The 230,686-nt window shown below is 48.7% G+C and carries 181 protein-coding genes, 1 other RNA gene and 1 pseudogene (2 of these 183 cut by a window edge); 60 read left to right on the forward strand and 123 right to left on the reverse strand.

Features of this window, described 5'->3' with window-relative positions:
• The 7 genes from IEX02_RS00510 to IEX02_RS00540 all read right to left on the reverse strand — a co-directional run.
• Positions 1-86 carry the beginning of a type II secretion system protein GspK gene (locus tag IEX02_RS00510; protein ID WP_188688693.1) on the reverse strand. Its footprint begins 856 nt before the window's first position, so the window shows 86 of its 942 coding nt (coding positions 1-86); it begins with the start codon at positions 84-86; its stop codon lies off the left edge, out of view.
• Entirely contained in the window at positions 70-687 is a 618-nt protein-coding gene (locus tag IEX02_RS00515) for a PulJ/GspJ family protein (RefSeq protein ID WP_188688696.1), read from the reverse strand. Before IEX02_RS00515 ends, IEX02_RS00510 begins: the two co-directional genes overlap by 17 nt.
• Before the next feature lie 95 nt (positions 688-782).
• The gene (locus IEX02_RS00520; RefSeq protein WP_268237370.1) at positions 783-1,220 is read right to left on the reverse strand and encodes a PulJ/GspJ family protein; all 438 of its coding nucleotides are present in this window, start codon (positions 1,218-1,220) and stop codon (positions 783-785) included.
• Positions 1,189-1,572: a prepilin-type N-terminal cleavage/methylation domain-containing protein gene (locus IEX02_RS00525; RefSeq protein ID WP_188688703.1), complete on the reverse strand. Its 384-nt coding sequence runs from the start codon at positions 1,570-1,572 to the stop codon at positions 1,189-1,191. Before IEX02_RS00525 ends, IEX02_RS00520 begins: the two co-directional genes overlap by 32 nt.
• Entirely contained in the window at positions 1,553-1,975 is a 423-nt protein-coding gene (gene gspG, locus IEX02_RS00530) for a type II secretion system major pseudopilin GspG (protein ID WP_188688705.1), read from the reverse strand. Before gspG ends, IEX02_RS00525 begins: the two co-directional genes overlap by 20 nt.
• A gap of 15 nt (positions 1,976-1,990) precedes the next feature.
• Entirely contained in the window at positions 1,991-3,181 is a 1,191-nt protein-coding gene (locus tag IEX02_RS00535) for a type II secretion system F family protein (protein ID WP_188688708.1), read from the reverse strand.
• The gene (locus tag IEX02_RS00540; RefSeq protein WP_229701964.1) at positions 3,178-4,863 is read right to left on the reverse strand and encodes a GspE/PulE family protein; all 1,686 of its coding nucleotides are present in this window, start codon (positions 4,861-4,863) and stop codon (positions 3,178-3,180) included. Before IEX02_RS00540 ends, IEX02_RS00535 begins: the two co-directional genes overlap by 4 nt.
• A 127-nt stretch (positions 4,864-4,990) precedes the next feature.
• On the opposite strand from IEX02_RS00540, the gene IEX02_RS00545 reads away from it, so the two are divergent.
• The 5 genes from IEX02_RS00545 to IEX02_RS00565 are packed head-to-tail and all read left to right on the forward strand — an operon-like array spanning position 4,991 to position 9,611.
• Complete coding sequence (locus tag IEX02_RS00545) at positions 4,991-5,917, forward strand: hypothetical protein (RefSeq protein ID WP_188688711.1); 927 nt, start codon at positions 4,991-4,993, stop codon at positions 5,915-5,917.
• Between the two features lie 4 nt (positions 5,918-5,921).
• Positions 5,922-6,494, forward strand: coding sequence for a hypothetical protein (locus IEX02_RS00550; protein WP_188688714.1), 573 nt, complete (start codon positions 5,922-5,924; stop codon positions 6,492-6,494).
• On the forward strand, positions 6,487-6,969 hold the full coding sequence (locus IEX02_RS00555) for a hypothetical protein (RefSeq protein WP_188688717.1): 483 nt from the start codon (positions 6,487-6,489) through the stop codon (positions 6,967-6,969). Before IEX02_RS00550 ends, IEX02_RS00555 begins: the two co-directional genes overlap by 8 nt.
• Before the next feature lie 17 nt (positions 6,970-6,986).
• The gene (locus IEX02_RS00560) at positions 6,987-9,125 is read left to right on the forward strand and encodes a secretin GspD/PilQ domain-containing protein (RefSeq protein ID WP_188688720.1); all 2,139 of its coding nucleotides are present in this window, start codon (positions 6,987-6,989) and stop codon (positions 9,123-9,125) included.
• 42 nt (positions 9,126-9,167) lie between these two features.
• A complete protein-coding gene (locus IEX02_RS00565; RefSeq protein ID WP_188688723.1) occupies positions 9,168-9,611 on the forward strand; it encodes a hypothetical protein in 444 nt (147 codons plus the stop codon).
• 74 nt (positions 9,612-9,685) lie between these two features.
• On the opposite strand, the gene rfbB is transcribed toward IEX02_RS00565, so the two are convergent.
• The 9 genes from rfbB to wecA form a co-directional block, all read right to left on the reverse strand.
• Positions 9,686-10,768: a dTDP-glucose 4,6-dehydratase gene (gene rfbB / locus IEX02_RS00570; protein WP_188688726.1), complete on the reverse strand. Its 1,083-nt coding sequence runs from the start codon at positions 10,766-10,768 to the stop codon at positions 9,686-9,688.
• A 45-nt stretch (positions 10,769-10,813) separates the two neighbouring features.
• Positions 10,814-11,680 (reverse strand): dTDP-4-dehydrorhamnose reductase, encoded by an 867-nt coding sequence (gene rfbD / locus IEX02_RS00575; RefSeq protein ID WP_188688729.1) that lies wholly within the window; start codon positions 11,678-11,680, stop codon positions 10,814-10,816.
• A 15-nt stretch (positions 11,681-11,695) separates the two neighbouring features.
• Positions 11,696-12,241 (reverse strand): dTDP-4-dehydrorhamnose 3,5-epimerase, encoded by a 546-nt coding sequence (gene rfbC, locus IEX02_RS00580; RefSeq protein WP_188688732.1) that lies wholly within the window; start codon positions 12,239-12,241, stop codon positions 11,696-11,698.
• A 6-nt stretch (positions 12,242-12,247) separates the two neighbouring features.
• Positions 12,248-13,126, reverse strand: a complete 879-nt coding sequence (rfbA, locus tag IEX02_RS00585) for a glucose-1-phosphate thymidylyltransferase RfbA (RefSeq protein ID WP_188688735.1) — start codon at positions 13,124-13,126, stop codon at positions 12,248-12,250.
• A 49-nt stretch (positions 13,127-13,175) separates the two neighbouring features.
• Complete coding sequence (locus IEX02_RS00590; RefSeq protein WP_188688738.1) at positions 13,176-14,612, reverse strand: KpsE/RkpR family capsule polysaccharide export protein; 1,437 nt, start codon at positions 14,610-14,612, stop codon at positions 13,176-13,178.
• A gap of 2 nt (positions 14,613-14,614) precedes the next feature.
• Entirely contained in the window at positions 14,615-15,265 is a 651-nt protein-coding gene (locus IEX02_RS00595; RefSeq protein WP_188691676.1) for an ABC transporter ATP-binding protein, read from the reverse strand.
• Positions 15,262-16,047: an ABC transporter permease gene (locus IEX02_RS00600; protein ID WP_188688741.1), complete on the reverse strand. Its 786-nt coding sequence runs from the start codon at positions 16,045-16,047 to the stop codon at positions 15,262-15,264. Before IEX02_RS00600 ends, IEX02_RS00595 begins: the two co-directional genes overlap by 4 nt.
• A gap of 21 nt (positions 16,048-16,068) precedes the next feature.
• Positions 16,069-17,853, reverse strand: coding sequence for a polysaccharide biosynthesis/export family protein (locus IEX02_RS00605; RefSeq protein ID WP_188688745.1), 1,785 nt, complete (start codon positions 17,851-17,853; stop codon positions 16,069-16,071).
• A gap of 429 nt (positions 17,854-18,282) precedes the next feature.
• Complete coding sequence (gene wecA, locus IEX02_RS00610; protein ID WP_188688747.1) at positions 18,283-19,350, reverse strand: UDP-N-acetylglucosamine--undecaprenyl-phosphate N-acetylglucosaminephosphotransferase; 1,068 nt, start codon at positions 19,348-19,350, stop codon at positions 18,283-18,285.
• Between the two features lie 571 nt (positions 19,351-19,921).
• Here wecA and IEX02_RS00615 point away from each other — a divergent pair.
• The 3 genes from IEX02_RS00615 to galE all read left to right on the forward strand — a co-directional run bounded on the left by IEX02_RS00615 (position 19,922) and on the right by galE (position 22,907).
• Entirely contained in the window at positions 19,922-21,472 is a 1,551-nt protein-coding gene (locus tag IEX02_RS00615) for a peptide MFS transporter (RefSeq protein WP_188688750.1), read from the forward strand.
• A 113-nt stretch (positions 21,473-21,585) separates the two neighbouring features.
• Positions 21,586-21,873: a DUF6170 family protein gene (locus tag IEX02_RS00620; protein WP_188688753.1), complete on the forward strand. Its 288-nt coding sequence runs from the start codon at positions 21,586-21,588 to the stop codon at positions 21,871-21,873.
• A gap of 11 nt (positions 21,874-21,884) precedes the next feature.
• Positions 21,885-22,907 (forward strand): UDP-glucose 4-epimerase GalE, encoded by a 1,023-nt coding sequence (galE, locus tag IEX02_RS00625; protein WP_188688756.1) that lies wholly within the window; start codon positions 21,885-21,887, stop codon positions 22,905-22,907.
• 319 nt (positions 22,908-23,226) lie between these two features.
• Here the strand turns inward: galE and IEX02_RS00630 are convergent, their stop codons facing one another.
• From IEX02_RS00630 to IEX02_RS00645, 4 genes are all read right to left on the reverse strand, one after another.
• Positions 23,227-24,021, reverse strand: a complete 795-nt coding sequence (locus IEX02_RS00630) for a MurR/RpiR family transcriptional regulator (RefSeq protein ID WP_188688759.1) — start codon at positions 24,019-24,021, stop codon at positions 23,227-23,229.
• A gap of 122 nt (positions 24,022-24,143) precedes the next feature.
• The gene (gene pbp4b / locus IEX02_RS00635; protein ID WP_188691678.1) at positions 24,144-26,612 is read right to left on the reverse strand and encodes a penicillin binding protein PBP4B; all 2,469 of its coding nucleotides are present in this window, start codon (positions 26,610-26,612) and stop codon (positions 24,144-24,146) included.
• A gap of 278 nt (positions 26,613-26,890) precedes the next feature.
• Positions 26,891-29,881 carry a carboxypeptidase regulatory-like domain-containing protein gene (locus IEX02_RS00640; protein ID WP_188688761.1) on the reverse strand — a complete coding sequence of 997 codons (2,991 nt, stop codon included), beginning with the start codon at positions 29,879-29,881 and terminating at the stop codon, positions 26,891-26,893.
• A 221-nt stretch (positions 29,882-30,102) separates the two neighbouring features.
• Entirely contained in the window at positions 30,103-33,117 is a 3,015-nt protein-coding gene (locus IEX02_RS00645) for a TonB-dependent receptor (RefSeq protein ID WP_188688765.1), read from the reverse strand.
• Positions 33,118-33,308: 191 nt separating this feature from the next.
• Here IEX02_RS00645 and IEX02_RS00650 point away from each other — a divergent pair, with 191 nt between their 5' ends.
• Genes IEX02_RS00650 through IEX02_RS00660 form a run of 3 tightly spaced genes read left to right on the forward strand, consistent with a single transcriptional unit; the run spans position 33,309 to position 36,973 of the window.
• Positions 33,309-34,472, forward strand: coding sequence for a DUF819 family protein (locus tag IEX02_RS00650; protein WP_188688768.1), 1,164 nt, complete (start codon positions 33,309-33,311; stop codon positions 34,470-34,472).
• 20 nt (positions 34,473-34,492) lie between these two features.
• Entirely contained in the window at positions 34,493-35,869 is a 1,377-nt protein-coding gene (locus tag IEX02_RS00655; RefSeq protein WP_188688771.1) for an NlpC/P60 family protein, read from the forward strand.
• 9 nt (positions 35,870-35,878) lie between these two features.
• The gene (locus IEX02_RS00660; protein WP_188688773.1) at positions 35,879-36,973 is read left to right on the forward strand and encodes a dipeptide epimerase; all 1,095 of its coding nucleotides are present in this window, start codon (positions 35,879-35,881) and stop codon (positions 36,971-36,973) included.
• Between the two features lie 36 nt (positions 36,974-37,009).
• Here the strand turns inward: IEX02_RS00660 and IEX02_RS00665 are convergent, their stop codons facing one another.
• From IEX02_RS00665 to IEX02_RS00705, 9 genes are all read right to left on the reverse strand, one after another.
• The gene (locus tag IEX02_RS00665; protein ID WP_188688776.1) at positions 37,010-37,684 is read right to left on the reverse strand and encodes a M15 family metallopeptidase; all 675 of its coding nucleotides are present in this window, start codon (positions 37,682-37,684) and stop codon (positions 37,010-37,012) included.
• Positions 37,681-39,075, reverse strand: coding sequence for a Na+/H+ antiporter NhaC family protein (locus tag IEX02_RS00670; RefSeq protein ID WP_188688779.1), 1,395 nt, complete (start codon positions 39,073-39,075; stop codon positions 37,681-37,683). The genes IEX02_RS00665 and IEX02_RS00670 overlap by 4 nt, the downstream gene beginning before the upstream one ends.
• Positions 39,076-39,224: 149 nt before the next feature.
• The gene (gene prsR / locus IEX02_RS00675; protein ID WP_188688782.1) at positions 39,225-40,580 is read right to left on the reverse strand and encodes a PEP-CTERM-box response regulator transcription factor; all 1,356 of its coding nucleotides are present in this window, start codon (positions 40,578-40,580) and stop codon (positions 39,225-39,227) included.
• Between the two features lie 15 nt (positions 40,581-40,595).
• The gene (gene prsK / locus IEX02_RS00680) at positions 40,596-42,632 is read right to left on the reverse strand and encodes an XrtA/PEP-CTERM system histidine kinase PrsK (protein ID WP_188688784.1); all 2,037 of its coding nucleotides are present in this window, start codon (positions 42,630-42,632) and stop codon (positions 40,596-40,598) included.
• A 54-nt stretch (positions 42,633-42,686) separates the two neighbouring features.
• Positions 42,687-43,763, reverse strand: coding sequence for a nucleotidyltransferase family protein (locus tag IEX02_RS00685; RefSeq protein ID WP_188688787.1), 1,077 nt, complete (start codon positions 43,761-43,763; stop codon positions 42,687-42,689).
• On the reverse strand, positions 43,756-44,673 hold the full coding sequence (locus IEX02_RS00690) for an HprK-related kinase A (RefSeq protein ID WP_188688790.1): 918 nt from the start codon (positions 44,671-44,673) through the stop codon (positions 43,756-43,758). The genes IEX02_RS00685 and IEX02_RS00690 overlap by 8 nt, the downstream gene beginning before the upstream one ends.
• A complete protein-coding gene (locus tag IEX02_RS00695; RefSeq protein ID WP_188688793.1) occupies positions 44,670-44,927 on the reverse strand; it encodes a hypothetical protein in 258 nt (85 codons plus the stop codon). The genes IEX02_RS00690 and IEX02_RS00695 overlap by 4 nt, the downstream gene beginning before the upstream one ends.
• Before the next feature lie 34 nt (positions 44,928-44,961).
• Positions 44,962-45,729, reverse strand: coding sequence for a hypothetical protein (locus IEX02_RS00700; protein ID WP_188688797.1), 768 nt, complete (start codon positions 45,727-45,729; stop codon positions 44,962-44,964).
• 160 nt (positions 45,730-45,889) lie between these two features.
• A complete protein-coding gene (locus IEX02_RS00705) occupies positions 45,890-46,639 on the reverse strand; it encodes a S1 family peptidase (RefSeq protein WP_188688800.1) in 750 nt (249 codons plus the stop codon).
• A gap of 317 nt (positions 46,640-46,956) precedes the next feature.
• Here IEX02_RS00705 and IEX02_RS00710 point away from each other — a divergent pair, with 317 nt between their 5' ends.
• Positions 46,957-47,763, forward strand: a complete 807-nt coding sequence (locus IEX02_RS00710) for a PEP-CTERM/exosortase system-associated acyltransferase (RefSeq protein ID WP_188688802.1) — start codon at positions 46,957-46,959, stop codon at positions 47,761-47,763.
• Positions 47,764-47,817: 54 nt separating this feature from the next.
• On the forward strand, positions 47,818-48,705 hold the full coding sequence (locus tag IEX02_RS00715) for a ThiF family adenylyltransferase (RefSeq protein WP_188688805.1): 888 nt from the start codon (positions 47,818-47,820) through the stop codon (positions 48,703-48,705).
• Positions 48,706-48,781: 76 nt separating this feature from the next.
• Here the strand turns inward: IEX02_RS00715 and IEX02_RS00720 are convergent, their stop codons facing one another.
• The 6 genes from IEX02_RS00720 to IEX02_RS00745 form a co-directional block, all read right to left on the reverse strand.
• Positions 48,782-49,621, reverse strand: a complete 840-nt coding sequence (locus IEX02_RS00720) for a PEP-CTERM sorting domain-containing protein (RefSeq protein ID WP_188688808.1) — start codon at positions 49,619-49,621, stop codon at positions 48,782-48,784.
• Positions 49,622-49,829: 208 nt separating this feature from the next.
• Positions 49,830-52,484 carry an XrtA/PEP-CTERM system TPR-repeat protein PrsT gene (prsT, locus tag IEX02_RS00725; protein ID WP_188688811.1) on the reverse strand — a complete coding sequence of 885 codons (2,655 nt, stop codon included), beginning with the start codon at positions 52,482-52,484 and terminating at the stop codon, positions 49,830-49,832.
• A gap of 377 nt (positions 52,485-52,861) precedes the next feature.
• Positions 52,862-53,686 (reverse strand): PEP-CTERM sorting domain-containing protein, encoded by an 825-nt coding sequence (locus tag IEX02_RS00730; RefSeq protein WP_188688814.1) that lies wholly within the window; start codon positions 53,684-53,686, stop codon positions 52,862-52,864.
• A gap of 472 nt (positions 53,687-54,158) precedes the next feature.
• A complete protein-coding gene (gene wecC, locus IEX02_RS00735; protein WP_188688818.1) occupies positions 54,159-55,406 on the reverse strand; it encodes a UDP-N-acetyl-D-mannosamine dehydrogenase in 1,248 nt (415 codons plus the stop codon).
• Positions 55,407-55,409: 3 nt separating this feature from the next.
• Complete coding sequence (gene wecB, locus IEX02_RS00740; protein WP_188688821.1) at positions 55,410-56,534, reverse strand: non-hydrolyzing UDP-N-acetylglucosamine 2-epimerase; 1,125 nt, start codon at positions 56,532-56,534, stop codon at positions 55,410-55,412.
• A 15-nt stretch (positions 56,535-56,549) separates the two neighbouring features.
• A complete protein-coding gene (locus IEX02_RS00745) occupies positions 56,550-56,789 on the reverse strand; it encodes an acyl carrier protein (RefSeq protein ID WP_188688825.1) in 240 nt (79 codons plus the stop codon).
• A gap of 142 nt (positions 56,790-56,931) precedes the next feature.
• Here IEX02_RS00745 and IEX02_RS00750 point away from each other — a divergent pair, with 142 nt between their 5' ends.
• Together IEX02_RS00750 and IEX02_RS00755 are read left to right on the forward strand one after the other, a co-directional pair.
• Entirely contained in the window at positions 56,932-58,509 is a 1,578-nt protein-coding gene (locus IEX02_RS00750) for an acyl-CoA ligase (AMP-forming), exosortase A system-associated (RefSeq protein ID WP_188688828.1), read from the forward strand.
• The gene (locus IEX02_RS00755; protein ID WP_188688831.1) at positions 58,506-59,741 is read left to right on the forward strand and encodes a pyridoxal-dependent decarboxylase, exosortase A system-associated; all 1,236 of its coding nucleotides are present in this window, start codon (positions 58,506-58,508) and stop codon (positions 59,739-59,741) included. The genes IEX02_RS00750 and IEX02_RS00755 overlap by 4 nt, the downstream gene beginning before the upstream one ends.
• Here the strand turns inward: IEX02_RS00755 and IEX02_RS00760 are convergent.
• From IEX02_RS00760 to IEX02_RS00770, 3 genes are read right to left on the reverse strand one after another with little or no spacing between them, the layout of a single operon-like run.
• Entirely contained in the window at positions 59,738-60,871 is a 1,134-nt protein-coding gene (locus tag IEX02_RS00760; RefSeq protein ID WP_188688834.1) for a hypothetical protein, read from the reverse strand. The two genes, IEX02_RS00755 and IEX02_RS00760, sit on opposite strands and share 4 nt — an antisense overlap.
• Positions 60,872-60,878: 7 nt before the next feature.
• A complete protein-coding gene (locus tag IEX02_RS00765; RefSeq protein WP_188688837.1) occupies positions 60,879-62,450 on the reverse strand; it encodes an MBOAT family O-acyltransferase in 1,572 nt (523 codons plus the stop codon).
• Complete coding sequence (locus IEX02_RS00770) at positions 62,440-64,692, reverse strand: O-antigen ligase family protein (protein ID WP_188688840.1); 2,253 nt, start codon at positions 64,690-64,692, stop codon at positions 62,440-62,442. Before IEX02_RS00770 ends, IEX02_RS00765 begins: the two co-directional genes overlap by 11 nt.
• 51 nt (positions 64,693-64,743) lie before the next feature.
• Here IEX02_RS00770 and IEX02_RS00775 point away from each other — a divergent pair, with 51 nt between their 5' ends.
• Positions 64,744-66,681 carry a heparinase II/III family protein gene (locus IEX02_RS00775; RefSeq protein WP_188688843.1) on the forward strand — a complete coding sequence of 646 codons (1,938 nt, stop codon included), beginning with the start codon at positions 64,744-64,746 and terminating at the stop codon, positions 66,679-66,681.
• On the opposite strand, the gene IEX02_RS00780 is transcribed toward IEX02_RS00775, so the two are convergent.
• The 8 genes from IEX02_RS00780 to IEX02_RS00815 all read right to left on the reverse strand — a co-directional run bounded on the left by IEX02_RS00780 (position 66,673) and on the right by IEX02_RS00815 (position 75,490).
• A complete protein-coding gene (locus IEX02_RS00780) occupies positions 66,673-67,500 on the reverse strand; it encodes a hydrolase 1, exosortase A system-associated (protein ID WP_188688846.1) in 828 nt (275 codons plus the stop codon). The genes IEX02_RS00775 and IEX02_RS00780 overlap by 9 nt on opposite strands.
• Positions 67,497-68,147, reverse strand: a complete 651-nt coding sequence (locus IEX02_RS00785) for an alpha/beta hydrolase family protein (protein WP_188688848.1) — start codon at positions 68,145-68,147, stop codon at positions 67,497-67,499. Before IEX02_RS00785 ends, IEX02_RS00780 begins: the two co-directional genes overlap by 4 nt.
• Before the next feature lie 145 nt (positions 68,148-68,292).
• Positions 68,293-69,348, reverse strand: coding sequence for a GNAT family N-acetyltransferase (locus IEX02_RS00790; protein WP_188688850.1), 1,056 nt, complete (start codon positions 69,346-69,348; stop codon positions 68,293-68,295).
• Positions 69,335-70,474, reverse strand: coding sequence for a GNAT family N-acetyltransferase (locus IEX02_RS00795; RefSeq protein WP_188688853.1), 1,140 nt, complete (start codon positions 70,472-70,474; stop codon positions 69,335-69,337). Before IEX02_RS00795 ends, IEX02_RS00790 begins: the two co-directional genes overlap by 14 nt.
• Positions 70,471-71,502, reverse strand: coding sequence for an aspartate aminotransferase family protein (locus IEX02_RS00800; protein WP_188688856.1), 1,032 nt, complete (start codon positions 71,500-71,502; stop codon positions 70,471-70,473). Before IEX02_RS00800 ends, IEX02_RS00795 begins: the two co-directional genes overlap by 4 nt.
• A gap of 5 nt (positions 71,503-71,507) precedes the next feature.
• Entirely contained in the window at positions 71,508-72,443 is a 936-nt protein-coding gene (locus tag IEX02_RS00805; protein WP_188688860.1) for a polysaccharide deacetylase family protein, read from the reverse strand.
• Positions 72,444-72,445: 2 nt separating this feature from the next.
• Complete coding sequence (locus IEX02_RS00810; protein ID WP_229701965.1) at positions 72,446-74,206, reverse strand: asparagine synthetase B family protein; 1,761 nt, start codon at positions 74,204-74,206, stop codon at positions 72,446-72,448.
• Positions 74,207-74,245: 39 nt separating this feature from the next.
• Entirely contained in the window at positions 74,246-75,490 is a 1,245-nt protein-coding gene (locus IEX02_RS00815) for a glycosyltransferase (protein ID WP_188688863.1), read from the reverse strand.
• Between the two features lie 183 nt (positions 75,491-75,673).
• On the opposite strand from IEX02_RS00815, the gene IEX02_RS00820 reads away from it, so the two are divergent.
• Both IEX02_RS00820 and IEX02_RS00825 read left to right on the forward strand, forming a co-directional pair.
• Positions 75,674-76,327: a tetratricopeptide repeat protein gene (locus tag IEX02_RS00820; protein WP_188688866.1), complete on the forward strand. Its 654-nt coding sequence runs from the start codon at positions 75,674-75,676 to the stop codon at positions 76,325-76,327.
• 135 nt (positions 76,328-76,462) lie between these two features.
• Positions 76,463-80,527, forward strand: coding sequence for an Ig-like domain-containing protein (locus IEX02_RS00825; RefSeq protein ID WP_188688869.1), 4,065 nt, complete (start codon positions 76,463-76,465; stop codon positions 80,525-80,527).
• Between the two features lie 24 nt (positions 80,528-80,551).
• On the opposite strand, the gene IEX02_RS00830 is transcribed toward IEX02_RS00825, so the two are convergent.
• The 12 genes from IEX02_RS00830 to IEX02_RS00885 form a co-directional block, all read right to left on the reverse strand.
• Positions 80,552-82,048 carry a lipopolysaccharide biosynthesis protein gene (locus IEX02_RS00830; protein ID WP_188688872.1) on the reverse strand — a complete coding sequence of 499 codons (1,497 nt, stop codon included), beginning with the start codon at positions 82,046-82,048 and terminating at the stop codon, positions 80,552-80,554.
• Entirely contained in the window at positions 82,042-83,361 is a 1,320-nt protein-coding gene (locus tag IEX02_RS00835; RefSeq protein WP_188688875.1) for a putative O-glycosylation ligase, exosortase A system-associated, read from the reverse strand. The genes IEX02_RS00830 and IEX02_RS00835 overlap by 7 nt, the downstream gene beginning before the upstream one ends.
• Positions 83,362-83,440: 79 nt before the next feature.
• Positions 83,441-84,790 (reverse strand): phenylacetate--CoA ligase family protein, encoded by a 1,350-nt coding sequence (locus IEX02_RS00840; protein ID WP_229701967.1) that lies wholly within the window; start codon positions 84,788-84,790, stop codon positions 83,441-83,443.
• Positions 84,790-85,824 (reverse strand): glycosyltransferase family 4 protein, encoded by a 1,035-nt coding sequence (locus tag IEX02_RS00845; protein WP_188688879.1) that lies wholly within the window; start codon positions 85,822-85,824, stop codon positions 84,790-84,792. Before IEX02_RS00845 ends, IEX02_RS00840 begins: the two co-directional genes overlap by 1 nt.
• Positions 85,825-85,877: 53 nt before the next feature.
• Positions 85,878-87,080 carry a TIGR04063 family PEP-CTERM/XrtA system glycosyltransferase gene (locus IEX02_RS00850; RefSeq protein ID WP_188688882.1) on the reverse strand — a complete coding sequence of 401 codons (1,203 nt, stop codon included), beginning with the start codon at positions 87,078-87,080 and terminating at the stop codon, positions 85,878-85,880.
• Entirely contained in the window at positions 87,080-88,981 is a 1,902-nt protein-coding gene (locus tag IEX02_RS00855; RefSeq protein WP_188688887.1) for an XrtA/PEP-CTERM system amidotransferase, read from the reverse strand. The genes IEX02_RS00850 and IEX02_RS00855 overlap by 1 nt, the downstream gene beginning before the upstream one ends.
• A gap of 12 nt (positions 88,982-88,993) precedes the next feature.
• Positions 88,994-90,136, reverse strand: coding sequence for a TIGR03088 family PEP-CTERM/XrtA system glycosyltransferase (locus IEX02_RS00860; RefSeq protein WP_188688889.1), 1,143 nt, complete (start codon positions 90,134-90,136; stop codon positions 88,994-88,996).
• Entirely contained in the window at positions 90,126-91,532 is a 1,407-nt protein-coding gene (gene xrtA, locus IEX02_RS00865) for an exosortase A (RefSeq protein WP_188688893.1), read from the reverse strand. The genes IEX02_RS00860 and xrtA overlap by 11 nt, the downstream gene beginning before the upstream one ends.
• 31 nt (positions 91,533-91,563) lie before the next feature.
• The gene (locus IEX02_RS00870; RefSeq protein WP_188688896.1) at positions 91,564-92,769 is read right to left on the reverse strand and encodes a TIGR03087 family PEP-CTERM/XrtA system glycosyltransferase; all 1,206 of its coding nucleotides are present in this window, start codon (positions 92,767-92,769) and stop codon (positions 91,564-91,566) included.
• A 5-nt stretch (positions 92,770-92,774) separates the two neighbouring features.
• Positions 92,775-93,809, reverse strand: coding sequence for a FemAB family XrtA/PEP-CTERM system-associated protein (locus IEX02_RS00875; protein ID WP_229701968.1), 1,035 nt, complete (start codon positions 93,807-93,809; stop codon positions 92,775-92,777).
• The gene (locus IEX02_RS00880) at positions 93,806-94,651 is read right to left on the reverse strand and encodes an XrtA system polysaccharide deacetylase (protein ID WP_188688899.1); all 846 of its coding nucleotides are present in this window, start codon (positions 94,649-94,651) and stop codon (positions 93,806-93,808) included. The genes IEX02_RS00875 and IEX02_RS00880 overlap by 4 nt, the downstream gene beginning before the upstream one ends.
• Positions 94,652-96,064, reverse strand: a complete 1,413-nt coding sequence (locus tag IEX02_RS00885) for a TIGR03013 family XrtA/PEP-CTERM system glycosyltransferase (RefSeq protein ID WP_188688902.1) — start codon at positions 96,062-96,064, stop codon at positions 94,652-94,654. It abuts the gene before it with no gap.
• Between the two features lie 172 nt (positions 96,065-96,236).
• On the opposite strand from IEX02_RS00885, the gene IEX02_RS00890 reads away from it, so the two are divergent.
• Genes IEX02_RS00890 through IEX02_RS00905 form a run of 4 tightly spaced genes read left to right on the forward strand, consistent with a single transcriptional unit; the run spans position 96,237 to position 100,991 of the window.
• Complete coding sequence (locus IEX02_RS00890; protein ID WP_188688905.1) at positions 96,237-96,866, forward strand: XrtA/PEP-CTERM system exopolysaccharide export protein; 630 nt, start codon at positions 96,237-96,239, stop codon at positions 96,864-96,866.
• Between the two features lie 23 nt (positions 96,867-96,889).
• Positions 96,890-98,494: an XrtA system polysaccharide chain length determinant gene (locus IEX02_RS00895; protein WP_188688908.1), complete on the forward strand. Its 1,605-nt coding sequence runs from the start codon at positions 96,890-96,892 to the stop codon at positions 98,492-98,494.
• Positions 98,491-99,408: an XrtA-associated tyrosine autokinase gene (locus IEX02_RS00900; protein WP_188688911.1), complete on the forward strand. Its 918-nt coding sequence runs from the start codon at positions 98,491-98,493 to the stop codon at positions 99,406-99,408. Before IEX02_RS00895 ends, IEX02_RS00900 begins: the two co-directional genes overlap by 4 nt.
• Positions 99,405-100,991: a TIGR03016 family PEP-CTERM system-associated outer membrane protein gene (locus IEX02_RS00905; RefSeq protein WP_188688914.1), complete on the forward strand. Its 1,587-nt coding sequence runs from the start codon at positions 99,405-99,407 to the stop codon at positions 100,989-100,991. The genes IEX02_RS00900 and IEX02_RS00905 overlap by 4 nt, the downstream gene beginning before the upstream one ends.
• A gap of 185 nt (positions 100,992-101,176) precedes the next feature.
• Here IEX02_RS00905 and IEX02_RS00910 read toward each other — a convergent pair whose 3' ends face one another.
• Positions 101,177-102,217 carry an XrtA/PEP-CTERM system-associated ATPase gene (locus tag IEX02_RS00910; protein WP_188688916.1) on the reverse strand — a complete coding sequence of 347 codons (1,041 nt, stop codon included), beginning with the start codon at positions 102,215-102,217 and terminating at the stop codon, positions 101,177-101,179.
• Between the two features lie 169 nt (positions 102,218-102,386).
• Entirely contained in the window at positions 102,387-103,805 is a 1,419-nt protein-coding gene (gene hldE / locus IEX02_RS00915; protein ID WP_188688918.1) for a bifunctional D-glycero-beta-D-manno-heptose-7-phosphate kinase/D-glycero-beta-D-manno-heptose 1-phosphate adenylyltransferase HldE, read from the reverse strand.
• A 158-nt stretch (positions 103,806-103,963) separates the two neighbouring features.
• Between hldE and lpxL the strand changes: the two genes are divergently transcribed.
• On the forward strand, positions 103,964-104,884 hold the full coding sequence (gene lpxL, locus IEX02_RS00920) for an LpxL/LpxP family Kdo(2)-lipid IV(A) lauroyl/palmitoleoyl acyltransferase (RefSeq protein WP_229701969.1): 921 nt from the start codon (positions 103,964-103,966) through the stop codon (positions 104,882-104,884).
• Between the two features lie 24 nt (positions 104,885-104,908).
• Positions 104,909-105,565, forward strand: coding sequence for a TcpQ domain-containing protein (locus IEX02_RS00925; RefSeq protein ID WP_188688921.1), 657 nt, complete (start codon positions 104,909-104,911; stop codon positions 105,563-105,565).
• Positions 105,566-105,580: 15 nt separating this feature from the next.
• On the opposite strand, the gene glnE is transcribed toward IEX02_RS00925, so the two are convergent.
• A complete protein-coding gene (gene glnE / locus IEX02_RS00930; protein ID WP_188688924.1) occupies positions 105,581-108,421 on the reverse strand; it encodes a bifunctional [glutamate--ammonia ligase]-adenylyl-L-tyrosine phosphorylase/[glutamate--ammonia-ligase] adenylyltransferase in 2,841 nt (946 codons plus the stop codon).
• A 231-nt stretch (positions 108,422-108,652) separates the two neighbouring features.
• Here glnE and IEX02_RS00935 point away from each other — a divergent pair, with 231 nt between their 5' ends.
• Positions 108,653-109,555, forward strand: coding sequence for a DUF350 domain-containing protein (locus IEX02_RS00935; RefSeq protein WP_188688927.1), 903 nt, complete (start codon positions 108,653-108,655; stop codon positions 109,553-109,555).
• The gene (locus IEX02_RS00940; protein ID WP_188688930.1) at positions 109,555-110,343 is read left to right on the forward strand and encodes a potassium channel family protein; all 789 of its coding nucleotides are present in this window, start codon (positions 109,555-109,557) and stop codon (positions 110,341-110,343) included. The genes IEX02_RS00935 and IEX02_RS00940 overlap by 1 nt, the downstream gene beginning before the upstream one ends.
• Positions 110,344-110,383: 40 nt before the next feature.
• On the opposite strand, the gene IEX02_RS00945 is transcribed toward IEX02_RS00940, so the two are convergent.
• A complete protein-coding gene (locus tag IEX02_RS00945; RefSeq protein ID WP_229701971.1) occupies positions 110,384-110,641 on the reverse strand; it encodes a GIY-YIG nuclease family protein in 258 nt (85 codons plus the stop codon).
• 161 nt (positions 110,642-110,802) lie between these two features.
• Here IEX02_RS00945 and trhA point away from each other — a divergent pair, with 161 nt between their 5' ends.
• A complete protein-coding gene (trhA, locus tag IEX02_RS00950; protein WP_373284953.1) occupies positions 110,803-111,438 on the forward strand; it encodes a PAQR family membrane homeostasis protein TrhA in 636 nt (211 codons plus the stop codon).
• Here trhA and IEX02_RS00955 read toward each other — a convergent pair.
• Entirely contained in the window at positions 111,417-111,692 is a 276-nt protein-coding gene (locus IEX02_RS00955) for a DUF3081 domain-containing protein (protein WP_188688953.1), read from the reverse strand. The two genes, trhA and IEX02_RS00955, sit on opposite strands and share 22 nt — an antisense overlap.
• Positions 111,693-111,792: 100 nt before the next feature.
• On the opposite strand from IEX02_RS00955, the gene IEX02_RS00960 reads away from it, so the two are divergent.
• A complete protein-coding gene (locus IEX02_RS00960) occupies positions 111,793-113,328 on the forward strand; it encodes a cryptochrome/photolyase family protein (RefSeq protein WP_188688956.1) in 1,536 nt (511 codons plus the stop codon).
• A 17-nt stretch (positions 113,329-113,345) separates the two neighbouring features.
• Here the strand turns inward: IEX02_RS00960 and IEX02_RS00965 are convergent, their stop codons facing one another.
• Positions 113,346-113,948, reverse strand: a complete 603-nt coding sequence (locus IEX02_RS00965; protein ID WP_188688960.1) for an outer membrane beta-barrel protein — start codon at positions 113,946-113,948, stop codon at positions 113,346-113,348.
• 164 nt (positions 113,949-114,112) lie between these two features.
• On the opposite strand from IEX02_RS00965, the gene IEX02_RS00970 reads away from it, so the two are divergent.
• Positions 114,113-114,298: a hypothetical protein gene (locus tag IEX02_RS00970; RefSeq protein WP_188688961.1), complete on the forward strand. Its 186-nt coding sequence runs from the start codon at positions 114,113-114,115 to the stop codon at positions 114,296-114,298.
• 13 nt (positions 114,299-114,311) lie between these two features.
• On the opposite strand, the gene IEX02_RS00975 is transcribed toward IEX02_RS00970, so the two are convergent.
• Complete coding sequence (locus IEX02_RS00975) at positions 114,312-116,303, reverse strand: tetratricopeptide repeat-containing sulfotransferase family protein (protein WP_229701973.1); 1,992 nt, start codon at positions 116,301-116,303, stop codon at positions 114,312-114,314.
• Positions 116,304-116,356: 53 nt separating this feature from the next.
• Entirely contained in the window at positions 116,357-118,819 is a 2,463-nt protein-coding gene (locus IEX02_RS00980) for a TonB-dependent receptor (RefSeq protein WP_188688964.1), read from the reverse strand.
• A 226-nt stretch (positions 118,820-119,045) separates the two neighbouring features.
• On the opposite strand from IEX02_RS00980, the gene IEX02_RS00985 reads away from it, so the two are divergent.
• The 3 genes from IEX02_RS00985 (at position 119,046) to IEX02_RS00995 (ending at position 122,592) form a co-directional block, all read left to right on the forward strand.
• The gene (locus IEX02_RS00985; RefSeq protein ID WP_229701975.1) at positions 119,046-121,019 is read left to right on the forward strand and encodes a BCCT family transporter; all 1,974 of its coding nucleotides are present in this window, start codon (positions 119,046-119,048) and stop codon (positions 121,017-121,019) included.
• Positions 121,020-121,066: 47 nt separating this feature from the next.
• Entirely contained in the window at positions 121,067-121,561 is a 495-nt protein-coding gene (locus IEX02_RS00990) for a MarR family winged helix-turn-helix transcriptional regulator (protein WP_188688967.1), read from the forward strand.
• 101 nt (positions 121,562-121,662) lie between these two features.
• Positions 121,663-122,592: a universal stress protein gene (locus IEX02_RS00995; RefSeq protein ID WP_188688970.1), complete on the forward strand. Its 930-nt coding sequence runs from the start codon at positions 121,663-121,665 to the stop codon at positions 122,590-122,592.
• Here the strand turns inward: IEX02_RS00995 and IEX02_RS01000 are convergent, their stop codons facing one another.
• From IEX02_RS01000 to phoB, 3 genes are read right to left on the reverse strand one after another with little or no spacing between them, the layout of a single operon-like run.
• Positions 122,593-123,558 carry a PstS family phosphate ABC transporter substrate-binding protein gene (locus IEX02_RS01000; RefSeq protein WP_188688973.1) on the reverse strand — a complete coding sequence of 322 codons (966 nt, stop codon included), beginning with the start codon at positions 123,556-123,558 and terminating at the stop codon, positions 122,593-122,595.
• Complete coding sequence (gene phoR, locus IEX02_RS01005) at positions 123,539-124,864, reverse strand: phosphate regulon sensor histidine kinase PhoR (protein WP_188688976.1); 1,326 nt, start codon at positions 124,862-124,864, stop codon at positions 123,539-123,541. The genes IEX02_RS01000 and phoR overlap by 20 nt, the downstream gene beginning before the upstream one ends.
• 25 nt (positions 124,865-124,889) lie before the next feature.
• Positions 124,890-125,579, reverse strand: coding sequence for a phosphate regulon transcriptional regulator PhoB (gene phoB / locus IEX02_RS01010; protein ID WP_188688978.1), 690 nt, complete (start codon positions 125,577-125,579; stop codon positions 124,890-124,892).
• Between the two features lie 317 nt (positions 125,580-125,896).
• Between phoB and IEX02_RS01015 the strand changes: the two genes are divergently transcribed.
• Both IEX02_RS01015 and rdgC read left to right on the forward strand, forming a co-directional pair.
• On the forward strand, positions 125,897-127,630 hold the full coding sequence (locus IEX02_RS01015) for a sensor histidine kinase (RefSeq protein WP_188688980.1): 1,734 nt from the start codon (positions 125,897-125,899) through the stop codon (positions 127,628-127,630).
• 73 nt (positions 127,631-127,703) lie between these two features.
• A complete protein-coding gene (rdgC, locus tag IEX02_RS01020) occupies positions 127,704-128,606 on the forward strand; it encodes a recombination-associated protein RdgC (RefSeq protein WP_188688983.1) in 903 nt (300 codons plus the stop codon).
• Between the two features lie 38 nt (positions 128,607-128,644).
• On the opposite strand, the gene IEX02_RS01025 is transcribed toward rdgC, so the two are convergent.
• Positions 128,645-129,481 (reverse strand): HDOD domain-containing protein, encoded by an 837-nt coding sequence (locus IEX02_RS01025; protein WP_188688986.1) that lies wholly within the window; start codon positions 129,479-129,481, stop codon positions 128,645-128,647.
• A 230-nt stretch (positions 129,482-129,711) separates the two neighbouring features.
• Here IEX02_RS01025 and IEX02_RS01030 point away from each other — a divergent pair, with 230 nt between their 5' ends.
• Positions 129,712-131,391 carry a DUF8614 domain-containing protein gene (locus IEX02_RS01030; protein ID WP_188688988.1) on the forward strand — a complete coding sequence of 560 codons (1,680 nt, stop codon included), beginning with the start codon at positions 129,712-129,714 and terminating at the stop codon, positions 131,389-131,391.
• 317 nt (positions 131,392-131,708) lie between these two features.
• On the opposite strand, the gene IEX02_RS01035 is transcribed toward IEX02_RS01030, so the two are convergent.
• The 4 genes from IEX02_RS01035 to folB are packed head-to-tail and all read right to left on the reverse strand — an operon-like array spanning position 131,709 to position 133,739.
• On the reverse strand, positions 131,709-132,074 hold the full coding sequence (locus IEX02_RS01035) for a histidine triad nucleotide-binding protein (protein ID WP_188688992.1): 366 nt from the start codon (positions 132,072-132,074) through the stop codon (positions 131,709-131,711).
• Positions 132,075-132,090: 16 nt separating this feature from the next.
• Positions 132,091-132,891 carry an undecaprenyl-diphosphate phosphatase gene (locus tag IEX02_RS01040; RefSeq protein WP_188688995.1) on the reverse strand — a complete coding sequence of 267 codons (801 nt, stop codon included), beginning with the start codon at positions 132,889-132,891 and terminating at the stop codon, positions 132,091-132,093.
• Positions 132,888-133,385 (reverse strand): 2-amino-4-hydroxy-6-hydroxymethyldihydropteridine diphosphokinase, encoded by a 498-nt coding sequence (folK, locus tag IEX02_RS01045; protein WP_188688998.1) that lies wholly within the window; start codon positions 133,383-133,385, stop codon positions 132,888-132,890. Before folK ends, IEX02_RS01040 begins: the two co-directional genes overlap by 4 nt.
• The gene (gene folB, locus IEX02_RS01050) at positions 133,386-133,739 is read right to left on the reverse strand and encodes a dihydroneopterin aldolase (protein ID WP_188689001.1); all 354 of its coding nucleotides are present in this window, start codon (positions 133,737-133,739) and stop codon (positions 133,386-133,388) included.
• A 157-nt stretch (positions 133,740-133,896) separates the two neighbouring features.
• Here folB and plsY point away from each other — a divergent pair, with 157 nt between their 5' ends.
• The gene (plsY, locus tag IEX02_RS01055) at positions 133,897-134,499 is read left to right on the forward strand and encodes a glycerol-3-phosphate 1-O-acyltransferase PlsY (RefSeq protein WP_188689004.1); all 603 of its coding nucleotides are present in this window, start codon (positions 133,897-133,899) and stop codon (positions 134,497-134,499) included.
• Positions 134,500-134,541: 42 nt separating this feature from the next.
• Here plsY and tsaD read toward each other — a convergent pair whose 3' ends face one another.
• A complete protein-coding gene (gene tsaD / locus IEX02_RS01060; RefSeq protein WP_188689007.1) occupies positions 134,542-135,555 on the reverse strand; it encodes a tRNA (adenosine(37)-N6)-threonylcarbamoyltransferase complex transferase subunit TsaD in 1,014 nt (337 codons plus the stop codon).
• Positions 135,556-135,772: 217 nt separating this feature from the next.
• Here tsaD and rpsU point away from each other — a divergent pair, with 217 nt between their 5' ends.
• From rpsU to IEX02_RS01085, 5 genes are all read left to right on the forward strand, one after another.
• Complete coding sequence (gene rpsU, locus IEX02_RS01065) at positions 135,773-135,988, forward strand: 30S ribosomal protein S21 (RefSeq protein ID WP_062481949.1); 216 nt, start codon at positions 135,773-135,775, stop codon at positions 135,986-135,988.
• 56 nt (positions 135,989-136,044) lie between these two features.
• A complete protein-coding gene (locus tag IEX02_RS01070) occupies positions 136,045-136,488 on the forward strand; it encodes a GatB/YqeY domain-containing protein (protein ID WP_188689009.1) in 444 nt (147 codons plus the stop codon).
• Between the two features lie 96 nt (positions 136,489-136,584).
• Entirely contained in the window at positions 136,585-138,354 is a 1,770-nt protein-coding gene (dnaG, locus tag IEX02_RS01075) for a DNA primase (RefSeq protein WP_188689011.1), read from the forward strand.
• Between the two features lie 129 nt (positions 138,355-138,483).
• Complete coding sequence (rpoD, locus tag IEX02_RS01080; protein ID WP_188689014.1) at positions 138,484-140,319, forward strand: RNA polymerase sigma factor RpoD; 1,836 nt, start codon at positions 138,484-138,486, stop codon at positions 140,317-140,319.
• Between the two features lie 248 nt (positions 140,320-140,567).
• Positions 140,568-141,008 (forward strand): hypothetical protein, encoded by a 441-nt coding sequence (locus IEX02_RS01085; RefSeq protein ID WP_188689017.1) that lies wholly within the window; start codon positions 140,568-140,570, stop codon positions 141,006-141,008.
• A 17-nt stretch (positions 141,009-141,025) separates the two neighbouring features.
• Here IEX02_RS01085 and IEX02_RS01090 read toward each other — a convergent pair whose 3' ends face one another.
• A complete protein-coding gene (locus IEX02_RS01090; protein ID WP_188689020.1) occupies positions 141,026-144,136 on the reverse strand; it encodes an efflux RND transporter permease subunit in 3,111 nt (1,036 codons plus the stop codon).
• Between the two features lie 3 nt (positions 144,137-144,139).
• Complete coding sequence (locus IEX02_RS01095) at positions 144,140-145,189, reverse strand: efflux RND transporter periplasmic adaptor subunit (protein WP_188689023.1); 1,050 nt, start codon at positions 145,187-145,189, stop codon at positions 144,140-144,142.
• A gap of 168 nt (positions 145,190-145,357) precedes the next feature.
• Between IEX02_RS01095 and IEX02_RS01100 the strand changes: the two genes are divergently transcribed.
• Positions 145,358-145,882, forward strand: a complete 525-nt coding sequence (locus tag IEX02_RS01100; RefSeq protein ID WP_188689026.1) for an NUDIX hydrolase — start codon at positions 145,358-145,360, stop codon at positions 145,880-145,882.
• A 258-nt stretch (positions 145,883-146,140) separates the two neighbouring features.
• Here the strand turns inward: IEX02_RS01100 and IEX02_RS01105 are convergent, their stop codons facing one another.
• The 3 genes from IEX02_RS01105 to pdxR all read right to left on the reverse strand — a co-directional run bounded on the left by IEX02_RS01105 (position 146,141) and on the right by pdxR (position 149,930).
• On the reverse strand, positions 146,141-147,028 hold the full coding sequence (locus IEX02_RS01105; RefSeq protein ID WP_188689029.1) for a mechanosensitive ion channel family protein: 888 nt from the start codon (positions 147,026-147,028) through the stop codon (positions 146,141-146,143).
• 73 nt (positions 147,029-147,101) lie between these two features.
• Positions 147,102-148,394 carry a hypothetical protein gene (locus tag IEX02_RS01110; protein WP_188689032.1) on the reverse strand — a complete coding sequence of 431 codons (1,293 nt, stop codon included), beginning with the start codon at positions 148,392-148,394 and terminating at the stop codon, positions 147,102-147,104.
• A gap of 81 nt (positions 148,395-148,475) precedes the next feature.
• Positions 148,476-149,930, reverse strand: coding sequence for a MocR-like pyridoxine biosynthesis transcription factor PdxR (gene pdxR, locus IEX02_RS01115; protein ID WP_188689034.1), 1,455 nt, complete (start codon positions 149,928-149,930; stop codon positions 148,476-148,478).
• Between the two features lie 106 nt (positions 149,931-150,036).
• On the opposite strand from pdxR, the gene IEX02_RS01120 reads away from it, so the two are divergent.
• Positions 150,037-150,813, forward strand: coding sequence for an aldolase (locus IEX02_RS01120; RefSeq protein WP_188689037.1), 777 nt, complete (start codon positions 150,037-150,039; stop codon positions 150,811-150,813).
• 11 nt (positions 150,814-150,824) lie between these two features.
• Entirely contained in the window at positions 150,825-151,703 is an 879-nt protein-coding gene (locus tag IEX02_RS01125) for a dihydrodipicolinate synthase family protein (protein ID WP_188689040.1), read from the forward strand.
• A 58-nt stretch (positions 151,704-151,761) separates the two neighbouring features.
• On the opposite strand, the gene parE is transcribed toward IEX02_RS01125, so the two are convergent.
• From parE to nudF, 5 genes are all read right to left on the reverse strand, one after another.
• On the reverse strand, positions 151,762-153,657 hold the full coding sequence (parE, locus tag IEX02_RS01130) for a DNA topoisomerase IV subunit B (RefSeq protein WP_188689043.1): 1,896 nt from the start codon (positions 153,655-153,657) through the stop codon (positions 151,762-151,764).
• Between the two features lie 72 nt (positions 153,658-153,729).
• Entirely contained in the window at positions 153,730-154,377 is a 648-nt protein-coding gene (locus IEX02_RS01135) for a YqiA/YcfP family alpha/beta fold hydrolase (protein ID WP_188689045.1), read from the reverse strand.
• 30 nt (positions 154,378-154,407) lie between these two features.
• Positions 154,408-155,163: a metallophosphoesterase gene (locus tag IEX02_RS01140; RefSeq protein WP_188689049.1), complete on the reverse strand. Its 756-nt coding sequence runs from the start codon at positions 155,161-155,163 to the stop codon at positions 154,408-154,410.
• Positions 155,160-155,606, reverse strand: coding sequence for a DUF1249 domain-containing protein (locus IEX02_RS01145; protein ID WP_229701976.1), 447 nt, complete (start codon positions 155,604-155,606; stop codon positions 155,160-155,162). The genes IEX02_RS01140 and IEX02_RS01145 overlap by 4 nt, the downstream gene beginning before the upstream one ends.
• Entirely contained in the window at positions 155,599-156,180 is a 582-nt protein-coding gene (gene nudF / locus IEX02_RS01150) for an ADP-ribose diphosphatase (protein ID WP_229702088.1), read from the reverse strand. The genes IEX02_RS01145 and nudF overlap by 8 nt, the downstream gene beginning before the upstream one ends.
• 247 nt (positions 156,181-156,427) lie before the next feature.
• Between nudF and tolC the strand changes: the two genes are divergently transcribed.
• Together tolC and IEX02_RS01160 are read left to right on the forward strand one after the other, a co-directional pair.
• Positions 156,428-157,723, forward strand: coding sequence for an outer membrane channel protein TolC (gene tolC, locus IEX02_RS01155; RefSeq protein ID WP_188689054.1), 1,296 nt, complete (start codon positions 156,428-156,430; stop codon positions 157,721-157,723).
• Positions 157,724-157,955: 232 nt separating this feature from the next.
• Positions 157,956-158,987 (forward strand): LacI family DNA-binding transcriptional regulator, encoded by a 1,032-nt coding sequence (locus tag IEX02_RS01160; RefSeq protein ID WP_188689057.1) that lies wholly within the window; start codon positions 157,956-157,958, stop codon positions 158,985-158,987.
• A 117-nt stretch (positions 158,988-159,104) separates the two neighbouring features.
• Here the strand turns inward: IEX02_RS01160 and IEX02_RS01165 are convergent, their stop codons facing one another.
• From IEX02_RS01165 to IEX02_RS01175, 3 genes are read right to left on the reverse strand one after another with little or no spacing between them, the layout of a single operon-like run.
• Complete coding sequence (locus IEX02_RS01165) at positions 159,105-159,824, reverse strand: ZIP family metal transporter (protein WP_308422476.1); 720 nt, start codon at positions 159,822-159,824, stop codon at positions 159,105-159,107.
• Positions 159,817-160,287 (reverse strand): PH domain-containing protein, encoded by a 471-nt coding sequence (locus tag IEX02_RS01170; RefSeq protein WP_188689061.1) that lies wholly within the window; start codon positions 160,285-160,287, stop codon positions 159,817-159,819. Before IEX02_RS01170 ends, IEX02_RS01165 begins: the two co-directional genes overlap by 8 nt.
• Before the next feature lie 53 nt (positions 160,288-160,340).
• Positions 160,341-160,829: an FKBP-type peptidyl-prolyl cis-trans isomerase gene (locus tag IEX02_RS01175; protein WP_188689063.1), complete on the reverse strand. Its 489-nt coding sequence runs from the start codon at positions 160,827-160,829 to the stop codon at positions 160,341-160,343.
• A gap of 134 nt (positions 160,830-160,963) precedes the next feature.
• Between IEX02_RS01175 and IEX02_RS01180 the strand changes: the two genes are divergently transcribed.
• Together IEX02_RS01180 and IEX02_RS01185 are read left to right on the forward strand one after the other, a co-directional pair.
• Entirely contained in the window at positions 160,964-162,826 is a 1,863-nt protein-coding gene (locus IEX02_RS01180; protein WP_188689066.1) for a TIGR00341 family protein, read from the forward strand.
• A gap of 11 nt (positions 162,827-162,837) precedes the next feature.
• A complete protein-coding gene (locus IEX02_RS01185) occupies positions 162,838-164,421 on the forward strand; it encodes an L-lactate permease (RefSeq protein ID WP_188689070.1) in 1,584 nt (527 codons plus the stop codon).
• A 51-nt stretch (positions 164,422-164,472) separates the two neighbouring features.
• Here the strand turns inward: IEX02_RS01185 and IEX02_RS01190 are convergent, their stop codons facing one another.
• From IEX02_RS01190 to IEX02_RS01225, 8 genes are all read right to left on the reverse strand, one after another.
• On the reverse strand, positions 164,473-164,871 hold the full coding sequence (locus IEX02_RS01190; RefSeq protein WP_373284958.1) for a DUF3718 domain-containing protein: 399 nt from the start codon (positions 164,869-164,871) through the stop codon (positions 164,473-164,475).
• Positions 164,872-165,080: 209 nt separating this feature from the next.
• Complete coding sequence (locus IEX02_RS01195; protein ID WP_188689077.1) at positions 165,081-166,757, reverse strand: alpha-amylase family glycosyl hydrolase; 1,677 nt, start codon at positions 166,755-166,757, stop codon at positions 165,081-165,083.
• Positions 166,754-168,244 carry an MFS transporter gene (locus IEX02_RS01200; protein WP_373284959.1) on the reverse strand — a complete coding sequence of 497 codons (1,491 nt, stop codon included), beginning with the start codon at positions 168,242-168,244 and terminating at the stop codon, positions 166,754-166,756. Before IEX02_RS01200 ends, IEX02_RS01195 begins: the two co-directional genes overlap by 4 nt.
• Positions 168,245-168,520: 276 nt before the next feature.
• Positions 168,521-170,398 carry an alpha-amylase family glycosyl hydrolase gene (locus IEX02_RS01205; protein ID WP_188689078.1) on the reverse strand — a complete coding sequence of 626 codons (1,878 nt, stop codon included), beginning with the start codon at positions 170,396-170,398 and terminating at the stop codon, positions 168,521-168,523.
• A gap of 11 nt (positions 170,399-170,409) precedes the next feature.
• Positions 170,410-172,833, reverse strand: coding sequence for a glycoside hydrolase family 31 protein (locus IEX02_RS01210; RefSeq protein ID WP_188689080.1), 2,424 nt, complete (start codon positions 172,831-172,833; stop codon positions 170,410-170,412).
• Positions 172,834-172,878: 45 nt separating this feature from the next.
• A complete protein-coding gene (locus IEX02_RS01215) occupies positions 172,879-174,717 on the reverse strand; it encodes a glycoside hydrolase family 13 protein (protein ID WP_188689083.1) in 1,839 nt (612 codons plus the stop codon).
• Between the two features lie 181 nt (positions 174,718-174,898).
• A complete protein-coding gene (locus tag IEX02_RS01220) occupies positions 174,899-175,756 on the reverse strand; it encodes a hypothetical protein (RefSeq protein WP_188689086.1) in 858 nt (285 codons plus the stop codon).
• 70 nt (positions 175,757-175,826) lie between these two features.
• On the reverse strand, positions 175,827-176,864 hold the full coding sequence (locus tag IEX02_RS01225) for a S66 peptidase family protein (RefSeq protein WP_188689087.1): 1,038 nt from the start codon (positions 176,862-176,864) through the stop codon (positions 175,827-175,829).
• Between the two features lie 148 nt (positions 176,865-177,012).
• Here IEX02_RS01225 and IEX02_RS01230 point away from each other — a divergent pair, with 148 nt between their 5' ends.
• Positions 177,013-178,398: a M14 family metallopeptidase gene (locus tag IEX02_RS01230; protein ID WP_188689090.1), complete on the forward strand. Its 1,386-nt coding sequence runs from the start codon at positions 177,013-177,015 to the stop codon at positions 178,396-178,398.
• A gap of 72 nt (positions 178,399-178,470) precedes the next feature.
• Here IEX02_RS01230 and IEX02_RS01235 read toward each other — a convergent pair whose 3' ends face one another.
• The 7 genes from IEX02_RS01235 to IEX02_RS01265 form a co-directional block, all read right to left on the reverse strand.
• On the reverse strand, positions 178,471-179,175 hold the full coding sequence (locus IEX02_RS01235; RefSeq protein ID WP_188689092.1) for an OmpW/AlkL family protein: 705 nt from the start codon (positions 179,173-179,175) through the stop codon (positions 178,471-178,473).
• A gap of 133 nt (positions 179,176-179,308) precedes the next feature.
• A complete protein-coding gene (locus IEX02_RS01240) occupies positions 179,309-180,802 on the reverse strand; it encodes a tryptophan halogenase family protein (protein ID WP_188689096.1) in 1,494 nt (497 codons plus the stop codon).
• 123 nt (positions 180,803-180,925) lie between these two features.
• The gene (locus tag IEX02_RS01245; protein ID WP_188689099.1) at positions 180,926-183,721 is read right to left on the reverse strand and encodes a TonB-dependent receptor; all 2,796 of its coding nucleotides are present in this window, start codon (positions 183,719-183,721) and stop codon (positions 180,926-180,928) included.
• A 648-nt stretch (positions 183,722-184,369) separates the two neighbouring features.
• Positions 184,370-186,259, reverse strand: coding sequence for a glycoside hydrolase family 13 protein (locus tag IEX02_RS01250; protein ID WP_188689101.1), 1,890 nt, complete (start codon positions 186,257-186,259; stop codon positions 184,370-184,372).
• 66 nt (positions 186,260-186,325) lie between these two features.
• Complete coding sequence (locus IEX02_RS01255; protein ID WP_188689104.1) at positions 186,326-188,578, reverse strand: alpha-amylase family glycosyl hydrolase; 2,253 nt, start codon at positions 188,576-188,578, stop codon at positions 186,326-186,328.
• Positions 188,579-188,719: 141 nt separating this feature from the next.
• On the reverse strand, positions 188,720-189,727 hold the full coding sequence (locus IEX02_RS01260) for a M48 family metallopeptidase (RefSeq protein ID WP_188689107.1): 1,008 nt from the start codon (positions 189,725-189,727) through the stop codon (positions 188,720-188,722).
• On the reverse strand, positions 189,727-190,935 hold the full coding sequence (locus tag IEX02_RS01265) for a YjgN family protein (protein WP_188689110.1): 1,209 nt from the start codon (positions 190,933-190,935) through the stop codon (positions 189,727-189,729). Before IEX02_RS01265 ends, IEX02_RS01260 begins: the two co-directional genes overlap by 1 nt.
• A gap of 234 nt (positions 190,936-191,169) precedes the next feature.
• On the opposite strand from IEX02_RS01265, the gene IEX02_RS01270 reads away from it, so the two are divergent.
• Positions 191,170-192,786 (forward strand): alpha-glucosidase family protein, encoded by a 1,617-nt coding sequence (locus IEX02_RS01270; RefSeq protein WP_188689113.1) that lies wholly within the window; start codon positions 191,170-191,172, stop codon positions 192,784-192,786.
• Here IEX02_RS01270 and IEX02_RS01275 read toward each other — a convergent pair.
• Both IEX02_RS01275 and prsT (IEX02_RS01280) read right to left on the reverse strand, forming a co-directional pair.
• On the reverse strand, positions 192,766-192,936 hold the full coding sequence (locus tag IEX02_RS01275; RefSeq protein WP_188689115.1) for a hypothetical protein: 171 nt from the start codon (positions 192,934-192,936) through the stop codon (positions 192,766-192,768). The two genes, IEX02_RS01270 and IEX02_RS01275, sit on opposite strands and share 21 nt — an antisense overlap.
• 99 nt (positions 192,937-193,035) lie before the next feature.
• Positions 193,036-195,783, reverse strand: coding sequence for an XrtA/PEP-CTERM system TPR-repeat protein PrsT (gene prsT / locus IEX02_RS01280; RefSeq protein ID WP_188689118.1), 2,748 nt, complete (start codon positions 195,781-195,783; stop codon positions 193,036-193,038).
• A gap of 211 nt (positions 195,784-195,994) precedes the next feature.
• Here prsT (IEX02_RS01280) and IEX02_RS01285 point away from each other — a divergent pair, with 211 nt between their 5' ends.
• Positions 195,995-197,821, forward strand: a complete 1,827-nt coding sequence (locus tag IEX02_RS01285) for a DEAD/DEAH box helicase (protein ID WP_188689121.1) — start codon at positions 195,995-195,997, stop codon at positions 197,819-197,821.
• A gap of 65 nt (positions 197,822-197,886) precedes the next feature.
• Here IEX02_RS01285 and IEX02_RS01290 read toward each other — a convergent pair whose 3' ends face one another.
• From IEX02_RS01290 to IEX02_RS01305, 4 genes are read right to left on the reverse strand one after another with little or no spacing between them, the layout of a single operon-like run.
• Positions 197,887-199,098, reverse strand: coding sequence for an FAD-dependent monooxygenase (locus IEX02_RS01290; protein ID WP_188689124.1), 1,212 nt, complete (start codon positions 199,096-199,098; stop codon positions 197,887-197,889).
• Positions 199,098-200,285: a 2-octaprenyl-6-methoxyphenyl hydroxylase gene (gene ubiH, locus IEX02_RS01295; RefSeq protein ID WP_188689127.1), complete on the reverse strand. Its 1,188-nt coding sequence runs from the start codon at positions 200,283-200,285 to the stop codon at positions 199,098-199,100. Before ubiH ends, IEX02_RS01290 begins: the two co-directional genes overlap by 1 nt.
• Entirely contained in the window at positions 200,282-201,592 is a 1,311-nt protein-coding gene (gene pepP, locus IEX02_RS01300; protein ID WP_188689129.1) for a Xaa-Pro aminopeptidase, read from the reverse strand. Before pepP ends, ubiH begins: the two co-directional genes overlap by 4 nt.
• Before the next feature lie 2 nt (positions 201,593-201,594).
• Positions 201,595-202,164 (reverse strand): UPF0149 family protein, encoded by a 570-nt coding sequence (locus IEX02_RS01305; RefSeq protein WP_373284954.1) that lies wholly within the window; start codon positions 202,162-202,164, stop codon positions 201,595-201,597.
• A gap of 313 nt (positions 202,165-202,477) precedes the next feature.
• Here IEX02_RS01305 and ssrS point away from each other — a divergent pair.
• The 5 genes from ssrS to serA all read left to right on the forward strand — a co-directional run bounded on the left by ssrS (position 202,478) and on the right by serA (position 206,175).
• A non-coding RNA gene (ssrS, locus tag IEX02_RS01310) (6S RNA) lies at positions 202,478-202,660 on the forward strand.
• Between the two features lie 223 nt (positions 202,661-202,883).
• Positions 202,884-203,303 (forward strand): DoxX family protein, encoded by a 420-nt coding sequence (locus IEX02_RS01315; protein WP_188689134.1) that lies wholly within the window; start codon positions 202,884-202,886, stop codon positions 203,301-203,303.
• A 149-nt stretch (positions 203,304-203,452) separates the two neighbouring features.
• The gene (locus tag IEX02_RS01320; RefSeq protein ID WP_188689136.1) at positions 203,453-204,049 is read left to right on the forward strand and encodes a 5-formyltetrahydrofolate cyclo-ligase; all 597 of its coding nucleotides are present in this window, start codon (positions 203,453-203,455) and stop codon (positions 204,047-204,049) included.
• 49 nt (positions 204,050-204,098) lie between these two features.
• On the forward strand, positions 204,099-204,752 hold the full coding sequence (gene rpiA, locus IEX02_RS01325; RefSeq protein WP_188689139.1) for a ribose-5-phosphate isomerase RpiA: 654 nt from the start codon (positions 204,099-204,101) through the stop codon (positions 204,750-204,752).
• 193 nt (positions 204,753-204,945) lie between these two features.
• Positions 204,946-206,175 (forward strand): phosphoglycerate dehydrogenase, encoded by a 1,230-nt coding sequence (gene serA / locus IEX02_RS01330; RefSeq protein ID WP_188689142.1) that lies wholly within the window; start codon positions 204,946-204,948, stop codon positions 206,173-206,175.
• Positions 206,176-206,267: 92 nt separating this feature from the next.
• Here serA and IEX02_RS01335 read toward each other — a convergent pair whose 3' ends face one another.
• Positions 206,268-208,070 carry an alpha/beta fold hydrolase gene (locus IEX02_RS01335; RefSeq protein WP_188689145.1) on the reverse strand — a complete coding sequence of 601 codons (1,803 nt, stop codon included), beginning with the start codon at positions 208,068-208,070 and terminating at the stop codon, positions 206,268-206,270.
• 126 nt (positions 208,071-208,196) lie between these two features.
• On the opposite strand from IEX02_RS01335, the gene IEX02_RS01340 reads away from it, so the two are divergent.
• The 3 genes from IEX02_RS01340 to IEX02_RS01350 all read left to right on the forward strand — a co-directional run bounded on the left by IEX02_RS01340 (position 208,197) and on the right by IEX02_RS01350 (position 214,024).
• Positions 208,197-210,194: a winged helix-turn-helix domain-containing protein gene (locus IEX02_RS01340; protein WP_188689148.1), complete on the forward strand. Its 1,998-nt coding sequence runs from the start codon at positions 208,197-208,199 to the stop codon at positions 210,192-210,194.
• Between the two features lie 212 nt (positions 210,195-210,406).
• On the forward strand, positions 210,407-211,666 hold the full coding sequence (locus IEX02_RS01345; protein ID WP_188689151.1) for an OmpP1/FadL family transporter: 1,260 nt from the start codon (positions 210,407-210,409) through the stop codon (positions 211,664-211,666).
• Positions 211,667-211,945: 279 nt separating this feature from the next.
• Positions 211,946-214,024 carry a TonB-dependent siderophore receptor gene (locus IEX02_RS01350; RefSeq protein WP_188689153.1) on the forward strand — a complete coding sequence of 693 codons (2,079 nt, stop codon included), beginning with the start codon at positions 211,946-211,948 and terminating at the stop codon, positions 214,022-214,024.
• Between the two features lie 141 nt (positions 214,025-214,165).
• On the opposite strand, the gene IEX02_RS01355 is transcribed toward IEX02_RS01350, so the two are convergent.
• From IEX02_RS01355 to IEX02_RS01390, 9 genes and pseudogenes are all read right to left on the reverse strand, one after another.
• Positions 214,166-216,490, reverse strand: coding sequence for an immune inhibitor A domain-containing protein (locus IEX02_RS01355; RefSeq protein ID WP_229701978.1), 2,325 nt, complete (start codon positions 216,488-216,490; stop codon positions 214,166-214,168).
• Positions 216,491-216,685: 195 nt separating this feature from the next.
• Positions 216,686-216,853: pseudogene (locus IEX02_RS20305) on the reverse strand (IS4 family transposase); the annotation flags it as partial.
• Positions 216,854-216,890: 37 nt separating this feature from the next.
• Positions 216,891-217,223 carry a hypothetical protein gene (locus tag IEX02_RS01360; RefSeq protein ID WP_188689155.1) on the reverse strand — a complete coding sequence of 111 codons (333 nt, stop codon included), beginning with the start codon at positions 217,221-217,223 and terminating at the stop codon, positions 216,891-216,893.
• 252 nt (positions 217,224-217,475) lie between these two features.
• Positions 217,476-218,858: an RHS repeat domain-containing protein gene (locus IEX02_RS01365; protein WP_188689157.1), complete on the reverse strand. Its 1,383-nt coding sequence runs from the start codon at positions 218,856-218,858 to the stop codon at positions 217,476-217,478.
• Between the two features lie 453 nt (positions 218,859-219,311).
• Complete coding sequence (locus IEX02_RS01370) at positions 219,312-219,962, reverse strand: hypothetical protein (protein WP_188689160.1); 651 nt, start codon at positions 219,960-219,962, stop codon at positions 219,312-219,314.
• A gap of 247 nt (positions 219,963-220,209) precedes the next feature.
• Positions 220,210-220,656 (reverse strand): hypothetical protein, encoded by a 447-nt coding sequence (locus tag IEX02_RS01375; RefSeq protein ID WP_188689164.1) that lies wholly within the window; start codon positions 220,654-220,656, stop codon positions 220,210-220,212.
• 156 nt (positions 220,657-220,812) lie between these two features.
• Entirely contained in the window at positions 220,813-221,190 is a 378-nt protein-coding gene (locus tag IEX02_RS01380) for a hypothetical protein (protein ID WP_188689167.1), read from the reverse strand.
• 145 nt (positions 221,191-221,335) lie between these two features.
• Positions 221,336-222,052, reverse strand: a complete 717-nt coding sequence (locus IEX02_RS01385; protein WP_188689171.1) for a tRNA1(Val) (adenine(37)-N6)-methyltransferase — start codon at positions 222,050-222,052, stop codon at positions 221,336-221,338.
• Positions 222,045-222,668, reverse strand: a complete 624-nt coding sequence (locus IEX02_RS01390) for an NAD-dependent epimerase/dehydratase family protein (protein ID WP_188689175.1) — start codon at positions 222,666-222,668, stop codon at positions 222,045-222,047. Before IEX02_RS01390 ends, IEX02_RS01385 begins: the two co-directional genes overlap by 8 nt.
• 91 nt (positions 222,669-222,759) lie before the next feature.
• Here IEX02_RS01390 and IEX02_RS01395 point away from each other — a divergent pair, with 91 nt between their 5' ends.
• On the forward strand, positions 222,760-224,976 hold the full coding sequence (locus IEX02_RS01395) for a S9 family peptidase (RefSeq protein WP_188689178.1): 2,217 nt from the start codon (positions 222,760-222,762) through the stop codon (positions 224,974-224,976).
• A gap of 4 nt (positions 224,977-224,980) precedes the next feature.
• On the opposite strand, the gene IEX02_RS01400 is transcribed toward IEX02_RS01395, so the two are convergent.
• The 4 genes from IEX02_RS01400 to IEX02_RS01415 form a co-directional block, all read right to left on the reverse strand.
• Complete coding sequence (locus IEX02_RS01400; RefSeq protein ID WP_188689181.1) at positions 224,981-226,501, reverse strand: putative bifunctional diguanylate cyclase/phosphodiesterase; 1,521 nt, start codon at positions 226,499-226,501, stop codon at positions 224,981-224,983.
• A 13-nt stretch (positions 226,502-226,514) separates the two neighbouring features.
• On the reverse strand, positions 226,515-226,889 hold the full coding sequence (locus tag IEX02_RS01405; protein WP_188689184.1) for a PH domain-containing protein: 375 nt from the start codon (positions 226,887-226,889) through the stop codon (positions 226,515-226,517).
• Between the two features lie 62 nt (positions 226,890-226,951).
• Positions 226,952-229,840 (reverse strand): bifunctional diguanylate cyclase/phosphodiesterase, encoded by a 2,889-nt coding sequence (locus IEX02_RS01410; protein WP_188689185.1) that lies wholly within the window; start codon positions 229,838-229,840, stop codon positions 226,952-226,954.
• 113 nt (positions 229,841-229,953) lie between these two features.
• Positions 229,954-230,686, reverse strand: partial view of an aldo/keto reductase gene (locus IEX02_RS01415; RefSeq protein WP_188689188.1) — the 3' portion only. 164 nt of this gene lie beyond the right edge of the window; the window shows 733 of its 897 coding nt (coding positions 165-897); the start codon falls outside the window, past its right edge — the gene reads right to left on this strand; the stop codon is at positions 229,954-229,956.

Raw genomic sequence — 230,686 nt, forward strand, 5'->3', positions numbered from 1 at the left:
GCCACACCCAGCATTACCACCAGCACAACAGCCACCACCAACACAGCCAGCAGGGCGGCGCCTTTTTGCCTACTGACCAAAATCATAATCACCAAATATGGGTAATTCGGGAGGAATATCCACTTGCGCCGGTCTGCCGGGACTGGCCAGCAGCCAGGTTTGTTCGCCAACCAGAATCTTTATCGCCTGAGGTAACTGCGCCGCATTGGGGGTGAACGCTGCTTGCCACTGACCGTCTACCAGATAGCTAAAATTGGGTTCCTGTTCAAATAGCTGCACCACCACTGAAGCGGCACTTTCTGCTTTTTGATAACTTAACTGCCAACCTGGGTTGGCTGGTTGAAACTGCCAACGTATAGATTGCGGCAGATGGTGTTCATCATCGGGTGCCAGAAAGGTAATAAACTCGAAGTGTTTGTCACTGCCTTGCGCTACCGCTTGATTAGGATGGTACATCAGAGCGCCCTGTACACTTTGCGTCACCCACAAAGCAGGCAACTGTGCGGAGGATTGCATCAAGGCCCGGGCTCCCAAGCGCTCGAAATTTTTCCAGGTAGTGGCCAGCCCCTGAGCCAACAAGCTGGTTGTCAGTGCAACAATCACCAAGACAACAAGCATCTCGATTAGGGTAAAGCCCTTTGCACAAGAATGCATACTGCCGCGTTGTAATCTAGTCTGTTGCTTCATCACAAGATTTTCAAATGCCTTAGCCCTGCTTGCTTTTGCTAAACAACCAATACTTCCCCACATCGCCACCATACAATTAGCCAGGATACAGCAGGCTAAAAATCGGGCATCTCAAAATAGTTTGGATCCCGCCACTGTTTTATTACCTGGGTAGAAAATTCACTAACAGGAGCACCGTTTCTGGAAATGCTGGCCGAAACATCAAACAAGGCGACTATCCAGGCAGGCTGTCGACGGATTGGCTCTTGGTCAGATTGTCTGGCCACTGTTGCCTGCCAGGCTACAGAGTAATCGCCAATCTGGTAAGTGCCACTGCGTTGCTGCTGTAAATCCTCAAGTTCAATATGCTGCGTGAACTGCACAAAAACCTCAGGTAACCCCATCGCCCGTTGAATCTTGTCGGTGGCGCTAACCGCTGAGCCGAACCACCCCCAAACAGCACTAAACACTAAGGCCAGTACAACCAGTGCAACCATTGCCTCAACCAGTGTAAAGCCTCGGCTATTTGATGTTGGCAACTTGTCGAACCTCACAAAAAGGCGCTAACACGCTAAACTGATAACGCCGCTCCCCGAGCAGTAAAGCCACTTCTCCGCCTTTGCAATAGCCGCTGGCTAATACAGTAATAGGGGTAAGCACTTCCAATTCTGCATCGGATAACTCCAGGTCTTCGGCATGCTTTACGGTCAAAACCCGCCCCTGACGATTGGCCTGCAAGGGCATCAATGCTAGTTTGCCTGCTAATTCGGCCCGCTGTGATGCGGCCTTGCGAGCAGACAGCCAAGCATCTAATCCCGGCATCGCGACAGACGCAACCAGCCCTAATAACACCAGGGTTACCAGCAGCTCGATCATGGTAAAGCCGTTAGTTTTGCGCAGGAACATAACCTATGTCAGCATTTAGGTCTTCACCACCTTCCTGCCCGTCGGCACCTAAGCTGTAAAGATAAAACCCCTGCTCAGCTGCACTGTCTAAACGGTACTGATAATCCTTGTTCCAGGGATCAAGAGGGAGAGCTTCATCCAGATAAGGGCCATCCCAAAATCCTTTACTACCAGCTGGCGCAGTTCTAAGATCCGCTAACTTAGCCGGATAGCTCCCTACATCCAGTCGGTATGTCTGCAATGCCATTTTCAGCATTCTGATTTGCGTTTCAGCCGTTCTCACCTTGGAACTGTCAACCTTGCCAAAAAATTGCGGCCCTACCAAACCGGCCAACAACCCAAGAATAACCAGCACCACCAATAACTCGATCATGGTGAACCCACGCTGTTTATTTTGACTCATTTGTACTCCTCATATTTAAATAGCAATATCTGTCGAGGCCGTTATCGCCAACACAATACCCAATATCATTACACCAATTAGTACGCCGACAATCAAAATGGCAATGGGTTCCATTAGGGTCAATACCTGCTTCATTCGCCGCTTGCACGAGGTGTCATGTAACTGCGCAACCGCTTTTAGCATTTCGGCCAACTGACCGGTTTTATCGCCAACGGAGACCAGATTTAATGATGTAGGCGGCACCAATCTGGAGCGTTCAAGCGCCTCAGTAAACCCCACGCCGTCCTCTACATCGGCGATCATGGACTCTGCACGTTTTCTCCGGCGGGTATAGTTACATGATGCTGCCGCCAAACGAAGGGCCGTAATCAGGTTCACCCGGGCGAGCAGCATAGCGGAACAAAGTGATGCCCAGCGCGCTGCATCTTGTTCAGCTAACCAGGGCCCAATAACGGGTAACTCAATGGCAATATCCATTGCCCTTTTTCTTACCTTTGGATTAGCTAAAACGCTTACTAACGCCAACAATCCCCCTGCTATAATCAGCCCTAAGGTCCAGGGCGATTCGTTGGCATACTTACCTGCCGTCAGCACGACATAGGCTAGCGCCGGCAACTCTTTGTCACCATCCAGCATATGGCTGAATTTTGGTACTACCGCAAAAAAAATAATCAACATGGCCGCAATACCTGAGCCAATCAACACCAGCGGATAGGTAAGCGCGCTTTTTATATCCCCTCGCACTGCTTGATCATAATTCAGTTGCTCGGATGCATTAATCAGTGCCTGAGACAGCTGCCCACCTAGCTCCCCTGCACTCACCAAATGCGCCACATAGCCGGGAAATGGCAAACTGGACGCCTTTATCGCTGAAGAAAAACTCTCCCCGCCTTCAATGCGACTGGCGATAGACATAAAACCTTTGGCCAGGTTGGGATGCTCATCGTTCTGGGCCAGCGCTTTAACCGCATCAATTAGTGCAACACCAGAGTCTGTTAAGGTTGCCAGTTCCTGCAAAGGTATCACCAGATCGGACACCGTAACGCGACGCCCTTTTTTACTGACAGATTGGTGCTCTTCTAATAAGAACACGTCAATTCGCATTGTTGCCAGTTGCCGCATTGCTTCCTGATAGCTAACGGCTTCAACAACACCCTCTACCCGCTGTTCAGAAGCCTGCTCTATACCTTGATAACGGAACTTCACGACTCAAGATCTTCCTGACTGCACACCCTTAGTACCTCCTCGACACTGGTGATACCGCGGGATGCTTTCAATAACCCATCTTCCATTAATGAACGGTTTCCGCCCTTTCGGGCCAGCTCCCGAATATCTGCAACAGGAGCTCGTTGGGTAATCAGCTCTCTGATTTCTGGTGTAACAGGTACTAATTCGTAAACCCCTACCCGTCCGTGATATCCACGGCCCTGACATTCTTGGCAGCCTACGGGTTTTCGCCAATTACCAGCCATTCCAGATGTGGTCATAAATGTAGGCGCTTCGGTAGGTTCAGAGCAATTCGAACACAGCTTTCTGACCAAACGCTGGGCTTGCACCCCCTGAATGGTTGCGGCCACCAGGTAAGGCTCTACACCGATATCAGATAAACGAGGAAAGACAGAGCAGGCATCATTGGTATGCAGTGTCGACAGCACCAAGTGGCCGGTTAACGAGGCCTGTACGGCAATATCTGCCGTCTCTTTGTCTCGAATCTCTCCCACCATAATCACATCGGGATCCTGACGTAAAAAGGTTCTCAGCGCTTTAGCAAAGGTATAGCCAATATCTGGCCGGGCCTGGACTTGGGTTACTCCTTCAACCTGATATTCGACAGGATCTTCAACTGTAACAATTTTTTCCTGCCCCGTGCGGATATCGGCCAGCAAGCCGTACAGCGTCGTGGACTTACCCGAACCTGTAGGGCCGGTTACCAGCACTATGCCGTTACTCAATGCCCCCCACTCACGAATCAGTGTAAGGTGATCGGATTCAAAGCCCAGGCCATCGAGGGAAAGTTCATCACGCTTCTTAGGCAGTAATCGCATCACAATGGATTCACCGTGCACATCGGGTGCGGTAGAGACCCGTACATCAAACTCACGTTTACCGGCTCGTGTGGTAAAGCGGCCATCCTGAGGCAGACGTCTTTCGGCGATATCCAGATGTGCCATTAGCTTAAGCCTGGATGCGATAGCAGCAAAACGTGTCATAGGTTGCTGCATAAATTCATTCATACGGCCATCCACCCGAAATCTCACTAACATTGACGGATTTCCGGCCTCTATATGAATATCGGACGCTTCGGCCTGAATGGCTCTTTCAATAATACTGTTAACCAGATTAATGACAGGCGCCTCTTCGGCAAGTGCGGCAAGGTCTGTGCTGTTACGACCAAAAAGCTCCGAAACCGCTCGCTCCCGAGCCACATCATCATTCACAGTCGCCGCCATTGCCGGTGTAAGCAAATAAGGCGAAATATCCCTTTGCCCTGCGACAGAGGATATGACATTCAGACCAAATCTATCAGTGGGTTCAGAACAGTAAAGCGCAATATCCTGCTCATTCTCAACAGGGTAGATCTCATGCTCTAAACACCAATCAATACTAATACCTAACTGCGCGCAACAGGCGAGTACCCCGTGGGCCGCCGGACATTGGGAGATGCTATTTACTAGTGGCCACTGAATAATGCCACCCATAATTTGGAACAAGAAATCCTCACCGCATAGCCCAAGTCTGGATACTGCTTCTCTTAGTGAACATTTCAGCTCTTTGGCAGTATTTTTTGCCAGTTCAATATCACTATCAGTCAGTGCAGCCTGGTTGGTCAGGAGGGGGATTAATTGCGCATCGAGATTATCTGAATCTATCTGGAGTTTGCTGGCCAAGGTCTTGCATATCTCCCGTAAACTGTCATACCGAGTCACCACAGGATCCCTAATAAAGAAGCGGTTAACCTGTTGGCTTAATTCGCGTATATTACACCACAGCAATGATAATTGAAGTGAATTTAGTTTGAGTACTCACCCCCTTCAGCATGCCCTGGTAAAACTGGCGCCGATACTGGAAAAACTGGAGCAATGGTTTTGGCCTGAAGAGCATCAGATCGATACCACCAAACTGATAATTTATACCTGTAAACCGCTACCGGGCAACCTGAAGTCCTCGGAATTAAAACAGTGGACAGACTTACAGGTTAAAACTCAGTCTCCTTTTATCAGCGGAGGCGCTTACCATTATGTCAGTCGTCACGCTCTTCATATGTGGTTTGCACCAACGCCACTAGACGGGATTCCCGAAACGGCGCGACAATCAGCTTTACCTGATGGCTGGCATTCTGTGCAAGGCCGGCAAGCATGTTATAAACAGCATTGGCAACGCGGCGTGCTGATGACCTGTGAAGTCACGACAAACAGTGAAACTGCGGTTCCCATTAACCTGGAAGGCAGTTCATGGGCCGTTTCGCGGAAAATAGATAAGGCGGTAAAAACGCCAGGCAATTGGTTGCTTTTTTGCGCACTGTTAGTCGCTTGCACAGGTCTATGGTATGTAAGTGCTGCCGTGACAATTCATATCCAACAGCAAATGGCAGAGCAGCAGGCGCAGACTGTTACCGAGCAAATGGGGGAGCGGGTCAGTCAGCTTGATCAGTTAAAAAACAATCAATCTCTTATGTCCCAGTTATCTTCCTGGACCAATGAGTACAGCTCGTTTCCGGAAACCTTCGCAGCGCTTGCCAAGAGCATGAATATGCAGGGAAGCTGGAAGATGAACCAGGTCAACTGGCAGAATAAGACGCTAACAATGGAGTTCATTGCTGAGCAAGTGGATATTGCCCAGTTGGTCGCTGACCTGGAAGCTAACCCGGCTTTTATTGAAGTGAATATCCGTCCATTTGTTGCAGGTGAAGGGTGGATAGTGGAAGCCAAAGTGGGTGAATAGCGTTATGCAATGGATTAAAAGTACAAGTATCTATCAGGAATGGCAGGCAAACAAACGACTGCAATGGATGGTTGTCGCCATTGCTGGGATTATATTTTTGTCACTGGCCAAGTCCTGCTCTGACAGCCTGAATGAGCAGGGCATGGCTCTGCAAAATCAGGTGAATTTAACAGGTCGACTGGAGCAAGCCGCCAATGCACCTTTTGACCCCGCCCAACTTGAGCTGTCAGCCAGTCAGCTCAATGCTCTGACGTCTTCACTGCCTTCTGCCCCCTCTTCAAGCGTTGCAGAAGCGAAAGCCCTGGCAGACATAGATGTTTTAGTGGCTAAATATATAAAGCGAAAGCGACTTAATCTGATAGGTTCGGATCAGGTTGTGGCTGGCAATCAGCCACTTTGGTCGGTACGTATTGATGTGGCCGGGCAATTAGCCGAAGAAGAACTTATCAATTTACTGGCTTTCTTCGACCGCAGCATTGGACACAGACGTATAGCATCACTGCAATATTCCCCAAAAACATCGAACTCAATTAATCTGGTCATCGATGTTCTGTTTAAGCAGGCCTCAAATGAATAAACGCATATGGAGCATAATGGCTGCGGGCTTGGCTATAAGTGTATTGTTTGCCATAGCCACAAGCATAAGGCAACCTTCGGTTAGCCAATCCCAGGCACAGAGTGCCACCACCGAGCAACACACCAGAGCCTCGTTTCCCTGGCGAGACGTATTGAGCAATACGGCACAATTTGCCCCCAAACAAACTGAAGCGCCAAAGGTTGAAACTGTTGAGAAACCGATAATCAGCCTTAGCGATGGTCGTTTAGTGGCCATTGTGGTAGACAACCCAAAATCAGCACAATTGATTGTGCCAGCCAATGCAACTCAGGGACCCATCTCGTTGTCTGTGGGTGAAGGCTGGCTGGATAACTGGAGACTATTGGCGATAGAAAAAGATTCAGTTACCTGGCAACACAATGAAACCGGCGAGCGACACACCCAATACCTGTTTGGAACAGATACCTTTTCAGACGCTCACCCTAAGAAAAGTTAACGGAAAACGTACATACTATGCTAAATAACAAGCGCTTACCGCATACACTTAATCGCTCACTGTTAACCATATTGATTGCTAGCAGCCTGGCAAGCTGCGCAAGTATGAAAGGGCCTGCTTATCAAATGGCTCAAAACGACGACAAAATATTCAGTCAGCCACTAAGAACACCAAAAGTTTTACCGGAAGACGCAAGCACAACACTGACCGAATCAGGTCAACCCACTTCCATTGGTATTGAAGTACTTAAGGCGCCAACGCTAAGTGTTGAACAAGCCGCGAAAGAAGCCACAGATGTTGTCATACCCGGACTAAGTGATAACAACGTTAGTCGTCTTTCATTTAACAATATGCCTGTTGGGGCATTTATTAACGAAGTGTTTGGTAACCAACTGGGACTGAATTTTATTATTGAACCCAATATAAAAAATACCCCAGACCTCGTTACTATGCGGGTGACTCAGGCTATTAGTGAGAAAGATTTATATTCCCTAGCAACCCAAACGTTACGCTCTTATGGCGTAACAACTTATATCAGAGACAAGGTACTAGTATTTGATTTTTCGGAAGATGCTTCCAGTGGAGAAGTTCCATTACTAGTTAGCGGCCGAGCGCTACCAGAAGTACCATCATCGAGCCGTCCTATTTTCTATATCTATCCTCTAGCGGCTGTATCCACGCCAATGGTGCGAAGCTGGTTAAGCCAGATGTTTCCCAAGAAAGAACTTGAGATTAAAGAAGACTCCAGCAGAAACGCATTAATATTTATAGGCAATAGAAAAGTCGTAGAGCAAGCATTAGCTGCCACAGAACTACTTGATAAACCGAGTATGAGTGGTATGCATAGTAGAGTGATCCGGCCAAATCTAAGTACTGCAACTGATTTAGCCAATAATTTAGAAAAAGTTCTATCTGCGCAGGGATATTCTGTAAGACAAACTGCAGGGATCTCTGCGATTCGCCTTCTCCCCCTAGATTCAGTAGGGCAGCTTGTGGTCTTCGCCCAGTCTGACGCTGTGCTAAGACATATTATTGAATGGGCCGAAACATTAGAAAAAGAGCGTCATAGTAATATTGAAGAAGGTCTATTTAGTTATCAGGTACAAAGTACCCAAGCTCTCCATTTAGTTAATATACTTAACAGTCTTGGAGTAGCTAATTATAACGCCACAAATACAACGAGTAACACCTCTCAATCCCCCAAAAATGTGACTTCCTCTGCGGATAGTATTGGCGGCCCCCAATCAGGCAATACTAAAGGGCGCTACGCCGTAGATGATCAGCTAAACACCATACTATACAGTGGCAGCGGCAAAGACTGGCTACAGGTATTGCCTGTTATTAAGAGCCTGGATAGACCGGCACCCTCGGTAATGGTGGAGATAGTGCTCGCCGAGGTCAGTTTAACTGACTCGGAGCAAACAGGTATTGAGTGGATCACCGATCTGGCCATTGGCGGATTATCTGGCAGTATAGGCACTAGAGAAGGGCTGGGACTGAAATCATCGGGGATGAATATTTCCCTGAATTCCGCCGGTGCCACCCGGGCAGTATTAAATGCGTTCTACAAAAACAATAAAGCCAATATCCGCTCCCGCCCCCGCATTATGGTAAAAAGCGGCGGAGAAGCATCCATTGATGTGGGTAATGAGATCCCGGTTCTGACACGTAGCAGCCAAAGTACCGATAATCCCGATGCCGCCATAATTAGTAATATTTCCTACCGGAAAACCGGGGTATTGCTGGACGTAAAGCCTACGGTACATGCCTCTGGCTTTGTGGATATTGAAATCAATCAGGAGTTAAGTGAGGCAGTTAGCTCAGAGGACGGTGGCGATAGCGACACGCCCACCATCTTAAACCGCAGCCTTAGTACCACTGTCACACTAAGAGATGGCGGTTCTGTGTTGCTTGGCGGACTTATTAGTTCGAATACTAGCAGGAACCAGCAAGGAGTCCCCATTTTGGGTAAGCTTCCGTTGCTAGGGAAACTATTTAGCACCGACGCTGAAGAGCAAATACGGACAGAATTGATGATTATGATTATTCCCTACATTCTTAGCTCACCAGATGAAGCCGAAGCACTGACTGACGAACTGCAACGGGCACGGATCGATAGCGTATCAAGCACCATAGTGCCTCAGAATGTAAACTAATATAGTTAATATGCCGATTAACCTTAATTGGAGATTTAAAATATGAAGTACATCGCCCTATTGGCAGCGCTGCTTGCAGCCTCTCCGCTTTATGCTGCAAAACAGCCAATAAATAATAAAATTCAAACTCTTGGCTTTAGCTGTGCAGATACAGTAGTGGACGTTATCCCACTGCTGGGAAGAGGCGAGGATGCAGAGCATTTTGTTGCGCAGGATATTCAAACCGAACTGGAACGCCAGCATAAAGGCTCGGTACTGACCCAAGTAGAGTGCTTAGGTGAGCCTGAACTTAAAGCTTCGGTTATCAAAGACAACGCTGGTAATGAGGTTCTCTCTAAGATGTCTATTGCCTTTCCGGTAGCTATTCAGGTAAATGTGAATAAGCAGACCATAGAGATGCAAGTAGACCAAACCTATCTAGCTGAGAATCTTGAAAAAGCGGAAGGAAAGAAGGTTACTCAACACTTCGTCGTGAAAAAATCTTAACCTCCAAGCGCTTTACTATTCTAGACGAAAGAAGCGCCGGCTTTATTGGTAAAGCGGGCGCTTTTTCTATTACTTTATTTCCCTCTCAGCGGCTGCCACCACGCTTCATTATCCAGATACCAGTTAAGGGTCTTTTCAATTCCAGACGCAAAGCTTTCCACTGGCTGGTAACCCAGTTCCTGCCCGGTTTTGGTCGCATCAATGGCATAGCGACGATCATGCCCAGGACGGTCAGTAACATAACGAATTAGCGCTTCACTGCGCCCTTGCGCCGCCAGCGTCGCTAAGGGGTAACGGGCTGCCAACTCGGGACGGGAAGAGAAGGCTTGATTCATCAATTGACACAGAAGCTGAACAATGTCGATATTGGCCCATTCATTATGCCCACCAATGTTGTAGTTCTCGCCGACTTGTCCCTTATCAAGCACCAGTTCAATGCCCCGCGCGTGATCTTCAACATACAACCAATCTCTGATTTGCTTACCATCGCCGTACACAGGCAACGGCTGGTCATGCAAAATGTTGGTTATGATTAGCGGAATCAGTTTTTCAGGAAAATGGAACGGGCCATAGTTATTGGAGCAATTACTGGTGGTCACTTCCAACCCATACGTATGATGGTAGGCGCGAACCAAATGATCGCTGGCTGCTTTACTGGCGGAATAGGGTGAATTCGGTGCGTAGGCCGTATTCTCAGTAAAGGCTGGGTCTTGAGGACCCAGAGTTCCATATACCTCATCGGTACTCACGTGGTGGAATCTATGTGCAATTGCGTCCCGACCGGCCGCCTTGGGTTCATCTATCCAAACCTTTTTTGCAGCCTTAAGCAAACTGTAAGTACCTATAATATTGGTCTCAATGAAGGCATCCGGACCGCTGATAGATCTGTCCACGTGTGACTCGGCGGCAAAGTGTACAACAGTATTAATTGCCTCTTCCCTTAGCAAGGTTTCGACCAAGGCCGTATCACAAATATCCCCTTTGACAAATTTAAACCCGGGCTCGTTACTAACCATGACCAGATTCTGCTCATTTCCTGCATAGGTCAGCGCATCCAAAACAACCACCCTGTCCTGGGGGTGTTTATTCAGCCAATAATGCACAAAATTGGCACCAATAAAACCGGCGCCGCCGGTTACCAACATATGTCTTGTCATTTACTTTACCTCGTTGGGCCTCTGTCTATGTCAAAGGCCATCAATTCATTGTGGCTTGTCAGCTAGCGTGCCAAGCATTTCCTGCAGAGATAAACGCCAGTGGCGACCATTAAGCCCGGTAAAGGCACAGCGTAGAGATTGCTTGTCTAGCACACTGTAGCTGGGGCGCTTCGCCGGTGTGGGAAAGGCTGCGCTGGGGATAGGGACGATAGGAATACGCTTATGTAAAATACCATATTCCAGAGCAAGATCCTGAATGGCATTGGCAAAATCATACCAACTTGCCACGCCTTCATCCGTGTAGTGATGAACGCCGGATAACTTCTTCTGTGCAGCTTCTATGCAAGCACGGGCTAACCCTGACGCTTCGGTGGGCGAACCAATTTGATCATCCACCACCGAGAGCGTTTCGCGCTCTTGCATTAGCCTCAACATGGTCTTAACGAAATTATTACCGAATCTTGAATACACCCAACTGGTTCGCAAAATACAACTGTTGTCAGGTAAGACACTACGCAACTCACACTCACCCGCGGCTTTACTGGCACCGTATACACCTAAAGGTGACAGCGTATCGGTTGGCAGATAGGGACTACCCTTTTGGCCTGAGAAAACATAGTCTGTAGAAACATGCACCAAATGAACCCCGTGCTCATTGGCGTAGCGAGCAAGATTTCCAACAGCGGTTTGATTAATCAAATAGGCTGCCTCAGGTTCACTCTCAGCACGGTCTACCGCTGTGTAAGCAGAGGCGTTAATTATTGCACTGACATCATAATCAGCTAACGCCGCCTCTATCCCCTGCACGTTACTCAGTTCAATGTCATGCCGGCCAAGGCATACGGCTTTCTCCCCCAACAAGGCGGCGAGTTCTTTAGCCAGTTGCCCTTCCTTACCAATGATTATGTACATATTCGTATCCGTCACTTACAACGTTGGGGCGTCAACAAACAATATGCCATCGTTATCTTTGCCAGAGAGTGAGACATCTATGCCATCTAATAGCGGCCAATCGATTTGTAATGCAGGATCATCGTATCGGATACTGACCTCAGACTCAGGGTGATAGTAATCAGTGCATTTATAAACAAACTCGGCGTGGTCACTGGTTACATAAAAGCCGTGCGCGAATCCAGCCGGCACCCACAGTTGACGTTTATTCTGCTCACTTAGATAAACACCGACCCACTGGCCAAATGTTGCAGAATTTCGTCTGACATCGACAGCCACGTCATACACTTCTCCTGCCACCACACGAACCAGTTTTCCCTGCGTTTGCTGAGTTTGGTAATGAAGTCCTCTTAAAATTCCTTTGGAAGAGCGGCTATGGTTATCCTGAACAAACTGCACGTCGGCACAATGTTGGCGAAACCAATCATCGCGGAATGTCTCCATAAAAAAGCCTCGCTCATCGCCAAATAAACGCGGCTCGATGATTTTTACCTCAGGTATAGCGGTTTCTATAACTTGCATAGCTTCCTATTTCACCTTGTCGTGCAATATCTTCATAAGGTACATACCATACCCGCTCTTAATCAGAGGATGGGCCAGAGCTTCTAGCTGCTCAGCACTGATATAGCCTTTTCTAAAGGCTATTTCCTCTGGGCAACTAATTTTTAACCCCTGGCGTTTCTCAATGGCTGCGATAAAATTAGCCGCATCCAATAAGCTATCCAATGTCCCAGTATCCAACCATGCTGAGCCACGGCCTAGAAGCTCGACACTTAATTTACCGGCCTGCAAATACAGGGAGTTTAAATCGGTTATTTCCAATTCATTTCTTTTGGAAGGCTTAACCTGTTTGGCAAGATCAACCACATCACTGTCATAAAAGTACAGTCCGGTTACGGCATAACTTGATTTGGGATGCTCAGGTTTTTCTTCAATAGATAGAGCATTCCAGTTGTCATCAAAATCAACCACACCATAACGTTGAGGGTCATTAACATGATAACCAAACACCGTCGCGCCCGAGTCCCGTCCGGCAGCATTCAGTAAAGACACCTGTAGGTCATGCCCATAATAAATATTGTCACCCAGAATCAGGGTGCAGGGGTCATTGGCAATAAACTCTTCACCCAAGATAAAGGCCTGAGCCAGCCCATCGGGAGAAGGCTGCGCGACATAGCTAAAATTAACCCCCCACTGACTCCCATCCCCTAACAAAGTACTGAATCGACTTTGCTCCTCTGGCGTGGTGATAATTAAAATATCTCTAATACCCGCCAGCATTAATGTGCATATGGGGTAGTAAATCATCGGTTTATCATAAACCGGCATAAGTTGCTTGCTGACAACACTGGTCAAAGGATGTAAACGAGTTCCCGATCCTCCTGCCAGCACAATACCTTTGCGCATTAGTAGTTACCCAATTGGTCTCTGTTTAAATGAATCAATAAATGTTGTTTCAACGCAGTTCCTCCACAGTAGCGAGGATGATTTTGGTGATACCAAAAAGCATTAAAGCTACCGCTAGGAACAACGCGAGATTATGTAATACTCGTGGATACTTCGCTTCCTCGGGTAAGGTGGGCGACTCGACGATAACCAGGTATTTTAACTGACGATAAGCCTCTATTCTTGATTTCTCCAAAGACACCAAAGAAGCAGACAAGGCTTCCAGAGCAAATTCCAGCTCAGTTTTAAGGTTACTAAATCTCGCCTGAATCTCATTTACCCCCAAAGTCTCTGAATTAGAGGCCGCCCCTCGGTCATTACGTATCAGCCTGTCTCGCTCCTGAGCTAGCTGCTGCTTCAAACTCTGCAGTTGCTCACGTGCTTGTATAACAGGTGAGGCATTCTCACTCATGCTACCTTTTAGGGCTCGCAATTCAGCTTCTTTTGAGGCTATTTGTCCTTCAAGCGCATAAGTAATTTGCTGAAGCGCCATTCCCTCTGCAATTGGGTCAAGTAAATTATATTCTCGCTGAAAGGCGAGTAGGTTCTGTTTAGCATTTTGCAGACGGATCTCTACTTGCTCATGTTCATTTTTCACGAACCGCAGTTGTGCTTCCGCCAGTTGATTACCGATTTTGTTTATATACCACTCTGCGCGTTGCACAACGGTCTTAGTCAGGAGATGCGCATAATCTGGGTCAAATGCTTGCGCTTTTAAGGTGATAACCTTAGAGGTGTCGTCAACTTCCACGCTAATACGCTTTTGATAGTAAGACAGACGGTCTTCAAGGCTTGCATCCGCTTCCAAACGGCTAAACATATCGGCATGGGTATCACTAAAGTAAGCGGTAAACTTAATCTCGGTTTCCAAAAATGCCAAGAGGTCGCTGGAGTGAATAAATGCCTTAACCAGCTCTGTATCAGGACTGGTGCTTTTACCGGTCAAGCCAGACAATAATGCCATTGATGGGTCAAGTGTGTTCACACCGCTGGGTTGCTGAACAATCAGTTGACTTTGACTTTCGTACATATCACTAGCCCATAGCAGCTGATAGAATGCAAAGGCAACAAATGGCAGCAATACGGCTAACGACAGCGGCGTCCTGAGGAAGTTTTTTGCTCGCTCTTTCAAAGAGGGAGCCGGAAGCGCATTTTGGCTTGGTTTGCTGCTCTGCGGTTCCTCATTTGAGGAGCTACGCATAACTTCAGGCTTGGTTTTACGTAACAATGCGTTGAGATCTTTTATATGTTTACGCACGACAGGGGAATCTGGCTGCAAAACCCGCACTCTCTGATAAATACGTAAAGCTAGGGCTGGATCCGTATCTTTCAATTCTCCCGCCGCCATTGAGAGTCGAACAGGACGCCGCCAATCCCCTTCAGCCAACTTTTCACGACGGAACTTGTCCAATCGTTGCTCTAATTCTTGTTGTGATTCTTTGGTCATTTTTAAAGGGCCTGGTATTTACGGATACCTTCATCCAAATCGTTATAAAAAGTTAATTCACCCTGATGCAATACGATTGCACTATCACAAAACTGACGAATATCGCGCATATCGTGACTCACCATAATGACATTGGCATTTTTACTGCGTTCTAACAGCGCCTGCTTTGCTTTGCGCTTAAAGCCTGCGTCACCAACAGAGGTCACTTCATCAATCAGGTAAACATCAAAATCAATAGCTATCGAACAAGCAAAGGCGAGTCTGGAACGCATACCGCTCGAATAAGTTCGCACCGGCAGCTCATAGTTTTCCTTTAATTCGGCAAATCCCTTTACTCTCTGTTCATAATCATCCAAGTCCACCACACCATTCACCCTACCGATAAACCGCGTGTTTTCCCTGCCGGTCATTTCAGGATGAATGCCGGTCGCTAATGCAACAGGCCAGGAAATATTAAGGTTGCAATAGACTTTGCCTTTGTTTGGGTACTCACTACCGGCAAGGAGGCGAAACAAGGTAGACTTTCCCGCCCCGTTAGACCCTAAAATAGCAATATTGTGTCCAGTGGGGATATCAAAGGAGAGATCCTTAAAAATGTATCTATTACCCAAGTTGGTTTTATAAAACTTGGTCACATTCACCAAACTAATCATCGGGAAATGGCCTTCTTCCAATAGGCCTGATAAATGCTTAAACACAAGAAAGTTGAGGTAAGCACCGACATTGCCAAATAGCCACTGCTTACCCCTACCTGACCATATACCGGATAAGCTGCATAGCGACTGAGCTCGATAGCGTGGAGAATAGGGTTCCAATCAAGTAGCCACCAATACTCTTGCGGGAAGTCTTGCAGCGAGAAAAATACGCCCGAGATAAAAAACAGTGGCCTGGTCATCAGGTTTTGTATTTTATCCACCTCTGGAATATATAAGGCAATTAACCCAAAGATGAAGCCAAGTGACAAAGAAAATAGCCAGAGCGAAAAGAAATAGAACATCAGACTCAATGGATCAGAAAGCTGTAACTCCAGATCCAAAAAATACATCATCAGTCCCATGCCTAAACTAACAAATATTTTGACCAGTAGTTCAAACAACCCACTAGCCAAAACAACACTAATAGGTTGAACTTGCCGAAATGCAAACAGCGCTTTATTTTTCTTGATGGCTCTGGCGCCAGCATGGAAAGTTTGTAAAAAGCACTGTATCAGTACCATACCAAAGGCCATGAACACGAAAGTAGGAATACCGTGTGTTTCACCACCGTTCAGTCTTCCGCGCAAAAAAGACAAAATAAAAATAAACAAGACCGGCTGGACGATAGCCCAGCCGATACCTAATTTATCATTAAAGCCGACACGAATTTCCCGGGCGAAAAGCGCAAAGATGACATCTTTCCATATTCCCCAGGGACTACGTTTGGCGATACTACTCATAACGTGACTCTGAGCCGCAGGTTAATCTTTGAGAGCAACATTCGCCGCGACAGCTATCTGGTAGATAATTTGCGTAATATCTTTAACAGCTTGCAAGACCTTAGTATCAACCCGGGGCAATACAATGACTTCATCTCCCGGCTTAATGCGCTCTTGCACTGACGAAGAGTACCAACTTCTTCCATCACCAATTTCCATAAAGGTCGTCAGGCCATTTGCGTGAACAACTGCGATACGCTCAGGATCGGCCCTTTCGGTAAAACCACCGGCCCATGCAATGTAATCACTGATGTTCGCTTCCTGGTTATGCACCACCGCTTGGGGGAGTAATACTTCGCCAGCGATATTGACCAGGTCGCTCTTCATAGGGATGACGATTTCATCTCCTTCCTCCAAACGAACATTGGCAATGTTATTTCCTGAGGAAATCACCACCTTACCCAGAGGCTCAATTTCTCTGGCTCGCTGCACAAAACTGGCTACCAACTTCGCTTCTTCAGCACGAATCCCTGCCTCTCCAGTAGATGACGCTGGTGCAGTAAACACACTTCGTTCCAAGCGCTGCAGCGACTCCTCTATCATTCTCTTCTGGGCTTCCGCCACACTTCTTCTTTTTATGTAGACAGACGTCACGTTCGCTTGGTTTTCGTCAACCTGAATATAGTCCAGTAAGTCCAGTAAGCGGGTATCTCTTTTTACCGCATAGAAAGAAGGACCAAGATAGCTCCCAGAAACTCTTATACTAATAACGTCTGCGCGCAGGTCATCGTTAAATAAAACTCTGTCACCATCTTCGACCTGGAAATCGTCAAATTCAGCCAAGGGTAAGTAGACCGAGATGGGACCGGTATCACGGTCCCCGAAAATCCCTACATGGCTGGCCTTGCTGAGAGGTCTAGCATAGAAATTCAGTTCACTGCCAAAAGATACGTCTTTATCCAACTCAAACTTAAATGGATACCGGGCTGCGCCTTCAACTGTCACAACCGGTCCTTGTTGCCCAACTAATAAAACATCATTGTCTTTAAACGGAACTGAGTCTAAACGTCCGGTTCTGAGGAACTCATACAGGTCATAGGAGGCGACCTCGACACCATCACGAATTAGGGAAATATGTCTATAACTCCCCCTTTCTGAATCAATACCGCCGGCACGCTGTAAGTAGTAGAGAGCAGAATCAGAGGTTAACCCTGCATACTTACCCGGTCTCTGCACTGGACCTGAAACAAATACGCTAACGGGCGTGGCAACCAGTAAGTTGACATAAACATTTACGTTACTGACATAAACAGACTTAATCCGCTCGGTCACAGTCTGATTAAGGTTGCCAGCCGGAAGATCGATGACTCTGACAGGGCCGATATCAGGAATAAAGATATTCCCCTGATTATCAACGGTCAGGACTTCTGCAAAGTTGACAGCCCCCCAAAGCCAAATAGATATTTTGTCTCCTGGCGCAATTTTGTAATCAGGGTTAATACCATCGCTTCTTTGTGCCTCAAAATTGCTCAAAAACAAGTTCGCACCATAGGCTTGAACCTGGCTACGGTCTAAATGCCCCGGTACAGAGTAAGACCGGTTGACTGGATAACCATAGCCACCTTTTTGCATATACTGGGAGACATCTATCCTGTTGCCTTGCTCACTTTGCAACGCTTGCATCTGTGGCACTGTTGTTGTCGGGGTAAAGCCTTGGGTCGATGAGGTCTCGTTTGTGGATGTTTGACTCAATGTTGACTGGGCAAATACACTTTGCATGTGCGCAATGCAAAGCAACACCGATAATAGTGCAGCTAACTTCTTCATTAATTGTTCTCGACTATCCAAACCTGTGTATCATTTGCCAGCACAGGTCTAGTTATTGACCACCTGCCTCCATTCTCTCTCTGGCAAGCCACATTGATATTAACTCGCCCTACGCCGCTACTTTGAAACCTTAATTTTCTGCACTGATAACCGGCAGCAGAAAAGTACAAGTCACCGACACTCACGTGATATTCACCAATACGGGCTTCCGTTGTCTGCGGAGCACTCAACAATTCAGAGTAAGAGGCAGGTAATTTGCGATAATCGATTTCAGCGGGCTTGCTCACAAGAGCTCTGGAGGACACGGGTTGCTCTGGAGCAGACGCGCAACCATACAGAAATGAAAAAGAAAAAATAACCAGAATATACTTTTTAAACATGTTGTTATTGGGTCTTATAATAAAAAATCACCAACATGAGGTTGGTGAACTACACGCGTTTTCTCCAACGCCTTACAACTCTTAATATTTTCCAAATATTCTGCAATACCAAGCTGTAAAGTATCAGCACGAATACAAAAAGATAAAACATAATTGATTCTGGCACATTAAGCAGCTCACCGGTGATGCCAACCGCAGAGTATATTGCGCCCAAGCATACAATAATAATCAGAGACTTTGTTTGAGAGTAACCGGCTCTCATAAATATATTATGCAAGTGCTGCCTATCCGGCCTTAACATAGACTGTCCCTGCCTAGCGCGACGATACATAATGGCGGCCATATCCATCAAAGGTAAACCAATTAGCCACACCGCTGTTATTGGACGCATGGCAGGTTTGCCTCCCTGAGTAAACTCTACCAGCAACCAAACGATAGTTAGGCCGATAAACATACTGCCGGAATCGCCCATGAAAATTTTGTTGCCCCGAAACCCTTTAATACTGAGATTGAATGCTAGAAAAGGAACGATAGCAGCAATAATTATCAACGGTGCCATAATTGAACCACCGTTGTTGGACACTAACATCAAAAATACAACAGAAAACAAGACGACCAGGCTCATCCCACCAGCAAGGCCATCGATGCCGTCAATCATATTGAAGGCATTTATCACCCCTACAACGCATATCAGCGTGAAAAAATAACCCGCAGAGCCAAGGTAGAGTTCTCCAAAGCCCAGAACATCCCCAAGATCTGTTATATAGTTCTGAGCGCTCCACGCCATAATTGAGGCAACGCCAAACTGGCAAAAAAGCCGCCCCTTAGCGCTTAAATTAAATCTGTCATCCAACATACCCAGCAAAATAATGACTGCAGATGCAGTAAAAAATAATGGATAGTTTTTCATCCACACATCTGTAACTAAACTGGCGACCAATACCGCTAAAAATATAGATACACCGCCCGTTAATGGCACCACCCCAGAATGACGTTTTCTCACATCAGGTGCGTCAACCAAACCTAACTGGCGAGCAAAGGGAGTCATGACAACTAAAGATAGAAGCGCCACAAAAAATGCGGTAAATAATGGGATAATTTCCAGATACGCCAACATTTACTCTTTCCTTGGCTTCAATAAAATAAAGATAAAATCAGCCATAAAAAGAAATAATTTCCCAAGCTCTACACTTATTTATTTTTCTATTTTGTTTCACAATTTTCCAGCCAGAAGAAGATAAGGCGCTACAAACTCGTCAATGCGTCTAAAATAACAACAATCTAGGTTTAAATCTGCTGGCTCTACCTCACGACAAAAACTGAGTAGCAAACCGGTTCTAGACGGACTTTACATCTGACGCGAAATGGTAGCAAAGCAACGCCCTTACCACCAGCTACAAAATGCTACAAAATGCGCTTGTGACTAAGAGAGTCTGTCAACAGGTTTTGCCTACCACTAACGGGTAGGCCACCCAGTTGGACTTGCCGCAATACACTTGCATTCAACCAGAGTGAGCGGTATAACCGAGCGCTTGCAACGAGCGTGTTGGCTAGTTTTCAACCCATTTACATCTGGTAACCGGCTAAGCGTTTGATTCCTGATAATTATTATTAAATAAGGAAGGATTGATGAAACCATCCGACTCCGGTCTTGCGGCCGCCGGCTATTCTTGCGGAGGCCAGCAATAATGACAACCCCTTCATCTAACGACAATCTCGACAAAGCATTCTTTGGCCACCCCGGCGGACTTTCTACGCTGTTTTTCACTGAAATGTGGGAGCGCATGAGCTACTACGGTATGCGTGCGTTGCTGGTGTTGTTTATGACCGCCAGTTTACAGGAAGGCGGTTTAGCCATTACCGTGGCCTCAGCCACTGCCATTTATGGCTTATATACCGGCGCAGTATACTTTATGGGCTTGCCCGGCGGTTGGATGGCCGATCGCTTAATCGGTGGACAAAAAGCCGTGTGGTATGGCGGTCTGATTATTATGACTGGCCATATCGTGTTAGCTATTCCTTCAGATCAAACCTTCTTTTTAGGTTTGATTCTGGTGGTACTGGGTACCGGCCTGTTAAAACCCAATATCGGTGCCTTAGTGGGGCAGCTTTATAGCGCGGAAGATCAGCGCCGTGATGCGGGCTACACCTTATATTATATGGGCATTAATATCGGCTCTATCATCGGCTACTTTGTCTGTGGTTATCTGCAAACCAATATGGGCTGGCACTGGGCCTTTGGTGCGGCGGCAGTCGGTATGGGCCTGGGTTTAATCCAGTATCGTATGAGCCTACCCAAGCTGAGCAATATCGGTAATGGTCCCACCGAACCTTTATCACCCAATGCCGCGCGCCTGAGCTGGATGGTCATTATTGGCTTTTTAGTGGTACTGGCCGTGATTACCTTTTTAATGCTGTCCGGCCAATTGAGCTTTGACCCGGTTAGCATGGCCCAATATGTGGCCATAGCGATCACCGCAGTATTCCTGCTGTATTACGCCGCTATTTTTATGTTCAGCAAATTAACCGGTGATGAAACCCGCCGCTTGCTGGCACTGTTTCTGGTTTGTGTCGCTTCCACCTGTTTCTGGGCTGGATTTGAACAAGCGGGTTCGTCACTGAACCTGTTTGGTCGCGACCTGACCGATCGCATGATGGGCACCTTTGAGATCCCTACCGCTTGGTTCCAATCGGCTAACTCCATCTTTTTGGTGATTATGTCGCCCTTCTTCGCTGCCCTGTGGATTAACCTCAGCAAGCGTATGATCAACCCGTCTTACGGCTTTAAAAGTGCCATTGGTCTGGTGATTATGGCAACTGGCTTTATTGTCATGTTTATCGCTGCCCAATTGGCGGCCAGTGGCCTGAAAGTGGCGCCATTTTGGTTAATTGCCACTTACTTCCTGCATACCGTTGGTGAACTTTGCTTGAGCCCGGTGGCATTAAGCGCGGTCAGCAAACTGTCGCCCAAGCGTATGGCCGGCCAGATGATGGGCGTGTTTGTATTAACCTACTCTATCGGTAGTGTGGTGGCCGGTCTGCTGGCGGGTAACTTCGACCCTGAAAAACCTGCAGAAATGCCAGATTTGTTTATGCAAATCACCCTGTTTAGCATCGCCGTAGGTATTGTGGTGTTCCTGCTTGCGCTGAAAACCCGTCACTGGGAAAAGCTGGCGGATAAACCTGAATCGGACAGTCCGCAACAGCCTTCTGTTGGTCAGGCACAAACGAACCCCTGATAGTGCTGAATAGAACGCCCGGTAAACCGGGCGTTTTTTTATCCTTTTGGCCGGGCTGAAACAACCGGCAAATTCAGGTAAGCTTGCGCCATAATTTTACCGTGCGATTTACCATGAAGTTTTACCTATCAACACGCAGCATCCCGGCATTAGCAGGGCTGCCTCTAGCAGAGAGGCTGGCTCGTTTAAGTGCGGCGGCACGCAAGCTCAGTTTGCCGGAAAAAATGCTACTGAATATCTTAAAGCTGCTGCTCTTATTGCCACTTTTTGTGTTTATTTTACGGGTAAGTGATAACTGGTGGGCACTACTTTGGGCCGCACTGGTGATACTGGCATATCCGCTGGTACTCAGGCCGGTACAATATGCACTATGTGAAAAATATCTCTCAGACAACCAATAAGGAAGGTAACTATGTCTCATATTCTGGTCACCGGCGGCGCCGGTTATATTGGCAGTCATACCGTTTTGCAATTGCTGGAAGCAGGCCACCAGGTCACGGTGTTGGATAATCTAAGTAATGCCTCAGCGGAGTCCTTGAAGCGTGTCCAGCAGCTAAGTGGAAAAACACTGGCGTTTATCCAAGGCGATATTCGCGACAGCGCATTACTGAATAAACTGTTCGCCACTAACAGTATGGATGCCGTTATCCATTTTGCCGGCCTTAAGGCGGTTGGCGAGTCGGTGGAGCAACCGCTACGTTATTACCAGAATAATGTATACGGCACCTTGGTGCTGTGTGAAGCCATGCAAGCCCATGGGGTGAAAAATCTGGTATTCAGCTCTTCGGCTACGGTGTACGGCGATCCTGTATCATTGCCGCTGCTGGAGTCTATGCCTACCGGCAATCCCACTAACCCCTATGGTCAGTCAAAGCTGATGGTGGAACTGATCCTCAAGGACCTGTTTAACGCCGATCCCAGCTGGAATATCGCCCTGTTGCGTTACTTTAACCCAGTGGGGGCCCATGCGTCCGGTCGTATTGGTGAAGACCCTAATGGCATTCCCAATAATTTGATGCCCTTTGTGGCTCAGGTGGCCACTGGACGAAGAGCTCAACTCAGCGTATTCGGTGACGATTACCCCACCCCGGACGGTACAGGAGTGCGTGATTATATTCACGTAGAAGATCTTGCTGCCGGCCACTTAAAAGCCCTGGACAAACTGCAGCAAGGGGCCGGGCTTAAAATCTATAATCTGGGTACCGGTAAGGGATACAGTGTACTGGATATGGTGAAGGCCTTTGAACAAGCCAGCAACAAACCGGTTCCCTATCAGATTTCACCTCGCCGCGCCGGCGATGTGGCGTCATGTTACGCGGATGCCAGTCTGGCTGAGCAGGAACTTGGCTGGAAAGCCACTAAAGGCATTGAGGAAATGTGCCAGGATACCTGGCGTTGGCAGTCACAAAACCCGGATGGCTATCAGGGCCAGTAACGGCCTAACGGGTTTTGTTTTCCCACCACGAAGGTCACAAATAAACCGAAGAAAAACAATACTTTATGGTATTTTGATAGCTTTTAGCCCCTTCGTGTATTTCGTGTCCTTCTTGTTGATTTGGGTTTTTATTTCTCACCACGAAGCCCACCGAGAACACGAAGAAAAGCAATGAGTTACAAGGGCTTTTGTTGATTTTGACCCCTTCGTGCTTTTCGTGTCCTTCTTGTTGATTGGGTTTTGTTTCTCACCACGAAGGTCGCAGAGAACTCGAAGAAAAACAATATGCTAGAAGTGGCTTCTGCGTTTTGAGTACAAACTAACCTTTTGCAGCCGCTTTTTGTAACGACAGCACCAATAAATCCACCAGATAAGACAAGTTGATGGCCTGGGGCGGTATCACCACATCGGGATGATGACTGTCCACCAGCATCTGCAAGGTTATATCGCACAGGCTGGGTAAACGGGTGTCGCCATATTTACAAATACCGATAATCTTAGCCCGGTAGCTGCGATTAATGCGAATTAGCTCCTGTAGGTGACTGTCACTGTCATCAATACTGATCACCACCAACACCTTATTTTCTATCGCCTGTTCGGCGAGCAGCAAATCCAGGCGCTGGTCGTTTACATGTTGCACTTGCTTGGGTAACTGACATAACCCTTGGGCAAGCCGGGTGGCCGGATAACACCCCTCTCCCATTCCCTGCACTTGTATACAGGCGGCATTGGTAAGCGCCGCCAGAGCCTGACTAAATGCATCCGAGATTTCCACTTCCGCCAGGTAATCGATGGTTTTCATGGCCTCCTGACGAATAAGTTCACTGATTAACTCCCTTTCATCCTGGCTGTCAGAAGCGCCAGACTGATTTTGTAACCCCAGGCCTCGTGCCAGACTCTCGTTAACAGCCAACTTAAGGTCTGGGTAACCCCGATAGCCCATTTTCTGGCTGAACTTAACCACACTGGACTGACTCACCCCCACTGCATTCGCCAGCTGTTGTGACGAATAATCACGCAGCAGGTGGGTATTATCCAATATAAAATCAGCCAGTCGTTTTTCACTGGACGACATATTCTCGCGCATGGCTTGCATCTTTAGTAAACAGGTCAAAGTCTCTCCCTAGCGCTTGTGTTTCCAGTTTCTGTCATGCATTTTATTATTAAGGGTATAACGCCATAGCATAACCGTTTTTTGCTCTGGGTCATCCCCTTAATTTCTTATTATTGAAACATTTACTGCTTACCCAGGATGGCTTCATAGATCAGCGAAATCACGCTGCCATAGCGCCCGGTTTCAAACTCGTCACCGGCAAAGCCATAGCTGGTCTGCGACTCCACAATGGGGCTGTGTTTGCGATTGGTCAGCAGAATAATGGCCAAATCGTAGGTCGGGTCGACTACGGTTACCGTCCCCGTCCAGCCGGTATGACCAATAGCCTGCGGGCTGGCATAGGGGCCAAAGTGCCAGGCTCTGTCACCATTCCCGGCACGGCGCCAGCCTAAGCCCTGAGTAATATCTGCATCCGAAGCCTTAGCAAACTGGTCCAGCACGTTAGCGCTGAAGACCTGGTGCTGCTGATAGCCACCGCGATTCAGCAAAATCTGAGTAAGCACTGCCATATCGGAGGCCGTAGAGAACATACCAGCATGGCCAGATACGCCGCCCATGGCATAGAAGGCCTTTTCGTCATGTACTTCCCCTTGCAGGGTGTAGGTACGAATATTGTCAAAATCTAACCGTCCATCCCGGCTATTGCCTTGCAGTTCGGTGGCTGCGGCTTGTCCCTTGCTGAACCCTTTCTGCAGTGGATTAAATACACTATGGGTCAGGCCGAGCGGCTGGTAGATCTGGGTTTCCACGTAGGTGTCCAGCGGCATACCGGCAATGCGTTCAACCAACAGCCCCAGCAACATATAGTCGGTGTCACTGTATAATGTGCGTACATGCCTGCCCGTTTCGAAAGGAACCTGAGAAATTAACAACTGCGATGTGCGGGCCTTATTCTGCGAGAAGAATCGCTCACCCAGGGCATTGTTGCGGTCAAAAAAGCGCACTTCACTGCCATATCCTGCCGTATGCTCCAGCAAGTCCTTAACGGTTCTGACATTGCGCCCGCCGCCCTTGTATTCGGGAATATAGTCGGCAATGGGGCGGCTGATATCCAACTTACCCTGACTGGCCAGTTTCATCAGCGCATAGTTGGTGGCATACATTTTGGTGTTTGATGCCATATCAAACAGGGTATTGGCGTGCATAGGCTGCGAGTTTGCCAGTAACTGGCCATTTTCATCATAACGCTTTTGATAACCATAGGCGGTTTGCTTCACCACTTTACCGTCTTTAACCACCATCAACACCGCGCCAGGGAAGCCATTGGCAATATCATCCTCGATCAGTGAATCCACAGCGTTAAAGTTATATGCCCTTTTGTTACCCTGTTGTAGCTCTGGATAGGGGATGGTTACCCGGATGCTGGCGCCTTCGGGCTTTACATTGGCCACTTTGAGGGTGTTATTGCCACTATGAGTGCGTTTAGACAGAGAATAGCGGTACTGCTGATTGGCACTAAAGGGCTGCTGAATATTCAGTTTCTGGCCGTTAATATAGATATCCGCACTTTGTGCTTCTTGGCTGTCGATAATAATCTCGCCCTGCCCTGCATAGGCTTTAAAAACCCGGCGGTCATTAATAAAAACTCTGCTACTGGGCTCTGGCTGGGGGAAAACCTCGTCTATCTGCCCGCGCGCTATCAAGGTCACTTCGACCGGCAGTGCCACTTGTTCCTTGGCATAGCGGCTCATCAAGCGCTCCAGTTTCCTGGGGAAGTACTTATCCAGTAACGCAAATAACACCGCCGCGGTTTTATCCGAGGCCTCACCGTTAACATGCCAGGGTAAGAAGTGCATCTGAAAGGCTGACAAGGTATCTAACGTCTGACTGTCCATCTCGCCGGTTTCCAGCACACCATAGCCATAAGCACGCAGCGCAGCTTGCATCAGGCTAATGCTGGGCGGCGTATGGCTGAACTGCTGCCAGTACTTATTCACCGTATCATTGTCATACCAGGCACCGATGCCCTCTTTATATAGCTGGTACCAGGGAAAGCGCGGCCCTGGATCATTTTTGCGGTTGGGGGTGATATCTGAGTGACCCACTACCTGGGTTGGACCGATATTCGGATTGCGGGCCAATATCTGCTTGGATAATTTAACCAGCAACTCAATCTGCTTGGGATCGTAATCAGGAAAAATACACAGGCGTCCATCGCCGTGTTCGCTGCTGTGGTCTGGATCCATAAAGTGATGGCCCATAGGACGCTCACAGCGGGGCACATTGACAATCTCGATACCAATGGACTGATCATTGAGATTTTCACGACCTTGCCAGTAACTTCTACCCGCGTGCCAGGCCCTGTCATGCTCATCCACCAGTTGGTAAACCTGCAGGTCATCACCGCCAGGGTAGCTGGGATCAAAACGCTCAGGGAGCAGGTAGTGCGAACTCACATGCTTGCCGTTGACCAGCGCATTTACTGATTTTTGATAATCAATGGCAGTAAAGTGCATCACCAAAAACTGTACTCTATGGTTATAGCTTTGCGACGGCATTTGCTGCACCGAAAAGCTACTGCATCCTACCACTCCAGCCATGGCGGCAAGGCCAACCAAAGCTCGACGAATAATTCCCTGATGAAACGGCATACTGCTCTCTTTGTTTTTGTAGACCTGCATGGCCTTAGTTAGTCTCTCGTTATCCGATGGTGTTTTTATTGCACCGAATTGCGTTAATACATCTTTCTGACCGCTTGCGCCGGTCAAAGAAACCAGAGAGGCAGGAATTTTCTGCCCGCCCTCTGGACATCGCCGTTCCTTCGCATCCATGCGACCACGGCATACCGTCCATCCCTGGACATAAAAAATCCCCGACCGATGGCGAGGATTTTGAGTATGGCCCAGCCAGGCTGGGCCAAAGGGTTTGCTTAGAATTCCACGGCTACAGAAACCTGCAGTCTGCGTGGGTTGTAATACTTACGCGGCTCACCGAAAGTTTCAGAGAAGGCGTAAGGGTTGAAGCTATATCCGGTCTGACGGTCAAACACGTTAAACAGATCGGCTCTGAACTTCAGAACAAAATCATCGGTTAATTGATAATCTTGGGTGTAGTTCAAATCCAACTGCCAGTGGCTTGGTCCACGACGGCTACCCGCGGGTTCACCATAACGGTTAGTAGCAGATACTGTGCTGGCATAACCATACACTGTAGGATCCCATTTTTCCCATGGCTGCCCAGATTGATACAACAAGTAAGCACCAATATTGGCATTCCAGTCCGTGGTGTAATAACCATAGACCTTCAGTAGATGCGGCTTATCACTGCTCAGCGTACCGTACTTGTTATCCCAGGAATAACGCCCATTACCATCGTTATAGTTTGACGAGCCAACAAAGGTATTAGCATCGTTATTGGCAGTCGTGTTGTCCTGGTCAAAGTTACCGTAGAAGTGGCTCCACACATAAGACGCATTCAGGTAGGTATTATCACCATTCCATTCTGCCTCCAGGCTTAGCTCCCAGTATTTGGTTTGGCCGTCATCCACCTCAGCGATAACATAGGACGAGCCGCCAATCTCTGCACGAATATCGGCCAGGTTATCCACATACAAGCCTCTATCGGCAATATGTTGTGGTACGGAGCCATTACCGTAAGTACCGGACAAACGTGCTGTATTAGGCACATCTTCCCAGAAATGCGAACCTTCACGGTATCTGGCATGACCGCGTAAGAACCACTCATCGGTCAGCTGTTTTGTGGTACCAATAGTAAATTCATCAACGCGGCGAGGCTGCATATTTTCCTGGAAGGCCTTACCCGATGAGCCTTCTCTTGGCGTTGACTCGATATAGTTACCGTCTTTATCAAACCAAACCTCCAACTGAGGACGGGCGTTTCTATCCCATGACGCAGCACGTGCTAAAGAACTCGCTTCTGGATTGTATTGGGCAAAGTTAGCAAATACGGTATTTTCACCGTCATATCGCCACTCCACACCCAAGCGGGGTTGGATCATGTCTTTCCAATCAATAGAGTACATCTTGTACTTATGACCAGGAGCGACTTCGTAACCAGATACTGTACCATCCTTAGGTCGCAGACCCTGACCATAATAAGTATCTTTACTGATCAGCACACCAATATTGTAGGTAAAGTCACCATGCTCAATAGTGTCATTCACCTCAAAGCTATAAGTTTCAATAGAGGAAACTATCGCTGGCACCGAACTTTCAATATCACCAAAGGTAGATTGCTGAGTGTAAGTACGGAAATAAATAGGCGTGCCATCCGTCGCCATTTCCAAGCCACCAATATATGAAATAGATCCCCAGCCATTGGAATCCCGAATCAACTCTTCTTCACTTTCCATCCACTTAAAGCCGAAATGCAGGTTATGGCTGGTATCACCGACCATCATTTCGTGCTTAAGTGCCGTTTCAAAGGTGTCACGATAGAAGTTGATGTTGTCGTACTGGAAGAAACCACCAACACCGCCGCCACCTTTGCGAACACCATTTTCCAGGTAACCGTACCTATCAATCAGCATCTGAGCGCCGGCGTTATCAAAACCTTCGTCAGTTTTCAGCTCAGGTACATTCAGATAGCCCATCTGATCCAGATTGGCCAAATCCAGTGAACTACCGATGGTCGGCACAACATTCAATGGGGTGTCTGGCACACCAGCGGTTTCTAGCGAGAATTCACTGTATTGGAAGCTTAGGGTAGTGTAGTCATCAATGATATATGAGCCATCAAAGATCAATATATCCTGATCCGAGGTATTACCAGCCGACGCACTATCAGCATCATATTCGTCGATAGAGGCTGCCGTTTCTTCTTTTTCTGATGTCCGATAGCTTAGGTTGAGCATTAGCTCATAGGTGGGCGCCCAGGTCAGCTTACCAAAGTACTCATCCCTAACGCTCTTAAAAGGTTTAACTTCGCCATAAGCAGTTGTCTTGCTTTGTCCATCTTCCTCAGGGCGATAGTAAGAAGCATAGAAAAACAGTTCATCTTCAATCAGTGGACCACCAAAATTGGCCGTTACCCAACTTTTATCGACTTCCTCAATGATTCCCTGATCAGGGCTGGCAGAAAAATTACCATCCTGAAGTTTATATTCGATCTTACCTTTAAACTCGTTGGTGCCCGATTTGGACTTGGTATTCATGGCAAAACCGCCAGAGCGGTTAAAACCAATGGCCTTAGCGCCACCACGCTCCATAGACACCATTTCAATATCATGGGTGGACGGCTCTGAGGCCAGGTTACCAAACAATGGCAACGATACATCAACGCCATCAAAACCGTATTTATTATCTACGCCGGAACCACCGGCCGCAGGGCCTAGGGTACTATTTTCTGAGTATTGAACACCGGGCACTAACTTAAACAAATCGCGATAACTCTGGCCGACCGGCAGACCTTCAACGACGTCGTCACCGATAGAGTTAGTCAAAGAGGAATTACCTTCACGTACAATGGCGCTGCCGACAATTTGAATCACTTCAGTATCATCTGCAGTAGCAGGTACAAGTACGATGCTGACATTGGATACCTGATCCAAGAGCACATTCGCCACCGCCTTGCGCTCGGTACCGTCAGCAGCCTTAAAGGTCAGCTCATAACGTCCGGGAATCAAAAGCGGCAGGTTATAGCTACCGTCTTCGGACGTTGTTGCAGTACGCGCTTTTGGCATAACGTTACTGGTGGCCGTTACTGTTACACCAGCCACTGCAGTTCCCTGTTCACCCACGACCTTCCCTTTAATACCACCAGCCTGTTGGGCCACCGCCGGAGCACATACCATTGCACTCGCCAACGCCAGGGCAGACATGGAATAAAGAGGTGTACTTAACGCCCTTTTTGTTGCCAATGCCAGGCGCCTTTTATTAAAAGCAGATTTGTAGAGTTTCATGTTGATGTTATCCCAGGTTCAGTTGTACTTTTTATTCAATGCACTTGTTGTCGACTTACTATAAAGCCAATTCTTAACCTAGCATCGTTTTAACAAAATTGAAATATTTTATTCCTAATACAAGGGTCGTTAGAAATAAGTATTTCGAATAGACAAATCTTTGCTCAATACAAACTTAAAAGGGGCGAGAATCGCCCCTTTAGTTTAATAAAATCAAAAGATTAGAACCGAATAGATGCACTAAGCTGCATAGACCGCTGACCTTGTAGCGCCGTGGCCACACCAAAGTCATCATTGGGAATCCCCACACTATCCACTTCGGTGAGGAACTGGTCGGTGCGTGTGACTACCTGGGTATTAAAGACGTTAAACACATCCAGCGACACCCTGGTATCCATTCCGGCAATTTCTGTCTTGTACGACAGTCGGGCATCAAGGGACACCAGCCAATCTGTGCGACCATAGGAACCACGAGGAATAGCGTTATAAACGCGACTGGCACTGTCATCCCCATCGCAGTTTTCTACACATATCCAGTTCATATAGTAATGTTCATCCTCTGTGTAGGGATTCCCTACGCCTCTGACATTGAGCGGTCGGCCGGAGGACATATTCAACGAAGACGAAATAGTCCACTGATCGGTCAAGGCATAAGCACCGCGCAGCTTCAACTGATGGCGTACATCGTTAGGCAGATTACCGTAGCCACCCACCAAGTACATGGGGTCATCACCGTATTCCAGCCAGCCGGCTACATTGTTGGTAGTGTCACTGTTTACCCCACCTTCGTAGTTGCCCCAGCTATGCGCCCAGGTATAAGAGCCATAGAATGACCACAGATCATCCCACTGTTTCTCCAATACCAACTCCATGGCACCGTATTTTCTGAAAGGAACCGGGCTGCCAATATCCTGATCGGTTTTATTTTGCGCATGGCCTGCCTGGATCTGCTCTTTACCCAGATCCACTTCCACCGTTTGCATCTGACCATTACATTCAAGCTGCAGACTGATCACTTTTCCGGGATTACCAATTAACCAGGTGCCGGGTGAATCACAATCCCCCCAGTCGCGGTAGACCTTCATATCTTCCACCGCATTTTCAAACTTACGGTAGATCAAGCGGCCTCCCAGACGCCAGTCCTGATTCAGCATGGTTTCCATACCCAGAATCACTTCGTCCTGAAAACTCGCTTCTATATCGTTGTCGATACGATAACTTTGGTCTTCTGCCGCCTCTACTGCGCCAAACTGAATGGCTTCACCAATAATAGGACCAAGATTCGGTGTCAGGTTGGTCTGGCCGGTTGAAATAACATTTTCGGTAAAGCCTCCTTGCCATACACCGTCAACCAGCAAACCACCTTCCATATAGTAGTAGTTGGATACATCCACCGTACCACCACCCTCGCGTGCCACCAATGAGTTAGGCAGCGGATAGTAGTAACGCCCTAGATTAGCGAATACCTTGGTCTCACCGTCACCGCTCACATCCCAGGCAAAACCTGCCCGCGGCGAGAGCATCCCATCCACTTTCATAAAGCCGGTTCCACCGGCACCAGTGGTATCGAACTCATCATAACGGGCGCCCAGCGTCAGAGTAATGGTGTCAGTCACCGACCAGATATCTTCCACATAAAAAGCCGAGGTTTCGGTTTCGTAATTACCGAAGGTTTTACGGGTGCGTGCCCTGACATAATAGTCATACTCATCACTCAGGGTTTCACCATTAAGCGAGCCCCCAGGTATCACATCACGAATTTCATAGCGGGTTGCTTCAGTACCGGGATAAGCCCTGTCCATATTGGTGATACGGGTTTCATAGTCCATACCAAAACGCAGTAAATGTGCGTCGCTGACATTCCATTCAAAATCCAGCCGCATGGACTCACGTTTGTTAATCCTGTCATCGGTCATATATAAAGACGTACAGCCCAAATCAAAAATGGGTCCCAGCTTGGTGTAATCCATCACCCGGTTGCACTCCAGCGCAGTTGTGGCATTACTGCGATACTGACGCTCAAGCTCTCCGTACATGGCCTTCATCACAAAATCTTCGCTGAAATGGCCTGTATAAGTGGCTATGTAGTTTTTACCCCCACTGCTACTTAAGGTGGTGGAATCTAACACGCCATTTTTAATGATATCCGTCGTGCCGTCAGACTCATCAGAGAAGGCAATCAATTCAAGCAGGTGATCGTCGGTAATGTACCAATCCAGCTTACCGCCCCAAAAACCCGAGTCATCCTCGTACTTACTTAAATGCGTATCTGTGCTGTTCCAGGTGTCGCTCTGAACTAAACGCGGCTCATATAAAGCAAAGAAGAATAGCTTATCTTCGATAATCGGCCCCGCGGCATACACCGAAGCCGTCAGGCTGTCTCGGCTGTCATTCTCGCGGTTCACCACCTTACGGCCCAGCTTGTCGTAGGTATTCTTGCCATCGCCACGCAGTGCATCAGGTGAGTAATAAACATCTGCACCAAATTCAAACTGGTTGGTACCGGATTTAACCACCGCGTTGACTACCCCACCCGTGGTCCGACCAAACTCTGCCGAATAGCCACCGGTCTTAATCTGAAAATCCTTGTAGAACGAGAATGGGACACTGGAATAACTGGTGGGCAATTCCGGATCGGTCACGTTCAGACCGTTAATAAACACCGCATTCTCCGCCCCGGATGCACCGCCAAACGACAAGCCACCATGACGGCCACCTCCGGCTGTACCCGGCGCCAACAGCGCGACCGAATTGATACTACGGGCCACCGGCAATCGCTCCAGTTCCAGAGCTGAAATATTTAGTGCCGATTCGGTTGATGTGGTGTCAATCATGGCAATACGCGCGCCCGATACCGAAATCACTTCCACGTTGCCACTGGTCATGGTCAGTTCCAAGGTAGTGGCATTGCCAATTCCCACCGAAACATTATCCAACTTCAGTGTTTCATACCCATTCTTCTGAACAGTAATCTCATAGCTGCCGATGGGCAGTCGCGGAAAACGAAAGCGCCCGTCGGCTTTCACTGTCACCGAGCGCTTAATACCTGTTGCCTTATCAACAATAGTGACCTGGGCATCTTGCAGATGTTCAGCCATCTCATTGCTCACAGTACCGTGAATGGCACCGTCATTGTTCGCCGCCACAGCCATACCGGCATACTGCATCAGGCCAACGCCCAACATACCGGATACCGCCAGGCTAAGAACCGTGCGTTTCAATTCCTTATTCAACATGTTACCCCCTTGATTTTATTGTTTTTTATAACGAGCTTGTGCTGTCACCGACATCACCGCTCTTGGATAAAATATCACCAAAGGTAAACTTGTAAATAATTTATTATTATTTTTGTATTGATATGAAATAATATTCCTTGATAATCATGATGCATATTAATTAAACAACTTCAGGAGGCCCATTGCAGAGCATGTCGTTTACCCTCATTGAATCCGTACCCGGCTTTATAACCCTAATCCTGGCGAGCGCCGGCCTATTGGCCCTACTGGAAGAAAAAGTCGGACGCCGCTTTTTCTCCCTCGTACCTGCGGTGGTGGTGCTGTACTTTGTTATTCTCTGCGCCGCCACGCTATCTGTCTGGCAAGCCAGTCCAGCCATTGACCAGGCATATAAAGCCACCAAAAGCAGTTTATTACCGGCGATGATTTTTTTAATGATGGTACAAGCTGACCTGCGCATTATTGCCAAGTTAGGTCCCAGGCTATTACTGACCTTCCTGGCCGCCTCTACCTCTATCGTTGTGGCGATTATTCTGGTCTACACCCTGACCAAAACCTGGCTGCCCGAACAAAGCTGGCAAACCTTCGCTGCCCTGGCCGGCAGTTGGCTGGGAGGCACAGGTAACATGGTGGCTGTACAAGGGATCTTCAGTATTAATGAAGACGCTATGGGCTATGCCTTATTAGTGGACTCCATCGACTACGCCGTATGGGTCTTTATTCTGTTGGCCCTGACCCCTCATGCAGCCAAATTTAACCGTTGGAGTGGCGCGGACAGCGAACGCCTTTCACAGGTTGCCGCCCAGTTAGACGAACAACAGGTTGGTCACGCCACTGGCGCCTCTTTGTTGTTTTGGCTTGGCTGTGCAGCGCTAGTGTCTACCGGCGCTATCAGTCTGGGGCAAATGCTTCCCAGCAATATGTTCTTTAACAGCACGGCTTGGCAGGTTGTGATAGCCACCGGCCTTGGCCTTATCGCGGCACAAACCCCCTTGAAACGTCTGGGCGGTGACAGAGAGTTATCCAAACTTATGCTCTTTATGCTGATAGCCCTGATTGCGTCACGAGGCAGTATTGCCAATATCGGTCAGGCTCCCGTGTTTATTCTTGCCGGGCTGCTTATTCTGCTGCTGCATGCCTTGGTCATGCTGGCACTGGCTAAACTGTTTAAGCTGGATCTCTTTACCTGTGGTGTGGCCTCATTGGCTAACATAGGTGGTGTGGCCTCAGCCCCCATTCTTGCGGCGTCCTACTCACGCAGCCTGATCCCCGTTGGTATACTAATGGCGTTGCTAGGCTATATAGTCGGTACAGCAGGAGGCATTCTGGTCGGTAACCTGTTGCCGGCCCTCTAATACAGGAAATGGAAAAAACTATGATTAAGTTGAACTCAATATTGCTGCTTGTTGGTTTGGCCGTTGGCATTAGCCTCCCCCATGCCCAGGCGGATACCGATGTTATTGGTATTCAACCTAAGCACCTACACGCCGATTACTGGCAGAACAAACAGGAAGCAGCCGAACGTCTCTTACTTAGCGAGACGCAAATTAGCACGCTCAATCAACGTACCTTCAAGCAACAGGAAGAGCTCCAGAATCTCTCTGAGTTACCCGCCGCGCTCAGTGCTGATGCCCTGAAAGCCGCAATTAACCAGATTAGCTCAGTACCAGGCAGCGATAGATTTTATGCCGATGGCACAAAACTCAGCCAAGAAGACTATCAGCGCTATCTGGATAACCTCAATGTAGCGGCGGTTAAGGCAAATAACCCAATTCGTTATGCTATGGTCACCGAGCGCACCAATATGCGCCGCTTCCCGTCAGCCGAAAAAACCTATAACCAGGGCATGGATCTGGATATTGACCGCTTTATCGAAACCGGACTGTTTCCCGGCGATGCACTGGCAATTTTTCATGAAAGTAAAGATGGTCAATGGTATCTGGCCAGGGCCTATCATTATCTGGCATGGCTGCCAAAATCTGCGGTCGCTTTAGGTAGCAAAGCGGAGGTATTGGATTATGGGCAGCAAACTCCCTTTGTGGTCGTAACAGCCGCCAAGGTGTTCACCAACTACAATCCACAAGAGCCCCAGTTGTCTGAAAAGCAGTTGGATATGGGCGTACGGATGCCACTTCTGGATAATCAGGCCGTCAAACATTACCTCTATGGGCAAAATCCTTATGCCAGCTATGTTGTGAAATTGCCTTACCGTGAAGACAACGGTGCGCTGTCGTTCAAACCAGCGCTTATCAGCCGCAATCAGGAGCTGCATCAAGGCTACCTGCCCTTCAACAAGGCTAATCTTATTCAGCAAGGCTTTAAGTTTTTGGGTGAGCGTTATGGCTGGGGACATGACTACAATGCCAGAGACTGCACCGGTTTTGTCTCTGAAATTTATCGCAGCTTCGGCATTCTGATGCCCCGCAACTCAGGGGAACAAGGCTATGGTAGCTATGGGCAGAACACGCGTTTTAACGCGGACAGCTCAGAGCAAGACAAGCTGGCAGCCCTGAAAAAACTGCAAGTGGGCGATCTTATTTATATTCCAGGTCATGTTGTGATGTATCTGGGGGAAGAGCAAGGTCAGCCATACGTTATTCATGATGTGCATGGTATGTCTTATACCGATGCACAGGGTAATTATTATCAAGGTGGTTTAAATGGCGTGTCAGTGACTCCGCTACTGCCTTTGCGCCTGTCTGAATCCACCAGTTACCTGGATCGGATTTACTCAATCAAGTCTGTTCGTTAAGGGTCTTATATGAAAATCACCGATATTAAATTTGCCATGCTAAGGGTACCACTTAAGACCCCGTTTAAAACGGCCTTGAGAACCGTCGAAAAGGTGGAAGATGTTATCGTTATTGTGGAAACCGATACCGGTCATGTTGGCTATGGTGAAGCCCCCGCTACGGCGGTGATCACCGGCGATACTCACGGCTCTATCATCGAAGCCATTAAGACCATGATCAAGCCAAAGTTGATCGGCGAAGACATTGAAGACCTCAATCGTATCACCCATCTTATTCAAGGCAGTATTGTTAAAAATTACAGCGCCAAGGCCGCGGTGGAAATCGCTGTCTACGACTTATTCGCGCAGCGCTATAACACCCCTCTATACAAAATTCTGGGCGGCGGTGAACCGACCATCAGTACCGACATTACCATCAGCGTTGACTACATAGATAAAATGGTCAAAGACAGCATTGATGCAGTTAACCGTGGCTTTGAAACCCTGAAGATCAAGGTGGGTAAAGACATTGGTGTGGACATCGAGCGGGTCAAAGCCATTTACGCTGCAGTGGAAGGCAAAGCCTTGCTGCGCTTGGATGCCAATCAGGGCTGGACCGCCAAAGAAGCGGTGTATGCCTTAACCAAGCTTGAAGATGCAGGGGTAAGGCTTGAACTGGTTGAGCAGCCAGTAAAAGGCTACGATCTGGAAGGCATGAAGTACATCACCGAACGGGTTCATACGCCGGTTATGGCGGACGAAAGCACCTTTGGCCCCAAGGAAGTGATTGATCTAATTAAGATGCGCGCCGCCGACATTATAAATATCAAGCTGATGAAGACCGGTGGTATCTCTAATGCCATACGCATTGCTGATATCGCTGAAACCTTCGATGTGCAGTGCATGATAGGTTGCATGTTAGAAACCAGCATCAGTGTGGCAGCAGCAGCGCACCTGGCTGTCGCTAAGTCTCATGTGATCACTAAAGTCGATCTGGATGGCCCATCACTCTGTGCCTTTGATCCGGTCGTGGGTAATGTGAAGTTTAATGGTGCTGAAATCAGCATTGAGAATACCCCGGGATTGGGTATCAAAGAAATCAAAGGACTGGAGATGTTAGGCTAGTAGCCAATAGTTGCCTGCCTTAGGGCAGGCAACCTATCATTGCACAGGAAAACCGAAATACGTATCAGGATAAGGCTGATCAGACAGCGAATAATGCCACCATTCCATGGCGTAGTTAGCAAATCCCTGGGCTTCCATCAGGCTACGCAAGGTATATCGATTCTCTCGCTGTAACTCACTAATCTCAGGATGTTCGGTATTTGACAAAGGATCGAACATATCAAACGCCGAGCCCATATCTAATTCTTGCCATGCGCCCTGCGCATCCTGTTGCATCAGCGTCAGATCAACCGTGGCACCTCGGCTATGTCCAGAGCGCTCGGCGATATATTCCCCCACCAGCTTATCCTTAGCCAAATTAGGATAGTACTCGGCTTTAGTGGCAGTATCAGACAAATCCTGCGCCCAGCGCATAAAATGCGCCACCGCTTGTGTTGGCCGGTAGCAATCAAACACCTTGAGTTTGTAGCCCTGCTCGGCCGCTTGCTGTGCTACCTTGACCAGCGCTTTGGCTGCCTTTCCTTGCAAGATGCACTTGGGTGCCAAATACCCTTCAACCGGCGAACCAACAAAGTTATGGTTACCGTAATAACGGATATCATATACCGCATCCGGCAGTAGTACCGTCATATCGGCAAAGTCTTCGGGCATTGACTGGGCAGTCGCCCAGCCTGATGCCATTAGCGCTGTTAGCAGGATCTTTCTTTTCATAGTCCAATCCAAAACAATCCGGCCATTAAGTAGGCCGCCAGGGTTAATGCACCACAGAACAAGGCATAAGGGATCTGCGTACGTACGTGTTCAAGTAAATCACAACCTGAGGCAATACTACTCACGGCCGTGGTATCAGAAATCGGTGAACAATGGTCACCAAATACCCCGCCGCCCAAAATGGCAGCAAGCACTAACTCCGGTGGCAATCCCAGGTTCAGCACCATGGGCATACCAATAGGAATGAGAATGGCAAAGGTACCCCAGGAAGTACCAGTAGTGAACGAGATCAAACCACCAGCCAGGAACAATAAAGCGGGAACCAAGAACAATGGCAGAGACTCAGCCACAATACCGGCAATAAAGTCGCCGGTTCCCAGTTGCTTCAGGCTGCTACCTAAGGCCAGCGACAGCAAAACAATGCACACCAGGGGCAGCAACTCACCCATCCCCTTAAAACCAATATCCACCAGGTCTTTATGCTTAAAGCGACCCGATTGCAGCATCAAACCATAAGCGACCATACAAGCCAGTGTGGTGGCGTAAAGCACAGACTTAGAGCCATCGCCCTGCGTAATCACACCATCGCCGGTCCAATACATAAAGCCCAACATGCCCAGCACCATCGTCAGCAGCGGCACGATCATAAAGCGCGCTTTGGTGGCCTCAAAATCAATTTCACTGTGCGCCTGGTTTTGATTGAGCTGTCGCTCCGACTCTTTCATCGGCCCAAACACTTTGCCGGTCAGGATGGTAAACAGCACCACGACCAGAGTAAGCCAAGCGTAAAAATTCAACGGGATGGTACCAATCAGGATAGATACCGCGGTCTGCTCGGTAGGGTAATTACCAAGCAGTCCCAGTACATAGGCTCCCCATCCATTTAATAGGATCAGGATACAAATGGGGGCGCTGGTACTGTCGATGATATACGCCAGCCGGGCCCGGCTCATCTTAAAGCGGTCAAACAAGCCTCGGGACAGGATACCCGCGGTAAGCACACTGAGGTTAGACTCGATAAATACCACCACGCCGGAGAAGAAAGACAACAGTCCAACCTGACGCTGACTCTTGGCAACCCCTTTGTTGATAAGCTTCTCTACCATGGCGGTCACGCCACCTGAGTAACGCATGTAGGCTAACAGCGCCCCTACCATCAGGGAAAATATCAAAATCCGGGTGTTGCCGGCGGAACTGAAAACCGCCACCACACGCTCGAGAGTTTGGAAAGGCCCCATCATACCGGCCTGAAGCAGACCACTGCCCGATGACGCCAACAGCAATAACTCTGAACAAAACAACGAAACGATCAAGGCCAGAATGACCTCTTTACGCCAGAACACCACAATGATGGCAAGCGCGGGGGGAACAATGGTTAACCAATCAGACAAATGAACACCTTTCTTTATTATCGGTCCTTAGCAGGACGCTTTGTTTACAGAGGTTAATGGATTTTATATTCCATACAAAGTAACCAATTACAATACTTTATTCCATGTTATCTTTCATCTGTCTGAGATCCACGTTCAACGACGGTTAATCAGCTGCTGGGCTTAATATCATCCAGGCGGTACTTATCTATCAGAGAATACAAAGTAGGCCTGGTGATACCCAGCAATTCCGCCGTTTTAGACATATTTTGCTCTGCCAGATGCCAGGCCTGTCTGATAGCCCGGCTCTCCGCCTCTTCCCGCACTTCACGCAAATTAATGTTCTGCATGGTGCTGGCTTCACCTGTAATCAATCCCAGATCATCGGCCTGAATCAGATTACCTTCAGCTAAAATGACTGCGGATTTAAGCTTATTCTGTAACTCACGAATGTTGCCTGGCCAGCGATGTTGCATCATGGCTTCAATGGCGGCTTCACTGAAGCCTTTCACCTTAGAGCCGTACTCATCTTTGTAGGCACCGAGGAAGGTGCGGGCAAGCAGTACCACATCACTGCCCCGCTCTCTTAACGGCGGAATACGAATAGTGATTTCGCTGACCCGGTAGAACAAGTCTTCACGAAAAGTCTGTTCAGCCACCATGGACGATAAATCACGGTGCGTGGCACACACCACACGAATATCCACGGGAATTTCCTGACGCCCGCCAACCCGCTCAATAATGCGTTCCTGTAAAAAGCGTAGCATTTTGGCTTGCAGCCCAATGGGCATATCGCCTATTTCGTCGAGGAACAAGGTACCGCCCTGGGCGGTTTCTATTTTGCCAGGCGTGGTTTTATTGGCCCCGGTAAAGGCGCCTTTTTCGTAACCGAACAGTTCACTCTCAAGCAGGTTTTCCGGAATCGACGCACAGTTAATCGCCACAAATGGCTTATTGCGTCTGGCACTGAGATCATGGATAGAACGGGCAAACACTTCCTTACCCGTGCCACTTTCTCCTAACAGCAAGGTACTGACATCGGTCTGAGCAATTTTTTCGGCTCTGCGACTGGCCTGCTGAATAGCATCACTGCTACCGATAATTCTGCCCATGGCCGGCTGCGATTGCACCAGCTGACGGTTCTCCTGCTCCAAATCAAACAGGGTCATGGCACGACTAACCAGAATGCGGATAGTGTCAGAATCTATGGGCTTTTGATAAAAATCATAAGCGCCTAATTGCACGGCTTTGAGGGCATTTTCTTTGTCGTTATTCCCCGTCACCACAATCACTTTGGTTTGCGGTGCCAGGTTCAGAATTTCGGCCAAGGCTTCCAACCCTTCCGAGGCATTGGCAGGATCAGGAGGCAGTCCTAAGTCCAAGGTCACCACTTTAGGCTCAAAACGCCTTAATTGGGCAATGGCGGATTGCCTGTCATCGGCAAAAACTACTTCATAGTCGCTGAAACTCCATTTCAGTTGTTTTTGTATTCCCAGGTCGTCATCAACAACTAGCAGTGTTTCCATGTATTTTTTTATCCTCTACGCATCATTAGCGGCAGTAACAGGGAGAAACAGACTGAATCGACTGCCTTCCCCGACTTGGCTGGCAACCTCTATACGCCCGCCGATTTTTTCTATGTAATTTTTTGCATCATAAGCGCCAATGCCCATACCGGCATTGCCCTTTGTGGTATCGAAGGGCTTAAACAAACGCGTCGCAATAAATTCTGGCGACATCCCACAGCCTGTATCGGTAATTTCCACTAGCGCGCCCATCTCGCTTTTACTTATGCTTAGCTCTACAGAACCATTATCAGCCGTGGCTTGCTGAGCGTTGCTGACAAGGTGGTACAAGACATTACTAAACTTTTCCTCGTCTAAAACTAATTCCAACTCATCACACTGAACTAATTTAGGTTTAGGCAACAACCCCTGACAGCGTTCCTGAATTACTTTAGTCACAAGACTCCCTAGATTAAGGGGGCGAGTGCTGCTGGGCAAGGCTTCTTTTTTCTCAGTAAGCTGTCTGAGCATTTTTTCCATTCGGCTTTTGGTATGTGCCAGAGTTTCAAATGTATCTTCGATAAATTCAGGGTTATTTTTATGTTGCTGCGCATTACATAGAATCAAATCAATCTGCGCCAGTACATTTTTCAAATCATGCAAAACAAAGGCTGACATGCGATTAAAGGCTGCAAACTGCGCATTTTCGGCAACTTCTTTGGCGGCCTCATAATGAAACAGATAATTCGCCACTTGGGCAATCACCGCATTTAAATAATCACGCAACTCCCAATCCAGGCGGATTTTTTGTTCGGAGGTAGCATACAACAGTGCCACTCCCCACAACTCTTCATCCCGATAAAATGGCAGCACCAACTGAAAGCGACATTGGTTGAGGATCGCATGATTAACCTTAAGTCCCTCGTAAACAAAGGGACGATAACGCAGCTCTTCAATATCAATTAACCAGTGTTTTTGCTGTAAAAACACCTTCAACTGCTCCAGCACCTCTTTTTCAATAGCGGTTAGAGGGGGATGCTCAATACAACTCACGAGTTGTTGATTCTCGCCACTGAATTTCAGCAGCATACCTGATGGATAATTGATGGCAGCCATCAAACTACTTAGTCCATTATCAAATACCTGTTGTAAGTTATTCTCGCTACCACTTAAGGATTGGGACACTTTCAACCATTCTTCACGGTAATCATATTGGTTGGCAAAAAAGTGTTTTGTAATAAAAACCTTTATTCGGGCTCTGAGCGTATTGGACAAGAATAACGCCAGTAGCAGGGTTAAAGATAAAAACAGCAGCACCAACTGCACCACACCGCTCCAGTCTCCGCCCACATAACGAATGGCATAGCCGGCAATGGCCATCACAAACAAATAACCGCCAGCCAGCAGTAGCAGGGAGCTGTGCAATACCACATCGCGGGAAATAAAAATCTCTATTCCCCAATGCTTAATACGGCGAATCGCAATCACCAGCGCAGGTAACAGTAGCGCATAAATGTAACCACGGGCCGTCCAAAACATAGGATCGATACTGCTAACCATGGTAGCGTCAGCAAACATGACAAAATCAAATAAGCTGGTCGCTCCTAAGTACAATACCAAAGGTTTGTAGTGCCAGCGCTCAGAGCCAGCCTGACGATAAAGGGTTTCCAATAAAATCAGCATTACCAGCGGGATCACAGTTTGAATCAAAAGCAGCCATTTAAATGGCAATAAGCCCGCGCCACCAAGCACTAAGAATATTAATGGCAAACTGATACTGAAAAGCGTCACGGGTTGTGCCAACAAGCCGCGTAAACGAAGCGAATCCCGCTTCAAGACAGAAGAAATAAACATAAGCCATATTAACGACTTAGCACCTTCTGAGAACAGCAACCAACTGGTGCCTGTTAGCCCTTTCGCTACACTGATATGGGCGACGGACCAGAGTAAATTGGTAACCACTGCGATAAGCAGAAGACGCTTGGGCAAACCGGGGCGTCGAACTGTCAGCAACAGCAGGAAAAGCAACAGATTACCTGCCAGGCCCAGGCCATATCCTATGACGTCAAGCAACGTATATCCCCTTTGAATGATGACAAACTAAACCAGTATACAGTGACTGGGATGTCAGGCAGCCGTCTCTTGCTGATCGCGTCCGGAAATTCTCATCCAGGCTTTGCGGGCGAGATGGGGTGCCAGTAAATACAGCGGCATGCGCAACCAGTGTCCACGCAGATACAATACAAAATGCGCCATTTTTATTCTACGAGATACGGCCATGCTAGAGGCATTTACCAATACCTTAGGGAAAGCCCAATCCATAGCCTGAAGCGTAAAGCTTGCTGGCGCCCAGCGCTGACTCTGTTGCAAAACCGCTTCGGGTATTGGGGTATCAAGAATAAGTTGGGAGTATCTGAGCGCATAAAAACAAAGGCGGCCGACACCGAGTTGTTCGGCACGAAATAATAGCATTTCCCACTTATCGTTATCGGCACATAGGCGAAACAACAAGTCTAAATCAGACAGATCCCTGAGCCCTTTTTCAAACTCGCTTTCCATCAATAAATGGCAAAAAGAATGAATAATACGATCACATAAGGCCAGCACCAGATGCCCTTGAAAGTCCTCCAATTGCAACTCTTTTGCATCAAACGCATATCGGCAGGTAACGGGGAGCAGGCTATGGTGAACATCCAGCGCCATACCACGTTCGCGATGGGTCATGGGCGGTAATTCATGCATCCAACGCCGATAGTAGGAGCGGTCATAAGCGGTCATTTTCCCCTGACGCCAACCATGCAACCCCAATGCATGTTCAGCACTGTCCAGCTCAGGCCGGCTGATAAAAATATCGACATCAGAGAACACCCGTCCCTCTGCGACCTCATCATGCGCCAGGTCATAAGCTACACCTTTCAGAAATACCGGTCTGATGCCAACCATTTTCAGTGCGCGCTCAATATGCTCCACTTCAATGCGAATATCTCTGCGATGTGCCTGACTTACCACATCCGCAGATTGAAAGTGCCACAGCAAGGCAGTTGGGATATGCTGCAACAACTGCCGCTTAGTGAATATATGGAAAAATCTGGCCAGCAACCCGGTTTGGTAACATTCGGATAGAAAGGTCTGCCACTGCGCATCACTAAAGGCTTTAGCCTGCTCAGGAGTTTTCAGCGCTTTAACAATAAGTCTTTCAGACATCCCGCATTAACCCGTCCAATGCATCTACCGCCGCATTCAAATCGCCATCATACTCAAAGCGATAGCAATGCGCCTGGTCTAAATGTCTGGCTATGGCTTTAAAGCCTCGCTCCGCTAGTATTGGGTAATTGAATGACTGATTGGCTAACTGGAGAAATGCCTCACCCTTACTCAGATCTTGCAGGGTTCCTCCCTCGCTGTCGGCTTTGAATCTCGGGAAAATCACCAAACCTGGTAGCGCCTCCTTATCCCAACTTGCCAGACTGATTTGAGGAGCTTGTAGTAAAGCCACGGAACCTTTCTGGGTATCCTCTACGGTTCTGCTCATATTCAATCCGGATGGAAGCCCCGCAACTATCTTGATCGCTTTGTTCTTCAGACTGATTGGTCTGGGATTTGGCAGAATATGTCCAGAATCACAGTCAAGAATGGTTAATTCGTCCGACAGCAAACGAAAACCACCAATACTGACCAACGCCGCGCAAAGGGTGCTTTTTCCTGCCCCAGGCTGGCCTGGTAATATCAGTGCCTTGCCATACTTTTCCACAACGGCGGCATGTATAACCAATGCCTGCTGGAAGTGATTGCTGACACACCAATTTAATCCCCATTCCATTAGCGGTAGAGATTGATCTTGTGGCAGGGGTTGGAAGGGTAAATAGCCGTTGAAGCTGAAATTTACCTGAGGTTTGAATAAACGGCGATAACCACCAGATGGCGCTAGCTCAATATCAAAGTCAACAAAGCCCTCTTCGCATACTTCAGCGCCAGCATAGATTTGCAGAAGATCAGACGCGACATTTTCTATTGAACTTCGGACACGGGAAACAAAACGTCCAGTGCGAAAACAAACGCCTGTAGCCTTAAGTTTTCCATGCAACTCGGCGAGGGAATAGTTTGATAAGATCATATTGACTGCACCAGCAAGCCAGCGCTGAGCAGTCTATCGATTAACTGCAAAAATTCATCATCAGTGCCTGCAAATTGTTCGCGAAGAACACGGGAGGAAAATGGCACAGAGTCGCTTTGCTGGATAAAGTCATATAGCACTTTGGCTTTGGAAGGGAACAGCAAAGTCTGCTTGTACTGACCGACATACACCACCCAGTGGGGTGGTGTATGGTATTCGGTCAGTTGTATATCTGCTGCTTGAAGGGACCGCAATTTAACTACTTAACAAAGTACGGCAGGCTAAAGCTTAGAGTCCGTTCTGCCATTGTTGACTACCACCACCGTCAGCAATACTGACAAAGAAAGAGTTATAATCTTCATCCGTCATGGTATCTGAACGACCAAGCAGTATGCCATTACGTTCCAACTGAAATACTGTGTTAGTACTCGCCTGAAGCGTGGCGGCAGACATATTGGCAATTTCATACAGCAAATAGGAACCGATAATATCTTCCATATTGGGATAAGTCAGCATCCAAGGGTCAGGGTTTGAACCTGCCCCACCATTCGCCAGAAAAGCGGCATTTAGGAACGCCGCTGCAGCGTGCTGAGTTATTGAGTTAGTTTTGGTTTTGCCCCACAACTCCTGGCCCAACGTCGAGGATAACGCGCTGGTATAAGCCATTGTCGTACCTTCAGGTACGCCATTAACCATCTTGCGAATATATGTGTTAGACAGCCTGGCCGTAGTAAAGATAGACCTAAACATAGAATTAGGCGTCTCACCAGTGGCATTCCAGGCCCACTCATCGATTTGGCCATTTTGTCTCAACCAGTTGCCGGGACTCCAGCCGTTACATGTAGCGCCATCATGGACAGTAAGCGATGTACCCAATTGCACTGACATAAAGCCCGAAATGGTGCATCCAGCAGCCACGGCTGGGCGATTAGCCAATAGCAATAACGCCGGTGCAGCAGCACCCGCTTTCTTTAACCATTTGCGCCGACTAAGGCCCTGGCCTTGTGAATTTTTAGCCACTTCGAGAGAGTCAACTGCTTTATATTCGTCACTCATGTCCTAATTCCTAACAAATAGATCAGCGCTGAAGATCAGATACTGAAAGATAACTAAATATAATTACGCAAAAATCACACCAACTTTCAACCATTTGTTTTTAAAGGTTTTTACAAAACAACAAAAACTATATGTAAAAAAAGCGGACAACCAGTATCAACTAAAGCTCAGCCAATAAGGCGTTTAAATATTTTACGGGTATAGAGTAGGAAATGCCACTTGGTGATGAAAGCGCAGCCTCCTTACTTTCTTTCACAAACACTTTATTAATCAAGGCAACGACTTCACCCGAGTTCATGTCATATACTGGACTGCCGCTATTGCCAGGATACGCTGTGGCATCCATTTGATACACCATAAAGGGCTCTTTGAGCCTTTTCATCATCTGTATACTTAACTGCTGAGCATTGACACTGGGGATCACAACCGGAGTTAAGGCTGCGATCATGCCTTTGTGTGTCGCAGGATAAAGGCCCAATACCGCACCGATGGGAAACCCCGTAAAAGCCACATCCCGCCCGTCAGGAAGGTAAGCATCTTTAGCTAAGGTTAACGGTGGTACTCTATCCTTAATCTTCAAGATGGCCAAATCGTGACCCGGGTCGGTCTTAACTATCTCAGCCGGGCTAACTTTGGGTGACTCTCCCACACCGATGAAGACCACACGTCGCTGGTAAGCCTCTGGATCCAGGGCTTTCTCTACCACATGAAAATTTGTCACTATCAGTGTGCCGTCTCCGACAGCAAAACCGGTTCCCTGCAGAACATTTCTCGGTGACCCTAAAGGGTCGCTAACACCAATGCCAACCACTGATGGCTTAATCTTGGCGACCACAGTTTCAAATGCTGATTCAGCTAGCGCAACGGGTAGTTGAATCAGCATCAAAAAAATAAATAGCGTCCGTTTCATCCTTGTCCTACCTATGCCGGTTGATACTATTAAGCCTAACACTGATCGGCTATTTCGTTAAGACAACAGAGTAAGTTTGCTAAAATAAAACTAACGTGCCAAAACCTAAAAAGAGAAAGCAGTAATAACTGCCATACTTTTTTGACCTAAAGCAGAAAAATTTTAAATAAATCACATTCTTAAACTATTTGAGGTGATAAACTTATTTTTTAATAGGTAGTGTGACATGCAATGCAACTTCGCATGTTTTGGTCAGGCCTCTGCTGAGAGGAGCCAAAGGAAGCCAACAGGCGCTAAAATACTTCTGGAAACTAGGAATGAAACTGATACAGCGTGCGACAAACCTTCCCGTCATCGGCAGTTTGGCAAAGAAGGTACAGAAAATTCTTGCCGACAGACATGCCAAAAGCATTGCCTCTCATTTTTCGTACTATCTGAGGCCATGTTTTGCAGAAACTGAAGCTCTTAAAAATGAGAGCTTCAAAATCAGACACGGCGTGTACTGTGATGAACTGAAGTTTGAAGAACCACGACAGTCCGGTTTAGAAACTGACGAATTCGATGACCACGCTTATCACTGTCTGATTCAACATAAGTCCAGAGGTACTTATGCTGGAACCGTACGCGTCATCTATTCATCCAGTGAAGACCAGATACTACCTATAGAAAAATACTGCCAATCCGCCATAGGCAACGAGCACCTCCAGCCCAGCCGCTTTGAACGTCAGCGTATAGCAGAAATATCCCGACTCGCCGTACCAGCGGAATTCAGAAGACGTTCGGTTGATAAACACCAGGGAGCTGCTACCGGTGCAATCAACATGGATATCTATTCTGAACAGGAACTACGATGCTTTCCCTTTATTGCGGTAGGGCTCTATCTATCCGCTACCTCGCTGGTACTGCAAAAAGGTATTGATCATTGCTTTGTGATGATGGAACCAAGACTCGCCAGAAGTTTGAGATTTGTCGGCATTCCCTTTGAGCAAATTGGGCCTGTGGTTGATTATCACGGCAAACGAGCTCCTTACCATGTTAATCCCAATCGCATACCAGAAACGTTAAGCCCAGGTTTTAAAAAGCTGCTCTCAAGCATCAATAGCGAGATGCTTAAACAGCTTTGAACCTGATTCAAATACTGCACAGACTCAGCCAGTAGGAAAAAGAGAGGACAATTTATGTTTAACTATAAAGAAGCATTTTCCCGAAATATCGGCTGGGTAACGCAAGAAGAACAAGAAAGATTAAAAAATTGTCGCGTTGCTGTGGGCGGCTTGGGCGGTGTAGGCGGCGATCACAGCATAGTATGCGCGAGGATGGGTATAGGCCATTTTCATATTTCTGATTTAGACGACTATGACCTGGCCAACTTTAATCGCCAGGCTGGCGCTTCGATGGCCACTATCGGCAAGCCAAAATCAGAGGTTATGGAAAATACCCTCAGAGGTATAAACCCAGAAGCTGAGGTGAAAAACTTTAGCGAAGGGGTCAATGACGATAATCTGGAAGCCTTTCTGGACGGTGTAGATGTCTACATCGACAGCCTGGATATCTTCGCCTTGGATATCAGACGAAAGGTCTTCCAACGCTGTTATGAAAAAGGCATTCCCTGCATAACGGCAGCCCCTATGGGCATGGGAACTGCGATGTTGGTATTTATGCCAGGGCAAATGAGCTTTGAAGAATACTTTTGCATGCAGGACCCTAAACCAACAGATACTGACGAGCAAAAACAAAGAATATTTGAAGACAATATTATGCGCTTTGTTATCGGGGTATCGCCCTCAGTACAGCAGCGTCATTATCTGGTCGAGCGAAGCTCAGTAAACTTTTTCAAGAAAAAAGTCCCCTCTACCTGTATGGGAATTTCGTTGGCGGCGGGAGTTTTGTGTACCAATGTGCTAAAGCTTTTGCTAAATCGAGGGGAAGTGATTTGTGCCCCTCACGGCCTGCATTTTGATGCCTATCGCAACAAACTGATCAAAACCTGGCGCCCCGGGGGCAACAAAAATCCTTTGCAGAAAATAATGTTCTGGCGTCTGAAGAAGTTATTGGAACAAGCCTGAGGCTCATAAAAAAATCCGATGACAATGGTCATCGGATTTTTATGTTTATTTTCCTCGAAGGGAAGAAAGAACGATACTAAGCTTTGCGGTTACGCCCAAGCCCTGCCAGTACCAAAAGCCCCAGCGCCATCACAGCCAGTGCGGAAGGCTCAGGAACCGCAAAGGACACAGAACCATCGTGCTGACCAGTTAACGTCCAGGTGCCATCACCATTATCCACTGAAGTCACTTGCGATGGGTCGGTATTAAAGTCTACGCTGGCCATAATCTCTATAAATGCGTCTAGGTGATCGCCAAAGCTGCCTGTCGCAAAATTAAACACATCCCCAGCAACAACAGTATTCACCATGTCTCCTCCCACAGAGGTTACTTCACCCGTCAGCCTTGGACCGCCACTACTTTGCTGTGTACCAGTAACGCTTATAGTGAACAGTTCGGTAAAGTTGGTGCCCACCATGGTGGCATCATAGTAATAGAATGTGATATTACCTGAAGTGAAATTGGTCGTTAAACCAGCACCCAGGGTACCAAACAATTCAAACTGGAAGGTGATCCCCCAATCTCCATAACCGTTTTCACTCGGGCTGGTTGGATCAATAATGGATTGAGAAGGGTTAAAGCCCGTGATCTGATTAAGACTTACTGACGGCACGTTTCCATCAATAAAGCCGCCGGTTGTTGTAATAGCGTCACCGGCATCAGGCCCATTCAGATCGGCATCGGTGACTAATGTAGAAGACTGATACACATAGGTCATTTCATCAAGCCAGCCAGTAGTATTGTTACCATCGGCCTGGGCAAAACCGTTATCGCCAAAGTCAGCCCCAACATCAATGTAAAATTGGTCTGCCAATGCAGAAGGAGCCGCCACAGCAAAGAGAAGACCGGCACCTATAATTTTTGCTTTGAAATCCATAAGATTCTCCAATGTAAACGCGATTGTTCAAACACAACTGCCGATACATCAACTGCTGCAGCTATTCCAATTCAATCAAGCATGATTCAGGCCAAAAATTAACATGTTGTTTTTAATAAATTTACACAGAGGCGCTGCCGTACAATGTAAAAAAAACAGACAATAAAAATTGTCTGTTTTAATCAAAGCCCTCTTCATTAGTGGTGTATTAGTTAGCGAGCACTTGCTCATACCTCTGCCGATACTGGGGTTTATGCGGCGCCATTTCGGCGGCCATTTTCAACTTTTCGATAGCTTCGGCACGCTTCCCCTGCTTAAGCAATATAGAACCATAGGTATCCAGTATCACAGGGCTCTTAGGCGCCTGACGCAGAGCCATTGCCACATATTTCTCAGCAAGCGCAGGATCGCCTTGCTCATTTAACAACCAGGCCAAGTTATTCAGCGCCATGATATTTTCAGGATTGTCTTCCACCACGATCTCATAATGTTTGATCGCCTTGTCTGGTTCAGCCTCCATATATCGTTCAGCTAACCGCAGGCGCGTTCCCGCATCCAGAGGAAACTGCTTAAGGTGCTCCTCTAAGAACGCTAATGAAGCATTTTGCTCATCGTTATTTCGATACGCATTGGCAATAATGACCGCCATATTTGCGTTTGGACTTTCGGAGTACGATGCCTTGAGTAATGGAATTGCCTTATCAAACTGACCATCAGCATACTGTAAGCGCCCCGCCAAACCGAGAGCAAACGGCAAGCTTTTCACTTCATCAGGCAGAGCATTGAGCAGCTTCTTCGCTTCCTCTGCATCTTGGTTTAGTAACAGATAATGCGCTTTCATCAAACCTAACTCTGAATTGTTAGGATTCTTCCCTAAAGCATCATCAATCTTAGTTAATGCCTGCTCGAAGCGCTTTTCCATATCGTGTAATACAACTTCCCCAAGCCAAGCCTGAATGTTGTTAGGCTCGTTAACTTGCCATTTAGAGTAAAGCTCGAGCGCTTTTTCGGCTTCGTTTAATGTGAGGTAACTCTTAATTTGGATACGCCAAAACAGCGATGGAAAATTTTCCGAGGGATTCACTTTACTCAGTAAATCCACCACTTCGCCTGGGCGCTTATCCATTGACAGCGCACGCGCATAATTCAACCTGTAATAAATGTCATCGGGATGGCGCTCGAACGCTTCCTTCATTAAAGGCATCGCCTTTGATGTGTCGCCATGTTGGTGTTCCAGGACAAAATATTTGAATAAGCCAGCGATGTAATCAGGATTACCCAATGCAGACTTACGTGTCAGCGCTATGGCTTCATCTTGCCGGTTATCTTTTAGGGCTTTATCAGCAAAATAGTTCAACGCAAAGGCACTATTGGGCGAAACTGTCAGCGCTTCAGCAAACTTAGCATCCGCTTCAGCCACTTTCCCTGAACGCAAATAAACCAATGCAGCGTAGTTGTAACCATCTACATTCTGAGGCTCAGAGGCTATCCAATCATTAGCTAATTCCATCGCCTTGTCGTAATCACCTGCATCCAGATAACTTCTCGCTAACGCCCACTTGGCCTGAGACATATCTGCGCCCGAGGCCAAGGCTTGCTCAAGATCAACCACACCAGATAAGTCATTCAGTGACAGCTTTAACACCCCTATTCTGGCCAGTTGCATAGGATCATCGGTGTCGATGCCCTCGACTCGAGATAGCAGCTCGTTCGCCTGCTTGGTCATCCCTTTTTCAATCAGTTCAAAGCTGGCCTGAGTAAATAGTCCCACATCTTCGGCGGTAAGGTAATCCAATTGATTGAGTGTATTGAAGGCATCTGCATCATATCCAAGCCGCAACTGTATCTCAGCATACAACTTGCGCGCAGCATCATTCGAAGGAAAGGTATTCTGGATAATGCTCAGATGCTTGTGCGCTTGCTCCAGGTTATCTAGCTTGTAAGACGCGATGCCAGCGAGAAGACGAGCAACCGACGAGGTTGAGCCATAGTTGATGGCTTTTTCCATCGCCTCTTTAGTCCCTTCAAAATCGCCTTGATTAAAACGAACCACGCCTCTTAATTGGTTTAAATAGGGGTTATTGGCAGAAACCTTCAATAACCTGTCTATATACGGCTCAGCTTCATCAAATTTCCCGTCTTTAACCAATAAATCGGCCATAATAAACTTGGCTTGGTTATCCTCTGGAACCATATCGATATAAGTAGACAAGCTATCCACAGCAGCATCATACTTTTTGCTAATACCAGCCAGTTGCGCTCTAAGTAGATAGGCATCCGAAAACTCTGGGTACTTGGCAATCAGTTGATCGACCAATTGAATTGCTTCATCAACCTTACGATTATTCATGGCCATATGCGCCAAACCATACAGACTGTACGCTGATTCGGATGACAGTTCATTAGCCCTGGTAATAGTGCTGCTCGCTTCTGAAAATTTGTCTGTTCTGAACAGAGATAGCGCCTTATAAACCAACAAGGTAGTTTCAACGTCAGCATCTAACTCGGGGGCTTCATCTACAAGGTTTAATAACTCGGTATCCTTATGTTGCATATACAGTGCCTTCACATACAAAGGCAAAACCTCAGATGAAAGCTCGCCAAATTCATAAGCAACCCTCAGCTCTTTCTCTGCAGCGCTAGCGATTCCCCTTTCCAGATAGACCTTACCCAGTAGATAGCGAGCATTAACATCTTGCGGAGCGACAGAAATGGCGTTCTTTAATGCAATAATTGCCGCTTCCTGATCGCCAGACTCAAGTAATTTCTCGGCTTCCAACTGATATTGCTCAGCGCTTTTCTGACCACAGGCTGCCAGCGATAACGCTGCAATCAATGCAACACTTATAACATTTAACTTCATTTCCAATCTCCGATATTGGTACGCATCGCACCCCTTCCTATAAAAGTAAGGTACATTTAATTCCAAGACTTACAAAACGGCTCTTATATTACAAGCCCACAACGCCATCTAGTCCATTAGCTTAATGGGGGACAACGAGAAAAACCAACACGAAAAATCTCCCCTTTTACATCTCTGCGACTTAAGTACTAGCAATAGTTCATAACATCAGGTTCAGAGAAACAACAAGAATTGTCATCACATTTAGATTGGTTAATTTCGGATGTAGAACCTGCAATCTCGAAAAATCACAATCTAAGCTTAGTATTATCTTCTATTTTTCAGGCAAAAAAAAACCGAGCCATATTAGCTCGGTTTTTAAAAATTAGCAGGCTACATTAAGCTTTACGACGACGACCTAAGCCAGCCAAACCTAACAAACCCAGACCAACAACGGCCAGTGATGAAGGCTCTGGCACAGCGAAGGATACTGAGCCATCGTGCTGACCAGTCAGATTCCAAGTGCCGTCACCGTTGTCCTGAGCAGTGATTTGTGAGGGGTCAGTATTGAAGTCAACACTGCTCGCAATATCTACCAACTCATCAAAGTTACCTTGTGAGAAATTAAATACATCACCCACTGCAACACCGTTGATTGAACCAGCGCCAAAAGAAGTAATGGTACCAGTCAAGCGAGGACCACCTACACTCTGCTGAGTGCTGCTGATATCAATTGTAAACAACTCGATAAACTGAGCTGTAGTTGGTGTAGTGGCATCATAATAATAGAAAGTGATGTCACCTGAGGTGAAATTAGTTGTCAAACCAGTACCCAAAGTACCAAACAGTTCAAACTGGAAAGTAATACCCCAGCTACCGTAACCGTTCTTGCTTGGGCTAGATGGATCAATAACGCTTTGAGATGGGTTAAAACCAGTAATCTGGTTCAAACTAACGGATGAAATATCACCATCAGTAAAACCACCGGTAGTAACAATTGAATCACCTGCATCAGGACCGTTCAGGTCAGCATCAGTCACAACAGTATTAGACTGATATACGTAGGTCATTTCGTTCAACCAACCAGTCGTGTTGTTGCCAGCGGCTTGAGCGAAACCGTTATCGCCGTAGTCAGCACCAACATCAATATAAAACTGATCAGCCATAGCAACTGGAGCACTAGCAATAAGAAGAAGCCCCATGGTCAAAGATTTAACATTCATGATTTACTCCCATAAATCGAATCATGGCAACAACGCCTGCCATGAATAAGCACGCTCCGTGCCAAAAATACAAAACATTGAAAATAAAGAGATTTTTAGCATTTCGGCAACTAAGAATTCAGATGATGTAAAAATAGCTGACAAAGTTTTTAACTTTAGAATGTCATGAGAAGTCGGATGAATTTTGTTCACGGCGTGAAAAACGTAAACATCTAGATCAGGTCGAGTATGCCCGGAAATGAAATTTAGCAACCTGATACTAAGCGTCGTTGCCAAAATACGTCCGTTGCTCTGACTTAGCAGCGTCAACTCATCTTTTACATACGGAAGAACTTACTAAGGCCGGTGTAACCTATTTCGCTATGCGGGCTGACTTGCAAGGCTCGCAGGTCGGCTTTCGTTATTATGAAGTCACCCCACCACACAATGGGGCAACTTCAAAACCAAGCAGTCCTATGATGAACGCTCTGTATTAAAAGCGACTAAATAAGCCGCGCGTATCGACTACCACTTTTGTATTGATATCGTTACTTTGCAGCGCTTTAAACGGCTTATGGTCAACCAAGACTACAAGTACGTTAGCCACTTCCAAAGCATGTTGCAGGGAGACAAGCTCAACTCCTTGCCCCTGTAACTTTGCCGGCAACTCTTGAATATTCGGCTCCACAGCCAGGATCTGACCAACATTGGCTTTGGCCAACTCACAAGTAATATCCAACGCTGGACTCTCACGCAAATCATCAATATCAGCTTTGAAAGCCAGTCCTAAACATGCAACCACCGGGCGTTTGAACTGATCAGCGGCCTCTTTAATCTTACTAACCACATATTCAGGCTTGTGATCGTTGATTTCGCGGGCAGTGCGGATAATCCGCGCTTCTTCTGGCGCTGAATCAACGATAAACCAAGGATCCACGGCAATACAGTGGCCACCGACGCCAGGCCCTGGACTCAGGATATTGACGCGGGGGTGACGATTAGCCAGAGCAATCAATTCCCATACATTAATCTTTAACTTGTCACTGATAATCGATAACTCATTGGCAAAGGCAATATTCACGTCACGGAAAGAGTTCTCCGTGAGCTTCGCCATTTCAGCGGTGCGAGCGTTGGTGGAAATGCAATCACCACGTACGAAAGTTTTATATAGTTCAGTGGCTTTCTCACAGCACTTGGATGTAATGCCACCAATAATACGATCGTTCGATACCAACTCTTCCAGAACCCTGCCTGGCAGCACGCGTTCAGGACAATGTGCTACATATATATTAGGTTCACCGCTGGACACGCCGGGGAAGTTCAAGTCAGGTCGCTGTTCTTGTAACCAGGACGCCAATTTTTCAGTTGCTCCCACAGGGGAAGTGGACTCGAGCACGACCAGATTACCTTTTTCCAATACTGGAGCAATGGCTTTGGCAGCCGCTTCAATATAAGACAAGTCAGGCTGGTGCCCGTCCTTGAAAGGCGTTGGCACCGCAATCATAAAAGCATCAGCGGGTTCGGCAGTCATCGACGCACGTAGTTTACCCATAGTTACCGCAGCCTGAACCACCATGTCCAGATCCGGTTCGACGATATGTACTTTACCTTGGTTAATGGTCTCAATTGCTTTTTGTGACACATCAACACCGATCACCTCGATTCCACGAGAAGCGATAACAGCAGCGGTAGGCAAACCAATGTACCCCAAACCAATCACTGAAACTTTTTTAAAAGCCATTTTCTATATTCCTAAAATTACGTTTGCGATTCGCTCACATGCTTTGCCATCACCATAAGGATTGTGGGCGACACTCATTTGCTGATATGCGCCATTATCATCCAGTAGTTTGCATACTTCATTCACTATCAAAGCATCATCCGTTCCGACTAGCTTTACAGTCCCCGCTTCAACCGCTTCGGGACGCTCGGTGGTATCCCGCATCACCAGCACAGGTTTACCTAAAGAAGGTGCTTCCTCCTGGATACCGCCAGAGTCGGTTAGAATCAAGTAAGACTGACTCATCAGGTAAACAAATGGCAAATAGTCTTGCGGCTCAATTAAATGAACCTGTTTAGCATTGCCCAAGATGCGTTCAACCGGTTCTCTCACGTTGGGATTTAAATGCACCGGATAGCATATCTGCACATCATCACGCTCGGACAGTTGTTGAAGGGCATGACAGATCCTTTCAAAGCCGCCACCAAAACTCTCGCGACGATGGCCAGTAACCAAAATCAGCTTCTTGGAGGGATCGATAAAATCAAATCGCTTAGTAAATTCTGTCTTCAGCGAGGCATCAGTCGTTATTTTTTCAACCACTTTCAGTAGGGCATCGATCACGGTATTGCCGGTGACAAAAATACTTTCATCTTTAACATTTTCAGCCAGCAAATTAGCGCGAGAACCTTGAGTTGGCGCGAAGTGCAGCGCCGTCAGCGCCCCGGTCAATTTGCGATTGCATTCTTCCGGCCAGGGGCTATAAATATCCCCAGTGCGCAAGCCTGCTTCCACATGTCCCACCGGAATACGTTGATAAAACGCAGCCAGAGAGGCCGAGAACGTCGTGGTGGTATCACCGTGCACTAAAACCAAATCAGGCTTGGCATCCTGCAGCACCGCCTTTAATCCGAGTAACGCGCGACTGGTAATGTCATAAAGATCCTGGCCTGGTTGCATCAAGTCCAAATCGTAGTCAGGTGTTAACTCAAACAGGTTCAGAACTTGATCCAGCATCTGTCGATGCTGGGCGGTGACACAAACCTTCACCTGCAATTGAGGATGTTGGCGCAAGGCCAATACCAACGGCGCCATTTTAATCGCCTCTGGTCGGGTTCCAAATACCAACAGAATATTCTTAAATGACATAGTTCCGCCTCAAAACTAGACTTTACTTTCTACAAATGACACTAGGCTGCCGAAGGTCTCAAACACTTCGGCACTGATTTCATCGTCATCCACTTCAAAACCGAAATTTTCTTCCAGCGTTGTTAGCAATGTCACTATCGCCATGGAGTCAAATTCAGCAATGGCACCTAATAGCGGACTGTCGTCATCAAAACGGGTGTCTTCGTCTAATTGTAAGGTGCTAAGAATGATAGTTCTGACGTGCTCGGCAACCATGAAAATTCCTATTAACTGAAAATAATTAATGATTCCATCAGCCTATCCGTGGACAACGGTGATAGGCTTGTTCAATATACGCATTGTTTCATTATTTTTGAGATTTAGGAACCGTCAGGTTACAAAGGAATTACGTAGTCCTATGCCACGCTTTGTTCATCAGTTAATTACACACACCGCGCAAATTACGCCGCATAAAACGGCGCTAATTTTTAAACAGCAGAATTACTCATATCAAGATCTGCAAAATAACCTGGAAAAATTAGCCTCCGCGTTTACCAGTTTAAGCATTAAACGTCATGACAGAATTGCTGTTTACCTGCCGAAATGCCCGGAAGCCGTACTAAGCCTTTTTGCCAGCAGCGCTTCGGGTGGGGTCTTTGTGCCAGTTAACCATGTACTCAAGGCTGCCCAGGTGCAACATATACTGACAGATTGCGATGTCAGCATTTTGGTTACCAGTTCTGACCGTGCCAGAGCATTGCAAGAGGTTCTGCCTCAATGTGAACAGCTCAAGCATGTAATCCTGATAGATAAAATGCAGGATCTCTCCATACCGCAGCGAGTACATGTTTTACCAGATCTACTAAATACTGTTGATGCAAAGCCGGTTAACACCGCGACTGACAATGATATGGCGGCTATCCTCTATACGTCAGGCAGCACCGGCAAGCCCAAAGGTGTGGTTTTGTCACACAGGAACATTGTGGCTGGCGCGGAGAGCGTATCTGAATATTTATGTAACCATGCTGACGATGTCATCCTGGCCTTGTTGCCGATGAGTTTTGACTATGGTTTAAATCAAATCACAACCGCTTTTTTGAAAGGCGCAACCTGTGTATTGATGGACTATCTGTTACCCGGTGATGTGGTAAAAACCATCGAAAAGCACGGTGTGACAGGCTTAGCTGCTGTTCCTCCCCTTTGGCAACAACTGATTAAAGCCAAGTGGAGCGAGTCCGCCGCGGCCTCCTTGCGCTATTTCACCAACTCAGGAGGGGCCATGCCCGCGCCGGTACTCTCGGAACTACGTGGGATATTCCATAATGCAAAGCCCTATTTGATGTATGGCCTGACGGAAGCCTTCCGCAGCACTTACCTGCCACCTGAACTGGTTGATGAACGTCCAGGTTCAATGGGCAGAGCCATTCCTAACGCAGAAATCATGGTGGTACGTGAGGACGGTAGCGAGTGTGCACCGGATGAACCAGGAGAATTAGTTCATCGTGGTCCGCACGTCAGTCTTGGCTACTGGAATGCACCAGATAAAACTGCTGAGCGTTTTAAACCCGTTCCCAAATCTGTCAGTGGCCTGGTACTGACAGAAATGGCGGTATGGTCTGGGGATACAGTAAAAAAAGATCAAGACGGCTTTTTGTATTTTGTCGGACGTCGTGACGAGATGATTAAAACCTCCGGTTACAGGGTAAGCCCTATGGAAGTGGAGGATGCTTGCTATGCTGCCAGCGACCTTATCGATGAAGTGGTCGCCTGTGGCGTTAGCGACCCCGAACTCGGTCAAGCCATTGCTGTGAAGATTGTGCTGAAGAAAGACGCCCATCTGAATGAGGCCGAAGCGTTGAAGTTGATTAAAAAAGACGCCCCAAACTTTATGCACCCTAAGTATCTGGAGTTGGTAGATGCCCTACCACGCAATCCTAACGGCAAGGTAGACCGCAGTGCCATTAGTCAGGAATTAAAATCGAGGTATGCACAATGAATAAAGCTGTACCGGTGCATGCGCCCATGAATCAGTTTGACGTGAAAGACCAACAGCTACTTGTTGGCGGTAAGCGTCTGGATGACATCGCCGCTTTGCTGGATAAAGAGGTTTTTTATGCCTACGATACCGAGGTAATAAAGCGCCAAATCGCAATTTTTCATCAACATATACCCGCGGCGATTAAGTTGCACTTTGCCATCAAAGCGAACCCTTACCCTGCCCTGATTAACCGTATGCGCCCTCTAGTGGCGGGGTTTGATGTTGCTTCGCATAAAGAGATGCTATTGGCTTTGCAAAGCGGCATGCCCAGTGAAGACATTAGCTTCGCAGGGCCGGCTAAGCAGATTCCGGAAATTCGCGCTGCCATCATCGCAGGAGTGACCCTGCACGTGGAATCAGAAACTGAGCTGCAACGTGCTATAGAGATAGGGCAGCAGTTGAGTGTAAAACCCATTGTCGCGTTTCGCGTGAACCCTGCCTTTGAGCTTAAAGCCTCGGGCATGAAAATGGGCGGCGGGCCTAAACAGTTTGGTATTGATGAAGAACGTCTGTTTGAATTATTGCCAGAACTGGATTATTCGCAGTTTGATTTTCGTGGTTTCCATATTTTCTGGGGTTCTCAGAACCTTAAGCAGGACGCCATTATCGAGGCCCACGATAACACCTTTGCATTGGCCCAAAAGCTAATCGACGTCACCCCGGTTGCCGTCAGAACCATTAATCTGGGCGGCGGTTTTGGCATCCCTTATTTTGCCGGTGAGCAGCGCCTCGATCTGACCCCGATAGGACAAAATCTACAACGCTTACTTGAACAGCATCCTTTGATGAGCGACATAGAATTAGTGATCGAGCTTGGTCGCTTTTTGGTGGCAGAAGCCGGCATCTATGCCGCTAAAATTACCGATATCAAAGTCTCCCGTGGTCAAACCTTCCTGATGACCAACGGCGGTTTGCATCATCACTTGTCAAACTCTGGTAACTTTGGTCAGGTTATTCGCAAGAATTACCCGGTCGCCATCGGCAATAAAATGGGCAACGTTCCCAGTGACGCCAAAGTCATGGCGGTAGGCCCGCTTTGTACACCTTTGGATACCCTGGCCGATAAAATGACACTACCACAGGCTGAGGTAGGCGATTGGCTGGTGATCTTCCAATCTGGTGCCTATGGCCCCACCGCCAGCCCGCAAGACTTTTTAGGGCACCCTCATGTCACAGAGGTTGTACTTTAATCCAGCTGTAACCCGGCCTTAAGCTTCTGCCATTCAGGCAAAGTTGTAGTGAGGCCGGTTTTATCCTGTTCAATAATATCGGTGATGGACGCTTTGTTCAGCGCCCGGCTGACGCCCTCATCGGAGTCGACTTTATTCAATACATCTAACATTAAGGCCCCCAGGCTGGGACGATAATGTGCGGGTTCCCAAAACCACTTCATCGCATTATGCGGTTCCTGCAGATTCACTGTTTCATTCGTATAGTGGTTAAAGCCGCTAAAATCCAAAATTGCCATGTTTCCCAGTGGTATATCCAGCTCGGCTAACATCTGCTTCCAACGCAGAAACAGATCAAAATACCCTGCCTCGCTAATCACATGTAAGTAGCTCACATGGTAGGGATTAATAAATAACTTCAGTTCAACATGCTTACTGGCTGCTTCATCAATGAGCTCTTGCAGTAATTTCAGGTAATGGCTCTTTCCCTTATCATCAAAAAGATATAATGGTGAATCCAGACGCTGAGCGACTTCTGACAGCTTTTGCTTGAAGAGCACCTTCAATCCTTCATGATGAACAATCTCCAAATAGCTTTCCGCAATGTGCGTCCCCTGGGGATTAATATGATTCTGCCGGGAGTTCTGTCCAATCAGCGTAGATGCAGAATCAGCAAGTGTATTCAACGACAGCAAAAACTGCAGGGGATTGAAGTCCTCGCTTAACACTTCAAGCTCTGCTGAACTACCTGTCTGCGCGCGGGATAAAAAATCCAGAAAGTCCAAGCTGAGGTACAAGGTGGTCAGATTTGGATTATTCTGCAATTGTGTATAGGCACGATTAAATTGATGTAAGAGCCCTATGCCAGGAGACGCGTAATTGTATACCCCTTGGCCGGCAAAACCGGCATAGCCATCATCCAGGCCTATTTCCACTCTTGAGTTACCCACTATGATAATTGCCGGCTGTAACTGCTCAATGCGGTAGCTTTTTGTTTGCCGTCCTCGTTCCGAAGACTCTATTTTTTTAGCATTAATACCTTCCAGAGCCGGTGACCAATACAAAGCGTAGGGATCCACAAACCAGTTAACCAAGGCGGATACACTCAACACAGACACAAAAGCAAACAGCAGGCGTGTTAAATAGCTCATTCGTTCCTCAGAATTGAAAATACAAGAATTCGCTTACCTGCCCTAAGGTCATCACCCCCAAAGCCAAAGCAGCTGCACACAACCAAGCCCAGCGACTGGAGGCTTGCCAGGTTAAGCCTCTGACCAGCTTTAGCCCCGGCCAAAAAGCAGAAAGTGAAGAAAACACAAAATGACTGTCCAGTGATCCCTTCACTTTGCTGAAAAGGTCCTGAACATTAGGCATCAGTATGCAAACCGGCAGTAACGCCACGATCCAAAGCCAAGTCGCAACAAACTGTCCTCCCCCCTGACTATTGGCTTGCACCCCAAAAAGGTCAAACACTGGATGTAACATATCTAACCGACTATACAGAGCATTGGGAATAGAGACGCCATTCGCGCCGGCCATAGAGGATAGCATCCCCAAGGCACCGTCTAAGGTGACGGCCCGGAAAAACACCCAGCCGACCACAACAGCCAACATGGTCAGCGTCCAACTCCAAAACACATATAACTTATTGTTTTGAGGTGAAAAGCCCAATAAAGCTAAGGCTCGGGTCCAGATCTGGTGAGTGGCTAGATAACCACCATGCAAAGCTCCCCAAATGACAAAGTTCCAACCAGCTCCATGCCAGAGGCCACCGAGGAGCATAGTAATAAACAAATTCTGATAGCGACGAAACTCCCCACGCCGATTTCCACCCAAGGGAATATAAATATAGTCTCGCAAGAACCTAGATAAAGTGATGTGCCAGCGGCGCCAGAACTCAGCAATATTGGCGGCTTTATAAGGAGAATAGAAATTCAGCGGCAAGATAATACCAAACATTCTGGCCAGCCCGATGGCCATATCCGAGTAGCCAGAGAAATCAAAATAAAGCTGAAAACTATATGCCAGTGCCCCGCCCCAGGCGGTAAAGAAATCCAGGCTTTCACCCGCATCAGCCGCAGCAAATACAGGGTTTGCGTAGACTGCCACACCATCGGCTAGCACCGTCTTCTTAAATAAGCCAATGGCAAAAATAGACAGGCCAATTGAAAAATTACCGGCGTTAAAACGATAAGCACTGCCAGATGCAAACTGTGGCAGCATTTCTTTATGATGGACAATGGGACCGGCGATTAACTGCGGAAAGAACGATACAAAAAGACAATAATGCAAAAAGCTATATTCTTGTGTGATGCCTTTGTAAGAATCCACTAGGTAAGCAATTTGCTGAAAGGTAAAAAAGGATATCGCTAGGGGCAAAAAGACATGGCCAATGTTCCAATCACCGCCGGTAAGACTATTTATATTGCTGACAAGAAATCCGGCATACTTGAAATAACCCAGTAAGCTAAGATTCACTACTATGCCTAAAACTAGTAAGGACAGGGGGCGCCCCTGACGGCCCAAGGCCCTACCCAGAAAGTAATTAAACAGCATGGAACCCGCCAACAAAAGCAGGTACTTGGGATTCCACCAGGCATAAAAAAACAGTGAGGCTACAACCAGAACAGCAATTGCGGACTCTTTACCAAAACGATCTGCCACTATAAAAAAAGCAAACAAGGTAACAGGCAAAAAATAAAATAAGAACTCGACCGAATTAAACAGCATTTTTCGTGTCCTGCTTGTTTTTTGTGGCCATGATAGAGAAGGAGAGCAAGTAAAACAATAAAGATACCCTTGCTGAGTCAAGGGGAGTGCCAAACACCCCAATCATTGCAAATCCGCAAGTTCCAGCGACAATCGCAGGAAATACAGAGGGAAGACTTCGATGACTCTTTATAAAAACAACGGCAAACATGAAAGCGTATAAAATGCTGCCTAAAATTCCAAGTTCGTAGAACCAATGAAGGTAGGTATTCTTGATATGCCATGGCAAATGAGAAAAGTCGTTATAAAAATACCAATGGTCACTGCCGAACTTAAAATCACTATTATTCAGTAGCGGAATATTATCCTGCCAAAGTTGCAGGGCTTGCACTTCCACCACAGAACCCTCGGTGTAATTCTTAATATGGAAAAATAAAGGCCAATGTAAAGGTAAACCACTTGGACCGATTTCATCAGCGTGCAAGGTCAACTCAAATCGGCTGATATCCTGAGCATCCGGCTTATCGAAAAAGGTCCCGGTGCAACGTCGTTCAGTATTGCTGGCAAAAATCACATTGCGCTGGCACAAGTATACTCCAACTCTGGCCTGCTCCGGGTTGTAAAGTGTCGCAGTGACACGCAGTGGCGTTTCGGAAGACAAACTGACACGTTGCCCGACCGACATATCTGCACTTCCTCCCAATAGCAAAGCGCCCGCCCCCTCTTTTTGGCGGATATCGAAACTTCCAGTGTGACTCAATGAATCAGGGTTATGCAGCAAGTAGTTGCGAGGAAAGCTCCCAACCCCGTTGCCCCAAAGTACCGTGAGCGGACCTTTCTTTGAACTGTCCAGCACGTTTTGCCAATGGTCAAATCGAGTTTGCAAGTCTGCCTGCACCGTTTCAATCCTGCTACCTATCTGATATCCCCCCGCCATCTGTCGAAGCAGAATCAACGAGGGCCCTAGCAGCACAAATACTAAAACCAATTGCCCCCACTTCACCGGTTTTAATCGGCTGGCCATTTGCACTAACGCCACAGGCAAAAGTAGTGCGGTAATCCCAAGTAAACCAACACTCAGGGGGCTAACTGAAATCCATTGGTGGCTGAAGTGGTTAATGATCAGTTGGTAGATAGCAAACCCCATTCCAAACGCCAGCAGCAGAATTCGCGAGATTGGGTTTAACTGGGGGATTCTTATCACCAACGCAGCACCCAGCAGCGTACCGCCAATAATGAGCCCGCCAATACTGCCGGTTAGCTTTAGTGCCAGCACACAGAGCAGCGTAAAAAGTAAAACCGGTGAAAACCATGTTTTCATGATGGAAATACTGCCTATTCGTCGCTGATACAGATGCAAAATCACAAAAAGAAAAATGCTGACAAATACTGCGATGTAAGTGGTACGTGTGAAGCCTGCAAATGTGATATAGAGCAACCCAAGCAGCGCTGCGGCACTAAAAAGTTTGAAGACATGACTCGCTTGAACCAGCCCCCACAAACAAAAAGGCAAGAGCAAGATGATCACACCATCAATGACTTCTCCCCCAGTATGCATTTCACTGAAAATGCCTGTTGTACGGTAGGAAGAACTGGCATCTAACAGGCTGTTGATAAAGGCATAACCGATGCCGTGCTCCACCAGAGTATTCAGTACCCCTCGCTCCCAAAGCAGGGTAATCAATAACACGATGGAAGCGGACAACATACCGGTCAGTAACCAACGGGGAAAGGCCTCGCGTTGCTGCATTGCCCATAGCACCAGAGGCAACAAAAAAATTGCCCATACGGCGGTTTTAGCCAATTTGGCGCCGTAAACATCTTGATAATAAGGATTGTGCCAAACAGGCTCAGCGATAAACTCAAAAAGCAGCCAGAACTTCCCTGACCATGCGAGCAGCAGCACCAACAGCATGACTAGCCCAAGGACAAATCGCTGATTGTGAAATTGGGGGAATACCAAAGTGCCGCGCAGATAGCCTATGCCAATAGTCAACCACAACACAAAATCCCATTCATTGACCACGAAGCGTCCACTCGATTGAGTCAAATCAACCCCAACTGCAACCAAAGGAACAACCAATAACCAACTTAAGGGGAAAACAATCAACAAAAAGGCATAAGCGACACCAAGTCCCAACATCAGCAGCTTGAATACAGGAAATTCAGCTATGCCGTAAAATGCCAGAGCTAAAAAAGCCCCCCCAATGGCTTTACATATCCAATCCGTCGTATGCCACGACTTGAACAATGGGATTCTCATTCCCCATGTCTCCCTGTAAGCTATTGACTAACTTGAAATACGTTAGTGACTATGCGCGCCTCGAACATTGCTTTAGTTTCGCTTCTTTCCTGGCTGATTGCCATAGGGACAGGATTTGGCTTAGCCGCTATTGGGCTTGGCCAAACGCCTTTTGTTCAGGCAGAGAATCTCATTAAAGCAAATCTCACTCATAAATCGGCCGCCGTTTCACTTAACACTCCTCATCCCAGGCTAACTCCTGCTATCCAACATGGCGAAAACTTAACCCGCTATCTGGCAATATTCCGACAAGGCCCTAATCAGTTTTGTCAGGAGCAACGCCTGACCAGCCAAATCACTTGCCTAGCCCTGACGGGGCACCCTAGGGCATCAACCCAGCTGCAGACATTGATTGAGGCATATTCACTATCTGCATGCACAGCAGCGGGCAACAAGAATGACGCGTGGCGACTTGCTATAGCGCTGGATCAACTAAAAGCAGCAAATCCCAATGTCAGCTACAAGGTGATTGAAGAGAAACTAAAAAACTCTTTGCAACAATGTTTAGATGTACTTGATGCCAGTAGTGCATCGTTGTGGCATGGGCGCTTTTCGCTAGGTGCAGAAGCATTCATCGTTGCTGCAAGCCTTTATGACGAAGGGGCGTTGCTAGAAAGAGCCTTCTACCATTTCAAGCAAAGTGTGTTGGCGCTGGCTCTCACTGAAGGCTGGCCCGGCGGTTTCAACTATTGGGTACAAAATCGTGGCCTGACCTTCTATCTGGCCGTAAATACTTACCTGCAAAGTGGTGATGACAAAGAATTTAAAGCGCAACTGCAACAATTAGCGCTACGCAACGGCCTTTGGCATATCTACATGACCAGGCCAGATGGACGTGTTCAAGCTAGCGGAGATGAAGGAAGTCGCACTGATTTGAAGGAAGAGAGCAAAAAAGTGCTGGATCTCATTGCAAGAATTACCCAAGACCCGGCCATTGCCACATTTGCTGATTACATCCAGCACCAACATGGCCGGGATAGTTATTACCGTACTGATCATTGGTTGATTCCTTTTACCTTTGACCCTGGCCTCGATCACCTACCGGCCGATAAAGGATTAGCGGTATTCGATGGGTGGCTGCCAAATCAGGCTATATTTGGTCGCCACTACTTGAACCAGATAATTCTGCGTACAGGCTGGAAGTCAGATGACAGTTACGTCTTAATTAACGGCGGCCAACAATTCAGCCACCATCAACATGCGGATGCCGGACATTTCACCTATATGTTTGAGGGGGAGCCCGTCGCCGTTGATGGCGCTGTCTACGACAGCATATTAAGTGATTTCAGGCTGAATTATGGCATCAGAAGTAACGCCAAGAATCTGCTCAACGTTTCATTTGCTGATACGGATTACCAGCCCAGCTCTCAGTTCAAAACTAATCAGCAGGACGGTTCTCAGCATCTGTCTATGCCCCATGGCAGCGCTATTCGTAGCGTTGAACACTGGCTTCAGGAGACTAGACGAAGCAATAAGTATAAAAGGGCGGAAATACAACACTACACAACAAACGAGACAGCCCAGGTAATACTAGATCTTACCCCCGCTTATTTATCAGGGGGGACAACAGGAAATATCATTCGAGAATTCACCTTTAGCAACAATGGTCGCTTGCAAATTACAGACAGTGTTAAGCAAACAGGTGGCATCCTGTTGAGTCATTTGAATCTGCCTGGATTAGAGCGTAATACCTGTGTCGATAGCGACCAGGCTGAACAAATTCCTCTATCCGATAACCTCCGGCTAACGATTAACACCCAAGGCATACCGGCCTGTGATACAAGTTTTGCCGCGCAATTTTTTGACATACTGGAAAAGCAGCTTTCTCGCCAGCAAGAGCTGGCAAAAGGGAAAGCTTGGTCCGACGGCCCTTTTCATGTATTAACAGGCGCAGTCCAAACCAATCAGGGCAAGGCCAGGGTGGTATATGACTTCCAGCCTTTAGAGTGATGCAACAAAATCAATGGTGAGCAATTCGACCTGTTGCTTCCAGCTACGATTGGAAAAGGTATGGTCTGCGTCTTTGATGCGCTTAACACTCACCTTGTTCTTTAACGCCTTTTTCCAATTTTTATCGCTAAAAGCGACCTGTTCAAATTCACGGGCCGTTAAGTCATTGCCACTTAGAATCAGACAAATCTTATCCTGATAGGCCTGCATACCTTTGAGCATTCTGGCCTGATAGCTTTCCTCAGCGGCAGTCGAAGTGGCAGCCGCGTCTTTAGCGAAGCCCTTGGCATCCGCAACACTGGCCTTTAAATTGACTCCACCGCGTAATAATTTCTTCCAAAACGCCTTGCTTAGCAATCGTTGCAAGTAATAGTGCTTAAGCATGGTCTGCCCTTGAGCCGATTGACTTTTTAACCAAGGATTCATCAATACCAGTCCCGTCACACGCCTATCCTGGCAGGCATAAATCATTGCCGCTGACGCTGCATCACAAAGTCCCCATATGACAAAGCGCTGCAGGCCACTGGTAAGTGCAAACTGGTTCAGAGCAGCCCCGATGTCAGTATCAATCTGCTCAAATCCCTGTTTGTTGCCAGCGCTATCTCCCATCCCACGATAATCGAAGCGAAATGAGGCGATACCCGCAGTGGCCAGTGCTCGAGATAACTGTACAAACTGACGGTGACTGCCAACACGATATTGCGGTCCGCCGACCACGATAAGTACGCCTATTGTTGAATCTTGCTCTAGGGGAGCATGGAATATCCCCACACATTTATCATCGTTGACCGAAAAAACCTGCGCAACTTCCTTCGTCATAAGCGACCTATAATCTTCTCGTGAACCGCGTGCAAAGCAGGTTCGGTGTAAATATCCGGAATCTGCCAGAATGTTTGCACATCGACAGCATTAAAACGCGCATCGGGCCACCCTTTCTGGAACTTTCCAACCGCAGGAGGAAGCACTTTGGCGCCCAATTCAAGCCAATCCAATGATGACAATAAAGGACTCTCTGGATTAATGCTCAGGGCTTCAATACTGCTAAGCAATGACTCATTGATTGGATAGCCAGCCACCTCAACTACCTCTCCCTGCCGAATCTTCTCCCGCCAATCCACTTTCTCACCACCATTGAGTACATGATTGGTATGCTTAAGTCGAAGCAGCTGATTAGATAGCGTTTTTCCACTTGTTATAGGTTTCCAGACTATTTGTCCTTGTATATTCAACGCCTCATGCAACTGAGGTTGAAAATGCAATTGCAACAAAGCACCAAACCGCACCCCCAACAAGATAATCTGCCCGGCTCCCTGTTGAGAAAGCCAAGCCCCGGCATCCAACACATTCTGCAACCAGATCTGACTAGTGCTATCTTCTAGTTCACCCTGACTATCACCTGTACCCGCATAGTCCAATTGAAAGAAGCTGGTACCACGAGTTGATAAATACTGCCCTAACTTAGCCACGACAGCCCGTGAAAGGTTTAATTCTTCAAATAACCCGGGAACACATAGAACCAGCTGCTTTGTCGAAGCAGGGCCATATCCGGTTAGCAGAATCTGTGAATCACAAGACGGTATAAACTGTGCAGAAATCATATTATTACCTGAACTAATCCGGCTGTTTATTGTTCGGTTTTACGTGCTTACTTAAGGTGGATATCTTGTTGACTAATGCCTTCGCCTGCCCAGCAACACGTTGCCTATTGCAGGCTTGGATCCCCAACAAGGGCTGCCGGGTGTCCATCCAATCCTGTTTGTAGGGATCATCACCGGTTAAGAAGTCAATCCTAGATACCTTGTCCTGCTCGATAACCCAGTCGAACATCTTTGCACTGAGGACAGTTCCTACACTCTGCGCAGAGTAGTCAGAGCGATGAGCAAGTTTGTAGATATAGGCCGTCCGTCCATTAACAAACCACAACTGTGCCGCCACAGGAGTATCATGATGATACATAAGACCCAGCCGCAGCTCACCGGTTTGCCATTGCATGTTTGCTATCGCATCGATAAAGGCAGGCCAAGGTTCATTTTTCTTCCAGCTATGAAAATACACTTGATGGTAATCGATCAATCCCTGCATCAATTCGTTGTGATCCCCGGAGGAGAGAATCTTTGCACTATACCCACCTTCCCGCTGCAACTTGTCCTTCTTTCGCTTTAAGGTGTTACATAAACGGCTGGGGCGCCCTGCCCAATAATGCTCAACACTTTGAATATTGTCCTGAAACCAGTTTACCGAATGGTCATACTGATGACAGACGAATCCAATTTTTTGCAACGCATTGGTCCAAACCTTTGCCTGCCCGCTGGTAAGCGGTAGCAGATTGATGCAGTCTGCCTGAGTAAAATGCGCTTCTTGCTGACAAAGCGTGACCACCTCATCAATGTGGCTATTGGTTACTCCATACATAGGAGAATAAAAATTACTCATACTATTGAGATAGCAAACGGGTAACCCCAGCTGTTTCTGCTCATATCGGAGCAATGCTAGCGCTGGACTGTAAGCGGCATCCGATACTGGAATCCAAACAGCCTCGCCCCCACCATTAATGTGAGTAGCAAAAGCCTCAAACCAGCATGTCCGGAGAAAAACCGGTATATCAGAGGCGCAAAGGGCCGAAGATGCATTCAATTCGCTCTCTTGACACTCACTAGCGCTGTTCATCTAAAGCACGTCCATTCATTCGTTTCTTTAATTTCACTGCCCACTGATACACCTGACCAAGGGCGGCGCTAGAGTAATAGCTGGCATTGAGCATCTGACGAGAATCGGTTGACCATTCAAGCTGTTCGGGTGAGGCGTTGGTATAAAAGTCGATATATCGAAGCCCTTTCATAGTGAAACAGTGTTCGATAAGCGAATGCAATTGCAAACGCCCAAAGGCATACTTTTTCATTGACTCGTCATAAGTGGTTTTAAGAATAACCAAGGTATCCACACCGATACAACACAGTCTGGAAGCGACCAAACGGTCCGCCACATAAGTTTCTGCAACAAAAGCCTTAGCGCCATCACCGGCCTGCATTGCCATAAATTCTTGATAAAACTGTCCCTGCTCGTTACTGGGGTGCAAAGCAGTACCTTCATAACCTTTCCAACCTTGAGACTCCAACATCCCATAGCGACTGGTAGCACGGTATACTTCCGGTGGTTCGGTGTTAAAAACCAATCTCACTTGGCCTAATTCTCTTTCCACCCGATTAAAATAACGACTTATATTCTTGCGCAAATTCTTGGGGCGCTGTGCCCAGTAATCCGAAAAGCTTCCACTCAGTTCAACTCGAATATCTGTCGCGCTAGCTTGCAGTTCTGGCGAAAGTTGCGTGATCAGTCCTGGATGTTCCAGAGGATCCAGTCCTAAAAAATCCAATCTGGCAACAGAGCCTGGAATAGCATCGACCAGGGACTGCATAGACAACGCAATATTGGGATCCGCGAGTATTAGCGCCACCTGCGCCTGACTCGGCTTAAATATACTCCAGCGCCCACTTCCATTTGACTCAAGCAGCGCCAACGCAACAGGTATACGCGCGCCTTGCGAGGCCTCGCACTGCATCGACTTGCCGTCTGCGCTAACAGGTAATGCATTGCTATTGTTGCTTTGCCAGGCAACCGCCAAAGATACCTCGGTAGCAAAATACTTCACCAAAAGTTGGCAAAAACTGGCTCCCAGCATCATATTGCCACGATGGAACTGGAGATTCAGACGGTGCCAGTCATCCCAAAGTTTTCCAGGGTAGGCGTCAAGGGGCATCACCTGCCATTCAATACAATGCTGCGAAAGGCTCAATCTAATAGTCCTACAATAAAATCAATTTGACTCTGTTCTAATCCTTGGTGACAAGGTAGCTGAACCAGATGCCGCCGATAATCCATGCTAACCTGACACTCGCCAGGAACCAGTTCCTCCCAGCGGTAAATCTGTACACCATGCTGCCTGATATGATTAAAGCCGCTTTCGTCGCTAAGCAAAAATGGCAGCACATAAGGGGTCACCTGTTCAGGAAGAACAGGAAACAGTGGTGAGCCATATGATGAGTCAGCCAAGCGTTTTGCCATTTGCATGTAGTTAGCACGACGTTTTTCACTGATTTGCCGAGCAGGACGCGTCTCAAGATATTGCCGGGTATTGGTAGCATGAAGACGGCTAACATCACGCGCATCAAAGTAGCGATAGCCACTGGCAACCTTCATATGCAACCTTTGCTGCACAGCCTGAACCAGACTCTGCCATTTATTGCTCAGCGCACCGGGCAATTGCCGGTAATGGGCATTGAGGTCATCAGCAGATAATGCACCATCCGCTATTAACAATTCCGCTCCCACTTGCACCGGATAGAATTTCACTAAGCTAGTCACGGCCAACTGACCGTATAATTTATCCACGACCGCAGCATGAGCTAAATCTTCAATTAACAGCGCCCCCGTCTTTTGACACAGCTCAGCCAGTTCCGGCACGCCGCTATCAAAGCCAAAATACCGCACGCCCAATAACGCATCTTGTTGCTCCAAGCGTCCGCCAAGAAAGTTCAGGTCAGCAGACAAATTGGTATTAACCGGGTAGAACGCAACCTGCATGCCAGCCGCAATAAAAGGCTCAACCATGGCCGGGCAATGATAGGCGGGAACCCATATGCGCTTAGCATCAATGGCCATCCCAATGTGGAACAAAGCATGACGGGCACGATTATACAGCAAGCTTGAATAAGCACAGGCTTTGGCAGGCTCAGGCGAAAATAATGGGGTAGCGTCGGCCAGCGCCTTAATAGATGGCGGAGCAAAACAAGCGGCGTCAGCCAGGGGCGGTAAAAATGTCATATGTTCTACAGCCCAGCCTGATTTTTCCACAACCTCAAATGAAAGCGGCCTGGGCTTCTGTCCCAAGGCGTGAAGCGCTGTAGCATCCAAGGTGAAGTCTGCCGGGTGGAGACCCCCCAATTGGTCACCACCGCCGAGGCGAAGCCCGCCTCTTTTACCGCCGTGACTGCCAATTCATCCAAGTCTGTGCCAACCACACCATTTGGATAAGCAAAGTGCCGGACCTCTTTGTCTGTCCACTCTTCCAATTGTGCTTTGCTTTGCACTATTTCACGCTTTTGCTGCTCAGCGTTAAGCACCTTCAAAATAGGATGATTAACAGTGTGCGCACCTATGGTCACGCCTTTTTCCGACAGGGCTCTGACTTGCTGAGGCGTCATCATCAGTGATTCTTGCTCAGAGGCATTGTTCTCTTCATACAAAGCGCTCACCCCTTGTAAGCGCTTCTCTATGGGCAAATGCTTAAGTTTTTTCAACCACCCATAAGCTAGCTCGCGCCGCTGCTCCCAATCACCAAGCTCAACATGTTCGCCATTCAGAGATAGAGATTTACGCGCTTGATCGGCAAACAAGTGAATTACTCTGTCATTCCACATGTTGGTACCATCACTGAACCCCGTTGCCACATAAACCGTGGCGGGAATAGCATATTTTTCCAGAACTGGCTGCGCCAAGGTCAGATTATTCACATAACCATCATCAAATGTTACACACAAGGCATTGGCCGGTAGGTTGTTCTCCGCCAGTCCCTTAACTGCATCATCCAAAGAGATGGGGGTAAAGTACTTGGCGATTAAAGCCATTTGCCAATCAAAGGTGTCAACCGTAGGTTCAGAGGGACGCATGGGATCTGGCTCTGCCAATACTTGATGGTAAATCAGAATACTTAATTTACCTCGACCCAATAGCCGCCCCAATGAGGACAATGTCCAGTGCAACATAGTTAAAGACCCCGGCTCTCAAGCCACAGTTCCAACACGACAAGGATCCATATTAATTCCCCGTAGTAGTTAGCATGCCCGGAGTCATAAACTTGCAAAGCCTGCTCAATAAATGCCGGGAGAAAAATATTCCGGTCTTTCAGCTTGCATAAGGCCTCATTAGTTAAGGCTCTCAATGTTGGCTGCTCTTTCATCCAAACCCCAAAGGGTAACCCAAAACCATGCTTGGACTTTTCCAGGGTTTCATCAGCAAGAAAGCCACGGAAACTCTCCTTGTAGAAATCCCGCAGTTTATCCCCCGGCAGTTTCACATCCACAGGCACGGTACAGCTAAAATCCACCACTTCTTTTTCAAACAAGGGGAAGCGCACCTCTACCCCCGCTTTTTGACACATGCGACTGACTTTAACCAAGTCGTTATCAGCCAGGGTATATTTCCAATCCAGGTACATCATGCGCTCTACCGGGTGGTCATCCTGACATTGGCCGAATCGTTTGCGCTTTGCATTCAATGGCTGAGAGACATCTACATCGGCCAAAAACTCAGGCGTAAAAATAGAGTCCAGCGCAAAGCGATTAAGGAAGTTGTAGGTGTCCATTCTGTCGGGCAAAGGAACATTCGCCTGCTGGACATAACTAAGGGCTTTTTTGAATCCTGGCAGTTTGCCCAAGGGACTATGCAGCAACACCTCCAGTACACTTTTTAGCGGGGATGGAACATTGCCGTAGAGTTCAAAAACCTTTTGCTTGGCGTAACGTTCGTTGCCCCCAAAAATCTCGTCACCACCATCTCCGGCCAACATCACACCGAAACCATGCTCTTTAGCCACTTTGGCACATACAAAAGCCGCCAAAGCAGAAGAATTACCAAAAGGCTGGTCGAAATAACCCGCAACATCAACGAAGTTATCAACGATCTCTTGAGGCTGCAGATAGTGCACATGGTGCTTGGTCGAAAACTGGCGCGCTGTTATCTGGGCATAATGGGTTTCATCATACCCCTTAGCGTCAAACCCAATAGAGAACGTCGGCGCACCTGGTTGGTATTTGGCAAACATACCAGCGACGGTTGAACTATCTAACCCACCACTTAAAAATGCCGCCGAGTTGGGAACGATATTACGTCTTACGGCTTCATCAATAACCTGCTTACATTGCGCCCTCAACTCAGCTTGACTGGCACGACTATATTGGTAAGAGGGACTATAAAGATTCAACTCCTCTACCCCCCCGTCCCTTCCTATCCGTAACTCGGCGCCAGGATTCAGACGGCTTACGCCAGGAAACAGCGTCCTTGGGGAAGGAATGCAATGGAAGAAAGCATAATTAAACAGGGCCTGCTTATCTAACGGGTGGTTGCCTTCTTGCCACTGGGGTTCCAACAGCTTTAGTGAATCGGTAATCCAGTACTCACCCTCTTGTTCCAACCAATACAAAGGAACACTGCCAACGTGATCACTAACAAGACGAAGCTTGCCCTGGCGTTTATCCAGGACAATTAACGCAAAAAAGCCCGCCAACCGGCAATAATATTCGTTTTCAACAACCGCGCTTGGTAACCAGGATATATCAGCAGCGTAATCCTGCCCATATTGTCTCACCCTACCCAGTACACAGACTTGCACATCTTCAGCATCAATCAGGGTTAAGGCATGCTCCGTCTTCACGGTAACGGTAGTGCTCTCCCCCCCCCGATCTTCCCACTGCCAAACGTGTTGATTGACATGCTCTGGGGATTGCATATTGGACTGCAACTGCGTCATACCGGTTAAATCTCCCTACTTAAATAATGCAAATATGTGCTACTGCTGGACTATCTTATCCAACAACGAACAGAAAGTCTTAGCCTGATGCTGACGTGAAAATGCTTCGATATCTGAATCAGGCAAGTAACGGAACGCGTCTTGTGTGATGGCTTGCATAAACTCTCGCAGCACCTTTTTAATCGCCGCGACATCATCCAAGGGTGCCACCATAGCAGCCCCAGATTGGCGAATAACGGAAGCGGTGTCCCCGGATGGATCGGTCAGGGCTAATACGGGGCGCTTGGCCCGAATGTACTCATAGGCTTTAGCTGGCGTCTGATAATTGCAGTTACTGGCCTGCATCAGCAGCAACGCGTCCACCTGTAACATTTCCTGCAACGCAGTTAGATAGTCTGTACCTGGCGCAAGCTCGACCATATCGCCGATGCCGTACTCGCTTATCATGGGCGCAAACAATTCATCATGCCCTGTAGCCCGCAACACCAGTTTTAATTTTCCGAATAACAACTGATCCTCTTGCTTTAATTCAGACAGGGCCTGAAAAAGGGCGCGCGGATCTCGCTCGGCCGGGTAGATAGTACCGCTATGCAATAGGGTAATCTTTTCATCCTGAGCATCTTGCTTTGGCACCTCAGGCAAAGCATCAAACAGCTTACTGTCGTAGCCATTGGGAATAAGCTGCCAGCGGTCAGGTTCGACATCAGGAAACCTAGTCTGATAGAGCTCGACAGCCCCCGGACTGGTAAAAATAATCTTTTTACAGTGCTTAACGGCTTTTTTCTCTATCCAGGCAAAAACGCTACGAATAGCGGGATTGCTCGGGTAAGCATCCTGCAACATAGGATCTCGAAAATCAGCAACCCAAGGTACCCCTGTCAGCTTATGTAAAAAGTAACCTATGATATGAGCCGATGCGATTGGATAAGTAGACAGAATGACATCCGGGCGTTCACGCCTGATCTGCCAATACCCAGCCCACACCCCACCTAGAATCCAACTCTGCCAACGATCGGGAATTGACATCCAGCCCAAATAACGGCCTTTAAAGGAAAAGTGCCGGGCGGTATCTCTGGCAAAAGCCCTCACTACAGAAACCTTATCGGGAATAAACTTGTACTGCGCCTCTGTCCACTGCTGATAGGCCTTTACATCGGCGGTCAACACTCTCACTTTCCAATCGTGCTCAGAAAAATAGCGACTAAATGCCAAAGTGCGATGCACACCACTACTGACTTGAATTGGCGGAAAATGAAAGGCTATGTAAAGAAGACGTTTTGACACCGATAAATCCCTAATTCTGAACGCCCCCTATTTAAGCCTTATTAATATAAGGGTTCAACTCGTTATCTATAAAATATTACTGATATTACTGGTATTTATAAAATGACGGGGAACAGGGCTGGTGTACTTGTGTGATAATCTTCCTATAATGGGCAAAATTAGCAAACATTAATTACGGACCCTATGCCATTATTAAGAATTGCATTATTCATCGTGACACTCAGTGCGTGTTTCCAGCTTTTCGCTAGCCCTAATCGCAACAATCAAAACTGTGGTATTGAGCCAGGTCAGCCTTTAAGTAATGCTTATGGTCCCTGGGATTTCACTAATCCAGCTCACCGACCAAACTTGCCCATTGTCATAAATGCCCACTTTACCAGCTCGGTAGAGAATTTGATTTCAGGGAATCGAGGTAGCCTGATAGCAGATTTAGATTACACCCTGCGAGCAATACCGAACTATCATAGAGCCCTTGCCGCGATGGCAAAGTACCAACGAAAAAACAAACTTGATTTTAAGCTGCTAGATGAGTTCTATACCGCCGAATGTTACTTTAAACGCGCTTTGTACATGCAGCCTGAAGATGCCGTTAGCATGATGCTCTACGCCAGTCATCTTCAACTGACCGGACATCTTGATGATGCCGAAAAGCAATACCTCCATGCCATAAAATTGCAACCTGATAATTCAGAAATCCACTATAATCTAGGGTTGTTGTACATCAAAAAAAATGACATTGATAAAGCATCCAAGCACGCTGACATTGCATACAAAAATAACTATCCACTGTCTGGGCTACGCAACCTGCTTAAGCAAAAATCCGCCAACAGGGAGTAGCGCAGTTTCGCCGGAGATATTAGGCAGCCAAGCAAAGCATGAATCTTTTGTGAATCTCTTTGTTATTCGGCCTGAACTGTAACCTCCGTACTCTAAACTTGATAAGTTTAAAAGCCGTTACACGAGAAAATCATCATGCTTAAAACAGTGTCCGTTCCAATCGTTAGTTTATTTCTCTGCATAACTGGGCTTTTTCCGTTCGAAACCAGAGCCGATTGGGAGAAGTTATCGACAACCAATCAATTCAACGATGTAGCCTATACAAAAGAAGCCCATGACGAACTAGTTAGCGCAACTAACAGTGCTGATTTTTGGGGGGTTATTGGCCCTAAAGCTGTTTTTCTGGCGTGGAACAGCAGTGCATTTGATGCAGCCAACAATAAAATATACTTTTTCGGAGGTGGGCACACCGACTACGGTGGCAATGAAGTCTACCAATTCGATGTCGAACAAAAAAGCTGGGCAAGACTCACCGATCCTGCACCATTAGTCATAGCTGAACCGCACGCAGAGTTACCGGAACACTCTGTTTACCTGCCAGAAAGCACCCCATTAGTGCCTCATACTTATGATGGCATGCTGTGGAATCCGGCTACACAGAGTCTTTGGTTCATCAGCACATCGGGTTATGGAGGTGTGAATCTGCCGCCGCACAAGCCAAGTGTACCGAAGTTATGGGAATTCTCCCCACGCACTAAAACGTGGAAGTCGTATACCATAGATCATCATTTCCCTTACCCCATGTCAGGTGTAAGAAAAAACGGCGACATGCTGTTTTTATCCAACCAATCAGGCAGCAAAGGAATGTTGGTCAAACCTGATGGACGGCAGCAATATTTCACCACGGTGACCGGCCTTGGCGGTGCTTCAAACATCGGCAGCGTATTTGTTCATCCAGAAACAGGGCAGTTTTATAGCTCGCACGATCAGGGGATTTATCAACTTGATGTTATAGGTAACAATCTGCAGGCCACAAAACTTGCCAGCTATCCTCCACTGGAGGAGCTGCATTTTACTATGGATTTTCGCCAAGCCGCCTTTAATTACCGGCCTACCGATAGCAAATTCTATATATGGAATGGCGGCCCGGAGGTCGTGACTTGGAGTCCTCAAACTAAACGTTTTGAAGTTATCTGGAACGAAAACCAAGCAAACACACCAAGCCGCAGTGGCCAAGGCGCAAATCGTGTCTTTGAGAAATTCGTATACCTCGAACAAGACGATCTCTTTGTTGGCTTGCAAAATGCGGAGGATGGCTTGGGCAGTGATGGTGTTTGGACCTGGGTACCAAACGCAAACCCAGAAGATCTAAATACTATCAAGCCTGATGAATTAGAAATCGACGGCACTACAGCCACGTCGGTGTCTTTTCTACTCCCTATTATGGCAGGAGATAAAAACTTCAATGCCAGTGCTTCACTGTGGCTAAAAAAGACCTCTGAAGAGGAATGGCAGCGCAGCCTCGACCTATTCCGCATTCGTCCCGAACTGGTCAGAAATACTAAAAACAACACTGGGCTATCGCCTTCAGCCTTTGCCGGCATTGTCACTGGACTGCATCCTGCCACGGACTATCAGTTTAAAGTCAGTCTTACCGATCCTGATGGGTATACGAAAGACTTGTTTTCACAGGCCTCTACCTCATCACCAGTAGATGTTCAGGCCCCTCCAACGGGCAGAACTGTGCCGGTTGCAAGCGCAGCTGAGCTAAACCAGGCTATTCAAAACCTTCGCCCTGGTGACACTGTTGAACTGGCGCCCGGTATCTACAATACCAAGCTGCTCATTAAGGTTAGTGGCACACCTGACAAACCCATCACAATAAAGGGTAGTGTAGGTCAATTGGCGACTATAGATGCCGGCGGTCAGGGCAGTGCATTGAGTATTAATGCCAACCATATCCATATACGAGACCTGTCTATACAGAACGCAGATACAGGTGTGAGATTATTAGGCAGTACTGAGGATGTATTAATTGCTGGTACCCGCATAGCAAATATCAGTATAGGCATTAACGCAAAAGGCGGGCATCGAACTTTGCGTATTCATAATAATGTTCTTGAGGGGCGCGCAGAGATTGGAGACACCAGCAGCAGCACTTGGAACTATGAAGGTATAGTAGTAACAGGTCAGGATATTGAAGTATCCAACAATACCTTATCTGGGTTTGGCGATGCCTTGGGCATGAGCTGGCAAAGCAGCATTCCCAATAAAAGCATTAACATGCACCACAACAAAGTGCTTTGGTCTGGTGATGACGGGATAGAGTTTGATTTCTCCTTACGTAATGTATCTGTTCATCACAACCTGCTGGCTAATTTAGCTAATGGGCTGAGTTTCCAACCTGTCTGGGGAGGGCCGGTTTATGCCCACCACAATATGGTAATAAATGCAGGAAGAGGCCCGTTAAAAATCAAGCCCGAACAAGACAGCCCAGCTGGCATGATGATTTACCACAATACCTTTATTCGCAGTGATTCTGAGATCAAGTACGGTGGCACATATGCCTGGGTAAACAATAGCGGTCAAATACGCTTACTAGACATTCGTAACAACCTTTTCGTCAGCAGCGGCAATGGCGACACAGTCTTACGCAATGACTCCAAACATGCCCTCACTATCATGGATTACAACGCCTGGACTGCCGACGGCAAATTCGCTTTCAATATAGAGTCTTTGCCTTGGGCGGTTAGCGAACCCAATTTTGCCGAATGGAAAAACTCAGCCTTAGGTAATAATGATGTGCTAGTCAGCCTGGACAAGTTGTTTTCCCAGTACGACAGCAGGGTAGTTGATCAACCCTTTTCTGAATTTCGCGATATTGAGAACATTTCCTTGCAACTGCATCAGGAATCTCAGGCCGCATGGCAGGGCTTAATCATTCCTGGCATCTCCTCCAGCTCGTCAACCACGACTCATATGGGGGCTATTGAGCCTGGTCAGTCAATGCCGCAGACCGGAGCCAACTTGAACCAAGTGCCTTTTTCTGGCGTGTATGCGGCGCCGGACTTCATTCAGGTCGAAGTCAATAAGTCGCGAAGCTTCGATCCAGTGCAAAATGATGTTCACCCTGCTGACCAACCCTTTCAAACCCAGATTGTTGGCACGACATCATCAGAATTTGGCCAACTCCAAGCACAAAGCGATGGTACATTAGTGTTTACGTCGCAAGGTGGGCAACTGGGCTCCAGCGAATTCCAGTACCAGCTGTCCAGCGGGAACGAGAGCTCTGCAGCCCATATCTATATTCAGGTAGTTCCAACGAATCAGGCCCCACAGGCTAATGCCGACCAAGTTGAGGCTAAAGACGGTGAAACGACCGTATTTAGCGCCTACGACCTATTGGCTAACGATACCGATCAAGACGGGGATGAGTTGAGGGTGGTTGCGATAAGCAGTGTTGAGTTTGGGGCTGCCACCCTACTAGACAACGAGATTCAATACACGCCCAAGGAAAACAGCCCAACCAGAGACAGCTTTATATACACCATTGAAGATACCAAGGGAGCGACCGCCAGTGCAAAGGTGACAATAAATGTCATCAGTGGAGGCACTATAGTAGGCACTAGCCAGAGAGATTTTATCGATCTGTCAGGCCGAACTGATTCCTATGTGATTTTAGGTAAGGGCGGACCCGATATCATCACAGGCTCATCCGGTGACGATGTTATCGTTGGCGGTGCACATGAAGATCAAATGTGGGGAGGCCCAGGTAATGATACTTTTCTTTACCATGACACTGACCATGCTAAAGACTGGATTCATGGTGGGGACGGTTTCGATATCATATTGGGCGATGAACATGACAATGTGATCAACGCTTATGAAATTACTGGCATAGAACGCATAGATGGCGGCGATGGTTATGATGTGATTCGTGGAGATAACAGCCGGGTAATTTGGGATTTCTCAGACGTACAGTTGCTCAGCATCGAACTTATTGATGGTGCAAGAGGCCATGACATCATTACAGGCAGCGCCGGCAATGACATCATTCGGGGAGGACCTGGTTCGGATAAAATTGACGGCTGGCGAGGATTCGATATTGTTTTGTACGATGGCAAGTTTAGTGATTATCGAATTGACTTTACCAATGACACCATAATTGTCACGGCATTGGTAAGCGATGAAGGAGTAGATACCTTGCGGCATGTTGAACAGCTGCGCTTTTCTGACAAAACATTCCGTGTCAGGAACTAGAAACAATGCAGCCAGTAAGTTGTCTTACTGGCTGCTTGATGAAAAGTATTTATCCGCCACCACTTTCTCAATCCCTTCGGGCTTTCCAAATAGCAGCCATAACAGCCAGGAAGCCAGCGCATAACTTAGCATGCCAGCCACAATCGCCGCTAAAAGCGCTAAAAAAGCTGGCAGGCTAAACGTCAGTATCCATTCGACCGCAATGACTAAAACCAATGACCCTAGCAATGGACGAACCATCGGCATCAGAATATCCATGACTGACAACCGCAGTAACCACATAATTGAGATCTGACTGGCAAGAAACATCACCCCAGATGTGATAAAAAACGCCTTACCCACTCCTGGCAATCCATACTCGTCGGCCCACAAAAGCAACAAAGGTAAAAAGGCCAACGCCCTTAGCAGGCTAATAATAAACGAAAAGTAAGGCTTACCTAAGGCCATAAAAACATAGGCAATATTGGTTGAAAGCCCCATTAAAACACTGCCGAGCGCTATCCATTGCATTAACGGAACAGCCGCCATCCAGGCCTCACCCAACACAACCTCAACAAACAAAGGGCACACAGCATAAATGCCAACAGCCGCAGGCACACTGATGCCACTGCTCAGCGCTACGGTATTTTTATATGCTCGCTTTAACTCTCGAAGATTTTCTTTGAACTTAGAATAAACAGGAAAAGAAGCCCGGTTGATGGGCGCAGCCATCTCGGTTGTCGGCATGCTGGCGATTTCATTACCAATGGAAAACACCCCCACCGCCGCGGGTGACAAGATACGTCCAAGCACAAGCTCGGTCAGACGGGTATTTACATAGAACAGTACATTGTTGAGTAATAGCCATTTAGAAAAACTAAATAATGCTCCGACAGAAGCCAGGCTGAATTGAGGTCGATAAGGATGCATCACGTAGCTGGCAATCAATCTAATCGCCTGGCTGGCCAACATACCGAATACCAAAGCCCAATAATTTTGCAACGTGAACGCCAAGGTAACAGTGACACAAAAGCTAAGTAACTTAGGAACAACTTGAAATTTCAGCTCTCGACGAAAGTCCAAATTCGTTTGAAAGTCTACAACTCCGATGTTCGACAAGCCGCCTAAAAAGGCTGTCAACGCGATAACCCAGATAACCTCAGTCAAACGAGGGTCGTTGTAAAACTCTGCCACTAGGGGCGCAATAGCCAGTAACACCAGCGCGGTAAACAACCCAAATCCCACTTTAAAGGTCCAGGCGGTGTTGTAGTCTTTTTCGCATTTGGTCTGACGCTGTATCAACGCGGTTTCCAGGCCGAATGCACCAAATAGCTCTATAAAAGCAAAAACGGCCGTTGCAATCGCTACTAACCCGAAGTCTTCTGGTACTAAAAGCCTCGCCAGAATAATTGAACTGACAAGACCTATGCCTTTGACGATAAGGCGGGTCAACAGCATAAAAACAGAGCCGCTAAATAGCTTTCCGTGAATGCTTGCGGTCTGTTGCTCGGTACTTTGTTGTTTTTCTTGTTCTTTTACCATCTCTGGTTCTGCCTACCTGCCCAACCAGAAGGAGCAGTTTCAGCCTGCTTTTTTTGTATTCCCACCACTGCAATAACACCAATAATGGCATACAGAAGATCAAAATAAGCCAGGCTTACATTCAGCCCGGTGATGCCATAGCCCACCAATGACAAAACAATGGCACTTTCTAGGTTCAGGCCTTTTTTGAGTGAGTGCGAGCCAATCCGATTGCGTAGACTTTGCAACAAACTCGACAACAACATACAACAGAACAAAAACAGCCCCACAAAACCAGCGCTCGCCATAACCTGAAAATAAATATTGTGCGCCGCTTTAGGAATTAATTCTGGCGGAATAGGCGGGGTTTCGATAGGCCCAAAGTACGGTGTATCCGGTGCATAAGTTGCCCATAATACAGGGTCTGTGGTGGCCTTAAACCCCCCTCCGGTCATGGGGTTATCTAAAGCAATAAGAGTAGCTATCTTCCATGCCCATAAGCGACCAATAAAAGAGCCATCCTCGGTAGCAGCGGTCTCAACTGTCTGCTGCCGCTCTTTCCACTCTTCCGGGGCATGGCCATAACCAATAGGCAATAAAATTAATGCCAAGATAAGAAACAGTATCTTACGCTGAGACTTAAGCCAAAAAGCAATAGCGAGAACGCACAGGCCAATAAAACCGCCCCGGGAATAAGTACCAATGATGGCGAGAACATTCAAAAGCAACAAACCCAGCAGGCCAAGCTTCAGCATTTTATGCTCAGTTTTAGCCCACAGATAGACTACAAACGGAATACACATATTGATCGCCACGGCCAAGTCATTGCGATCAATAATGATCCCCGCCCGTCCCACAATTCGGTGTCCACCACCAGAGATTAAGAATTTTAATGCCTCCATCCCGGCATATGCAGAGATAGATAGCACCATAGCCCAAATCAGCGTATCAACTTCGTGAGTCCGCCTTACCGTCATAGTGATAAACAAAAACAATGCCACTACCTTGGTAAACTCAATCATCTTTTCCCAGGTGTAGGCATCATCAATACGTAAGCTGAAAATGCTGGATATCAGCATCCAAAACCAAAAAGCAAAAACCCAGAAGTGCAGCTTGGTAAACACAAACTTAGGTTTATCCCTATAAAACATATAAGCCAGTGCAGTGACTAATACGATGGTCAGGTTTAATCTCAAGCTTTGCGAAAAACCAAACGCCCACTGACTAGGTGCGGTAAGTGCAATCCATATCCAAGCTGCTACGCCAATGTAAGGCCGCTTAAAGGTGAAATAGATGGCATAGATCAGAAAGCCAACAAAAAATATATCCCTCACTGATCCCCTCCTTGTTTATTGGACCAGTAAAACAGGTAGCAAACTGCGGCAATATCCGCTAACAGATAAAAACTGTCTATCATGGCGCAACCTTGCTTATTACATAGCGGTATTTCCCAGACTTTTCGGGCTGAATTTCGTCTACAACTTCCACCTCTACACTAACATCCTTACCTAACCTGGCTTGAAAGCCAGCCTGTACTTGCTCGGTCATCGCATCGGTCAATTCCTCTTTCACAACGACTTGAACCCGAGTCTGCAACAAAGTCTCTTGAGTGACTTTAAAGGCTTCAATCCCTGGCAAATCACGTAAAATATAGATAAGAGCGAGCCCATGCATCACAGTGCCATCGGCGGCAACAACAAAGTCGGTACTTCGTCCTTCAATGGACTCCAGCATAGGCAAACCACGGCCGCAGGCACAGGTTTTATCCGACAAGGTGGCAATATCGCCCGTGCGGTAACGCACAAAGGGGAATTCGCTGTTTCCCAGATGAGTCACAACTATTTCGCCGCTTTGCCCGGCAGGTAACGGGTTACCTTGCGGGTCAACAATTTCGACGACAATATCCTCAAAGGACATATGCATGCCCCCGGACGGACATTCATGAGCAATAAACCCCGCATCCCGGCCACCGTAACCATTGGCCACCGGGCAGCCAAATACGCTGGATATGGTCTCACGCTGGTAAGGATAGAGGCGCTCCGATGTCACAAAGGCAACTTTAATACCCAAGTCATCTAACCGGATTCCTTGCTTCTTCGCGGTTTTGGCAATTAATTCAAACACCGACGGATAACCAAACAACATTTTGGGTCTAAGAGTGCGAATCTGCTCAATAAAGCCCAGCAGTTTTTGCTCGGTCATATCAAAGGCCGGAATCAAGGTGGAACGGAACAACTTATCTCGGGCTAAACGCACCTTATCCTGAGCCCCTAGCTCAATGGGGGAGCCCCAGGCGACAATCTCCGTATCACCGATATCTACCCCCCACCAACGGGTGGCCCGCCATTTCTCGGCTACATCATGAGAAACACGTTCGTTACCCAGCAAAAACACCAGCGGCTGGCCACTGGAGCCGCCTGTATTAAAGCGCTGTAAGGGGCCTGCCTGGGAAGAGGTTAAGGCTGAAAAATTCTCGCGGATAATGCTCTTAGTTAGAAATGGCAGCTTGGCTAAATCAGCCGGGGACGTGATATCTGTAGGTTTCAAACCCAGTTCATCAAACACCTGTTGATAATAAGGCACTTGGGCATAAATCTTTTGCATAAAGTTAGCCAAGCGCTGTGACTGCACTGCTCTCAGCTCAGTAGGCGACTGCCATTGGCTATGTTCCAGTGCTTTGCGGATACGCACTGTAGTATGCTTTTTCAGGCGCTCATGCAAGGGAAAGAGAAAGCTGGAAACAACACGGGTATACAATGACATCAGTTAGCCTTATCTGTTTTACTACACAGCGCGCGATACAGCGCTATCCATTGAGCTATAACTTTATCCTGATGAAAGCGCTCAACACTTATCAACGCATTTTGCTGCACCTTGGTATAAAGCGATTTGTCATCCAACAACATTAATGCAGACTCGGCCAGGGCTTCGGCATCATCCGGACTGACCAGCAAGCCGTTTTCTCCGCTTTGCAGCAAAAAAGGAATGCCGCCCACATCTGAGCTGACCACTGGCACAGCGCAGGCCATAGCTTCAATCAGTGAGTTGGGACTGTTATCCACCCGGCTGGCATTAAGCATCAAATGAGCACTCTGATACAAAGCCACCATTTGCACTTGATTCAACCGCCCACAGAAGGTCACCTTGTCAGCAATGGCCAGACGCTCGGCCAGCTCCTCCAGCTCACTTTGCTGAGGTCCAGAGCCTGCCACGGTCAATCGAGCTTCAGGGTATTTTTTTTCCAGCTTGGCAAAAGCCTCTAATATCACATCATTACCGTAAATATGTTCCAGATTGCGGGTACTGATAAGATGTAATGAGGCCGGTAGCTTATGAATCGCCGGACAAAAACGCTCGGCATCCAGGATATTGGGTATCACCTCAGCATCGGTGTCATAACGGACAAACACTTGCTGTAGAAATCCAGAGGGCACCACGACACGGGCCGCTTTCTTGATACTACCGCGCACCTTTGACCAAGAGCGTTGAAAGAAGCTTTCTGCATGTCCGCCACGGTAGTTAACTATCACCGGCGTATTCAACCAATGGGCAACCCAAATACAAGGCATAGCAAACAGGTACCATGACCAACCACTATTAGCCATCATATGGACCACGTCGGCCCGGCGGATTTCGCGATAAAGGGTCAGAAAATACGGTAGCAGTCTGAACAGGGCGCGCAATACGGGAATCTTACCGACCCAAGCAGGACGATACGCGGCATTGGTCGCCACCAGCGCCACATCGAGATCCTGCCCGTTCAGCAAATCTACCAACTGACGGGTTTGCCCAGCCATACCTCCTGCTGGCGGCGGAATGGGGCCGACAATACAAACTCGCACCGTTCCCCCTACCCTTTTAATGCTTGGTAAACAGGCTGATAGCGGGCCACGGAGTTAGCCCAGTTACGCTGATTCTCTACGAAAGCCCTACCTTGCTTGATAATATTCGACCAACAGCCCGGGTCGGCAAACACAGTGCGGATTTTTTCTGCCAGGGCGGGAATATCATTACTGGCAAATAGCCAGCCCGTTTCGCCATCCGCGATCAACTCGCGATGCCCACCCACATCAGAGGCCAACAAAAGCTTACCCTGTGCCATGGCCTCCAGAGGCTTAAGGGGCGTAACCAATTCGGTCAGTCGCATAGACTTACGCGGATAAACTAACAAATCGACCAGACTGTAGTAACGTGACACATCCTGATGCGGCACTCTGCCTGGCATCACCACGACATCCTGCAGATTTAATTCTTTAATCAGTTGCCTGATATTGTCTTCCTGTGGGCCACCACCGACCAACAGCAGGCGAATATCTGGATTAGCAGCCAGTGCCAGTGGCATGGCCCTGACCAGTAAGTCCAGCCCCTCATAGGCATAAAACGAGCCAATAAAACCCAATACTTGCTTGCCCTCTAAGCCCAATTCGCTTAAGAGTGCAGCATCCTTATGCTCAATAAGATTGAACTGTTCAATATTCACCGCATTGGGAATCACTGTAATCTTATCGCTGGGCACCTGACGGGTTAGCAGGTCATTACGCAGCCCTTCACAGATAGTGGTCACCGCATTGGCATGCTTTACCACATAAGTTTCTAGCTTGCGGGTTAAACGATAACGCAGATCCCCTTCCCTGCAGGTACCATGGTCAACTGCGGCATCTTCCCAAAAAGCGCGAATTTCATACACCACAGGCAAACCACTCTTACGCCCGGCCTGCAGCGCAGCCACGCCATTTAATGCAGGGGAATGGGCATGGATAATATCTGGCTTTTCCTGCTCAATGGCCTCCAAAATACGCTGGCGCATGGGGGCAATCAGGGCCATCTGATTCACTGCCGGGATCTTACTCAGCAAGCCCGGCGAGGCTGACGTACGATAAAAACGTAAGCCATCCACTTCCTCGATATCCTGCTCAAAGGCCCCGTGTTTGGGGCTTGTCACATGACAAGTCTGCCAGCCCAACGCATGCTGCTGCTTAAGAATAGAGCGGGTACGAAAGGTGTAGCCGCTGTGCAGTGGAATGGAATGATCCAGCACATGCAGAATTTTCATTATGCCGCTCCCGATTGCTGGCGCAGGAAAGACTCGAACATCATCATGGTCCACAATGGCGCACTATTATCGCGCAGGCCATTAACGTGGTCGGAAATCAGTTTGCGAATCTGTTTCTCATCAAAATAGCCAGCGTCCAGCATCTGAGTTGAGAGCAAGTTGTCATACAGTCGGCTTTTCAGTGGACCTCGGAACCAATCAGCCAGTGGTACGGCAAAGCCCATTTTCTTGCGATACAACACATCTTCAGGCAGATGCGGCTCCAGCGCCTTTTTAAACGAGTACTTGCCAATGCCGTCGTGCAGATTGTGATTAGACGGGGTTTTAAATGCCCATTCGACAAACTTATGGTCGAGAATCGGTACCCTGACCTCCAGAGAATGTGCCATGGACGCCCGGTCAACCTTAGTCAGGATATCGCCGACCAGATAGGTCTTCATATCCAGATACTGGGCAATTTTCATTGGATCCAGGTGTTTAACCTTGTCTGCATAGCGTTCAAATACCGCTAAAGAACTGTAGCCATTCAAGCGCTGACGGAAATCAGCAGAAAACAACTTAGCCCGCTCATCGGCGCGCAAAATGGACATAGAGTTGTGGTAGCCCTGTACGGTATCCATGGCCATCGACTGAAAGGTCGTTTTAGCCCGCAGGAACTTAGGCGCCCAATCAAGCTTTGGATACAGGCTGCCAAGGGGTTTAAACAATGGCCGGCGCAATCCTAAGGGCAACAAATTGCGCACCCGCTCTTCGTGCAGGTGCATTTTATAGCGACGATAACCGGCAAACAGCTCATCGCCACCGTCACCTGACAAGGCCACAGTCACATGCTTGCGCGCCAGTTCGCAGACCCGGTAGGTGGGAATTGCAGAACTGTCGGCATAAGGCTCATCATAGAGGTCGGCCAGTTTATCTATTAAATCAAAGTCATTTTGACTGACCGTTTCAACCCTGTGGTTGGTCTGGTAGCGATCGGCTACCATCTGCGCAAACTCGGTTTCATTAAAGGCTTTAACATCAAAGCCTATGGCACAGGTATTAACGGGATCAGATTGCAACTGCGACATCAACGCAACCACACCGCTGGAGTCCACCCCGCCGGACAAAAATGCCCCCAGAGGCACATCCGCCACCATGCGAATATCGACGGCTTCCTTAAGCCTGTCAATGAGTTGCTCCTGCACTTCGCTTTCGCTCAGTGGCGTCTGCCAGTCGGTGGGGATATCCCAGTATTGTCGCGGCTCAGGCAATGCGGTCATTCCACGACGTACCAACATACAGTGCCCAGGAGAAAGCTTGTAACTGTGCTCATACACTGTATGCGGCTCAGGTATATAACCGAAGGTAAAATAATCTTCCAGAGTGGTTTCACGCAGGCGGTTGTCGAACAGCGGGTGCTGTTTCAGCACTTTGAGTTCAGAACCAAAGGCCAGCTCACCGTTGCTCAGCAGACTGTAATACATGGGCTTGATGCCCAGGCGATCACGGGCCATAAACAAACATTGCTGCTGCCTGTCCCAAATAGCAAAAGCAAACATGCCGCGCAAATGATGGACACAGTCTTCGCCCCACTCCAGCCAAGCATTCAGTATGGTTTCTGTATCGCCATGGGTCTTAAACTGATACCCCTTAGTAGACAATTCCTTATGCAATTCGCGAAAATTATAAATTTCGCCGTTAAATACTACGCAGGCGCGTTCACAGGCACTTAGCATCGGCTGCGGGCTGCCTTCCAAATCAATAATGGAAAGGCGTCTATGGGCCAACCCGACACCAGGATCAAAAAAATAGTCCCCAGCATCAGGTCCACGATGTTGCTGCCTGTCATTCATCACAGACAAAATCTGCGGGTCAGGTTGCCCCTGTTCTCCAAGCTGAAATATACCTGCTATTCCGCACATTCTAATCCGTCCTCAGCGCGCTGCTCGTTGATAAAGTTGTTGATATTTTCCTACCATGTTAGCCAGACTGAACTGACTGTGGCAGTGTTGTCGTGCCTGTTCGCCTTCTAGTCCTGCCAGTTCAGGACGCGCTATATAGCGAGTCATAGCGCTGACCAGCACACCGACATCGTTAACTGGAATTAAATTATTTGCCTTATGCTCAGGCGGCATCAAATCAGGGTTACCACCTACATCAGTGGCAATCACAGGTAGCCCACTGGCCATAGCCTCCAAAAAGGTATTAGAAATGCCTTCTGCCAGAGACGGCAGCACAAACACTTGCATGCGCTGCATAAGCGCCGGTACATCGGCCCGATCACCGGCAAACCAAACCTGAGTCTGTAAACCCGCAAGCTCAACCTGTTGCTCTAACTTAGTGCGGGTGCCACCATCACCGACCAGGAGCAGACGCAGCTGCTTCCCCGCTTCACCTTGCTCTGCCACTAACTGAGAAAACGCTTGCACTAAATACTGTTGGTTTTTCACATCAGCTAGTCGTCCAACCGTGCCAAACACTAGGCTGGCATTGCTGAAAAACGCTTCAGGTAACGGGCCTTGCGCAGTTTGCACAGTGTCGAATTTGTCCAACTGCACACCGTTACAGATATGCGTAACCCGACCGGCGGGTACGCCTATTTTATCGGTTAGATAAATACGCGCTTCGGAAGACAAAGCCACAAAATGATGGATAAAGGGCTTTATAAAACGTCTCAGTCTCTGGTATTTGGGGTTGGTTCCACCCACATCGGTCATATCCCAGCCGTGCTCACCATGAATGCGCAGCGGCACACGTCGCCACCAGCCCACCAATTGACTTTCGATGGTGGCAAGATTTCGACTATGCAGCAGATCAGGTTTGAGCGTCTTTAGCAGTTTATTTAACCGCGAATAGACCCCCCAATCATGGCCGTCCTTTTTTTCCAGGTCATAGTATTCGACGTTAGTGGTCTTCACCCGGCTGGCAAAGGTCGGATTAACCCCCTTATGGGTAATAATACTGTGACGAAAATCAGCCTCGGGCAGGTTGTTGATCAGGTTCACCACCCCGTTCTCCAAGCCACCGGTATCAAACCGGTAAATAACATGGGCAATATGGACGGGTTTATTGCTCATGCAAGCCCTCTCGAAGATCTTGTGCAAACCAGTGACGAGCTGCAGCTTCAAATTCGGCTTGATCGGCATACGCCTCTTCTGGGGCTGAGATAACCACGACGAGGCCCGCTTGCACTTGTCCGAGCAATGCCTGCAAAGCTTGTCCAAGTTTGATTTCCAGGGTATTTGGGGTTTGCTGCCAGGCCGTCACATAGGTATGCGCCACCCATCGACGCTGGCCTAAGGTATTGGTTATTTCCATTACTTGGTAGCCTGGTTTGGCGGATACCGACACCCTCGACCAAACACTATCGAGATACAACTGATTCAGGCTGTTTATCATCTCCGCAGTCTCATCGTTGCGATTGTAAAAGATAAAAAACACCTCAGTTTCGCCTTCTTCAAGCCTGCGCACTGTGCTCGCATTTTTAAAGACAGGATACCAAGTCTTTGCTGATTCCTTGTTCCAGTTATCAAAAGCCATCAGAAAGGCCGGCTCACCCGCTGGCTTAAGGTTGGCGGCTGAGTGCTTGTACAAGATGGCTGACAAACATAACAACAATAAAGGTATAACCGGAGTAAAACGCTTGAAGGTTAACGCTTGTGTACTTTGGACTTGGGGGGGGACATCGCTCCGTTCAGGATCTCGCCAAATATTGCCGATGCTGAACATAACGAAGATGACAATGCCAAAAAACAGCCAACCGTAAACTAAATGATCTACGCCAGTGGCATATTTCATATCAGACATATAAGCAATTAACACAATACCAAAAGCGCGCAATCCATTTGCAACGATCGGCAAAAGCAAAGAAAATGCTATAAAAATTAGTCTCTTATGCCATTTTTGATAAGTCAGATACGCAAACAAAGTACCGAGTGAAAAGGAAGCTATCAGATAACGGATACCCGAACATGCAACGGCCACTTCAAACAGGCCTCCAGGCACAGCAATGTACAAACCGTCTCGGAACACAGGAATGTCGGTTAGGCGCAGCGCCGCAACAGTAATGTCCGCAGTCACATCTTGCAACCAGGGGATCAGGAATTCCCCTTCCGGCACACTGAACATCCAGAACAACAACGCAAACAGCATGCTACGGCATACTGCATTCCCCAAAACTAACCAATAAAACATAGGCAGTAAGGCGAATGTCGCAAACTGCTCGACAGCGGCAAGCTGAGCCAGGCTGCCAAATAACCAAAGTATCAGCAACCCAAAGATCGGCAATAAAGCCCAGTAATTATGTGCAACTTTTTGTTGCGTTAAGCGTGGCCAGTTACGTCTGATTAGGTAAATGCAGATAGGCAGTATTAAGAAACAATGAGCAAAAGTTTCAGAGCGCTCCCAGATCGCCACCGTCGCCATGACCGTAGGGAAAAACAAAATCCCCCACAGTAAAAAGATAAGCGACATAAGGAACAATAACTGATGGCCAGGCTTTCTGTTAGTCATGATTTAACTTCCCTACCAGCTTATCCATAACAGCCTGCCACTGATAATGGGCACCAATCCAATGTAGATTTTCCTGGCCGATTTGCGAGCCGGTATGTGGATTTGCAATAAGTTGCAGACAGCAACGCATAAAATCATCGGCTTCATCGTGCACCATGGGCAACTGAGAAGGCGGTAAATTAATGCCTTCTGCCGCCATTTGTGTCATCACTACAGACTTACCCATGGCCATGGCCTCCAGCACCTTATTCTGGATCCCTCTGGCAATTCGAAGCGGCGCTACCGCGAAGGTGGCATGGGCGATGTACGCCCGGATATCTTCCACCCTACCCGTCACCACGACGCCGTCCACTTCAGCTAACTGCCATACTTTCTCGGTCGGATTACCACCGACAATGGCAAACTGAAGATCCGCGTGCTGCTTTCGAATACCAGGCCAGACGTGTTTGACAAACCACACCACGGCATCAACATTGGCCCAGTAATCCATGGCACCGGTAAAGACCAGATAAGGTTGCGTAAAGGGAGACTGTCCTGCGGCTGCGGGGGTAAAAAACGCGGTATCCACCCCATTGGGAAAAGCAAACACCTTAGCGGCTAATTCGGCAGCCAAGGGCTTAGCAAAAAACGCAGCCTCTTCTGAAGAAACAAAACTCACCGCATCAAAATCGCGGGTTATCTTCTGCTCATAACAAGCCAGAGTATTAGCTTCATAGGTATAAACGGCTTTCATCAACGGATTGGTGGCTTTTTCAGCGTATTGGCGCCACTTGTCTGAATCCACATCAACAAAATCAGCAACCCGATGTAAGCCTGGCTGCTTTTCTACATAACGGCACATAGCCGAACTGTACAAAAACACTTTTTGAATGCCTTCGGCTTTGATCTTGTGGTCAACCCACCTTTGTAACTGCGAGTCATGGAAATAGGTCAGTGAAATAGGCTTGCCCAGCAACATCCCCAACAAACCTTTAAGTTTCCCCCACAATGGACGCAACGGACGCACCAATTGGTCACAGCTGTATTGCTTTAAGACATCAGCGTACTGCCAGTCATTAGGGTCATCCACTAAGGTTCCCAGATGAATGTCATAACGATGACTTAATTCCTTCAAAATATGAAAGGAACGGATCTTATCCCCTTTATTGGGTGGAAACGGAATACGATGGCATAAGAAAAGTAACGGTTCCTTGTTCATATGCTTCATCCCAGGTATTTAGACAACATTGGCCCTAGCGCTCGGCTTACCCACAGCGGCAGCTTCTGCCAGGCTTTGATAAAGAACTGATATTTGGGATTGTTCGGGCTCAAGTTGGGCAGTGCGGGAGCCTTGACCAGACAAAACTGATAATGTAGCGCTGTAGGCTCCATTCCCCAGTGCTTTTTGTACTGATAGGCACCGGAGTCATTTTTACTGCGGCCGAAATCATACTGCCCATAGCCCCGCTCTTTGGCTGAACACATCAACTGATAATACATAAAGTCGTTGCTTTTGAGCTCGCGAGCCTGGGGGAGCCCTCCACCATAATAAGGCAGTACCTGATCACGGAAATAAAAGTTAAGCACCGACGAGACGGCCTTTCCTTGATGCTCGACGGTTAACACATCGCAGCGATGGCCGAATATCTCACGCAGTTGATTAAAATATTCACGGGGGAACACTGGGGTGCCCAGATTACGAACACTTTCCGAGTAGATGTCATAGGCAGTTTGCGTGTCGCTATCTACCTTGTAGCTCAGGTCGGCTTTTAAGGAATGACGAATAACCGCCCGCTGTTTCTTTTTCACCCCAGCTAAAATGGCTTCAGGATTATCCTGCAAAGGCCAGGCAAAATACGAATGAGCGCATTTTTCAACCAACTGAGGATGACTGCTTGGCACCTTATTGCGCAGCTCCAGGTAGTCCACCTCAAGTTGCTGAGCCAGCGCAATTGCCGCATCTTCTAACGCACGTTGCACATCTTCATTATTCGCAGCCACACCACCATAGACACAAAAGGGCGTGGAGATCAGCGCATGGCCAAATAAACGGCTTTTCTGCTCAACAAGAGGCAATACGCCAACAATATCCTGCCCTTGCTTTGCATACAGGTAATGGCCAATATGACCGTAGACTTTTTCGTTGACCGTCAACCATCCACTTAAATGGAAAAACGTAGCAGCGTCGCATTGCTCAACATAGCTATCCCACTGTGCGGCAAGCTCAGCATCTCCCTGGAATTTTACAACTTCAATCACGCATTAACCCCGTACACATCCTTCATCGTTGACCAGTTAAAATCCTCAAGCATGCGCTCCAGCTTAGATTCAGTATGTTTAAGGTTGACATAATGACGAAACTTGGACTTCGCAGACGCTTGTTTCAGGCGGGGCTGGTCGGCATCTATTTCCCAAGGGTGAAAATAGAATGAGTAAGGTTGCTTTTCCTTCTCCAGATACTTTCTAACCAGATGTCGGGTCAAACCATAAGGATAAAGCCTGAAGTAGCCGCCTCCCCCGATAGGAACCTGCTTGCCTGCAATTCGCAAGGTGGGAATGGGTATTTCGATGATGTTTTCCGGTCGCATATAAGCAAACCTTGGCCAGTCCGGCGTACCGTATAAATCATGCTTAACCGGATAGGTACTGGAGCTGTAGCGGAATCCTAATTCTGCTAATACCTCAAAAGCCCATTCATTGGAGTAGCCGATAGAGAAACTGGGCGCCCGATAGCCCGCAATCGATTCCCCCAGCAGATCTTGCAGGTGATCCCTAGAACGCAGGACGTCTGCCTTGAATTCTTCTGGCGTTTGTTCATAAGCACGGCGATGGGAATAACCATGGCTAGCAATCTCATGTCCCTGAGCGTGGATATCTTTAATCAGCTCTGGGTAACGTTCAGCCACCCAGCCCAAGATAAAAAACGTCGACTTAACACCATGCTGGGCAAAGACATCCAGCAAACGTCGGGTATTGGCATCTACCCTGGGCTTATAACTGTCCCAATCCGCAGGAGTAATAATCTTGTCAAAAGCAGACACATGGAAGAAGTCTTCCACATCCACCGTCATCGCATTTAAACAAGTATGCAAATCTTTCATTTATCGTCCCTTTCCAAACAGTACCACTTCCACTGTCCGGATCAGGATCAAAATATCCAACAGTAAGCTTTGATGTTTTACGTAGTACAAATCAAACTTCAGCTTTTCCATAGAGTCTTCAACGCTTGCCCCATAGGGATAGTTAAGCTGTGCCCAACCTGCCAGGCCAGGTTTAACATTATGACGCTGATTGTAATAAGGGATTTGCTTAATGAGTTGTTCAACAAACTCTGGGCGCTCGGGACGCGGTCCAATAAAACTCATTTCGCCTTTCAATACGTTCCACAACTGAGGTAGTTCATCCAGACGGTATTTACGAATAAAGTTGCCTACACGTGTCACCCTGCTATCGCCTTGGGTGGCCCATTTAGCGCCATCCTTCTCTGCATCTGGCCGCATACTGCGAAACTTAATGATCTTAAACAGTTTACCGTTCAGCCCCACCCGCTCCTGTTTGTAGAAAACCGATGCACCGGTGCGAAAGCCGTCTTCTAAGTATATGAGCAAGGCCGTTATCAACATAAACGGCCAGGTAAAACTTAGCACCAGCAAGGCCAGAAACGCGTTGATGCCATAATCAAGCATATCGCGCAGATAATTCTGACTGGAAAATCCGTTGGAATAGATAACCCAGCTTGGATAAATCAAATTAACCACTATCTGCCCGGTTTCTCGTTCCATAAAATCCAGGATATCCACCACTTCAATTCCGCGGATGCGACAATCAAAGAGAATCTCAATGGGTAGCGTACCACGGCGCTGATCACAGGCGATGACCACTTCTTCAATATCGTTTTCCTGTAAGAAGTCCCGAAAATTTTCGTCGACTTTTACATGAATCAGCTTTTCAGCCTGAATACCACTGCTGCGATCATCCCCTGGAATAGGAATAAAGCCGACCAAATCAAAACCAATTCTGTCTACTTCACGGCGCATGCGCTTTTCAATAATTGACGCGCGTTCACCTGCGCCCAGAACAATCAATCTGACCTTGCCCAGTCCCAACAAACCAAGTCGGTTAGAAAAGTAGCGGAATAAAACCAACGCCAGAATGATAAGTCCCGACGCTGTGGGCAAGTAATATGGATGTAAGGCTAGCTCAATTAAAAATGTGCTAGTGATCAACTCCATAACAAAATAGCTTAACGCAACACATACAAAGATACGTCGAATGATGCCTCGAAAGGTCTCGCGCAACTTAGGTTCGTACAAACCAACAGACAGTGCTGAAACTAATACCAGGAAGGTAAAAAGTATAACATTGAATGCCAGTTGATTAACCGAAGGTGGAGGTGTATGGGAAACTTGCAAAATCAGTGTATTAGCGATATAGGCAAGATAAGCAATCAGCGCGCCTTCCAATAATACCAGTATATTTGAGCGTTTAGATTGACGCCTGTTGGCAGCCTTCACAGATTAATTCCTTTACTATTAAAATTATTAGTTCAAAAAGTCAGGTTAAAAAAGTATTAGGGATAGACTAACTTATTTTGTCATAGCATTATATTGCAACATGTTAATGCGAAAACAGATAGTTTTGCCAGACTTAAGTCTACGAAGTCCATAAGTAAGGAATATGACTAACATGAACGCCATCAGAGCCACTCAGCTAGCCTTGATTATTTTTGTCACGGCATGGATTTCTGCCTGCAGCGTACAAACGCTGCCGCCAGCCACCACTCAACCATCCTTAACCACATCCACAGATAATTATAATTATCTGATTGGCCCCGGTGATAATTTGGAAATTTTCGTCTGGCGCAACCCAGAAATTTCTGGTTCCTTTATTGTGCGCCCGGACGGAAAAATCACCACCTCATTGGTAGAAGACGTCGAGGTCTCTGGCAAAACGCCCACAGCCCTGGCCCGTGACATGGAAAAAGTACTGTCTAAGTATATTCGCGATCCTATTGTTACCGTCAGTGTGACAGGGTTTTCCAGCCCCTTCAGTGAGCAGGTTCGCGTAATAGGTGAAGCCACTAATCCGCAAGCTATCAGCTATAAAGAAAACATGACATTGTTGGATTTAATGATTGCCGTGGGCGGCCTGACCGAATTTGCCGCCGGTGATAGCGCCAAATTGATCAGGGTCGTAGATGGAAAGCAAATGGAGTACTCTGTCTACCTTGATTCATTGGTAAAATCAGGTGATATCTCCGAGAACGTGGATTTGCTTCCAGGCGATATCCTGATTATTCCTGAGGCCTGGTTCTAGACCTCCCCACAGCAGTAGAAAGTATGATTGGATTTCAACAGGTTATTGACCAGATCCAGACCTATCTCAAAGGGATTTGGATAAAGAAGCGTTATGTCATCATTTCATCCTGGCTAATTTGCCCTATTGGCTGGCTGTATGTCATATCGCTTCCTGATACATATGAGTCGTCCGCGCGTGTGTTCGTAGACACCAATAGTCTTTTACGTCCCCTGCTCAGGGGATTGGCTTTTCAGAACAATCCCGAGCAACAAGTAAACCTCGTTGCTCGCACGTTGCTCAGTCGACCTAATTTGGAAAAAATTGCCAGGGAGGCGGATCTGGATATTTCCGCCAAGACCAGCGCAGATTTTGACGAAATGATAGAAAAGCTCCGTGGTGATATAAGCCTTAGCAGCACCCGTGATGCCAATATCTATACCATCAGCTACACATCTAATACGCCAGCCCTCGCGCAACGTATAGTGCAAATTACCTTGAACGAATTTATCGAGTCTAATCTGGGTAGCACCAGACAAAGCAGTGATTCTGCTGAAGAGTTTTTAGACCGGCAGATAGGTGAATATGAGCAGCGTTTAATGGAATCTGAGCAGCGTCTGGCTGAGTTCAAGCGCTCACGCCAGCAGGTATTGCCCGGTGGCAGCAGCGACTACTACGCCCAGTTACAGAATGAGCGAGGGTTACTTGAGCAAGCAAAACTGCGTTTAAAAGAACTTGAATCGCAGTTGGCTTCAGCTGTGGCACAATTACAGGGTGAAGAACCCGTGTTTGGCTTGGTTACCCCCGAACTATCTGACAACAGCGGAATATCCACACAATACGATGCCCGGATTTCCAATCTGGAAAATAGTTTGGATGACTTGCTGATTCGCTACACAGAAGAGCACCCTGATGTTGTTAAAACCAGGGCTCGACTGGACCAGTTAAAGGAAGACCGGCGCGCGCAATTGGAAAGTATGAGTGAAGTGGCGCAAAGTTCAGGCACATACAGCCAGTTTGGTAATCTGAATCAGAATCCGGTCTATCAGCAAATGAAGATCACCGTTGCTAACTTGGAAAGTGAAATTGCCTCAATCAAGGTCAGAGTTGATAACTACCAGGCCAACGTTCAGTCACTGGAAGAAAGAATCAATTTAATCCCGGAGTTGGAAGCCGAATTGACCGGCCTTAACCGTGACTACGGCATTACCAAAACCAAATATGAAGAGTTACTGCAGCGCCGTGAGTCTGCTCAGCTTTCTAGAAAAGCGGAAGCCACCACAGACGATGTGCAGTTCAGAGTGATAGATCCACCGCTGCTACCAACCAAACCTGCGGGTCCTGCCCGCATTGTTTTCTACTCTCTGGTATTGCTTGTCGGTTTTGGCTCCGGATTTGGTATTGCTTTCCTGGTCAGCCAGATAAACCCTGTGGTTGTTAATTACAAACAACTGATAGAGCACTTTAAAACTCCGGTATTTGGTTTGGTTTCACACCGCGACGCAGAAAAATTAAACCAGCAGAACAAGCAGCGTCTGGTTATATTCGCCATGTCGTCTTCGGTCTTGCTGTTCGGTTTTGTGCTACTGGTCTGGATTGAAGCCGTGTATGGCGGTTTCCCCAGACAATTGTTTGGAGGACTGCTATGAGCACCATAGAAAAGGCGTTGCAACGCCAAAAAGCAGAGCAGGCCAGACAGGCCGAAGCAGCCCAAGAGCAGCAACAAACAGCATCCTCCGAAGCCCTTGACTCCGGTGTTGTCGCGGATGATATTGCCACGTCATCGCCAGTCAGCCATGGTACAGAGGAAACCTCGGCGCACGATAAAGACATGATATTGCTGGAACTGGATGACGAAGCTTTTGTCTCCAGCTCAACCAAGCGCACTAAAATTAATGAAGAGTTCAGAACCATTAAGCGCAAGGTTTTAAGTAATGCCTTTGGCCCGCTGGCAAAGACCTTAAATAATCCCAATATCATCATGGTCACCAGTTCTAACCCGAACGAAGGTAAGACTTACAACGCCATTAACCTGGCCTTGAGTATCGCACTTGAGCAAGACAAAACCGTGTTGCTGGTTGATGCCGATGTGCTGCGTCCAAACGTGATGCGCACCCTCAATCAAAAGATGCCTAATGGTCTGATGGAGTATCTGCTCGGAGAGGTCACCGATATCTCGGAGGTGATGTATCACACCAACATCGATACCTTACGCATCATCCCTGCCGGTAAAACTCACCATTTGTCTACAGAGTTATTGGCCAGTGAAAAAATGCTGGAAACGGTGCAGGAGTTTGCCTCTCGTTATCAGGATAGGGTTGTCATATTCGATACGCCACCTATGCTGGGGGTAAACGAAACCGCTATCCTGGCCAATTTGGCCGGTCAGGCCATTATTGTCGTGGAAGAAGGTCGCACCAAGCTGACCGATATTCAAACCGCTTTAGAGGCGCTCAACCCGGATATGGCGAAAGGCTTTATCGTCAATAAGGCGCAGCGCTCCAAGCGAGAAGAATACGGTTATGGCTACTACTCTATGGGGCCCAAGGAGAAGGATGCATGAAGCGTGTCAGCGTAGCTTGTGCAATTGCACTGCAACCACTAATAGTGCAAAGCGGAGAGCTAACGTTTAGGCCTGTGTTGGACGTGTCCGCTGTCACGTATGAGACCAAGCACCCAGACACGGATGAGAAGAGTGACAATAATGCATTGATGCTGGAGCCCGTGCTTGCGACAACTTACAAAAGTCAGTTGCTGAATGCTGCTCTGCGAATCAAGAACACGACGGTGAAGCAAAGTGAAAACAGTGCGGAGCTGGATAAAGAATTCACTGACGTCAATTTCAACTCAAAAATGGGTTTTTGGGATAGGCGTTTACTATTCACAGCACAAAGTAATCGTATCCACCGAGCTCAACTTGGGATAGACAGCGGGATCAGTGACCCAATACTTAACGCAGAAGAACTCAGTACGGTTCAAACCAATAATGCTTCGATGAGTTTTTCGCCGCAGCGCCCTGCTTATCTGGGCATGAGTTTTTTCGCCAGGGCCGGTGAGTCTCGTACCCGTAGTAACCCATCCGCTCAAAATCAATTTGCCGATATAGACAGTGACTCTTATAGCGGTGGAGCAAGCATATTCCAAGGCCAAGAAATTACTCGCATGTTTTGGAATATTAATGCGAATTACGAGAAGACCAAGCGGGATGCACAACCCGACGTTATCAGCAGAAGCGTATCGGCCAAGATAGGAGTCGGTATTTTGTCAGATCTGCACTTAATTGCTGTGGGTTCTGATTACAATAATGAAGGCCTACGTGGTGGCCTACAACAAGAAAACATCAGTTCAAAAAGCTATGGGGCAGGGCTTGAATGGCGCCGGGCTTCTGGCAGTTTTTTGGGTGTGACATACAATAAATTTAAGCATGAGGGCAAAGAAACCAACTATGTTGGCTTTGATCTCAATTGGGCACTAAGCCCCAGAAGTAGCGTCCAGGCATCCTATGATAAACGCTTTTTTGGCGATAATTATAACTTCAGCTTGAATCATAACAGCCGCTCCTGGCGTACCCGTGTTGGCTATGAGAAAGGTTTCACCAGTTATTCACAGCTGCAATTAGTGCCTGGCGCACCTATTGTGCTGGTTTGTCCTCAAGGTAGTCTGGATTTTTCTCAGTGCTTTATGCCGGATTCCCCCAACTATGAACCAGATGTAGACGAAACCCAAATCAGCATTCCAACCTTTGAGAATGAGCTTACCGACGAAATCATTATTCGCGAATCAGCCTTTATCAATTTAGGCTATGACAAACGCAAACTTTCCATGTACTTCAATTACAGCTATAGCAACCTGGAGTATTTGGAAACAATGCGGGCGCAACGAACCCGGGCTGCACAGCTGACACTCACCTATAAGCTGGGAGCTAAAACCAAGCTTATTGCCCATGGAGAGTATTCACGTAATGATACCTTACAAGGTACCTTCTATGATGAAGAGGTTGTCAGCTACAAGTTAGCTTTGGATAGGGCTCTATCGAAAAAGGCGGACCTTAGTTTGTCACTCCGGTATCTTGACCGCGATACAGATCAGGCTAACCGGGCGCTGGAGGATACTAGGCTGTCACTTAAATACAGCTACAAGTTCTAGCTAAGGATAAGCAAGCAAGGCAAAGATAAACCGTCTTGGCCACGCGCGCAGACTTTAACGCCTACCAAGCTGTTTTTTCGCAGACAGCCTCCAATATCGAGAGGCTCTGCATCTCCTCAAAACCAATACTTCAACTGTGCGCATCAGCATGAGGATGGCCTCCCTCCCTTTGCCAGAGACGTATCTCATTCCTCATCGGACTTCAGGCGTACATAGGTTTTATATTTTCGCTTCAACAGCTTATCTATGTACCTGGTTAATTTAACCTTTTGATTGATAGCGTCATCCAGGGCGTCGGTCAGCTCTTTCAGCATATCTTTGTAGTACTGAATATCTTTGGGGCGCTGGGCATCCTGTTGAGGGCTGTCGCCCTCTCTGATGGGACTGGCATCTACAACGGGTGGTGGAGGTTGAATGAACATTTCATCCGCCACTTCGTTAACCACAGATTCGACGGCTTCTTCATTCAACTCCTGCAATTCTTCCAAAAATCCATACAACAAGATCCGGTCTGTTAGTGTATTGATTTTTCGTGGCACCCCTTGAGTAAACTCGAATATCTTTTGATAGGCGCCGTCAGTAAACAGCGCCCCCCCACGCCATCCGGCGTGTTGCAGACGAAACTCAATATAACGGCGCACATCAGAATCGGTCAGGGGAGATAAATGGCAGGACGCCACAATACGCTGACGAAACTGCTCCATATTCGGGGCCCGCAGAATTGGCTGAAGCTCTTCCTGGCCCAGTAGAAAGCTCTGTAACAGCGGCTTTCCCTTGGCCTGGAAGTTGGACAGCATGCGCAGTTCTTCGATGGTTTCCAGCGGCAAGTTCTGCGCCTCATCCACCAACAACAGCGCACGCTTACCTTGATGGTTTAAGTCGAACAGGAACTTTTCCAGGTCCTTGAGGATATCGGCTTTAGTTTTGCCGTCAGTGTTCAGCTCAAATTTACTGGCGACCATTTTCACCAGTTCATCCGGCGACAGCTTTGGGGTCACTATTTGTGCGGCAAAAATGTCATTTTGAATTTCATTCAACAAACTATTGGCGATGGTGGTTTTACCCGTACCAATACCACCGGTAATGACGATAAAGCCTTCGGCCTGCGCTAGCCCGTACTCCAAATAGGATAATGCTCTTTTATGCCATTTACTGGCAAAGAAAAAACTAGGATCGGGAGTAAGTTGGAATGGTTTTGCATTAAGTCCATAAAAGCTTTCGTACATTAAAAAACTCGCTTGTCTGAAAACAAGTCACTTCCCAGCGACGCAATGACTTAATGCTAAGGCCTGGTTTCGAAACAAGCAATCAATATAGAAGAATTAACAGACAGTAAAACGGTCAAAAAACACAGATGAGCGCTAAGGTTCATCTGTGTATTCAGGTTAGGTATTCTTAGTGGCCGGTGATTTTTTTAATGATACCTGTGGTAGATACGCCATCTTCAAAATTCAGTATTTTGACTTCTCCACCATTGGCTAAGACTTCTTTTGCCCCAGCGATCTGTTCCACCTGATAATCGCCGCCTTTGACTAGTACATCAGGCAAAATATCACTGATAACTCGCTGAGGTGTATCTTCGCTAAAGGCAAACACCCAATCCACCGAAGCCAACCCGGCTAACACAGACATTCGTCGCTCAACCAGATTGACCGGTCGCCCTTCGCCTTTTAAACGGCGCACCGAGTCGTCATCGTTAACCGCAACAATCAAACGGTCGCCTAACTGAGCGGCATTCTCCAGATATGACACATGGCCAGCATGCAATATATCAAAACAACCATTGGTCATGACCACCTTTTCGCCTCGCAGGCGGGCAGCTTCCACCGCCATATTGATCTGTTGCTCTGTCATGACCCCACGCCCTGCATGCTGCTCCATGCCAACCGTCATGGCCAGCTCCGACACGCTAACAGTAGAGGTGCCCAGTTTGCCAACCACAATACCGGCCGCCGCATTGGCCAGTACGCTGGCTTCTGCCCAGCTGCATCCTGAGGCGACAGACGCCGCCAGGGTCGCAATCACTGTGTCACCGGCACCTGTTACGTCATACACTTCTTTGGCTTTGGCAGGTAAGTGCAGTTCACGCTGCCCGGGCGTAATCAAGGTCATACCTTGCTCGGAACGGGTCACCAACAATGCATCTAACTGCAACCCGGTGACCAACTCCTTAGCTTTCTCAACCAACACGGCTTCGTCAGAACAATCACCAACAATTTGCTGGAACTCGCTCATATTCGGTGTCAGCAAGCTGGCACCAGCATATTTACCAAAATCACTGCCTTTGGGATCCACAACCACAGGTTTACCCGCTTGTCTGGCAAGGGCGATCAAACCGGATACGTCACTTAGACAGCCTTTGTCATAGTCAGACAACAGCAGCAGGTCGTGCTCGGCCAATAACTCTCGCACCTTGGCCAACAAGGCAGTTTTGTCCTGCTGGGCAAAACTTTGCTCAAAGTCCAGCCGGATCAGTTGCTGATTGCGGCTGAGTACGCGCAGTTTGGTAATAGTATCCAGACCAGGTACTTGCTCAAACTGGCAATTAATGTCCATACAAGACAGCTTGCGTTGTAATATCCCAGCAGCTTCGTCTTGGCCAGTCATCCCCACCAGGGTCACCTCAGCGCCTAATGCCGCCAGGTTTAACGCCACGTTGGCGGCACCGCCCGGGCGCTCTTCGTTCTGACCGATCCTGACCACAGGGACCGGCGCTTCGGGGGATATCCGCGCCGTAGAGCCAGACCAGTAGCGATCCAACATAATATCCCCCACCACTAAAACGCTGGCCTTGGAAAAATCAGGAATATTCATCACTTCACATCCGTACTTGTCACTGCCACCGATTGTATCACAAGGTGCTCTGGCTGCGATTATGCAAGCGCAAGGATTTAGCGCCATCTGTCGCGGTCAGATGTCAGCCACGGTCAATTTAAGCTAGAATGCGCCAAACATTTTTCATTGGGTAAACTGTGCAGGTCAAAGCTCCCCGTTTTCAGTTGGCTTTTTTTCATCCCAGGTATTGGCTGACCTGGCTAAGTATCTTGGTGTTGTACCTCATCTCCTGGCTTCCCTATAAAGTTCAAGTACTGTTGGGGAAGGCTGTAGGTCACGTGCTGTTCAAGGTGTTGAAATCCAGGCGTAAGGTCGCTGAGCGTAATCTGCAATTAGCCTTCCCGGATATGGATCAGAAGCGCCGGGAGGCCCTGGTCAAAGCCAATATTGCCAGTGCCGGGATCGCCTTATTTGAAACCGGCATGGGGTGGTGGTGGCCAGATTGGCGGGTAAAACGCATGGGTAAGGTCTTTGGCTATGAACATGTTCAGGCTATTTTAGACAAGGGAAAAGGCGTTATGGGTTTGGCCATCCACAATATGAACCTGGAGTTTGGTTGCCGGGTGATGGGGCTGCTGCACCCCTCAGTCGTTTTTTACCGCCGACACAACAATCCTTTGATGGAATATATGCAATACCATGGCCGCGCTCGCTCCAATCGCTACATGATCCACAAGCGAGGTGTCAGTGAGATGTTCAAGGCGCTGAACAGTGGTGAGTTGTGCTTGTATTTGCCGGATCAGGATTATGGTCCCAAGCGCTGTGAGTATGTGCCGTTTTTTGGCGTCAAAGACGCCGCTACAACAACCGGCACCTTGCTGTTTACCAGCCAGGCAAATTGTGAAACCGTATTCCTGGTGTCCATTCGCACCCCGCAAGGTTACGAGATTCATATTCTGCCCGGTCTTGAAGATTTCCCTTCAGGAGACGATAAAGAAGATGTGGCCAGGCTTAATCGCAAAATTGAAGAGTTGGTGATGATGGCACCAGAGCAATATTTGTGGATGCATAAACGTTTCAAGACCCGGCCACCTGAAAACCCAGAATCCTTGTACTAAGTGGCAAAAGGCAGTATCAATTGTATGAGTAAGAAATCATTTTCCTCCAGTATGTTCTGGGCCAGGCAACTCGGCCTGGCCGCTATACTCATCATTATTGCAGTGGCGGTTATCCAGTTGCAAAAGCATCAAAAGAACGAACCGGTGCCACAAGGCCAGACAGTTAAAAAAGACCCAGCCAGAGGCTTATCCAGCTTTTATGCCGAGTATCGCACTTCCTCAGGAGAACCTAATCCTGACGAACAAAGCGATTTTGTTATGCCCTTGTCTGAGCAAGACACACCTTTAAATGAGCGCCTGCAAGCCATGCAAAGCGTGCAAAAGCCCGCTTCAGGTAGATGGGTAGGTGAACACAAATACCGCACATTCAAGGCCGGGGGGACGCTAAGGGAGATCATCAGTAACTACGCACAAAGCGAAGGCATGCAAGTGATATGGGAACTCAACCAGGACTTTGTGGTAAAAAATAATTTCCAGGTCGATGACACCGTCGTCGGTACTCTGAACAAAATAGCCCGCGCCGTGGACAGTAACTTTTCTGCCACAGTGGAGGGATTTTTCTGTCCCAAACAGCGCACCCTTGTGATTACCGACAAGCCTACCGATTACCTGAGGCAATTTTGTACCCCAACCGATGCCGCCATTAGCGCCGAGGTAGAGCGGGCGCAGTCAATGAAATAACCACAGACACTGGGCTTAACCCAGCGTCTGCTGCCAGATTTCCCGCACTTGCTCACGTAGCGCCTCAAACTGGCCGCTTTCGTCCACCGCAGCCTTGCCATCCAATACGCAGCGATGTCCACTATCACGAAAAGCTAAATAAGCAGTGGTCAGCGCTTCTGCCCACTGTGAACTGATAACCTGATGATGCTCCAAGCTGGCCAGTATGCGCACATTATCAGACCAATAGCACAGGTTTGGCTGTCGATGACTCTCGCTCAGCACCCAGTACTGGGTTAAAAACTCAATATCAGCAATACCACCACTGCCCTGCTTAAGATCAAATCCCTGCCCGGCCTGCAAATGCTCACGCATTTTTTCTCGCATCTGACGAACGTCTTCAGCCAGTTTCTGTTTATCTCTAGGCAAACACAGCACATCCTGACGAATTTGTAAGAAGCGCGCGGCCAGGGCCTCATCACCAAATACAAAACGGCTGCGAGTGAGAGCTTGGTGCTCCCAGGTCCACGCTTCCTGTAACTGATACTCAGCGAAACCATTGATATGACAGACTAACAAGCCCGAGTTGCCAGCCGGACGCAAGCGCAGATCTGTTTCATACAGCTGCCCGGATGCCGTCTTAGTATTGAATAAATGCATAATTCGCTGTGCCAGCTTGATATAAAACTGACGTGATTCAATCGCCTTATCACCATCGGTATCTTGCTGGCTGTCACAGTTATGGACAAAGACCAGATCCAAGTCAGAACCATAGCCTAATTCGATACCGCCGAGCTTGCCGTAAGCGATCACACCAAAGCCGAGGTCGGGCAACTGAACACCGGCTGGCAAACCATAACGCTCGGTCATTTGCTGCCAGGCATCCAGTACAACCTGTTTAATCAAGGCTTCTGCCAGGAAGGTTAAGTGGTCGCTTACTTTCATAACCGGCAATACGCCGGTAACGTCTGCGGCCGCAATTTTCAGTTGTTGGCTGAGTTTAAACTGCCGCATGGCTTCCATACGCGCTTCCAAATCCTGCTCAGGAATGCGCAGCAAAAATTGCCGTAATTCGTTGTAATAACCATCCAGTGGCGCCAGTTGATATAGGTGCTGAGGGTTAAGTAACTCATCCAAGAGTATGGGGAAACGCCCTATTTGCTCGGCAATCCAGGGACTGGCACTGCATAATCTCACCAGCTGCGCTAATGCTCCCGGGTTTTCCAGTAACAAGTCCAGATAAGCTGTACGACGACAGACCGCCTTAAGCACGCCAAACAAACGTTGCAGCACCACACTTGGCGCCGGATTATCTTTCAAGCAGGCGCTAAGCACCCAGGGCATGAGTTTATCCAAGGACTCCCGTCCCCGCGTGCCCATCGCCCGATTGCGCATGTCATCGATAAAGCCACTTAACGCATGCCAAAACGAGTGCGCGGCTGGCTCGTCGAGAAATTTGGCCAGCAGTGCCAATGCCTCATCATCCGTTAAAGGCAGACACCACAAGTCACTCAGCTCATTTACCTGTTCATCAGGACAGGGTTCGCTCTCATCCCCAATCAACTCCATAAATTGGCCATGAATACTCTGCATATGCTGTTCAAGCTGAGAACAAAAATCCTGATAGTGATTAAAGCCCATGGTCAGACAAAGCCGCTGACGACCTACTTCGTCGGTGGGCAGGGTCTGGGTTTGTTCGTCATTAAACTGCTGTAAATGATGCTCAGCCTTGCGTAGAAAACGGTAACTTCGCCCCAGGCTATCCACATCCTCAGCGGATAGCCACTGACGCGCTTTGAGCTCGTCCAGCACGGCAAATACCCCTGGATGTTGCAGCGCGGCCTCTCGCCCTCCCCTGATTAATTGAAATGCCTGAACGATAAACTCGACTTCCCGGATGCCACCGCCTCCCAGCTTAATATTGTCGGTCAACTGACGGCGGCGGACTTCCTGGCTGATCAGGCGCTTCATATTGCGCAGGGCTTCAATGGCAGAAAAATCCATATAGCGACGGAAAACGAAGGGACGCAAAATCGCCTTAAGTTCATCGGCAAAAGGCGCAACAGGGTTGATGATACGCGCCTTAACCATGGCATAGCGCTCCCATTCACGCCCCTGCTCCTGGTAATAATCTTCCAGCGCCGAAAAATGCATGACCAACGGGCCACTTTCCCCAAAAGGGCGCAGCCGCATATCAACGCGAAATACCTGGCCGTCCGAGGTTACCTGATTCAAGGCGGTAATTAACTTTTGTCCCACCTTAGTAAAAAACTGTTGGTTCTCCAGCGTGCGCCTTCCCCCCTGAGTTTCTCCCAACTCGGGGTAACAAAAAATCAAGTCGATGTCTGAAGAGAAGTTGAGTTCTTCGCCCCCCAGTTTCCCCATACCCAGCACGAGCAGAGGCTGCTCCACCCCATCCGCCATAGGTATGCCATAGCGGGAAGCCAAATGCTGATAGCACCAGTCGCCGGCTTTATCTATCAAGGTATTGGCAAGTTTCGACACCTGACTCAAAGAAGCATCAATACACTGCGCATTGGTCAGGTCCAGCCACGCAAGGCGCACCATGTGCCGACGTCGGAATCGCCGCAATGCTCTGTGCATTTCACTTTCATCAGTGACAGCTTCCAACTCTGCAGCCAATAGCTGGGCATAGTCTGGCGTGGCAGAAACCAAGCCATTTTCCAAATGCAGAAATTGCAAAATACTTATATCTTGCTGACAACTCTTAGCGACAAAGTCACTTAAGCAGAACACCGGAAGTACAGTTGACTGAAGGGCAACCAGCCATTCTTCCTGTGGATAGGTTTCCAGCAATCTTTGCCAATGCTTGTGACCAATAGACATTAGGGAAGCCGGAATATTTGCTATCTGCATATGGAAATCCTTAAGGAGAAGATTCTGGTGACGCCCGAACACAAATGTCGCTGCAGTGGGCATTAATATACACCTGCATCAGCCCAAGTGCAGAGGGCTGATACCTGCCAGGGATATCAACTTCATTGCAGCAACTTAACGAACAGAAATCACCATCTGTCACCCAACACTTGGATTGACCGCTAAACTACTGAATAATTAAGGCCTTAGCAAAGCAATCTTGAAAGTCAGATGAAAACCGATTTGATGGGTTTATCCATCACCCCTCAGGCCTTGTTATATATAGGCCTGGATGTCGCTATTGCATTAGTGTTGTTGATAGTTATGCGTTGGGTATTTGGTCTGTGGACGCGAGTGGACGGCACCGACCAACTATCCGGTAAGGACAACTTCGCCTTTGGGATCAGTGTCGCATCCAGTCTGATGGCACTCTCCATTGTGCTCTGGAGTGCGGCAGAGAAAGCCTCCTCAGGTGATTACCTTGCCCAATCCCTACAGATGCTGGTTTATGGTGTGGTTGGCATTCTGCTGATAAAAGTAGGCCGTTTTGCCCACGACAGGCTGGTGCTGGATGAGTTGGATAAACGCGAGCAGATCCTAAACCGCAACGTCAGCATCGCCCTGGTGGATGGAGCCAGTGCCATCGCCGTAGCGATAATGCTGCGCAGTATTTTACTCTGGACACAAGGCTTTGATATACATAGTGGTATTGCCCTGATTAGCGGCTTTATCGTGGCGTTAGCCGTTATGTTGCTGATCACCCGTTTAATGGAAAGACGCTTTGCTCAGGATAACCAAAATGATTCGATGCAGGATGTGTTGGTTGGTGGACAGGTGGCGTTGGCCATACAACATGGCGGCTTGTTGCTAGGTACGGCGTTTTCGGTCAGTGCGGCCAGCCAATTATTGGAGTATCACCCCACGGCGTATGTAAGTAATCTTTTGAGCTGGCTGGTACTGGCCATGTTATTCACCTTATTAACTATCGCACTGGCTTGGATAGCGAAACGCTTGGTATTGCCCGGTATTAATATGGTAAGAGAGGTAGACCATCAACATAACGTCGGCCTGGCAAGCATAGAAATGGCCCTAACCATAGGCATGGCGTTATTATTACTGGGATTGGTATCCTGATGGTAAAAAACAACAAACTCGGCGCATTTGATATCGGCATGATGGTGCTGTCGTTGGTGGCAGTGATCAATATCTGTGTACTGATATTGCTCGACTTACCTAGGGATGTCAGAAGCTATTTGCTATTTATGGACACCCTGATTTGCGTGCTGTTTTTGGTAAATTTCACTTACAACATTCTGGCCGCCCCTGACCGCAAAGCCTATTTCAAGTCCCATTGGATAGATTTTATTGCCAGTATTCCCCTGATTGAGCCATTCAGACTGGCGCGCTTTTTACAGGTGCTACGGGTTATCCGTTTGCTTAAACAAACCCGTCACCTAGCACTTCCTTCACTGAAAGACCGCATTCAAACAACCTTGGCAACCATGATGGTAACGCTGGTAATACTGATTGGTGCGGCGGGGTTGTCTATTTACCTTATCGAACACGATTTGCCCGGTGCCAATATTACCACCGCCGAAGACGCCATATGGTGGAGTTTGGTCACCATCTCCACTGTTGGTTACGGTGACTTTTATCCCATATCCACCGCCGGACGTTTAGTTAGCGTATTGCTAATTATTAGCGGCGTCAGTTTATTCGGGGTTATTTCTGGCTACATTGCGTCGTTTTTTATTACCCCCGAAGAAAAAGACCAGTTGGCGGTTCAAAATCGCCGTATTCACAGGATTCATGACCAGGTAGAAAATCTTCAGGAGCAAATGGATCAAATTCAGCAAATGCTGGTCGAGTTAACAGCCGATAAAAAGGCTGATAAAAAAGTCCCTCCCGACGACAGCAAATGAGGGTAACGGAGGGATAGACTTACTTCTCAACATTGGCGTTTTACCCGCCAAGCTGAGCCAAAGATAACTGACCGGCTGCCAGCCTCAGCTTGTCGGCTTTGCTTAATCGTTTAAGTTGATATTCAAACCGACTGGCCTGGGCCCGATCCCCCACCGACTGACAATAACGCATCACCAGGGGAGCTTTTCCACGCAGTGCCTTGGCCGCTTTTTTTCCTCCGGACTGATGTTCAGTGAAACGTCGCTGCGGATCAGTGCTGATCCCCGTGTACCATTGCCCCAAACGATTTTCAATCATATACAGATACCATGTAGACGAGGTATTAAGGCACGTATCTGTCGGTGTATCAGTCATGTTCAACACTCATAATTTGATATCTAAAGTCGATGATTTTTTCAGTGTACAAGTGTTCGCTGAAAATCTATACTGACTTCTCACCACGCACATTGGAACCATCCTTGTCCACACAGCGCCCATACAGTATTACCGAAGAGTGGCTTAATGCGTTAAGCCATGGCATTGGCTTTATTGTCGCCATTGTCGGTTTGGTTTTGCTACTGATGCGCAGTGAATCCGGATTGGCAATTACCGCTTCCAGTATCTACGGCAGTTCACTGTTGCTGATGTTTCTCAGCTCCACAGTTTATCACGCCGTTACCCATCAGAAAGTCAAAGGTTGGCTGAAGTTATTCGACCATAGCGCTATTTATTTACTGATAGCGGGTACTTACACTCCCTTTATGCTGGTCAGCGTAGGGGGCTGGGTTGGCACACTGGGAACAACGCTTATTTGGGCCATAGCCTTAGCAGGCGTTGCATTTAAATGGCTGGCTAAACACCGTTTTCCACGCATATCCCTGACCTTGTATTTGTTTATGGGCTGGTTATCCCTGGCGTTTATTTACCCACTTTACCAAGCCTTGCCAGGGGCAGGTATGTGGTTGTTGGTCGCTGGCGGATTGTGCTTTAGCGTGGGTGTTCTGTTTTACGTAGCCAAACGCTATCAATTCACTCATGCAATCTGGCACATGTTTGTGGTGGCCGGCTGTACCTGTCACTACCTATCCATCTATTATTTTGTGGTTCCGGCCTGATAGTTGGCCTGAATGTGCTGCAACTTTCTTTCAAATTGCTCAAGCTGCTCTGCCTTTTCGTAATCGAAATGGTACTGATTATGGAAACCGAAGCTAAGCTGCACTGACGCATCTTCAAGAAACAGCGTGTAACCATCAAAGTCTGTATAGGCCTTTACACCTTCCAGCATATGCCCTTCGCCATCTTCCTTGCCGTGGGTTTTTATCTTATCGAATACACTCAGAATAAAACGGCTATCCAGTTCATTTTTCATGACGCCTCCTTTTAGCTTTTAATAAAAAACGCAGCAAAAAGTGATCCCAATATCACTGCTTTGCGAATACCTTCAGACAAGTTCAAATAAAAATATATCCATGTCCCGCAGACTCTTATTGCTACTCGGTGATCAACTCGATCTCAGCCATCCAGCCCTGCAACAGTTAGACAGGCAACGGGATCATATCCTATTGGCGGAACTGCATCAGGAAGCCAGCTACGTTCCCCACAATAAGCTGAAAATCGCCCTGATATTCTCTGCGATGCGACATTTTGCAGCAGAGCTTCGCGAACAGGGTTTTTACCTTTACTACTATGACTATGTTGAGACGAAAGACAACTGGGCAAGCTTTTCTCAATTACTAAACCACCAGCTCAACCTGCATGACTATGCACAACTGTGGTTAATAGAGCCTGGGGAGTATCGTTTACAGGCGCAATACAAACACTGGCAAGGCAATCTGCCCCTGCCGGTACAGCAGTTCCCCAGCCATAATTTCATCTTCTCACGCACTCAAATGCATCAGTGGTTTGCCGCACATCCGCAGCCGAGAATGGAACATTTTTATCAATGGGCCAGACAGCAAACCGGCCTGTTGATGGAAAGCGGTCGCCCAATAGGGGGAAAGTACAACTTTGATAAACAAAATCGTCGCCCTTGGTCTCCCACCGAGCAGGTTCCTACCCCTCGAGCGTTTAGGTCAGATAAGTTAACCCAGGAGGTGCTGCACTTAGTGAGTCAGGAATTTTCCGACAACCCTGGGAAACTCGAACACTTCAACTATGCGGTATGCCGTGAACAGGCGCTACTAGCATTGGACGATTTTATTCAAAACCGGCTAGCAAAATTTGGCGACTATCAGGACGCCTTAGCCGACAACCAACCAGCGGTGTTCCACAGCTTGCTCTCCGTTTATATTAATCTTGGCTTACTGTCCCCCTTGGACGTCTGCCAACAAGCTCAGCAGGCCTATCAACAAGGACATGCGCCGCTAAACGCCGTGGAAGGCTTTATACGCCAGATTCTGGGCTGGCGGGAATATGTGCGGGGATTGTACTGGTTTATGGGGGAAGACTATGCCCAGGGTAATTACTTGCAAGCCGAGCGCGCGTTACCTGACTGGTTCTGGCACGCCAAAGTGCAAATGCGCTGCATGCAGCAGGCAATCGGAAACTCGCTACACAGAGCCTATGCCCATCATATTCAGCGCCTGATGGTCATTGGTAACTTCTGTCTGCTAGCCGGGCTGGATGTTCGATCTGTTTGCACCTGGTACTTGGCCGTCTATGTCGATGCCTTTGAATGGGTAGAACTTCCCAACACTCTGGGTATGGCCCTGTATGCAGATGGCGGAATACTGGCGAGTAAACCTTATGCCGCCAGCGGTAACTACCTGCATAAAATGGGTAATCATTGCCAACATTGCCCCTACTCACCTAAACAGACCACAGGTTTAAGGGCCTGCCCTTACAATGCACTGTATTGGCAATTTATCGACACTCACCAACAAGCCTTTGCGGCGCATCCCAGAATGGCGCTGATGGTGGCCCAGTGGCAGAAAAAAAGCCACAGTGAGCAGAATGCAATACGGGATTGGGCCGGGAAGCTGCTAACCAACCTGGACAGGCTTTAACCGCCTGTCCAGACAGCCTAAAAATTATAACGCAGTCCTATCTGGCCGATATTGGCTTCAAAACCATCTTTGCCACGCACATGTTGCGCTTCGATACGCAGATCCCAGGCATCGGCCAGTTTGAAATCAAAGCCCAGCCCCACCACACCGGCTACTGACGTCTTGTCATAACTGCAGCGCACACCGTCGCCGCCTTCCAGGCTATAAACCTCAGCGTCACCTTCTTCGCAGGTTTGGCCGCTGCCGATAAAGGCCTGGGATTCAAGTTTCACGCTCATCACGCCGACTCGATAAAACAAGGTCCCCGCTTGGGAAGATGCCTTGCCCAGTAATGCCAGGTACAAAGCGTCTGCTTTCAAACTGCTGCTGTCTTCGCTACCCAGGTTGGACAACGTCGGGGCATCGCCTTCTTCATCGATGAGTTGTTGGAATCCCCCCTCGACAAACCACTGCTTATCCAGCTCATATCCCATGGCAAAGCTGTAACCCACGCCTTTTCCATCAGCCTGTCCCTGGCTGGCGTCTGCATAACCGGCGCTGAATAAGCCATACATATCACCATTGGCCATGGCCGTCTGGCTGGTCAACAGGCATAACGCTGCCAATATTGTCTTTTTCATTGTTGTGTCCTTGCTGTAAACCGGCTTAGTCTAGCGCCCTAATCGCTGGAATTTCCAGTGAAATTCCTTAAAAATACGCACCTTGGCAGATCGTAACAAAATTGACATAAACCTGCTGCCGGGTACAATTTTGTCCATCTCCCTGCTCATACCGCCCAATCACTATGCCAAGTAAAGACAAAAAGAAGAAAAAGAAGGACAGTCAGCTTCTGATCCGCATTGATAAAGAAATGCGCAATACTTTTATAGCCCTTTGCGAAGAGCAAAATAGTACCGCGGCCAAAGAATTACGTGGTTTTATACAAAGCTATCTTGAACAGCACCGCGGCAACATAACAGAAAAGCCTTAACTGTCTCCCCTACTTAATCTCGCTCTTGTTGCGCAAGCCAATCCCGTCCTAAAGTATCTTGTAAGGGCTCAAGCCAGGGCGAAAAGTGCTGCCACTGGGCTAAACCAGAACGATACAGAGGTTGCCTAACCTGTTCGGAGCTGGCTGTTTTAACAGCACGCTTGGTCTGATGAAAATCCAAACAGGCTTGCTCAAAAGGTAACCCCAGAAATCTCAGCAAAGATCTTACCTGATTTTCAAAGTCACCGATTAACGTTTCGTATTGCACCCTGTGAATATGCCCCGGCATCAAATGCTGCCAATGTGCCATCAAGCGTACATAGTCTTTGTAATAGCGCCCAATATCAGTAAGGGAGTAGCTGAACTCTTGTCCCTCTGCGAAAAGTTGTTTAAAGCCGCTGAAACAACACGCCATGGGATGACGTCTGGCATCAATGATCCTGGCATTGGGTAAGATAAGATGGATTAAGCCCAGATGGCGGAAGTTGTTGGGCATCTTATCAATAAAGAAGCGTCCTTGGCCCCGATGGATGCGGGTTTCCTGCAGGTAGGTTTCCCCTAACTCACGCAACTGCTGAGAGCTCAGCTCCTGCAGATTGGCAGGGTATAGTGAGCTGTCAGCTTTACGCCCTTTCAATTTATGCACCATGGCAAGAATATTGGGTAACTCCATGGTACCGTCCACTTGCGAATGCGAAGCCAGAATTTGCTCTAGCAGCGTTGAGCCAGCTCTGGGCAAGCCGACAATAAATATCGGGTCGGCAGCCTCACAACCTTGTCCTTGGCGCCCATCAAACAGCGCCGTATTGCAGTGCTTAATCTGTGCATCAGCTTCTTCACTAATCTTGCTCGCCCTATAGCTTGTATGGGCACGCTTAAGCTCATTACCTTGCTGATAATGTTCAAAGGAACGCTGGAATTGCCCGCTGTCTTCGAGGGCTTTTCCTAAGGCAAAATGTAAATGTATCTTATCGTCTGGTAACACCATTGGCTGCAAAACAAGTTCAGCCATATGGACTATCTGTTGAGGCGAAAAAGCATAGGTTTTCAGGTTCGCCAGACTCCAGTATGCGTCACCAAAGTCTTCCCGGATTGAAATGGCTTGCTGGTATGCATCAACCGCCGCCTGTTGCTGGCCTAGGGTTTTAAGTGCATGTCCCTGCATTAAAGGCACATAGGCATTTGCTGGCATCACCTGTCTCGCTTGCTCATACAATGCCAATGCTTGTTCAAACTGGCTTACCGCGACAAGTTGGTTAGCCAGCAGCATTTGTAGATGGCCGTTGTCCGGAGCCCCTTGGTACAAAGCCTGCGCCTGTTGCAGTGCCCGTTCATACTTCTGACGCTTATGCAGTACATGAACGAGATCTTGTCTGACACCATCGTGGCCCGGGGCAAACTCTAGCGCACTTTCCAGCAAAAATTCCGCGTCATCCAGCACATAGTGCTTTACGCCGATTTGTGCCAGTAGGCGCATTGCCTCCACATGTTGAGGATTCTGACGTAAAAAGTGTCGGCAAAGCTGCTCAGCTTTAAGCAGCCTTCCCTCATGCAACATACTACTGGCACTTTGGATTTCTAGCGGTAAACGCTGCAATTCATCAATACGGGCTTTTACCTGCGGCATTAAAGGATCATCAACAGATAAAAGTTCAGCCATTTTTTGCCAACTGGCCAACAGTGCGGCGTTAAACTGAACAGCCTGTCGATATGCCAATAATGCTCTAGCCGATTCTTGTCCAGCCACCAAACAATGGCCCATTTCCTGATACAAGCGGCCATAGCCCGGGTTTAGGTCCCTGAGGATTTGCAAGCTACTCAGAGCGTCATTTAATTCCCCCGCATAACGCTGACAAACCGCTAACAAATACCAAGCTTCCTGGTCAGCCTCATCAGACTTGAGCAACAAGTTCAGAGGGATTTTTGCCTCGCTGAATAACCCCTGATTCAGGGAACGCTTGGCCTGTGCAAGCCGAGCTTGCCGGTCATTAATACTTTGTTTCACACCAACCTCGGACTAAAGGGGCGACCAGCGCCCCTGACACATCAAAGCCGTGATTAAAAATAATCGTAAGTCAATCGCAGGCCTATTGTCCTTGGCCGGTTAGTACTGATACGGGTTATATCATCCTGGTCGTTGATAAACAGATCAGCCCGCTCATCGGTAAGATTCTGAATGTATAACTCTACACCCCATTGATCTTTACGAACGCCCAGACTGGCATCTGCCGTTAGGTAGCTGTCCTGCCTTTTTCTGTCGGCCGCCACAATGGAGCTCCAGGCATCATCGGCATATTGTGCTGCCACCTGCCAATAAGCATCGTACTCCCCAGCATACCAGGCATATCTTGCCCTTAACGTACTCTGAAACTTAGGGGTTAAAGGTAATTCACTGCCCACCGGCGCCATCTCTATGACCTGGGCACTTACTGAGGTCAGTTCGGTATCATTGTATGAGAAGGCTCCGTATAAGGTCAGGTTATCCGTTGCATTCCAAACCATATCGGCTTCAATACCACGAATTTCCGAATCTGCTGCATTTTCAATAAAGGTCAGAATCGACACATTCTGAGGATCAAAGCGTGACACCTGCATATCAGACCATTCAACATAGTAGAGGTTACCGTTAAACCGCAGTGTGCGATCCAGCAGCAGCGACTTCCAACCAAACTCGTAGTTAGTTACATCATCGGTCTGATAAGTCACGCCCACGGTAGGAAAGTCAGGGTTGGCAGAAGGGATTCCGCCACCACGATTGAACCCTCCGGGTCTGAAACCTTCTGAGTAGGTGGCATAAAACAAAACATCCTTGGTTGCCTGGTAACTCAGATTCACCTTAGGGATCCAATCATCGGCCTTCAGCGGCTCTTCACTGTGCCCGCCAGAGGCATCATAATCTCGCCCACGATCAGTATTCTTAGACCCTTGAAAAATTCCGTCAGCAAAGTTTGAAGAGCCGGTATAATCCGATTCCATGTCGTAATAGCGCAATCCTAAGGTAGCGCTGAATTTGTCGGTAAACTTGTAGGTAAACTCCCCGAACAAAGCGACCTGTTCTTCGGTTCGGGTGATGTCGTTGAAAAAGGCTACCCCAGCGGGACGAGTATCTGGATTAATATTGTTAGCCCCTGAAATGGGGGCATTAGGTGCAAAGCCTAAATGCTGTGTGGCGGTATAGATAAAGTCATCTTGGGTTTCAATGTCCACTTTATCCATAAATACACCAGCCACCGCGCGCCATTTTTCATAGTCCGGGGTTGAGACTCTGAATTCATGAGTCTGGCGGCTATGCTCCTGAAAACCTTTAAATCCCTTAGTTGGGTCAAGGCACTGACGATTTTCGGTAATCAGGGTCGGGTCGATACCATAGTTCACAATGTAATCTGGATTGGTATAGGTACATGTGTAATAGGCGATAAAGCCGCCGGAATTGTTGTACCCGGTATAATCGATGGACTGCTCAACTTCCCGATCCAGATAGGCACCGGTATATACCATTTCCAGCGCCCCCAGACGTCCCTTCAGGGTCCAGGAAGTTTGCCCAAAGGTATCTTCAAGTTCATCAGGGAAATAGCGTTGAACCTGTAAATCTCCGACTTCAGGGTCATAATCAAATACCCCATCAGCCCCCAACTGCTGCTGGGTATGCTGCACTAATAACTCCCAGTCTTCGGCAATCCAATAACGTGCCCCCAGGCGGAAGCCCTGATAAAAACTGTCATTAAAATCCTTTTCGACCAAATGCACATTACTGACTGATGTATAAAGGGTGTCGTCTGGTACTACGCCTGCCACAGCGGAATCAGGATTAACAGTTGGATCCAGAGTGAACTCACCGGCAACGTTGTCGATATACCCACCACGTTGTACGGAGTAAAAGGCGCCCCTAACAGCAAAATCGTTGGTAATTGGCAGATTAATGTATGACTCAACCGCGTTGCTCATTTCACCACTTTTGGTGCTCTCAAGTGATGCCTTGAAGCCTGCTTCAAAGCCATCTAAACGTGGTTTTTTAGTGATTAAACGCACTGTGCCAGCCTGACTGCTGGCCCCAAACAGTGTCCCTTGCGGACCTGGTAGCACTTCAACACGCTCTATATCCGTTACATACACATCTAAATTACGTCCGGGGGCGGTAACTGGCTGCTCATCCAAATAGAGAGCAACGTTTGGCATGGTTCCTTGCGCCCCGGAGAGCATGACGGTAATTGGCTGAATTGCCATGCCTCGAATGTAAACACTGGACTGTCCGGGCCCCCGTCCACCGGCAGAAACATTCGGCATGTAGCGCACGTAGTCATCAAAGTTGCCAACGCCTAAAGCCTTCAGTGTACGTTCGCCCAAAGCCTGTACAGCAACCGGCGCTTCCTGAATATTCTGAGTACGTTTAGCCGCAGTCACAGTAATGGTTTCGACTTCTTTAGTGGAGGGCGTTGTCGGTGCATCATCCTGTGCCTGTACAGCGCCACTGGCGGTTAGTGCAGAGAGTATCGCAATACTAAGTTTTCGCGGTGTAAGCATATGTGTTGTGGTTCCCTATCCGATTATTATTAATTTGTATTCAAACTAATATTCTAAAGGGAAAAGCGACGTAATCAAATCGACCAAGCCAATAAGTGTACTTTCCACTTCAGCCAAAACGAGACATTTGGGAGATGAGAATCCTGTAGGAGGTGGTAGAATAGGGCCCTCCTCTACGAGGAATAAAAAATATAATTCGTCAACAAATCATTATTCAGGCATAAATGTGACAGACAAGACTCAAGCTGCTCGCCTCAACCCACCGGTGTTCTACTCCGCTACGCTACTGATTGTGCTATTGCTGGCTTTTACTGCTTTAATGCCAGAACAGGCCAATGGTCTTTTTGTGGGATTGCAGAAACTCATTGTCACTAATGCCAGTTGGTTTTACGTATTAGTGGTTGCCATTATTTTAGTCAGCACTGTGTACTTGGGCGCTTCCCGCTACGGTGAAATTCGCTTGGGCCCCGATCACGCCAAACCCGATTACTCTCGCCTGACCTGGTTTTCCATGTTGTTCTCTGCGGGCATGGGCATCGGGCTGATGTTCTTTGGCGTAGCAGAACCCGTAATGCACTATCTATCTCCACCAGTAGAACAGCCGGGATCGATTGAAGCCGTGCGCGAAGCCATGAAACTGACCTTTTTCCATTGGGGTCTGCATGCCTGGGCTATCTACGCCATTGTGGCCTTGATCATGGCTTTTTTCAGCTACCGACACGGGCTACCACTGACCTTACGCTCTGCACTTTATCCCTTAATAGGTGAACGTATATACGGCCCCATCGGCCATGCCGTGGATGTCTTTGCAGTGATCGGCACCGTGTTTGGTGTAGCGACATCACTGGGGTTTGGGGTTTTACAGGTAAATACCGGGTTGAATTACCTATTTGGTATTCCTGTTGGTGACAGCACACAGGTCATCCTGATTATCGGGGTAACCCTGCTGGCGATCATATCCGTGGTCACAGGATTGGATAAGGGCATCCGCCGGTTATCAGAACTGAATATGCTGATGGCGGCAGCCTTGCTGATATTTGTACTTCTGCTGGGGCCGACAGTATTTCTATTGCAAGCATTTGTGCAAAACACCGGTGCCTATTTGTCTGACATTGTCAGAAATACCTTTAATCTCTTCGCCTATCAGAAAACCGATTGGTTGGGCGGCTGGACCATCTTCTACTGGGGTTGGTGGATTGCTTGGGCGCCGTTCGTTGGCCTGTTTATTGCGCGTATTTCCCGTGGTCGCACTATCCGCGAATTTGTTCTCGGTGTACTCCTTATTCCTTCAGGCTTTACCCTGATGTGGATGACATTTTTTGGTAACTCAGCCATCGAAATGATTTATGTGCAAGGTATTACCGAATTGGCGGACATGGTCAACAAGGACGTATCCATCGCCTTGTTTGCTTTTTTATCGCATTTTCCTTTCTCATCCTTGCTGTCGGTCATCGCCACCTTGATGGTGATCGTATTTTTTGTCACCTCCGCTGATTCGGGTTCCTTAGTGGTGGATATGCTCTGCTCACATGGGCGCAACGATACCCCACTGTGGCAGCGGGTCTACTGGGCAGGCGGTGAAGGCTTAGTGGCTATTATTCTATTGCTCGCTGGCGGGCTAGGCGCACTACAAACCATGACCATAGTCAGCGCACTGCCATTCGCTGTCGTATTATTGATTGCCATATTGGGATTGTTAAAGGCACTGCGGGTTGATGTGTATAAACGAGAAAGTCTGGCGCTATCGTTAGCCCCTACCTTTGTGAACTCTGCCAACAGCAGTTGGCAGGAAAGGCTGCACAACATAGTCGATTACCCCAGCCGCGAAGTTGTCAGTCGTTTTATCCAACAAGTGGTAAAACCGGCAGCAGAAGCTGTGGCCGAAGAACTTAATCAACAGCAGATACAGGCCGTGGTTGAACGTCATAAGGAGCAGGGGGTGTTGCTGCGTGTCAGTCACGGGGAAGAGATAGATTTTACCTATGCCGTATTGCCCCGGGGGCATGTACAACCCCAGTTTATCCGGCAGGAAGAAGACCTGCAGCAAATGGATGAGGATAAAAAGTACTATCGCGCCGAAGTACACTTGTCAGAGGGCGGCCAGGACTATTGTATTATGGGCTGGTCCAAGCAAGCGGTTATTGGCGATATTATCGACCAATATCAGAAACATATGCATTTTTTACATATGCTGAGATAATGCCGCTTTTACAACAGCCTAAGCTAGGACTGGATCGGAGAGGGTAGATGGAAAAACACGATGAACTGCTGGTTGCCTTGCGCAAGGTTATCCGTGCCATCGACTTGCACTCCAAAAAACTCGAACGCCAAGTAGGTCTGACAGGACCACAGTTACTGGTGATGCGTGCCATCACTCGCTTTAACGGTGCGATGGTCAAAGAGGTTGCAGATGAGACCAATCTCAGCCCTGCCACTATCACCAGCATTCTGGATCGCCTGCAAAACCGGCAGTTAGTGCTGCGCCAACGTTCCACCGAAGATAAACGCAAAGTCGGCGTCTATCTGACCGAGTCCGGAGCCCTGGCGCTAAAGACCGCCCCACAGATGTTACAAGAGCATTTCATTCGCCGCTTTGACGATCTGAAAGACTGGGAGCAAAGTTTGCTGGTGTCCTCAATGCAACGGCTCGCCAGCATGATGGATGCCGAGCAGTTAGACGCTTCTCCGCTGCTGGAAATTGGCCAGGTCAGCCAGACCGAGGCATCAACAGACAAGCAATAATTTATCGCTTTGTCGCACCAGGGATTGCTTTCTTTGCGCAAATGTCTTCATGATGTAGGCCAAGGAAAGTCGGGGTGCCCCGCCACTTAAGGAGACATGCCATGCAAAAACTTGAACATATCCTGTTTCTCAGTAACCCAACCATCAATCAGGATGCCGCAATCCGACAGGTTAAACAGCTATGTCAAGCAACCGGCGCCAGGCTGACCTTGATAGATGTCGTACCTAAGACCAACCCCATCTGGCAGAAATACCAGGAAAGTCTGGGCGATGTAGAAGGCCAGATAACCAAACAGATGCGTAACGAGCTACAAAGCCTGGAAGCCGATTTTCGTCAAAGCGGTATTCAGGTCAAAAGCCAGTTGGAAGTAGGACGCGCCCATGAAGCGGTGATCGAACAGGTAAAACAAGCGCCGACTGATTTGGTTATCGTCAATGCACATCATGGTCAAAGCCTCAAACAGGCTTTTTTCGGCAGTACAGCCCTGCATCTGATCCGCAAATGCCCCTGCCCAGTCATGGCGGTGCGCTCTGGCAACCGCCAGCCTCCTCAGCGAGTCATGGCAGCCATTGACCTTACCTCAGATACAGGATTTGAGGCTAACCGCCGCTCCATGAACCCGGATATTCTGCACTCGGCTGAATACCTGGGTAAGCAATTGCATATGGAATTACATGTTGTACAGGCCTGGCAACTGGAGAATGAAGGTTATCTTCAACTACGTGGCGGGCTGGAAGACAACATCATGGAAGAACTGATGAAAGACATGCGCTCCGAGTTTGTCAGTATCACCGACCACTATTGCAGCGAGCACTTGGCGCAGCCCTTATCGCCCGGACAACGCCACGTAGTTCATGGCCATGCTGCGCATGTGATTGCATCACAAAGTCAGTTGCATGACATTGACCTTCTGGTCATGGGTACAGTCAGCCGCCACGGCCTGAAGGGTCTGCTTATCGGCAACACGGCAGAGGAAATCTTATCAGTAACAGATTGCTCTGTACTGGTACTAAAACCCAAGGACGCTTAATTAGCGTCCTTGTTGTAGTTCGGGGTCAATGATACGCAATTGTTGACGAATCAGGGCCTCGGGCACCGGAATAAACCCATCTCGGCGAACCAAATCCTGTCCGGCCGGTGACAAAATAAAGCGAATAAACTCACGTTCCAGTAATGGCAAAGGTTGTTCCGGCGCCTTGTTAACCACCAGATACAAAAAACGCGACAAGGGGTAATCTCCCGAGGCGATATTCTCCATGCTGGGCGCGATATAGTCTTTGTTATGACGAGCTATAGGCAGAGCCCTTACGCCGGCCGTCTTATAACCAAATCCAGCGTAGCCTAGCGCCCCATCGGAATAAGCGACAGATTGCACCACAGAGGCAGAGCCAGGCTGTTCATTGACAGTGGCCAGAAAATCGCCTTGGCAAAGGGCCTCGGCTTTAAACAAACCATAAGTACCGGACACGGAGTTTCTGCCAAATAAACGAATTCGTTTGTTGTTCCAGGAGTCTGGCAACCCTAACTGTTGCCAGTACGCGATGGGCTGCGCCGCGCCACAATAACGAGTGACAGAAAAAATCGCATCAACTTCCTGCAAATTAAGCCCTGCCACAGGATTGTGCAAATCAACAAACAGGGCGATAGCATCAATAGCCACCTTTAATACCGTAGGTTGATAGCCATGCACCTTACTAAAATAGGCAATTTCACTCTCTTTGAGCTCCCGACTCATCGGACCGACATTAGCGGTTCCTTCAGTCAACGCGGCGGGCGCAGTTGATGAGCCAGATGCCTGAATTTGAAACGCAACATGGGGATAGTAGCTTTTGAATTCCTCGGCCCAAAAGGTCATCAGATTACCTAAGGTATCAGAACCCACAGAGGTAATAGTCCCCGACACCCCTGGCTGCTTTTGATAGTCCTCGCCACTTGCCTGGCAAGGAATAACACTGCCCAACAACAGCAAAAACGCACTAACTCTGATGGCTGGCATGGCTGTTTACCACGGTAAGTTCGGTTGAAAAATGAAAAGAGAAGCAACTTCCCTTGCCGACTTCGCTGTCTATCTCCAGCCTGGAATTATGGTGCGTCAACACATGTTTAACTATTGCCAGACCTAACCCTGAACCGCCGGTTTTGCGTGAGCGTGCCTTATCAACCCGATAAAAGCGCTCAGTCAGACGGGCCAGATGCTTCTCTGCAATCCCCTCACCGTTATCCTGCACATAGAACTCTGCAGCTTTATTGCGCAGTCGCCAGCCCACTTGGATCTTGCCCTTAGCCGGCGTGTAATGAATTGCATTAAAGATCAGGTTAGAAAACGCGCTGCGTAATTCGGTCTCAATACCAAATACCCTTAGCTGAGGGTCAACAGTAAATTCAATTTCATGGCCCTTATCCTGATTAAGGGCAGCCGCTTCGCTTTGAATGGCTGCCAGAACCTGAGGCACATCAACAATCTTTTCATACACCCGTTCGGCGCTGGCCTCAATACGGGACAAAATCAGCAGTTGCTCAATCAGGCTCTGCATCCTCCGGGTCTGTGAAGTCATTTCGCCAAAGGCTTTTTGCATAAATGCCGGCGGATACGCCTGAGGATCGGCATTAAACATCTCCAGATAGCCATTTAGCACGGTAAGCGGTGTGCGCAACTCATGAGATACGTTGGCAACAAAATCCTTACGCATTTCCTCTAATTGTGTCACTCGCGTTACGTCCCGCGCGACTAATAGCAGGTGCTTCTCACCATAGGGCATGACCCGGTACTCCAGGATCTTATCGATATTGGTGGGAGATGTGACTTCTATGGGGTAGTCAAAGTTACCCTGATGAAAAAACTCGATAAATTGCGGATGACGGATGAGATTATCCACTCGTCGCCCAGCGTCTTCCGGCCAACGCAGCCCAAGTTCAATGCGGGCAAGGCGATTACACCAGGCAATACAAGCATTGGCATCCACCACCACCGCGGCATCAGGCAAGGCTTCTGCACCTTCACGAAAGCGCTTAACCAGCGCGCCTAATTCCTTGCGTTTATTACGGTTGCGCCGCTGAAGATAATAAATACCTTCGTAGACGTGCTCCCAGATGCCAGCCGTTTTGGGCGGGGTCATTTTCTTGCTGTGCCACAGCCAGCGATTAAGACGAAAAAGATGCCAATAATGCTGTAGCAGCAACAAGGTGACAGCCACAGCAATACATACAGCCAGGTTATCCAGATATACACCGACCACAATGGCAAGCACAAAGTAAACGGCTAGTCGGCCAAGGATTTTCCACCAGGAGAAGGGATAATACATTGCGCCGGCGCGCCTCCTTTATACTTTACACTTTGGCCGAGAAGCGATACCCCGCGCCCCTGACAGTCTGAATCATTGCATCATGGTTATGCTTGGAAATGGCCTTGCGTAAACGACGAATATGCACATCAACGGTACGATCCTCCACATACACATTAGTACCCCAGACATTATCCAGCAGCTGCTCGCGGCTGTAGACGCGTTCGCTGTGGGTCATAAAGAAGTGCAGCAATTTAAATTCTGTCGGTCCCATATCCAATGGCTCTTCCATGGCAGTCACCCGATGTGAAATGGGATCCAGAATCAAACCGTTAAATTCAATCGGCTCATCACCAGAGGTTGGGGTTACACGGCGGATAACCGCCTTCATGCGAGCTACCAATTCTTTGGGAGAAAATGGCTTTGTTACATAATCATCGGCACCGGCATCCAGGCCGCGTACTTTGTCATCTTCTTCGCCCCGGGCGGTAAGCATAATAATAGGGATGTCGCGGGTATGCTCATGCTGTTTGAGCTTCTTAGCCAATTGTACCCCGCTACCGCCAGGCAGCATCCAATCCAGTAAAATCAGATCGGGATAGGGCTCTTTGACCATTTCCAGCGCCACATCGTAATCTTCCGCTTCCATGGTCTCGAAACCGGATTGCTCCAGCACAAATTTGACCATCTCACGAATGGGCGACTCGTCTTCCACCAGCAAGACTCTTTTTGACATGGTTTTAACCTTCTTCATGAAAACGCCCGCAATTATTGGTTGATTCTGTGACAGTTTTATTAAAGCTGATTGACAGCCTGCTGCTACCACCCCGGATGACTTACTTCGCATCATAATTTTTGCAGCTAGCAAAAGCCAGCCCAGACCTTCCAGGTGACGCTTATGTGTGCGATTAGCTTGCTTTGTCTGTTCCTTCTGCCCAGCCACCCTTTGGTTGCTTGCTTTCAGCGGTTAAGACATTCTAAACGCTTGTCTAACATCAACTTTACGCATATTCTTGGTCTAACTGGGATGGATTGCTAAGCGGACTAATTTCAATGTCGAAGGTTAAAACAGGGCTATCGAAGAAGCTGTTAACCCGCGTGCTCTCCGTTTATTTTATCCTCACTCTGATTGTTACCCTTGGCCAGATTTTCACCGAATATCTCAATGCCAAGAACCACATAGAAAGTGAGCTACAGACGCTCAAAAATACCTTCAGCACCAGCCTGACCCGTGCAATCTGGGAGCTGAACACCCCCCAGGCCGTGTCCATTGCAGAAGGATTAATGGAACTCCCCATAGTTGATGGGGTACAGATTCGAGATGAAAATGCCAACTACATTGCCGATTTAGGGCGAACCAACAAACAGCCCATGGAGCCGGTAACCACTGGTGTCATGCGCGATCACGCCGGCGGCACTTTTGGTTACAGTTTTCCGCTGATCTTTGAGTTTTCAGGTCGCACCTCGCAGGTTGGTGATGTAACCCTGTATTCAAGCTTTGAAATTATTTTCGGTCGGATAGAAGTTGGCATTTTCTTTCTGATTGGCAACGCATTTATTAAAACCGCTTTTCTGATCTTTTTGTTTTTAAATGCGTTTCGCCGCATGCTCACCGACCCGTTAGCCGAGCTTACCGAACAGATCAGTAAGTTTGACATCAACCGTTTAGAGCAATCCAAACTGCATGCGCGATTAACCGACGACAATGAACTGAAGGTATTGCAAGATGCCTACAACCAATTGGTCGAAGATCTCATCCGTTTCCAGGACAAGCTCAATCATACTCAGGATGAATTGCGTGCCGCTAATCTAAAGTTGGATGAACAAAATCTGTCACTGGAGCAGGAAGTGGCGCGTAAGACAGCGTCATTAAGCAAAATAATGCTGGACTTGGAACAGCAAAAAGATGAGCTGATAAGTAACCAGCGCGAGCTTAAACAAGAGAACGAAAATCGTCGCAAGGTAGAAGAAGAACTTCTCAAGAAGAATGCCGAGCTCGCTGAGTCGATGAAAACCTTACAAATGGCTAAAGACCAATTGGTCGAGTCCGAGCGTATGGCTTCCCTCGGTGGACTGGTCGCCGGCATAGCCCATGACGTTAATACCCCGCTGGGGGTTGGGGTAACCGCCGCCAGTTTCCTGCAGGAGCGATTAAAGGGCTTGCAACAAGCCTTCGATGAAAAAAGCCTGACCGCTAAGACCATGTCCACTTTCCTGAATGAGGGACAGCAAACCGCCACCCTGCTGCTGACAAACCTGAACCGAGCCTCCGAGCTGATTGCCAGTTTCAAGCAGGTAGCAGTAGATCAAACCAGCGAAGCAGAGCGAGACTTCGATTTAGGTGAGTATCTGCAGGAAATTATTCAATCCCTGGCGCCTAATCTGAAAAAGACCCAGCATAAAATTGAAGTGGAATGCCCGTCCAATCTGCAGGTGCGCTGCGCACCTGGTGTTATTGCCCAGATATTTACCAATATGATCATGAACTCACTTATTCATGGTTTTGAAAATAAAAAGGCCGGCACCATTAAGATTCAGGTTAGCAGCCAGGATGGCGACGTCAGAATACAATATCAGGATGACGGTAAGGGCTTGTCCCCCCTGCTGCTGAACAAACTGTTTGAAGCCTTTTTTACCACCCGTCGTGGACGCGGCGGAAGTGGGCTGGGTACCCACATTATGTACAACCTGGTGACACAGGCGCTGCATGGTCAAATCGAAGCCCAGTCCGAAGAAGGGCGGGGGTTACGTTACGACATCCATTTCCCGCAAAGACGAGATGCTTAAGGCATTATTGACCACTGACTTCTGCACTAAAGCCTGATAACCTGCGCCCTTTCTATAGCAGTGGAACGGCGCAATGTGGTTTAAAAATCTCAAAATTTATCAACTTACCCAAGCTTTGGACATTGATCCCGATGACTTGCATGACCAATTGAGCCAGGCCGCTTTTCGTCCTTGTGGTAATCAGGACCTGGCCAGCATGGGTTGGACAGCGCCACTCAAGCAAGGTGCCAGTTTAGTGCATGCTGCCGATGGCCGAATTTTACTCAGCCTGAAAAAACAAGAACGCATTCTGCCGGGCGCGGTTGTTGCGGCCGAGCTGGAAGAGCGGGTCGAGAAAATCGAACGTGATACCGGGGCTCCAGTAGGTAAAAAGGCCAAGCAGGAACTGAAACAGGAAATAACCCATCAGTTGCTGCCTAAGGCGTTTACTCGTGACAGCTATACCTTCGGTTTCATTTCCACAAAAGAAAACCTGGTGGTCGTTGATGCGTCGGCGGACGGTAAAGCCGAGGTCTTTTTAGCCCATTTGCGCAAAACTATCGGCTCATTGCCTGTGGTTCCTTTATGCAGACGCAGCCTGTCGCCTGACTTAACCAACTGGCTAAAAGGTGAGGCAATCCCTGAAGGCTTCTCGCTGCTAGAGGAAGCCGAGCTGAAATCACCCAATGAAGACGGCGCGATTATCCGCTGCAAAAATCAGCCTCTGGATGCCGAAGAAATCCAGTTGCATTTGCAAAGTGGCAAACTGGTACAAAAAATCGCGCTGGACTGGGATGAGCGTTTGACTGCGCTGTTGCAAGAAGATCTCACCGTTAAACGGCTGAAGTTTAGTGATGTACTGCGCGAGCAGAACGACGATATCCCTAAAGATCAGCAGCTAGCCAGACTGGATGCAGACTTTTGCCTAATGGCCGCAGAAGTGGTTAATTTGGTCAAGGCACTCGACCAGGCATTTGGCCTGGCCGAACAAAACTAATAAAAGCCGGGCTGATGCAAAGACGCATCAGCCTATTTTTATTGGAAGATCATCCTGGCGTTATCGCGCATGGTCTTAAACTCTTCACTATCCAACACACTCAGATCCTCAAACAGCCCCTTTTGCTGCGTCACATTCATCACGCCGTCTTTCAGACTCCCCATATAACCACTGAGTGCCGCCCCTAAACGGACAAAGTCCAGATAAGTAATGGCTTGGGACATATAGCCAAGATTGCGCCAGTTTTCTGCTACCTCAACCAGCTCATCATGAAAACCCCACTCACGTAAGATCACACCACCAATTCGCCCCGATAATTTCTGCACTGCAACGGACAAAAACGTAGGATTAGCAAATACATCATCATGGCGTTCGGCTTCGGTGAAGATAGGTAATACACCAATATTGTGAACCAGCGCGGCTAACGTCATGATGTCCAGATTCAGGCGCTTTTGTTTAGTCTGTTCCGTATGCATTTGCAGCGCGGCCATGGCATTTGCCACCACGTCAATCGTCTGCTGCCAAACTTGATTGATATGCTCATGAACAATTTGATTCTTTGATACAAATAACTGTTCCATTGCCAGCGCCGTAGCAATATTTTTCACCTGTCTTAAGCCAATTCGGGTAACGGCCTGGTGAATAGTTTCAACTTTTACCGTACGTCCCATGTAGGCACTATTAGAAATCTTAATAATGCGGGCGCTCAGTGCCGGATCCTGTCCGATAACATCAGCCATTTTATTCAAATTGACTTCCGGGTCATCAGCCGTACGACGCACCTTAAGTGCAATTGCAGGCAAGGTCGGAAGCACTAAGGTGTCGTTATTGATCTTCTCAACCAGTATGGTCAGCAAGGCATTTTCTGTGGACATATTCCAACCTTATAAAGCGGCGGTTTTTAAGCAAGAGAAATAACCAAAGAGAATATGCGGGGTTCTCTGGAGGTCGTTCTAAGTATCATCTAATTTATGGAAAAGTAAAAGAAATGTGCTCGAAAAGCGCAGCTAAGGTCGGGCGTGTGCAGGCCGTCTAAGATGCAGTACTATAGTCACTGCAATAGTGTTTTACTTACCTCACTAAAACAGATAACGACAGGAAACCCATGAAACTCTCAAAACTAACCTTATCCCTCACTATGGCATCAGGCCTGCTGCTTGGTTGCTCTGAGCCAGTGCAACAGCAGCAAAACAAAGAAGTTGCGCCAATCGCTGCGCAAGGACCGGTATTAAAGCAGGGGCTGGAGTCCAGATTAGATATCTACCATCCGGTTGACCTTACCAGTGACCTATCACACCTGTCTGGCCGTCAAAAACAGATGGTAGCTGTACTGATTGATGCTGCCAAAATCATGGACGACCTGTTCTGGAAACAAGCCTTTGGTGGAGACAAAGACAAGTTTCTTGCTTCCATTGACGATCCCAAGGTACGTCAGTTTGCAGACATTAATTATGGCCCATGGGATCGTTTGGATGGTGACAAGGCGTTTTTAACCAACACCGACGAAAAGCCTCTTGGCGCGCAGTTCTATCCGCAAGATATGACAAAGGCGGAATTTGAAGGGGCAGAATTTGCCGACAAACAAGGCCTGTATTCTATGGTGGTGCGTGACGCTCAGGGCAAGCTGACTTCAGTCCCCTATTCCGAGATGTATCATTCAGAGCTTAACGCTGCGGCGGCATTACTGCGCAAAGCTTCTGCACTGGCAGACAATCAGGAATTCGCACAGTATTTATCGCTGCGCGCAGATGCCTTGCTAAGTGACAGCTACCAACCATCCGATATGGCCTGGATGGATATGAAAACCAACCCCATCGAGTTGGTATTGGGTCCTATCGAAACCTATGAGGATCAACTCTATGGTTATCGTGCAGCCTTTGAAGCTTATGTGTTAGTTAAAGACCTGGCCTGGAGCGAAAAGCTGGCCAAATACGCCGCCTTCCTGCCCGAGCTGCAAAAAGGCTTACCAGTAGAAGAGACGTATAAACAGGAAATGCCAGGCTCTGATGCCGACCTGAATGCTTACGATGTCATTTACTATGCTGGCCACTCCAACGCCGGCAGTAAAACCATTGCCATCAACCTGCCCAATGATGAACAGGTGCAACTGGAAAAAGGCACTCGTCGTTTACAACTGAAAAATGCCATGCGTGCCAAATTTGACAATATTTTGGTACCTATAGCTGATCAATTGATCGTGCCCGAACAGCGTCAACACATAACCTTTGACGCCTTCTTTGCCAACACCATGTTCCATGAAGTCGCCCATGGACTGGGGATCAAAAATACCCTGGATGGCAGCGGTACAGTTCGTCAGGCACTAAAAGAGCACGCCTCAGCTCTGGAAGAAGGTAAAGCGGATATTCTAGGCCTGTATATGGTTCAGCAATTGCTTGAAAAAGGTGAAATTACCGAAGGTACGTTGGAAGATTACTATGTCACCTTTATGGCCGGCATATTCCGTAGCGTGCGTTTTGGCGCTTCCAGTGCGCACGGCAAAGCCAACATGATCCGCTTCAATTTCTTTGCCGAGCATGGTGCTTTTGCCCGTGACGAACAAGGGCTATATAAAGTAGATATGACTAAAATGGCACAGGCTATTGATGCGCTTTCCAACCGCATCCTGACGTTACAGGGTGATGGCGACTACACTGGCGTTGATGCGCTGGTCGCCGACAAGGGGGTGATTAAGGCACAACTGGCCGAGGATTTGGCACGTCTCACTCGCGCGAATATCCCAGTGGATATTACCTTCAAACAGGGTAAGGACGTTCTGGGACTCTAATCCAGGCGTTAAGGCTAGAGCGTGTTGACCTTTTGAGTATGATTTTGCAGCAGTTTGTGGGCCCTTTATACAAGGCAGAGCGAACGTGGTGTAGTTATTCTACATGAGTGAGTGATAACGCCGTAGAAAGGGCCCACAAGCGCTGCCCGAAGGGGTCAACCCAGCCCCTCCTGCTCTGTGTTGCCGGGCTTTGACTTAGGCCCACTAGGCCTGCAGCCCGGCGTCGTGACCAGAAGGGACTGGATTTAAACAAAATCTATACTCAAAAGGTCAACACGCTCTAGGAGACCACCAAGGTCTCTTAGCCTGCATACTGCCTAAGCCGTTTTCAGCTTATCCTGATAAGGTGGCCAGCCTAAAGGCTTACCGGCCAATACATGTAAGTGCAGGTGATAGACAGTCTGTCCGCCATGTGGGTTACAGTTCATCACGGCACGATATCCATCTTCGGCAAATCCCATTTCTGCGGCCAGCTTGGCGGCAACCAGATACAAATGCCCAACCACTTCACGATCCTGTGATTCAATATCATTGATCGTGGCAATAGGCTTTTTCGGGATAATCAAAAAATGTACCGGTGCCTGAGGATTAATGTCCTTAAAGGCCAGGGACAACTCATCCTCGTAAATGATGTCGGCTGGAATTTCCCGGTTTATGATTTTGGTGAACAAAGTGTCAGACATAGTGGCATCCCGGCAATTAACTAAACACAAAAACTAACAATACCACACCCAACAACAGGCGATAGATGACAAAAGGCAGCATGCCAATGCGTGAGATCCAAGTTAGGAACAACTTAATACACAAATAAGCACTGACGAAGGAAAAAAGCGCTCCATACAGCATGGCCTGCCAGTCAACAGCATGTTCGCTGGCCGCTAAATCCAGCGACACCAGTAGGCCCGCCCCCAGGATGGTCGGAATAGACAGTAGAAAAGAGAATCTCGCAGCACTTTCGCGGTCAAGGCCAGCCATTAAGCCTGCCGTCATGGTAATACCTGAGCGGGATGTGCCCGGAATAATGGCCAGTGCCTGAGCAAAGCCAACAAATAAAGCACTCTTCCAATTTAACTGAAAAATGTTTTTATGCTGCTTAGCCTTGGCATCGGCATACCACAGCAGTAAACCAAAAACTATGGTGGTGATAGCAATCACCAGCGCGGAACGGGAATACACTTCAATGGCAGATTTAAAGGCAAAGCCAAAAATCACCGCAGGGATAGTGGCGACAATCACCCACCAAGCTAACCGGCTATGCTCACTGTGCTGTCCTTTAAACACCGCCCCCAACCAAGCGCTGATAAGGCGCAGGATATCCTCGCGAAAATACAGCACTACGGCCAGCAAACTGCCAACATGCACTGCCACATCAAAGGCTAAGCCCTGGTTATCCCAGCCAAGCAAAGCTGAAGGTAAGATCAGGTGACCAGAGCTAGAAATAGGTAAAAATTCGGTAATCCCCTGAATCAGGGCCAGCGCAATAATTTCAATTAACGTCATAGTGAAGGTTTCCAGTTAAAGTCGACTTTCCATAGCTTCTGGCTGTCCTTGTTATAGTCCTGCCACAGTTGCTGATAGGAGGTTTGTGCAATGGGGTGACACCGCTGCGGCGCCAATTCCGCTAAAGGCCATAACACAAATGCATTGTGAATAATCTCCGCGCGCGGCAATTCTACCGGATTGGCTTGCACAAGATCATCATAAAGCAGCAAATCTAAATCCAGGGTACGAGGGGCAAATTTCTTGTCGCCATGCAGACGACCGTTTTGTCGCTCAATAGTTTTAAGCGTTGCGACAACTTCTTCCACCGACAACTGGGTATGGGCACTGATGACCATATTGAAAAAGGCACTGCCGTCAAACCCTACCGCCTCACTTTCATACAAGCTGGAAAGCTGCAGCAAACCGAATACTTCGTACAGCGCATCCAACCCGGCGCGCGTATGTTTTTCGCGTTCGACATTGCTACCCAGGCTGATAAAAATCAACGCCATCTAGGGTCGGCTCCGGGTCAACTGAACGGCAACATTTCTGGCATTAGGTAAGATGTCAGGTTTGCTTAGCTTGAGGGTTATTTCCCGAATTGCAAACTCGGCAAACAACGCATCCAACATGGCCGATGCTAATGCCTCGAGCAACTCAAAACTGCTCTTTTCCGCTACCCGTCCCAGGCTTTCGGCTACCAGCGCATAATCGATAGTATCTGTTACTTTATCGGTCTGGGCTGCTTGGCTGAGATCACAGCGCAAACACAAGTCGACCAGCAAAGGACGGGGGGCTTTTCGCTCCCAGTCGTAAACACCAATTAGCGATTCCAGGCGTAGCCCTTCAATATAAATTTTATCCATAACACATCAGGCCAGTAGAAATGATGAGATAACTGTTCTTTTCGGGTAATCTACCCGAACAGGAATATGCGCTCACCCTTAATGGCGGGCGACGAATCGCCAAAACAGGGCACGTTGCGTTGGCGGGCAAGTTTACACAAGGGATCACACAAAGCAAATGACGGCATTGACCTTACTTATGATCACAGCCGCCTATCTGGCAGGCTCAATTTCCAGTGCGGTGTTGATTTGCAAGATCTTTGCGTTGCCAGATCCCCGCACACAAGGTTCAGGTAACCCAGGCACCACCAATGTGTACCGTATTGGAGGAAGATTTCCTGCTCTGTTAACCCTGCTTTGCGATGTACTAAAAGGCACTATCCCAGTATGGGGCAGCTACTTTCTTGGCATCGAACCCTTATACCTGGGCTTTATCGCTATTGCGGCCTGTTTGGGACATATCTATCCGCTGTTCTTCGGTTTTAACGGTGGTAAAGCCGTTGCCACTGCTCTGGGCACTATGCTGCCCATCGGCTTGGATTTATCCGGTTTGCTGATTGCCACCTGGATAGCCACGGTGTTTATTACCGGTTATTCCTCTCTGGCCGCTTTGGTTACTGTGGGGTTAGCCCCTGTATTTACTTGGTTTATCAAGCCTCAGTACAGTATCCCTGTCACCATGCTGTCCATTCTGATCATTGCCCGGCATCGCAGCAATATTATTCGCCTGTTTAAAGGCGAGGAAGGACGTATTTGGGACAAGGGCAAAACCCTGGAATAAGGGTTCTGTCCGAACCGGGACTTTGCACACAGACTCAGCCGACTAGACTGGCTCAAGGCTTTCCAAAGGCCATCTGGGCTTAGCCTTAGCACTTAGCCCCTCATGCTGGCCCGCTTTCAATCGCTGCATGCCGGCATAGGCAATCATGGCCCCGTTATCGGTACAAAACTCCAAACGGGGATAATATACCTGCCCGCCGTTTTTCTGCATCATCGCCTGCAACGCTTGGCGAAGTGACTGATTAGCGCTGACGCCCCCGGCGATCACTAAGCGGTTTAAACCAGTTTGCTCCATCGCGCGACGACATTTAATTTGTAAGGTTTCTACCACGGCAGTTTGGAAGGCACAGGCAATATCCGCCTTGGTTTGCAGGTCGTCGCCCTGGTCGCGGATAGTGTTGGCCGCGAAGGTCTTAAGACCACTGAAACTAAAGTCCAATCCAGGTCTGTCCGTCATGGGACGGGGGAACACAAAGCGCCCAGGCACACCTTGCTCGGCAAGTTTGGCCAGTAGCGGACCACCGGGATAATCTAATCCCAGTAATTTGGCCGTTTTGTCGAAGGCTTCACCTGCTGCATCGTCCAAAGACTCTCCCAGCATTTCGTACCGCCCAATGCCATCGACCCGCACCAGCATGGTGTGGCCTCCGGAGACAAGTAATGCCACGAAAGGAAATTCAGGTGCCGGATCATCCAGCATAGGTGCCAGCAAATGGCCTTCCATATGATGAACCCCTACCGCAGGAATATTCCACGCGTAAGCTAAACTTCGCCCCACGGAGGAGCCGACCAACAAGGCACCGGCTAATCCTGGCCCTTGTGTAAATGCAACACCATCCAACTGCTCGTGGGAAGTATCAGCATCCACCAAGGCCTTTTTAATCAGGGGAATAATCTTGCGCACATGATCCCGCGAGGCAAGTTCTGGTACCACACCACCATAATCGGCATGGAGTTTTACCTGGCTGTAAAGTTCGTGAGACAATAGCCCAAGCTTGTCATCATAAATGGCTATTCCTGTCTCATCACAGGACGTCTCGATACCCAGAATCCGCATGCAGTTCACTTTATTTGCTAAGCTATGATGGCGGATTTTACCTTGTTGATGTCTATTTCTCCATGATGGCTTAGTGAGGGTTTGCCTGATTTTACAATTAAAGCTTACCCCGGCCTTTACTTTCCTCTCGGATATGATTAAAATTCCGCACCATTTTTAACCATGCCGGTTATATTTCGAGCTGGTAACAAGCACTTATTTTTGAGGTGAGATTTTAATGCCGATTGTTAAAGTTAAAGAAAACGAGCCGTTTGATGTAGCTCTGCGCCGTTTCAAGCGTTCTTGTGAAAAGGCTGGAGTTCTGTCTGAGGTTCGTCGTCGTGAGTTCTTTGAAAAGCCAACTTGGGAACGCAAGCGCAAAAAAGCTGCTGCTAAAAAGCGTCACCTGAAAAAGCTGGCTCGCGAGAACGCACGCCGCATCAAGCTTTACTAAGGTCTCCCCAAAAAGGCGCGCTAAGCGCCTTTTTACTTTGCATAACGAGTAAGTCCATGAGTCTGATTGAACGCCTTAAAGAAGCCCAAAAAGACGCCATGCGTGCCAAAGATAAAGTACGTCTGGGCACCATTCGTATGGCGCTTGCCGAGGTTAAGCAAAAAGAAGTTGATACCCGCGAAGCGGTTACTGAGTCTGACATCATTGCTATCCTGACCAAGATGGTTAAACAGCGCAAAGATGCTCACGCTCAGTTTGAGGCTGCCGGACGCCAGGATTTGGCCGACCAGGAAGCGGCTGAAATGGTTGTGTTGCAAGAATTTTTGCCTCAGGCCCTAACCGACGCAGAACTTGAAGCCCTTATCAGCCAAGCCATGCAAGAAACCGGTGCCGCTGGTATGCAGGACATGGGTAAAGTGATGGCCTGGTTGAAACCTCAGGTTCAAGGCCGCACCGATATGGGTCAGTTAAGCGGCAAAATTAAAGCCAAACTGGGCTAAAATTTCCCGTCCGTTTTTCAGGGTCAGTGAATAGTCACTGACCCTTTTTTATCTTTGTGGCATCATCCTTTTCTTATTAAGTGAATTTCGGCAGCTATGGCAGGATTGATTCCGCGCGACTTTATTGATGATCTTCTGGCGCGCACCGACATCGTCGAATTGGTCGACAGCCGTGTTCGGCTGAAAAAAGCCGGTCGAAACTATCAGGCCTGTTGCCCTTTTCATAACGAAAAGAGTCCGTCTTTTACTGTCAGTCAGGACAAACAGTTTTATCATTGCTTCGGTTGTGGTGCGCACGGCAACGCTATTTCATTTCTAATGGAATACGACAGACTCGAATTTCCCGATGCCATTGAAGAACTGGCCCGTTATCAGGGTGTGGAAGTCCCTCGCGAGCAAGGCAAATCCCCTCAGCAAAGCAAAGAGAAGCGTCAGCAACAGGAAAATGACTATGAGTTGATGGAAAAAGTCGCACGCTTTTTTGTCCATCAACTGAAGCATCATGACAAGGCACCTGAAGCTATAGAGTACTTAAAAAGTCGAGGCCTATCAGGGGATATTGTAAAGCAATTTAATATTGGCTATGCGCCGGCAGACTGGGATGCTGCCCTAAAAACCTTTGGTCGCACCCCGGCGTTGCAACAGCAACTGTTGGACCTCAAAGTCATCACGGAGAACGATCAAGGTCGGCGATTTGATTTCTTTCGCGATCGTATTATGTTTCCCATACGGGATCGCCGAGGTCGGGTTATCGGCTTTGGCGGTCGGGTGATGGGCGATGGTAGCCCTAAGTACCTGAACAGCCCTGAAACCCGCATTTTCCACAAAGGCCACGAGCTCTACGGGTTCTATCAAGCCAGACAGGCCAATCGCAAGCTAGAGCGTTTGATGATTGTAGAAGGCTATATGGATGTAGTCGCGCTGGGACAGTTTGGTATCGACTACGCCGTTGCGTCTCTGGGTACGGCAACCACGCCTGAACACATTCAATTGCTGTTTCGTGCAGCACCACAACTTGTCTGCTGCTACGATGGTGACCGGGCTGGACGAGATGCCGCCTGGCGGGCGCTGGAAAATGCTCTCCCCCACCTGAAAGACGGGGTAGAGATGCAGTTTTTGTTCCTGCCCGATGGTGAAGATCCGGACACGCTGGTGCGAAAATTAGGCAAACAAGCATTTGAACAACAGTTGGAATCGGCAGTACCGCTGTCCAAGTTCTTCTTTGACAGCTTGATGAGTCGCCATCACACCAAAAGCAACGAGGGCAAGGCGGCTCTCAAGGCAGAAGCCATGCCGCTGCTAGCCAGTATCCCAGAATGCACGCAAAAGAAGATGCTGGAAGAGCAGCTCAACGAATACACGCTGGAAGATAAGAACCTACGCCTAAAACGGGAAATTGAAGAAGCCTACCAGCGCCATAAGCCGAAAAACGTTGACCACCAACTACTATCCAAACACAGCTGGACACCAATTCGGTTGCTATTGAGGCTGTTGCTGGAACAACCTTCCTTAGCTGCTGCGCATAGCGAGATCTCGCCGGCAGCCTTGGGGAACGTACCCATTAGCGGGCTGGATATACTTCAGCAGGTGCATGCACACTGCCTGGCGAACCCCAATTACAAAACACCCCATATTCTGGAGCGATTTCGTGGGCACAAAATCCAGGATAACTTGTCCAAACTAATGACCATGGATCTGCCGGTGGACGAGGAAAACCCGATAGACTCTCTCTATCGCGACGGATTTGACCGGTTAATTGATTTATATTTGCAGACCCGGTGCGATGAACTCTTGGCAAAAGCCAGACTCGGCACTATATCCATGGATGAGAAACGTGAACTTAATAGTCTGATGCGCGACCTGTAACAGTAAGGGACTAATTCCCCTTTCCCCAATAATGGGGCTAGCGGCAGAACGGTGATTTCTGCTATACTGCGTAATTCTCTGCGCGTCGGTTCAGAACAGATTTAACTCTATTTGAGAAGTGGAAGGTATATGGCGTCGAATAAGCAGTCTCAGATTAAACTCCTCATCGCAAAAGGTAAAGAGCAAGGTTATTTAACCTTTGCTGAAGTCAATGACCACCTCCCACAGGATATCGTCGATTCTGATCAGATAGAAGACATTATCCGCATGATCAATGACATGGGGATCCAGGTATTTGAATCTGCGCCGGATTCCGATGAGTTGTTAATGCAAGAGACCACGGCCGACGAAGATGCTGCAGAAGCTGCAGCTCAGGCGTTGGCAACGGTTGAAAGTGAGATCGGCCGTACTACAGACCCCGTACGCATGTACATGCGTGAGATGGGTACCGTAGAACTTCTGACCCGCGAGGGCGAAATTGATATCGCCAAGCGTATAGAAGACGGTATCAATCAGGTTCAGTGTTCTGTTGCTGAATACCCTGAAGCCATTACTTACCTGCTTGATCAGTGGGATCAATTTGAGGCCGAAGAAATTCGTCTGAGCGATATCGTACTGGGCTTTATTGACCCCAACGAAACAGATGTCGCGCCTACAGCAACCCATATCGGTTCAGAATTGTCCGACGAAGAATTGGACGACGAAGATGACGATGAAGATGAAGATGAAGATGACGATGACGACGCCGATTCAGGTGTAGATCCAGAGCTAGCCAGGCAGAAGTTTGCGGCACTTCGTGAGCAACATTTTAAAACTCGCGATGCCATCGCATCCAAAGGCAGGGATCACGCTGATGCGAAAACGGAAATCGCCGCGCTGAGCGAAATCTTCAAAGAATTCCGCCTGGTACCAAAGCAGTTTGACCGCATGGTTAAGAACATGCGCGGCATGATGGATCGTGTGCGAGTTCAAGAACGCATTGTAATGAAGCACTGCGTTATGCACGCCAAAATGCCCAAGAAAGACTTTATAAAAGCCTTTGCCGGCAACGAGACCAGCTCAGAGTGGTTAACTACTTTACTTGCTTCTGGCAAACCTTACGTCGCCGATCTTCTGACGCATAAAGAAGAGCTTGAGCGTTGCATTGCCAAAATGAATCAGGTGGAAGAAGAAACCGGTCTGAGCATTGCAGATATTAAAGACATCAACCGTCGCATGAGCATAGGTGAAGCAAAAGCCCGCCGTGCCAAGAAAGAGATGGTGGAAGCCAACTTACGTTTGGTTATCTCTATTGCCAAAAAATACACCAACCGTGGACTGCAATTCCTTGACCTGATTCAGGAAGGCAACATTGGTTTGATGAAGGCAGTAGACAAGTTTGAATACCGCCGCGGTTACAAGTTCTCGACTTATGCCACCTGGTGGATTCGCCAGGCCATTACCCGCTCCATTGCGGACCAGGCCCGTACTATCCGTATTCCGGTGCATATGATTGAGACTATCAATAAACTCAACCGTATTAGCCGTCAGATGCTGCAGGAGATGGGGCGAGAGCCAACACCTGAAGAATTAGCAGAACGCATGCTGATGCCGGAAGATAAGATCCGTAAAGTATTGAAGATTGCCAAAGAGCCTATTTCGATGGAAACCCCCATCGGTGATGATGAAGATTCACATCTGGGCGACTTTATAGAAGATAGCACTATTGTCCAGCCACTGGACTCTGCTACTTCCGGCAACCTCAAAAACGCAACCCAGGAAGTACTGGCAGGCCTGACTGCCCGTGAAGCCAAAGTACTGCGTATGCGTTTCGGTATTGATATGAACACCGACCACACGCTGGAAGAGGTAGGGAAACAGTTTGACGTAACCCGTGAGCGTATTCGTCAAATTGAAGCCAAAGCGCTACGTAAACTGCGCCACCCAAGCCGTTCTGAGCAGTTAAGAAGCTTCCTGGATGAATAAGCCAGAGTCATAAACACTTTCAATACCCCCTGCTAGCAGGGGGTATTTTTTTGCCCTGATAAAAATTTTTAGCCTCCTGCCTTCATAGTGCCAAGAATACTGCTACGCTAAAAATGAGTGTTCTAAGCACTTGATCATTGATAACCGCTAATTTTTGTCGATACCTGCCGATACAGAATAAGTCCTCCAAGCCAGCTGTTATTGCTTCGAGTATTCTTCACCGGGTATCAGTTAAGAGGTTTGCAGTCATGTCTTACCGCAGTATTGAAGCTTTAATGATCAACGCATTGGACTGGGTTGATGAATGGGATCCTCTGAAGGGACACCGCTTTCAACGTATCTCTAGTGATGGTGGCGCCGTCTCTCTGGTCGTTGGAGATATAGACCATGATGGGATGTGTTACCGCGCTTTGAAAATATTTGATGTCGTTATCCCTGCCGACAAACGCGAACAAGGACTTTACTCTTTCTTCGTCCACCGTCTTGAAGATATGGCCTTCAGTTTTGGGGCAATCTGGCATGAGAAGGTCGACAATCCTATTCTGCGCGACCGTCATCTGCGCTATAAGCTCAGACGGCGGGGACGCAGTTTTTATAAGATTACCGGCTCTCCTCATCCCAGGCGTTTGTTGGTTGGCCTCAATACACCTCAGCCCGGCCAGGATCCCGCGGAACATTCAGCCCAATAGGCAAGGCATAAGGCGAGCTATTCAAGCTCGCCTTTACGGTAAGGAATTTCTCCATCCAGGCGTTCCAGTTCGTGAGTGCGACGCAATGGCGAGTCTGTGTGTCGCGCCAACCAGAAATAAGCCGTAGGAACCACGTAGAGCGTCATAAAGGTAGCCATCATCACACCGGCAAAAATCACCATACCAATAACCATCCGACTTTCAGAGCCTGGACCGCTGGCCAATACCAAAGGCAAAGAGCTGAATACCGTGGTAAAGCCGGTCATCACGATAGGGCGCAGTCTTTGTCTGGCGGCCTGTTTCAGCGCTTGTTCAAACTCAACGCCGACATCACGCAACTGATTGGCAAATTCGACTATCAGAATACCGTTCTTCGCTGCCAATCCTATCAACATGACTAAGCCAATCTGGCTGTAGATATTAATCGACAAATTACTCAAATACAGGCCTATGTATGCCCCAAGCAATGCCAATGGCACGGTCAGCATAATGACAAGGGGATGTACCCAACTCTCAAACTGCGCGGCTAACACTAAATAAGTAACAGCCAATGCCAGGGCAAAGATAAACAATATTGAGCTGCCCGACTCCTGATAAAGCAGAGACTCGCCACGATAGTCCACCGCAATAGTGTCAGAGACTTCCTCTTCCACCACCTGATTCAAAAACGTTAGCGCCTCACCCAAGGTATAACCATCAGCCAGGTTGGCGGTGATGGTTATAGAGCGCATCCGGTTGTAACGGTTCAAGGTTGACGAAGTGGCACCTTCTTCGAAGGTCAGCAGGTTATCTAGCGGAATCAGCAAACCACTGCGCTTTGAACGAACATAGAGGTTTTCGATGCTTTGTGGAGAGCGGTAGTCTTCCTTATTCCCCTCCATGATCACGTAGTACTCCTGTCCGCGATCCAGGTAGGTAGACACTCTGCGCTGACCCAACATGGTTTCCAGGGTCCGGCCAATATCCCCGATCGAGACACCTAAGTCGGCTGCTCTGTCGCGGTTTATCTTCACTAACAGTTGCGGCCAGGTCTCCTTGTAATCACTGTCTAATCTAACCAATCCGGGATTTTCTGCGGCCTTGGCCAGCACAATATCCCTGGCTTCCACCAAATCCTCATAGGTATCGCCCTTCAGCACAAATTGCACAGGTCGGCCAACACCACGCCCGCCCAGGCTGCTGCGCATAATGGCAAAAGCTCTGACATCAGGGATATCGGACATTTTGGCACTGATCTCATTCATGAGCTCAAAAGTGGAGCGCCGCCTGTCCTGCCAATCCACTGCACCAACGATAGCGATACCCGCGGTTCCTCCCCATCCAGGGGTACGCACCAATACCCGGTTAACTTCGCCGTCTGCCAGATAAGGCAATAAGATACTCTCAATCTTGCCTATGTTACGGCTGTTGCTTTCAAAGCTGGCCCCTTCAGCAGCCTGCATCATAATAAAGAAATTACCGCGGTCTTCTCTGGGGACAAACTCGCTGGGAATTTTGCTGGAAAGACCATAGAGCGCGACTAAACTGACCGCGACCATCAGAAAACTAATAAGAGGTTGATGCAAACTGTTGCCCAGGGAAGTAAAGTAACCTCGCTCAAGTTTGCCGAAGCCCTTATCCACTAACCGTCCGAACCCGCTTCCCCGTTCCCGCTTTTGCAGAATCTTCGAGCACAGCATGGGGGACAAGGTCAACGCAGTGAAACTGGAAAATGCCACGGCGGCAGCGATAGCCACGGCGAACTCGGTAAAGAGCCTGCCGATATTGCCCTGTAAAAACACCAACGGCAGGAACACGGCAATCAACACCAAGGTGGTAGCAATTACTGCAAATCCCACTTCACGGGCCCCTCGATAGGCTGCCAATATAGGCGGTTCACCCATTTCCACCCGGCGGTAGATGTTCTCCAGCACAACAATGGCATCGTCTACCACCAGACCGATGGCCAGCACTAATGCCAGCAAAGTCAGCAGGTTTATTGAATAGCCCAACATATACAGCACCATAAATGCTGCCACCAGGGATACCGGCACCGTGATGGCCGGGATTATCGTTGCGCGTACATTGCCAAGAAACAAATAGATTACGATTACAACCATCGCCATGGCGATAGCCAGGGTTTCATAGACTTCGTCGATGGAATCTTCGATAAATACCGAAGAATCGTAACTGGGCACGATAAAAACATTACCCGGCAGATTCGCTTCAATGTCGGCGATGGCTTTTCTGGCTGCAATAGCCACATCCAAGGTATTAGCTTTGGATTGCTTCACAATGCCAAGACCAATCATATTGACACCGTTACCGCGAAACTCGGTTTCATCATCTTCGGCGGCCAGCTCAACACGAGCCACTTCGCCAAGCTTAACCAAATAGCCATCATCGCCAGCTTTAATGGTTAGCTGGGAGAAGTCATCAGGGGTAAGAAAAGTACGGGCAACCCGTACTTCAAAGTCCCGGTCATCAGACTCAATCACCCCGGCCGGTAATTCGACGTTTTCTGCGCGGATAACCTGCTCTATGTCGGTTACCGTAATGTTGCGGGCAGACATGGCATTGCGATCCAGCCAGACCTTCATGGCATATGTACGTCCGCCACCAATCTGTACCCTGGCGACCCCGTCCACAATAGCTAGCCGGTCAACAATATAACGGTCAGCATAATCGGTCAGTTCCATCACCGACATGGTGTCACTGCGCAGGTTGTACCACACCACCACGTTTTCATCCGAGTCTGACTTGAAGACCTCTGGCGGATCGGCCTGCTCGGGCAAATTATTCAGCGCCCGGCTTACCCGTTCACGTACATCGTTGGCAGCAGCGTCGATATCACGGTGCAGTTCAAATTCAATGCTGATGGAAGAACGGCCATTGCGGCTGCTGGAGGTAATATTCTTGATACCTTCAATACCACTTATCCTGTCTTCCAGCAGTTGCGTGATACGGCTTTCCACAATGTTGGCCGACGCGCCTGGATAGCTGGTATTGATAGAAACAATGGGGGCATCCACATCCGGGTATTCACGCAGGGACAGCATGCTGACCGCCACCACACCAAATACAATCAGGAGTAAATTAATAACAGAGGCAAAAACCGGGCGTTTAACCGACAAATCTGACAGCAGCATGGCTTACTCCTGAATCCTGACCTGAACACCTTCGCTTAAGCGTAGCGTTCCCTCCACGACCACCTTGTCACCGGCTTGAATCCCCGACAGAATTTGCGCGACGCCGGGTTTACGCCGGCCCACACTAACTTCGGTCTGATGTGCTTTATTTTCGCTATCAATAACATACACATACTGCTTATCCTGTATGGGTAGCAAGGCTCCCTCAGGCAGTACTAAGGTGTTGAGCACCTGTTTTTGCAGGTTAATTTGCAACAGCATACCAGGGCGCAACTTCAAATCAGGGTTATCAATAATTGCCCTCACCTGCACAGCTCGGGTAACGGGATCGATGCGGGAGTCCAGGCTGGAAATCTCGCCCCTAAAAGCCTGACCCGGATACGCAACCGTTTCGGCGATCACCAGTTGGCCTCTGGCGACATCAGGCAGATGGGATTCAGAAATACTGAAGTCCACTTTAATCTGTCTCAGGTCATCCAGTGTGGTGATAACATCACCGGGCTTAACCAAGGCACCAATGCTGATGCGGCGAATGCCCAAGCGCCCAGCAAAAGGAGCACGAATCTCCAACTCAGCTAAACGTGCGTTTGCCACTTCAAGTTGTGCAGCCAGCGCATTTACCCTGGCCTCTTGAGCATCCAACAACTGTGCCGAGGTGGCATTTTCTTTCGCCAGATCACGGATTCTCACTAACTGGCGCTTGGCTTCCTGCAGATTCACTTCTAATTCATTGACCCTGGCTTTCTCTTCTCTATTATTGAGACCGACCAATAATTGGCCTTTTTTTACCAGGTCACCATCATCGAAGGCGATACTGTCTACGATTTCACTCTCCAGTGCCGTGATGGCCACAGCCTCGTTGGCCCTGGCTGTTCCCAGCGCCTCGATAAGCACGGCAAATTCCTGTTCTTGAACGTCTTGTACCTTAACCGGTACCACCTGCATCATGCGTTGATTTTGTTCCTGCTCATTGGGCAGATAAACATAAACGGTTAACGCTGCCACCAGCAGCAAAATGATCAAGACAGGTGAAATAGTGCGTTTTGTGGTCATCTAGCCTGTTGCCCCAAGGTAATTCATTGTTTTTACTAGCTACGCTTTGTAAGCGCATGCCTTTTTATTATCAGCTATTGCAGTATGGCAGAGATAAGGCTGAAGTATTGATCCATCTGAGTCATCCGCCTAATATGGCTCCACTCAAATCAGCTTAATCTCAATGCGTTGCGAATTACTGTCCTTTTTACCAGTATCTTCTTCCTGCTGGCATGCTCATCAGAGCCGCCGGCCGATCCTATGTGCCGGGTCAAAGAACAGACTAAGGAGGCTACCCCCGGTAATGCTGCATGCCTAATAAAAATCGACAAATGGCTGCTCACTATAGGTCATCGACATTCAGGAAAATTAGACCTGCCAGGCGGTCTGAGCAATGGTGATGAGAGTGCGCAATGCACGGCCCATCGCGAAACCTGGGAAGAAACTGGTTTTAACGTAGAAGTAGGCGCATTCCTTGGCAGCAATGAAGCGGGCTTTCGCTTTTATGCCTGTCAATTGCATGGCGACTTTGGCAGTGATATTAAAGAGTTTCCCGTACCTCAATGGTCGCGCCTGGAAGTCAGTAGTATTCAGCTCACCGATCCGTTTGAAATCCAAAGTCATGACTGGCGCTACGAAGACGAGTTACTGCAAATCAGAGCCCTGTTTAATCAAGCAGGTAAAACCGATGAAAAACCATCGGAAATAAAGTAATTAACGCAAAACCTCTGTAAGTATAAAAGCAACTGAAGAAATTCAGCCACTGCTGTAGATACTCTGCAGAGGTATTTATTTAACCATATGATTTTAATAAAAATAAAAACAATCCCTTTAAGGAAACTCGATTATCACACCAGCAAAGAGCTGTACAACAAATAAACAACTTTAAAATTAGCCTGCCAATAAAAAACCGGATTAACTATAGTTAAGCCGGTTTTTTTTAGCTCTTAATGAAATAGCTAAAGGTAATTCTTATTCTGCTACCTTTTCTGACAAATCAGGCAAGTTCAACTGACCGTCCTTCGCCGTGGAACAGGCAAACCACAAGGCCATAAAATCTTCGGTAATCTTCTGTTCAATTTCAGTGGCTTGCTCTGTAGGACAAAAGATTTTAATCCGGACTTCGGTATCACCCAAATGGTTAGTAGTGACCCGGATATCGGGATCAGGCCCGGCAATAACCACATCCAGCCGCTTTTGAATAAGACTGTTATAGCGCATCGCCACATCACGAAAGTGCTCACAATGGCCTCGCGCACGTTCAAGCAGTTGCTGTTTAAAGGCAAACACGTTAACGCTCTGATCCCTGACCAACGTAAAAGTATGGCTCGCGTAACGCTTCAGGTAATTGAGATTTTTAACTGTGCTAATAACCAGCAGGTTGTTCGGCAGATTCAGGGTTTTGCCTGTATATTCGTAGGTATTTATATCCACTTCCAGCAAGGTCAGGGTAAACCAGTGAGACTCCATTACCTCGCCATGATAGTTCCCCACCTGGATCCAGTCCCCTACCCGGAACATCCGGGTACTGGTGGCGTACAAAAACCCCATAATGCACTGAATAAACTCACGGGTCGCCAGCACAATGGCAACCATAAAGGCCGCGATAGATAAGGCCAAATTCTGTAATTCATTTGACCAGACCACCAACAAAAACAACACCAACATAAAGTTGGTCGCGTTCTTGATAGCATTAACTACGTGCCGTTTATCTTCATCTTTTCGTTTGGCTCGTTTACGGATCAATCGCAGGACCCACTGACGCACCACTAAAAATAAGGCGCCAAAGACCACCGACATCACCAATTTATGGCCCACAATAAACTCCAGGACCCTTTCCAACCAAACTTCCAAACGCATTACTCCTGCTTAATTAATTTACTAATAGCTATTTTCAAACTGACAACTCGGTACCCTTACCCAGCGCTGGCAATCAGCCTTGATAAAGCGCCAATTCACCAATACGCCGCTGAATCTCTTGCAACTCGGCTTTATAGGCCTCACTGTCCACCTGCTGATAGCGATGTTTAAAGGCTTGCTTGTCAAAGCCCTCGGGCAGGCCATCAATGGAGGGGAAAAACAGTAACTCGCTGTCCAGCCCGGCCAATGTTTGCTGCAGACGTTCTGCGGTTTGCGGATCAGTCGCCAGTTCAGCAAAACGAATCCCTGTCATATCCGCAGCTAAGTCTACAAAACTGAAACCACTGCCCTTTTTCGCTCTGTCCATCAGTTCTTTGAATTCACCAATTGCAACACTGATCCCTTGCTCTGAAAATAGCTTAATAGCCGCCGAGTACAGGAAGTGCAAACTCAGGTCCCGTCTTTGCGCCAGGGTTGTATGGGTTGCAACCATCTGGATCTTGCCGTTTTCTCCCGCCAGATCACCCACCAAGTGGGCAAATCGGTAGCTACCTGCAAAAATGGCCAATGCCATCAGAGCCGCTTCGTTTTCTTCACTGGCCTCCGCACCGGAATGAGTGCGTTGCTGTGCCTTGTTAAATACGTAGCCAATCAATCTGCCAAGAGAGACATCGGCGTTGGGTAACGGCATTTGCTGTAACTGAGCCAGATAATATTGCACACGCTGGCGGCGCAATTCTTTATCTTCAGAAAGGTTAGACTTAGGTAAAGCTTTTAACTTAGCAACAAGGTCATCAAAAGGCGCCAATCGTATTAATAACTTTTCATCGCTTAAATGCACCTGCTCAATACGCTGGCTAAAATCCGATGCCAGTTGCTCCCCCATTTTCCAATCCAGTAACCACAATAGGGCCGTCAGTACGCGCTCACCCGGCATGCTGACACTACCTAATTTCAATGTGCCCAGACGCAGCCCCTTGTGAGGCAATAACTCTGCACTGACATTCAGATAATCACCAAAGGGGTTGTCAGGTAAACGATAACTCCAAACCATCCAGCCTAACTCATCACTCAAGCCTATCTGCCCTTGTAAACGGGATTCGGCGCGCTGGGCCAATCCAGCCAGGCTCTGCAATTGCGGACGGCTTAGCTGAACGAACTGTTGATAACGGCTATGTCTGAGCAAGCCGCTCAATTGCCCCAGTAGCGGCCTGACTTCATCAGCATGTTCCAATTGGCCTGCCAAGTCTTCCTCAACCCAAGGCTTATCCTCCAGTACCAGAGAAAGTGTAATGCCAGCCACTAACAGCATTACCAGCAATGTTGTTGCCAGGCTATACACCAGCCACTTGGTCACCTTTAGCATTGAGTTTCCATGTTCAATAGAATGATTAATTAAGGGCCGTATTTAACCACACTGGCGGCCAATTGACAGAATCGACCTGGCCTAAATCTCCGCGACTGTCAGGCATTTTTGTAATTGTTTGACCGAACGGGTTATTTCTTGTTCGTTCAGTGAGGCAAAACCAAAGCGAAGATGCTGTTTATCTTGCACTTGCTGACCAAAATTCTGTTCAGCATTAAAGCCATAGGGCTTGAGTAGCGCCTGAGTCTCCTTCGGCAAAAGACGACCACATTGCAACCATAGTGCCATCCCCCCGGCCGGCAGATTAAACTGCACTTGGTCACCGAGTGCCTCAAGTAAGAGTCTGGCTGCCAGATCCCGACGCTGCTGATAGATCTTACGCGCCTTACGAATATGCCGTTTGACCAAACCACTCTCCATCAGCTCCGCCACCGCCAACTCCACAATGGCATTGCCTTGTCTGTCCACCAGCATGATCTGGCCGGCAACTCGGTCGATAAGTTCGGCGCCTGCCACCATATAACCAAGACGTAACCCTGGCGCGAACACCTTAGACAACGAACCAATATGAATAACATTATCGGCATCCGCCAGACTCGCCAAGGGAGCCACCGGTCGGTTGTCGTAGTGAAACTCATGATCATAGTCATCTTCTATGACCACAAAATCATGCTGACGAGACAGATGCAGTAGTGCTAAACGGCGCGCCGAAGACATACAAACCGTGGTGGGATATTGATGATGCGGCGTGGTATAAACCGCCGCCACAGCCTTTTGCTGTAACAGGTTCTGCAAATGTTGAGTGTCCAGTCCCTGCTCATCCTGCCGGCAATGCACAACCTGAAATCCCAGGGACATAAACGCCGCTTTGGCTGGCGGATAGCTCAGCTTTTCCATCACAATGACCCCTTTGCCAGGATCCAATAGTTGCGCAGAAAGAAAAATTCCCATTTGACTGCCGCGCACGATACATATTTGCTCCAGCCCTGCGCGCATAAAGCGGTCCTGTTTCAGCATCTGTTGCACTGCCAGGCGCAATGTACGCGTCCCCCTTGGGTCACCGTACCCCAACGAACCACCGCGGATGGATTGCAGTAGCCCTCGTCGGGTCGCTCTGGCTAATTCTTCATAAGGAATAAGCCGCAAATCAGGCGTTCCATCATTGCTTTCACTGTACGAAGCCCAATCACTTGGCCGCTGCGCAGATTGCCGCCACTCCGGCTGCCTTAACTTAGACTGTGCCGGCACCTTCTCCCTGATTGTTTCAAGCGCCTCGGGCAATACAGGGCTAACACGGGTTGCACGTCGCGGTTCACTCACCAGCCAGCCCTGGGCAATCATGTCATCAAACACCCATTGCACCGTTTTACGGTTTACCCCAAGTTGCTTCGCCAGCGCACGACTGCCCGGTAATACATCACCGGGTTGCAGGCGACCTTGCTGAATCTGGTCAATCAGACAGTTCAACAGCCTTTGCTGCAAGGTTGAGCCTGATGCGTCATCAAGACGGATATGTAAATGCCAGGGTCTGAGCATCGGACACCTCATTCTGGACCAGTACGAATTAAGAAACTGGATGTTTTGACGGGGCCAGAATAACGCTAAATTGCCTCTACACCAACCCCATACACTAGGAGGCTTTATGAAAACCGCAGCAGTTTCCAAGCAAGAACTGATGCAAGGTGCACAGCATCGTATGAACCAAGTCATTCAGGAACCTCAACTCAGCGACAGACAAAAACTGGCGCTCACGTGCAGGATTTTATTCGATAAAGGCCATGACGCCGGACTGGCAGGACAAATCACCTGCCGTACCGTCAGCGGGAATAGCTTTATTACGCAGGCGTTCGGCCTGGGCTTTGATGAGATTAGCGCTGATAACCTGATGGAAGTGAATGCCGATCTGGAACCGCTTGATGGCAAGGGTATGGCCAATCCAGCGAATCGTTTCCATACCTGGATTTACCAGCAGCATCCCGAGGTTAACTGCATTATTCACACCCATCCGACCCACGTAGCAGCGCTGGCGATGCTCGCCGTACCGCTGCAAATTGCACAAATGGATACCTGCGCTCTTTATCAGGATTGCGCGTTTTTACGCGAATGGCCGGGTGTTCCCGTTGGCAACGAGGAGGGGGAAATCATTTCTGCGGCCCTTGGGAACAATCGCGCCATTTTGCTCGCTCACCATGGTCAGTTGGTGGTCGGTAAAAGCATTGAGGAAGCCTGTAACCTGGCTATTTTAATCGAAAGGGCCGCTAAGCTGCAGTTACTGGCCATGGCCGCCGGACAAATCCAACCCTTACCCCAATCCCTGGCCCAGGAGGCCCATGACTGGGTATCCACTGACAAGCGCAACAAAGTGAACTTTGCCTACTACGCCAGGCAAGCCTTGAAACAACATCCTGACTGCATATAAGGAGCCAATTCATGCAATTATCCGGCATTATTGCTTACCCAGTTACCCCCTTTCATTCCGGCAATGGCGAGATAAACCTTGCCGCATTAACACAAAGCCTGGAGCACTTAATTGAACAAGGTTGTGATGCTATCGCCCCACTGGGCAGCACAGGTGAGAGCGCCTACCTAAGTCTGGCAGAATGGATGAACGTTGCCGAGTGTTCGGTGCAGACCGTCAATAAGCGACTGCCCGTGATTATAGGCATTTCCGAACTCACGACGTCGGCAGCCATTGTAAAAGCAAAATACGCAGAACGTATTGGTGCTGATGCCATTATGGTGATCCCGGTGTCCTACTGGAAACTGACCGACGAGGAAATTCAAGCCTACTATCAAGCCATCGCTGATAGCACGTCACTCCCCATTATGCTTTACAACAACCCCGCAACCAGTGGGGTGGATATGTCACCGGCTCTCATCGTGAAGATGGCTTCGGAAATTGACAATATCTGCATGGTGAAAGAAAGCAGCGGCGATATACAGCGCATGCATAAGATTTTCAGCTTGTCACAAGGCACCCTGCCCTTTTACAACGGCTGCAACCCTTTAGCACTGGAGGCCTTATGCGCAGGTGCCAGTGGCTGGTGCACCGCTGCCCCCAATTTGCTGGGTAAACACCCCAAAGCCCTGTTTGAAGCGGTCCGTTTAGGCGAAATGGAGAAAGCCAGACAGCTGTTTTATCGCCAGCTTCCGCTACTGCACTATATAGTGGCAGGCGGGCTGCCCAAAACCATCAAAGCTGGCTTGAGTTTGGTGGGCATAGATACCGGCATTCCGCGTCCGCCCCTGAAAGAAGCGAACTCGGAAGATAAAGCCAGGCTGGCCGAGTATATGGCGGCGGTACAGTAAATAGAAAAGGGCTGAAAATCAGCCCTTTTTAATTCCTTCACTGGTTGCGATAGCCACTTTACTGAATCACTGCCAGATTGCCTTTATTCTCCAACCATTCTTTGCGATCCCCGGCTCGCTTTTTATTCAGCAGCATATCCATTAGCTCCTGGGTATGGGCATCGTCATCCACGGTGAGCTGCACTAATCTGCGGGTGTTGGGATCCATGGTGGTTTCACGCAATTGTAATGGATTCATTTCACCTAAGCCTTTGAAGCGCTGCACATTGACTTTACCGCGCATCTTCTCCGCCTCGATACGATCAAGAATCCCCTGTTTTTCCCCTTCATCCAGGGCGTAGAACACTTCTTTACCCACATCAATACGAAACAGTGGCGGCATGGCCACATACACGTGGCCATGTTCCACCAAGGCGCGGAAGTGGCGAATAAATAATGCACACAACAGTGTGGCAATATGCAGACCATCCGAGTCCGCATCGGCCAGAATACACACTTTGCCATAACGCAAACCGGACAAATCACTGCTGTCGGGGTCAATACCCAGGGCGACCGAAATATCGTGGATTTCCTGTGACCCCAGTACCTGACTGGACTCGACTTCCCAGGTATTCAAAATTTTACCGCGCAGCGGCATCACCGCCTGAATTTCTCGATCACGAGCCTGTTTGGCACTGCCACCTGCCGAGTCACCTTCCACCAGAAAGAGTTCACTGCGGCTGGTATCCTGGCTGGAGCAATCGGTCAATTTACCGGGTAATGCAGGCCCCTGCGTGACCTTCTTACGTTCAACCTTCTTCACCTGACGTAGACGACGCTGAGCATTGCTGATGCACATTTCAGCCAGTTGTTCGGCAATGTCAGTATGCTGATTCAGCCACAGACTAAAGGCATCCTTTACCACCCCGGACACAAAAGCAGCAGCCTGACGAGAGGATAAACGCTCCTTGGTTTGACCGGCAAACTGCGGATCCTGCATCTTAGTGGACAGGATATAGCTACATCTGTCCCAGATATCTTCGGGAGTCAGTTTAACGCCGCGCGGCAGCAAATTGCGAAACTCACAGAATTCCCGCATCGACTCCAACAGCCCCTGACGCAAACCGTTTACATGAGTGCCCCCCTGTGCGGTAGGGATCAGGTTTACGTAGCTTTCGGTGACAATCTCTCCGCCTTCCGGCAGCCAGATCACCGCCCAATCTGCCGCTTCGTGATTACCGGCAATACTGCCCACAAAAGGGTTTTCAGCTGGGATGCTGACGCTTTCTCCAACCGACTGGAACAAGTAATCCCGCAGCCCGTCTTCAAAATACCACTCGTGAGTCTGATTATTGACCTTATCGTCAAAACGGATACGCAGACCAGGGCAAAGCACCGCTTTGGCACGAAGCACATGTAACAGTTTTGACACCGAAAACTTGGGCGAATCGAAATACTGACTGTCGGGCCAAAAACGCACCCGAGTTCCGGTATTGCGCTTACCGCAGGTATCGATAACCTGTAATTCTTCCACCTTGTCACCATTGGCAAAGGCCATTTGGTAAACCTGACCATCGCGGCGAATGGTTACCTCAACCCGGGTAGACAAGGCGTTAACGACCGAAATTCCAACCCCGTGCAAACCGCCTGAAAACTGGTAATTCTTATTAGAGAACTTACCACCAGCATGCAACTTGGTCATGATCAGCTCAACACCGCAAATACCATGCTCAGGGTGAACATCTACCGGCATACCACGGCCATCATCAATCACCTCCAGCGATTGATCCTCAAACAAGGTTACCTTGATGCTGCTGGCATGCCCTGCTAAGGCTTCGTCCACACTGTTGTCGATGACTTCCTGACTCAGATGGTTGGGTCTGGCCGTATCGGTATACATTCCTGGGCGGCGTTTGACCGGATCCAGGCCACTTAATACCTCGATGGCTTCTGCGTTATAGCTTTGATTTGACATGCAACTTCTACAGGTTGAGGTTAATTCAGGCCGTGCTATCCAAGCGGTTCACGGCAGATTTTTTTGATGTTATCAACTCGTCGCCAGAGGGGCAATTACCGCTTCTGGTAGGCCAGGAAGATCTGTCATAGCAGGCTCCGCCTGTCCGATTAAAAACGCCGAAATCCCAGCCAGATAGCGCTCAAATCCGTCGAATGCATGACTGCCCCCCGGTTCAATAGTCAAATGACAATCACGATACAATGCTTCGGCAAGACGGTAATCCAGGGTTTCATCCCCCTGTTGTAGTAAAACCCATAATGCCTTGGGCTCCCGCACAGCACCAATGGCCAGGGCTTTAAGTTCCTCAACGTGGCTCTGAGTTAATTCAAACCGCTCGCCGGTATAGGGGTTTTGATGTTCGCCAAGTAAATCCGCCAGTAACAAATGGGGATCCACCGCCGGATTAATCAGCACCGCACGGCCGCCGAATTCATTCACCAAATGCGTTGCCAGAAAGCCCCCCATGGAACTGCCGACAAAAGTGAGTCGTTTCCCTTGGTGTCGCCTGGCGATATCCTGAGCTTGTGCTAAAGCCGCCTGAGGAAAGCAAGCCAATTGCGGTACTTCCAGAATGACCCCGCTAGCCTGGGTCGCCATATACTCAACCATCTGCTGCGCTTTAACCGATTGCGGCGAGCTGAGAAAGCCGTGCAAATAAATCAATACATTATCAGTCATTGTTAATATCCCACATCACTGAAAAGATGTTTAAGGCTGAATTCTGTGTACCACAGAGTCTATCCTGCCATCAGCAAAAAGACGGATACAGCGTAAACCAGGTGCCTCATCCGCCACACCGAAATCCGTTTCCACTGTCCACTGCCAGCAACTCGATGGACAAGCTTGAATCAGGCTTTTCCCTCGCTTCCAGCTAAGATCGGTGTGAATATGGCCATGCAGCACCAAACGTATCCCCGGCAAGCTATCCAGCTGTTGCAGAAATGCCTCGCTATTAACCCAGGCATGCTTGTCCATCCAGCCTTGGCAGGCAATGGGATGATGATGCACGGCTACCAGGTGATGATAATCAGGAGCCTGTTTAACATTGTGTCGCAAGCGGGCCAACTGCGCCTCATCTACTTGACCTAAGGTGCCCTTAAACTGGCTGTCTAATCCATGCAACATCCAGCCTCCCATTTCCACCGGCTGCTGTAAACAAGCCTGCTGCTCGGCAAATAAACGCTGCATATGCGCGGCGCTGTCATGGTTACCAGGGATTAGATGCCAGGCTACGCCAGGTAAGTGTGCCGCCATTAAGTTAGCCAGGTGTTGGTAACTTAGCTCGCTACAATCATTACTGATATCGCCGCTGAGCAACACAGCATCCGGATTCAACCTAGCGGCGAGCTTTGCCACCTGAATCAAGCTGGTATAAGGATTAATTTGCCCGTATCCGCATCGGTCAATGTCGGCAAACAAATGACAATCGCTAATCTGAATCAGGCAAAAAGGTGCGTCGGTCATTCGCGTTGATCAATAGGCGTCGCTGAGAGGTGGCGTAAACAAAAAGCCAGCCACTCGGACAAAAAGTGATTGACCAGTTCTTTTTCATTACGCTGATGCATCAGGGTATTTGGATAAGGATAACTGGGCTTGAACTTACCCATATGCTGAAAGCCCAATACCTCGGCCATACGCGCATCATGGTACAAACGAATTTGCATGACAGGTTGTAAATAGGTAGGTAACCCCTCGCTCAGTTGCCGCATTTCCACTGTGGTGGTGTATGGTTCACAAAGCTGAATCTGTATTTGGTAGCTCAGGCCCTTCCCGGCGGAAAAGCAATACTTCAACTGCTGATCCAAATCAGGCAGTAACCTTAGTAAGCGTCCATAATTGGCCTCGCACACCGCATGCAGGGTGGCAAGTTGTGGCACATGTTTTTTCAGTATCCGGGTTTCACTCACACCAACGCTCAATCAACTGTTGTTTATGCAGGGCAAACCACTGCAGGGAAATCAGGGTGGCGGCATTATCCACCTGGCCATTGCTCAGCATTGCCAGCGCCTGTTCAGACGGCATCCGATGAACACGGATGTCTTCACCTTCTTCTGCCAGGCCATGCACCCCTTGAGCCTGGCTGGCATCGCATTGTCCGACATACAGATAAAGACGTTCGGTGGTGCCACCCGGGCTGGACAGATAGCTTAGCATGGGATGCAAACGTGTGATATGCAGTCCGGCTTCTTCCTGGGCTTCGCGCAGACAAACCTGTTCGGGACTCTCGCCTTTATCAATGATGCCTGCGATACATTCGAACAACCAGGGATTGTCTGATGTGGCCATGGCCCCCACCCTGAATTGCTCAATCAAGACAATTTCGTCGCGTATCGGGTCGTAAGGCAGCACGGCCACCGCATGACCCCGCTCAAAAATTTCCCGGTGTAATACATTACTCCAACCGCCGGCAAACAGCTTATGTCGGAAACTGTATTTGAGCATGGTAAAAAAGCCTTTGTATAACGGCTGTTTATCCAGCATTTGCACCTTATCGTCGCAATTACCCGGTATCCCTTTCAAACTTTGCTCTATTTTCTGGTAGATTGTGGCCGAAAGCCTAGCATAGCCATCACCGGCCTGACACAGCATGATTTGGACGGTTAAATATTCTGTTACACTTGAACACGCAGTGTTACCCTAAAAAGGTTACAGTTAGCGCTTGATTTACTTAGACTTTGCAGCAATTAATCGGAATTGTGATCGAGCTAATCATCTCGTAGGAATACTCATGAAAAAAACCTTGCTGTCTTTGCTTGTAGGCTTTAGCGTGACCTCACAAGCCTTTGCGGACGATCTATATCAGGTCTATCAACAAGCTCTGCAAAAAGATCCCACTATCCTCGCCGCGCAAGCACGCAAGGAAGCCGCCAACTCTGCCGTTGGTATCAGTCGCGCCAGCCTGCTGCCGCAAATCGATTTATCTGTTGGTGCTAATTTAGATCGCTGGGAAAGTAATGGCGAAAGTAATGGCGCAACACTGAGTCTGCGCCAGTCAATCTATGACCACAGTTACTGGAAAACTTTGGATAAGGCGGAATTAGGGGCCACACAGGCCAATGCCACTTACGCCAAACAACAACAGGAATTGATAGTACGGGTAGCCACTGCTTACTTCCTGGTTTTACAAGCGCTGGATGACCTGGAATTTGCCCAGGCCGAGAAGCGTGCCATTGAACGTCAACTTGAACAAACCAAGCAACGTTTTGCGGTGGGCCTAACCGCCATTACCGACGTACACGAAGCACAATCCTTGTTTGATAATGCGGTAGCCAAAGAAATCACGGCCCAAAACACGGTGGAAATCCGTCGTGAAGGCCTGCGTGAAATCACCGGAAGCTACCACAGCGACCTGAATGTACTAAACACCGACAGTTTCAGCACGGCAACGCCAACACCGGCCCGTGTTGAAGACTGGTTGCAGATTGCTGATGAGCGCAGCCTTGAGTTAACCGAGGCTAAGCTTGGTGTTGATATCGCTAAGCAAGATATCGAGATAGCAAAATCTGGACACTTGCCCACCGTTGGTCTGAGTGCATCGGCCACCTCCAGTGAAACCGAAGTAGACGGTGTCACCCGATGCGACCGTTGTAATACCGCTTCAATTGGAATCAGCGTAGATATTCCAATCTATTCCGGTGGCCGCGTTAGTTCACAAACCGAACAAGCCAGACATCAGTTTGTGGTCAGCAGTGAAGTACGTGAGCAGGTGTACCGTAAGGTCGTGCGTGATGTACGTTCTAACTTCTACGATGTATCGGCTTACATCTCGCGTATCAAAGCGCTGGAACAAGCCGTTGTATCAGCGGAAAGCGCCCTAGGTGCCACCGAAGCAGGTTTTGAAGTGGGTACACGTACCATTGTTGACGTGCTGAACAGCACCAGCAACCTGTACAATGCTCGCCGTAACCTGTCTATCGCACGCTACGAGTACATTGTGGCCAACCTGGCGTTAAAGCAAGCAGCAGGTACGCTGGCCGACCAGGATGTGATGGATATTAACCGCGGCCTGAAAGCCCCTGAGTAACCACACTCCAAGTACAACGCCTAAGCCCCTTCAATAGGGGCTTGTTTTTATCCGCCAAACATCGTCTATCCAATCCGACGCAAATAAAGCCCGTTACTCTTATCGTGGACGTCCTTGACAGCACGCCTTAGAAGCAGTGTTAACCTTTTTCGCTATACGCAAGTCGATATTCAAACTGTGCTGGTGTATAACAGGAATACATATCGTTGTCGGCTGTTCAAAACACATCACCATGAAAGGTAAGGCTACTTCTTTCGACATAGCCCATTTGGCCGGCGTGTCGCAATCCACCGTATCGCGAGCACTACGCAACAGTCCTTTAGTTAATCTGGAGACGCGTGAGAAAGTACAAGCAATTGCCAAGGAGCTAAACTACAAGGTCGATAAAAACGCCAGTAGTCTGCGGCAAAAAAGCAGCAGAACCCTGGCCCTGTTGTTATTTGAAGACCCCACCGCAGACGACTCAATGATCAATCCATTTTTTCTGTCGATGCTGGGCAGCATTACCCGTGCGACAGCCCAGGAAGGATATGATCTGCTGGTATCTTTTCAGCAACTCAGTGATGACTGGCATGCAGACTATGAAGATACCAACAAGGCCGATGGCATTATCCTGCTTGGCTATGGCGATTATATGGACTACCAGGACAAGCTCACCAAATTGGAACAGCAACAAACCCATTTTGTCCTCTGGGGGGCCGTGGATAAAGAGCACCCGGGAATATCTATTGCCTGCGATAATTTTCAGGGTGGGTATAAAATGACTCAACACCTGATCCAAAAAGGCAGAAAGCACTTTGCCTTTATTGGCGGGGCTGACAGCCATTGCCCGGAGTTTTTTGAACGCTACCGTGGCATGTGTCATGCGTTGTCTCAAGCCGGCGCCAAAGAGCTGCCCATCCAGATTGATGCGATTACCACCGAAGAGTCTGGTTACCAGGCTGCCATTTTATTGCTAAACAGTGGGCAGAAAGTGGATGCCATCGTATGTGCCAGTGATCTGATTGCCATTGGAGTGATGCGGGCACTGCATGATCAGAAGCTGAGCATTCCACAACAGATTGCCGTGGTGGGTTATGACAATATTTTGGCCGCCAGCTTTACCAATCCCCCCCTGACCACAGTACATCAAAATACCAAACTGGCTGGTGAAATGCTGGTCAAAAGCCTGGTAAGTCTGATCAAAGGGGAAAGACAACAGCCCAGATTATTGCCTGCCGAGCTGGTGATTCGCCAAAGCTGTGGAGCAGCGTTAAAGCCTTGATGGATAGAGCGTGTTGACCTTTTGAGTATAGATTTTGTTCAAATCCAGTCCCTTCTGGTCACGACGCCGGGCTGCAGGCCTAGTGTGCCTAAGTCAAAGCCCGGCAACACGCTCTAACTAGAGGTGCTGTAACATTTGTCCGCTCATGGCAATGGCAAAGCCCAGTACCGCCCCTAATGGTGGGGCCCAGTGTTTTTGCAGATGGGCCTGAGGGGCGATATCCTGGAATACCAGGTAAAGAATACCGCCGGAGGCAAACAGCATAATAAAACCCAGTGCGCCGGGAAAATCAGCTAACCACAGATACCCCGTCAATGCGGCAATTGGACCAAGCAAGGCTAACACCAACATAAAACCCAGCACCTGGGAAGGTTTACGATTACTCAGCCCGACCAATTCCCGATAGCCATTAAAGCCCTCTGGCAGATTCTGCGCACCAATCAAAAGTGCCAGCAACAGAGCCTGCTTGCTGCCGGTGGCCAACAATCCGCCCAGCGCGATGGCCTCAGGAATGAAGTCCAACAACATACCGGTCAGTTGTGGCGCCTCACGCTTGCGAACCCCAAGTAAACGTTCCAGAAAGAAGAAACTCACGCCTCCAGCCACAAACACCGGCAGTGCCCAATAGGCTTGCTGCAGTTGACCTACCCCTTCCGGGATCAGCACCAAAGCCACGGCGCCCAGCAAAACCCCACCGCCCAGAGCAATCACAAAATGGCGAAACTCACGTTCCAACCAACCTGTACGGAAGTTTTCGATACTGGCCAGCCAGCCGCCAAGAGGAATAGCCAGCCCGGCCACCAACGCCAATTGCATAGCCAGCCCCAGCTCAGTCACTGGTTGGCTCCAATTCCGCCTCATCGGTGCCACCAGCCGGGCCGACAAAACGGCCATGCATGCGCAAACTCAGCTCTTGCTGAAACTTGCTACGGTCAACAGGTGAAACCAGCAATACACCGTGCGAGGACTCAATCAATAAGCGCCTTAATGACAATGCCGGTGAGGGTAAGGATGCATTGCAGGCTTCCACCCGGTGAATGTCTTTGTAGGCTATACACAATTTGGTTAAACCGCAGCGAACCACCAGTTGATGTTCGGTCAGCAGATAATAACAAGGCCACAGATAAACCAGACTCACCAAGATATGGACTATTCCCAGCACAATGGCCGCGGCGCCGATCCAAGGGGAAAGCGTGGTAAGCCATCCGCCAAGGCAGACTAGAAAAACGGGGAAAAACAACACGAGGGGCAATAAGCCTTTATCCAGACGAGATACAAAGCGGGACGTTTTGACACTCAATTCAACAGCTTCCTGCACACAAAGCAAGGGGCGAAACGCCCCTGCTGTCTAGCTTAATGGTGGTGATGGCCACCTTCACCGTGAGCGTGGCCGTGTTCAATTTCCTCAGCCGTTGCTTCACGTACATCGATCACTTCCAAATCAAATGTCAGGGTTTTACCTGCCAGAGGATGGTTTAGATCCACTGTTGCCATAAACTTACCGACTTTTTTGATCAGCACCTGGCGTTGACCATGCTCAGTATGAACCAGTGCCAGCATACCCGGCTGCCATTTATCCGCACCGGACAAATGCTTCAGGGACACTCGCTGCTCAGCACCTTCCTGATATTCGCCGTAGGCATCTTCTGGCGCCAGGGTCACAGACAGTGTTTCACCTGCGGCTTTACCTGCTAACGCCTGCTCCAGCGCCGGCATAATGTTGTTATGACCATGCAGATAGGCTACAGGATGTTGTTCATCTCTGCTGCTATCTACCACTTCTCCGTCTTGTTGCTTAACTTCATAATGAAAACGTACAACGGCATTTTCTGCAATTTGCATCTTGTCTCTCGGCGTAAAAATTAGAGGCGGGAAAGTATCACATGACTTATAGCAAGTCATGACTTTCACCATGGACATCCCTACACTAAAGTAGCATGCAACATGAGTTGTTGAAATAAGGAAACCGCTCGAACATGGCGTATATTATCCATGATGGTTCCATCGATATAGACGGCTTGCTGGCAAGCAGTGGGCAGCAAGTGGAAGCCCGCCTATTCGGCAGCTGCGAGTTACCCGGCCAAGGTGAGCGAGTGCTGCTTTACCTGAATGACGAAAGCATAAAGGTACTGTGGAACAATGCCGCTGAACTGGAATGGCAAGTAGGCATTTTGCCACATCCACAAAGTAAACACGCAGCCCGTGCATTTTGTCCGGCTAATGCCAAACTCGCCGAATTGTTCAACACACTGCTCGATGCCGAAAGCCGCCCCATCGATAGCCTGAGTTGCAATGGTACACCGGTTTTTTCCAGTATCATTGTCGGTGAACTGCTGGTGTTTAATCTCAAAGATACCTCCCACGCTTTATCCCGCTGGCAAGCGCTGACCACTATGCTGGGTAAATTCAGGCAGATGCAATTACATGCCTACGAGTTGGTCACAGCAACCGAGCAACGTATCAGCCTGGCACTACTTGGCATGATGGTACTTGAACAAAGGCGGCGCCCCTGGTTAGGCGGCGGTCTGGCAGACATATTAGATCCCACGGATAGGCGTTTATCACTAGTGGCTGTTGCGCCGCGCAGTATCGTGGCCTTTATGTTGCTGATGCTGCGTTTCCTGTTTCAGGGCCGCATCAACCCGCGCAACCTGCCGGACAGTATAGGGTTAATCAAGACTCGCAGCCTGACCATCAAAGCCCCTTCGGGGGTTAATTACCAGCTTGATGGGGTGGCTATTGGCAGTAAAGAGCTGGTATGTGAGATCCATGAAAAACATCTCCAATTGCTACAGGTCGATAATCAGGAGCGCAGCAACAACAATGGAGATATCCGCAAGGACCAACTCAAGATGGCCCACCTTCCTTGTGGCGGTGCCGTTATGGAGCTGGCGGATAAACCCATTCCGGTTTTCCATCATGCCTCCGAAGATGAGTTTCGCGATCTGTTTCGTAACCTGAGGGAAAACGCCCAGGCCAAGCCCTCGTTCTATGTTTTGATGGTGCTCAGCGTATTACTGGCCGTGACAGGGCTGTTCGCCAACTCCGCGCCGGTGATTATCGGTGCCATGATCCTGGCACCTATGATGGCCCCCATTATTTCCCTGGCAATGGGATTGGCAAGAGCCGACAGCAGTTTATTGCAAAATGCGGCCAAGACATTATTCGGCGGTATCGTACTGGCTTTGTGCTGCGCGATTTTAGTGACCTGGTTTATGCCACTTTCCACCCTGACCACCGAAATGCGCGCACGCCTGACCCCGACACTCTTGGATCTTGGCGTGGCGGTAATATCAGGGATTGCCGGTGGCTATGCCTATGCCAAGGAGGAAGTAGCGAAAAGCCTGGCAGGGGTCGCTATTGCAGTGGCGTTAGTGCCGCCCCTTTCCGTCGTCGGTATTGGATTAGGCTGGGGCGATCTGGCCATGGCGGGTGGTGCGCTTTTGTTGTTTAGCACCAACCTGGTGGGGATAGCGTTGTCCGCAGCCCTGACATTTTTGGTGCTGGGCTTTGCTCCTTTTCACCTGGCCCGTAAAGGGATGAGTATTACCCTTATCAGCCTGGCTATGATCTGCGTTCCACTGTTTTTGTCATTTCAGGAGCTCGTTGACAAGAATCGCTTAAGCCGGGCGTTACCCCATGGCCAAATGCAGGTTTTAGGTGACGACATTGAAGTGACTATCCGAGAGATCAGTAACGGCGAACGTCCACGCATTTCCGTTAAGCTGGTTAGTGCGAACACATTACAAGCCGCACACCTCAAAGCACTAAAACAAATGATGAGTCAGGAATTAGGCCGCGAGGTCGAACTGGAAGCCGAATTGAGAATCAGGCAATAAGGACATAAAACATGGATAGCTTGCAGATCATCGCTGCGTTAACCCCCATAGGCTCAACCTTTTTGCTTCTGGTGGTTTTCCGCTTACCTGCAAGTAAGGCCATGCCGCTTAGTCTCTTACTCTGTGCCCTGACCAGTTATTTCATCTGGGGCATGTTGCCCCTGCAAATGGCGGCTTCCGTGGCAGAAGGCCTAGTTCTGGCGCTGTCTATTCTGTGGATCCTAGTGGGCGCCTTATTTTTGCTCAACAGTTTAAAGGAAAGCGGTGCATTGGATGTGATCCGCCAGGGATTCACCGCCCTATCGCCAGATCCCAGAGTACAGTTGGTCCTTATCGCCTGGTTGTTTGGCAGTTTTTTAGAGGGAGCTGCCGGTTTTGGCACGCCTGCCGCCATTTGTGCCCCACTGCTTATGGCAGTTGGTTTCCCACCGCTGGCGGCTGTAGTTCTGGCGTTAGTTGCTGACTCCAGCGCGGTGTCCTTCGGCGCCATAGGCACCCCAGTGCTGGTTGGACTAAAGCAAGGGCTCAACACCACAGATGAACATATTCAAAACATTGCCATTCAGGCAATCAGCATAGATATTCTGGTGGCATCTATACTGCCGCTAATCCTTTGCGTGATGCTAACAACCTGGTTTGCCAAGCGGCCCAATTTCAAAGCCGGTTTGGCCATGTTGCCATTCGCTCTCGCTTGTGGACTGGGCTTCACTCTTCCAGCTTATATGGTTGCCTGGTTATTGGGGCCTGAATTCCCTTCACTACTGGGCGCTATGCTAGGTCTGGTACTGGCCACGCTGCTGATTAGAAAAGGCTGGTTGTTGCCCAAACAGCACTGGGCACTGGATGACCAACAGTTACCAGCCGAGGCGCGTATGCCAGCGGCCAGACAGCTGTTACTGGCCTGGCTACCTTATGTGGCGGCAACCCTGTTGCTGGTCATCAGCCGAATACCCGCATTGCCGGTAAAATCCCTATTGCAACAAGCCCAATTAAGCTGGTCAGGTATCTTTGGTAGCGAGCTATCGGTGAGCTTCCAGCCGCTGTACCTGCCTGGTGGCATCATGATGCTGGCTGCACTGTTAACCTTATTCACACATAAAATTAAGCCTGCACAACTCGCTAATGCCTGGTATGCCAGCCTGTTCAGCTTGCGTGGCGCATTAATATCCCTCTGTGCTGCGGTACCAATGGTCAGGCTGTTCTTGCACTCAGAACTCAACGACAACAGCCTTAATAGTATGCCCATGGCGCTGGCAGAGCTGGCGTCTAATCATCTCGCACAAGCTTGGCTGATGGTGGCACCACTGATAGGTGCATTGGGATCATTTATTGCCGGCTCAGCCACTTTCTCTAACTTGATGTTTTCTTCACTCCAGCAATCTGCCGCTCAGTTGGCAGGACAACCGGAAAATCTGATACTGGCGCTACAAATGCTGGGCGCCAATGCCGGCAATATGATTTGCGTACTGAATGTAGTGGCGGCGGCCAGTGTCGTGGGCTTAAATGGCCAGGAAGGCAAGATCATCCGCTTTACCTTCTGGCCGATGCTTTACTATTGCCTTGCGGCCGCACTGGTTGCCTTTTTCCTGGCCTAAAGGCAGATAAACAAAAGCCCGGTCGAACCGGGCTTAAGAAAAAACGTCGATTTAATTGATACGAGCCACCAGCTCCTGACCTATGGGCTTTTCCAGGTAACCATTATTCTGGGCCCAATCCTTCAATGCCATACCATCTTGTTCAACCTGGGTTAAATCACTTTTACCCATGCGTTTAATCATATAAGTACCGGTATCCACCGCGCTGTTTTCCATCGCATAACGAATCAAACTATTGCCGCCACAACTGATACCAGAATAATAATCACCCAGGCGCAGATTGTAGTCATTCTGTACATTTTTCAGCTTTTTACGCAGCTCAGATTTGTCGTCGTTCTTTACGATAGTGCAGATGTTGGCCAGCGCTTCATTAATATCTGCCGAACTGGCTGGTGCGAAACATGACGCCGATACCGCACTCAACAAGATAAATGTGTATTTTTTCATGATGTTGCCTCTCCTAGTGTCCTGACATAAAAGAGGTTAACAAATGTACAATTATCAATTACAGACCCGAAACTGGTACGTTGGTATTCAAAACCATACCAAAAACCCTTTCAGGTATAATTCCGAAGCGCTATAGCTCAGAGGACATCTAGCCTAGAGCCATATTTCATATCAAGACTGACAGGCTTCACCTTGGCTTAAAAGCGGCGGCTTTACCTGTGTAAGATTAATTCAGACAAGGCGTTGCGCAATTCCTGCTGCTCAATCACACCTTCCCGCACCCACACTCTTACCCCATGAGCAGGAATATTATCCTCCAGACTGTCTGTTTCTCCTATCTGCATGACCTCTCCACTTAGTTGTTCGCGCCAGACACCGGGCTGCATATAGCGCTGCACTTTCATATGCGCGGCACTATCCCCCTTATTAAGCAATACCAACGCCGTCTGCGCCTCGTCATCAGACTGCAGCACCCGATAGAATGCCGCCTGATTGCCCGCAAAGGTCAGATTGAGCTGTAAACCGCGTTGTAAGGCCGGTACCGCTTTACGCACATTGGCGATACGCTGCAACTGAGCATGAATAGGATGCTGTTTGGCCAGGTCGATATTACCTTGGCCGTAGTAGTTCCGATTGCCCTGATGCTCCACTGTGCCGCGCATATAGCCCATTTCTGAGCCCATATACACCACAGGGATCCCGCGACTGGTAAACAGCCAGTTGTGCGCATCAATAAAGCCGTTGTCACTGGCATCCATCCGCGCCATATCATGGTTGTCGTAGAAGGTCGTCAGCTCATAAGGATTGGCATAAGGTCCATGAGTCAGATGCAAGTAAGCGAGCAGCTCGGCAAAATCACTGTCTGATGCAGAAAACACCTTGCTGATAGCCTGCTGACCAGGGAAGTCTAATACGCTGATGCCACCATTTTTAGCCAGGGTGTGCTGCGCAATAAAATTGGCGTTGTAGTCGTAGCTTTCACCAAACATAAACAAATCAGGGTGTTGCGCACGTAGCCTGTCACTGAACTGCTTCCAGAAATGGTGTGGTACATGCTTGATGGTATCAATACGCAGCGCCGCCGCCCCCTGAGTTAACCAATGGCGGTAGGCGTCCACAAAGTAGTCCAACACCGCGGGGTTTTCGTCGTTCAGATTCGATAGTTGCAGTATGTCTTCTTCACGGTGAAAAAACTGATGCAGCGGGTTATCAGCGCTCAACTGTGCGGGCGTCAGGTTTTGGTGGTCGGCCAGTAAACGCCCGTCTTTGCCGTAGATTTCTCCAAACTTGGGCTGGTCTGTGGGCATAGAAAACGACGGGGAACCATGGTTAGTGACCACATCCAGCACGGTTTTAAGGCCAAACTGTTCACGCAAACTGCGAGTCAGGTCAGCGTATTCCAACCCAACAGAAGGGTAATGTTCATCAACCTTAAAAAAGTTCACTCCCCAATAACCGTGATAGCCGGTTTTCCCGCCGTCCTTAAAGGCCCCACCAAAGCTAATCGGCTCGCCTCCGGCAAAGGCCTCATCCGGATTGTCCACTATGGGTGTCATCCAGATGGCGGTAAAACCCATATCGCGGATGAAGGCAGCATTGTTCAGCACGCCCCGAAAATCGCCGCCCATATACCCCACATTGGCGGTTTTGCCATCCTCTCCTATCAAGGGCAAATTAAAGGTGGGATGCTCTCCGCCTTGATGCTCATGGTTGTTGGAAGGATCACCATCCACAAAGCGGTCAGTAATCAGAAAGTAGATAGCCTCAGCGGCAAAGGGATGCGTGGTGCCAACATATTGTGCTGGAGCGGCTTTATTTTCTTGAGGCTGGGTGGCACAGCCTACCAGGCTCAGCATGGCAACAGCGACGAAACTCGGTTTCAACTTCATGCCGACGGCTCCTGCTGATAGCGCGGCTCTTTCACCCTCAGTACCAGCACTCCGGCCAGCAGCATGCTGCAGCCGCCCACTACCAGTGCGTAAACCGGCTGACTGTCAAAAATTCGGGTGACCAAAAAGCCCAGAATACTGGCAGCCAGGATCTGCGGCAGCACAATAAAATAGTTAAAAATGCCCATAAACACGCCCATTTTGTTGGCCGGCAGGCTATTGGACAAAATCGCATAAGGCACGGCCAAAATCGACGCCCAGGCAAACCCCACGCCAATCATAGGAATAATCAGTAGATCAGGGTCAGAAATAAACAGAAAAGAGATATAACCCAGCCCCCCAAGAAAAAGATTCAGCATATGAGCAATACGCAAGTTGGTAAGCCTGACCACCAGCGGAATAAGCATGGCGGCAAAAATAGTCACGCCATTGTAAGTAGCGTTGAGTACTCCTACCCAGTCGGCGCCCTGATTGTATAAGGCACTGGTAGGGTCACTGCTACCAAAATGATGGGACGTCACCGCCGCTGTCATATAAGTCCACATGGCAAAAAGTGGAAACCAGGAGAAAAATTGCACAAACGCCAGTTGTTTCATCGCGGTAGGCATGGAAAACAGATCATTCATCACCACCGAAAAACCGTTGTGATGACGTTCCTTGCTGGCCAACCAGCCCGCGATTATCTGACAAACCCCAAAGGCTATACCGCCACCAGCGAGAATAAATAAGTTCTTATCCAACTTATCTATATTGGTCTGGATAACAGCCCAAAGCACTAAGCCGACAACCAACCAGATACCGCCATGCAGGTAGCTTGCCGAGACGGGTCTTAACTTTGAGCTATGCTGCTCGTAACTATCCCCTTCAATGGCTTTATCTGCCGCTTCAAAGGCTGCCAACTGCTCAGGAGAATATTCCTTGGTGGTATACACAGTCCACAGCACCGCCAGCAGAAAGATCACCCCGCCGGCATAAAAGGCAAAACGCACAGAATCAGGAATCACCCCGGCTGGCGCGGTATTGCTAATCCCCAGCCAATTACTCATCATCCAGGGCAGTGCAGAGGCAACGACGGCCCCCACCCCAATAAAGAAACTCTGCATTGCATAGCCCATACCACGTTGCTGCTTGGGGAGCATATCCCCCACAAAAGCACGGGTAGGTTCCATGGCAATATTGATGGAGGCATCCATAATCCACAACATGCCAGCCGCCATCCATAAGGCTGGGGAGTGAGGCATCACAAACAAAGCAAAACTGGCCAGCAGAGCCCCCAGCACGAAATAGGGACGGCGGCGACCAAAACGGGTCCAGGTATTATCGCTCAGGTAACCAATAATAGGCTGTACAATCAGGCCGGTAACCGGTGCCGCTACCCATAAGATAGCCAGATTATTGTAATCCGCTCCGAGCGTTTCAAAGATACGACTGACATTGGCATTTTGCAGAGCAAAACCGAACTGGATCCCCAAAAAGCCGAAGCACATGTTCCAGATCTGCCAGAAACTTAAAGATGGCTTTGCACCGGCGATTCTTGCATTGGACTGGGCCGAAGTTAGCGGCGTAGCTTGACTGACATTCTGCATAGTATGCTCTCGGTCTGGATTATTCTGGGAAATAAAACGATGCCCAGGAAAATGTAATCCGAATGTAAATAATCAACTAACCGTGATGTTACAAAATCTCTGTATCCCTCACGAGCCTTTTAACCCGTTTACATACGTATTCATATCCCTGATAGCACCATTCGTAGAAGCCCTCTTTTATCTAACCTTTAAAACCACAGATTCAAGGGGTGCCAGATTAAGGCTAAGCTTCCCCTCACCTTGTGAAACCTTCAGAGAAACTGTTGCTCCTGGATTGAGGCTATTATTTAAGGGGTATTCGCCGTTGCGAATCCCCATAGCCGCAACCACACCAGGGGGAATTAGCAGCTCAAAAGTCTGCACTTGCTGCGAAGAGAAGTTTGCTACCACTAGCACCCCATGTTGCTCGGTAAAGCGAGCAAAACTATACAGCTGATCGTGGTAGCCAGGGGTGGTTTGATTAGCCATATGTAAATCAGCAAATTCACCTTGCAGGGCAGGCTCATTCGCAGCCAGATTCAGCAAACGGCGATAAAAGTCCCGCAGGGCCATTTCCTCTTTGCTTAGCAAGCCACCGTCAAACTCGCCGTTATTCATCCAGCGCTGATGCGCCGGCACGCCCCAATAATCAAAGATAGTGGTACGGCTGGCTTTACCAAAGCCGGCATCACCGGCTCCCGTTTCCCCTACCTCCTGACCGAAGTAAAGTAAATTGGCGCCTCCGGCCACCAAAGACGAAACCGTCATGGCTGGCATGGCCTTACGCGGATCGCCAGCAAATTGGGGACTGGCAATACGCTGTTCATCATGGTTTTCCAGGAACATCAGCAGGTGCGAATGAATATCCGCCATGTTATTAAACAACGCAGGCAAGATCTTGGTACTGGCTTTACCTTCTACAATAGCGCGCAGCGCATCATAAGTGCCGACCTTGTCATACAGATAATCCATTTTGCCGAGACGGATATAGTCACGGTACTGTTCGGGAATATAGATTTCCGACAGTAACAAGGCATTGGGATTTTCTGCTTTAATGGAGCAATTCAAATAGCTCCAGAATTCCACAGGCACCATTTGCGCCATGTCATAGCGAAAACCGTCAACGCCTCTGGCGGTCCAATATAAGGCAATATCGCGGAACTTATGCCAGGAATCGGGTAGATCTTTATCCTGCCAAAACTGAAGATGCGCCTGGCAACTTTTGTCTGCGTAATCCGCTGGCAGGGTTGGAAAATCATAACTGCCGTCCGGACGCACGCCAAAGTTGATCTTAACGGTTTCATACCAATCATCGCCCGCAGGCTTGGCACTTCGTGCGCCGTTCCCCGTCCATTTGGCTGGCATTTCTTCAAACAGCCCGTCTGCCAGAGGATGCACTTCACCGCCTAAGGGCTGCACGCCATCAGGCACTTCAAAAGCCTGTCCGGATATGTAGTAAAAATTGTTGTGTCTGGCATAAGCCTGGCTGGTGTCATCATCGGCGCCAAAGTCCTTCACGCCAGCAGGCTTGCTGATGGACTCGTATCGTCTGGCCACGTGATTAGGCACAATATCAATCATTACCTTAAGTCCCGCCCCATGGGTGCGGGCAATCAGGGCATCAAACTCAGCCAAACGCTGGCCAGGATCTTCGGCCAGATCAGGATTAACGTTGTAGTAATCTTTAACCGCGTAAGGTGAACCGGCACGTCCTTTTACCACATCAGGGTCATCGGGGCTGATACCAAACGCCTGGTAGTCCGCTACCACGGCATGATGAGGAACCCCGGTATACCAGACGTAATTCGCCCCCAGCGCTTTAATACCTGCCAGGGCCTTGTCGTTAATATCGGCAAACTTACCCACCCCATTTTGTGCAATGGTTCCCCAGGGCTGGTTATTGGTGTTCGTGTTACCAAACAAACGCGTCATCATCTGATAAATCACCGGTCGCGGCTTGGCGCTGAGACGTTCCTCGTTGCTCACCACATCCTCCTTATCCTTGGCAGATTCTGGGGCTGGGCTGCAGCCCATCAACACAGCCACCAGTAGTGGCGATAAATAAGCTTTATACATAGGACTTCCCATTATTGGATATTGAGTTCCAGGGTGGGCAGCGCCCATTCCAACTTAATCTTAAGCGTCTCACCATCGAGCCAGGCACCTTGTTTCAGCGCATCAAACTTACCCTGATTGGCCGCCATTGGTATGACCTCATTGTTAAGCGTTACCGAACGGGGTTGCGAAGACCAGTTGTGGATGTGCAGATACAGGCTGCGCTGCTCTGGCATGCCCTGATACGCATAGGCTTCGCGTTTAAGCTGTAGCGCCAATCTGTTGCCCTGCTGCTGTGCATTGAAGTGCAATAGCTCATACTGTTTTTTACCAACGGCATCGAAGCTTTGCCCGTCATCGTCATACATCAGCCCTTGCCCCTGTGGCACCAATTCATCGGCATAGTAATGGAGTATCAACTCACTACTGTCATAAGCCTGGGTACTGACAGGCGGTGCAATCATGGGAACAAAAGCGCCGCCACGTACCAGCACAGGTAAGGTACGTAAAGACGTAGCCAACTGAATACCTTGCCCGCCCTCAAAACGCTGACCACTGAAATAGTCAAACCACACCCCTTCCGGCAACTCGACCTCCACCTTATTCACTCCGGGTTCCACCACCGGCGTCACCAAAAAGGCATCCCCCCACAAGTAGCTGCTGGTGTTGTTAAATTGGGTCATATCCCCAGATTCCAGGAACAGCGGCCGCATCAACGGCATACCGGTCTGGCTGTTAAGGTAGCTCAGGCTGTAGTTGTAGGGCAGCAGTGCATAACGCAGTTTGATAAAGTCACGCACAATGGCTTTGGTGGTTTCATCGTGAAACACAGGTTCAGGGGCAATATGCTCCTGGGCATGAGGTCGGTAGACCGGCTGAAACACCCCATACTGCAGCCAGCGGGTATAAAGTTCGGCATCAAACTCATCACCACCGGCAAAACCGCCCAAGTCCGAATGGGTATAGGCCAGCCCCTGCAGCCCCATAGACAAGCTAAGTTCCACCTGAGGTTTAAGGCCATCCCAGGCACGGCTCACATCCCCGGTCCAGGGAATCATACCGTAGCGCTGTGAACCAACAAAACCGCTGCGCATCATAATAAAAGGGCGCTCCTCGGGGCGTGCTTGTCGATGACGCTCAAACAGCATCTTGGCCCATTGATGCCCGTAAGCATTGTGAATTTCATCCGCACTGACCTGACGGCCGTCTGCCAGTCTGTGCAAGGTATCGGCCGGATGCACTTCCGGCTCGCCCAGATCGCCCCACCAACCGCTAACACCCTGACCAAGCAACGTGTTATAAGTCTGCCAAAACCAGTCCTGTGCCTTAGGGTCAAACACATCAATAAGGCCAGTATTGCCAAAGTAAAAATCAAAACGTTTGGGCTGCCCGGCCAGATTTTCTGCCAGTGCACCAGCATCTACCGCTTCTTGCCATTTGTCGGAAGTGGTCAGCACAAAAGGCTCAGTAATAAGGATGGTCTTTACACCATCGGCGGCAAAATCCGCCATCATCTTCTCAGGCTGGGGAAAGGCTTGCCTGTCCCAATCCAGATTACCCATCATGCCTTTGATATCTTTACCAAACCAATATAAGTCCAGCACCACAGCGTCCAGCGGGATATCTTCGGTTCGGAACATCTCCACCACCTGGCGGGTTTGTGCTTCGCTGCGATAGCCAAAACGTGAGGCATAGTTACCCAACGCCCAACGTGGCGGCATAGGCTGACGGCCGGTAACCGCGGTAAAATGTTCAATCAATTGTCCAAAGTCGTTGCCTGTAGTAACTAAATACCCCAGCCTTCCCGCTGCGGCTTCAAATTGCAGGATATCGGTTTCGCTATGACCTAAATCCAACTGCCCGCTGGCAACATTATCAAACGCCAAGATGTATTGATGACTGGACAGCACCATAGGCAAGCTGTAATACATTTGTTTGGACTCAGTGCCATATCCGTAGTGCGCGCGGTTATACAGTGGCAAGCGCTGACCACGTCTGTCCATACCAAGCACCCGCTGCCCGCCACCTAACAGCTTTTCCTGAGCCTGCAGGTTAAAGCGAAAGCCACGCAACGTCTGTTGCAAAAAGGCCCCTTTCTCTTCAGCCAACAGCAATTGTCCATTGCGGAAATAACTGATTTGCAGAGGGGATTTTTGGATCTTCGCGCTCAATTGACCATTTGTCAGGGTTAAGGTGCCACGACCTTCCTGATACTTGGCATTCTCCCTGACTGCCTGTTCGCTAATAGCAAAGGACGGCAACGGTATTTCATTTTTGACCTGATACAGAACTTCAAACGTGCTGCCTTGATAGGCGGTCAATGTCACCAGCCCCTCATCGGTGGTCAGCTTGAGTGTTTGACCATCAAAACTGGCTTGTAGTACCTCTGCGGCCTGAAGGCTGAAGCAAAACAGCCATACTACGCTGCACATTCCCCTGATTGATATCATTGGCATAGGTTTCTGTGTCCCTGCTTAAGGTTAAAACCGTCTTGACGGCTATTAATTAAGTTCGAAAATACTGGCCGTTCTGGCCGGTACACTGATATCAGCCAAGGCTGTCGATTTACCGCTCAACACTTCGGTAGCGGTGCTGAATTCCGTTAAGGTTTCCCGCATCCTTTGCAGGTCCAGTTTGACCGGCTGGTCATTCTTGTTCAGCACCACCATCAGATTCTGCTTTTCACTTAATCGAAAATAATGGTAAGTGCCCTCCAGTGGCGCGTAATGCACAAATCGCCCCTGATGCACCGCGACCGCATTCTTTCGCCAGTTGAGCAACTGACGCATAAAGTTCTGAGCCATCTTGGCATCAGGACTCAGGTGCTCGCCGGTAAAGGCATTTTGTTTATCGGCCGGCCAACCGCCAGGAAAATCAGCACGGATTTCACCATGGTCATCACTATCGGGGTTTGCCAGCAAGATCTCGGTGCCATAGAAAAACTGCGGGATACCGCGCACCGTGGCAAAAAACACCATAGCCATGCGCCACAACTGAGGATCCCCTTGCAACTGTGTGAAGATACGGCTCATATCATGGTTGTCCGGCATCACCACCAAGTCTTGTGGGCGGCCATACAGGTAATCATTCGCTAACGACAAGTAGATTTCCCGCAATCCCGAGTTCCAGTTTTCCTGACTCGTCAGGCCGCTGACAAGCGCCGCCTGCAATGGAAAGTCAAACAGGCTGGGCAACTGCGATTGATAACCATCGTGACGCTGTGTATCACGCTGCCAGTAGGCCACTATGCTGGGATTCAGGGTCCATTCCTCCCCCACCATATTCAGGTTGGGGTATTCGGCCATCAGGCGCGCCGTGTACTGGCTTAAAAACTCAGGTTCGGAATAGGAATAAGTGTCGATACGGATACCGCTAAGTCCGGCGTATTCCACCCACCAGATGCTGTTTTGAATCAGATAAGTGGCAAGCAAGGGATTGCGCTGATTTAAATCCGGCATAGTTTCCACAAACCAGCCATCACTAAAATGGCGCTTATCCCAGTCGGTGGCATAAGGATCGTGCAAGGCTTCTCTGCGGTGCGTGGTGGCCACAAACTGCCCTGAAAAGTTAAGCCAGTCAGAACTTGGCAGATCCTGCATCCACCAATGTTGTGAGCCAATATGATTAAGCACCACGTCGATGATCACACCTATGCCGCGTGCGTTGGCCTGCTGCGCCAGTTGCTGATACAAGGCATTGCTGCCATAGCGCGGGTCGACCCGATAAAAATCTGTGGCAGCATAGCCATGATACGAATAGCTGGGCATCGCATTTTCCAGCACCGGGTTAAGCCATATCTGGGTAAAGCCCATGGCCTGAATATAATCCAGATGGTTGATAATGCCTTGTAAGTCTCCCCCATGACGGCCGCCGGGAGCCGTCCTGTTCAGCTTGTCTTCAAGGGCTGACAAACTGTCATTGTCAGGGTTCCCGTTGGCAAAACGGTCCGGGGTTATCAGATAAATACTGTCTTTAGCAGAGAATCCTGGCCGACCGGCCGAGGCATTATCTCGCGCCAGCAACGGGTATTTATGCACTAGGGCAATGTTGTCCCCTTGTCTGAGCTGAATAGAAACAAGACCTGGCTTGACCTCTTTTGCCAGCTCAAGAGTTAAAAACAGGTAATTAGGGCTGTCTACTCGTTCGGTGTTCACTAATGTAACGCCGGGGTAATGCAAACTGGGCTCGTAGTCACTGACCTGCTCGCCATACAACATGATCTGCAGCCGTTGGGATTGCATACCCACCCACCAATTGGCTGGCTCTACCCGCTGAAGTTGTATATCAGCGAAACTTGGCAGGCTCACTAACAAACAAAACCCTATCAGCCAACGTGTCATACCCCTTTACTCCTTTGTATGTCACCCCGTGATGGAGTGAAATTGTTGTGCCGGATGACATCTCCACATTGGCAGCCAGCAGTTTATGCACAAGCAATAGCAGCAATCATGTTACCCAGCCGCTATTTTTCATGCAGCTTCCTGCATACGTATTCATCCTTAATCTTTGCGATACAGAGTGTTACAGCGCACTATTAGTTAAAAAAGCGCTGGTCCGTTGGCGATAAAAATCCACTAAAGGTTGTGGCAAGTATTCCGCATAAATAGCGGCTGCCTCCGCCAGCAAAGCCCGGTTTGTCAGATAGGGGTTAATCCGTGCGATTTGCTGCGCGCCCCACTCACCTTTGGTACAGCCAAAATACAAATACTGTTCTGCACTTTGTGCCATCAAGGGCAGAAAGTGCAGGTTTTCTTCCAGCTCTCCCTGCTTTTGCATAAAGCCCACTTCGGTGGGATTAACAATGGCAATATCCAAACGCTGTAAAGACACCATATGTAGTAACTTTTCTGCATCATTGGTTTTGGTAAAAGCCATCAATCGCGATTTCATTGCCGTCTGATTTAACAGCGCATCAAGCAACTCGCCATTTGAGCGCCCGGCGATAAGCCCGATACGTAACTTCGGCTCCATTAACAGCGCCCGAGCATTAACCTGCCCGTCGTTATAATGACGCTCAACCAGCGGCGAGTTGGCAGTCGCGTAGACCAGACCATTAGGGAGAAAAGGTAAAACAGGTAATGAGAAATGAATCAGACTTTCGCGTAGTGCATTCTTAACCAAGCCCCCTGCACAGCGCGGTTTACCCTGGCGAATATCGTTAAATCCACGGTTATTGTTTGATACTTCAATAACATGGCGCTGAGGCATTTGCGCAACCAGATGCAAAAGCAAAGTGCCAATTGCGCCCCCGGTTAGGGTGCCGTCTTGCACGACAAATAACGGCGGGGAATCCACAACAAGCCAATGCACGCTGTCCTGCTCATCAGCATAACAGCCAGAGCAAAGGACAAGGGCAAAGCTTGTAAGCCAGGTTCGCATAAGCATCTCCTTTTCCTTTTGCGAACCCGACTTAAGTCTTTAACTTCCTTGTCGCTATCTCCTTGTACAGTTAACCAATCACACTGGCTTTCATATCCAGCGTACAGGCGTCTGCATCCAAGGTCACCTCACCACCTACAGGTAAGATGTGATTGTCCTTAATATGACCAAACTGTGCCCCGACATAGCAAGGAACGCCCAAAGGCTTGAGATAATGTTCCATCACTTCCATCAGGGTGAAACCACCATAACCTTTTTGTGGTTCGCATTCTGTACAGTGACCAAAAACGACACCGGCCACCTGTTCCAACATTCCCGACAACTGCAGGGTAGAAAAATACCTATCTATACGATAGATGGCTTCTCCCACATCTTCCAGCATCAGAATCTTGCCACGCATATCCGGCAGATAGGGTGTTCCTACTAAGCTACAAAAGACGGTTAAATTGCCCCCCACCAGTACACCTGTTGCTTTGCCACCGGTGATGGTGCGGGCACGATTACTGCGCATGGTCAGCGCATCGTTTGCCTCAGCCAGGTTCTGCATCTGACTGGCTTGCGCTTCAAATAACAGTTTTTGTACCTGCTGGGCCTGGAACTGGCCCCAGTACGACATGCCAACCGGCCCGTGAAAAGACACCAAGCCGGTATGCTGGTAAAAACTATTCAGCAAAGCGGTAATATCGCTGTAACCCAACACTACTTTGGGGTTTTCAGCAATAGTGGCAAAATCCAGGTAAGGTAACAGGCGGTTACATCCCCATCCGCCCCGCACGGCAACAATGCCGCTTACCGATTTGTCAGCAAAGGCATCATTGATATCTGCCGCTCTGTCCTTATCTTGCCCAGCCAAGTACCCGTGGCGATCTAACGCATGCTGGCCCGCTTCAACTTTAAGCCCCATGGCTTCAAAGGATTCTTTAGCAATGTCCAGTTCCATAGGATCAAAAATCGCTTTGGCCGGCGCCACCAGACGGATTTTATCCCCGGGCTTCAGAGCTTTGGGCCTCACGCTGGCTCTGGCTGGCGCAGCCTGACTGACGGATGGAATCAGTTGACTGGCGAGCAAACCCGCTGCGGATGCTTTAAAAAAGCCTCTACGATCCATGAAAACACCTCCGATTAATATCATGGGTTCCGCCGCACGGCGGATAATTTAGGACAAAATGGCGGTCAACACTTTGACTTACCTTTGACCTGTCATTAACCTTTTAAAAATAAATTATTACCACAAAATCACATATAAGTAATAAACAATGAAGTCTGTTATTCTGCTTGCGAGCCTTTTTATGTCATTGCCAGTGTCTGCCGAAAACTGGTCCTCCTATCGGGTGGAGGGGCTGGATAAAGCCCAGATCCGCCCTGTGGATATTCAATCCCATCTGCAACAGGTTATTGACAATCCACTGTTTGAGGTCACGCCCATTGGGAGCTCCTATCTTGGTCAGCCGATTCACCGCATAACCATAGGCAAGGGAAGTACCAAATTGATGCTATGGTCACAAATGCATGGTGACGAATCCACAGCCACCTCTGCCTTATTTGATTTAATCAACCGCATGGCCACCGAAGAAGAGTGGCGACAAAGCTGGCAGGACAAACTAACCATTTATATGATTCCCATGCTAAATCCGGATGGTGCAGAGCAGGCCACCCGTACCAATGCGCAGGGCATAGATATCAATCGTGATGCCCGCGCGCTGCAAACCCCGGAAGGACGACTACTGCTTGCCCAAGCGAAGGAACTCAAGCCAGACTTTGGCTTTAACCTGCATGACCAAAATCGCTTTTACAGTGCCGGACACCATAGCAACCCCGCAACCATTTCGCTGCTGGCACCGGCCTTTAACGACAGAAAAAGTATCAGCCCCGCCAGACACCGCGCCATGCAAGTAATTGGCGTGTTGAAACAGGTGGCCGATGAACGCATTCCCGAGCATCTGGGGCGCTATGACGATACCTACGCTCCGCGGGCATTTGGCGATAACCTGGCCGGCATGGGGATCAGTACCATACTAATTGAATCTGGTGCCCACCGGCAGGATCCTAATCGTCAGGTGGCCAGGGAAATGAATCTGATCATGCTCAGCACTGCTATCGACAGCATTCAAAGCGGCAGTTACACCGAGCAAGATTTATCAGCGTATCAGGCGATTCCCTTTAATCGCCGCGGGGTCTTTCAGGATGTGCTGCTTACCGACTTGCAGGTTCAGGAAGGCACCCAAAAATACCGTGTTGACCTGGCGCTTGACCTGAATCTACCGGGTGCTAAGCAGCCAAGAATAAAAGAAGTGGGTGACCTATCCCCCTACCTCGGCTTCTTTGAGTTTGATGCCAATCACTGGCAATACCAGCCGGCCAAAGGCTATGCGGTGACCGAAGCCATGACACTCAATCAAGCCGATTATCTTGCCTTGCTGAATCAGGGTTACGGATATTTTCAATCTTCCGCAGAGCAACTGGACAATCAAAGCGGTTTACCAATAGCAACCAGCTCTACCAGCATGTCAGACTCTCGCCCTCGCGCAGGACATAAAGCGGTGTTTTTCCTACACCACAAGGACGGCAGGAAAATTGCGGTTATTCAAGGTTTATTGATCGATCTCGGCAGTGGCAAGGTGCTGAACAGTTACAGCACCTGAATCGGCTAAAGTAGCGCAAATAAAAAAGGCGGCGTCTCTCGACACCGCCGCCTCTGACAGAGGTTGGGAACCTTAGAAGCTGTAGCGAGCGCCCAGCATAAAGATCATGGGGTCAATGTTGACTTTAGCAGATTGCACATTGGCACCATTGATACGTACTTCGGCATCGGTATCAATATCGGCCCACGCAACCATAGCGTGCACACCCCAATTGTCATTTAAACGGTAATTAAAACCAGCCTGTACCGCCACACCGACAGAGTCATCCAGATGCAAACTCACTTTGTCACCTTCTGACGCTGCACCGGTCGCAACCAGCACATCGGTTAAAGCCGGGCTGACTTTCTCTGAGAAAAACAGCGTGTAGTTCAAACCCAGTCCAACGAAGGGACGGAATGCCTGCTGCTTATCCATAAAATGGTATTGCACCAGGAAAGTCGGTGGCAGGTGCTTTGTTTCACCGACATCCAAACCATCTACAGCGCCAACGGAGCTGTCCAGGCTGATATCATGAGAAAATGGTGTGGCAGCGATCAGCTCCAGGGTCCAGTTGTCATTCAGATCGTAGTCGAACGTCAGGCCCAACTGCGTATTGCTATCGACATCCAGTTTGCTGGAGTTTTGTGGCAAACCAGCCACTGTCTCAACAACATTCAGGTAAGTACTGTCGGCGTTAGGGTTAACGTTAATGGCGCCAACGTTGACATGAAAATTGGCCAGCGCAGCTGGGGCGAATAAAGTGGCAACCAAAGCAGAAGTGGTGAACAGAGATTTCATTTGTTCTCTCCAAAGTGTTGTGTGTCTGGAGAGGATTGTCTGCTCCTATTGATCTAAAAAAGCTGATTAAGATCAAGTTTTCACATGCTGTCTTAGCTGGGCATAGGGGCAAACAGCACAACCATGATCCAGGTCAACAAAAGGTGCTGCTTGATGCACAATAACTGTTGATAAATTCATCATGGGCAGGGAGACGTTGCACTGTGCCGGCAAAAATAGTTCTCAGACTGTCCAGCAGTTCATTGAGCTGCGCTTCGGATAATGCATCCGCCATCGGATGATATGCCTCAGGCTGAATCCCCTGCCCTAGCATGACCTGTTGCCAGGCAACCTCGGTAAATAACTCGTCCTGTTCTCTGAACACCTTGCCGGTCTTGGCAAAAAGCGCCAGCTTTTGGCTTAAACTTTCGGGGATGGGCATATCCCGGCACCGCTGCCAAAACGGCTCTTCCCGTCGATTAAGAGCATAGTGCAGAATGATGAAGTCCCGGATTTGTTCAAACTCAGTTTGTGACTGGCGATTAAATTCATCAATTTCTTGCTGCACCCAACCTTGTCTGGGAAACAACTTAAGCAACCTGACAATACCGCTTTGCACCAAATGTAAACTGGTCGATTCCAAAGGTTCTAGAAAACCACTGGCCAGCCCCAGTGCCACACAATTCTTGTGCCACTGCTGCTTGCGTCTGCCTGTAGTAAAGTGAATCAGGCGAGGCTCAGCCAAAGCCGGGGCATCTAACTGCTCCATCAACAGGACAGAAGCTTGCTCCTCTGTTAAATACTCACTGCAGTAAACAAGTCCGTTGCCGGTTCTATGCTGAAGCGGAATGCGCCAGCGCCAACCGGCTCGATGCGCAGTGGAGCGGGTATAAGGTTGTAACGGTGCAATGCGCTCACTTGGAACCGCCATGGCACGATCGCAAGGTAACCAATGACGCCAGTCTTCAAACTCAACCTTTAATGCACTGCCCAGCAATAAGGAGCGAAAGCCAGAGCAATCAATATACAGGTCAGCCTCTACTTGCTCACCACTGCGAAGCCGCAGGCTTTCTATGGCACCGTCGACCTGCCTGAGATTAACCTGTTCAATCAGGCCTTCAACACGTTTCACTCCCCAGCCCCGGCTGAGTTTACTCAGATATTTGGCGTACAAACCGGCATCAAAATGATAGGCGTGCACCAGTCCGGGTAACTTAGTATTAGGGATACTGCTAAGCGGTTGAAACTTGTTCGCCTTCGCCGCCTGATAATTAAGGGAAAAGTCCCACAGACTGTCGTTTCGACCATGGGCAACAGCACGTAACCAACTGTGATGAAAAGGCGACAAGCCCATCTCTTTGCCCAGGCCACCGAACGCATGCATATAGCAATGCCCCTGCTCGAGCCAATTCTCAAACTCAATACCTAGCTTGAATGTCCCGCCGGTTTCACGCAGAAAATCCGTTTCACTGATACCTAATACGCGGTTGAAGTGTTGAATAGGTGGAATGGTTGCCTCACCCACTCCCACAGTAGCAATGTCATCGGACTCAACCAGTGTAATGTCCAGTTGTCGTCCCATCATACGCGACAACATGGCTGCCGCCATCCACCCCGCTGAGCCACCTCCCACTATCACTACACGCATCCTGTCATCCTTCTTGCTTAAATCCAGTGATCTTTTTTAACGCCATTATGCAAAGCCTAACAGAAAAAAAGACACCCCTGTCGAGCGCTCGCACAGGGGTGTCTTCACTATTCCTAAAAGGGCTTAGAACTTATAGTTCAAACCAAACATAAAGTTGCGTCCGAACACCTGAGCATCCCTGACATCCAAACCATTGCCATCGGCCGTATGCGCAGTAACAAAAGCTTCGTCGGTCAGGTTTTGACCTTGTAGGGTCAGCGTCAGGCCATACAGAGCGTCAATACCAGACTCAGAGAAGTCATAACTGATTTGCGCATCAACCAGGTCGCTACCTAGCACCTGTACTGGCACCTTAGACAAACTCAAACCTGATACTTCTCCCAGGAAATCACTACGACTACGCCAGCTTACCCGGAACTCAAAACCGGCATTTTCATAGTAAACCGTGGCGTTATACACCTCATCAGACAGACCCGGAACGGTGATATTGAACTCACGCTGCTCCACGCCACCACTGGTATCTGTGGGAACATCCAGCATAAAATCGATGGAACTGTCTAGGAACGTGGCGGAGAAAATCCCCCCAAAGCCTTCCAGCGCGTCAGAGAACATACCGCCTGACAAGGACAGGGTAAACTCGGCCCCCTGGATATCGCCATCACCCAAGTTCTGCCAGGACGTCATGACGCCTAATGGCGCAACTGGCTCACCACTGGGAGGAGTCAGGTCTGAGGTATCGACCAAGCTCGGGACTTCTAACTGCCAGTCTTTGAGCGATTTATAGAATACCGCCGCAGCGAAATACCCTTCCTCATGGAAGTAATTTTCATAGGTCAGATCCAACTGATCGGCCATCACAGGACGAAGCTCTGGGTTCGCAATATAGCCTGACCAAACACCAACAGTTTCATTCCAGGATAATTCCCCCGAGCTGGCGTTCATTCTGTCCATCCTGGAGCGCGACATAGTGCGGGCTGCACCGAAACGCACCAGTTGCTGGTCAGCCACATCGAAGATCAGGTTCAGGCTGGGCAACAGCTCGGTAAATTCATCACCACCGAAGGTTGGCTGAACCGAGATAGTGCGATCGGCCAGTCGTCTGCCGCTACCACCAGTAGACTCCTGCTCAGTACGAACCACTTGCAAGCCCACATTACCGCGCACAGGAATATTGCCGATTTCGGTTTCAAGATTCGCCTTAACAAAGGCGGTGTAGACTTTCTCTTTCACTGTCCAGGTTTGTTTGATCCGCTCGGGATCGGAAAGGCGCGAATCATATTCGCTGTAATTACCTTCCTGCCAGAAGCGGAACGCATCGTAGGCAATCATGTCGCCAAAACCAATAAAATCCAGGGATACATTGGGTAAACGATACTCTTCAGGTACCGGCATGCGATAGCCAGGGATCACATTACCATTGGCGTCCAGTGCTTGAGGCAGGGTCAGGAATAATCCCTGATCAAATTTGCTCTTTTCTCTGTCGCTATAGTAAGCACCAAATTCAATACTGCTGACAATGCCATCCTCAAAGACCCGCTCGGCGGCCAGTTTTAAGGTAGTCAGTTCGTCATCCACCTCTGGGGTGTTGATGAAACCATCTTGGTCATCATCACTCTGAAGATCGGTGAGGTTACCCCATCCCCATGACTGAGGGTTACCCAGTTGGATAACATCATGGCTGCCATAATCCAGTTGAGGATCGAATCTAACGCCTTGGTTATTATCCAGCATAGTAAAGCCGATCTGCTCGGGTTGACGGTATGCCGCGCCGCGGCCAGATCCCGCATAGGATTCCAAGGACCAGGTTCTGCGGTCAACTTTTGAATACGCCGCATCGAATTCCAGAGTGAGTAAGTCGGTCACAGCATATTCGGCATTAAAGCCCACAGCAGTCAAATCCGCCTTACGCAGGTTCATATCGTTACGAACAACCACCCCTACCGGCGAGTCCACGCTACCGATAACGCCGGTCTGACTTAAGCCGTTGACTGTGTTGGTCACAGTAATGCCGGCATCTCCCCAGGCAGCTGGTATTTCGGCACCGCGCAGTAACTGCTCGTCTTCAAAATCAATATATAAGGCATCCACATTGACTTTGAGTTTATCGTTAGGGGCCAGCTCCAGCACCGCCATCACGGTATCACGGGTCAATTCGGATGAACGTACAAAAGGTTTAAAACCACCCACGACTCCATCAGGCCAGCCCCAAGTGTTAAAACGCTCTTCATTATTAGGGGACTTCATATGGGCAACGGCCACGGCCAAGCCCACAGTGTCATCATTAAACTGATCAATATAAGAGAAGCTGCCGCGCCAGCCGGTATCTTCCCCATCGGGATTGAGCTTGCCGATATCGTTCTTTTCACCACGCAGTGTAAAGGACATGCTCTGTTCGCCGAAGCTAAGCGGCTTTACGGTGCGCATATCAATAGTACCGCCGATCCCTTGTGTCATCAGAGTGGCATCAGGGGTTTTGTAAACCATGACTTCGTTCATGATTTCAGAGGGATAGACATCAAACTCCACCCCACGGTTATCACCCAGCGAAACCTGTTCTCGGCCATTAAAGGTAGCGGCACTGAAATTTTCGCCCAATCCCCGGATGGAAATAGAGCTTGCTCGTCCATCCAGGCGCTGCGCTGCTAATCCCGGCAATCTGGCAATAGACTCAGCAATACTGGAGTCTGGCAGTTTACCGATATCCTCAGCGGTAATGACTTCCACCAGCGAGGTGTTATCCATCTTTAACGCCTGAGAACGTTGCAAGCTGGCACGGATGCCAGACACTTTGATGACTTCAACGTTTTCGTCCTCACTTTGTGAGGCATCCGCCTGTTGTGCTGTCACTGGCAATGACATCAATGTCAAACCTGCGGATAGTAAAGCCGTAGTGATGAGATTGGGTTTAAATGTTTTCATGCCTGGAGTCCTGAGTTGTTGTGTACTTTTAACCGGCCCTTTAACAAGGACCAACTTTCACAAACGACTGCAAAAGTGTGTCAAAAATGTTGCAAAGGATAGTATCGCTGGCGGTTTAATCGACACAACCACCTGCATACGTATTCATAACCTCATGCAAAACATTTCGTTAACATTCCCTGGTTGACATCAGTATTTACGCGGGATGAAGAACAGAAAAGACTTTTGATAACTCTAGTACAGCAAACAAAATGTTTACAAATAACACGCTCTCCGGGCCCTGAAAACCAGCCTGAAAGCTTTCAGACCATATAAGTGCCAAGGGTTTTGACGGGAAGCAGTGGCAAGCCTATTCAGCATACTGGGGCCAAATGACATATCGCTGCAAAAAATACGAGAGTACAAGACTCCCCACTTAGCAGCAAGGAATGCCAACCTAGGGGGGATTAGCGTTAGAGTCTGATTTTTCAGCAGTTTATGAACTCTTAATACAAGGCAGACTGAACGGAGTTATTCTACATAAGTGAATAATAACGCCGTAGAAAGTGGCCACAAGCACTGCCCGAAGGGTCAACCCAGTCCCTTCTGCTCGGCATCGTGACCAGAAGGGCTGGATTTGAACAACATCTCTACTTGAAACAAAAGCCCCTAGTGGGGTTTCGCAATCATTACCGCCCCCCAATAGGCAGGGAGTGTGATTTGCAACTGATCTCCTTGTTGCTTAGTTGGCAGGTTACTGACCAGTTCCAGCCAATGTTGTCTGTCACTATTCTCCAGTAAAATCTGCTGGGACTGCGACCCGCGATTGAGCACAATCCATACTCGCTGTCCCTGATATTGTCGCTCATAACCATACAAACCCCGCTCGTCATCCACCAATATGGTTTGAAAATCCCCCTGCCGAAGGGCGACATATTGGTTACGAATATCAATAAGCTTGCGATAATGAGCTAGCAAGTCCTGGTTAACTGCAACCTTGTCGGCTGAACGTTTACTTCCATCCGGGTTAGTAACTTCATTTTCATAACGAATATCCGGCCAAATCATGGGCTTGCGGTCATCAGGGTCATTGGCCCCCCACATTCCCACTTCATCACCGTAGTACACCATGGGTGCCCCCACATAAGTCATTTGCAGTATCACAAATAGCTTCTGAAGTTGCAGCTCCTCTGCATTGGGCTTACGTACCTGATAGTCTGGATTGTTACCCACCTGCGAAAGATTGAAATACTTACCCCAGTCACGGAAGTTACCTATCCCCCGATTCACAATGTGAGAACCAATACGATTCGAATCATGACTGCCAAACAAGTTCTGCGTAACATACGCCACGCCTTTAGGGTAAAGTTCGCGCATCTCTTTGAGTTTGCTATCAAACTCACTGGCACTAATGGCCATGTGAGGCGGGTTGAATAAAAACTCTGCCGCCGTAAAGGCAAAGTTGTAATTCATCTCACCATCGAATTCGTCCCCTTGCAGATAGGGCTTAACCTTGTCCGGATGGTCAACAATTTCTGCGGTAAGGTATGCCTCAGGATTCAGGCGTTTTACGTGGGCACGCCAATCTTTCCAAAAACCATGACCAACACAAAAGGCCACATCCAGGCGCCAACCATCAATGCCTTGGGAAAAGCCAGAGCCTTGCGGTTTCATCCAGCGCTCGGTGGCAGCAAAAATATAGGCCTTGGGTCCAGGTGCCAGGTCCTCGTCGGTTTCACGAAACTCAGGCAAAGACTTCACACCAAACCAGCCTAAATAGTCGAATTCAGTGCCCTTTTTGGGGTCATCCCAGGACACCACATTGAACCAGTCTTTATAGGGGGATTCCTGCTGATTCTTTTTCAAATCCACAAAAGCAAAGCTGTTAATCCCCATATGGTTGAATACACCATCAAAGATAATACGTATACCACGCTGGTGAGCTTGCTCAATCAGTTTAAGTGCCAGCTTGTCAGCCTTAGTCCATACCCAGGTGCTGGGATCCCAGGCTTGCTCTGTCGCCATTAAAGCCCGATCGCCTTCAGGATCCGGACCGAAGTTAGGATCAATATGGTGATAACTGGCGCCATCGTATTTATGCAGCGAAGGCGCATCAAATACCGGGTTGAGGTAAATAGCACTGATGCCCAATTCTTTTAAATAATCCAGCTTATCTATCACTCCTTGCAGATCACCGCCGTAGCGGCGGCGAAGCATATGCATCCACAAGGCCTTTTCACCATTTTCCAGCTCATAAGGCTGTAACTTATACCAGTCACTGCCCCAGGGATGAATATTCCAGGCCTTAGGTGGCGCTGCCGGGTCGGCCCCGACAATATCACTGACTTTAGGATTATTGCTGGGATCGCCATCACGAAAACGCTCAGGAAAAATCTGATACCACACCACATCCTTAGCCCAGGCTGGCACAAACTCTCCGCTGTTATTCAGCGCAATAGGCCCCCTTGGGGTGGCATCTGAATTTTGCGGGCACTGCGCCTGGACTGAGCCATTGGCAGCAAAGCAGGTTAGCAAGGCAAATAGTTGACACTTATTCATGGGTAATAACACTGTCCTTATAAGAAAAGGGGGCCAGTTGTGGTAACACAGCCCCCCTATCGTCTGTTATTGAAAGGTATGTTCAGGTAGGTCTACAACACCAGAGGCAGACGCTGACGAACTGGCCGTGCGGTTAGCACCGGACTCCCAGGTTACGTTGCCAGCACTATCCTTAATGATGTATTTAAACTCGACATTAGTTCCTTTAGGTACGCTAACAGGCAAAAACCATTTCCACCATTCACTGGGGTTCGGGTTATGAAAGGCATCCAATGCCTTGGCTGGATCCCAACTACCCAGTTCAGGGATATTCCCGACCACATATAACTGCTCACCGGGCTGAGTATAGGCAACCACATGGAAGATCATCTGATTCTGATCATCGGACAATACTTCAAATGCGAAGGTATTGCTGGTGACACCACCTTTCACCACAGTCACAGAGCGAGGACCTGCCGACACCGCCGGGATAGTCACAGTAGCACTGTGATAATCATTGGCCACTACTGTGGCACTAGTGGTGTCAAACTTCACCTGCAAAGCACCATCCAACCCCGTGCCAAAAATCTTAATCTGATTACCCGCGCGTCCAACCGTAGACTGCATATCACCAATTTTAGGCGCACTGCCTAAACTCGGATCATAACTCCATACGTTGACCTCTTGCTGGCCAAGATGAAATGACGCCAGTTGTCCGCCACTGACATTCACACTGCTTCCTCCCAACTCACCGGTCAGCACATCACTATAGCCGCCTGTCGCCATTGAGGTAGAAAGCGCTGGCACGGTGTAACTGTTATAGGGACTACGATTGACCGCAATAATTACTTGTTTGTCGTAGAACTTACGGGACATTACCAGCACGTCGGCACTGGAATACAAGATACTGGTTTGACCGTAGGCTAACGCATCATTTTGTTGACGCAATGCCGATAGCTTTTGAATGATTTTGTAAGCCTTGGTGGTTTGACTAAAGCTGGTATCGGTCTGCATAAACACCCGCCCGCCATTTTCACTGCCATCATGACCATTCACATACTGCTCAGTACCGTAATAAATGTTTGGAATCCCTCTGGAGGTTAATGTTAACGCCAGCGCCACATCCAGACTGCGTTGATCACTGTTTACCCTTAAAAAGCGCGGCACATCATGGTTATCAATAAAAGTGACAGTTTGGTTTTCATAGGCGTAGTCGTTGCCGGTGTACTGATAGAAACTGGCCAGATCCTGCATATTCTGAGATCCGTTCCCAATAACATTGGTTAGGGTACGAAAATACTCAAAATCCAGATTATTGATGCCTGTACGGTCTGGGAAAGATTCATACTCCGCGTACTTTGGATCGGGTTTGCCAATGAAAAACTCACCAAAGTGTGTCACCGCTCCTCCTGGCGCAGAATCAATAGCGTCTCTGAAGCCTTTGGCGAAAGCCGGATTCATATGCAAGGTAGCGTCATGGCGATAACCGTCTATGCCCTTAGCTTTCCAAAAGGTGGCCGCCTCTTCTAAATAAGCCACAACCTCAGGAAGCTCATGAGTGAAGTCTGCCAATGAACCGAGATCACGATAGCGATAGCCAAAACGGCTGCTGTCAGAGCCTCTATCACCTATTCGGTGAAACCAGCCGGGGTTAGTTGTGCCGTTAGGATCAGCAATCAGATTGTCGCTACTGCCGTCGCTATTTAAATCAACCGGGTTGCCATTCCCATCAAACACAAAATCGCCGTTACCGTCACGATCAGGCTCGAACAGCTTACCGTTTTCAGCCGCAAAGCTATTGGTGGGATTTTGCCAGCGACTACTGTGGTTGGATACAAAGTCGATAACAACCTTAATGCCTTCATTATGTAACGCATTCACCATGTCGGTGAAATCCTTCATATCACCAAAGTGTGCATTGGTACGATAGTAGTTGCTGACATGGTAGCCGTGGTAACTGGACCACACCATTTGGCCGCCGCCAGCCTGATAATCTATGATGGGTTCGTCGCGATTCGCATAAGGTGCAGAAATCCACACTGCCGTTACCCCCATATTTTTCAAATAGGGGATCTTATCGATGATACCTTGAAAATCACCGCCCTGATAAAGCTTAAGATCACTGCCGGTACCATCAAAAATCTGTGACGGTGAGCCGGCAGGAATATTATTGGTACTGTCTCCGTCGTAGAATCTGTCAGTTAAAATCTGATAAACGACGTCTTTGCCGGTAACAGGTCCAATGGCTTGTTGAGCCAAGGCCAGTGAAGAGAAGCAGGTTAGTGCCAGTAAACTGAGTTTGATGGGGATACTACGGTATTTGAAATGACGGAACTCCATGCTATGCCTCCTAGTCGTGATTAAATTCGCGAAGGTACCGCTCGACGATTCTTCCTTCGCGACCAAGTAAAAGGCAATTACATTTCGTTAACAACAGTCTGCATACGTATTCAGCAAAGATCCATCCAGACTCTCTTCAATTTATTGGCGTGCGTTATCAATCCTGTCTTTTAACATTGGATGGGAGGAAAGCCAGCGCTCCATACTTGAAGACGGCGCCAGGCTGGCCAACTTTTCCATCGCTTTAGCAAAGCTTTCACCGTCCTGTCCCAATTTATCCAACTGTTGCAGTGCATAATTGTCCGCTTCCCATTCAAGCTCCTGGGAAAACTGATTCTGCACTAATGTGGTGGAAGCCCCGGCAAACAAGTCGGCCATACCTGAAAGATCGCCAAACAAATAGCTAATCAGCACAGAGGACGCCAGCGTCTGGGCTATCAGGCGCATAGAGTGGCGGTGCTCTACATGACCTATTTCATGCAGCAATATCGCCTGCAATACCTCTTTATCCTGCTCCAGCAGCGCAACAAGCTGGTCGGTAATAACAATAGTGCCGTCTGGTAAGGCAAAAGCATTAGGTCCCAGCTTCTCGGCGTGACGAAACTGGATATGATAGTGATGAGCAGACAAGCCCAACTGACTGACAGTGCCTTGCCAGTAGTTCAGATAGTCCTGACGGGTGGTTTCACTAAGCTGACTGGGTGCCAGCAAGGATTCATCCAATGCCAGCAAGGTATGCTCAGACGCCGTATTGATATAAGCCTGTGGTACATAGTGAGCAAAGCTGATAGCCAGGGCCGGGATGACATATTTAAACACCCCGAACAAGCATAAGGGCGCCAGCAAAATACTCGCCAATATGCCCCATTTGTTGGTTTCCAGCGCGGCTAAACGCGCAGATAACTTGCCCCCGTCCAGCCACAGATTAAGTTCCTCAGAGGGCGGCGCTTGTACCATCCCCCCATCTGGAAGCTTGATCTCTCGTGGCATCCGCCCAAGCGCCGGTGCACTGGACAGGCTCGGCTTAGGGTAACTATGCCAGTTACCCTCTACCAGGAGACGCAGTTCGCCATCCTCAAGCTGAAGCCACACCTGACAGCTTTTACTGCTGCCGGGTGCATACAAAACGCCTTCCAGCATCTCGCTCATCAGGTCAGGCCTATGTCCATATCGAAGATTTCTGACACTTCTTCGGCGATGGCATTAGGATCAGCACTGTTCTCTGCCACCACCTGATCCGCTTCGGCGAAAAGTTGTAAATGGGTGGCTTCAGCAAACAGGGCAGCCGTTCTGACTTTAACCCAGGGATAGGCCAGGCCGAGACTGCCAACCAACATCAACAGATTCACCAAACGCAACTTTGTCAGCGCCCAGAACCCCAGAGCTGATTCCAGTTTCACGACCTTTTCAATATGGCTATTGTTGTACAGATGATTGCGAATATGCGACTGGTAATAACAACTGGCAACGGTAATCACTAATACATACATCAACATAGTCAGTATCAAAAACACGGTGGCCGCCGGTCCCTCAGGCTCTTGTAATGACCCGCTGCCAGCCAGCACTGCGATTAAAATGCCCGCAGGCACCATAATAATCACGGCCATAATGGCACCAATAATACTGGCACCAATAGCAGCCACATAGTATTCGCCGGTACGCAAGTTGGTCTGAAACTGTCGGTCACCAAAGCGCATGTTGCCATAGATGTACTCATCCATCTTTTTCAGGACAATGGGCATAGTGAGATAGAGGGTAAATATGCTTAGAATCGGATACAGCATAAACAACGCATAGGCCCGGCCAAACCCACCCTGAAAGCCGAATCTGACATTTCGATAGGCAGTCATACGAGCATTAAAACGTAGGCTCAGACATATCATCACCGGCATCAATGCAAACAGCAGTAACATAATAATGGCAGCCACAAAAGGGCTCAGATAGCTGGCCAACATATAGCTACCAAATAGCACCAGACCGATAATCCGCCCTTTCAGAATTTGCATCGGCTCAGCCAAATAACTGAACCTGTGGCCGTCGGCTTCCAGGTTGCCATAGAAATAGCGATTGGTTCGCACCTTGGCCCAGGCCGAATAAATCCCAAGCGTCACAATGCTCAGCAACAAGTTAACGATCCAAATACCGAAAAACTCCTGACCATCCCCATGGAAACGCACCGCGGCGCGACGTGGCTGCTCAGGCTCGGTGGATGATGGTGCGGGTTGTGCAGGAGCCTGACGATAGGCGATCCAGGCATCCAGCACTTCGGCGTGTTCTGGATGCACAGTATCATCCAGTTGTTTGCGGGCCTCATTAAGTTCACTGAGGCTGTATGTTGAATAATCAACGGGTTCCATATTCACTCCCCTGAAGTACGGTGTATTCCTTTTTATTACCCTAATTCAAGGGCTTGTGCCTAAGCATAAGCCAAGAGTGCAAACAGGAAAAGTAAAGCCTGAGACTAAGTATTAATGACACCCAGACCAGCTTGCTTAAAACCGCTATTCTCGTTGAATACGTATGCAGGGTTTTTACAGTTACAAGGCCCCTGGCGTATCCTTCCGCCATCGTAACTAATCATCAAGCATTCCATGACAGAGCAGCCATGGTGGCGGGGCGCCGTCATCTACCAGATATATCCGCGCAGTTTTCTCGATACCAATCAGGATGGCATAGGCGACCTGCCCGGCATCATTGAGAAACTTGATTATGTGGCCAGCCTAGGTGTAGACGCCATTTGGATTTCCCCCTTCTTTAAGTCCCCAATGAAGGACTTTGGCTACGACATTAGTGACTACCGGGATATCGATCCTATGTTTGGCACCATGGCAGACTTTGCAAGATTGGTAGAAAAAGCCAATCGCCTCGGTATCAAGCTGATGATTGACCAGGTACTGAGTCATACCTCGGATCAGCATGCCTGGTTCGAGGAAAGTCGTCAGAGCAAAGATAATCCGAAAGCCGATTGGTATGTGTGGGCAGATGCCAAGGCCGACGGTTCACCGCCCAATAACTGGTTGTCGATTTTTGGCGGCAGCGCCTGGCAATGGGAACCAAGGCGTTGCCAATACTATCTGCATAACTTTTTAGTCAGCCAGCCAGATTTGAACTTCCATAACCCAGCGGTGCGTCAGGCCGTGCTGGACAATGTTGAGTTTTGGCTCAAAAAAGGCGTGCATGGCTTACGCCTGGACGCCATTAACTTCTGCTATCACGATGCCCAGTTACGGGACAATCCGGCTAAACCAGAGCATGAACGTAAAGGACGAGGATTCAGAGAAGATAATCCTTATGCGTTTCAATACCACTACTTTAACAACACGCAACCGGAAAACCTCAATTTCATCGAGGCACTCAGAGCCTTGCTGGACAGATATCCCGGTACTGTGTCTCTTGGCGAACTATCTTCGGAAGACTCTTTAGCCAGCATGGCTGAATATACCGAGGGGAATAAACGTCTGCATATGGGATACAGTTTCGAATTGCTCTGTGACGACTTTTCAGCCGCTTATATCCGTCATACGGTTGAGACATTAGAGAGCAAAATGCGCGATGGCTGGCCTTGCTGGGCCATTAGCAACCACGATGTGGTGCGCGCAGCCAGTCGCTGGAGTAAAGGGAAAACCGACCCCCAGTTGGCAAAGCTTTTATTAGTCATGCTGTGCTCATTGCGTGGCAGCATCTGTTTGTACCAAGGGGAAGAGCTGGGTTTGCCGGAAGCCGAATTGGCCTTTGAAGACCTGCAGGATCCCTACGGCATTACCTTCTGGCCCAACTTTAAGGGCCGTGATGGTTGTCGCACCCCACACCCTTGGAAACCCCAAGCCCATGGTGGTTTCAGCAGCCACAAGCCCTGGTTACCAGTGCCAGACGAGCATTTGCCGTTAAGCGTGGAAGAACAGGAAAAGCAGGCAGGATCGGTGTTAAACAGTTATCGGGGACTAATGCGTTGGCGTAAACAGCAACCCGTCCTGTTGTTTGGCGATATCCACTTTATTGATAGTCAGGAGCCGGTATTGGCCTTCATTCGGGAGTGGCAGGAAGAACGTATCCTGGCCTGTTTCAATCTATCCGACCAGACCGTTGATATGGCCTTAAAACATCCAATAGATGGTCTAATTGAAGGGCATGGACTACTCAGCGGCAGCGCTGAACAAGGCCGCATCCATCTCCCCCCTTATGGCTGTTTATTTGCCAGGCTCAGATAACGCTTCACCATGCAGCTCATCAAGCAGGCTTTCCAGCGCTTGCTTGAGCTGCCGCATCTCCTCCACACCGGAGGGCTCGGTCTCAAGGCAGTCATTAAGTTCCCTAAGTCGGTCTTTCAACTGCACAATGGATCTGGGCGTCGCAGCCATCTTTTTATACCTTTGCTGATGCACAGCTTGCTTTTTATACAACTAAGCCTACCAGATTAACCTTGGGGCTGAAAAGCTGCTTTTCAGCCCCTCCTACCCTTAAAGTTGCGCTGCCAGCTTATCGGCACGCCCCTGTTGGCCTTCCTGCTTGTACTGACGCTGGGCCAGTTTACGCTTGGCCAACTCCGATTTGCCCCGCTTAATCAGCAGCTCTACGTAGTTGAGGTAAACTTCGTCGGTGACTCTTTCGCTGTTAACTGCCCGTTCCAGATAGGTTTCTGCCTGACTTAAGTCTTTCTTAGCAATCAGAATTTGTGCCGCCGTATCCAAAACTGACGGCTCGGAGGGGTTAAGCTCCAATGCACGCTTAGCAAATCCCAGGGCTTCGTCCAGTTTGCTCTGTTCAAACAGCAAATACGCCAGGTTATTCAGCACCAGATAATTCGCTTCCTGCAACGCCAGGGATTGCTTATACAGCTCAATGGCCTTGCTTTTGTCTCGCGATAGTTCCTGCTCTGCCAGCATCATCAAGGCTGGCAGGTCTTTGGTGTTCTGCCCGACATGTTTATTAAGCAACTGATAAGCCTGTTCTTTTTGCCCCAAACGGTTATAACAGAACAGCGCCAGAGTCAGATTGCGCTGATTCTGCTTAGCCTCGTACGCTTCAAGAATATGGGGCTGGGCAGCCTGGCAATCGCCTTCACCCGCCAACAACCGGCCTAGCATGCCTTTACCCGTCGGAGTTGACTTTACGCTTGCAGGCAAAGTATCAAACTGCCTGCGGGCATCTTTATAGTTGCCTTTCATCAATAAGAAGTGAGTGTAAATCTGCAAAAAGCGAACGTCGTCAGGGTAGGTATCCACCATGGACTTCGACAGGCTCAGGCCGTCATCAAAATTACTGCGCACATCAAGCAGGAACAGTTTGCCCAGTATGGCCCGGGTGTTGCCTGGCTGTGCTTTCAACCAGCGATCATAATGGGCTTCAGCATCAACCACCTTGTCACTTTGCAAGTATGCCTTACCCAACAGGTCCCAATACGCGCTAGACAGCGCTTTATCATCACCGTCTTTCACCGCAGACAGCAGAGCAATAGTGTCCTCTCGTTGCCCTAAAATCATATGCGCGCTAGCTAATAGCAGACGCAACGCCATGTTCTGAGGCTGCTTGTCAAAGGACTGCTTTAGCTTCGCCAGGCCTTTTTCTCCCTGACCTTGTACCTGAGTCAGATCAAAGTAGCGGGATAATGCAGCAATATTGTCCGGGAAGTCCTGCAAAAAGGCAGACAGTTCCTTTTCACCTTGCTCATATTGCTTGTCCACCAATTTGATATCAATCAGTGCCAAGCGCACCTTAGGATTATCGGGGGAAAGTTGCTCGGCTTTATGCAGTTCAGCGATGGCCTTGTCCTTTTCACCCTTACGCTGATAAGCGGTAGCCGCTAGCAGATACCCCTGCTCTGACTCAGGCTCCTGCTTTTTCCAATCTGCAGCCAGGGATAAGGCTTTATCATATTGCTTGGTGGCTAAATAGGCCGTAGCTAATGTGGTACGGGTTACTTCCTGCTCAGGAGCCTGCTCTAATGCCTGCTCCAGATTGAGGATACCGTCCACATCGTTCATGGACAGCTGCAATATCCCTAAACGAGTAAGATCCATGGGGGTCTGGCTGACTTGCTCTGATTTGTCCAACATGGCCTGGGCACCTTGCAGGTCACCTTCTTTGAGCAAGCCAAAGCCTGCGGCAGAGAACAATGACGCATCATCGCCACTGGCTCCTTCCAGTTTACTTAAGGTTTCTTCGGCCTGATCGTTCAAACCCAGCTTCAACTGGGCTGCAGCGAGTAAGCGCAATGCAGGATGGTTAGGTGGTAAGTCGCTGGCCACCAGTGATAAATGGGTACGAGCACCTTCATAATCGCCGCTCTGATAAGCAGCGAACCCTGCGGTCAGACGCATAGCAGGATCGGTGGTTTCTTTGAGCAAGGCCTTCTCGGTATAGGCCAGAGCGGCATCAAAATCGCCCGCTTCAGCCCGGCTAAGTCCCTTAAGCTGATTTAGCCGCGGATTGTCCTTACTCAGCTTGAGCAAGCTATCTACCAAAGGTTCGGCCTCTGCTGCACGGCCATTGTCAGTCAACAAGCGCGCCAGCATAAAGGTCATTTCATGATCCTGCGGGTTCGCTTGATGGTATGCCTGATAAGTGGCAATCGCCTCGTTTATGTTGCCTTCTTGCAATTGCAAACGGCCCATCAACTTAAGGGCGTCTGGCTGCTCAGGTGTTGCGTTAAGAATCGCCTCGAGCTGAATTCTGGCCGCCTCAATGTTGTCTTCCAGCAGGAAGCCATATACCAATGCCAGCGATTTAAAGGGGGACTTCGTCTGGTAGTTTCGGATTTCTTCGATCAAGCTCTTGGCTTTTTCTTTTTGGTCTAGTCGCACCAAAGATTCTAAGCGATAAAACCCTATCTCGGCGGCTTCGGCTTCACTGATACCGGCATATTTGTTGGTCAGCTTGCTTAATGCCACATCCGCACCGGTTTTCTGGTAAGAGCGAGATAGCAGCGGCACCACTTCCGCCGCTGGATGCCCATACTCCATTGCCCTGTTGAGCTCCTTTTCGGCATCCTGATACTGGCGCTGTTCCAAATACAGTTTGCCTAACTCAAAACGCGCCTCGGCATTCTGTGGTTCCACTTGTACGGCGTTTTTTAGCTGGAGGACAGCGGCCTGAGTATCACCTTGGGCCAACGCTTCTCTGGCGGCAGAAAGGTAGCCATCCGAATCTTTGGGGGAACAGGCCAACAGGCTACCGAGTACCAGAGAGGCAATGAGAGTTCTACGCACTTGAAATCCTTATATCTGCGAAAGGGGTCAACTAAACTAGTTAACTCCCTAGGCTATTGCGCTTGGGACTTTATTGCAATAAGCCAGGTAAAGGATTTATTGGCATAAATTTGTCCACAACATGGTGTAACTTGCACTGATCTAATATAATAGCGCTTTTGCAGTCGGCCCCAGCAGTTGTAATTGCCTTGCCACCCATTCAGGATCCCAGATGACCAGCACCACAGACATCAGCTTCAAAGACCTCAACCTGCCAGAGCATTTGCTTCAGGCCCTGGAAAAAGTGGGGTATGAGAAACCCTCTCCCATCCAGGCCGAGAGTATTCCTTTGCTTTTGCAAGGCCATGACTTACTGGGTCAGGCCCAAACAGGAACAGGTAAAACTGCGGCTTTTGCCTTGCCTATGCTGGCCCGACTGGATCCTGAAGACACCACTACCCAATTACTGGTTTTGGCGCCGACCCGCGAACTGGCCATTCAGGTAGCTGAGGCTTTCCATACCTATGCCAGCTTCAATCGTCAGATCAAAGTACTGCCCATTTACGGTGGCCAGTCATACGATAATCAGATCCGCCCACTTAAGCGTGGTGTGCAAGTGGTGGTGGGTACCCCTGGCCGCGTGATTGACCATATCAAACGTGGCACCCTAAAACTGGATAAACTGAAGTTCCTGGTCTTGGATGAAGCAGACGAAATGCTGCGCATGGGCTTTATTGATGATGTGGAATGGATCCTCAGCCATGCCCCTGCAGAACGTCAAACGGCGCTGTTCTCGGCCACTATGCCGGATCGTATCCGCAACATTACCAATAACTACCTGAAGAACCCTAAGCTGGTAAAAATTGCCTCTAAGGTCAGCACCGCCAGCACGATTCGCCAGCGTTTTTGTCAGGTGGCTGGCCATCACAAGCTGGAAGCTCTGACCCGCATTTTGGAAGTGGAAGAATTTGATGGTGTGATCATCTTTGTACGCACCAAAACTGCCACGCTGGAACTGGCCGAAAAACTGTCCGCCCGTGGTTATGCGGTGGAGCCGCTTAATGGTGATATTCCACAGAATGCCCGTGAGCGAACCGTTGAGCGTTTGAAAGACGGTAAGATCGATATTCTGATTGCCACCGATGTTGTGGCCCGTGGTCTGGACGTGGAGCGCGTCAGTCATGTTATCAACTTTGACATTCCTTACGACACCGAGTCCTATGTACACCGTATCGGTCGTACCGGTCGTGCCGGACGTCAAGGCGACGCCATTCTGTTTATCTCGCATCGTGAAAAGCGTTTGTTGTTTGCTATTGAGAAAGCCACCAAACAGCGCATTGAACCTATGCCAATTCCATCCGTTTCTGAGCTTAACGAGCAGCGTCTGAAGCGCTTTAAGCAAGCCGTGATTGAAGCGATGGACGATGACAGCATCGAGTCTTTGATTCCGATTATCGAAGCCATTCAAACTGAAACCGAAGCGACGCCGGAAGTATTAATGGCAGCGCTGGCGAAGATCGCTCAAGGTGAAGAGCCTCTGTTACTGAAAGAATCTGACCGCCCGGATCTGTCCGAGCGTGCGCCACGAGGTGATCGTCCTGAGCGTGGTGACAGATTCCGTGATCGCGGCGAAGGCCGTGGGCGTGGCGACAGAGGTGGAGAGCGCACAGAACGTGGCCCCCGTCGTCGCAGCACACCGGATGAAGGCATGCAGCGTTACAAACTGGAAGTTGGTCATGCCCATGGTGTCAAACCAGGCAATATCGTCGGCGCTATTGCCAACGAGGCTGGCATAGAAAGCAAACATATTGGTGCTATCGAGATTTATGACAATTACAGCACGGTAGATTTACCTCAGGGTATGCCAGCTGAAATCCGTCAAATCCTGCAAAAAGCCAGGGTTGCCGGCCAACGCATGAATCTGCGCGAATGGTCTGACGAGCCGCCGCGTCGTGACAACCGTGACAAGCCAAGGTTCGACAAACCCAGAGGTGACAGACCCAGAGGTGACAAACCTCGTTCTGATCGCCCAAGACGCGACAGAGCAGACAAAGAGTAAAAAGAGAAAGGGGCCAAATGGCCCCTTTTGTCTTTATCAACTATACCAAGAGCGACTTGGTGTAATCACAGCAGTGGCCTGGCAAGCTTTGGTATATCACCGGCTAACCCCGCCGCCATAGCTATAGCCTGTTGTTTAGCCAAAGGCAGGCGATCCATAGCAGACATGCCCATGCCACGCAGTAATTTCTTAAGCGGGTGTTTGCCATTAAACAGCGTTTTAAAGCCGCCCATAGCGGCCAACATACGCACCGCTTCGGCTTTTCGCCAGCGCTCATAGGGGCGCAGGTTAGCAGGCAGTCCAATATCTTTATGTTCGGCTTGTAACTGCAACAGGCGCTCCGCCAATGCCGCCGCATCCATTAATCCCAAATTAGCCCCCTGCCCCGCCAATGGATGAATAGTATGGGCTGCATCTCCTACCAACACCAGGCGTTCATCAAGCCAGCGTCTGGCGTAACGCATGGTTAAAGGGAATGCCAGCCTTTTGCTGTGCACCTGACATACCCCGAGTCTGGCATCAAAGGCACTGGTCAGCGCATGGGAAAAGGCCTGTTCATCCAGCGCCATCAACCGATCGGCTTCGCTGGTGGTTGCGGACCAGACGATGGAGCACAGGTTCTGTTCATACAAAGGCAAAAATGCCAGCGGCCCATCCGGGGTAAAGATCTGCCGGGCGCAAGCGCCGTGAGGCAACTCGGTTTTAACTGTGGTAACAATGGCTTTATGTTGATAGTCGGCAAAACTGATGGGGAACCCAGCCTGTTGCCTTATTCTGGAGTTAGCACCATCGGCTCCCACCAATAACCCCACCCGATAAACACTGCCATCTGATAGCTGCAGTTCAACTTTGTCATCCAGGCGATGCCAGGATTGCACAGATACCGGAGCCAGCAACTGCACATTATCGGCATCTAGCAGCGATTCCCACAGAGCATTCACCACCACCTGGTTTTCAATAATATGCCCAAGATGGCCCTGATGGAGCATATGATGATCAAAATCAATGGCCGCAAAGCTGTCTTGCTCCCATACTTGCATATGGCCGTAGGCTTGTAGGCGTGCAGCTTGAATGGCCGGCCAGACCTGCAAACGACGGAGCAAATTTTCACTGGCCTGGTTAATGGCACTGACCCTAAGCTCCGGCTGTTCAGCCAATGGTTTAAGGGGAAATTGCTCATCCACGACCAGCACAGACAACTTGCTGTTCTTAAGGGCACTAGCGAGCGCCAGCCCCACCATACCACCACCGACAATAGCGAGATCAACGTCCTGCATCAGTTAGCTCCGTTGTAGCCCATGGCTTGCCAGGCGAGCAGATTTTTAACTCCCTGACAGCCCTGTAAAAGCGATAACCCCATGTTACGCCCAACGACAAGGGGGGCATGTTGATTGGAAAACAGCCGCACTAGGCCATCGGTCAAACCAATCACCTTCAGCTGATCCGGCTGACGCTGCTGCTGATAGTGTTGCAGCAATTTAAAACCGCCGGGGTCCTCGCCCTTAAGCTGATTTAATTGTGCCGCCAGTTGCTGAACATCTCGAAGCCCAAGATTAAAGCCCTGCCCCGCAATGGGATGTAAGGTATGGGCAGCATTACCGAGAATAACAGTACGATGGGCACTACCGCGCTCGGCTCGCACCAACCTGAGCGGATAGATAACTCGTTGACTTATTCGGGTAAAGCGCCCCAAATCATAACCAAAGGCTTGCTGTAAAAGACTAAGTAATTGCGCGTCTGACAGTCGGCTAAATTCATCCTGACTTGCCGCGTTCAAACTCCAGACCAACCCCGCCTGACACTTGTCGATGGGCAATAAGGCCAGCGGACCATGCTGGGTAAAACGCTCAAAGGCTCGTTGATGATGAGGCTGTTCGGTTTGGACATTGGCCACCAGCGCGACCTGACCGTAGTCGTCTATCTGACTGTTGACGCCAAGCATTTTGGCGGTTGCGGAATCTCCACCATCGGCTACGACCAATAAACGGGTGGCCAGTTGTTGCCCGGACGCGAGTGAAACCTGCACCAGGTCAGATTGGAGCTGCACCTTGACCACCTGGTCGGGACAAAACCACTCAAGCCTTTGATTGGCGAGCTGCGAATACAACATATTGCCAAGTTGCTGCTGACTGATGACATAGCCTAAGGCTTCAATCCCCTGACTATGGCTGTCCAGATAACACTGCCCCAAATGGCCCTGGTCGGTAATTTTGATACTTAGAATAGGTGTACTGGCGGCTTTCAGTTGAGGCTTAAGGCCCAATTGCCACAGGTAGTGCGCTGAATGGCGTGCCAGCGCCAAAGTACGGCTGTCGAAGCCTGGATGGTTTTGCTGCGCTTCATAGAGCCGCGACTCCACCATTCCCAATTTAAGCCCTGATGTTGCCAGGGCGCGCGCCAGCAAACAGCCGACCACACCCCCACCGACAATTAATACGTCCAGATTATTGCTCTGTGCTTTCACTGCTTAGCCATTAATGCTTCTATGTCGGCAATCTGCTTGGGACAGGCTGCGGTCAGATTGTCATGTCCATCCACCGTCACCAACAAATTATCTTCAATACGAATACCGATACCGCGCCATTTTTCGTCAACATCAGCCTCTTCGCTGATATATAAACCCGGCTCTATGGTTAACACCATCCCGGATCTGAGCGGCAGGTTTTCACCATCCAATTTATAGTCGCCCACATCATGCACGTCCAGTCCCAGCCAATGGCCTATACCGTGCATAAAATAAGACCGGTAGCTCTGTGAACTGATATTATCTTCCAGTTCGCCGGATAAGATACCGAGCTGGATCAAACCTTGGGTCAACACCCTGACCGCTGCATCCATAGCATCCGGCAAGGTGCCGCCGGGTTTGATATGCGCAAAAGCGGCGTTTTGTGCATCCAACACCAGTTGATAGAGTTCAGCCTGTTCAGGGCTAAAGCGTCCGCTAACCGGAAAAGTACGGGTAATATCTGCGGCATAGCCATTTAGCTCAGCACCGGCGTCAATCAACACCAACTCGCCGGCTTTAAGCACATCGGCATTTTCGGTGTAGTGCAAAATACACGCATTGACGCCGCTACCCACTATGGTGCCATAGGCCGGATAGCGCGCTCCCTGCATGGCAAATTCATGATGCAATTCTGCTTCTAATTGATACTCGAAACGACCGGGCTGACAAAAACGCATTGCCCTTATATGAGCCTGACAGGAAATCTTAGCCGCTCGGCGCATCACAGTGATTTCAGCGTCTGACTTAATATGTCGCAGGGCGTGCAAATTGGGGCGAACATCCTGCATCAGGTTTGGCACCTGAAAGCCGCGTTTAGGTGTGTTACGCAATGCAGCCAGTGCGGCGAATAAGCGTTTATCCAGATTGTCATCTGCGCCCTGGGCAAACACCAAACGGGCTTTGCCGGTCAGCCTGGCAAAAAGCTCTTCTTCAAAACAAGCAAGAGGAAATGCCTTATCTATGCCTAAAACGTCAACAACACGCTCAGGCCCGAGACGACGCCCCTGCCAAATCTCTGCAACCGGGTCACGTTCCCGGCAAAAGAGTAACGACAGACCTTTACCCTGATACTTTTCCAGCAACAAAATGGCGTCAGGTTCATTAAATCCGCACAGATAGAAAAAGTCGCTATCCTGACGAAAGGGGAACTCGGTATCACGGCTGCGGGTAACCTCACGCGCAGCAGGAATAACACAAACCACATCCCCTTCCAGGCTATCCAGCAGTTGCTGACGCCGTGCGCTATATTCAGCCTGGGTGATCATAACTAGTGCAACGTTTTATTGGCTTGAGCCGATGGACCGCGATGTGCACCCAATTCATTGAAACACAACATGGCCGACATACGCACATATTCCATCACTTCAAACAGCGCCTGCTCGGACTCTTCATTCTCAGGCATTTCTTCGTCCATACGGGCGATTTCGGAAAAATCTTCCAGCGCTTCTTTCACGTCTTCCGAGCAACGAGTTAAATCGGCTTGATGCAACCCGAATCCCAGCATAAACCCCTGCACCCAGTTAACCAGCGCCTGGCCCCGATCATTAATAGGAGACGCATCGTCGGGCATGCACAGACTTAAGGCGAAGTCCGATGCTTTCAACTGTTCACAAGTCTGGTCAAAAAGCGTTTGTACCGCCCTTTTCACCTCAACCGGTAACGCGTCACTCTGATTGATAAAATCTGCCAAGGCGCCCAGCCATTCCTTATTGTCCATCGGCATGCCACCGGCCAGCATGCCTGTTAGCATGCCTTGCAATTCAGCAGCATCACTAGCGATGCTGTGACGATCAAGTAATGCGCTTAATTCATCAAAGGTATTGTTGAGGCTGCTCAAACCCATTCCATCCCAATCAATTTTGTTAACCCCATATTACCCTCAAAACGCCCCTCAAAACAGTATTGCGGCACTCAGCCAGAACCTGAATAGCTTATGCCTTGCGCAATGCGCTGGAATATTCGGCTATCGCTCAGTTAGCACTGGTTTTCCTGCCTGGCTAGGGCCTATAATGAGCAGGTCGAGATGCTACTGCTATAACAATCACAATAAATCTGGTGCTATTACGCCCAGACGCACTCTCCAGACAGAAAAATCCAAATGCGGATATATGAATTCGGCCCCGTCGCGTTAGCGGCTTGGCCAACCGGTTTGTCTCCTGAAGTGTTCGCCAGTTCAGTAACGTCCCTGGCCGATGCTATCAACTCAGGGGGTTGATTCGGCTGCTTTTGTGCAGGCTCGGCTCGTACCGAGAAGCCTACGGTAGTGATGATACTCCCGCCCTGAACTTTTCGGTTCTAGGGCTAATTCTGGGCAGCGGCATTTTGGGAGACGCCCTCTTCACCTTCATACTTATTCATCCAAAGATTACACCCAGAGCGATTGCTGATCCGGCTTGGCATCCTGCCAAGGGTTCTCGCGCCTGATGCTCGTCAATCCCGCCCTACCTCATACTGAAATTCTAATTTCAAGAACATAACCTCAAATTTAACCTAATTTTAATTCTTAAATTTCGGACTATCATTATTCTCGTCAACCACATTTAACGAGGCTTATTGATGAAAACTGAAATCCTGACAATCAACCCAAACTCTAGCTTTTCTGCACTGACTAACTTAGTAGCGCGGATACTGCTAATCATTTTGTTCTTCCTGGCTGGCACCAGCAAAATCAGTGGCTATGAAGCTACCGCTGGCTGGATGGATGCCATGGGCGTACCTGGTAGCCTGCTGCCTTTGGTAATTCTTGCCGAGATAGGCGGCGCACTGGCTTTATTGGTCGGTTTTCAAACCCGACTGGTGGCGCTATTGCTGGCACTGTTTACCCTGGCCTCTGCCTTTATCTTCCATATTAATCTGGCCGATCAGACCCAGTTTTTGATGTTCTTTAAAAACCTGTCCATCAGTGGTGGCTTCCTCGCCCTGATGTTGCTGGGTGGTGGAAAATTTAGCCTGGATGCGAAGTTCAATAAGGTCTGAATCAAGCTCGGGTCGTCTACAGACGGCCCAGTTATTTCGCGCTCAGACTTCCCAGTTCGACTAAAACTACAACTTATCCCCACAGGGCCGCTTGACTTTCCGGGCAATCCCGGAGAAAAGGAAGACCAGATTTATCCTTAACCAATGTTATGTCAGTACCCAGCCCCAACCACCTTCGCCAGTATTATCGAGCCGCCCGCACCGCCTTATCGACTCAACAGCAGCAGATGGCTGCCAGAGATTTAGTAAAGCAATGCATGTCACTACCCGCCTTCCAGCAAGCTGAGCGGATAGCGGTTTACCTAGCCAATGACGGTGAACTTAGCCCCAACGAACTGATAACCCATTGCTGGCTAGAGGGCAAAGCGGTGTATTTGCCAGTCTTACACCCCTTTACCGCCGGGAATCTGGTTTTTGTACAGTATCATCCTGACTCAAGTATGCTGGCTAACAAATACGGTATCGCCGAACCCAGAGTGAGCAGTGCCAGTCTCTGCCCCCTGCCTTTACTGGATATCGTATTTACCCCTCTGGTAGCTTTTGATAATGCAGGAAATCGGATGGGCATGGGTGGCGGCTATTACGATAGAACCCTAAGACCCGTTGTACGCGACCAACTAAAAGTACAAGTTATTGGACTGGCGCATGACTGCCAGCAATGTGACGCCTTGCCAGTACAACCCTGGGATATCCCTATGCATAAAATTATAACCCCGGGTAAGATCTTTCATTTCCAAAGCCGCTGACATTGAGGGATGATATATACCCTGCTGATTTTTCCTGGTGCAACATCACATGAACCAAAACGAATTGAAGAAAGCCGCCGCTCTGGCTGCACTGGATTTTATTGAAGACGACAGCATTGTGGGTGTCGGCACAGGCTCTACGGTAGGTTACTTTATTGAAGGGCTGGCCAGTATTAAGCACAAGTTACAAGGTGCAGTATCCAGCTCTGAAGACTCGTCCGCCAAACTGCGCGCCTTAGGTATCGAAGTCTTTGACCTTAACTCGGTAGACTACCTTGATCTTTATGTAGATGGGGCTGACGAAATCACCGAACACAAGCATATGATCAAAGGTGGCGGTGCGGCGCTCACCCGCGAAAAGATTGTCGCTGCAGTAGCCAAAACCTTCGTTTGTATTGTGGATGGCAGTAAGCAGGTTGATATACTGGGTAATTTCCCTCTGCCCGTTGAAGTCATTCCTATGGCCCGCTCCTATGTGGCCCGCGAACTGGTCAAACTGGGCGGCGACCCAGTATGGCGTCAGGGTGTGGTAACAGACAACGGCAACCTGATTCTGGATGTGCATAATCTTGAAATATTGAATCCCGTTGAGCTGGAAGCAAAAATCAATCAGATCGTTGGCGTAGTTACTAACGGCTTATTTGCCAAACGTGGTGCCGATATTGTACTGGTCGCCAGCGAATCAGGTGTGCAACAACTCTGAAACAACTGACAAACAACTTTGCCGCCAATTGAGAACATTCTCAAATTGGCGGCAAAATCAGCAAAAATTCCCTTTTCCATTGCCAGCAGTTCTGTTATTTTAGACGTCCAGACGCCCATAAAAAGGAATAGTTATTCCGCAATGGCGGGTAGTTATTCATTCCCGAAGTAAGCAAACCAAATTGGAAAGTTCAATGAGCAAAGTGTCACTGCCAAAAGACAAAATCCGTATTCTGTTATTGGAAGGATTGCACCAAAGTGCCCTGGAAACCCTGAAAGCCAATGGCTACACCAATATCGAGTACCTGAAAACCTCTCTGCCAGAGGCTGAACTCATTGAAAAAATTCAGGATGTACATTTCATTGGTATCCGCTCACGGACTCAACTTACCGAGAAGGTTATCGATGCAGCACAAAAGCTGGTTGCCATCGGGTGCTTCTGTATTGGTACCAACCAAGTAAATCTAGAGGCCGCTCAGCGTCGCGGCATTCCGGTATTTAACGCACCATTTTCCAATACCCGTTCAGTGGCCGAGTTGGTGCTGGGCGAGATTCTGTTGCTGCTACGCGGTATTCCGCAGAAAAATGCACAGTGCCATCGTGGCGGTTGGGACAAGAGCGCAGTGGGCTCATTTGAAGCGCGCGGTAAAACCCTGGGCATTATAGGTTACGGTCATATCGGCACCCAGCTAAGCATCTTGGCCGAACATATCGGTATGCGCGTGCAGTTTTACGATATTGAAGACAAGTTGGTACTGGGTAATGCCCGCCAGATCAAAAGCCTTAATCAGCTGCTGAAGACCTCAGACATTATTAGCTTGCATGTGCCGGAAACACCTCAGACCAAAAATATGATTGGTCCTGCCGAACTGGATGCCATGAAGCAAGGCGCCATCCTGATCAACGCCTCTCGCGGCACAGTCGTAGATATCGACGCGCTGGCAGACAGTATTAAAGACAAGAAATTGTCAGGCGCAGCCATCGACGTATTCCCTGTTGAACCCAAGTCAAATGACGAAGAATTTGTTTCTCCTCTGCGCGGCCTGGACAACGTACTACTGACCCCGCACGTAGGCGGCTCCACGCAAGAAGCCCAGGAAAATATCGGTGTGGAAGTAGCAGGCAAGCTGGCTAAATACAGTGACAATGGCTCTACTCTGTCCGCAGTAAACTTCCCGGAAGTGTCACTGCCTGAGCATCGTGGTCGTTCACGCCTGCTGCATATTCACCGTAATATTCCAGGTGTACTAACCAAGATTAACCAGGCCTTTGCTGAAATGGATATCAACATCGCGGCCCAGTACCTGCAAACAAACCCAGAAATCGGTTATGTGGTGATCGATGTAGACTCTGACGATGCCGAGCAGGCCTTCCAGCGTCTGACCACCATTGAAGGGACGATAAAGACCCGTATCCTGCACTAATTCCAGCTCCTTAGGGGCTGATGAGTGAGTAAATGCCGTTCACTTTTGGTGAACGGCATTTTTTGTGTCCTGAGGGATGAACCCGTTAAATACTAGCGCCCCTTGGCCACCAGCCAGTCAATAGCCTGTTTAATCCTTTCCGGCTTTTGAAACATAACCATATGATCAGTCTGTTCAAGACTCATATACTGGCCATTGGAAAATTCCGCCACTTGCTGACTCCAGGCACTGCCTTCCTGCTGCCACTGACGCAGCGCCTCGGCATTTTCCGGATAATTCTGAATATCTTTTTCTTCAAAATCCGAGTCTATCACCGATACTGGCACCGAGCTTGGCAAGGCTAACGCAGCGTAAGCATCGAGATCATCAGCATAGAAAGCGATCTCCCTGGCACGAGTTTGCTGCGCCCCAACTAACATTCGCTGCTGACTGATTACATCCAGAAAATTCCAGTCCATCAAATCAGCCAGGGCTTCTGGGAGCAAGGCAGCTATCTCCTCGCGTTCAACCACCAGCTTGTTCCAGGTTCGGGCTGTCCAGGTACCTTGCTCTAATATTGGCAATAGGGCCTCCAAGTTAGCCAGATACCAATCCGCCGGATAGCCTTTATACAAGCTCAGAGAGTGTGGCAAGGCAATGTCGGGATCTATCCACAACATGCCGGTAAGGTCGATGTCATCACTGCGATGCTGATAAAACTGGCTGGCGGTAATGCTGGCGCTGGAAAACGCCACCAACAATACTTGTTTTTCATTCAGGGCATGCAGAATGCCATTCAAGTCCTCGGCAAAACGGCTCAGGTTAACCTCTTCGCTCATATTACTAAATCCATTGCCAAGCCTGTCGATACTATGAACCCGGTAAGTTTTTGCCAGATAGGGCTGCAGCAGTGCATACCATGCACTGTCATTGAAGTAATTGTAGTTAAAGCCTGGCAGCAACAAGATAGCCGGCCCGCTATGTTGCTTACCCATGCTGCGAACATGGAACTTTTGCCCCTGTACGTCTATCAATTGAGAGTGCTCGGGCAGCTCGGGGATATGCAAATGGTCAAAGAAATCGAGGATCTTCTGGCTTGTGTCAAAGCCAGAAAAAGACCAGCTGTGCCCTCCCCGTTTGATACTGTGTAGCTGTACTTTTTGTTTGCCGTTGGTGTAGTGAATCAAATCAACATTCTGGCTGGCAGATTTCAGCAGAGGATTGGGCAGGCTGTTGTTCAAGGCTGCTAATCTGGCGACCGCTTCCTGACTGGACAGCAAACCAAAGTTGGCGTGATTGCTACCATAATAAGACAGCACATTATCAGCCGTACCATGCACCATCATCACCGAGACAGGCGCCTCCATGGCACAACTGAGGGACAGCTGTCTGGACATGGGCGCTCCTACCGTCGCTACTGCCCTGACTTTATCACCAAGGTTGCAGGCAACGTTTTGCGCAAACAAGGCGCCCTGAGAAAAACCGGCCGCGTATACCTCGCCTTCCTGCAGCCGGTAGCGCGTGCCGACATCTTCAATAATCTGCTCGATAAAACCCAGATCATCAGCACCTTTACGATGGGCAATATTGCAATCACAGCCTTCGTTCCACTCCACCTCCTGGGACTTAGGATAGGCCACAATATAATCAGAATGGTATTGCTCAAAGCGGGCGGAACTGCGCATACTTTCACTGCTCCCCCCTGAGCCATGAAAAGCCAGTAGCAGCTTATATGGCTTGGCTTGGTCAAAATGTGTGGGTAATGCCAGCACGTAACTGCGATCTGCCAGTTGAATACGCTCTGCATTCTCAGTTGGCGCCGTTACCTGACCGCTATTGCCGGAAGAACCGCAGGCTGTTAGGTTGAATAAGATTATCGTCAGGGCCAACCGCCCTCCCAGTGACACGGATTTCATAGCAAACTCCTGTGTTAAGTCACAAGCAAGCTAACGAATCGGTTTGCCAGGCAACATCACTGACGCTGATATTTTTATGATGAAAAGCTTACGAATAATAAAAAACTTTAAAATCAGGAAGATAAGTTGAATTCACTGGCGCAGAACGAAATTCATCTGGGTAAACTTACCCTGTGCAAACAAAGTCGCGAATTGCGTTCACATGAGCGTAAATTGGCCCTGGAACCCAGAGTCTACGAACTCCTGCTGCAAATGCTCAGCAGTCCGAATTTTTTGGTCAGCCGTGACCAACTGATAGAAAGCGTCTGGCAAGGACGAGTAGTCAGTGATAGCGCAATCAACCGAGCCGTATCGCAATTACGTAAGAATCTGGCGGAGTTAGATCCTGGTCAGGATTATATCGAAACAATACCCAAGCTGGGTTATCGACTAAAAGTTGTACCTGCTGGCCCCGTTACCTTGCCAGCTTCGAAGCATTCCTACCGAGCACTATTTTGGCTGACAGGCGTTGCTCTACTTACTTTGATCTGGTGGCAAAGCACGGAAGATAAGCCCACATCTATAGAGCGTCTGACAATCGAGGACAAAAAGGTACAGCCATTAACGGGTGATGACGGCATCGAGTTTGATGTCAGTTTATCAGCAGATGGACAACAGTTGCTTTATCACAAGGCTGATACTGCCGGACGTATTCAGCTTTGGCATATGCAACTCCAGCACGCCTATCAGGTTAGTGACACAAATACCGACAAACTTGCCGCCAAACTCAGTCCTGATGGCCAGCAGGTAGTTTATATTGAGCAGGATACCGATTGCCAGGTGATGCTTGCAGAACTAACGGAGCAGGGGGTTATCGCGGCGCCCTTGTTTTCTTGCTCTGAGGAAAATGGTTTACGCTTTACTTGGATGCCTGACGGTAAAGGATTTTACTATCGTTTCCGGCAGGATAAGACACACCCTTTTGCTATTTATATGTATCGTTTAGATACCAGCAAAAGCCGTCAACTTACCCTGCCCGCCAACATCAGCAATGGCTTGGGCGATATAGCCATGACAGTCAGCCACGAAGGGGAGAATTTACTGGTTGCCACTTATCAGGGCCAACAGAACACCCTGCTAACCACATATCGCACCAAAGACATGCAGGCAGTCAACCAACATGAGTTAGCGATGGGTATCAAAGATATCCAATGGCACTCCGCCAGCAGCAGCCTGATTATCAGTAGCGGCCCTTATCTTCATCAGTGGCACAACAATGTGGTTTCCCCTTTACTCTACGCTGGCCAATCCATCCAGTCTTTTGCCCTGGCCGGGCAGGCCCTGGTGTATAGCGATAACCTGCAGCGCAGTGCAATCTGGCAACAAAGTTTATCGGATACTAAAACGCAACCAAGAATCAACAGCTCAAAACTGGACTTACAACCCAGGCTCAATCACGACGGCAGTCAGCTGGCCTTTATCAGCACACGTCAGGGCCAGCACCAGATCTGGCTGCAGGTGGGTTTATCCGAGCCACGATTACTGGCAGATTTACCAGCAGGTTTTACTCGCCTTAGCTGGCGCCACGACGATTCCGCCTTGCTTTACACGCATCTCGGTGCCGTTTACCAGGTAAACGCGAGTGACGGCACCACAAGCAAAATACTGCCAGAGCAGACACAAGCTTATTTGGTAAACCCTGCACCAGCAGGGGCATTACTATATAGCAGCATAAAAAGTGGTGACTGGCAGCTTTGGCTATGGCACCCGGATTCTGGGCATCGTCAGTTAACCGAGCATGGCGGCTACAGTGGCTGGATCAAAGATGGTCAGCTGTATTACAGCAAATTTCATATGGCCGGACTATGGCAACAAGATCTGAATAGCGGCCAAGCAACAAAGCTGATAGAGGATTTTGCCGTTACTAACTGGCTGAACTGGCAGTTAATACAAGAAGGTATTCTCTATCATCGCCCCGAAGATGGTCTATATGTGTTTAATCCCAGAACCAGAGAAACCCGATTGTTCTTGGCGCAAGATGCTGATTTTGTTCATCAGTATAGTTTTGCCAACGGCGTTTTACTCTATGTCAGGCTCGACACACCACAAGGCGATCTATATCGCCTGACACTCAGTCCACCCTAGTCATACTGCGCTGACGAGGCAATGTTGTTTTTGCCTCGAACAGACCAGCCTTGCCAAGCAAGCCACAACATAAAATTAACAATTAAGCACAAAATTGCAGCGAACGTGCCGCCATTGGTCGGCTAACTGCAGCAAAGTTACGACAAATCCCTTATTATCCCGCCTTCGATTTACGTATGATCGAGCCCTTTAGCAGTATTAAAAGAGACAACATGCAACTGAACAAAACCCTGCTGGCAAGTACCCTTGCCCTCCTCTCCCTGAACGCCCATGGCGCAGCATTTCAACTCGGTGAACACAGCGCGTCTGGTTTAGGTCGCGCCTTTGCCGGTGAAGCCGCCATTGCCGAAGACGCCTCGGTGCTGGCCAGAAACCCAGCCCTCATGTCAGAGTTTACAAGTAATCAAGTCAGCCTGATGGCGACATATGTAAAACCCGATGTCAGCCTGAAAGGCACTGGCGCGCCTGCCTATGCCGATGCATCCAGGCTTGACGATAGCAGCATTGCTCCCTCGGCAATTATCCCTGCTGGCTACATGATCATGCCAATCAACGAACAATTCGCTTTTGGTTTTGGTGCTTTCTCCAACTTTGGCCTATCCACTGAGTTTGCAGACGACTATGTAGCCGGACAATTGGCTGGCGAGACAGAAATCGTTACCGTAAATATGAACGCCAGTCTGTCATACAAAATCAACCAGCAATTCGCCATTGGTGGTGGCCTTAATTATGTTTATGCCGATGCCAAGATTGTGCGCCACTTTGGTACCTCTCCCTTGTCTGTGCCCGCTCAAACCGAAGCGGCCCGTCTGGAAGGCGACGATTATGGTCTGGGCTGGAACCTAGGAGTGAGTTATGAGCCTTCAGAAGGTCACCGCTTTGGTTTACATTATCGCAGCGAAACCGACATTAAGTTTGCCGGTGAATATAGCAACCAGCTTCCCGCCCAGATAGGTGGTCTGCAAGGGCAAAGCCTGCCAGGTCGTGTGGAAATTACCCTGCCTGCCATGGCGGAGTTTTCTGCCACTCATCAGTTGGATCAGACTATCGCCATTCATTACAGTCTGATGTGGACCGAATGGAGCAGTTTTGACAAGCTGGAGGCCTTTGTACCAGGGCGTGATGCGCCGGTTTTCCATAAGCAGGAAAACTTCTCCAACTCCTGGCGCTATGCTATCGGTGCAGATTACCAGTTGAATGCGGACACCAAATTGCGTGCCGGTATCGCCTACGATAAAACACCTGCCGATGAAAACCATATGTCCATCTCCATCCCTGACACCAACCGCCTGTGGTTTAGCGTGGGTGCCAACCATCAATTCAGCGATGCATCATCCTTGGATCTGGGGGTGAGCATACTACGTGGTGTTAACCGCCGCTTTGATGAAGCCGACAACCTGGGTCAGGTGTGGCAGTTTGAATCAGAGGGCAATGCCTATCTGTTGGCTGTTCAGTACAATATGGCGTTTTAATTAGTCCTGGCGGCTAACGCAAAAAGCCGACCTGATGGTCGGCTTTCTTGTCTCAATAATTTTACCCATGCACAGCCACAAACCAAAACGCCGACTGAGCAACCGAATTCTCCGCTCAAGTCTCAAATAACAAGCACCACACACTAATAAGCAAACCTAGTCCTTCTAACTAAGCCCAAACCGGGCCTGTTTCGTCGCGCCCACTATTACACATCAAAACTCGCAATTGATAATGATTATCGATACCATTATCAATAATTATTTATAAAGGACATCTTCATGGGCTATTTATCCACATCCATTTCAGCAATATCAGTACTTAGCGCGCTGGGCGCAACCAATGCGTGGGCTGACACGCCTGATAACCAAAACAAGACAGAAGCGGTTGAGCGCATTGCCATTTATGGCCAGAAACAAAAAACCCAGGCCGCCACAAAACTGAACCTGTCCGCCCTGGAAACGCCACAAGTCCTGAACGTTATCTCACAGGATCAAATTAGCGACTTCTCGCTGCGCGAAACCAATTCAATACTAACCTATGTGCCGGGGGTGACCGTAGAGCAAACAGAGACAGACAGAACCTACTACACCGCCAGAGGCTTTGATATTGCCAATTTCCAGTACGATGGCGTGGGCGTGCCTTTTTCCTATGGTTTAACCCAGGGCCACGACGATTCCGCACTTTATGAACAAGTTGAAGTGATCAAAGGCGCAACAGGTTTAACAACGGGCTTAGCCAATCCTTCAGCCACTATCAATTTTGTACGCAAGCGGCCAAGCAAGGATTTTCGCACTAAGATCACAGCATCGGCGGGAAGTTGGGATCAATATCGAATAGACGCAGATATGTCGGGGGAGTTGGTGGAAGACAGATTGCAAGGTCGCGTGGTCGTTGCCAAACAAGATGGTGACGCCTACCTTGACCGATACAGCAAGGACCTTAGCCTGTTCTATGCCGTGTTTTCTGGCCATATCAGCGACCGCAGCAAATTAACCCTAGCCCATACCAGTAATGACAATAAAAACCAGGGGAATTCTTTCGGCGCTTTGCCGTTGTTTTACGCCGATGGCTCACTGACGCATTACGAAGCGTCGACCAATACGGCCCCAGAATGGGCTTTTCAAGAGGTTAAACAACAGCGTACCTTTGCCGAACTAGAGCAGGAACTCAGCACAAACTGGCTGTTTAAAGCGGTTTACACCAGAAACATCCAGGATAAAGAGTGGCAGGCCATGTATTTATCCGGCGCGCCAGATGCACAAACCAACGAGGGATTGCTAGGGCATGCCAGCTTGTACCAGGCAAAGGACCGGGAACATATTGCCGACTTATACCTCAGTGGTAGCTTTTCTTTATGGGGACTTGAACACGATGTGGTTGTCGGCATAAATATGGCAGATATCAAACTAACCGGCCGTTCGGTGTATTCCTCAGAGTGGAATTACGCCCCTATTGGCGGCGATTGGCATAAAGGCAATACTGCGCGCCCCTCTTTCGATATTTATGATGCAGCCAGTCAGTCCACCGACATTAATCAGGATCTGAATTCTTACTATATTTCATCCCGGCTCAGAGCCAGTGAACAACTGTCGTTTTTACTGGGTGCCCGTACTATCGATATTGAGCAGGATGGTATCAGCTACGGAGCACCGCAAGCCATGTCAGATAAGGAAACCGTGCCTTATATTGGTTTAACCTATGAGGTACAGGATGGCACCGTACTCTATGCCAGTGCCAGTGAGGTCTTTAAAGCACAAACCTGGGTTGACGCCAACTTGACCCCATTGGGCTCCGTGCGCGGTGAAAGCAGGGAGATAGGCATTAAGCAAACCTTCTTTAATGCCCTGGCCACTTTCGCCGTATTTCAATCAGAGCAAGAGAATTTTGGTGAATGGATTGGACGCGACACCACCTCGGGATTAAACCTTTACCAAGGGGTTAACTTTGAAAGTTCGGGTTACGAAATTACACTGGCCGGAGAGATAACTGAGGATATCAACATCAGTGCAGGCTTCACCAAGGTTGATGTAAAAGATCAACATGGTGATTACACACGCCGTTTTATTCCTGCCAAACAATTAAAAATTGCCACGGCCTATGACGTCAGTACTTTACCAGGCTTGCGAGTTGGCGGCGGCATCAACTGGCAAAGTGAAATATATTACGCCAACACAGAGGTACAGGGCAGCTACGCTCTGGTCGATTTATTTGCCCAGTACAGTCTTACCCCCGCGATCCAGTTGGCATTAAACATTCATAATGCCACCGATAAGCAACACCGCTTAAGTCCACAATGGGGGCAAGCAAACTACGGAGCGCCCAGAAACTACATGGCATCGGTCAGCTGGCAGTTCTGATCCCTTGAGAATTAGCGCCCGCGATAGTCTGACGGTGCAATAAGGACGGCGCTGCTGCCAGCTGCACCAGGAATAAGGCGCAGGAGCCCAGTTGCAAATAAGAAAGCCACCCTAGGGTGGCTTTCATTCCTAAGCACTGGGTTATTTACTCCCCGCTACTTGTACCTGCATAAAGTTACCTTGTGCGCTGATACTCTTAACCCGGATAGTGGTACCGGTATGGGGATTAATTACCCCCGAGGTTGGCGTTTCCGGATTCCAATACTGGTTCATATCATCAAATATCGAGGCAGCAGGCTGCGAAGGGTGATATGAAGGCTGACTTAAAAAGTGCAGCACCAGCTCATCGGTATCTGACAAGCCAAAGGTAGAGTCATAGGACTGGATCCTGGAGCGCCACGGCATGCCATCGGCTCGATACATGGTTTGTGGATGTGCATCAATGGGCAGAATCAGACCAGAGCCAGGGTGAGCGCTGGTGCTGTTATCGGCCTCAGAACTATCCCAGTAGCTGACAAGCAAGCCGTCCTGATAGGCATAATGTTCCACCCAGTTACCCAGCACAGGATTATCCAAAAAACCAAAGTTATAGGGGCCGGTGCGCAGGCTATCGTCAAAGCCACGATAATTGCGAAACTCAGCAATGTAGGCATTAAAATGGCTGGATGTCGCCGTACCTGTGGTGGCCAGGAAGCCGGCGTAATCCCATCCTTCGGGCATCTCGGCATCTTCAACAGGTAAAGAAGTGATCGCTATGTTGTCCACCAGAAAACCTGAATTTACCACCGCCGCATCCGTGACATAGCGCAAGGCTAACATCACTTCGCCGCTATAGGCTGACAGATCAGCGTTCATGCTTACCCAGGCTCCGCCTGATGAACCGGTAATGCCAAAGCCCAGGTTGTTACCATGAGGATCGGTATTGCTGGATAGGTCGGTTTCCAACATCGACCAGTTGACGCCGCCATCGGTAGACACGGCCAGGTAGGCATAATCCCAGTCCACCTCAATATCATAGTTAACCTGTGCACTGAAGCTGGCATTGGCCGGCAACATAAAGGTTTTAGCCATACTGTTATTGAGGTTGTTGCCTTGTCCGCTGTACCAGAAATAATCGCCAGCATAAGGCATACCTATGGTGGTGACTTTTTGCTTATCCGGCAACAGTACAATTAATGCCTGTGCTTGTTTAGTGTTGGCCGTAGCCGGCCCCAACTTATGCTCGGACTTTTGCCCGGCAGAGGCCAGTTCATAGTTCAACCACCCTAACTGTAGTTTCTCCCAGGCCCCCATATGTGTGGGCTTAGTACCTATGCCATTCTCAGCCTGCCCATCATTGCCATACGAACCAGAAGACATCAACGTCCAGAAGGCTGTGGAGTTTTCACAAGCGGAACCACAAGTGTTGCCCGAGGTGTCATAAAGATCCGGTAACCCCAAATCATGGGCATATTCGTGGGCAAAGACCCCCACTGCACCATTTTCAGGCTCAACGGTATAATCACCAATCCAGTAGTTGGAGTTACCCACACGCACCCCGCCAAAGGGCACCACATCGCCGTTAGCCAAGGTCGGGCCACCGGCTCCTATGGCGGTAAGCTGAACGTACCAGCGATGACTCCAGATGGCATCGCTGCCCTGAGCCCCGCCACCGGTCTCCTGCCCTTCACCGGCATGCACGGCCTGAAAGTGGTCAATATAACCATCGGGCTCATCAAAGTTACCGTCGCCGTCATAGTCATATCTGTCCCAAACATCAAACTGACTAAGGTAAGCATTGATATCATCAGTACTCATGCCATCGGCAATTTGTTGGTTGTACCAGGCTTCGGTGGCATCCCTGACAAACCACCAGGTGGTCTGACAGACGATAGAGCCACAATAATCCCGACCATAATGCGCCGCCCGGTAGGGAACCGTGACCCAGTCGCTGATATCACCATTGACGGTGTAGCGGTTGGCGGAGAGTTCAATGTAAAAGTTACGCATTGAGATAGCCCCAGGCGCCTCGGAGAAAAGCAAGTCTAAATAATGTTCGCGGCTAAAATCAGCCGTCCAGATAGTTGAATTATCGACGGCGCGATCCGGTTGTGGGATTTCATTATGCAAAGGCCCGGGCGTTCCCCCCTGCAGGATACCGAAGGGGGATTCCAATTCGCCAAATTGACCGAGTACCGTCCAGATGGACTCCTCCCCTTCGCGTTCCAGCTCAACATATTGGCCTTTGGCCACCTGATGAGATTTCCCGCTTCGGCTGGCAGCCGGATTAGACAGCTTCTTTTCCAGGGCTTGCTGGCGTAGGGCACGACGACGCTGCTCCAAAGGGTGAGGCATATCATCCTTGACATGACCATAATTGACTCCGGCCTTATCTGGAGGTAATTGCTGGGCGGCATTTGCACTTAACACGCCACCAAACAACGCAGAGACCCCCAAGACAAGCACAAGATTCTTGTTGTTTGTCATGTCACTATCTCCGAGAGAGAATAATTGAATTGTGATAATCGGGATGCAGCCAAGGCAAAGAAGGTCGCCAGGCATCAACCAGATGACCCAGACAACAGGACAGGGTTTATTAAGGGTAGAAAACTTTATTGCTTTCGCGAGTCTTTAAGGGGAGGAAAGTGGAAAGATTTATTCCCAACACAAGGTAGACACTCATCATTCAGGCCTTCCCAACGAATGTACAAGTCGGGACTCTTCTTGTAGTGCCCAGTGCAATCGTTGTTCAGGAATGCGGTAGTTGGCGCGTTTTCTGACTTCTTTACCAAGTCTGACCACCGACAACACCAGACGATGAGATACAGTATTTGCCTGGAACTTCCGCTGTCACCCGAGTTTTTTGATAACCTGGACGTTTCCGGTATCAGCCGTTTTGATTCCTTTTCTCTTTACGGGCCTTGATTTTAATCACCGGGCTGTTGTCGTCGCGCGACAGGCATGCTTTGTCATGGCCGTTGTTGAAGGTCAGTTCTACCGGCTGGCCTTGCTGTTTGGCCCGTTGGGCGATGGCCATTTTGGTGGGCAGGTCTTCATCCCCGGCAAAGCCCAGCACCTGCCAGCCCAGCCCCTCCAACTGGATAAAAGTCTTCTCCTCGGTTGGATACAACATCTGCACCTTGGCATCCGGGCATTTGACGTTGGCCTGGGCTAGTGTGCTGACCAGTAGCAGCAACAAGCCTGTTAGTATTTTTTGCATTTTTATTGCTTTGACCTTTTGATTAAAGTCATATTTCTATCTCTCGTGCGCGGTGCAAGACTTGATCCCTTGACTAATAAGGAACAGCTATTTAACGCAAGACTGAAGCCAATACAGCCAAGTAAAGTAAAAGAAGACTACCACCAAGTACATTGTTACCCAGATAAAAAGAGACACCAATAATACCGATGAAGGCAACATTCATGAAAAAATATCTGAATTTATTGGCGTTATTGCTTTTCCTCTTTTGCATCATTTAGCCCCTAACATCCAATTAACACCGGGATTTGTTTTTGTAGCATTTTCAATAATGCGAGCATCTGTTCGAGTTTGACTCAACTCCTTATAGTTTGGTCTGTGATAATTAGATCTAAAACCTCTAAATTTATCCTTAATTAGGTTCCTTCCTCTTACTAGCATCCTAGCAACATTTCTTTCAGAATATCCGCTAGCCAACAAATGTGTCCTGAATGCAGAAAGTTGTTTCATGCTATTCACGTAACTCTGCCTTATTCCTCCTGCTAATCCGCCACCAAAAACACCTGTCGTCAGTGTGAATGTTGTATTGCCTATATTCTCTTTAGTCATAGTTGCAGCAAGAGTTCCCATTATTGGGTTATCTCTTGCAATCCAATAGTCAACGGCACGATCCGCAGCAGATGTTACTTGATCCAATCGTTTGTTCCACATCGACTGGAACTCCCCCCAATAACTAACTTCACTTGGAGGGTTGGCATCTTTGTTTTTACTTATTTCTCCCTGCCCCTGAATATCCGCTGTAGGAGTAGCATTTCCCGAAACTGTGCCCTGAGTGTTTTTCGCCCCATTGGCAGCCCCTCCAACGCCAGTGTAAGCAACACCTACCGCTGATCCACCAATGGTATTCGTTCCACCAACAGGCGCATCTCGTTTAATCTTACTCCCTGTTACTGTAACTTTCTGACGACGCTTTTCTGGCTCTTCTGCTGTATACCCACTCGGATCAGTTCCAGCCAAAGGGTTATTCATAATATACGAATAAGGGTTAATACTCTGGCTATTGCCGGGGCTTTGAATAATGGGGTCGACACTTAAGAATCTGCCAACATTGTAATCGTACACCCGCCCGTTCATATGAATCAGTTGCACTTCATCCATATGCCGATGGTCGGTAAAACCTTTGCGACTGATTGCCAGATTGTTGACACCTTCTATCGGCATATAGTGGCGCAACTTGGCAACATCCATCATCTCTCCGTCCCAATGGCGCGGCTTACCAAACGGGTCGTATTGTCTGCGGGCCGTCACCAGCCCACCTTCATTGGTATAGGTCACGGCACTGCCCAGCCGGTCCCGGTGCGTGTACGCCAGGCTATAGCCGTCCTGGGGTTGATAACCCACGATGGCGATATCCTCTACGTATAATCGCCAACTGCCGTCACTGCTTTGTTCGTAGACCTTGTCTACTTCATAGGTCACCAGGTCGCTCCGGCTTTCTTTTACCCTTTGCAGGTCAGCTGCATAGCTGTACTGAATTGTTTCTCCATCCCGACTGACCTGCGTCGGCTGCCTGAAACTGTTGTAGGTCAGGCTTAGCCCGTCACCGCTTAGCAGGTTACCCTGGGCGTCGTAATTGAAATTGGCATTCAGCCCCATAACCTTAGATATTTGTCTGACCGCATTAGGGCCAGCATTTCCGCCTGCACTTTTATCCCGGTTACCGAAATTTGCTAAGTAAATCCAGATGGGGAACTGGTGCGAATAGAATCGTCACCTCTCGACAAAAAAATGACAAGAAACCGATTACCGGACGGAGATTCGCTTTATCACATCCCGATATTATTCAATATACCGGGAGGGATACTGCTGTTTACTTGACACGGCTGATTAATAGATGCCCCCTTGATCTTCAATGAATTTTATCGATTATTTGTGGGGATTCCTCAGATACTGATCCGTCTATTTTCTTTTCTATTCTTCCATTTTCATTAGGAATAGCCTGGACTGTCTCTCCTTGCGTAGCAATCTACTGTTGAGATCTTCCAGTGCCCGTTTTATTGCAAGCATTTAATTTATATCTGACCATTTTCATTGCTTTTTATTGTATCTTTAAGGGTTGATATGCTTTTCTATAAAATCCTTTAGAGATGCCCGCCTTACTTTTTCAGAAATTACAGACAGCTCACTTCCAAACTTTGAAGAATCAATATTTAACAAAGCTAGAACCGCCTTCTCTGCCAAACCTTCTCTTTCTTCTTCAATAATTGCAAACAATACTCCGGCATCACTCTCATCACCAACCCAACCCAATGCCGTAACAGCTTCCTGAATAAAAGCCCCATTTCTAGACTTAATGAATCCAAGTGCATAACTTCTCATATCCTGCAACTCATAATTTGCCAATCCATTCTTAACTCCTTGACCGATTAAGGCTGCAACAACCAATTTAACCGAGGGGATTCCAAATATATCAACATAGTATTTCCCTTCCCCCTTGTAATTCCAAATGCAATTCAGCTGCTCAAGTCTACTTTCTTTATCTGAATTCAGCCACCCGGAATAAATCATATTAGAAAGTCGCAAGATAGCATCTTCACAGACAAACCTTTGTCCCAAATCATTTACATCTGGATAATTCTTGCAGCCATTAACTAAAACATCATTAGCCGCAACATGTACCTTATTCCACCAATCATCAGCATAAACTTTGGATTCAGATAAAAAACAAACACCTATTAAAGCTAGAAAAATTCTATTCATCTATTTTATTCCAAGAGGGGTTGGCCAAGACTACTATGATATCTAATAAATGTTCCCGGAAGTGGGGAGCGCAACTTTTCAAAAACTGGTGGATTGGAGTATTCACCCCTGATCACATGGCTTTTATCCTCTGACAGAGACATCCAAGAAGTCTTAGTACTGAGGGGACGATGAATATCCCCAAAAGGCATGCTGTCCTCATCCAAGGCGTAATAATATCACTCACCTTAACAATGAAATTCATTTCTTACTCCTTGATTCTTGTACACTGAAACCTTACAGCTTGAATATCGATTCCGGTCATAAGCCAACCACTCTTACAGGAATTTATGTAACTACGGTACTCTTGCTGGCCAATTTCGAGCAGTTCATGAACTTCTGTTAATATCAGATCGTCTGATGAGCTACATTTTATGACGCCACTTCTTTTAACCGAGGTTAGTGCACTTCCTTCACCACATTTTTCAAGTCCATCAGCCAAAGAAGCTGATATTTCAGAAATAGAAGATGTATTACTGCGAGCGACAGCACAAAGAACCGAATTGGTATGAAAATTAATGCCTGTTATAAAGCCCACCTGACAATCCCAAGTATCAGATTCATGGTTATCAGAGGCGAGCGTATACTCAATAACATCAGCATTTAATGGAAGCGAATTGACAAGTAAAGCAAAGAGAAAATAAAATATTTTCATATTCTTCCCTAATTTTTTTAATTTATCTAAAGGATAGTTAGTAATATATACAGACTTATAGCAAGTGATTTTTTAGAACTTAAACCCATAAGAACAGCTCAATAAACAACCAAAAGATGCTACAAAAAACTACTTGCCTCTATGCCCTTCTTTAAATCAACAAAACGCCCTGACAATATGCGGAACAGCACGATGCTGCATGGATAGGCAGACATAATCGCGCACCTTATCCGCCGGGTAGCCGAATAAGCCGAAGCGATTTTCCTTGTGATGACTAATAACGACGATATGTTCTGGAGTGCCGTCAATACACCCCAGGAAAGGGTCTAGTACCGGTATCTGGTATTTTCCCATCTGGATAACACCCATGCGCTTACCATCAATATAGGAATAACGGTCAAATACCGGGTTGTCTAAAATAGCGTAGACGGCGAATTTGGGGATCTGGACGCAGCGGCCTTGCCACTCCAATTCCACTAGCTGCAAAGTATCAAATAATGACAGGATACTTTCGGGTAACTTGTTGGCGTACATAGCTTCCCCCCAATAAATTGTATGGTTAATTTGTCGTGTTGCGTCTCTCTTTTTGGTTCGGTGAAGATCATGGTGGAACAGAAAATTACACTATGACTATAGCTGGCAATTTGCGTTTCAGCGACAAACAGCGCCAAAGCCGCGGTCAAAATTTCAAATAAAAATCACGGCAAAGATGCTTATACGCGTCGGTATAGTGATTATGCAGGTCATAAATACTCAGATGCTGGGTATCGACCTGAGAAGTCTGCTGATAGCCCAGTTCTGCCAGTACACGAGTGGGGGCTTTGTCCTGCCGGCTTTTCACCCAAAGCTGGCGCTGTAAGTGTAATCCCCTAGCCTCCGCCATATCGATTAACGCGAATGCTGGCTCGGTGGGAAGCACAAAAGCAAATCGTCCATGCCTGGATAACCCGCTACAAACAGATTCGATCAGTTGTGGATGGCTCAGTTCCCCGGTATGCCGCGCTTGCTGTCGCTGCACGTCGAATTGTTGCCCATGGGGAAAATAGGGAGGATTGCTGATAATCAGGTCATACTGTTGATGAACATCAATGGCCTGCAGGGCCACACAATCAAAAGACAACTTTTCAGGCCAGGGACAACGCAATCCATTCTCCCAAGCCTGAGCAATAGCGCTACTATCGATATCTATTCCCAATATCCGGCTATCAACAGCACTTTTTTGCGCCATCATAATGGCTAAAAGGCCACTGCCCGTGCCTATGTCCAGAATATTTGTCGCTTGCAGTACATTAACCCAACTGCCCAACAAAATACTGTCGGTACCCACTTTCATGGCGCATTGTGCGTGACCAATAAAGAACTGTTTAAAAGCAAAACCGCCCTGCCCCTTAGCCAAAATGCTGCAACCCTATCATTTGCTCCGCCACTGTCTCGGCGCCCACTGGCCGGTACTTCGCTAGTCGTCCGCGCAGCAAGGGCGAATATATTGGTGCAAACATAGCCGCCAAACGCTCAGCTAACCTAAACTCCTTACGCTCACCGAGCAGCAACGAAGGACGCACCGGTGCCGGCCGATTTAATCCATCCAGGGCGAAAATAGCCTCCTCCAGCTCACCTTTGGTCCGTAGATAAAAGCTACGGCTGCGCGCATCGGCACCAACCGAGGAAATCCACACAAAGCTAAGCGCCTGGTGCATTGCTGCTAACTGTGCAGCCTGATACACCAGCTCGAAATCCACATCGCGAGACGCCTTTTTACTGCCGGCTTGCTTAATGGTGGTACCTAGACACACATAAACATGGGACACCTGAAAATACTCACCATAGTGCTGCAAACGAGAAAAATCCGTTATCACTTCCCGACAGTTGGCGCTTGCCAGGCCGGCAGAGGCTCTTACCAGGCACGTGATTTGGCGATAACGCGGATCGTTTTTAAGTTTGGCAACTAATGTGCTGCCCACCAGGCCAGTAGCCCCTAATACCAAGGCCGAACAGAGTTTTGCCGGTGTCATGTGTACCTACAGGTTAAGAATCAATAGAATGAATGCCGAATTGTCCGCACATTCTGCGCTGCGGCACTATTAAATCAGGATACCAACAAAAATGAAAAGACTAGCGACGTTGCTGGGTTTGGCCATGGCAAGCACCAGCCTTAGCCTGTCAGCCGAATCACTCAGTATTGAACGTATTTTTTCATCTCCCTCACTGGATGGCGATGCACCGATCAAACTGCGAATTTCACCTGATGGCAGCCGGGTTACTTTCCTCAAGGGCAAAGAAAGCGATTATGAACGCTACGATTTGTGGGAATACCATATCGACAGCGGCAAAACCCGTATGCTGTTTGACTCAGACAAGCTACATAGCGGCCCTGAGCAGTTATCTGATGAAGAAAAGGCTCGTCGTGAAAGGCTGCGCCTACACGGCAGCGGCATTGTGGATTACCAGTGGTCTGACGATGGCAAGGCCTTGCTGTTCCCCTTAGCTGGTGATGTATTTTATTACCGCCTGGGTGATAAGCAAGCCAAGCGTTTACTGGCCACCCCCGAGTTTGAAACTGACATTCGCTTTTCCCCCAGGGCGAACTACATCAGCTTTGTGCGCGAACAAAATCTGTATGTAAAGAATATCAAAAGCGGCCAAGAATCGGCCATCACTACCGACGGTAAGGGTCCCATCAAATATGGCATGGCTGAGTTTGTCGCCCAGGAGGAAATGGGCCGGATGACAGGTTATTGGTGGTCACCGGATGAGAGCCAGATTGCCTATACCCGTATTGATGAATCGCCGGTGGAAGAGATTATCCGCAGCGAAATCTACGCCGATTCCATCAAAATGATCACCCAACGCTACCCCAGCACAGGCACCCCCAATGTGAAGGTTGCTTTGGCAGTGGCCAGCCTTGAAGATAAAAAACCTCATTGGGTCGATTTAGGTGACGAGGAAGATATCTACCTGGCTCGGGTAAAATGGTTGCGTGACAGCCGTCATTTGAGTTACCAGTGGCAAAGCCGTAATCAGCAGCACCTGGCACTGCGCCAGGTTAATACCGACAACTGGCAACAGAAGACCCTGGTCGAAGAAACCGCGCCAACCTGGGTAAATCTTCAAGATGACCTCACCTTCCTGCGTCACAGTCCTCAGTTTATCTGGCCATCCGAGCGTGACGGCTTTAAACATCTTTACTTGTACAACAATGACGGCACTTTGTTACGCCAACTCACGAAAGGCAAATGGGTGGTAGATGACATCGTTGCGGTGGATGAAACCAATAAGCTGGTGTATTTCACGGGCCGCAAAGATACCCCTCTGGAAAAGCATTTGTATAAAGTCAGTCTGAACGGCGGAGAAATCACCAAAGTCAGTCAGCGCAGCGGATTTCATGGCATCAGTTTTGACAGAAAAGCCCAAGTTTATGTAGACAGGTTTTCCACGATTAACACCCCGCCACAGGTGAGCTTGCATAAAGCCGACGGTAGCCGACTGGCTTGGCTGGCCGAAAACGCATTGGATGACAAACACCCGCTAAATGCTTATCAGCAACAATGGGTAAAGCCTAGCTTTGGTAGCTTTACCACGGACCAGGGCGTTGAGCTCTTTTACCGTATGTATACCCCAAAAACTCTGAAAGCAAAGCATCCTGCCATTGTGTATCTGTACGGCGGCCCTCATGCTCAGGTTGTCACCAATAGCTGGGCAGGTAACCGCGGCCTGATGTTCCAATACTGGGCAAGCCAGGGTTACGTGGTATTCAGCCTGGATAACCGTGGCTCAAATTACCGCGGCAAAGCCTTTGAAGATGCAATTTACCTGAATATGGGTGATGTGGAAGTTCAGGATCAGATTGAAGGGGTCAAGTTCCTGCGTCAGCTCCCCCATGTGGATGCAGAGCGTATCGGTGTGCACGGACACAGTTACGGTGGCTATATGACATTGATGAGCATGTTTAAAGCCGGTGATTACTTCCAGGCTGGTGTATCCGGTGCGCCGGTCACAGATTGGCTGTTGTATGACACCCACTACACCGAGCGCTATATGGGTCATCCAGCCGAAAATACGCAAGGCTACGAAAAATCCTCGGTCTTCCCCTATGCCAAAGATCTGAAAGGCGACTTACTGATCTATCACGGTATGGCCGATGACAACGTACTCTTTACGCACAGTACCAAGCTGTACAAAGCCCTGCAGGATTTAGCCATTCCCTTTGAGGTAATGGATTATCCGGGTAAAAAGCACGGTATACGCGGTAAACAAACGCAAATCCATCTGAACCGCACGGTGACCAACTTCTTTGACCGCCATCTTGGCAACGCCCAATAGCAGATTACGCCCAGGATTTATCCTGGGCGTCTTTTTGTTTACTCACAAAGTTGGCCAGCTCATCAATGGCCATCGGCATAGCCAACAAATAGCCCTGCGCTTCCTGGCATCCGCAAGCAGTTAAACATTGCAGCTGTTCACTGGTCTCCACCCCTTCTGCCACCACATTAATGCCAAAGCCTCTGGCCATTGCCGTAATCGCCTCAACAATGGCAATAGTGCGGGGCTGCTTAAGCAAATCGCGAATAAAGGCCCGGTCTATTTTCACTTCATCAATGGGCAACTCTTTGAGCATCATTAATGAGGTATAGCCGGTACCAAAATCGTCAATGGCAAAACGCAGTCCTTTTTGCTTCAGTCTGGCCAATTGCAACACGCTGGCATTCAAGTCAGTCAGTGCCGCCGTTTCGGTAATTTCCAACTGCAAAAACGGGAGTAACTGCGGCACCGCATTAAGCTCCTGCTGCAACACCTCCATTAAAGCCGGGTTACTGAATTCAAGGGCTGAAATATTCACCGATACTCTGGACAGGCCATTACCCAATAGCCCCGCCTCCACCAGCTCACTGGCAGTTTGCCTGACCACGAATGCCGACAGCGCGGATATCAGATTATGTCTCTCCGCCAAGCCAACAAAATGCTCGGGAGAAACCCAGCCATGACGAGGATGCCGCCATCGCAATAACACTTCACAGCCGCTAATCTGGCCACTGGCGGTATTAAACTGAGGCTGGTAAACCAAAGATAAGCTTTGACTCTCAATGGCCTGGCGCAGGTCAGAGACCAACATTTGCCTCTCATGCTCGGCTTCTGACAAGGCCCGATTAAATAAACGGATACTATCCGGCCCCTCCTGCCGCGCACTGGCCAAAGAGGCCGATGATGCCAGCAATAAAGCCCTGGCATTGTCGCCGTCATCAGGCCCCAGCGCCACGCCGATGCAACAGCTAACCTTGAGGTTATGCTCTGCAGCGACCTGTGAAAAATAACGGTTCAGGATGATAGCCTGTTGCTCCCAGTCACCTTGACCGGCAGTGACACTACGCGCCACCACAAACTGGTCGGTACCAAGCCTGGCTAATAAGGTATCCGCCTGGTAACAGGCTCGCAGTTTATCCGCCAATGCTTTTAAAAAACTATCCGCTCCCCGATAACCAAGCTGCTGATTTAATGACTTAAAGTTATCAATATCCAAATGCAGTAGCAGCACTTTCTGCTGCTTGGCTGCGGCGGCATTAAGTAGCTCTTTTAGGTAACTGATACATTGGTGATGACGATACAAGTTGGTCAGGGGGTCACGCTGACCCAGTCGCTCAAAACGACGCAGCGCCTGGCGAATCAGCCAGTACAATAGCAATGCATTGACGGCTACATAGAGCCAACCTTTATAGGTCTGTAGCTGGGTCATCAGGGCAAGGTCGGTAATGGTGTTTTGCAGAGCCAGATCGGAGAACATGATCCAGGCGGCCCCAAACAGGAAATAGATGGCAGCGATTACCGCTGCCAATCTAGAAATGCGCTTCATACCGAAACAGCGCCTAGTTAAACATCCAGTTAGCCAGGCTACGCTGAATCCCTACAGCAGTATTTTTCTTCAATTCCTTTTTGAGCGGCTCCGAACTACCGGATATCCAAATTCGTAATTCAGCATCCATATCGAAATGGCCTGCCGTTTCCACTTTAAACTGGGTAATCGCCCGATAGGGTATAGAATGATACTCAACCTTTCGGCCGGTTACGCCCTGCTTATCAATCAACAGCAAACGTTTGTTAGTAAACACATACATATCGCGGATAAGCTTATACACTCTATCTATCTGTTCATTTTCAGCCAGAATCGGCGCAAGCTCTTCAGCAACTTCGCTTTTGTCCACCTCAGAGGCGTTGCCCAACAAAGCATCAAGAAATCCCATCGGGGCACTCCTGTATTTCAATAGCCCCTAGTAATAACAGAGATATCAAAGGAGTGCCAGAATCAAACCGCGCTCAGGTGCCGAATGACGACTTTCTGCTCTTTTAACAGATGCTGTAACGGAGCTGGCTTACCTAATGCAAATCCCTGTGCGAAGCTCACCCCCAGTTTGGTCAAAGCCAGCCGGGTTTCCTGGTCAGATACAAATTCCGCGACTGTTAGTTTTCCCATACTGCTGGCAATTTCATGAATGGCTTTTACTGTGGCGTAATCACTGCGATCCCGACACATATTACGCACAAATGAACCGTCGATTTTAACGTAATCAACGGCCATGTTTTTAAGGTAGGTAAAAGAGCTCATACCCGCACCGAAGTCATCTAATGCGAAACGGCACCCCAGTTCTCGCAATACATCAATAAAACGGCTGGCGGCGGCCAGATTCGTCACGGCCGCGGTTTCAGTAATTTCAAAGCAAATCTTCTCTGGTGGCACGCAAGAGTGGCGTAAGCGCAAAACGATCTTATCAAGGAATTCATCATTGCCCAGCGTCATTCCGGATAAATTAATGGCGCATTTGTCTAAGGCTTCTAAATGCACCGGATGTTGTTCCAAAGCCGTGATGGTGCTGTTAAATACCCACTCATCCAATTTGTTCATTAAGCCATATCGCTCAGCTACGGGAATAAAAACACCGGGGTTAAGGTACTCTCCCTTCACACTTAACATACGCAGCAAGATCTCATAATGTCTGCCGCTGGCGACTTGATTTAAGGGCTCGATAGTTTGATAAAACAGCTCAAACCTGTCTTCCAACAAGGCTTTTTGGATCTCATTCACCCACTCCAGTTCGCTTTGTTGATAATTCAGTTGCTGATCACTGGCATCAAACACATGATAACGATTGCGTCCCAGGTTCTTAGCGCTGTAGCAGGCATGATCGGCCGCCTTAATCAATGCTTCACTATTAGTGGTCTGCATGTTGATTTCCGCCACCCCGATACTGGCACCGATATGAAAGACCTTGTCTTCCCACACAAAACGAAAACTGCGTATGGCATTAAGCATATCGCTTAACTTATCCAGCACTTGGCCCACCGACAGATCCGCATACACCAGACAAAACTCATCACCACCAACGCGGGCAAGAATATCGCCGGATTTAAGCGACGTACCTAGCAAATTTGCTACCTGTCGCAATAACTCATCGCCGGCCTGGTGCCCGCATGAGTCGTTAACCAGCTTAAACTGGTCCATGTCGATATAACAAAGCGTAGATACCGAGGCTTGTTGACGCACTAACCCTAAGCGTTCCTTCAGCAAACGGTCAAATGCATAGCGGTTATATAAACCGGTTAACTGATCATGATTGGCCTGATAATACACTTGCTGCTGCAACGCCAAGTCGGCAGTCACATCACGGCCGATACCCTCTACAGCAATAAGTTTACTGTTATCATCAAACACCGGTGAATCCCGGTATTCAATGTGCCGGATGCCCCCATCCTGGCTGAAATACTCCACCACATAGGGATCCGGCCGCTCACCGGCCAATAGTTGTCTGCGGATCTGCTCAGCATTATCGGGGGTGCGTTTTACACAATGTCGATAGTTCAACTTAAAATATTCGGGCCGATAACCGAGTACATCCTGAACACTGTTACTCACATAACTGATGCGCCCGGTCAGATCATGGGAATAAACAAAATGCCCATTTAACCCGTCCACCAAACGGCGAAACTTTTCTTCGCTTTCTTTGAGTGCCTGCTGGCTAAGACGCCGGGCCGTAATGTCACGCACAGTAATGGCGATACCGTTACCAGCCTTCACCACCTGAATCTTTATCCATTGGGCGCTAATCAGGGGGCTGTTGGTTTCCAGGTACTGCTCATGAGCTTTGCCACTTTGACAAACCTGGATGCACAGCGCCAATAACTGAGGATGATTAAAGGCCTGAAGTTGTTCAGACAGTAATTTTAGCTTTAGCTGCTCAATGCCTGGCGCAAACATCTTCTGTGCAACCTGATTCGATTCCACCAGCTTAAAATCCAAAATTTGCTGCTGTTGTGTTAACGCCTGTAGTACCAAAATAGCGTCAAGTGAAGACTCACTCGCCGCTTTATAACGCTGCTGGGACTGATTCAGTTTAAAGGCGCTGCGCAACTGCCGACGAAGAAAGATACTGATGACCAATGACATCAGCACCCCGATGGCCATGACAATTCTGCCTATTTCAAAACCGCCACGATTGCCCTGCAGCTTAAGCAACCATGGCCGCCCGACAAATTGAATTGACTGTGCAATCACAGGCTCATGCCCATTGAGCATGCCATTTGCCATCAGTTGGTGCTCACCATCAGACAAAATCAGGCTGAAATCAGAGCCAATTAACTCTCCCACCATGGCCGACAGGGTGCTTTGTAAATCAAAGCTGGCAGCCACAAATCCATAGCGGGTGTCATAAGGGTTAATCGCCCGGCCAACTATTGCAAAATACTGACCATTTGGGGCCTGTACTAATGCATTGGTAAAGTCGGTTTTTTGTCCGCCCGTCAGCACTAGGCCAAAATCGGACAATGGCCGATACAAACGGCTGCCCCGATCCGTACTTTTAATGTTCCACTGCACTTGTTGGTGCGCATCCGCCCAAACAATATCATCAAATCCGGGCAGGACATGCTGCATAGTCACAGCGTGCGCATTAAACCAATCGGTTGGGTTGGGATGGTATTCAGGCCAGGTAGTCATCAAGTCTGTCAGGGCTCGTTGACGATCGGCAGAGAAAACTTCGATAGTATTGGCCACCTGCTGTGCAACAATACTTGCCTTAGCCGCCAAACGCCGCTGCTCCTGGTCTTCCAGATATAAACTGAATAGCGCAAATATCAGGCACAAGATCAAAAACAGGCTAAGGGGTAACCCATTGACCCTGTTCAAAGGCTTAAACTGCATAACCCCTGATCACTAGGAAGGCATCAAGGCTCGCAGTGTAAGCAGAAAAAATGACAAAAATGTGAAGCTAACGCACGAAATTTAACAACACCTGAGCGTGAAGATTCGCAGCCCTAAGGAACAGTGTAGCCCCGCGCAGCCTCCAGTAAGCTAAACCATTGTTGACGGCTCAGCTTGATATCTACCGCTGCCGCTTGTTGTCTAACCCGTTCGATATTGCCGCTACCGATAATAGGAATTGGACAACTTGGCAACGCCAACACAAAGGCCATTAGCACCTGGTCCAAGCTGGCGTTGTGTTGCTCGCCAATTGCCTCGGCGCATTCACGTAACGCTTTATACTGGAAGTCATGGAACACGCCCCCACCACCCAAGCATGACCAGGCCATGGGTTTTACGCTTTGCTGCTGAAGATAATCCAAATTACCATCGAACAAATACTCAGTATGAATTGCACTGATTTCCAGTTGATTGGTGACAAGGGGAAAGTCGAGGCGCGATTGCAACAGCGCAAACTTGGCTGCTGAAAAGTTAGAGACACCAAAATGCTTCACCTTACCTGACTGCTTGAGCCGGCTAAATGCCTCTGCGACGGCGTCAGCGTCCATCAATGGGTCTGGACGATGGATAAGCAACACATCCAGATATTCCGTGTGCAGCTCTCGCAAAGAACGTTCGGCAGCAGCAATAATGTAGTCGCGATCATTATTGTAGTGAACCACCTGTACATCAGGTTGCATCTCGCACGGAAAGAGGATGCCGCACTTCGACACGATTTCTATTTTGTCCCTCAGTCCGGGCGCCAGTTTCATCGCCTGTCCAAATAATCCTTCTTCGGTGAACGCA

The sequence above is a fragment of the Bowmanella pacifica genome (assembly GCF_014645355.1).
GTDB lineage: Bacteria > Pseudomonadota > Gammaproteobacteria > Enterobacterales > Alteromonadaceae > Bowmanella > Bowmanella pacifica.

Coding starts and splice junctions, on each gene's coding strand:
- rdgC (WP_188688983.1), top strand. CDS start 127,704: ATGTGGTTTAAAAATCTCAAAATTTATCAACTTACCCAAGCTTTGGAC.
- IEX02_RS01185 (WP_188689070.1), top strand. CDS start 162,838: ATGGATAGCTTGCAGATCATCGCTGCGTTAACCCCCATAGGCTCAACC.
- IEX02_RS01395 (WP_188689178.1), top strand. CDS start 222,760: ATGAAAAGACTAGCGACGTTGCTGGGTTTGGCCATGGCAAGCACCAGC.
- IEX02_RS01315 (WP_188689134.1), top strand. CDS start 202,884: ATGAAAACTGAAATCCTGACAATCAACCCAAACTCTAGCTTTTCTGCA.
- rpsU (WP_062481949.1), top strand. CDS start 135,773: ATGCCGATTGTTAAAGTTAAAGAAAACGAGCCGTTTGATGTAGCTCTG.
- IEX02_RS01210 (WP_188689080.1), bottom strand. CDS start 172,833: ATGCCAATGATATCAATCAGGGGAATGTGCAGCGTAGTATGGCTGTTT.
- IEX02_RS00650 (WP_188688768.1), top strand. CDS start 33,309: ATGTCGTTTACCCTCATTGAATCCGTACCCGGCTTTATAACCCTAATC.
- IEX02_RS01110 (WP_188689032.1), bottom strand. CDS start 148,394: ATGCTAAAGGTGACCAAGTGGCTGGTGTATAGCCTGGCAACAACATTG.
- IEX02_RS01070 (WP_188689009.1), top strand. CDS start 136,045: ATGAGTCTGATTGAACGCCTTAAAGAAGCCCAAAAAGACGCCATGCGT.
- IEX02_RS01105 (WP_188689029.1), bottom strand. CDS start 147,028: ATGCGTTTGGAAGTTTGGTTGGAAAGGGTCCTGGAGTTTATTGTGGGC.
- IEX02_RS00595 (WP_188691676.1), bottom strand. CDS start 15,265: ATGATTAGTTTGGTGAATGTGACCAAGTTTTATAAAACCAACTTGGGT.
- IEX02_RS01345 (WP_188689151.1), top strand. CDS start 210,407: ATGCAACTGAACAAAACCCTGCTGGCAAGTACCCTTGCCCTCCTCTCC.
- IEX02_RS01175 (WP_188689063.1), bottom strand. CDS start 160,829: ATGCAAATTGCAGAAAATGCCGTTGTACGTTTTCATTATGAAGTTAAG.
- IEX02_RS01285 (WP_188689121.1), top strand. CDS start 195,995: ATGACCAGCACCACAGACATCAGCTTCAAAGACCTCAACCTGCCAGAG.
- IEX02_RS00900 (WP_188688911.1), top strand. CDS start 98,491: ATGAGCACCATAGAAAAGGCGTTGCAACGCCAAAAAGCAGAGCAGGCC.
- IEX02_RS00715 (WP_188688805.1), top strand. CDS start 47,818: ATGTTTAACTATAAAGAAGCATTTTCCCGAAATATCGGCTGGGTAACG.
- prsR (WP_188688782.1), bottom strand. CDS start 40,580: ATGGAAACACTGCTAGTTGTTGATGACGACCTGGGAATACAAAAACAA.
- IEX02_RS00890 (WP_188688905.1), top strand. CDS start 96,237: ATGAACGCCATCAGAGCCACTCAGCTAGCCTTGATTATTTTTGTCACG.
- IEX02_RS01015 (WP_188688980.1), top strand. CDS start 125,897: ATGTCGAAGGTTAAAACAGGGCTATCGAAGAAGCTGTTAACCCGCGTG.
- IEX02_RS01120 (WP_188689037.1), top strand. CDS start 150,037: ATGAAAACCGCAGCAGTTTCCAAGCAAGAACTGATGCAAGGTGCACAG.
- IEX02_RS00620 (WP_188688753.1), top strand. CDS start 21,586: ATGAAGTTTTACCTATCAACACGCAGCATCCCGGCATTAGCAGGGCTG.
- pbp4b (WP_188691678.1), bottom strand. CDS start 26,612: ATGCCGTTTCATCAGGGAATTATTCGTCGAGCTTTGGTTGGCCTTGCC.
- IEX02_RS01275 (WP_188689115.1), bottom strand. CDS start 192,936: ATGGCTGCGACGCCCAGATCCATTGTGCAGTTGAAAGACCGACTTAGG.
- IEX02_RS01205 (WP_188689078.1), bottom strand. CDS start 170,398: ATGTATAAAGCTTATTTATCGCCACTACTGGTGGCTGTGTTGATGGGC.
- parE (WP_188689043.1), bottom strand. CDS start 153,657: ATGTCAAATCAAAGCTATAACGCAGAAGCCATCGAGGTATTAAGTGGC.
- IEX02_RS00840 (WP_229701967.1), bottom strand. CDS start 84,790: ATGTCATTGTATACCCGTGTTGTTTCCAGCTTTCTCTTTCCCTTGCAT.
- IEX02_RS00700 (WP_188688797.1), bottom strand. CDS start 45,729: ATGAGTGACGAATATAAAGCAGTTGACTCTCTCGAAGTGGCTAAAAAT.
- IEX02_RS00590 (WP_188688738.1), bottom strand. CDS start 14,612: ATGACCAAAGAATCACAACAAGAATTAGAGCAACGATTGGACAAGTTC.
- IEX02_RS01355 (WP_229701978.1), bottom strand. CDS start 216,490: ATGACAAACAACAAGAATCTTGTGCTTGTCTTGGGGGTCTCTGCGTTG.
- IEX02_RS01350 (WP_188689153.1), top strand. CDS start 211,946: ATGGGCTATTTATCCACATCCATTTCAGCAATATCAGTACTTAGCGCG.
- IEX02_RS01040 (WP_188688995.1), bottom strand. CDS start 132,891: ATGACGTTAATTGAAATTATTGCGCTGGCCCTGATTCAGGGGATTACC.
- IEX02_RS00565 (WP_188688723.1), top strand. CDS start 9,168: ATGAAGTACATCGCCCTATTGGCAGCGCTGCTTGCAGCCTCTCCGCTT.
- IEX02_RS01255 (WP_188689104.1), bottom strand. CDS start 188,578: ATGGAGTTCCGTCATTTCAAATACCGTAGTATCCCCATCAAACTCAGT.
- IEX02_RS00870 (WP_188688896.1), bottom strand. CDS start 92,769: ATGAACAAGGAACCGTTACTTTTCTTATGCCATCGTATTCCGTTTCCA.
- galE (WP_188688756.1), top strand. CDS start 21,885: ATGTCTCATATTCTGGTCACCGGCGGCGCCGGTTATATTGGCAGTCAT.
- phoB (WP_188688978.1), bottom strand. CDS start 125,579: ATGTCAAAAAGAGTCTTGCTGGTGGAAGACGAGTCGCCCATTCGTGAG.
- IEX02_RS00910 (WP_188688916.1), bottom strand. CDS start 102,217: ATGTACGAAAGCTTTTATGGACTTAATGCAAAACCATTCCAACTTACT.
- IEX02_RS01370 (WP_188689160.1), bottom strand. CDS start 219,962: ATGAATAGAATTTTTCTAGCTTTAATAGGTGTTTGTTTTTTATCTGAA.
- IEX02_RS01410 (WP_188689185.1), bottom strand. CDS start 229,840: ATGCAGTTTAAGCCTTTGAACAGGGTCAATGGGTTACCCCTTAGCCTG.
- IEX02_RS00660 (WP_188688773.1), top strand. CDS start 35,879: ATGAAAATCACCGATATTAAATTTGCCATGCTAAGGGTACCACTTAAG.
- IEX02_RS00850 (WP_188688882.1), bottom strand. CDS start 87,080: ATGAAAATTCTGCATGTGCTGGATCATTCCATTCCACTGCACAGCGGC.
- IEX02_RS01085 (WP_188689017.1), top strand. CDS start 140,568: ATGTCTTACCGCAGTATTGAAGCTTTAATGATCAACGCATTGGACTGG.
- IEX02_RS01125 (WP_188689040.1), top strand. CDS start 150,825: ATGCAATTATCCGGCATTATTGCTTACCCAGTTACCCCCTTTCATTCC.
- prsT (WP_188688811.1), bottom strand. CDS start 52,484: ATGAAGTTAAATGTTATAAGTGTTGCATTGATTGCAGCGTTATCGCTG.
- IEX02_RS00755 (WP_188688831.1), top strand. CDS start 58,506: ATGAATAAAGCTGTACCGGTGCATGCGCCCATGAATCAGTTTGACGTG.
- IEX02_RS00750 (WP_188688828.1), top strand. CDS start 56,932: ATGCCACGCTTTGTTCATCAGTTAATTACACACACCGCGCAAATTACG.
- rpiA (WP_188689139.1), top strand. CDS start 204,099: ATGAACCAAAACGAATTGAAGAAAGCCGCCGCTCTGGCTGCACTGGAT.
- glnE (WP_188688924.1), bottom strand. CDS start 108,421: ATGCAGATAGCAAATATTCCGGCTTCCCTAATGTCTATTGGTCACAAG.
- dnaG (WP_188689011.1), top strand. CDS start 136,585: ATGGCAGGATTGATTCCGCGCGACTTTATTGATGATCTTCTGGCGCGC.
- IEX02_RS01140 (WP_188689049.1), bottom strand. CDS start 155,163: ATGACCGACGCACCTTTTTGCCTGATTCAGATTAGCGATTGTCATTTG.
- IEX02_RS00645 (WP_188688765.1), bottom strand. CDS start 33,117: ATGTTGAATAAGGAATTGAAACGCACGGTTCTTAGCCTGGCGGTATCC.
- IEX02_RS01220 (WP_188689086.1), bottom strand. CDS start 175,756: ATGCGAACCTGGCTTACAAGCTTTGCCCTTGTCCTTTGCTCTGGCTGT.
- IEX02_RS00760 (WP_188688834.1), bottom strand. CDS start 60,871: ATGAGCTATTTAACACGCCTGCTGTTTGCTTTTGTGTCTGTGTTGAGT.
- gspG (WP_188688705.1), bottom strand. CDS start 1,975: ATGAGTCAAAATAAACAGCGTGGGTTCACCATGATCGAGTTATTGGTG.
- IEX02_RS01090 (WP_188689020.1), bottom strand. CDS start 144,136: ATGCTGCTGTCAGATTTGTCGGTTAAACGCCCGGTTTTTGCCTCTGTT.
- wecC (WP_188688818.1), bottom strand. CDS start 55,406: ATGGCTTTTAAAAAAGTTTCAGTGATTGGTTTGGGGTACATTGGTTTG.
- IEX02_RS00780 (WP_188688846.1), bottom strand. CDS start 67,500: ATGACGAAGGAAGTTGCGCAGGTTTTTTCGGTCAACGATGATAAATGT.
- IEX02_RS01360 (WP_188689155.1), bottom strand. CDS start 217,223: ATGCAAAAAATACTAACAGGCTTGTTGCTGCTACTGGTCAGCACACTA.
- IEX02_RS00960 (WP_188688956.1), top strand. CDS start 111,793: ATGTCCCGCAGACTCTTATTGCTACTCGGTGATCAACTCGATCTCAGC.
- tsaD (WP_188689007.1), bottom strand. CDS start 135,555: ATGCGGATTCTGGGTATCGAGACGTCCTGTGATGAGACAGGAATAGCC.
- rfbD (WP_188688729.1), bottom strand. CDS start 11,680: ATGTACATAATCATTGGTAAGGAAGGGCAACTGGCTAAAGAACTCGCC.
- IEX02_RS01095 (WP_188689023.1), bottom strand. CDS start 145,189: ATGACCACAAAACGCACTATTTCACCTGTCTTGATCATTTTGCTGCTG.
- IEX02_RS00860 (WP_188688889.1), bottom strand. CDS start 90,136: ATGAGCAATAAACCCGTCCATATTGCCCATGTTATTTACCGGTTTGAT.
- serA (WP_188689142.1), top strand. CDS start 204,946: ATGAGCAAAGTGTCACTGCCAAAAGACAAAATCCGTATTCTGTTATTG.
- IEX02_RS00515 (WP_188688696.1), bottom strand. CDS start 687: ATGAAGCAACAGACTAGATTACAACGCGGCAGTATGCATTCTTGTGCA.
- IEX02_RS00945 (WP_229701971.1), bottom strand. CDS start 110,641: ATGATTGAAAATCGTTTGGGGCAATGGTACACGGGGATCAGCACTGAT.
- IEX02_RS00845 (WP_188688879.1), bottom strand. CDS start 85,824: ATGGCTGGGCAAACCCGTCAGTTGGTAGATTTGCTGAACGGGCAGGAT.
- IEX02_RS00805 (WP_188688860.1), bottom strand. CDS start 72,443: ATGTTGCACTGGACATTGTCCTCATTGGGGCGGCTATTGGGTCGAGGT.
- IEX02_RS00980 (WP_188688964.1), bottom strand. CDS start 118,819: ATGCTTACACCGCGAAAACTTAGTATTGCGATACTCTCTGCACTAACC.
- IEX02_RS00925 (WP_188688921.1), top strand. CDS start 104,909: ATGAGTAAGAAATCATTTTCCTCCAGTATGTTCTGGGCCAGGCAACTC.
- IEX02_RS01215 (WP_188689083.1), bottom strand. CDS start 174,717: ATGACACGTTGGCTGATAGGGTTTTGTTTGTTAGTGAGCCTGCCAAGT.
- IEX02_RS01245 (WP_188689099.1), bottom strand. CDS start 183,721: ATGAAAACATTTAAACCCAATCTCATCACTACGGCTTTACTATCCGCA.
- IEX02_RS01240 (WP_188689096.1), bottom strand. CDS start 180,802: ATGCGTGTAGTGATAGTGGGAGGTGGCTCAGCGGGGTGGATGGCGGCA.
- IEX02_RS01235 (WP_188689092.1), bottom strand. CDS start 179,175: ATGAAATCTCTGTTCACCACTTCTGCTTTGGTTGCCACTTTATTCGCC.
- IEX02_RS01160 (WP_188689057.1), top strand. CDS start 157,956: ATGAAAGGTAAGGCTACTTCTTTCGACATAGCCCATTTGGCCGGCGTG.
- IEX02_RS00970 (WP_188688961.1), top strand. CDS start 114,113: ATGCCAAGTAAAGACAAAAAGAAGAAAAAGAAGGACAGTCAGCTTCTG.
- IEX02_RS00550 (WP_188688714.1), top strand. CDS start 5,922: ATGCAATGGATTAAAAGTACAAGTATCTATCAGGAATGGCAGGCAAAC.
- IEX02_RS00990 (WP_188688967.1), top strand. CDS start 121,067: ATGGAAAAACACGATGAACTGCTGGTTGCCTTGCGCAAGGTTATCCGT.
- IEX02_RS01335 (WP_188689145.1), bottom strand. CDS start 208,070: ATGAAATCCGTGTCACTGGGAGGGCGGTTGGCCCTGACGATAATCTTA.
- IEX02_RS00600 (WP_188688741.1), bottom strand. CDS start 16,047: ATGAGTAGTATCGCCAAACGTAGTCCCTGGGGAATATGGAAAGATGTC.
- IEX02_RS01380 (WP_188689167.1), bottom strand. CDS start 221,190: ATGTACGCCAACAAGTTACCCGAAAGTATCCTGTCATTATTTGATACT.
- IEX02_RS01400 (WP_188689181.1), bottom strand. CDS start 226,501: ATGAAGCGCATTTCTAGATTGGCAGCGGTAATCGCTGCCATCTATTTC.
- folK (WP_188688998.1), bottom strand. CDS start 133,385: ATGGCGTTGATTTTTATCAGCCTGGGTAGCAATGTCGAACGCGAAAAA.
- IEX02_RS00810 (WP_229701965.1), bottom strand. CDS start 74,206: ATGACGCAGTTGCAGTCCAATATGCAATCCCCAGAGCATGTCAATCAA.
- IEX02_RS00830 (WP_188688872.1), bottom strand. CDS start 82,048: ATGGTAAAAGAACAAGAAAAACAACAAAGTACCGAGCAACAGACCGCA.
- pepP (WP_188689129.1), bottom strand. CDS start 201,592: ATGATCACCCAGGCTGAATATAGCGCACGGCGTCAGCAACTGCTGGAT.
- IEX02_RS00940 (WP_188688930.1), top strand. CDS start 109,555: ATGGTAAAAAACAACAAACTCGGCGCATTTGATATCGGCATGATGGTG.
- wecB (WP_188688821.1), bottom strand. CDS start 56,534: ATGTCATTTAAGAATATTCTGTTGGTATTTGGAACCCGACCAGAGGCG.
- IEX02_RS00855 (WP_188688887.1), bottom strand. CDS start 88,981: ATGTGCGGAATAGCAGGTATATTTCAGCTTGGAGAACAGGGGCAACCT.
- IEX02_RS00710 (WP_188688802.1), top strand. CDS start 46,957: ATGAAACTGATACAGCGTGCGACAAACCTTCCCGTCATCGGCAGTTTG.
- plsY (WP_188689004.1), top strand. CDS start 133,897: ATGACGGCATTGACCTTACTTATGATCACAGCCGCCTATCTGGCAGGC.
- IEX02_RS01320 (WP_188689136.1), top strand. CDS start 203,453: ATGTCAGTACCCAGCCCCAACCACCTTCGCCAGTATTATCGAGCCGCC.
- IEX02_RS00560 (WP_188688720.1), top strand. CDS start 6,987: ATGCTAAATAACAAGCGCTTACCGCATACACTTAATCGCTCACTGTTA.
- IEX02_RS01200 (WP_373284959.1), bottom strand. CDS start 168,244: ATGTGCTTCGGCTTTTTGGGGATCCAGTTCGGTTTTGCTCTGCAAAAT.
- xrtA (WP_188688893.1), bottom strand. CDS start 91,532: ATGTCGCTTATCTTTTTACTGTGGGGGATTTTGTTTTTCCCTACGGTC.
- IEX02_RS00800 (WP_188688856.1), bottom strand. CDS start 71,502: ATGACATTTTTACCGCCCCTGGCTGACGCCGCTTGTTTTGCTCCGCCA.
- IEX02_RS00820 (WP_188688866.1), top strand. CDS start 75,674: ATGCCATTATTAAGAATTGCATTATTCATCGTGACACTCAGTGCGTGT.
- IEX02_RS01195 (WP_188689077.1), bottom strand. CDS start 166,757: ATGAAGTTGAAACCGAGTTTCGTCGCTGTTGCCATGCTGAGCCTGGTA.
- IEX02_RS00775 (WP_188688843.1), top strand. CDS start 64,744: ATGCGCGCCTCGAACATTGCTTTAGTTTCGCTTCTTTCCTGGCTGATT.
- IEX02_RS00685 (WP_188688787.1), bottom strand. CDS start 43,763: ATGTCTGAAAGACTTATTGTTAAAGCGCTGAAAACTCCTGAGCAGGCT.
- IEX02_RS01030 (WP_188688988.1), top strand. CDS start 129,712: ATGAAACTCTCAAAACTAACCTTATCCCTCACTATGGCATCAGGCCTG.
- IEX02_RS00555 (WP_188688717.1), top strand. CDS start 6,487: ATGAATAAACGCATATGGAGCATAATGGCTGCGGGCTTGGCTATAAGT.
- folB (WP_188689001.1), bottom strand. CDS start 133,739: ATGGATAAAATTTATATTGAAGGGCTACGCCTGGAATCGCTAATTGGT.
- IEX02_RS01225 (WP_188689087.1), bottom strand. CDS start 176,864: ATGGATCGTAGAGGCTTTTTTAAAGCATCCGCAGCGGGTTTGCTCGCC.
- IEX02_RS00665 (WP_188688776.1), bottom strand. CDS start 37,684: ATGAAAAGAAAGATCCTGCTAACAGCGCTAATGGCATCAGGCTGGGCG.
- IEX02_RS00705 (WP_188688800.1), bottom strand. CDS start 46,639: ATGAAACGGACGCTATTTATTTTTTTGATGCTGATTCAACTACCCGTT.
- IEX02_RS00825 (WP_188688869.1), top strand. CDS start 76,463: ATGCTTAAAACAGTGTCCGTTCCAATCGTTAGTTTATTTCTCTGCATA.
- IEX02_RS00690 (WP_188688790.1), bottom strand. CDS start 44,673: ATGATCTTATCAAACTATTCCCTCGCCGAGTTGCATGGAAAACTTAAG.
- IEX02_RS00615 (WP_188688750.1), top strand. CDS start 19,922: ATGACAACCCCTTCATCTAACGACAATCTCGACAAAGCATTCTTTGGC.
- tolC (WP_188689054.1), top strand. CDS start 156,428: ATGAAAAAAACCTTGCTGTCTTTGCTTGTAGGCTTTAGCGTGACCTCA.
- nudF (WP_229702088.1), bottom strand. CDS start 156,180: ATGCTGGATAAACAGCCGTTATACAAAGGCTTTTTTACCATGCTCAAA.
- IEX02_RS00955 (WP_188688953.1), bottom strand. CDS start 111,692: ATGAAAAATGAACTGGATAGCCGTTTTATTCTGAGTGTATTCGATAAG.
- wecA (WP_188688747.1), bottom strand. CDS start 19,350: ATGTTGGCGTATCTGGAAATTATCCCATTATTTACCGCATTTTTTGTG.
- rfbB (WP_188688726.1), bottom strand. CDS start 10,768: ATGACAAGACATATGTTGGTAACCGGCGGCGCCGGTTTTATTGGTGCC.
- IEX02_RS01230 (WP_188689090.1), top strand. CDS start 177,013: ATGAAGTCTGTTATTCTGCTTGCGAGCCTTTTTATGTCATTGCCAGTG.
- rpoD (WP_188689014.1), top strand. CDS start 138,484: ATGGCGTCGAATAAGCAGTCTCAGATTAAACTCCTCATCGCAAAAGGT.
- rfbC (WP_188688732.1), bottom strand. CDS start 12,241: ATGCAAGTTATAGAAACCGCTATACCTGAGGTAAAAATCATCGAGCCG.
- IEX02_RS01250 (WP_188689101.1), bottom strand. CDS start 186,259: ATGAATAAGTGTCAACTATTTGCCTTGCTAACCTGCTTTGCTGCCAAT.
- IEX02_RS01375 (WP_188689164.1), bottom strand. CDS start 220,656: ATGAAAATATTTTATTTTCTCTTTGCTTTACTTGTCAATTCGCTTCCA.
- hldE (WP_188688918.1), bottom strand. CDS start 103,805: ATGAATATTCCTGATTTTTCCAAGGCCAGCGTTTTAGTGGTGGGGGAT.
- IEX02_RS01390 (WP_188689175.1), bottom strand. CDS start 222,668: ATGACACCGGCAAAACTCTGTTCGGCCTTGGTATTAGGGGCTACTGGC.
- IEX02_RS00525 (WP_188688703.1), bottom strand. CDS start 1,572: ATGTTCCTGCGCAAAACTAACGGCTTTACCATGATCGAGCTGCTGGTA.
- IEX02_RS00640 (WP_188688761.1), bottom strand. CDS start 29,881: ATGAAACTCTACAAATCTGCTTTTAATAAAAGGCGCCTGGCATTGGCA.
- IEX02_RS00745 (WP_188688825.1), bottom strand. CDS start 56,789: ATGGTTGCCGAGCACGTCAGAACTATCATTCTTAGCACCTTACAATTA.
- pdxR (WP_188689034.1), bottom strand. CDS start 149,930: ATGCTCAGACCCTGGCATTTACATATCCGTCTTGATGACGCATCAGGC.
- IEX02_RS01290 (WP_188689124.1), bottom strand. CDS start 199,098: ATGCAGGACGTTGATCTCGCTATTGTCGGTGGTGGTATGGTGGGGCTG.
- IEX02_RS00605 (WP_188688745.1), bottom strand. CDS start 17,853: ATGAAGAAGTTAGCTGCACTATTATCGGTGTTGCTTTGCATTGCGCAC.
- IEX02_RS00770 (WP_188688840.1), bottom strand. CDS start 64,692: ATGAGAATCCCATTGTTCAAGTCGTGGCATACGACGGATTGGATATGT.
- IEX02_RS00790 (WP_188688850.1), bottom strand. CDS start 69,348: ATGAACAGCGCTAGTGAGTGTCAAGAGAGCGAATTGAATGCATCTTCG.
- IEX02_RS01025 (WP_188688986.1), bottom strand. CDS start 129,481: ATGTCCACAGAAAATGCCTTGCTGACCATACTGGTTGAGAAGATCAAT.
- IEX02_RS00965 (WP_188688960.1), bottom strand. CDS start 113,948: ATGAAAAAGACAATATTGGCAGCGTTATGCCTGTTGACCAGCCAGACG.
- IEX02_RS00905 (WP_188688914.1), top strand. CDS start 99,405: ATGAAGCGTGTCAGCGTAGCTTGTGCAATTGCACTGCAACCACTAATA.
- IEX02_RS00880 (WP_188688899.1), bottom strand. CDS start 94,651: ATGAAAGATTTGCATACTTGTTTAAATGCGATGACGGTGGATGTGGAA.
- IEX02_RS01365 (WP_188689157.1), bottom strand. CDS start 218,858: ATGGGGCTGAATGCCAATTTCAATTACGACGCCCAGGGTAACCTGCTA.
- IEX02_RS01035 (WP_188688992.1), bottom strand. CDS start 132,074: ATGTCTGACACTTTGTTCACCAAAATCATAAACCGGGAAATTCCAGCC.
- IEX02_RS00765 (WP_188688837.1), bottom strand. CDS start 62,450: ATGCTGTTTAATTCGGTCGAGTTCTTATTTTATTTTTTGCCTGTTACC.
- IEX02_RS00730 (WP_188688814.1), bottom strand. CDS start 53,686: ATGAATGTTAAATCTTTGACCATGGGGCTTCTTCTTATTGCTAGTGCT.
- IEX02_RS01265 (WP_188689110.1), bottom strand. CDS start 190,935: ATGGAACCCGTTGATTATTCAACATACAGCCTCAGTGAACTTAATGAG.
- rfbA (WP_188688735.1), bottom strand. CDS start 13,126: ATGCGCAAAGGTATTGTGCTGGCAGGAGGATCGGGAACTCGTTTACAT.
- IEX02_RS01180 (WP_188689066.1), top strand. CDS start 160,964: ATGGCGTATATTATCCATGATGGTTCCATCGATATAGACGGCTTGCTG.
- IEX02_RS01260 (WP_188689107.1), bottom strand. CDS start 189,727: ATGAGCGAGATGCTGGAAGGCGTTTTGTATGCACCCGGCAGCAGTAAA.
- IEX02_RS01405 (WP_188689184.1), bottom strand. CDS start 226,889: ATGGGATTTCTTGATGCTTTGTTGGGCAACGCCTCTGAGGTGGACAAA.
- IEX02_RS01000 (WP_188688973.1), bottom strand. CDS start 123,558: ATGCCAGCCATCAGAGTTAGTGCGTTTTTGCTGTTGTTGGGCAGTGTT.
- IEX02_RS00935 (WP_188688927.1), top strand. CDS start 108,653: ATGAAAACCGATTTGATGGGTTTATCCATCACCCCTCAGGCCTTGTTA.
- IEX02_RS00995 (WP_188688970.1), top strand. CDS start 121,663: ATGCAAAAACTTGAACATATCCTGTTTCTCAGTAACCCAACCATCAAT.
- IEX02_RS00895 (WP_188688908.1), top strand. CDS start 96,890: ATGATTGGATTTCAACAGGTTATTGACCAGATCCAGACCTATCTCAAA.
- IEX02_RS00655 (WP_188688771.1), top strand. CDS start 34,493: ATGATTAAGTTGAACTCAATATTGCTGCTTGTTGGTTTGGCCGTTGGC.
- IEX02_RS01135 (WP_188689045.1), bottom strand. CDS start 154,377: ATGACTGATAATGTATTGATTTATTTGCACGGCTTTCTCAGCTCGCCG.
- IEX02_RS01270 (WP_188689113.1), top strand. CDS start 191,170: ATGACAGAGCAGCCATGGTGGCGGGGCGCCGTCATCTACCAGATATAT.
- IEX02_RS00720 (WP_188688808.1), bottom strand. CDS start 49,621: ATGGATTTCAAAGCAAAAATTATAGGTGCCGGTCTTCTCTTTGCTGTG.
- phoR (WP_188688976.1), bottom strand. CDS start 124,864: ATGTATTATCCCTTCTCCTGGTGGAAAATCCTTGGCCGACTAGCCGTT.